Source organism: Mesorhizobium sp. 131-3-5, assembly GCF_016756575.1.
GTDB lineage: Bacteria > Pseudomonadota > Alphaproteobacteria > Rhizobiales > Rhizobiaceae > Mesorhizobium > Mesorhizobium jarvisii.
In genome coordinates, this window is record NZ_AP023254.1 from 3,911,390 (window position 1) to 4,142,075 (window position 230,686).

Below are 230,686 nucleotides of genomic sequence, written 5' to 3' on the forward strand. Positions count from 1 at the left end.
TGAGGCCGGCCTGCAAATGGCTGATACCTGCGCTCCGGTGCTCACGTACGAAAAGTACGTTCCGCTCCGGTTCTCGGTATCAACCATTTTCGACTCGGCCTGACCTGAATCTCAACGCGCCTCCACGCACCCGAAAATGTTTTAAGAAAATTTTCGTCGGATTCTAATGGGTTAACCGACCAGTAACATTAACGCGCTTTAATCCGATCCAGTTGGTGCAGAGTTTGTGCGGGTTAGTGCGATGCAACTCAGTGTTTTGAAGACAAACGGTCGCAATCTGGCGCGGGGCTGCGCTGTTCTCATGATTGCAGGCGCGGTGGCCGGGTGCAGTTCCCAGGCCTCGCGGTTCAACAGCGTCGACGACGTCTTCACTTCCTCGACGAACAATCAGCGCGCCATCATCAACAAGCAGGACGCCGTGCAGCCCTATCCGGGCGATGTCTCGGCCGCGCCGCTCGACGGCAGCCACACGCAGTCGGTCAGCCGCTCCAGCCTCGAACCGGTTTCGAGCCGGCCGTTGCCGCCGCCCGTTTCAGCTCAGGCGCAACCCGCGCCGGCGCTCGCGCCTGCCGCCAATCCGGTGCGTGTCGCATCGGCGCCGGCCATGGTTCGGCCCGCTCCCCACGTCGACAGGACGACAACCGGCACTGTCGAGCCGGCCGCCAAGCCGTTCAAGAATGCCCAGCCCGACGCGCCGAAGGTGGCCGAGGCGGGCAGGCCGCACGCGACCGAAATCGTCGTCAGGGACGGCGAGACCATTTCCGGCCTGGCCGCGCATTACAAAGTGCCGGCCGATGTCATCATGAAGGTGAACGGCCTGAGCCCGACCAAGGGGCTGAAGACCGGTCAGAAGATCGTCATCCCGGCCTATGCCTATTCGAGCAAGGCCGAGCCGAAGGTCGCCGATGCAAAGCAGTTGAAGGACGGGCCTGCAAAGGATGGCAAGCACGACCTGCCTGCGACCGCGCCGGACAAGGTCGCCGTCTTGCCGCAGCAGCCTAAGCTCAAGGAAGGCAAGTCCGCCGCGCAGGTCGATGCTTCGGCCGCCGCGAGCCAGCCCAAGGAACCCAAGCCCGCGCAGGTCGCCAAGGCAACAGGCGCCGCCGGTACCTATACGGTCCAGTCGGGTGACACGATGTCCTCGATCGCCAGGAAGACCGGCGTCGGCGTCGTTGCGCTGAAGCAGGCCAACGGCATGAAGGACGGTTTGCTCAAGATCGGCCAGACCCTGAAGGTACCAGCCGGCGGAACCGCGACGGTCGCCAGCGCCAAGCCGGCAAAAGTCGATCCGGTGACCACGGCAACCACGCAGCCCCCGGCAAAAACCACGCCGTCGGAAACGCTGGCATCCTATACGCCGCCGAAGAAGGACGCGAAGGTCATCCAGCAGGCCGAGGACGACGAAGCGGTAGCGCCGGACGCCACGGGTATCGGCAAGATGCGCTGGCCGGTGCGCGGCCGGGTGATCTCCGGTTTCGGATCCGGCAAGGACGGCGTCGACATCGCGGTGCCCTCGGGCACGCCGATCAAGGCGGCCGAGAACGGCGTCGTCATCTACGCCGGCGACGGGCTCAAGGAATTCGGCAACACGGTGCTGGTGCGCCACGAGAACGGCCTGGTCACCGTCTATGGCCATGCCAGCTCGATCGAGGTGCAGCGCGGCCAGAAGGTCAAGCGCGGCCAGGAGATCGCTTTGTCGGGCATGAGCGGCACGACGGACTCGCCGAAGCTGCACTTCGAAGTGCGCAAGAATTCCGCCCCGGTCGACCCCTCTGGTTATCTCGAATAGTCCGGCTGTCTCGAATAGAAGAAGAAAGCGATTTTTGCGGGCCGTCTGACCTCCAGTCCGGCCCGCCGGCTCAGCCCGTTCCGCAAGGAGCGGGCTTTTTCAGTTGCTGCAAAGCCCGCCCGCGCGGGTCACAGTTGATCACGGAGCGTGTCGGCGATCATCTCCTCGATGCTGCTGGCCTTTACGCCCAGAAGCGCCTCGGTCTCGGAGGCATCAACCAGCAGAGGTCTCTCGAAGAGGTAACTCATCTCGATGGCCTCATGCATGCCCAGGGATTCGATCTCAGGGACGGAATAGGAACGTGTCCCTGAAACCTCTCGTGCGAGCATCGCCGCGGTTTTCTGGATGAGCTCCCTGGGTGAGGCGTATTGCGAGGGAACGTGAAACGCGCGTCCCCATTCGCCCTTGTAGCGGGCCGCCGCGACCAGCGTCCTCGCGACGTCCCTGGTGAAGGTCCAGGCATGGGTTGCGTCGAGGTCTCCGATGAAGGCGACAGGCTTGCCCTCGATGATGGCGGGCAGCGCGATCAGTGAGAAGTAGCTGATCGCGCCATGTCCGAGATAGTCGCTGGAGCGTATTTCGATCGCCGGTACATCGGCACGGACCGCCCGCTGCCACATGATCGCCCTGGCGGTTCCCTTCCTCGACGTCGGATCCAGGGGCAGGTCGGAGCGAAGCGGGCTATCGGCATTTTCCCCATAGCCATAGAGGTTTCCGAGCACGATGAGCTTGGCGCCGACCGCTTCGGCCGCGCGCACGGTGCCGTCGATGATGGGGAAAAAGTCGGTCGGCCACCGATGATATGCGGCCATGGCACACATGAAGATGGCATCGGCGCCTCGGCAGATACGTGACAGTTCAGAGGCATCCGTGGCGTCGGCCTGTATGGTCCGCACGTTCGGCAACGCGTTCGAGCCGACGCTTCGGCTTGTGAGAACGACATCATGCCCTTCCTCACCAAGAAGGCGCGCGGTCTCGCGTCCAACCGGGCCTGCGCCGACAACAACATAGAAACTCATGGCAACCTCTCTTCCGAGTTTGATGGAGAGGCGTGCGTACAGGGTCGCGGCATTGAAAATCGCGCTGGAATTGCCAAATCTTGAACAGGTTTCGCCATGAATCGAGAGTGCATGCGTCCACAATTTGCTTCGGCCCGATCCCCATCCGACGTAGCAATGATCGCCCGGCACATCGAGGCAGGTGTCCATCGTCTGCCGCGGGCGCCGCACCATCGCGTCATGGTGCATGCAAGCGCGGCGACACGCTCCTACTGCAATCAAGTTGGGCGCTATTTCGTCAGGCGCGCCGGCGATATCGACCTGGTGCCGGCTGGCGAGGAGGGTGGTTTCGAGGCTGAAACCGCGTTCGACACGATCGAGATTGTCTTGCAGCCAGCCCTGATGGAAAGGGTGGCGGCGGAACTTGGCGGCAGGGCGCTGGTATCGCGGCTCGACACACGCCATCTGCTTCGCGACCAGCGCATCGAGCATCTCGCTCGCGCGCTCCGGAGCGATCTCGATGCGGGTGCACCAAGCGGCTCCCTGTTTGCCGACAGCATTGGCGCCGCGCTGGCGGTCAGGCTGCTTGGTGTCGACGATATTGACGTCGAACGGACGAACCGCTTGTCGGATACCCAGCTCAAGCGCGTCCTGGAGCACATTGAGGCGGCTCTCCACGAGCCGCTCTCGGTCCATCGACTCGCCCGGGTAGCCGGCGCGAGCAGCTCGCATCTGCGGACATGGTTCAAGGTGGCGACGGGCGTCACCCTGCATCGCTACGTGTTGCGACGTCGGGTCGAACGCGCTCGTGCCCTGCTGCAGCAGGGCGATCTTAGCACCAGCGAGGTGGCGGAATTGACCGGCTTTGCACACCAGTCACATCTGGCGCATTGGATGCGCCGCGAGATTGGCCAAACGCCGCGCGACGTACGACGGGCGCGGCCGCCCAAGTGATACGCCTTAATCTTTGAGCGGCTTGCCAAGCCGACCGGCCAGATCCTGCGTGAACTGCCAGGCGACGCGGCCCGAGCGGCTGCCGCGCGTCGTCGCCCATTCCAGCGCTTCCGCGCGCAGCTGCTCGGGATCGATGTCGAGGCCATGATGGCTGGCATAGGCGTTGATCATCTCGAGATACTCGTCCTGCGAGCATTTGTGGAAGCCGAGCCACAGGCCGAACCGGTCTGACAGCGAGACCTTTTCCTCGACCGCTTCGGACGGGTTGATGGCGGTCGAGCGCTCATTGTCGATCATGTCGCGCGGCAACAAATGGCGGCGGTTCGAGGTGGCGTAGAAGATGACATTGGCCGGACGGCCCTCGACGCCGCCTTCGAGTGCCGCCTTCAAAGACTTGTAGGACGTGTCGTCATGATCGAAGGACAGGTCGTCGCAAAACAGGATGACGCGGAAGGGCGCGGCCTTCAGCAGACCCATCAGCTTGGGCAGCGTATCGATGTCCTCGCGGTGGATCTCGATCAGCTTGAGCGGCAGGTCGGATTTGGCCTTGGCGTTGATCTCGGCATGCACGGCCTTGACCAGCGACGATTTGCCCATGCCGCGCGCGCCCCACAACAGGACGTTGTTGGCGGCAAAGCCGGCGGCGAAGCGCTCGGTGTTGTCGACAAGGATGTCGCGGACACGGTCGACGCCGCGGATCAGCCCAATGTCGACGCGGTTGACCTTGCGCACCGGCTCCAGATAGCCGGGGTCGGCCTGCCAGACGAAACAGTCGGCCTCGCCGAGGTCGGTTTCAGGCACCGGCGGCGGGGCGAGGCGGCCGACAGCCTCGATCAGGCGGTCAAGTTTCTTGTTGAGGGCGTCGATGGTGCTGTCGGTCATTTCAGGTCTTTTGGCTCGTTTCCTGGGGCGGACAGGTGGGACACGTTCGAATCCGTCGGGTTCGAAACCGGTCCCAACCTTTTGTTCGAGCGTGATCTTTTCGGTAAACCGGCTCTCGCATTTCGCGATCATGCTCTAACACGGGCGAACAGGCCGGAAAAGCAGCCGATTTGGTCGGTCGCGCAGTTGCATTGACAACTTTACCGACTATATTCCGGCCAAATTTCAAGGGGCCGCCAAACTCCGCAGGACGGTTGGCGGCTGTTTTCAAAATTCAGGAGTACCTCGATGTTCGTGACACCGGCATACGCCCAAGGCATTGGCGGCGCCTCTCCCGATATGTTCATCAGCATTTTGCCGTTTGTCCTGATTTTTGTGATCATGTATTTTCTGATCATCCGCCCGCAGCGCACGCAGCTGAAGAAGCGCGGCGAGATGCTGGCGGCGGTCCGCCGCGGCGACACGGTCGTCACCGGCGGTGGTTTTGTCGGCAAGGTGACGAAGGTGATCGACGACAACGAGCTCGAGATCGACCTTGGTGGTGGCACCAAGGTGACGGCGCTGCGCTCGACGATCGCCGATGTGCGCGTCAAGGGCGAACCGGTGGCCAACCAGAACGCCAAGAAATAACCCAATTCAAGGCGGAGCGATCCGCGGACACGCTCTGACGGACGACGCCATATGCTGTATTTTTCGCGCTTCAAGATGATCCTGATCTGGGTGGCCGTCGCCATCACAGTGATCCTCGCCGCGCCCAATCTGTTCCCCGCCAGCACGTTGGCCCAGCTGCCGAGCTGGGTGCCGAAGCGGCAGATGACGCTCGGCCTCGACCTGCAGGGCGGTTCGCACATCCTGCTGGAGATGAACCAGAACGATCTGATCAAGGATCGGCTGGAGACGACGCGCGACGAAATCCGCACGCTGCTGCGTGACGCCAAGATCGGCTATACCGGCCTTGCCGGCACCGGGCGGACCTTGCAGGTCCGCATCACGGACCCGGCCCAGCTCGACGCCGCAAAGAAGGCGTTGAAGACCTTGACCGATCCTGTCGCCGCCGGCCTGTTCAGTGGCGGCTCCATCCAGGAAATGTCGCTGGATGATTCCGAGCCAGGCCTGCTCAAATTCACCGTCACCGACGCCGGTATCAAATACCGCACATCGACCGCATTGGCGCAGTCGATCGAAGTGGTCGAGCGCCGCGTCAACGAACTCGGCACCACCGAGCCTATCGTGCAGCGGCAAGGCGACGACCGCATCCTTGTCCAGGTGCCAGGCCTGCAGGATCCGCAGCGGCTGAAGGAAATCCTCGGCCAGACCGCCAAGCTGACCTTCCAGATGGTCGACCAGTCGATGCCGGTGCAGGACGCGCTCAAGGGGCGCCCGCCCGCCGGTTCCTCGGTGCTCTATTCCCAGGACGACCCGCCGGTTCCGTATCTGATCGAAAACCGCGTCATCGTTTCGGGCGAAAACCTCGTCGACGCACAGGCGACCTACAATTCGCAGAACAACGAGCCGGTGGTCTCATTCCGCTTCGATTCGAAGGGCGCTGCCCGCTTCGGCCAGGCGACCTCGCAGAATGTCGGCAAGCTCTTCGCCATCATCCTCGACAACCAGGTGATCTCGGCGCCGCAGATTCGTGAACCGATCCTCGGCGGGACCGGCCAGATATCAGGCAATTTCACCGCCCAGAGCGCCAACGATCTCGCCGTGCTTTTGCGAGCCGGTGCGCTGCCGGCCACATTGACGGTCATCGAGGAACGCACTGTCGGCCCAGGCCTTGGCCAGGATTCGATCCATGCCGGCAAGGTCGCCGGTATCATCGGTTCGATCCTCGTCGTCGCCTTCATGTTCGTCGCCTATGGCTTCCTCGGTTTCCTCGCCAACATCGCGCTGGCGGTGCACGTGGCGATGATCGTTGGGCTGCTGTCGCTGCTTGGGGCGACGCTGACCTTGCCCGGTATTGCCGGTATCGTGCTGACCATCGGCATGGCGGTCGATTCCAACGTGCTGATCTACGAACGCATCCGTGAAGAACGACGGGCCGGCCGCTCGGTGATCCAGGCGATCGACACCGGCTTCTCGAAGGCGCTGGCGACCATCGTCGATTCCAACGTCACCTCGCTGATCGCCACCGTGGTGCTGTTCTATCTCGGCACCGGGCCGGTGAAGGGCTTTGCCATCACCTACGCCATCGGTATCCTGACCACGGTCTTCACCGCTTTCACCTTCACGCGCCTGCTGGTGTCGATCTGGCTGCGCCGCGCCCGTCCGAAGGAATTGCCGAAGGCCCCGGTGACCTTCATTCCGCCGGGTACCAAGATCCCCTTCATGGGCATCCGTCGCTGGACGTTCGCACTGTCGAGCTTCCTGTCGGTGCTGTCCGTGGTGCTGTTCATGACGGTCGATATCAATTACGGCATCGACTTCAAGGGCGGCTCGATGATCGAGGTGAAGTCCAAGAGCGGCGATGCCAATCTCGGCGATATCCGCGCCAGGCTGATGGAGCTCAATATCGGCGAAGTGCAGGTGCAGCAGTTCGGCGCGCCGAATGACGTGCTGATCCGTGTCGGCACGCAGGATGGCGGCGAGAATGCCGAGCAGACGGTCATCGACAAGGTGCGCGGCGAGCTGCAGGACCAGTATGATTTCCGCCGCGTCGAAGTGGTGGGACCGACTGTTTCCGGTGAACTGGCCAAGCAAGGCACTATCGCCATGCTGGTCGCGCTGGTCGGCATCCTGGTCTATGTCTGGTTCCGTTTCGAGTGGCAGTTCGCGGTCGGCGCCATCGTGGCGACGGTGCACGATGTGGTCATGACGCTCGGCTTCTTCGTCATCACCGGGCTCGAATTCAACCAGTCGTCGCTGGCGGCGATCCTGACCATCATCGGCTATTCGCTGAACGACACGATCGTGGTCTATGACCGCGTCCGAGAAGATCTGCGAAAATACAAGCGAATGCCACTGCCGCAGCTGTTGAACAACGCCATCAACGAGACGCTGTCGCGAACGACGCTGACCTCGGTGACGACGATCCTGGCCTTGCTGGCGCTGGTGTTGTTCGGCGGCGAAGTCATCCGCTCCTTCACCATGGCGATGCTGTTCGGCGTCGTGTTCGGCACCTATTCGTCGATCTTCATCGCCGCACCGCTGCTGATCCTGTTCAAGCTGCGCCCGCAGGCCTCGGCCGACGAGGAGAAGCCGGTCAACGGCGGCAAGGCGGTCGCGACCTGACGCGCGGCCCCGAAGGGGTGACAACAGTGGTGACCGGCAAAGGCATCGTCATCCGCGAGGCGCATTTCCCCGGCCGCGCGCCGATCGAGGCTTATGGCAATGGCGGGTTCCGCTTTGCCGACATGTCGCATCGCGGCTCGCTGCTGTGCCTGCCATCCGGCATCCATGGCTGGGAGCCGGCGGACGCTTCAGCGCTGACGGTGGCGGATTTCGAAAAACTGCTGGCCGAAGCCGATAAGGTCGAGATCCTGCTGGTCGGCATGGGCAAGGATTTGAGGCCGTTGCCGGCAGCGCTGCGAGCGGCGCTGAAAGAGGCGGGCATTGCCTCCGACCCGATGTCGACCGGGGCTGCGGTGCGGACCTACAATGTCCTTCTGGCGGAAGACCGCGCCGTGGCCGCAGCGCTCATCGCCGTCGATTGATATGTCGCAAAATGCCAAAATCGTCATGGACGCGGTGCGCGCCGCCGACCATGACCGCTATTTGACGGCACTCTACGCGCCGGCCGAAAAGCGCGACGCACTGTTTTCGCTTTACGCTTTCAATGCCGAAATCGCCGGCATCCGTGATCGCATCCATGAAGCGTTGCCGGGCGAGGTGCGGCTGCAATGGTGGCGTGACCTCATCGCCGTCGACAATGATGATGCAGCCATCGGCCATCCCGTCGCCGACGCGCTGAAGGCGACAATTTCCGCCCACCGCCTTCCCAAGCTGGCATTCGACAACATGCTCGAAGCGCGCATCTTCGATCTTTATGACGACCCGATGCCGTCGCGCACCGACCTGGAAGGCTATTGCGGCGAGACGGCGGCCGCGCTCATCCAGCTTGCGGCGATGGTGCTCGATCCCGTCGAGGCGCCCCGCTTCGCTGAATTGGCGGGCAGGGCGGGCTGCGCGCAGGCCATGACCGGCCTCTTGCTTCTGTTGCCGCTGCACCGCAAGCGCGGGCAGTGTTTTGTCCCGGCCGAAATTCTGGCGGCGGCGGGATCGACGCCGGAAGAGTTTGTTGCCAGCGATGGCGGGCCTGGAGCGCAGCGCGCCGTGGCAGCGTTGATCGCGTTGGCGCGCGAACACCTTTCCGCTTTCGAGCGGGGCGCCGCGGCCCTGCCGGTGGCCTTGCATCCGGCATTCCTGCCGCTGGCACTGTCGCGTGCCTATCTCGACAGGATGGAAGGCTCGCGCCAATCGCCGCTCGACGGCGTCGCGCGGCTGTCCGCCTTGCGCCGGCATTTGTTGCTGTTGCGGCGAGCGAGCAAGGGCTGGCCGGCACTTTGACGTAAACGTCAATCGTGCTAAGGATTCGGCTGTGCCGGGAACTGTCGCCGGAGATGACAGGCCGGCCCGGAGGAAATCCATGAGCTTGCCCGTTCTGGTCGCGATCGTCGTCCTTGGCATAGCGCTGTCGGTTGCCGCCGTGCATCTCACCGGCGGCAGCAAGACGGCCACGCTGGCCGATCCGGATCAGGCTTTGCGTCGTTTCGCCGAGGATTTTCCCGACGAGATGGTTGCAACAGTTCGCCTCACGGCGGACGCCAAAACGGCATTTCTGGACCTTGGACGAGGGCGCACCGGCATCGTCCACAGCATTGGCGACTGCTTTTTGACGCGTATCGTCATGGCTGCGGACGTCTCGGTGTCCAGGTCCGAGGAGACGAACACAATTCAATTGCGGTTGACGGACTTCACCTGGAAGGGCGGCCTTTTCCGCTTCGCCAATGCCGGCGATGCGCAGGCCTTGCTGAAGGCTCTTGAAGCACGCCATGCCGCCAGGGAGGCCGTGTGATGGACAGCTATGATTTTCCGCAGGTCACCCAGCTGGCCATTCCGTTCTTCGTCGCCGCCATCCTGATCGAGCTCTGGCTGGTGCGCACCGGCCGCGCGAAGGGCTCGTTCGAGACGCGCGACACGCTGACCAGCCTGATGATGGGCACCGGCAATGTCGTCGCCGGGCTGCTGCTTGGGGTCGTCTCCTACTGGGCCCTGCTATGGCTGTGGCAGTTCCGCATCTTCAATCTCGGCCTGTCGGTCTGGGTGTTCCTGGCCGCCTTCCTGCTCGATGATCTGCGCTACTATGTCTATCACCGCATCGCGCACCGGGTGCGCTGGGTGTGGGCCGAGCACGTCAACCATCACTCAAGCCAGCATTACAATCTGTCGACGGCGCTCAGGCAGAGCTGGACGGGTCTGTTCACCTTCATGTTCGTGCTGCAGGCGCCGCTGGTGCTGCTCGGCTTTCACCCAGCGGTGATTGCCTTCACCTTCGGCTTCAACCTCGTCTGGCAGTTCTGGATCCACACCGAGACCATCGGCAAGATGTGGGGCTGGTTCGAATTCATCTTCAACACGCCCTCGCACCACCGCGTCCACCACGCCACCAATCCGCGCTATCTCGACGCCAACTATGCCGGCACGCTGATCATTTGGGATCGCATGTTCGGCACCTTCGTCGAGGAGCTGGAAGAGGACCGGCCGCGTTACGGCATCGTCAGGAATCTCGGCACCTTCAACCCGCTGAAGGTGGCGTTCCACGAATGGATCGGCATGTTCAGAGATGCCTTCGCGCCGGGCCTGACGCTCAGCTATCGCATCAATTACCTGATCAAGCCGCCGGGCTGGAGCCATGACGGCTCGCGCGAAACCTCGGAGAGCCTGAAGGCCGCTTATGTCAGGCGAAATCCCAGCGAAGCGGGCAAGCCAGGGCTGCCTATGGCAGGTGCCGGGCCGGCGGAGTAGCTGTTTTGGCTGCTAAGAGGGGTCGCTCGAACCGCCATCACGCATCAGCGCTTCATAGTCGCGACCGCCGTAAAAGATGTTGACGATGCAAACGAGACCGTCGTCGACAATATAAGCGATGACGGCGGAATGCTCGAACGGAACCGTTCGCAGTCCGGGCATGATGTCGTCGCGGGAGCGGCCGCCGTGAGGCGCATTGCCGATGGCAACGATCTTCAATACGAAGCACGAATCTCATCGCTACTTCGGGACTTCCGCCAGACTCAACTATGTATCTGAAAATGCTGCCAAGATCGTTGCTGGCGCTTTCGCGGTACTCAACGTTAAGCCGCCGAATCATCAACGCGGCTCGAATATTGCTCGGCGAATTTCTTAAGCCGGTCGCGAACCTCTTCTCCAGAAAGGTTAGGTCTCGTGTCCTCGATCGAAGCCTTCACCCGCGCCCTGATCGAGGCGATACGCTCGGCGTGTTCATCTTCCTCACGTTGGAAGGCGCGGAGCGCCGCACGAATGACTTCGCTCGCCGAGCCGAAGGAGCCGTCCTCGACTTTCTCGCGGATCATGCGCGCCATGGCGGGGGTGACGGTGATGGACAGCTTTTCAGCGGATTCCATGGAGCGGCTCCGGTAGATAGGAAAGTAGGATAGTATCCTACTTTTCCTGCTTCGGGCCCAATCCGGAGGTTTGCTATTCCGCTGCTTGTGCCGTCGGCGCCGGCAGCCCCAGCCATTGCCGGCAATCGCCCAGCGCCCGCGAGGTGATGGCATGGCGCTTGGCGACCGTCTTGTCCTTGCCGCGCAGGCGCTTGCCTTCGATCTTTACCGCTTCCACCGGCGGGAACAGGCCGAAATTGACGTTCATCGGCTGGAAGGAGCGCTTGCCCGGCTCGTCGTCGGAAACGATGTGGCCGCCGGTGATGTGGTTGAGCAGCGCGCCGAAGGCCGTGGTGAGCGGCGGCAGCGACTGTGCGTGGCCGAGCCGCTCGGCGGCGGCGAAGCGGCCGGCGAGCAGGCCGATGGCGGCGCTTTCGACATAGCCTTCGCAGCCGGTGATCTGGCCGGCGAAGCGCAGGCCCGGGCGCGATTTCAGCTGCAGCGAGGCGTCGAGCAAGGTCGGCGAATTGATGTAGGTGTTGCGGTGCAGGCCCCCGAGGCGGGCGAAGTCGGCGTTCTCCAGGCCCGGAATGGTGCGGAAGACGCGGACCTGCTCGGCATGCTTCAGCTTGGTCTGGAAACCGACCATGTTGTAGAGTGTGCCCAGCGCATTGTCCTGCCGCAGCTGGACGACGGCATAGGCCTTGACTGTGGGGTTGTGCGCGTTGGTCAGGCCCATCGGCTTCATAGGCCCGTAGCGCAGCGTCTCGACGCCGCGTTCGGCCATGATCTCGATCGGCAGGCAGCCGTCGAAATAGGGCGTGCCTTCCCATTGCTTGAATTCGGTCTTCTGGCCGTCGACCAGCGCCTGCACGAAGGCAAGGTACTGCTCCTTGTCCATCGGACAGTTGATGTAGTCCTTGCCGGTTCCGCCGGGGCCGACCTTGTCGTAGCGCGACTGGAACCAGCAGGTGTCCATGTCGATCGTGTCGAAATGGATGATCGGCGCGATGGCGTCGAAGAAGGCCAGCGCATCGGCGCCGGTCGCTTCGGCGATCGACTGGGCAAGCGACGGGGCGGTCAGCGGCCCCGTGGCGATGATCGCCTGGTCCCAGTCCGCCGGCGGCAGGCCGGGCACTTCCTCGCGCTGAATGGTGATCAGCGGGTGCGCCTCGAGCTTTTTCGTCACGGCCTCGCAGAAGCCGTCGCGGTCGACAGCCAGAGCGCCGCCGGCCGGCACCTGGTTTGCGTCACCCGCGCTCATGATCAGCGAGCCTGCCAGCCGCATTTCGGCATGCAGCAGGCCGACCGCGTTGTTCTCGGCGTCATCGGAGCGGAAGGAATTGGAACAGACGAGTTCGGCCAGGCCATCGGTCTTGTGCGCGTCCGTGCCGCGAACCGGGCGCATTTCATGCAGCACGACGGAAACACCGGCCTGCGCGGCTTGCCATGCGGCTTCGGAACCGGCGAGACCGCCGCCGATGATGTGTATGGGATTTTTGCTCATGAGCGCCGGAATAATCGCTTGGGGCGGCGATTGCAATTGCCGTGCTTGGTGCGGGCAAACCGCAGATGGTGAACCAGACGCTGAAAACAACAACACCCGCCGGGGGAGGAGGTCCGGCGGGTGTCGTTTTGGGGGTCGATCCTCGGGAGGAGGTGAAGATCGACCATATTGGTCATCGCCGGGGAGGAGGTCGGCTTTGACGAAATCTCTTTCGCGTCTTGAAAAGGGGCGAAACCCTTTGGAGCAAAATTCATTTTGCCCCGGAGAAACAACGCCCGCCGCGGGAGGAGGTGCGGCGGGCGCCGTTTGGTTGGCCAACCCTCGGGAGGAGGTGAAGGTTGGACCTATTCGTCATTGCCGGGGAGGAGGTCGGCTTTGACGAAATCTCTTTCGCGTTTTGAAAAGGGGCGAAACCCTTTGGAGCAAAATTCATTTGCCCCGGGAACAGCGCCCGCCGCGGGAGGAGGTGCGGCGGGCGCCGTTTTGGTGGTCAACCCTCGGGAGGAGGATAAGGGCTGACCGTTCGCTGGAGGTCGGGGAGGAGGTCGACCCCAGCGAAATTCCGTTAGATCGCCCGACGGGCGATGATCTTGATTTCGTCGCGGACGATACCGAGATCATGCAGCTGGCGGTTCGAAAGGCGACCCAGCTCGGTAACCGTCTCGCGATATACGCGCCAGTTACGATAGTTGCGGATCAGGTTCATTGTCGTTCTCTTTTCGGAAACTTGTTCGGACCATTTGCGGTCCGAAGAATTAGACCGCCTTGCGAGCGACGTAGGGAATGTCGCTGCGGCTGATGCCGAGGTCGGTCAGTTCGCGGTTGCTCAGGCGGCTCAGCTCGGACACGGTGTCCCGGTAGCGGCGCCAGTTGCGATAGTTGCGGATCAGGTTCATGGTAGTTCTCGTTTCGTCTTTCTTGCGGATCATTCCGTTTGTGTACGAACTATAAGTAGGCGGGCTCATATCGATTTAAAAGCGCTATGGCTGCATGGCAGCAATGCAAATTGTGCAATGCAACATTAACGCGCCTTCACGGACCTGACACAAAGAAGCCAGAATCGGAAAGTGCCGTGACGTCAACGGTTTGGCTGGTTCGGCTAAAAAAACGACCTTGTGGGGGATGCAGGACATGGCGGGCTATTCGACACGGGTCAGATCCGACATTGCGCGGTGGCTCCAGGCAGGCCTGATCGACGCCGCGACGGCCGATGCCCTGACGCGTGACATCGAGGCGAATACGCGCAAATCACTGAGCTTCGGTTCGATCCTGGCCATGATGGCGGCCCTGCTGTTCGGCGCGGCCATCCTGATCTTCGTCGCTGCCAACTGGGATGCCATTCCGCGGCTAGCGCGGGTCGCGGCGCTGTTTGCCATCATCCTTGGCGGTTATGTCGGCGGCGCGGTGCTGAAGACGCGCGACCACGCGGCGATCGGCGAAGCGCTGTGGATCGTGGCTGCCGCTGCATTCGGCGGTTCGATCGCGCTGATCGGCCAGATGTACCATCTGTCTGGCGACGAGGCTTCCGCGCTCGTCACCTGGGGCGCCGGTACGGCGTTGGCGGCGGTCGCGCTCCGGTCGAACCCGCTGACCGTCGCTTCGGTCGGCATAGCCGACGCCTGGCTGTTCCTGAAGGGGTTCGACTATTACAGCCGCAGCGCGTTTCCGCATGCCTTCGTCGTCATGGCGATCGTGCTGTTCGCCGTCTCGCTCTGGACCCGCAGCCAGGCCGCACGGCATCTGATCATCCTGTCGCTGCTCTTCTATCTCGTGCTGCTGGCCGGGAATCACGCGACGCTGCCGGTGGCGATCCCCCTGGTCATTGCGTCCGCCGTGCTCTTTGCGGCTGCTGTCTTTGCACCGGAACCTGTCGACAGGATCGTTCAGCTCGGCGGCCGGTTGCCCCTGCACGCGCTGCTCGGCTTCCTTACCGGGCTGGCCATCATCCAGTTCGAACTCGCTGACGAAAGCACCTACAATAGCGGTTTCGGCATTGCCTCGGTCGTCGCGCTGGCCGGCATCGTCGCCGCCATCGTGCTGGCGGGACGGGAGAGCCGGGGCCTGCGCTGGCTTGCCTATCTCGGCTTCGCCTTCGAGCTAGCCATCATCTATGTCGTTACCTTGCAGTCGATGCTCGACACGGCCGGCTTCTTCCTTGCTGCCGCGGTGCTGCTCGGCATCCTGGCGATCATCATCATCCGCGTCGAAAAACGCATGAAGGGCCCGGCAACGGGGGGAGCCACGGCATGATGACCGGAAAGAGGCTTGTTATCTCGGCGCTGGTGCTGGCGCTCGTGCAGATCGGGTTCCTGAGCTGGATCATCGCCGGCCGGGCGGCGATCCTGCGCAACGGCAAGGAAGTGCTCTTGAAGATCGAACCTGTCGATCCGCGCGATCTGCTGCGCGGCGACTATATCATCCTCGGCTATGACATTTCGCGCATACCAGTGAAGATGATCGCCAACATTCCCGCCGGCAAGTTCTCCAGCGACGACACTTCGATCGTCGTGCGCCTGAAAAAGGGCGCCGACGGTTATTGGACACCGACCACCGCCTGGTTCGGCAAGGCGCCGACGCCGGCCGCGGCCGACGAGGCCGATATTGCAGGCCATGTCGCCGAAGGCTGGGATCTGCGCAGCGAGGGCATGACTATCGCGCCGGACTACGGCATCGAGCGGTTCTACCTGCCGGAAGGCGAGGGGATGGCGATCCAGGATGACATGCGGGTGCGCCCGTTCGGGATAAGGCTTGCCCTTGCCAGCGACGGCACCGCGCAGATCAAGGCGCTGGTGGACGGCGACAAGACGCTGTTCGAGGAGCCGCTATATTAATAACGATGGATTCCATTCATCGGTGCGAATCGAGAGACCAGAACCCCCTAAATCAAGTGTAAGGTCTTTGCCGTACAGGCGTTGCGGCAGCGCGGCAGTCTTACCCCACTGGGGAGCCCGTGTGTGCCATTATACGAAATAGCCAAACAGATTTTTCGCAAGAAAGTTCATTGACTCAGGGATGGAGAACTCCACTGATCAACTCCGGACCTTACTCGTCTCGGCGACGATTTTGGGATAGGGACCAGTCGATATTGTGTAGCTAAAGTCTGCTACGCCTTTTTCCTGCTTCTGTATCGAGGGGCTGCGCACAACCCAGTCATACGCGCCAGAAACCATGCAGCGATCGTTTGCACAGGTGACCGCAATGCTGTCATTGCGGACGTTATATATGCGTTCAGGCCATCGCCGGTAATAGTTCCTCTTGTCCTGAAGGATCGAACTCAGGTTCGTCAACTTGCCATAATAGTCGACTGTGCGAGCGTAGGACGCCTGAACTTGAGCAAGAGCGAAATCGTCGTTGTCGCCATGATGCTCGATCAGATCCTTGACGAAAGCGACCGCAGCGCTCTCCGCCTGTTGCCTTGCGTCGGGCGCAGGCAGCGGCACGGGCGCAGGATCTGGCCTCGTCGACACCTGCAATGTATCCGCGGGCGATTGGTTCGCTGCGACATTGGTCACACGCAACTCTGCCATTTCGCTGGCCGATAGGTATCTTATGTCATGCTTGTCAAAGCTCGAAGCCAATTCAATCAGTTCGGGGTCCACTCCCATCTCGACTACATAGGATGTGATTGCGGCCGTTCCGAGCTGGACACGGGCCTTGGCTTCTTCTCTGGACATCCCGTCAGTCCATTTCAACCAAGCCCGATGAATGCCGATAGAATCTGGTTCGGCAACACGGTGGACGCCACCCAAGAAGGCCAGTGAGCAGGCTGAGGCGCACTGCAGTTGGCGAAGCTGAAGCGTATCCAGCCCTGCCGCGCGGATCATACGCCCCAACCGAAGCGCGCTGCCGACGTTGCCGCCGGGGGAATTGAATACGATCCTCCGGGCGCCGCTGCTCACAACCGCGTTGCTAAAGGCGTTCAGGGGTTCATTGTCTTTGAACTCGCCGGACACAACAAGAAACGGCTGCTGCCCTGGAGACGAAACAGCCGTGTACTCTAGGGCCTCAACCTTACATGTTGCTGCCGCGACAATTGACCCTACCGCCAGAACTAGAGAAACTACGCGCACAGCTCGACAGAGCCCCAACCTGCCCGCTGCAAGTAAGAACCTGTCAACGAACTATTTCAAGGGTCTTCCTTGAAAGTTGGATTTCATTCGGAGCAGTCATTGGCCGAAAAAAATTGGTGCGGATGAAGGGACTCGAACCCCCACGCCTTTCGGCACTGGAACCTAAATCCAGGGCGTCTACCAGTTCCGCCACATCCGCATCGCCCGGCAATCCCATGTAGCCATCATTCTGTCAATGTCAGAGACGAGATGTCGGCCAGGGCCGAAACGTTGGTTATTCGCCTAAGCGCGAAGACTGTTGAAAATTAGGCTCGCCTGTGACAAAAGGCGTGTCAAATGTGACGGGACGCGACGATCCGCTTCTACAGAATGTGATAAGAAGTAGGAAAAACAAGAACTTATTCACATTTTGGAACGCAGTTTGGGAGAGTTTGAGCCGTAATTTCGGTCAAATCGCCAGGTTCCGTACCAAAAGCCATTCCCGGCAAGAATATACCGGCAGGCTGTAAACGGCAGAGGCCGTGGCAGTCTCATTGGTGAAAACAAAGGTTTTACGATGCAGGTCACCGAAACGCTTAATTCCGGTCTCAAGCGCGAGATCAAGATCACCGTGCCGGCCGGTGACATGGAAGCCAAGCTGATGGCGAGGCTCTCGGACGCGCGCAACAAGGTTCGCATCAACGGCTTCCGGCCGGGCAAGGTGCCGGTGCAGCACCTGCGCAAGGTCTATGGCAAGTCGTTCATGGCCGAAGTGGTCAACGAGATCCTCAACGACTCCACCCGTTCGATCATTACGGGCCGCGGCGAAAAGGCCGCCATGCAGCCCGAAGTCATCATGACCGAGGACGAGAAGGAAGCCGAGAAGATCCTGGCCGGCGGTACCGACTTCGAGTTCCGCCTCAATTATGAGGTCATCCCGGCGATCGAGATCAAGGATTTCTCCGACATCAAGGTGACGCGTCAGGTGTTCGACGTGCCTGAGGCCGAGATCGACGACCAGGTCAAGCGCGTTGCCGAATCGGCACGCAGCTATGAGCCGAAGACCGGCAAGGCCGCCGAAGGCGACCGCGTCAGCATCGATTATGTAGGCAAGATCGACGGCGAGGCCTTTGCCGGCGGCGCCGGCACCGACCAGCCGTTGGTACTGGGCTCCAAGGAATTCATTCCTGGCTTCGAGGATCAGCTTATCGGCACCAAGGCCGGTGACGAAAAACAGGTCACCGTGACCTTCCCGGAAAACTACCAGGCGGCACATCTGGCCGGCAAGGAAGCCACGTTCGACGTCACCGTCAAGGAAGTGTCGAAGCCGGGCGAGCTGGAAATCAACGACGAGACCGCCAAGAACCTTGGCCTGGAATCGCTGGAGCGCCTGCGTGAGATCGTGCGCGGCCAGATCGAGAACCAGTTCGGCTCGATGACGCGCCAGAAGGTCAAGCGCCAACTGCTCGACCAGCTCGATGCCGCCTATTCGTTCGAGGCGCCATCGAAGCTCATCGAGGCCGAGTTCAACAACATCTGGGCTCAGGTCACCCGCGACCTGGAAGCCGCCGGCCGCACCTTCGCCGACGAAGAGACGACCGAAGAAGAAGCCCGCGCCGAATATCTGCGTCTTGCCGAACGCCGTGTGCGTCTCGGCCTGGTGCTGGCGGAGATCGGCGAGAAGGCCGGTGTCACCGTATCGGACGAGGAATTGCAGCGTGGCCTGTTCGAGCAGGTTCGCCGCTTCCCGGCCAACCAGCAGCAGGAAGCTTTCGAGTTCTACCGCAGCAACCCCGAGGCGCTGAACGCGCTGCGCGCACCAATGTTCGAGGAGAAGGTGGTTGACCACCTGCTCGGCCAGATCTCGGTCACCGACGTCAAGGTCAGCAAGGAAGAGCTGATGGCCGACGACGAGGACGCGGAAACCACGACCAAGGCCAAGCCGGCGAAAAAGGCCGCGGCCAAGAAGGCTGAAGCCAAGGCGGGCGACGAGGCGGAAGAGCCGAAGAAGAAGGCCGCGCCGAAGAAAAAAGCCGCCAAGGACGCCGAATAAGTTCCCGCATTTGAGGGAATCGACGAAGGCCGCCCTTGAGGCGGCCTTTTTCGTTGCGAAACTGCAACAGCCGATTCGCTTTGCGGGAAATGGCACTTGGCGATACCTGGCGTTGATCATTATCTGCGCTGCTGTTGCAAACCGTGTGGTTCCTGGAGGGGGCGTTGAGCCTATTCTTCGAAAACGTGCGTCCCGTCGCCCTGGCGCTCGTTCTGGCCTTCGCCTGCGATGTTGCCCAGGCCGGCGCGCTTGCCGGCGAGTGGCGCTTCGGTACGGACGACGATGGCCTTGTCACCGCTTCGCTTCATGGCACCAACAAGCTGATCACGGGTGGCGGTGCCTTGAGTTACAGCCCGGTGTTGACCATTGCCTGCCGGGCAGACGGCGAACCGCGCTGGACCGAATGGCTGCAGTTGAATGACGGGGTTTCGGCCAGCCGCAAGATCACCATGTCGGTCGCCGTCGACGACGGCGGCAAGTTCGACGAGAGTTGGTCGGTCGGGTCGCGCGGCCGAATGCTGGTGCGCGACGGTGCCGACGGCATCAAGCGCCTTTTTCCCGCAAGCCGGCTGTCGCTTTCCTGGCGGTTCGGCTTGTTGTCAGGCCGCGGCCAGGCGGATTTCGACCTTGCTGGGCTCGAAGAGGCGGTCGAGCAGATCGCCGGAAGCTGCCGGACCAAGCCGCCTTGAGCGCGGCCGGGTTCTAAACCTTCGCAATGCTTGGCTTTTTCTACCCGCCGCCTGAATTCCATGGTATGTTGGTACCGCAATTCCACTGGGGAGAGATATTCTGCCCAGGCGCGATCGTCCGAGGCATAAATGGCGATCAGGGAGGAAATGCCATGCGTGCTATAGCGTTTTTCGCTGGGGTGTCCGTTACGATCTTCATCGCGCATCCGTCGCAGGCACAGGATGCCGCGGCTGGCGAGAAGGTCTTCACCAAATGCCAAGTCTGCCACATCGCAAACGAGGACAAGAACAAGATCGGTCCATCGCTGCACGGCGTCATCGGCCGCACGGCCGGTACGCATCCGGATTTTAAATACTCCGATGCCATGGTTGCTGCCGGCAAATCCGGCGTCAAATGGGACGAGCCAACGCTGACGACCTACCTTCATGATCCCAAGGCCATGGTCAAAGGCACCAAAATGACGTTTCCCGGCCTCAAGAACGATGCGGACGTGGCCAACGTCATTGCCTATCTGAAAACGTTCTCCAAGTGACCTGGCTCCCTCGCCATCCATCGGTGGTCGTCCGAGATGTCGACTAGGGAAAGCCGCCTCAAGGATACCTCCATCCGCCTCTCGGAAGCGACGGCGGCCGATTTCTTCGCGCTTTTGAAGCCGCGGGTCATGGCGCTTGCCGTATTCACCGCTTTCGTCGGCCTGATGGTGGCGCCCGGCGCGATGAATCCGGTCATCGCCTTGATCGCAATCGGTGCGATTGCGATCGGAGCAGGAGCGGCGGGGGCCCTGAACATGTGGTACGACGCGGACATCGACGCGCTGATGTCACGCACGTCAAAACGGCCGGTTCCGTCGGGCCGCGTCACGCCGGGCGAAGCTCTCGGCTTCGGCCTTGTGCTTTCCGCGCTTTCGGTCATGACACTCGGCGTACTGGTAGGCTGGCTTGCCGCATCGCTGCTGGCCTTCACCATCTTCTTCTACATCGTCATCTACACGATGTGGCTGAAGCGCTCGACGCCGCAGAACATCGTCATCGGCGGCGCGGCTGGTGCCCTTCCTCCTGTCATTGGCTGGGCGGCCGCAACTGGCGCCATCGGCATCGAAAGCCTCATCCTGTTTCTGATCATCTTTCTGTGGACGCCGCCGCATTTCTGGGCGCTGGCGCTGTTCAAGGTTGGCGACTACGCCGCTGCCGGCATTCCGATGATGCCGAATGTGGCCGGCCCTGCTTCGACGCGTAGGCAAATCCTCGCCTATGCCTTGCTTCTGGCGCCGGTTGGCGTGCTGCCTTGGTTCTTCGGATTCACCAGCGGCTACTACGGAATCGCTTCGGTCGCATTGGGCGCCGGTTTCATCTGGCATTCCTGGAAGGTTCTGGCGGCTTCTGAAACGGAGTTGAAACCCGCCAAGGCGCTGTTTGCCTATTCGATCCTCTATCTTTTCGCGATCTTCGCCGCGCTGCTTGCCGACACCATTTCCATGCGCGCGCTGATTTCAGCCGGGGCCTGAGCGCAGATCGCCATCCGCGAACCGCTCTGGCCGGTCGGCGAGTGCTTTGCCGAAGACCCAGCAGTGCTGTCACGATGGCAGCGCACAGAATCCCAGCAACAGCAGACTGATTATGCCAAGGCCGAGTATGAGAAGCGTCCTTGCGTCCATGACCTTCGCCTTCGACCCAGTGCATGGTCCTGAAGATCGGGATCGACTCTGCTGCGCCGATCTCCGGTTCGCAAAGGATCATGCGCCAATCCAAGTGCTCCAGCGTGTTTACGTGTCCAAAAAAGAGACACGCGGCGCAGCGTGCGCATATCGAAGAAGGGTTTCCAGAGCCAGCCGTGCAGCCCAACAACGGGCGACAAGTCCCTCACAAGAGAGTATATTGGTGGCGGTGCAGGTCGCGGTTTTGCGTGGCCAGTCACGCAGACGGCAGCACCGCTAAATCGCGACCTTTCCGGACCCAGTCTGGAGGAACGGTCATGGCAAGTTTTCATGTGATAGCAGGCGCCAGCGAGACGCTGGAACATACCAAAATTCGAAAAATCGCTGTTTCCGACCTTTTTGACGCGCTCAGGCGGGGCGTCGATGATTTCATGGTTAAACCGTCGCATATCGTCTTTCTCTGCCTGATCTATCCGCTCGTGGGCGTCGTGCTCGCCGCATGGACTTCGGGCGCCAATGCTTTGCCGTTGTTGTTTCCGCTGGTTTCTGGCTTTGCGCTGGTTGGCCCCTTCGCTGCGATAGGCCTCTATGAAATCAGCCGTAGACGGGAAGCCGGGCTCGACACCTCCTGGAGGCACGCTTTCGAGGTCAGGAATTCTCCGGCGCTGCCGGCCATTGCGGCGGTCGGGATCATGCTGTTTGCAATCTTCATCACGTGGCTTTTGACGGCGAAGATATTCTACGAATATCTTTTCGGCCCGGCTCCGCCGGAATCGATATCCAGCTTCATCAACGCGATATTTGCCACCGGACGTGGCTGGACGCTGATCATATTGGGGCACGCCATCGGCTTTGTCTTTGCCGTGGTGGTGTTGTGCACGACGGTCGTCGCCTTCCCATTGTTGCTCGACCGCGATGTCGGCGCCTATGAAGCGATCCACACCTCGGTTCGCGTGGTCCTGGCGAACCCGATCGTGATGGCTGTCTGGGGACTGATCGTCGCCGTCGGCCTGATCATCGGCTCGCTGCCGGTGTTCGTCGGGCTCGCCGTCGTGTTGCCGATCCTCGGCCACGCCACCTGGCATGTCTACCGCAAGGTTGTGGAATCGCCCGCCAGACCGACGAGTTGAGGACGTTTTGCTTCACCGCGCCGGCCAGAGCGTTTTACCGTTTCACGGAAACGGTAAAACGCTCTATCCGTTTGTTTTAACGCAATTCCCACGGGAAAGCGCTACGCGCTTTCCCGTGGAAAACCGATCACACTTTTCCTGGAATTGCTCGGCATGCCGGTGCGAGCTTGATCGAAGCCGTCAGTAGGCCCGGTGACTGAAGCGGGCGCGGTATGCGCCCATGGTCAAGTTGCGGAAATCCTCGCCGCTGACATGCACCAGCGTTCTGTGGTCGCCGCCTTCGAAGTAGATGTCGGCGGCATCGCCGAGGCTGTCATCGACAATCACTGGCACATCGTAAGGTGCGCCGATCGGCGGAACGGCGCCGGTGTCGCAATCAGCGAAGAGCGAAGTCACCTCGTCTTCGGAGGCTAGTCCGAGACGCTTGTCCATGACGTCCTGCAATGTGCCGAGCTCGATCCGGTGCGTGCTTGGAACCACGGCCAGCGCATAGCCGAGCTCGTGGTGAACAACGACCGATTTGGCCACTATGCTGCCGGGTATATGCGCCGCGATGGCGGACTGTCTGCTGGTGGACGTGCGATGGTGGGCGACTGTGTCGTATGAGATTCCCTTCCTGTCGATAAAGTCCTTCAGTCTGGTTGCGATCGTCATCTTGGCCTCCCTTTGCCGGAGTTCGCGACGCGTGCGGAAACGAGGGCAGTCATTCTCCTTATGTCGTTTCCGGTACTAAAATAGACCAGCGGCTGATGGTTTCGAGGCGCGGTGGCAAGATCGGAATGCGGTTCGTGCTTCAGGGTCCGGCTCCGAAAAATGCCAGCCGGGTGAAAAGCGTGTAGTCGGCTTCGAAGACCATCATTGTCACGAACACCAGCACCAGTATCGGCGGCAGGATGATCGCATAAGCCAGCGCCAGCCGTTCCCAGGCCATGTGCATGAAGACAGCGACGATCAGCCCTGCCTTGAGGATCATGAAGATCAGGATCAGCGACCATCTGAGATAGCCGTGAAGGCCGAAATAATCGACCAGGTAGGAGCAGGTGCTGAGGATGAACAGCCACGCCCAGACCACCAGATAGAGCTTGATCGGATGTTCCTGATGCACGTCGGCATGGGTGACGGCCGCCGGCGCTTCATGTGCATGACCCGCATGAAGTGCGTGTTGTCCGAGGCCGTTTGCGGTTGCTTCTGCCATGTCTGCCTCTCACCAAAGATAGAAGAATGCGAAGATGAACACCCAGACCAGATCGACGAAGTGCCAGTACAGTCCCATGATCTCGACGTTCTCGTAGCGACCCGTGCGGCTGGTGAAGAAGCCGCGCTGTCCGGTGTCGAAATCTCCGCGCCAGACCTTGCGCGCCACGATGATCAGGAAAATCACACCGATCGTCACATGGGTGCCGTGGAAACCGGTGATCATGAAGAAGCACGAACCGAATTGTGCGGCACCCCAGGGATTGCCCCAGGGCCGCACCCCTTCAGTGATCAGCTTGGTCCATTCGAAGGCTTGCATGCCGACAAAGGTCGCGCCGAGCGCCGCGGTCAGAAGCATGAGGATGGCCGTCTTGCGGCGTTCCCGGCGATAGCCGAAATTGACCGCCATGGCCATCGTTCCGCTGCTGGAGATCAGCACGAACGTCATGATGGCAATTAGGATCAGCGGGATATCCGACCCGCCGATGCGAAGCGCGAAGACCTCGCTGGGATTGGGCCACGGCACGCGTGTCGAAATGCGCGCGGTCATGTAGGAGAGCAGGAAGCAGCCGAAGATGAAGGTGTCGCTGAGCAGGAATATCCACATCATGGCCTTGCCCCAGGACACGTTCTTGAACGCGCGCTGATCCGAGGACCAATCGGCGGCAATGCCTCGCCAACCTGTGGGCCGTGGCTCCGTCTGGCCGATATGTGTCAGTGTTTCTGCCATCCGCTTGATCCCCTTAGGTCAGCATCTGCCGGCAAATGTCGATGAACGTCGCGGCCCAGCCGGCCAGCAGCGCGAAGATGGCAAGCCAGACGAAAAGCAGGAAATGCCAGTACATGGCGCATAGTTCCACGCCGAGGCGAAGTCGTTCCGGCCGCGTTCCAGCCCAGGCGCTCGTGGTGGTCCTGCCCAGTGCCACCAGCCCTCCCAACACGTGCAGGCCATGCATGCCGGTTATCAGGTAAAAGAAACTGTTGGCCGGATTGGAGGCTAGAAAATAGCCGTCGGCGGTCAACTGCCGCCATGCCATGAGCTGTCCGACCAGGAAGGCGAGCGTCGTGAGCCCGGCCGTGGCAAGGCCGAGCCGTACGGTGTCGATCTGCCCCCTGCGCGCCGCCACCGAAGTGCAGTGCAGGGCCACGCTGCTCAGGACCAGCACGCCGGTGTTGAGCCAGAGCAGGCGCGGCAGCGGCAGCGGCTGCCAGTCCGACACCGCCATCCGCATGAAATAGGCACTGGTGAAGAGCGCGAACAGGCAGCCGACGACAGCAAGGAAAACGCCGAGGCCGATCTTGGCTGTTGGCAGGGCCGACCGGTCGAGGCCGACAAAATCACTGGCCAGACCTTGCTCGAGCCATGGCTTGGCCATCAGCCTCTGGTGCGAAAGCCACCATCCGGCAAAACCGGCAATGACGAGCAGGAAGACCAGGATGACGCTCATGCCGGCTCCCTTGAGGGGCCGAAGGAGCCCGGCATGTTCTGCGGGATGAAGTCTTCCTTGGCACCCGGTACGCTGTAATCATAAGCCCAGCGATAGACGATCGGCAGGTCCTTGCCGAAATTGCCGTGGGCCGGCGGTGTTTGCGGCGTCTGCCATTCGAGGGTCGTGGCCCGCCACGGATTGCCGCCGGCCTCGCGGCCATGGCGGATGCTCCAGATCAGGTTGAACAGGAACACCATCTGGGCGAAGCCGACGATGAAGGCCATGATGCTGATGAACGAGTTCAGGTGATGAGCCGACTCCGTCATGATCGTCATGTCGGTCAGTTCGGCATAGCGCCGCGGCACGCCCATCAGGCCGAGGTAGTGCATGGGGAAGAAAATCAGGTAGGCGCCGAGGAAGGTGACCCAGAAATGGAACCGGCCCAGCGTTTCGTCGAGCATCCGGCCGGTGACCTTCGGATACCAATGGTAGATCGCGCCGAAAACCACGAGGATCGGGGCGACACCCATGACCATATGGAAATGGGCGACGACGAACATCGTGTCGGATAGCGGAACATCGACGACGACATTGCCAAGAAACAGGCCGGTCAGCCCGCCATTGACGAAGGTGACGATAAAGGCCAGGGCAAACAGCATTGGTATGGTGAGATGGATGTCGCCGCGCCATAGGGTCAGCACCCAATTGTAGACCTTGATGGCGGTCGGAATGGCGATGATCAGCGTCGTGGTGGCGAAGAAGAAGCCGAAATAGGGGTGCATGCCGCTGACATACATGTGGTGCGCCCAGACCACGAAGCTCAGCGCGCCAATGCCGACGATGGCCCAGACCATCATCCGGTAGCCGAAGATGTTCTTGCGCGCATGGGTGCTGATCAGGTCGGATACGATGCCGAAGGCCGGCAGCGCCACGATGTAGACCTCGGGATGGCCGAAGAACCAGAACAGGTGCTGGAACAGGATCGGGCTGCCGCCATTGTGCTGCAACTGCTCACCCATCTCGGAAATCGCCGGCATGAAGAAGCTGGTGCCCAGCACTCGGTCAAGCAGCATCATGACGCTGGCGACGAACAGCGCCGGAAAGGCGAGCAGCGCCATGACGGTCGCGGTGAAGATGCCCCAGACGGTCAACGGCAGGCGCATCATTGTCATGCCGCGCGTGCGGCCCTGCAGCACGGTCACCACATAGTTGAGGCCGCCCATCGTGAAGCCGATGATGAACAGGATCAGCGAGGAGAGCATCAGGATGATGCCCCAGTCCTGGCCGCCTGGCGTCCCGCTCATGATGGCCTGCGGCGGGTAGAGCGTCCAGCCGGCGCCCGTCGGTCCGCCGGGCGCGAAGAAGCTCGACACGAGAACCAGCACGGCGAGCAGGTAGATCCAGTAGCTCAGCATGTTGACATAGGGAAAGACCATGTCGCGCGCGCCGACCATCAGGGGGATCAGATAGTTGCCAAAGCCGCCGAGAAAGAGGGCGGTGAGCAGGTAGATCACCATGATCATGCCGTGCATGGTGATGAACTGGTAGTAGGCTTCCGGGGTGATGAAGTCGAACGTGCCGGGAAAGCCGAGTTGCAGCCGCATCAGCCAGGACAGCACCAGGGCGACCAGGCCGATTGCCGTTGCCGTCGCCGAATACTGGACGGCGATGACCTTGGCGTCCTGCGAGAAGACGTATTTGGTCCACCAACTGTGCGGATGGTAGAGTTCGACTTCCGCGACCTCGGCCGGCGGGATGCCATCTGCAGGCGTGATGTCGACCATAGGAACACCTCCGTGTCCTTTTCAGCGAGACCCGACCGTTTCGAGCCTTGCTGCAATTTCGGGACCCAGCGCCGCCGTCTGTCCCGTCGTCTCGTCCGCCGACCCCGTCTGCTTGGGCGCCGACAATTGTGCAAAAGTCTGCTGCTGGCCAAGCCAGGCCATGTAGTCTTGCTGTGTGTCGACCATGACCACGCCATGCATCATCGGATGTCCCTGGCCGCAAAGTTCGGCGCACAGGACCTGGAAGGTGCCGGTCCTGGTCGGGGTGAACCAGAAATAGGTCACCGAGCCCGGGATCATGTCCATCTTGGCGCGGAATTCCGGCACATAGAAATCATGCAGCACATCGATAGAGCGCAGCAGCATCTTGACCGGTTTGCCGACCGGCAGATGCAGATCGGCCGCTTCGACCACGACATCGTCCTGGCCATTAGGATCCTTGGGGATCACGCCCAGCGGATTGTCGGCGGTGACGTCGCGGGTGTCGGATGTTCCAAGCTTGCCGTCCCTGCCGGGCAGGCGGAAACTCCACTGCCATTGCTGGCCAACGACTTCAACCTCGGTCGCGTCGCTCGGGACGTTGACAAATCGGCTCCAGACGAACAGGCCGGGAACCAGCAACGCCGTGACCCCTACCGCGGTGACGATCGTCAGCCACGATTCGAGCCGCTTGTTCTCCGGTTCGTAGGCGGCGCGGTTTCCCTCCCGATGACGGAAGCGGAACACGCAATAGGCCATGAAAAGCACGACGGCGGCGAAGACGACGCCGGTGATCCAGAAGGTAATGATGATGGTGTTGTCGATATAGGCCCAGTTCGAGGCAATCGGCGTCCACCACCATGGGCTCAGGAGGTGAAACAACACTGAGCCCACGACGATCAAAACGAGTACAAGCGCTACGGCCATGTCCCGTTCCTCCGGCATTCGAGGGGGGAGCGAAGCCGCCGCCAAGAAATACCAAGCGCATCATAGCTTAATTTGGGGTCAATTCCAGAGGCGACTATCCTGACGGGAAAAATCCCGTCTTTTGCCGCCGCGACCTATTTGAGCAGGTCGACCAGAACGTCGAAAGCGGCGTCGATATCGGCGCGGATCGCCTGGCGGACGGCCTCGGCGTCGCGGTTGCACAGCGCCGCGTACATCGCCTGGTGGTGTTCGTTGGCGGTCGAATAGTTTCCGGAATCATGCAGCATGTTGAAATAGGGGCTGATCTGCAGCCACAGATTCTCGATGATGTTGAGGATATTTTCCGAGCCGGCCGCCCGGTAGATGGAGAAATGGAAGGCATAGTTTGCGCGCAGATAGGATTTGACGTCTCCCGCCGCATTGGCCTGTTCGAGGGCGGCCAAGTGCTGGCCGAGTTGCGCGATGCCCCGATCGTCGATGCGCTCGGCAGCCCAGGCGGCGGCAATCGCCTCGATCTCGAAGCGGACATTCCTGAGATCGACGAGGCGCGCGCGGCTGAGTGCGGGAATGCCGATCGAGCGGCCTGAAACGACCATCAAGGCATTGGCCGCGGTCAGCCGCCGCAACGCCTCCCTGACCGGCATCGGGCTGACTCCGAAAGCGTCGGCGAGGCTCTGCACCGTCACCATTTCGCCGGGCACGATGCTGCCGTCGAGGATCAACTCGGTGACATGGCGATAGACCCTGTCCTGCAGGGTCTCCCTGGACAGGGGCACGATCTCGACACCAGGCTTCCTGAACGCCGCTCCGGCCATTTCCCATCAACCTTTCGGCGCAAAGGCCGCGCCATAACCGTTCCCGGAATGCAGGGTTCCGGCTGCCGCGTCAAGCGTTGGCGACCGTAGCCTTGACGTAAGGATATTTCATCATTGATCTTTGATCAAATCATGATACGGTCTCCGACATCGAATGACGAGGGCTACGGTTCGTGCCCTCGGGAGGCATTCGGTCGTTCGTATCGGGAGGAATTCACATGGGTATCGGATTGAAAGTCCGGCGGCTCGCGCTGCTGGCCGGCATGGCCGTATGCGCCTCCGGGCTGTCGGCTGCTGAAGCCGCCGAAAAGCACAAGATCTTTCTCAGCATGAGCTATATCGGCAATGACTGGCAGGCCGAGGCGGCAAACATGGTCAAGGCCATGGCCGCTCACAAGAGCCTTGCCGACAAGGTCGACCTGCAGGTCCAGGTCGCCGGACCCAACGCACAACGCCAGATCCAGCAGATCAACGCCATGGTGCAGAGCGGTGCCGAGGCGATCGTCGTCTATCCGATCTCGCCGACCGCGCTCAACCAGGTCGTGAAGAATGCCTGCGACAAGGGGGTGAAGGTCTTCGCCTATGACGCCGAGATCACCGAGCCCTGTGCCTACAATGTTCATATCGACCAGTTGGAAGCGGGCAGGGTGACCGCCGAATGGCTGGTGAAGAAGCTCAATGGCAAGGGCAACATCATCGCCATTACGGGTGTTCCCGGAACATCCGTCGACGATCAGCGGACAAAGGCCGCCAAGGAGGTCTTTGCCAAGTACCCCGATATCAAGATTGTCGGCGAGGCTGTCGGCATGTGGAGCCAGGCGGTTGCCCGCACCGAGCTCTCCAAGATCCTCGCCACGCGCAGTTGGAACGACATCAACGGGCTGTGGATGCAGGTTGGCTGCTTCACCGCGAACTCCATGCAACTCGAGGCCGGCAAGAAGGCCAGCGAACTCCTGCCTTGCGCCGGTGAGGGCTCCAATGGCGGCCGCATCCAGATGCTGCCTGCGAGCACCGAAGTAGAAGGAGCAGCTCCGCCCTATGCACCGGCTGGTGCACAACGCATTTCCTATGCCTCACCGCCTTATTCCGGCGCGCTGGCGCTGAAACTCGCCGTCGAGGCGATCGAAGGCAAGGACGTGCCGAAGACCACGATCCTGCCGCTGCCGGTCGTCACCAACGAGACGATCAAGCTGTGCGACGAAGGCACCTGGGCGGAGATGAAGGCCGGCTGCAACGTCTTCAAGCCGTCGCTGGTCTCCAATCCCGGCTGGTTCGCTTCGATCTTTTCGGACCAGACGCCCGAGATCGGCCTCAACGCCGCGCTTGTCGGGCAGCCGGAGAACTGAGCCTCCCAAGGCAATCGCGACGATGCACGGAACCTTCTCCGCGCATCGTCGATCCGCGCCAATGCGCGACGTCCAAAAGTGCGCAGCCTGCGATCGAGGATATGACAGAACATTCCGCGCTCCCCGCCATCGAGATCGACGGCATCGGCAAGGCCTTCGGCCCGACCGTCGCGCTGGACGGCGTGTCGTTCCGCATCGCGCCCGGCAGCGTCCACGCGCTGCTGGGTGAGAATGGCGCCGGCAAGTCGACGCTGGTCAAACTGCTGTCGGGACTGGTGCGACCGAGTGCCGGTCATATCAGGGTCTTCGGCAAGGAGATCGGCTACGGTGCGCCGCGCGTGGCACATACGCTCGGCGTGCAGACGGCGTTCCAGGAGATGACCCTGGTGCGCGATCTGTCCGTCCTCGACAACATGCTTTTGCCCTACGCACCCGTTGGCATCTCCGGGCTGATCAGGCGCGGCGCCGCGCGCAAGGCCGTCCGCCGCCACATCGACGAACTCGGTTTTTCCGTCGATCTCGATGCCGAGGTCGGCGAGCTCGAGCTTTCGGTGCGCCAGAAGATCGAGATCGCGCGGGCCGTCTACCGCAAGCCGCGCATCCTTTTGCTCGACGAGCCGACCTCGACGCTCGCCGGCCGCGACGTCGACTGGCTGGGCGACATCGTCGCCAGGCTGAAGGCGACGGGCACCACCATCGTCTTCATCACCCATCGCATGCGCGAGGTGCGCGCCTTTTGCGACACGCTGACGATCCTGAGGAACGGCCGCCACATCGTCACCGCGCCGGTAGCCGATGTTTCCGACGCCGATGTCATCGAAAAGATCGTCGGTCGCTCCATTGAGCAGACCTTTCCGCCAAAGCCGGACGGCGCCCAGGCTTTTGGCCCGCCGGTGCTGGGCGTGCGCGACCTGAAGGTCGGGCGCAAGCTCGACGGCGCGAGCTTCGACCTGCGCAGGGGCGAGATCCTCGGCATTGCCGGACTGCAAGGCATGGGCCAGCAGGATTTGTTCCTGGCCTGCTTCGGCATGGCTGAAATCACCCGGGGCGACGTCCTTGTCGATGGCCGCAAGGTCTGGCTCGGCTCGCCGGCGGATGCCTTGCGGCCCAACATGGCCATTGGCCTGGTGCCGGAAGACCGCAAATCCGAAGGCCTGTTCCTGAAACTGTCGGGCAGCCAGAACGCCACGCTGCCCGTCGTCTCGCGCTTCACGCGCTTCGGCCTTGTCGATGCCGCGGCCGAGATCCGCTCCGTCGAGGCGGCATTTGCCACTGTCGAAGTCGACCGCCGCGCCCTGTGGACGCGGGCCGGGGCGTTTTCGGGCGGCAACCAGCAGAAGATCGCCATCGCCAAATGGCTGGTGGCGCAGAGCCGCATCCTGCTTCTGTTCGATCCCACGCGCGGCATCGATGTCGGCACCAAGCATGAGCTCTATGTGATGATGCGAAACTACGTCGCCGCCGGCGGCTCGATCCTGCTGCACTCGACGGAAATTCCCGAACTGGTCCACCAATGCGACCGGGTCCTGGTTCTCTATGACGGGCGCATCGCGGCCGAGCTCGAAGGTAACGCCATCACCGAGCCTGCCATCATGCGGCCTGCGCTCGGCCATGCCGGGGACGTCGCCGCATGAGCAGCGCAGCAGTCCCATCTCCTGTTTCGGCTGGTTTCGGCCTGCGCCGTGCGCTGATGCGCCATCGCGGCGCGCTGATCGCCGCGGCCGTGCTTGCGATCCTGCTTTTCATCGTCGACTGGATCAGTGCCGGGCCACTGACCTATTTCGACGTGTCGTTCCTGTCGAGCGGCGGCGCGACCTCGGCGCTGGCGGCGGTCGGCCAGACCATCGTCATCTTGTCGGGTGGGTTCGACCTGTCCGCCGGCGCGGTGATCTCGCTGGTCAATGTCGTGCTGGCATCGAGCATGGATCCGATGGCCCCAGGCGCCAGCATCCTGTTGTGGACGGCGGTCGGCATCGGCGTCGGCATGGCGGTGGGCGCCTTCAACGGCTTTTTCATCGCGGTGCTGCGCATGCAACCCATCGTGGTGACGCTGTCCACCATGTTCATCCTGCAAGGCGTGACGCTGCTGGTGATGGATAAGCCCGGCGGCTTCGTGTCGCCCGATCTCGGAACCTTCTATCTGGGCGACGCGATCACCGGCTGGCTGCCAATGCCGCTGGTGGTGATCGGCGTGGTCCTGCTCGCCTGGTTCTGGCTGAAGGGAACCCGTTTCGGCACGGCACTCTATGCCGTCGGCAGCGATCCGGATTCGGCCGCCGCCGTCGGCATCAATGTCGTGCTGGTGCGCTTTGCCGTCTACGTCATCGCCGGCGGCTGCTACGGTCTTGCCGGCGTGTTCATCAGCGCGCAGACCGGCAGCGCCGACCCGCTGGTCGGCAATCCGCTGCTTCTGTCGATGTTCGCGGCTGTCGTCGTCGGCGGCACGCGCCTTGGCGGCGGGCAGGGCGGTCCGGTGGGCACCGTCTTCGGCGCCTATATCCTGATGATGGTGGTGAACATCCTGCTGGTGCTCAACGTATCGGCTTACTATTCGACCATTGCGGAAGGCACCATTCTGGTGCTGGCGGCCCTTGCCGGATCCCTGTCCCACGCATCGGTGCTTGCCGTGCAACTGCGCGCGGCCCGCGCCCGGCTCGCCGCCTGGCGCGCCGGCATATTGCCCTCGCAACTCGAGCCGATCGACCGACGGCTCAAGCTCACTGGACCTTCGCAAGGCAAGCGCGGTCCAGCATCGCCGCGCCCGGCTTTCCGCCTGCGCAACGCCGAGACGCTGCGCTATGCGCTGCCCGCCTATGTCTGCCTGCTCATCATCGTCATCGTCACCCAGGTCTGGCTCGGCCACGCCATCCTCAACCCGGGGTATTGGAACTCGCTGCTGGTGCTGTCGTCCTTCCTTGCAGTTCTCGCGCTGGGGCAGGGGACGGTCATCCTGACTGGCGGCCTCGATCTTTCCGTGCCGTGGACGATCGGCATTTCCGGCATCATCCTGGCCGGCATGGTCAATGGCTCCGACGCCGCACTCCTCTACGCCCTCCCGGTCGTGCTGGTGATGGCCTGCGCCGTCGGATTCGCCAATGGCTTCGGCATCGCCTATCTCGGCATCTCGCCGATCGTCATGACGCTGGCCACCAACGGCATCCTCCAGGGCTTCGCGCTTGTCTATTCGCAGGGAACGCCGGCAGGGTTTTCCTCGCCGATGCTGCGCTGGTTCATGACGGCCAGGCTCGGTTTCGTGACGCCTGTCGTGCTGCTGATGGTAGTCTTTGTGGCCGGCGCGGTGCTGCTGCTTGGACGCACGCCGTTCGGGCGTCGGGTCTACGGCATCGGCAACGGGCTGCGCGCGGCGCGCCTGTCCGGCATCGGCGTCGAGCGCACGCTGATCCTGGTCTACATGCTATCGGCCGTTTGCGCCGCTGTTGTCGGCATCATGCTGACCGGCTTTTCCGGCCAGGCAAGCCTCGGCATGGGTGACGACTATCTCTTGCCGTCGATCGCAGTCGTGGTGGTCGGTGGCGCGCTGATCACCGGCGGGCGCGGCCACTATCTCGGCATGCTCGGCGGCGTGCTGCTTCTGACGGCGCTGCAGATGCTGCTGGCCGGCACCACGCTGCCCTACGCCACCAGGGCAATTCTCTACGGGCTGGTCGTTCTCAGCGCCGTCATGGCGCTGCGCGAACGGCGGCTGCAATGAAAAGGACAGGACGATGAGCGCAAAGGCACCCGCATCGGCGGACGAATTTCTGGCCGGGCTGAAAGGGCAGCGCGTGCTGGTGACGGCGGGCGCCGGTGGCATCGGCTTCGCCATCGCCGACACGCTGTCGCGGCTCGGCGCACGCATCGTCGTCTGCGATATCTCCGACGTGGCGCTGGCTGCGGCTCCGGCCAAGATCGACCTGGTCGCGGCGGTCAAGGCCGATGTCTCGCGCGACGAGGACGTCGACCGGCTGTTCGAGACGGTCAAGGAAAAGCTCGGCGGGCTAGACGCGCTGATCAACAATGCCGGCATTGCCGGGCCGACCGGCGGTGTGGACGAGATCGAACCGGATGACTGGCGGCGCTGCATCGACATCTGCCTGACCGGCCAGTTCCTCTGCGCCCGGCGCGCCGTGCCACTGATCAAGGCAGCCGGCGGCGGCTCTATCGTGTCGATGTCGTCGGCGGCCGGCCGCCATGGCTACGCGTTCCGCACGCCCTATTCGGCCGCCAAATTCGGCGTCATCGGTTTCACCCAGAGCCTCGCCAAGGAGCTTGGGCCACACGGCATCAGGGTCAATGCCATCCTGCCCGGCATCATCGAGGGGCCACGCATCGAAGGCGTCATCGCGGCACGCGCCAAACAGGTCGGCATCAGCCACGAGGAGATGACCGGGCGCTATCTGCAGAACATCTCGCTGCGCCGCATGACCAGCCCCTATGACGTCGCCTCGATGGTGGCGTTCCTGCTCTCCGACGCGGGCATCAATATTTCCGGCCAGTCGCTTGGCGTCGACGGCAACGTCGAAACACTTTGAGGATCGAACCATGGCCAATGTCGCGATTGTCGGAAGCGGGTTCATCGGGCGCGCGTGGGCGATCAGCTTCGCCCGCGCCGGCCATGATGTGCGCATGTGGGATCAGTCGCCTGCCGTGACGGGCGGCGCACGCGACTACATAGAGGGTGTGCTCGGCGATCTCGCCACGAATGACCTTTTGCGCGGGCAGGCGGTCGACACCGTGCTTGCCCGCATCGCCATCGTTGCCGAACTGGCGGAGGCGCTGGCCGGCGCAACCCATGTCCAGGAAAACACGCCTGAAAATCTCGATGTGAAGCGGGAGGTGTTCTCACTGATCGATCGGCTTGCCGGGCCGCAAACGATCGTCGCCAGTTCCACCTCGGCGCTGTTGCCGTCGAAATTCACCGACCATCTGCAAGGGCGGCACCGCTGCCTGGTCGTGCATCCGATCAACCCGCCCTATCTCATCCCGGCGGCAGAGGTGGTGCCGGCGCCGTGGACTTCCGCCGAGACGCTGGAGAAGACGCGCGCCTTCCTCATCGATGCCGGCCACGCGCCGCTGGTGATGAAGCGCGAGCTCGAGGGCTTCATCATGAACCGCCTGCAAGGCGCCTTGCTGGAGGAGGCTTTCCGGCTTGTCGCGGACGGCTACGCCAGTGTCGAGGATGTCGATATCGGTATCCGTGACGGCTTGGCGCTGCGCTGGTCCTTCATGGGGCCGTTCGAGACCATCGACCTCAACGCGCCCGGCGGCGTGCGTGACTATGTCGATCGGTACCAGGGCATTTATTCCAACATCTTCCCGCAGATGCTGCGCCGCGTCGACTGGGCGGGCGATGTCATGAAAACGGTCGAGGCCGAGCGCAGCAAGCGCCTGCCGAGGGAAAATCTGGGTGACCGGCAGGTCTGGCGGGATCGCCGGTTGATGGCACTGGCGGCACACAAGAAGAAATCGGATCAGGAGTTCGGACAATGAAAGAGACCAGCCGCAAATCAGGCGCATCGGCGGCCAAAGGCAAGGTCATCATCACCTGTGCGGTGACGGGCGCGATCCACACGCCGACCATGTCGCCCTATCTGCCGATCACGCCGGATCAGATCGCCTCCGAGGCGATCGCCGCGGCGGAAGCCGGTGCCGCGATCCTGCATCTGCATGCGCGAGACCCGGAAACCGGCAAGCCCGACCAGACGCCGGAGGCGTTCGCCCGCTTCCTGCCGCGCGTCAAGCAAGGGACCAATGCCGCCATCAACATCACCACAGGCGGTAGCCCCTACATGAAGGTCGAGGAGCGCGTACGCCCGGCCGCCCAGTTCAAGCCGGAAGTGGCCTCGCTCAATATGGGCTCGATCAATTTCGGGCTCTATCACCTCGCCGACAAATACGAGACCTTCAAGTTCGACTGGGAAAAGCCGCATCTGGAGGCGACGCGCGACCTCGTTTTCCGCAACTCGTTCAAGGACATCGAATACATTCTGGCGACTTGCTACGACAATGGCACGCGCTTCGAGTTCGAGTGCTACGACATCGCCCATCTCTACAACCTCGCCCACTTCGCCGACCGCGGGCTGGTGAAGCCGCCATTCTTCGTGCAGTCGGTTTTTGGCCTGCTCGGCGGGATCGGCACCCATCCGGAAGATGTCGCCCATATGAAGCGAACCGCCGACCGGCTGTTCGGCGACCAGTTCCGCTGGTCGGTGCTGGGCGCCGGCGCCAGCCAGCTGCGCATCGCCGCGCAGTCGGCAGCACTCGGCGGCAACATCCGCGTCGGGCTGGAGGACAGCCTGTGGGCCGGCAAGGGCAAGCTCGCCAAGTCGAACGCCGAACAGGTCTTGCTGGCGCGCAAGATCATCGAAGGGCTTGGCATGGAGGTGGCGACGCCTGACGAGGCACGCGAGATCCTGTCCCTGAAGGGCGGCGACAAGGTCGCCTTCTGACGCGGCCAAGCGCTGCACACCGATACACAGGAGGATGGCATGAAGATCGAAGTCGTGGTGGATGTGAAGACGACGTTGGGCGAGGGCCCGCTGTGGGACGTCGAACAGGAGCGCCTTTACTGGATCGACAGTTTCGACGGCCGCGTGTTCCGCGCTACCGCCGATGGGCGCGAGATCCGCTCCTGGGACGTGCCGATGAAGATAGGCTCCATGGCGCTGCGCAAGGACGGTGGCGGCGCGGTCGTCTCGCTGCAGCGCGGCTTCCACCTGCTCGATTTCGCCACCGGCGAGGTGACGCTGATCCATGATCCGGAGCCGGACAGGCCGATGAACCGCCTTAATGACGGCAAAGTCGACCGGCGCGGCCGCTTCTTCGCCGGCTCGATGGATACGATGGAGGAGGGGCCTTCAGGCGGGCTGTACCGGCTGGATCCGGATTTCTCCGTCACCAGGATCGATTCCGGCATCATCTGCTCCAACGGCCCATGCTGGAGCCCGGACGACCGCACCTTCTACTTCGCCGATACCTGGACAGGCGAAATCTGGGCCTACGACTACGACATTGCTACCGGCGCTGCCACCAACCGCCGTACCTTCGTGCGCGTCGACACAAGCAAGGGTGGCGCGGCCGACGGCTCGACCGTCGATGCGCAGGGGTATCTTTGGAATGCCCTGGTCTATGACGGCCGTCTGGTGCGCTACGCGCCGGACGGCACCGTCGATCGCATCATCGACATGCCGGTGAAGAAGATCACCAGCGTGATGTTCGGCGGGCCGAAGCTCGATACGCTCTATGTCACCTCGATGGCCAAGCCGCCGCTGCCGCGCTTTCCCGGCGACGGTGTCCTGCGCGGCAGCCTGTTCGCCATCACCGGCTTGGGCGTGACGGGCGTTCCAGAGCCGCGATTTGGCGGCTGACGGGCTGGGTCGTTCCCCAGGGCCGAAATTGACGGTCGGCATGTTGCCAAGGCCGGTCGGCAGGCCAATGTCGCTACGCGCGACAATCTGCATTTCGTGTCTGACAGGACCGAGCGTGCGAGTTTTTTCTCTATGCTCAAGAAATAGCAAGGCCGCCGGGCGGAGCTCCGCGGCCTTGCTATTGCCGTTCTGGTCGATGCCTAAGGCGTCGTCTGCGCTTCGATCTTGGTGGCCATCTGGTCGATCTTGTCAGCAAGGACGCCTTGGGCCCAGGCCGTGACCTCGTCATCGACGGGCTTGTTGGCCATGTCCGTCAGCGCTGCATCGAGCGATGCCTGGTCGGTGCCGACAGTCGCCGTAGCCGCCGCCGCCTCTGCATCGTCGGCCGCTGCGTTGTCGGCGTCGACAACGGCCTTCTGGGCGGTGATCTGATCTTTCACAGCCTGGATCTGCGCAGCCGTGGCGTTCGGATCAGTCTGCAGCGCGGTCAGCTGCGCATTCAGCTTATCCAGTTGGGCCTGCGCGGCGGCGGCCGTGGCGGCTGCCGCTTCAGCCGCGGCCTGGGCAACCTTGGCTTTCGCGGACTGTGTTACGAAGGCCTGGATGGCAGCGAACTTCTTGCTCTTGGAATTCATATAGGCGTTGATGTTGCGCTGCAGCGAATTCAGCCGGCCGAGTTTGGCATGGATGTTTTTCTCCTTCGGCACGGATGCGACCTGGGTGGTCGTGTCGACTGTGGTGTCGGTCGTTGCGTCAGCGTCTACCTTGCCAACACGTCCTGGGGCCGACGCAGACTTGCCACGCGAGGCACCGCTGTTGCCTTTGCCATTGCCATTGCCGCCAGCATTGCCGCCGCCATTGCCATGGCCGCCACCATTGCCGCCACCGTGCCCGTTGCCGCCGGCCCCGGCCAGCGCCGGCGACGCCAGAAGCGCCAATGCGGCAAGCGCCGCGAACAGAGTTTTTCGGTTTGTCATGGTGTCTCCTCGGGGAATCGCCACCTCCGCCCAACCGCGCTAGATCAGCGTAATATGAGAATCCACTAATCGTACGGAGTAAACTTTAGACAAATGCGGTCGCCCTGCTCGAGTCCGGCAATGGCCTGTGGATTAACTTGTTGATATTTCATGCAAATAGATGCCGCGAGGTCGCTGTGCTACTGAAGTCCCATACCAGCTAGGACCATGGTCCTGGCTGTTAGCCAATGTCGCCGAGCGGTCAGTCGGAAACGCGTTGGAATACAGGAAGTCGATGACGAAGGCCTGGCCGAATGCGTCACGCGGGGACGCCATGGCTTGCTCTCTGCGAAGGCGACGTGGTCGCCATATTGGTCGCCGCCCTAAATCAGCAGCAGGCCCTTCATGCTGGCGTATCCTTTACGCCCGATGATGATGTGGTCGTGCACGCCGATGCCCAGCCGTTTGCCCGCTTCGACGATCTCTTTCGTCATCTCGATATCGGCGCGCGATGGGGTCGGATCGCCCGACGGGTGGTTGTGCATCAAACCTGCTGAGACCATATTCGCAATATTTTTCAACTACTTGTGATTTTATTGAGGAAACGTGGTGCCGTCAATTGGGGCATGTGCAAGTGACCATTTGTGAGCTTTCACGCTTGGGCACGATCGCATTTGCTCAGCACCGTGACGTACCGATCGACCACAGATTCCGAACGCTTACCGATTCAAGCCAGCGATGTCGGAACGACTTATCTCGACGTAAGGCGAATGCCGCCCAGATCACCCTGGACTTCTCGTTCTAACCTGGCGCTGCATTGGAGGACTCAAGCGATGATGACAGCTTTGCGCCTGTTGTCAGCCGTAGGGCACCTTAGCCACCTCGTGAAAGCAGACATTGCCGCCGACGAGGCTTGACGGTCGCGGTCGCGACTGGCGCAAAGATCAGTCGAGGCTGATCCGCGTTCCCTTGGCGCCGTTGAGCAGCCGCTTGAGATGGAAGCTGGCGAGCTGGTCGTCCGGACATTTGCCGATATGCGCGGCGAAAGCCGTAAGCGCGTTTGCCTCGCCGACCTCCAATCTGCCAAAGGCTTCAAGATAGCTGGCCGTCGAAGGATCATCATACTGCTTTGACGACAAAGGCTCGAACGCGCGCAGCGCCTCGGCCCTGCCGCGCAGCATCAGATCGCCGACCGGCCGTCCGCGGAAGCCATCGACCCTTGCAGCGGCGCTCGCGCTGACGCAGATACGCGTGCCCAGCTGCTTGTTGGCGCTTTCCAGCCGCGCCGCTATATTGATGGTGTCGCCATAGGCCGTGTAGTCGAAGAAGCGGCCTCCGCCGAAATTTCCGACCAGCGCCGGACCTGCATGGACGCCGATGCGGGTGGTACCGACCGCGACGCCCTTGTCGCGCCAGCTATCGCGGAACGATTGCGACAGCGCGTCGAGTTCGAACGCGCAGGCAACCGCGCGGGCCGCATGGTCCTGCTGCTCGCCAGGAGCGCCGAACAGCACATGCAGCGCATCGCCGACGATCTTGGCGACGGTGCCTTCATGGGCGAACACGACGTCGGTCATGCCAGCCAAATAGTCGTTGAGGAGCGCGCCAAGCGTGGCAGGGTCGATCGTTTCCACCAGCGTGGTGAAGCTGGTAATGTCGGTGAACAGCGAGGCGACCTCGCGCCACTGCCCGGCCAGCGCCGACCCGTCCGCGTCGCCGGCCAGCCGCTCGGCTAGATTGGGCGAGAAGTAGCGCGACAGCGATGCATGCGCGCGCTCCGCGACCGCTTGCCGCCTATGCGCCTCGTGCAGCACCTCGCGATGCTTCAAGGTCTTGGCGATCGTGGTCTCCAGGTCGGCAAAGTCGATCGGCTTAGTGATGAAGTCGAAGGCGCCGCGGTTCATCGCAGTGCGGATGTTGGCCATGTCACCGTAAGCGGAGACGATGACCGTCGAAAGCTGCTGCCCCTCGGCCTGCTGCAGCTTCTCCAACAGCGACAGGCCGTCCATGCGGGGCATGTTGATGTCGCACAGCACCATGTCGATGTCGCTGTTGCCGTCGATGACGGACAGGGCGTCCACACCATCGCTGGCGAACAGGAAAATGACCGCGCCGTCGCGGATCTGACGCCGGAACTTCTGGACGATCAAGACCTCAAGGTCGGGCTCGTCGTCAACCACAAGAATGCGCGCCGTCACGCCACCATTCCCAGCCGTGTTTCGATCTGTTGCCTGAGCGCCGCAAAGTCGATCGGCTTGGTCAGCAGCGCTTCGGCGCCGTTCTCCAACACCTTGCGCTTGGTTTCGGCGTCGCCATAAGCGGTGATCATGATGACCGGGACGTCCGGCCGCTGCACCTTGATCTTCGGCAGGAGCTCGAGCCCGCTCATGCCGGGCATGTTGATGTCGGACAGCACCAGGATCAGTGTCACCCCTTCGGCGTGGTCTATCTGCTCCAACGCATCCACCGCCGATTGCGCAAACTCCATGGTGAAGCGGCTGGCTCGGATGTCGCGGCGGAACTGCTGGCGAAACAGCGGCTCGACGTCGGGCTCGTCGTCGACGACCAGAATGAGGAGGCTCATTCTTCACCTCCCGATTTTGCGAGCGAGGCCGCAGCGCGCGGCAGCACAATCCGGAACTCGGTGAACTCGCCTGGCTGGCTGATGACGTCGATCGTGCCAGCATGCTGTTTGACGACGATGTCGTGGCTGAGCGACAGGCCGAGCCCGGTACCCTCGCCGGCTGGCTTGGTCGTGAAGAATGGATTGAACATCTTCTCCTTCACCTCCGGCGGAATGCCGGTGCCGTTGTCGCGGATCCTGATTTCGACACGGTCGCCGAGACTCATGGTGGTGGCGGAGAGCGTCGGCTCATAGCCCGCGCCATTCGCCGCGGCGCTGCGCTTGGCTGTTGCATAAAAGCCGTTGGAGATGAGGTTGAGGAGCACCCGCGTGATCTCCTGCGGGTAGAGATCGACATCCCCCGCCTGCGGGTCGAAATTCCGCGTCAGCGTGACGTTGAAACCCGGCTTTTCGGCGCGCGCCCCGTGATAGGCAAGGTTCAGGCTCTCCTCCACGATGGCATTGATGTCAATCGGACGATGCTCTCCTGAACCCGCGCGCGAATGCAGCAGCATGTTCCTGACAATGGAATCGGCCCGCTTGCCGTGCTGGACCACCTTGTCGAGATTGCTCTTGAGAATGGCTATCAGCTCGCCGACCTCTTCGCGCACGGATGCCTCCAAAGGCGCTCCGGCCAGCACACTGTTCAAATCATCGATGAGTTCGCCGGAGAGCGCTGAGAAGTTGTTGACGAAGTTGAGCGGGTTCTTGATCTCGTGGGCGATACCGGCGGTCAACTGGCCGAGTGAGGCGAGCTTCTCCGTTTGCACGAGGCGGTCCTGCGCGGTCCTCAGATCTTCGAGCGAGCGTGACAATTCGCGGGTACGCTCCTGCACCTCGTCGAACAGCCGAACGTTTTCGATCGCTATGCCGGACTGGTCAGCAAACGTCTCGACGAGCTCGATCTGCCTCGGCGTGAAGTCCCGCACCTGTGACCGCGTCAGTGCGAACACGCCGACTGGCGCGCCTTCGCGCAAGATCGGAACGCATAAAATAGTCCGGTAACCGCCGAGCTTCTGAAGCTGCGTTGCCCCGTAGTCCGGGTCGGCGAGCACGTCCGAAACGTGGACGGCGCGGGCTTCGAGAGCCACCCTTCCGGTGACGCTGTCTCGACCGGCGGCGAAGGGATTGGCTTTGGCGAAAGCCGCGGCTTCAGGCAAATTGCCGTACTCGGCCGACCACCGGTAGAGATCGCCATCACGCTTGAAGATGACGCTCGTGTCCGCGTCGCACAGCTTGGCCGCTGATTCTGCCAGCGTGTCGAGAACCGGCTGCAGGTCGAATGTGGAACGGCTGATCGCCTTCAGAACATCCGCCGTTGCCGTCTGCAGCTGCAGCGATTCGCTCAATTCCGCCGTGCGGGCCTGCACCTCGTCGAACAGACGAACATTTTCGATGGCGATCACTGCCTGGTCGGCAAAGGTTTCGACGAGTTCGATCTGCCTCTCGGTGAAGGGCCGCACCGTCGAGCGGGTGAGTGAGAAAACGCCGATTGGAACCCCCTCGCGCAGCAGCGGCACGGCCAGCACCGTGCGGTATCCGCCGAGCCGCTGTCCTTCCCACAGCGTGTAGTCGGCGTCAGCCAGCACGTCTGGAATCTGGACGGCCTTGCCTTCGAGCAGGACTCGGCCGACCCCGGTGCCGCGCCCGGGGACGTGCACAAAGCCGCTGAAATATTCCTCGAGCTCGGCCGGATAGCCGTAACTCGCAGCCTCGACGAATTTGCCGTCCGTCTCACGCACGATCGAGGCGTTGTCCGCTTCGCACAGCCGGGTCACCGATGCGGCCAGAGCGTCGAGCACTGCCCGGAGGTCGAACGTCGAACGGCTGATCGCCTTCAGCACATCCGCAGTCGCCGTTTGCTGCTGCAGTGACTCGCTCAGTTCCGCCGTGCGTGCCTGTACCTCTTCAAACAGGCGCACATTCTCGATGGCGATCACCGCCTGATCGGCAAAGGTCTGGACAAGTTCGATCTGGCTATCGGTGAAGGGCCCGGGTTCGGGCCGCGTCATTGCGAAGACGCCAATTACCGATCCTTCGCGCATGAGCGGTACACAGAGCACAGCCGAATATCCTCCGAGTCGCGGAGCTTCGGGAAGGCCATGTTCGGTGTCCTTGGTAACATCTGGAATATGGACGACTGCCTTGTCGAGTGCTGTTCGGCCGACCCAGGATTGTCGGCTGATCGGGCTCGGATTCGCCTCTTCATACGCGCGATATTCCGGGGTTTGGTCGTAGCCTGCCGCAAGCCGGAAGACATCGCCGTCCCGCATAAAGATGCCAGACGTTTTCGCACCGCAGAGCCTCACAGCAGAATCGATAAGTGTCTGCAGGACGCTCTCCAGGTCGAATGCGGAGCGGCTTATGACCTTGAGCACATCCGCGGTCGCAATCTGCTGCTGTAATGCTTCGCCAAGCTCGGCGGTGCGAGCCTGCACCTCTTCGAAGAGCCGCACATTGCCGATTGCGATGACGGCCTGGTTGGCGAAAGTTTTGAGAAGGCCAATTTGGCTGTCGCTAAAGGCCCGCGCCTCGATGCGCCGGATCATAAGCGCTCCAATTGCTTTTCCTTCCTGCAACAGCGGCGTGGCGAGAATCGCGCGAAAACCAAGAAGTTGAGCCATCATTCGGGCGCTTGCAAACTCCTCTCCAGCGATGGTCAAGTCGGGAACGTGGACTGGCACCCGATCCAATACGGCGCGGCCGGTAACGATGTCGCGCGCGACCGGCAAGCCGGTGCCGTCAATGGGAATCGGTCCGTGATGCGCTCCCACAGCCAGCCTATCGGAGCGCAGCAGATAGATCGTTGCGTCATAGGCGTCGCAGAGCCGAGCGGCTCCTTCAGCGACGGCGTCCAGCACAGGTTGAATGTCCGTAGGAGAGCCGGCGATCACTTGCAAAATCGCGCCGGTGGCCATCTGCTGTTCCAGCGACTCGGCTAGTTCGCGGTTGCGGGACTCCACCTCTTCGAACAGCCGCACGTTCTCGATCGCGATGACCGCCTGATCCGAAAATGTCTGCACCAGTTCGATTTCGCGCGTACTGAACGGAGAGACCGACGAACGGGCGAGGACGAAGACGCCGGTCACGGCGCCGTCACGCATCAGCGGAACGCCCAGCAGGGTGCGGAAGCCGCCGAGCCGCTGGCCTTCAATGTTGGTATACTCCGGATCGTCGAGAACGTCGGCGATCTGCTCCACAGACCCGCTCTGGGCAACACGGGCGGCAATGCTGCCCCGGCCCGGCGTGACCGGGAGGTTATTCATGTGGTCCTGGAATTCTTGGCTCCATCCGATCTGTACCGTCGGCTGCAACACCTCGCCCTGGCGAAGATAGATGTAGCCCATCCCGGAATGACAGAGGTCGGACGCGGACTTCACCAGCGTATGCAGCACGGAATCGAGATCGAACACCGAACTGCTGATCGTCTTCAACACTTCGGCCGTCGCCGTCTGCTGATCCAGCGACTCGGCCAGTTCACGATTGTGCCCCTCGACTTCCTCGATCAGCCGGGCATTCTCGATTGCGATCACGGCCTGGTCGGCGAAGCTCTCGACCAGCTCGACTTGACGCGGTGAAAATAGCCCGATCGTCCGCCGCCCCAAGCCGAATACGCCTATGGTCTCCTGACCCCGCTTCAGCGGAACAGAAAGTACTCCGCGGAAACTGCCCATGACTGCCGCTTCCGGCCTTTCGTATTCCGGGTCTTCAAGCGCGTCCGCCACGTGAATCGTCAATCCCTCCAGTGCGGCGCGGCCCTGGAACGTCCCTCGTCCCACGACATGTGGGTTGGCTCGTTCGTATGCTTGCAGTTCGGCACCTTGCCCGCCGCCTGCCATGAAGCGCAACGTATCGCCAACGCGCAACGTGATTGCGCCCATGTCCGCCCCGGCCAGGCGTATTGCCGAGTCGACCAGCGTCTGCAGTACCGGTTGAAGATCGAAGGCCGACCTGCTAATTGCCTTGAGCACATCGGCGGTCGCGGTCTGCTGCTCCAGCGCCTCGGCGAGATCGCGCGTGCGCGCTTGCACCTCGTCGAACAGGCGGACATTTTCGATGGCGATTACGGCCTGGTCGGCGAAGGTCTTGAGTAACTCGACCTGTTTTTCGCTGAACGGTCTGAGCTCCGTTCGGCGAATGACTAGCGCTCCAATGGCCTCGTCCTCACGCAGCAAAGGGGTGGCGAGAATTGTCCGGTGACCAAGCCGCAGCGCCATCGATCGGCCTGCAGGGAACTCGCCCTCCAGGGCGAGTAGATCATGCACGTGGACCGGCCTGCGATCGATCACGGCGCGGCCGGTGACCCAGTCCCGCGTGATCGGGAAAGTGGCGAAGTCGATCGGGATCGGCCCGTGGTGTGCGCCAATGGCCAGCGATTCGCCATGCCGCAGAAAGATCGCCGCGTCATAGGCGTCGCAGAGTTGTGAGGCGTTTTCGGCGACCGCTTTCAGGACCGTCTGGATGTCGGTGGGCGATGCGGCGATCACCCTGAGGATCGCACTCGTCGCAGTCTGCTGTTCAAGGAGACTGGCGACCTCCGCGGTGCGTACCTGATTTTCTTCGCGCGCCGCTGTCAACTCGGTTCGGAGCGAGCTGATAGTCATCTCAGAGTCGGAGTCAGGCCCTCCCACTGAGGTGCTCCTGTCTTTCTCTGCTCAGTGTCGGCTTTGGCCAGCCTAGCGTCAAGTTTGGTGACCTGCAACGTCCGTTTGTGACGCAGCGCAGCCGCTTGGTGATGCACCTGAGCGTCGGATTTCGAAACTATTGCAGACAGGGAATATGTCGGAGATGGTATCGTAGGCCGAGTGCCCGCTTCTTCGCACCTTGACCTAAAACCAGTCGGTCAGCTTCCGGCCCAAAAATGTCCGTCTGGAAGCGCCGCATTCCGGCCGTAGAGCCCGGCCTCGCAGCTCCCTAAAGCGGCCTTCCGTCGATTAGAGCCGGAGGTCGTGGTTGCGCCAAAAACTGACGACGAGCCATTTTCCAGCCGAGCAGCTATCGCCTAGGCCTAGGGATCGCCAACTTTGATTTAGATCGAACAGGTGCCTTGCCACAGGCATCCCCACGGTGCGGTCTTTGATCTCGGTGCGTTGCAACTCGCGATCGCTGCGCCAGGCTGGCAGCGCTATTCCGGCAGTCCCGCCTTTCGCAAACCTTCTGCAAGCAGAGCCATATCGGCCGGACGGCTGGTTGGCATCACATCGGCGAGATTGGAAACTCGTTGGCCGGGGTCGAGTGCGAGCATTCGGCTCACCACCTTTTGCGCATCCTCCGTTCGCCCGGCGTGAGCATAGCTTGCAGCAGCATAGCGCAACGACCCTAAATAGTCCGGCTTTTCCCGCAACGACCTTTCAGCCCAAGTTGATGCCTCCTCAAATCGACCAGCGAAGAGATGAGACACTGCAACCGCATTCTGCATGTCGAACATGAGCGGATCGACTGGGCTCATGCGCATCGCCGTCGCCAGGTGGCGAAGTGAGGTTTCCGTATCGCCGAGGTCTGCTCTGACCCAGCCGCTGAACAGCCACGCGCTAGCCAGGTTCGGATTGAGCGCAAGCGCGCGATCAATGAAAGCTGCCCCGCTATTATTGTCGCCTACGACGAAGGCGAGCGCGTTCCCGGCGCGGGAAAGAGCGATCGCGTCGTCCCTGCCCAAATCCACGGCCTTCAGAGCCAGGCGTTTCGTCTCGGCGGTTTCTTGCTTGAGATCCGTCATCCAACCGTTCGCCTTGCGCATGACGGCACACCAGGCGGCCATGCCGTATGCGGAGGCAAATTCCGGGTCGAGTTCGATGGCCTTGTAAAACAACTGAAGGGCGTTTGCCGTGGATTCCCTTGTCAATTGGTGGAGGCTTGCTATCCCGCGCAGATAGTAATCGTAGGCATCAAGGTGCTCGGTCGGCTTGCGCTTGGCCCGCTCAATCTCTGCCTGTTCCAGCTTCGGAGCGATGGCTCCGACGACGCTCCGGGTTACTTCCTCCTGCAGGTCAAACACGTCCTCCAATCCGCCGTCGAAACGGTCGGCCCATAGATGTGCTCCCGTTGTCGCGTCGATAAGCTGCCCGGTGATGCGAACCCTTGTTGCCGCCTTGCGCACGCTCCCTTCAAGGACGTAGCGCACACCAAGCTCGCGTCCGACCTGCTTGATGTCCACTGCCCGGCCCTTGTAGGTAAAGCTGGAGTTGCGCGCGATGACGAACAGCCAGCGCGTCCGGGACAGCGCGGTGATGATCTCCTCGACTATGCCGTCAGCGAAGTAGCCCTGCTCGGGGTCGCCACTCATGTTGTCAAACGGCAAGACCGCGATGGACGGTTTTTCGGGAAGCGTCAGCGTATCCCTTGCGGAGAATACCGAATCGGTTTTCGCTCGACTGACCAGATAGGCGCACACCGGCTCCACGATGTTGTGGACCTGATGGCTACCGAGGTTGGCGTAAGCATAGTCTAGTTTGCCCTTGACCTGCTCGTAGACGTTGCTCGCCACGCACACACCGCCAGGTTCTGCAAGCTTCTCGAGCCGCGCGGCGATGTTCACGCCATCACCGTAAATCGTATCGTCCTGTGCAATCACGTCGCCCAAATTCACGCCCATGCGGAAAGTCATGCGCCTGTCTTCGGGCAAACTTGCATTGTGAGCGGCCAATCCCTCCTGGGCTTCGACCGCACACTGCACCGCGTAGACCGCGCTGGCGAATTCGACAAGAAGGCTGTCGCCAGCGGAACCGACTATGCGTCCGTGCAACTCTGTGACCTTGGGCTCGATCACTTCGGCGCGAAGCCTCTTCAGATGCGCAAGCGTGCCAACCTCGTCGGCTCCCATCAGGCGGCTGTAGCCGACGACGTCGGCAGCAAGGATTGCGGTGAGTCGTCGCTCCATAGCTGGTGTCCCGCCTGTTGCGTAGGTCGAAGCTGCGGGAGGTGAGCGTATTCCAGTCCTACCTCTAATGCGAGCGTCCAGTGCCGGCGTCCTCGTGGAGCGCAATGCGGCCGTTCCCGAGGGGTAGCGTCGATGTTCCCGGCCCGATTTTCGGCCTTTCTCCAAATGGTCACCAATGACCGTCTTAGCCCTAGTCGCCTCAACCCACTTTGGAGCTGCGCCCGCCGAGCCACAATGCCAGCACGAGCGGCCCACCGGCCAATTGCCGGCTTTGAAGGCACTTTTCTATGGCTAGCAGACCTCCTTATTGACGACAGGCCGATTTCGAGAGAACACTGGATTAATCGTTGCAAGTCGGAGGCTCAGTGTCCGAGGATCACTCCGCGCGGATCGGCGCGATACACCGCGAACTGCACAGCCATCTTCCGTCCGCGCCAGAACTGCGGGTGAAGGCGCTGGAAAGTCTTTTGGTCGAAAAAGGACTGCTCGACCCAAATACCGTTGATGCGTGGATCGCGGTCTACACCGAGCAGATCGGTCCGAAACGCGGTGCCGACGTGGTGGCTCGCGCCTGGACCGATCCGGCTTTCCGCAACAGGCTGCTCGCCGACGGCACCGCTGGGATCATCGAGCTCGGCTTCGAAGGTTGGGCCGGCGGTCACCTTCGGGTCGTTCCGAACACGCCAGCGGTGCACAACCTAGTCGTCTGCACGCTCTGCTCCTGCTACCCGCACGCCGTCCTCGGCATCCCTCCCAACTGGTACAAGACCGCTGCCTACCGTTCGCGCGCCGTTCGCGATCCGCGCGGTGTCATTGCCGAGTTCGGAGACGCCATTCCCGACAACGTGGAGGTTCGTGTCTGGGATTCGACCGCGGAGGTCCGATATCTCGTGCTACCCGAGCGGCCTTCCGGCACCGAAGACTGGGACGTGGCCCGCCTCGCAGGCCTCGTCACGCGCAACTCCTTGATCGGCACCGAGCGCGACCTCGGGCGACTCGTCGGGACAGGATGATGGACGGCATCCACGACCTCGGCGGGCGTCAGGGCTACGGCCCGATCGATGTCAACGAACCGCCTGAACCTTTTCACGCCCCCTGGGAAGCGCGGCTGTTCGGCATCACCCGTGCCTTCACGCGGCCTGCAATTTTCAGCATCGACCTATTCCGGTATGTTCGCGAATGTATCGATCCCGCCGAGTATCTGAGCCGCGACTACTACGACCAGTGGCTGCTGGCCTACGCGGTGTTGATGGTCGACGCCGAGGCAGTCACTGTCGAGGAACTCGCGACCGGCAAGGCGGCCAAGGCCATTCAGAACATCTCGCCACCCATGACGCCGGCGAACGTAGCGACGCTGACGAAGGCGATGAGCCGCTTTGATCGCGACTCGGACACAGACCCGGCGTTCGCCCCGGGCGACCAAGTTAAGACGATTTCATTCGGATCCTGCGGACATACGAGGCTACCCCAGTACGCGCGTGGCCGCGAGGGCCAGATCGAGTCCTTTCGCGGCGTCCACATCCTTCCTGACACCAACATGGCCGGCGATGGACCGGCCCAGCCACTTTACACGGTGTCGTTTCTTGCTGCCGACCTGTGGCCGGAGGCAGCGGGCCGCAAGGACCACGTCTATCTCGATCTTTGGGAGAGCTATCTTGAGCACGCCTGAAGCCGCATTGCTACCACGCGAACCCAAACCCGGTGCCACGGTGTTCGCCGTGCCGTGGCATGCCGAGGCGCTCGGCATTGCCAATGCGCTAATTCAGAGCGGCATGTATTCTCAAGTTGAATGGGCAAATGCGCTCGCCGCCGAAATTCGCCTCCTTGCCGTAGCGGGAGAACCGGATACCGAGGATACCTACTATCAGGCGGTGCTTGCAGCCTTGGAAGGCTTGGTGGGCGAGAAGTCGCCGGAGACTGGCGGATCGCTTGTCGCCCGCGTGGAAGCTTGGCGGCGGGCGTACCTCAACACGCCGCACGGCCAGCCTGTAACTCTCGCTGCGGCCGCTAGTCCGGCTGCCGATTACTGGCCCGACGACCATGAATACCACCACCACGCTCGCTAGTCCGGCGGTGTGAGCCGTCTCACGCGAGGTAGGCTTTGCCCACGGCGCCTGAAGCCCCGGCTGTCTGCTATTAGCGCGCTTAGCGGCCAAATTATCGCCGCGTGAAACAGTGGATTTCGGGCTTTTGCGTCGGGCGGCTAGGTCGGCAGATGTCTCAAACCTCGACGACCTTGACCGCGTCGTTGCGCAAATCAAGGCTGAGAAGGGTGCGCTCGACATCTTTGTCGCGAGCGCCGGGCTGGTGGACCATCAAACAATAACCGCCGCCGCGCCAGAGCATTCCGATGAGACGTTCAACCTTAACGCGCGGAGTGTATATTTCACCATCGCCAAGGCCATTTTCGCGATGGTGGCGCGATCGTCCTGGTGTCATCTGGTATGCACCTCAAGGGCTTCCCAATATACGGGGCCTATTCCGCCACAAAGGCATTCGCCCGGACCTGGGCAGCCGAGCTCAACGGTCGGCGCATCCGCGTCAACACGCGGAGCCCTGGGATGATCGACTACGCCGATCGTCGACGGCATGTTTCCCACGGGGAGGAAGCTGAAGCCGCCCGGCAAGTCTTTGCTGACATCACGCCGCTACTAATATGTGCAACCTGGAGAGCGCTTGTCGGACGTAAAGCAACCACAAGGAGAGACATGGCTACCTTCTTCAAGAGAAGTCTCGGGCCGAGGCCATCGTCGAGATGTGGCGCTCCCTGTAGCGCCAGGCCGCGCCGGCGAGCATGCCGCTGAACTTTGGTCCCGCTCTACAACGCAGCCCTCACCGGGGCGAAAACAAGGAAAGCCCGGCGGCGGGGTGAGCTCCGGGCTTTCCGTTGTAGGAGAGTGTCGCACTACTCAGAACAGGCCTTTGCGACGGCCGTCAACGTATATTAGAATTTATGAATAATTGGTGTCCGAGGGTTCCGCGGTGTGGCCTGTCGCCGGACTTGCGATCTGTGCTAGCTTCAAGGGGGTTGCACTGGACCTGCCGAAGAATGCAAAGGATCAGCCTAGAACATCGGTTGGCGACACGTGCCGATCTGCCGGCGCTGGCCGAACTGATGAATGCTGCCATCGGCGAGCTCCAGAAGCCGTTCCTCACAGAGGTGCAGATCGCTTCGAGCCGAGCAATCATGGGGCTCGATACGCAACTCGTTGATGACGGAACGTATTTCATTGTGGAGCAAGATTGCGTCTTGGCCGGTTGCGGTGGATGGAGTCGGCGCGCAACTCTCTACGGAGGAGACCGTTCACCCGGGCGCAATGCAGCGCTGCTTGACCCGGCGAAAGACGCTGCGCGCGTGCGTGCCATGTATACGGATCCCAGTTTCGTCCGCCGAGGCGTGGGTCGTCTAGTCCTAACGCTGTGCGAGGACGCCGCCCGCGGCGAGGGCTTCACAAGTGTCGAGCTTATGGCGACGCTGGCGGGCGAACCGCTCTACCGGGCTTGCGGTTTTGAGGCGGTTGAACAAGTCGTCGACAACAGAGGCGGAGCGAGCGTGCCACTGTTGCGAATGAGGAAGGCGTTATGAATGATCGGCAGGCTCGCACTCACAGCCAATAGCTGATGGTAGCTGCGAGGCAGACGGCGGCAAGAAAGTTCGTCGCGGATCGATCGTACCGAGTGGCCGAGAGGGCGGAAATCCTGGAGGCGTCCGAACATGCGCTCGTTGCACTCGCGGCAGAGGAACGGTGAGAAGCGGTTTTTCCAGCTATCATCGCCCTTGTCGCCACGCAGGATACGACACTTGGGCATCTGCTCCAGGAGCAAATCCGTAGCGTACCAATGCCATCCGCCATAAGGTCGAGGGCAGAGGGACGATGCCTGCAGCGTCTGCTTTGCGGGCGGTGCCAAATGGCACGGCCGCCAGGTCATGCGGGTGTCGGTCATTTCCTGGTCGACCGACGACAGGCAGGGCGAAATTGCGGCCGACGCCATGATCGCGGCTTACGGCGCCGCACTGGCCGGCAGTAAGGTCACCCACTACATCGGCGTCGACATATCCCAGCAGTCGCTTGAAGGAAGCGCTTGCTCCTCTCACCTGTGCGGTTGAACTGCGCTGCGAAGATTTTGTAGCGGTTGTCGATCGTTGGGATGGGCCGGTTGACGTTGTATGGATTGGTCAGTCCCTGCACCATCTAGTTTCGCAGGATAAGGGACCCTTTATGCGCAAAATCCGAAAACTGCTTCCACCAGGCGGTCTTTTCTTGATCTGGGAGCCGACGCTTCTTGAAGGCGAAGATCGTGAAGGATGGCTAGCGAGATTTCATCAGCTAAGGCCGGATTGGGAAGTGGTGTCCGACGAGGAGTTCGCCGCCTTTGAGAGTCACTGCCGCGCATCCGATTATGCTGAAACGGCCGCTACTTGGATTGGCATGGGACGCGATGCCGGCATCCGAACTGCGGACGAGTTGATGATCGTGCCTAACAGACTGGCACGCGTTTACGGTTCCGTCACTAGGCCGTGAACTCGCGCGAATGCGGAGTGAACCGAGAGGAGTGAGACAACAGCTGACGGTTTATTGCAGCGCAAAGAGGTCGCTATTCCTGCGCAAGAACGGGAAGTCCTCGCTCGGTTCAAAGGTGAAGGGAAAAAACTACTGTGTGAGCCATGAAGCAACGTTGCTTCGGCGCAGCGGGTATCGCCCAGCGGAATGACGGCTTCTGGCTAGCTTCGTCCCAGAACCGGACAGACCGCTTCCGGCCCATGTCGGCCGTAGCGATCAGCCCTGCTGCCGCCTGAAAGCAGACATTGCACGCGATCACGCTGAAGGTCGCGGTTGCGCCAGGACCTGCCGTGAGCCCAGGCAATCGGATTGAGAGCGTTTTGGTGCAGCGGGCGCGCATTCTTAGGCGGTCCGATTGACATTTTGAGTATGTGCGCTTGACTGCCTCGATGGATCATCAGCAGGGCGGCAAGGAGATCGCTTCATGGCTGCAAGGCTTGGGCCTTGAGCAGTATGCCGGCGCATTCATCGACAACGACATTGAACCGACAATTCTACCAAAGCTCTCCGACGATGATCTTCGGGAGCTTGGCGTAAAATCTGTTGGTCACCGGAGAAGAATCCTGACCGCCATCGCCGAGCTCTCGCGTCCACCGGCCCAACCGGCGAAAGCAGACGACGATGCCAAGCGGGATGCTCTGCAAAGTGCAGTATCTAAGCGAGAGGGGAGTGAGGCAGAGAGGCGCCACCTCACAGTCATGTTCGTCGACCTCGTGGGATCGACCGCGCTGGCGTCGACGCTCGATCCTGAGGACTTGGGCTCGGTCATAGCCGCATATCAATCGTTGGTCGCCGCAGAGGTCGCCCGTTATGATGGCTATGTCGCCAAATTCATGGGCGACGGCGTGCTGTGCTACTTCGGCTGGCCACACGCCCACGAGGAGGACGCCGAGCGGGCGGTCCGCTCTGGACGCTCCATAGTGAAAGCTGTCGCCAGTTTGCGCAGTCCCGGTCAAGTGCCACTCGCAGCTAGAGTGGGAATTGCCACGGGATTGTGCGTCGTCGGAGAAGTCATCGGGACTGGGTCCGCACAAGAAGAAGTCGTCGTTGGCGAAACACCCAATCTCGCCGCTCGGCTGCAAGCCCTGGCCCAACCGGGATATGTGGTGGTCGCCGAGAGCACGAGAAAGTTGCTCGGCGAAATATTCGCGGTTGAGAGCTTGGGGCCTATCGAGCTGAAGGGATTTTCGATACCCCTCTCGCCGTTTCTGGTTGTCGGGGAACATGCCGTCGAGACCCGCTATGACGCGCGCGTCACGAGCGCTCCTCAAATCATGTTCGGAAGGGACCTCGAACTCGGACTTGCTCTCGAACGTTGGGGGCAAGCGAAGAGGGGCGAAGGCCAGCTCGTGCTACTCAGCGGCGAGGCGGGTATCGGCAAATCTCGCATCACCCGCGCCTTGATAGACGCGGTCTCTCAAGAGAAACATGTGCGGGTGAGCTATCAATGCTCGCCGTATTACTCTGGCTCGCCGCTTTATCCAGCTGTTCAGCAACTCCGCCGCACTATCGGTATTGAAGAAGCCGACGGGGATGAAGAGAAGGTCAGAAAACTCGAAGGCACCAAAGGTCCAGCGAATCCGTTGTTGCCTATCTTCGGTTCCCTGCTCGATCTTCAAAACTACCAGAGCGATGCTTTGACGGGCCTGAACCCGCAGCAGCTGCGAGCGCGAACGCTTGACGGATTGTTGAACGACATCCTCGACGCTGCAGCAAGGCTGCCATTGTTGTTCGTGATCGAGGACATCCACTGGATTGACGCGACAACGCTCGAATTGTTGGATCAATGTGTAGAGCGGATTCAGCACGCTCGGGTCATGATGATGGTGACGACGAGACCGACCTTCGAACACGGCTTTGGCGGACATCCCATAGTGACGAAATTGGCGCTTAATCGCCTGGGCCGTGAACAGACCACCGCTTTCATCGAGAAACTCGCTGGCGATATTCGACTACCGGCCATCATTGTAGACAAGATCATCGCCGCGACGGATGGTGTGCCGCTGTTCATTGAAGAGCTGACAAAGAGTGTTCTCGAAGCCCGCCACTTCGATCGCACAGCCGTCTTCGACCAAGATCATGCCAGACTCGCAAATCTCGACATTCCGCTAACGTTGCACGATTCGCTGATGGCCCGCCTCGACCGATTGCAGCCGGTCAAGGAAGTTGCGCAAATGGCCGCATGCATCGGCCGCGAATTCCGCCACGACCTCCTCGGATCGGTCACGCGGCTCAGCGCTGCCCAGTTGGAAGAGGCGCTCGATAAGCTCGTGGATGCCGAGCTTGTCTTCCGCCGAGGAAGGGGCCCGGACGCACGATATACGTTCAAGCACGCGCTCGTTCGCGATGCTGCCTATCACAGTATGTTGAAATCGGTGCGCCAGGACATACACAGCCGGCTGGCCGACAAACTCGGCATGGAGTCGACGGCCGAACCGGAGCTGGTTGCACATCACCTCATAGCGGCAAAGCGGTATCGTGAGGCAGCTGAATGCTTCCTCCAAGCAGGGCGCGCTGCCGCGGCGCGATATGCCAATCCGGAGGCGGTCGCGCATTTCACGGGCGCGCTGGATGCCCTGGAAGCGGTCACTAGCTCGGGCGATACAAATGAGCTTGAACTCAGAATCCGGATTGAAATGGGCGTCCCGCTGAACGCGTCAGCTGGATATGCGTCGGAGAAGGTTGAAGCGAACTTTCTCCGTGCCGAAGAGCTTTGTATATCCACGGGCCTCACCTCCAACCTCTTTTTTGTCCGACGTTCGCTTTGGAACTTCTACCTTGACCGGCCTGACCTGCACCGGAGCCGAGACCTGGCCAAGCAACTGCTTGCCGAAACCTCGTGCGGAGAAAACGTTGAAGAAACGACTTTGGCGCATCGGGCGCTCGCCACTTCCTATTTCTATCTCGGTGCCATTGGGGATGCCGCACGGGAAGCCGAGGCCGGAATCAATGCTTGGGCGACCTCCAATGGGGATTTCGATGTCGCAAGATACGGAGAGGACGGCCCCGCGATCTGTCGGAGCTATCTGGGCGTGGTGCAGGTTCTCGCAGGGCGGGTCGACACCGGGCTCGCCAATTGTGCGTCAAGCGTTGAAACCGCGGAGCGGCTCGATCATCCGCTCAATCTGGCATTTATCCTCATGAATCTCGCCATTGCCCGACGGTTCCGCAATGAGCCGGCCGAGTGCCGTGAGATCGCTGAACGAATGCTCATATTAGCTGACAACCGCAGGCTGGCATCCTGGTCCGGAGGTGCTCGCACGGTGCTCGGCTGGGCTATCGGCAGCAACCTGCCCGACGAAGGGCTCAGAATGCTGCGAGACGGCATGAACCGATGGCGCTCGACTGGCTCTGAGCTGCACTTGCCACACTTCTATTCGTCGATTGCGGACGTTTGCCTCCGGCATGGACGGATCGATGAGGGTCTCGCGGCAATCGAGAATGCTGTCGAGGCGATGGACAAGACCGGCGAGAAATGGGCGCAGGCTGAAATAGAACGTATTGAGGGTTGCTTGGTCGCCAAGGCGGATGTGACCCGAGGGATGAAAGTCCTAACTAGAGCCTATGATACTGCGATAAGTCAGGGCGCGTGTTGGTTGGCGGTTCGTGCTGCAACCGAGTTGGCCAAGCTCTCAAGAAGGTCGGGCCATGAGCTCCGAGCTGACTATCGGAATCAGCTTCAGATTAGCGAGATCGCTGAAGGCCTAGAAACCTCGGTCATCCGCGAAGCTGCTGCCGTTCTCTAGATCACCGTATCGGTGCTGTAGGCTGACTAGCAGGCACTGGAGATGAGGGGCTGAACCTCAGCTGCCAAGCGCCAGGGTGATCCTGAGATCTGCTCGCAAGGGTCTGCTTGTGGGGCAGAGCGGGTGATGCTCGCCGACCCATTTGAGTGTCCGCTTCGGGTCAGTTCACGTCATGCACGCAGTGCATCTGAGGTCCGCTTCTGAAATTCCACGCCTCGAAGCGGCCAGTCGGCTCCCGGCCAATTTCAGTCGTCCCGATCACATGCAGGGGCGTAAAATCGGCGGTGCATTGTGGGGCAGGGAAGGGCGCATTTCTTCCCCCTAAAAACGACCTCACAGGTCATTGGCTAATTTTGCTTCTATCACCCCGTGGCGCGCCCAGTTTGGCCCGCGAACACGAATGCTTAAGTCACGCATATTCAAAGCGATTTTGATTTGAGCGTGACAGGGCGTGATCGAGCATGCCAGACGGGTATCGAGAGGGCTCGTTGTGCAACTTCCTCTCGACGTAAGCTATCTTGTTGAAATATATCGTAAAAATCCCTATACCAGAGAACGTGAGGGCCGGCTTCTGGGGGCGGTATTGGATGCTCCTCCGTCACTAACCACGCTCACTCACCGCCGTTCATGCTGAAGCGCTTTGACGCACGGCACGCCACTGTATTCTTTTGATCCCACGTCTCCAGTTCCTCAATTGGATACAACACGGCTTTGCCAAGCTTGACGTACGCCGGTCCAATTCTCTTGGCTCGCCAATTTCGCAGCGTTCCAAGAGAGATGGTGCCGCGATAGCGTTCCCAGACTTCCTCAGCTGTCAAAAACTTCCTGTTGTCCATCAAGCTTCCCAAATGTCCGACTTCGGAAACATGGGAGCAGGCTCAAGCACGCTCCCAAACCCTTGGTCATGCAGTTGCGTGGCCATGAGTAGGTATGCGCATCGGAGATAAAAGCCGCTGGGTGAGGGAATAGAAGCAGTGGATATGTCTGGATAGAAATCGGATCAACTGCCAACAGAGTGTGCAAGGCCGGTCGACCCGAGCCAACCGGAGAATGAGGAGTGCGATCTCCGGTCCCATCGCATCGACCCGTTAGTTTTTGGGTTGATGTCAGAGACGAATTGGATGAAGGCGACGCCTTTCAGCGAGTTTGAGCCAGGCAAGAAGGCTGAGCGGGGCGAGCGCAAAAAACACGAGGCGAACTACTCTCGAAATCTCATCCCCATGTCGCAATCTAGAAGTGACTGGATAGTCAGAGGATGACCGCTCGGTGACCACGAGTTGGGAGCCGAGGCCGTCGTCGATCATCGCCAAGCGGCCCGATGATTGTATAAGTTGCCGCCCCACTAGGAAAAAGGCCGGCGCCCTCGCTGGGAGGTTGCCCGAATGGCGCCGGCCAGACGGTCCTTTTCAGGTCCGCCGCTCTCCAAACATAGCTGAGTCTTTCCGTTGCGTCAGGTCGTGGCGGACTACGCTTTGGCTTTCCGCTTCCCAGGTGCCTTCTTGGCTGGTGCGACGGGTTTAGCCTTGCGGCCAAGTCCGATGGACTTCGCCAGTTGCGAGCGCTGAGCGGCGTAGTTCGGAGCCGTCATAGGATAGTCGTGCGGCAGGTTCCATTTGGCGCGGTAGGCGTCCGGTGTCAGGCCGAAGTCCGTGCTAAGGTGCCGCTTCAGGGATTTGAACTTCTTGCCGTCTTCGAGGCAGATAATGAATTCCGGCGTCACTGACCTCTTCGGGTTGACTGCGGGAGTTTGCGGTTCAACGACAGGCGAGATCGGCGTGCCAAGTCCGGACAGCGAAGCATGAACCGAAGCTATCACGTCCGGCAAGCCAGACACAGGCAATGGATTGTTGCTGACATATGCTGAGACAATGTCGGCGGTTAGCTCAGCTAGTTCGGTAGGGCGGCTGTCGGATTCGTTGGTCATTGGTGGTCCTTTTGCCTGATTTATCCCCTCTCTATTGGCTGATGATCAACGACGCAACCGTCGTCTTAAGCCCGATCTATCGAACTGCAGTGGAGCCAATGCAGAATTCGTAAGGTCTTCGGACAACCCTTTGATGTTATTTCCGAAGTAGTTGCTATCGTAGAGCGAATGAGGCTTGTGAAGCGAAGCTACCTGCCCAGCCTCTGGTTTGGCTGGGGTTCCCGGAAGCTTTCGAATTTTCTGGGTTGCGCCCCAGCCCGAGTTGCGCGTGCTTATAGACAAGGTGGGACACTAGATTCGGTGTTGGGCAGTTTGGAACGCATCGACTTCTGGCAATGGTGCATTCTTGATTCCGCTCGTCAGTTCGCTCCTCCAGTTCTCCACGTGCTGAGCTGCAGCTTTGCGCCCCATTCCGGCTTTTCACGTGGAAGCAGGGCACCCCGTTAGAGGGCCGACGGACTTCCCCTCGCTTAGTCAAACAAGGAGGACGAAGGCCTCGTCCTTCAAGATTGCCGATTCTTATGTTAATTTCCGAGCTGCCAATGCGCGCACAAGGCCCATTCCTCAGACTTGGAGCCCGCGATGCCCCCAGTGAATGAGACATCCTTCGAGACGGCTCTGGGCGAACGTGTCCAGGATATGGTTGAGGCTTGCACACGATGTGGCAAGTGCGCTGAGGTTTGTCCAAGCGTAGCGCCCGCCGGCATCTCGGATGAGACGTCCGAAGACCTCATTGGCGGTGTTCTCGATCTTGTGCGAGACGGTAGCGGTCCGGAAGCGTCCCGCAAATGGGCAGCCGCTTGCATGCTCAGCGGAGAATGTATCAAGGCGTGCGATTACGGCGTCAATCCTCGCTTTCTCCTTACCATGGCGCGCCTTAGCGCTGCGAAGTCCGACAAGGAGCTTGCTGAACGACGCAGGGCAGGCGTGGAGAGATACCGGGAGGTCAGCCGCGGTGTAACGATGCTGTCGCGCTTGCAACTCGATACGGAGGTCCTGGAAAGGCTGGGTCAAAAATCAGCGTCAGTATCCATGCCCACCGAGCCGGCGGACTTTGTGTTTTACACCGGCTGCAATGTGCTGAAGACGCCGCACATTGCCTTGCTTGCGCTCGATATCATGGATGTGCTCGGTGTCAGTTACCAGGTCATGGGCGGTCCGAGCCATTGTTGCGGTATCGTGCAACTCAAGTCCGGTGACGCCGAGATGAGCGGCCGCATGGGTTCGAGCTCGATGGAGAAGCTGTCGCACTCCAAGTCGGGACAGGTGATCACCTGGTGTCCGACCTGCTACGTCCAGTTCACGGAAAACATCCTGCCAACGGTGGAACGACAGCGCGGCTCCCGCCCGTTCGAGATGAACCCATTCCTAAGATTTATCGGCCAGCGGCTGGCGCAGTTAAAGCCGCATCTGCAGCACAGGGTCGAGATGCGCGTCGCGCTGCACAAGCATCCTGGCGTCGCAGGCATCGTGGAGGCCGCCACCGAAATCCTTAAGATGATCCCCGGCATCTCGCTTGTCGATCTGAACCAGCCCGCTGTAGGTCTGCAAAGCGTGCATGTCGGTGCGCTTCCAAAGTTCAAGCGTGAGTTGCAGTTGAGGGAACTTGAAGCGGCCAGTGCCGCGGGTGTGGACGCCTTGGTTGCGGTTTACCATTCCGATCATCGCGAACTGTGTGCACACGAGCGCGATTGGCCATTCCGCATCATCAATATCCTTGAGGTGGTTGGTGAAAGCATGGGGCTGTATCGGCACGATCGCTACAAGGAGCTCAAGGTCATGCAGGACGTCGACCAGATCGTCAGCGAGTGTAGGGACCTGATAGCAAAGCACTCGCTCGATCCCCAAGATGCTCGTGACGTCGTTGTCAGAGTGCTACTGGGCGAGCAGCCGCTTCCTCTAAAGGTTAGCAAGCAAGTCGAGAATGTCGTGGTACCAGGTTGAATGTTGGCGTCCTGGCCATCGTATCATTTCGGGGCGGCGTAGCAATTTGGTCGCTTCCGGAGCGAGGCGGTGTTGTCAACCCATGGGGTAGCTGACCATGCCACAGCGCGTGCTGGCCAGATAAGGTTTCCGTCCATCTCAAGCTTCGCGTCTAGCTTCGACCTTCCATGGACTGGAGTCCATCATGAGACCGTCGGGCGTCGAATAGGAATTGAGTTCAGCCTTAAGCGCTTCGGTTAGGGGTTAAGTCCTAGCCGTCCAAGGCGCGGGCGTGGAAAAAGCGACTGAAGCGCACACATCGGCCATTCGAGATTAGAGAGAGCGGCGATCCTTGCCTGGTGCTGCAAAGCGCCTGAAACCGGGCAAAGAAGATGAAGAGACCAAGGAACGTTTGTCAGTCGGATGAGAAGACCTTGTCTCCGCGCAATCGCGCCGTTGATTGTGCCTTCCTTGATAGAACAGCTCTGCTGTTCGAACAACGCAACGGCCGAAAGCTGACAGCGGAGGATGCTCGAAAGATCGTAGAAAAAACGTCACCGGGTTCTCTGTTCTTTCGTCTCCTGGCTGAGTGGGAAAACATGGATTGAGCGAGGCGCTTTCCCTCGCTCCGCCGTGACTGGTTAGGAGACGAGGCTGGGAAGATGGTCAAGAAGACTGCGCAGATCGCAAATCGCGGTGGCTTGGTGAAGGCGCTGCTCTATGCTCGCGTTTCCTAAAAAGAACAGGAGAAGGAAGGCTTCTCCATACCTGCCCAATGCAAGCTTCTGTGGGAGGACGCGGCTCAAAAGCAGTTTGGCATTGCCCATCCTCGACGTCGAGACGACGAATAGCAGCGGGCGGACCAACTTCAATGAGATGGTCAAATACCTTCGCAAGCATCCCGGTGTGCGGGTTGTTCTGGTTGAGAAGACCGACCGTCCCTATCGCAATCTCAAGGACTGGGTGACGCTCGACGAACTTCACGTCGAGATCCACCTCGCCAAGGAATGAGTGGTCCTCTCGCAGGACTCGCGCTCGTCGGAAAAGTTCATGCACGGCATCAAGGTGCTGATGGCGAAGACCTACATCGACAATCTCTCGGAGGAAGCCCGCAAGGGACAGATGGAGAAGGCGGAGCAGGGCATCTGGCCTACCAAGGCTCCGCTGGGTCATCTCAACGTCACGGGGAGCGACGGCAAGAAGATCATTGGACCGAACGCTGAGTTGGCGCCGAGGGGACGCTTGATTTAGACGTCCAGGTCGCGAAGTTTTTCTCGAAAATATGCCCTGCTGACCGACGTTCCATTGCCAATCTTCTGGCCAGCGCAAATGAAACGATCCGTACTATTCGCGGATGAGCTTGTGAATGATGCTTTTGAGCCAGCGCCCGGCAAGCCGCCTGGACGCAACAAATTTCGCGGATTGAAGTTAATGGCTGATAGTTCGGGGGATTTCGCGATGCTTCTTGCCTTGGACGGCTGTATTGGCCGGCAGAGGAACAGATGCGGAAATTTTCGGCGTGATCGATCTCACCAGTAAAACGGAAACACGGATCGGCGCCATCAGCTTGGGGCGCTATCCAGTTCGTCGCCAACGCGTCCATGCTTGGATACGATGTTCGCAGTGCAATGGTCCTGTACGGGGAACCTGGAACGCCTAGCTTGAGGGTACGGGACTGCGAACATCGATGGACGCAATATGGTGGCGCTCTGCTCCAGCCATCCGAGCCCAGGGAAGGGGCTTGGACAGGCCTAGGCGCGGTTGCGCAACAGCACGCACCGCCGGATTGGCGTTGTTTTTGATTGCATTGCTATTTTAGCAGCCCCTTAATATCGCGCGTTGATTTTCAGCGCTTTTTGGGGAGAAGTGTCATGCCTAAGGTTTCGAATCTCTTTTTTAGAACGGCTGTTGTGTGGCTTATCCTGGGGATCGGTGCCGGCTTGCAGATGGCAATCTCCGGCGATCACGGTTCCTTCCCGGCCCATGCTCACATCAATCTGCTCGGATGGGTCACCAGCGCTATATTCGGTGGGTACTACGCGCTCAACCCGGCTAAGGCGGAGCGGAAAATCGCAATGATCCACTACGGTCTCTATAACGTCGGACTGGTGATCATGCTGCCTGCGCTGTATCTGATGCTGCATGGAGGGTATTCAGCGCTTGAGCCGGTCGTCGCCGCCGGCTCGCTGATGGTGGCTACTGCTGTGCTGATATTTGCCTTTGTGGTTTTCTCCAGCGCGAGCGTGCGATCGGTGTCGGGGCTATCTCCAGCCACCCGCTGAGGTCGCCAGAAGCGGTTTGAGCGACGATGCTACCGTTCGGCAATCAACCCCTTCACTGCTCGTTGACATGTTGCAGGGTTGATCCCTAGCCACCTCTTGGCCCGCCCTCGGTTCCCATTCCGGGCGGGCGTTTTTTTGCCTGTGGTCGCCCGCAGCGGGACTGCTACTTCTTTCGAGAAAATTTGAGAATCGTCAATGGTTTCGGGCTCTAGTGGCTCGTGCCCGGGCTCTTCATGCCAGAAGACTTGTCGTAGGTCGCGCTGATCGACCTTCTGGCCGCAGTTCGGGCAGTTGTAGAAATGGCCCTCTTCGCGGATCAGGTCGCCGCCGTGCAGCTTACCCGGAATGAGTGGCCCCAGGTCTATAGCTTCGTCATGGCCGACCGAACCTCGCGGGTCGCAATAAAAGTTCCGGAACCATTTTAGCGCATGCTAATTGAATCGCGGCTTTTGCGAGTCAGTGCATGCGTCTGAAGTTCATAGCCCCGTTGATGCCGACCCTGGTCGAGACGCCGCCCACGGGTGACGACTGGATTCACGAGGTGAAATTTGACGGCTACCGATCGCAAATGATCATCGATGAAGACGGCGCGCGCATCTACACGCGGAACGGTCACGAATGGACGGCGAAATATCGCGACCTGGTGCAGGAGGCGAAGAGCCTCGGTGCGGAAAGCGCCATCGTCGACGGCGAGATCATTGTGCTTAACAAAGCAGGGCTTTCCGACTTCGGAGAGTTGCGGAAGGCGATCACTCGGCGGCAGCACGACCTTTATTTCGTCGCCTTCGACCTGCTGCATCTCAATGGCCATGATTTGCGCGACACGGCGCTCGAGGAGCGGCGCGAGATCCTGGCCAGCATGATAAAGCCTGGCGGCCGAATCCAGTTCAGCGAGCCGCTACCGGGTGAGGCTAAGGCGATCTTTCATCTGCTCGATATGGCTGGTCTTGAAGGAATGGTATCGAAGCGGCGCGACAGCAAATACCGCAGCGGCCCGTCCACATACTGGCTGAAGGCGAAATGCTACTCGGTCGACGAATACGAGTTGCTCGGCGTCGAGCGTGAGGCGGGCAAGCCAGCCTTTGCCCTGATGGCCGACCGCGCGACCGGCCGCTATGTCGGCTCGGCCTTCATCAATTCGCGCGGTGCAATCCGCGATCGACTGTGGAAGCGCGTCCAGGAGCACGCCGGGCCGGCGCCGAAGGGGAGGAAGCGGCCGGCGACGCAATGGGTCAAGCCCGGCATCATCGGCCGCGTAAAGCATTTACGCGGCGAGGAAGATTTGCGGCACGCTTCCTTGCAGGATTTTCGGGAGGAATGAGAGATATGGGCAACGATGGTCCACCCATTGAGCGACGAGCTCATCCTCGAACGGCTGTCCTGAAGGATGGGGTCATCATTGCCGAGGGTGTAAGCATCAATTGCTCCGTCAGGAACCAGCACACACATGGTGCGGAGTTACGAGTTGATCCCGGCGTGGATGTTCCTGACAGGTTCGTCCTGCATATCCATGCTGACGATGCTAGATATCGGGCCGTGGTGCGCTGGCGAAAGAACGAGCGCCTATCCGGCCTTGAGAGTTGCAACAGCTGCTTGTTTCTGGGCAACCCTGGCCGCTCCGATTTCACCACACGCTGGCGCAGCCGATGACTGAACTACAGCTGTGTTTTTCGATGTTTGGATGGTTTCGGCCGAAGCACACCCTGCTAGGCCAAGAGTGGCTAACGCGATAACTGAATTCATTTGCCCGCCCCTCCCAAAGGCATCGAGACGACAAAAGGCGACTAAGTGAAACCACCTTAAGACAGGAAAGAGATAGGGGCATCAATCCTGTGCCAACAGCGGTTATAGTGGGTGATTTGTCTGCGGGCTCTGGGTCTCGCAATTGTCAGCAAACTATGAGAGCCATTACAAGTGGCGATATAACCGGCTAAAGGTCTTTGCGCACGGATCCTAAAATCGAAGCTCATGATGCGCGGGCGATTTGTGATGATTTGTTGACGCTGCGCAACCATATCGCCCATCACGAGCCAATTTTCCATCTTCCTTTACCAGCGAGGCTGGCAAGTCGTCGAGAACAACCACGCGATCGATACATTCGCCAGCAAGGCCGAGGCCTTCACCTTCGTCGATGCCAGGGGCGCTCGTGTCCGGTTATCCTGGGGACGGACCGTCATCGCGGGAAAAACCGTGCATTTCGACTTTGAGGGAAAGCTTTCAGGAGCAGGGCATCGGCCGTATCATGAAGGAGCAGCACGGACCGTCAGCGGGCAGCTGGTCCTGGACGTGCTTCGACGGCGGTGCACAAGGCCGGGCCGACACCAAGGGCGAGGCGGTGGCTGCTGTCGAGATCGCCTATACCCGCCGCATCGTCGGGTCGGATTTGGCGCGATAAGCCGAGGCCAGCATATGGCGCGCACGGGCTGGTAGACGCCGGCTTTTTTAATGGCGCCCGCGACAAGGGATACAATCGACCAGAGGTCAAAAATGAAACGAATTTCTTAGCCGTTTATTGATATGTGCGTGTTTTCTAATTTTCGCTATGTCCCTCATTTGCTTCACCCGATTTCGCCTCATGGCGACCGGTATATGCCGGGCTACAAGTGCAAATGTTGCCATCATTTTCGCCCTCAGCTTGCCGATCGTCGTAGGCGCGGCCGGCTTCGGCGTGGAGACCTCCTACTGGTACTACAACAGCCTGAAGCTGCAGGCGACGGCCGATGCCGCTGCTTACGCTGGCGCGCTCGAACAGATATCAGGTTCCGACAAGCCTACGATCGTGGCGGCCGCGACACAGTCGGCCGCTACGAACGGGCTGGGCTCGGGCACAATCGTCGTCAACACGCCGCCGGTGTCTGGGCCGAACACGGCGAAGAAAGCAGTCGAGGTCATCGTCGCTCAGAACGTCGACCGGATTTTCACCTCGATCTTCACGCAAGGCCAGGTGCCCGAGCAGGCGAGGGCGGTGGCCCTCATCACCGACGCTTCGAAGGCTTGCGTGCTCGCGCTCGATCCATCCGCTTCGCAGGCGGCGCTGTTTTCCGGCAACACCAGCGTCAAGCTCATCGGTTGCTCGGTCATGGCCAATTCGATCGCATCGGACGCCATCAAGCTCCAGGGCTCGGCGGGCCTGCAGGCCGATTGCCTGATATCGGGGGGCGGTGTTGCTCTCAGCAATCCCGTTACGACCGTCTGCGCGGCCCCGATAACCCAGGCGCTGCCTGCCGCCGATCCATTTGCCGACCTGCCGGCCCCTGCCGCCTCGAACCCCTGCCAGAACGCCAACAAGTCGACGTTGAAGCCCGGCACCTACTGCAGTGGGCTCAGCCTCAGCGGCACCGTCACGTTGCAGCCTGGCGTCTATGTCATCCAGAGCGGCGATTTCAAAGTGAATGCGAATGCCAACGTCTCCGGTGACGGCGTCACCATCTACCTCGCCGGCGGCTCACGTGTCTCGATGAATGGCAACGCCACCGTGTCCCTGAGCGCGCCGACTTCGGGCACCTATTCCGGCGTGCTCATGTATGGCGACAGAACGAGCACCGGCGGACAGAGCACTTTCAACGGCACGGCGGATTCGCTGCTGACGGGCGCGCTCTATTTCCCCAAGCAGCAGGTCAATTATCTCGGCAATTTCTCCGGCAAGAGCGGGTGCACCCAGGTTGTTGCCGACCTGATCCAATGGTCGGGTAACTCAACCATCAGTCAGGATTGCACGAGCCTGGGAATGCGCGACATTCCGGCGACGCAGTCCGTCGCGCTGGTCGAGTAGCCTTCCGTGGAACGCCGATCAAAGCCGATCCTTGGCGACGATGCGGGCGTTGCGGCAGTCGAGTTCGCGATGGTCCTGCCGTTCCTGTGCGCGGCGCTGCTTGGTATCATCGACGGCTGGTCCTATGTGACGAGCTCGCTGTCGATGCGCGCCGGCGTGAAGACCGCCGCGAACCTGATCATGGAAGGATCGACCAATGATACGGCGACGCAGGCCGTTGCCATTTCGAGCTGGGAGAAACGGCCGGCGGACGGCCAGGTCACGCTAAGCCGGATCTATATGTGCGGGACGACCGTGGTCGACGCCTCCACTCTGTGCAGCGGGCCAAAGGTGCCGTCGGTCTATGTTCAGATCCAGGCATCGGCCACCTGGACGCCGCCTTTCACCTTCGGCGTCTTTTCCGCTTCCAGCGTCATCGGCCATCTGGAGGTGATCCGTGTTCGCTAGGAGGGCTCACCGTTTCGCGGAAACGGCGAAGTGCCCCGGCTCTTTGTTTTGCCGCGATTCCTTGGGGAAAGCGCCGCGCGCTTTTCCCGGGAAAACGGTTTCACATTTTTCCTGGAATTGCGCTGGGGCAAGCGCCTTTAGGCGGGATCGATCAGCCGGGGCCGGACTGGAGTTCGCGCTGATCGCGCCGTTCCTTATCATATTGCTGTTCGGGATCTTCGCGTTGGGCTGGTCGATGCATTCGGTGTCCAGCGTTCGCTATACGCTGGAGACATCGTCGCGCTCGCTGCAGCTTCAGAACACGCTGACCCAGGCCGACATCCAATCGATCGCCACGCAGAAATTGCAGGCCTTGGGTTTGAAGGATGTCAACGTGACGATCGCCATCGACCCGGTGAGCGGCGGTTTCCGCATGGCCCATCTGACCGCCACCTATGCCTTCGTCGTCGATTTTCCTTACCTCGACACCTTTCCGATCAACTACGCCACCACCGTTACCGTGCCGCTGTTGGTCGGCAGCTAAGACGAGTCGGGCCAGGCACCCGCGACTTCTGTCGTGAAAAAGGCCATCAATATTCGCTTGCGCTAATATAAAAAGTGACGTTACGTCACTTCCCGGCATCTTGGGGATGCGCAACCGTGGGGAAGGACGATGAGAGTGGTTATAGTTTGCGCGGCACTCGCGATCGCTGCGACTGGTGTCGCCTTTGCCAAGGAGAAGAAGGTGGCGGTCGGTGATGCTATGGCCCTATGCTCTACCAAACATTCGAGCAAGAAGCCGAGGCCAGCGCTTGACTGCAGCTTGACCGGAACAGCCAAATTTCCGGACGGAGCAAAGCCGGAAAAGCCACGGTTGGGATATGACACCAACCCTTGGATTATAACAACTGGCCTTTAGGGCCGGTTGACCTGGCCACCGGCTTACAGTGCGGCGGTTAGATGAAACCATCAGGTCCGCCGCACTCCATAGTTGGATGGAAATATGGCGCCGCTGCCCGGCCCGCCGGAGGCAGCTTGATCATGAACTACGACAAGCGCGCGGCCGGAAATTGGCTGGCGGGCCTTCACGATCCGCTGGCGGATGGCCGCATACGGTGCCCAGCAATCCTTACACGCGTTCCTGACTAACACGGCCAAGATGTGCGGCACATCGCAGGCGGCCCGGCACCCTCCGCGCAGAGGGGACACCGGGCCTCGCCGTCAGCTCGGAAAATATGCCGGCTGCCGGCTAAGAAGGCTATTAGCGATCCGCTAGTCTGAACGAACCCTGCGAATGAAGGACAGCTGGGAGAGAATCTCTCCAAACGGACACGCGAAAGCATTATCACCGGGGGACGAAGCGCCGTTCTTCGTTGGAATGGGGTGTGCACCTCCAGCGGCCGGCAGGGACTTCAGTCTCAGTTGAGCAATCACTAATATGCTTTATAATCTAGACATTGCGGGGCAGGAACCCTGATCCAAGCTCACCCGCAAATGGCCCGGCATGCCAATGTCCACCCGACTTTTGACGCGTGCCGGGCCATTTCTATTGGAGCGCCGATCTTCAAACTCCGGGTAACGATGTTGGCCGACAAAGTCGCCCACAACCTACGTTGTCAGCGTCTTCGAGAAGCCTCGATGACTGTGCTGACCACCAAGGACAAACAGAAGGCGCTCGATACGGCCAGAAGATCGGCGACAAAGTGCGGGTTGAGGAGATCACGCCAAAGCCGAAGATGCGCTAAAGCATCACATTGTAGACCGTTGGTTGGCCGACACCTACTCGGTTGGAGAGTCTAACCCCGATTTGGTGCCGGCCTGGCGGATCGACAAGTCCGCAACGCAGAACTAACAGGGTAGATTGGTGAGATAATGGCGTGATCGCGGAAGCCGATCTCGCTACTGTAGCTTCTGATTCCCGCAGTGGCCGTACCATGTCTCGATTGGCGATTCCGGATCGATGTGTCGGCCACGCGATTTCAGGTGGGCAACGATCTCGGGCAGCCAGAAATCGCGATCGCCAAACTCTTCGCCAATGCGTACGAGATCATCCGCTGCCGCTACCATCTTCTCGACGTCACCGAGCACGTAGCCCTTATCGCCGATGGCGCAGATATCGCAGCCAGCCCTAATTGCCCTGTCTACGAAAGCCGGCATCTCTCGCTTGCTTTCATGAGCCTTTGGTGCGGGCCATTGCAAATCATCTCCTCAGGCAAGTCTTCACCAAACGCAGAGCCGGCTTGCGTAGGGATAAGTCAATTAGGCGGGGGCGTCGAATCGTCAGAATTCTTTCATATCTGCAATCCGCCGCACGTAGCTGATTATTTCAAGAAAGAGGGTGTGGACGTTGTCATGATCGTTTGTGTCCTGAGGCGGCAGGACATCCTGGCAGCTAGCGGCTATGCTCAGGATGTCAAATCGCTCGGTCGCAGCGATATTGTAACCGGTGCCGCATATTTTTCCTATCTTGACTGGAATTGTCTCTACGAAAGCTGGGCCGGCGCATTCCCCGATGCAGACATGCGGATGATAAACTACAGCCCCGTTCGCTGCTGAGTGCGTTCAAGATGAGGTTGGGCATTAGCATCGACACGATCGATCAGGTGCAGGAAATTCATACCAACCGGAGCCTTAACGCCGAAATGACCGAGGTTGCGAGAATGCTCAACGAGCGAGGTCTGCCGCCGATGTCAGAAGCGCTTTTGGCTCTTCAACGACATCTGCCAGGGCCGCCGTTCGGGTTCCCGCCCTATGTCGTAAGACAGTTTGAAGACGCCTATCTCGGTTCCAATCGCAGGCTGGCCGAGCGGCTGCAGGACCTGAATTTGAGGAGATGTCGCGGCCTAGATGGCATACCGACGGAGTCTGCATGGCCGGATAGGTCGACGAGGGCAGATTCGCCGAAATCGTCAAACTGGCGGGGCGGGAAGGCAGCGGCGTTGAGCATCTCGCAACGTCATCTTGAAATTCGGTCGAGATTCGTGGTCTTCCATTTATCCGTATTTCTCGCAGACAATTGACGTCGACGCTCCATTCAGCGTTCCGCTAGGGCATTTCCGCATCGAACGCCTGCCTTCCCTCCGCAGTCCATAATCGTTGTGCTTGCTCGCCTTCATGGCTCTGCAGCTTAGCTGCGATCCAGAGCATCGCGCCGTAGATGGTAGCGCGATCGTCATTGGTGAGCTCAACAATGCCTGCCTTGACGACGAGCCCGCCGAGTTCGATCAGATGTCGGGTGCGCTTGCGGCGTTCGACCTGCCACGTGCGCATGTCATTGCGAGCCTGTGCCGCTTGCCGGCGATTGTGAGCTGCCTTGTTGCGCTGGAGAGCTGCGAGGGTTGCGCTGAGATGCCGGAGCAGTTCGCCGGGACCGGCTCTCGAAAAACATCGCCCCACGCTTGGCCCATGCTTCACGCTTTGAGGTGTCGTTCGTCTCCGTGATTGCGACCAGTGCACCGGCCAGTTCGTCGGTGCTGAGCTGATCGGCGCCAGTAGCGATCACCAGTTCGCCAAGCTGCTGCACCTTTCGCGTTTTGAGCTCTCGCGCTTTGTCTTCCAGCGCCTTCAGTTCGGCGTCGAAGTCCCGCGGTTTGCGCATGACTGTCTCCATTGATTGTCGATCTCTCGATGATAGTTGAGCGTCCGCCTGAAGGCTTCAGGGTTGCCGAGACAGCCCGGGACGGGCTGGTCCATCCCGAGAATTTTTCGAGGGAGGGCGCGCTTATACGTCGTGCCGACGTGCGCTTTGACGTGCAAATGATCCTGTCGCGATGGCGATCTATCATCTTCATGTCAAAGTGATTGGCCGCAAGGCTGGGAGCAGCGCTGTTGCGTCGGCGGCCTACCGTTCAGCGTCGCGGCTACGCGACGAGCGCATCGAGCGCAGCCATGACTTCTCCGCAAAGCGCGGTGTCGTTCATTCCGAGGTGATGCTGCCGGAGGATGCACCGGAGGCTTGGCGCGACCGCGAACGGCTGTGGAACGATGTCGAGGCCTTCGAGATACGCAAGGATGCCCAACTCGCCCGCGAGGTCGAGTTTGCGCTGCCGCGTGAGCTCAGCCAGGCGCAAGGCATCGAGTTGGCGCGCGACTTTGTACAAGTCGAGTTTGTCAGCAAGGGCATGGTCGCCGATCTCAATGTGCACTGGGACCGGGCAGAAGATGGCAGTCCCAAGCCGCATGCTCATGTCATGCTGACCATGCGATCCGTGGACGAGAATGGCTTTGGCCCGAAAGTGCGCGACTGGAACCAGACGGAGCTGGTCGAGCGCTGGCGCGAGCGGTGGGCGGAGCTGGCCAATGCGCGCCTTGCCGAACTCGACATCGACGCCCGCATAGACCATCGCAGTCTCGAAGCGCAGGGCATTGCCCTGGAGCCGCAGACCCAGATTGGTGCACCGGCTCAACGTATTGAGGGCAGCGGCCTTGCTGCTGGCGACATTGAAGCAGATCGCGCCGAACTGCATCGCGAGATCGCGCGCAACAATGGTGCGCGCATCATTGCCGATCCATCCGTGGCGCTCGATGCCATCACGCATCAGCAGTCGACCTTCACCCGAAAAGACATCGCGAAGTTCTCGCATCGACACAGCGAGGGAATGGAGCAGTTCAACGCGGTCGTGGCAGCCATCAGCAACGCACCCGATCTGGTCGAGCTCGGCAAGGACGGACGCGGCGAAGACCGTTTCACCACAAGGCAGATGATCGACACCGAACAGCGCCTTCACCGCGCTGCGGAGCGTATGGATTTGGACGAGCGACACGCGGTGAGTAATGCACATCGCGAGGCAGCGCTGGCGCGCGCAGCGCAACGTGGGCTTGTTCTGTCAGGCGAACAAAGCGATGCGCTTGCGCACATCACCGATGGTCGCGGTCTGGGTGTCGTTATCGGCTATGCTGGAACGGGCAAGAGCGCTCTGCTGGGCGTTGCGCGCCAGGCATGGGCAGCGGCGGGTTACGAGGTTCGAGGCGCGGCACTGTCCGGCATTGCCGCCGAGAATCTGGAAGGCGGTTCAGGCACCCCGTCACGCACCATCGCCAGTATGGAGCATGGCTGGGGACAGGGCAGGGATCTGCTCACTGCGCGCGATGTCCTGGTGATCGATGAGGCTGGCATGGTCGGCACGCGCCAGTTGGAGCGCGTGCTCTCCCATGCGGCGGACGCTGGCGCAAAAGTCGTCCTCGTCGGCGACCCGCAGCAGTTGCAGGCAATCGAGGCCGGCGCTGCATTCCGCTCGATTCACGAGCGTCATGGCGGCGTCGAGATCGGCCAGGTGCGCCGGCAGCGTGAGGACTGGCAGCGCGATGCCACGCGCGATCTGGCAACCGGCAGGATCGGCGCCGCGATCAGCACCTACGACGCACGAGGCATGGTGCATCAGGCTGCAACGCGCGACGAAGCACGAGGTGAACTCGTCGAGCACTGGGATCGCGACAGGCTGGCTCATCCAGAGGCGAGCCGGATCATCCTCACCCACACAAACGACGAGGTGCGCGCCCTAAACCAGGCAGCGCGCGAGCGCATGCGCGCTGCTGGAGATCTCGGCGACGAGGTTCACGTGAATGTCGAACGCGGTGCAAGGGCCTTCGCCAGCGGCGACCGGGTCATGTTCTTGCGCAACGAGCGGTCGCTCGGCGTCAAGAACGGCACGCTTGGCATGGTGGAGGAAGTCAGCAAACAAAGCATGACCGTGTGCACCGATGACGACAGGTCAGTTCGCTTCGACCTGAAAGACTACGCACACATCGACCACGGCTATGCGGCGACCATTCACAAGGCGCAGGGCATGACCGTCGACCGGACCCATGTGCTGGCGACGCCGGGCATGGATGCGCATGGCAGCTACGTCGCACTGTCGCGGCATCGAGACGGGATGGAGCTGCATTACGGCAGCGATGACTTCACGACGCGCGAGCGGCTCGTCCGCTCGCTGTCACGGGACCGCGCCAAGGACATGGCGTCGGATTATGAGCAGGTCGACCCGGCGCAACACTATGCCGAGCGGCGCGGCATCACGTTCCGCGAGCGCGTGGTCGAGATCGTGCGCCGGATCGTTCCGGAGAAGCTGCGCGACAGGATCGGCGGATTGCTGGACGGGTTGCGCTCTCCCGGAGACGACGAGCCCAGGCACGAACGTGGACCTGGGCCGGGAAGGGAGATTGTTGGGGTGCGGATCGGAGATGGCGCTGCCGCGCCGGAAAGGGAGAAGCCAGGGCCGGGTGTACAGCGCAACACGGAAGCACCGCTGGATCCGGAAGCTGCGTTGCGCGGCGCTCGTACGCAAGCGCTTGTGCGTCACGCGCGTGCGCTCGACGCGATCCTAAGTACCGGAAATGCGGACGGGCAGGGGACTCCCGAGCAGATGGGCGAATTGAGAGATGCGCGCAACGCTTTTGAGAAGGTTCGGCCTCATGGTTGGCGCGATGCCGAAGCGGCTTATGTGAAAAATCCCGAGCTGGTTCGTGAAGCGAGCTCCGGCCGCGTCAGCCGCGTCGTGCTTGCTCTCCAGCTTGAAACGGAAATCCGCACCGGGATGGACATCGATCCCGGCCGCCGTGCCGACCGTTTCGTCGAACGTTGGCAAAGGCTCGACCGTACGGGACAGGAGCAATATCAGGCCGGCGACATGTCCGGCTACAAGTCAACGCGCTTGGCCATGTCCGAAATGGCCAAGAGCCTTGAACGCGATCCGCAACTGGAATCCCTCCTGGCAAACCGCAAACGCGAGCTTGGCATCAACGTGGATTCGGGTCGTCGCCTGGGCGCTGAACTCGCCTTCAGCCATGGCATCGCTAAGGGGCGGGGTATTGGGCTCTGACACCCTCCGATTTGCCGCCGTTTCCACTCCGCAGCCGGCTGAGGCGACAAACCTGATTGCCTACCGCATGGGTTCGTCCTGTCTGTCCCAGCAGACATCAGCGAGAACCAGTGAGGTGCAGGTAGGCTATGTCCGAGCCGGATCGTATCGTGCGCCTCAAAACCGTCCTTGCCAGGACTGGCCTGTCCCGTTCAACCATCTATCGCAAGATCGCCGAAGGCACGTTCCCGGCCCAGATCAAGATCAGTGTCAACGGGGCCGGCTGGCGGGAATCCGATGTCAATCGATGGATTGACGATCCAGTCTCATGGCACACCAGCGCATCACGAAAAAACAGCGACTAGTGGCGATGGAGTGGCACGTTGCTCTATGTTGAACACTTTTCTCTGGGGCAGGTTCAATGACTGGGAAGGGCCGCAAGCGGACTGTCTGCTTTGCCACGGACGCAGCGCAACGCGGTCGCGCAACTCACACCGGACGGTCCGAAGGGTCATAGGCCTATTGCGCCGCGATGATTTTCCGTTTCAAGAAGCGGCCGACCCTCGATAGACGCAGGAGGACCAGGGTGCCCAGACGTGTCTGCGCATGTTGTCGAGATGCCATGATCGCTGCGCGATGGGCTTCTTGTTGTTCCAGGTAGCATGTCAGTGCAAGCTCATAACGGGATAGCCGAATGTCACCGGGGGGCTGTTCTACCGTTGACGATCTCCCGGATCGAATGGGCCAATCGGAAAGGCTGGGGCCAAGCATAGCGTTTCCCTTACAAAGAGTTGATTTGAGAGCCTCTCCTATGGCCGTGAGGGATGCGTACGAAGAACTGTGATTGGTTCGTGAAAAGCGCCTGTCCAGACAGATTGCAGTTGAAGTCGCAGCAGGTCCGGGGAACAATCGAGTGTCCAACATGGCTTGCGAACGGTGGCGCAAACACAACTTCTGTTATTCGGCGGCTTCACTCTTGCTGGAGGCGGGTTTGCCAATGCAGCGCTGAGCCGCAAAGCGCGTGGTCTGGTGACTTATCTAGCCCTCAATCCTGGACAGTCCCATTCGCGCGAGAAACTCGCCGCGCTTCTATGGGGCGATACTGGGGAGCCGCAGGCGCGGATGAGCCTTAGACAGGCCCTGTCGGCGATCAGGAAGGCGTTGCCATCGGTCGACGACCGACGCCTCTTGGCAGACGGCGACAATGTCACCCTCAAGCTCGACGATCTTGAGATCGATGTGGCACGGTTCGAGCGCCTAGCGTCAGGTGCAGACCACGAGCAGCTTGAACAAGCCGTTGTTGTCTATCGCGGTGACTTGCTCGATGGCTTCGCCCTGAAGGAAGAACCGTTCAACGACTGGCTGAGGGTGGAACGAGAGAGATTGAGGACGATTTGGATCGGCGTTCTGGAAAAGCTTCTGCATCACTACTCGGTTGAGAACAATCTGGCCGCTTATGTCGAGGCAGCGAGGCGCCTAATCGGGTCGGATCCACTCAGGGAAGACATTCACCGAGGCCTCATGCAAATCTATGCCCGCCAAGGCCGATTGAACATGGCACTGAAGCAGTATGCCCAATGCCGCGAGGTCCTTCGCAAGCACCTCCAGGTGGAACCGGAGAAGGAGACGCGTGAGCTGAACGACAGGCTCCGTGCTAGCCGCTCGGTAACGTCCAAAGCGAATTCAACAACGTTGTTGGAACCCGCGGCAGGCCTTGTCGATAGTCCGGTGCCAGCCTCCCTGCGCCCAGAAACGCACTATGTAAAGTCGGGCGGGGTCAGCGTTGCCTATCAGGTAACCGGTGGGGGGCCGTTCGACCTCGTCTACGTACAGGGCTGGGTTTCCAACCTCGACTATGCTTGGGAATCCCCGCGGCTGGCGCACGTGCTGCGCCGGCTGGGGTCATTTTGTCGGCTGGTCCGCATCGACAAGAGAGGCACTGGGCTTTCTGATCGCAACGTGGGCTTTCCAACGCTGCAAGAGCGGGCGGACGATGTACGGGCGGTACTCGATGCAATCGGATCGCGACGGGCGGTCTTGTTCGGCAGTTCCGAAGGCGGCGTCCTTTGCATGCTTTTTGCGGCGACCTATCCCGAGCGAACCCAGGCACTCATTCTTCACGGTGCTTATGCCCAGGGACTGTGGTCACCCGATTATCCTTGGGCAAAGACTAGGGAGGACATGGAAGAAGAACTGGCCGAGATCGAACGCAAGTGGGGAGAGCCTTGGGATTTGGGAAGAGGAGCGCCGAGCTTGGCGAACGATACGCGCGAGCAACAGTGGTTCGCAGCCTATCTGAGGAGTTCGGCGTCTCCTTCCGACGCGATCGCATTATGGCGTTGGGGCGCCGAAGTCGATGTCCGTAACATCCTCCACGCGATTCACGTGCCTACTCTGATACTCCACAGGAAAGGCGATCGATGGGTCAAGGTCGAAGAAGCGCTTTACCTGTCCGAGCGCATTGCTGGCGCCACGATCATTGAGCTTCCGGGAGATGACCACCTGATCTGGGGCGCCGATTCGGACCGTCTAGTCGACGCAATTCAACACTATCTCGCCGTGAAGTTTCCGACGAAGGCCAGCTAAGGCTGCAAGGCTGGCTTGTCTTTTTCCTGCTTGTAGAAATGGACGATCTAGGCATCTTTACCGTCGCAAGAAACCGACAGGCCATTGTCTCACTCGTCTCAGTTCATTCCGGACTTATGAGTTCACGGCCCTAGTGACGGAACCGGTAGACGCGTGCCAGTCTGTTCGGCACTATCATCAATTCGTCCGCAGTTCTGAAACCAGCCTCGCGGCCCATGCCGATCCAAGTCGCGGCCGTCTCGGCATAATCGGATGCGCGGCAGTGGGTCTCAAAGGCGGCGAACTCCTCGTCCGAGACCGTCGCCCACTCGGGCCTTATCTTATGAAATCGCTCCAGCCATCCCTCTCGATCCTCGCTCTCGAGGCGCGTGGGCTCCCATATCAGAAAAAGACCATCTCTGGGCAACAGGTCGCGGATTTTGCGCATGAAATTCCGCTTGTCCGGCGCAAGAAGATGGTGGAGGGACTGACCAATCCATACAACGTCGAGCGGCCCCTCCCAGGAATCGATTGCAGTAACGAAATCTCCGCAACGCAGTTCGACCGGGCAGGTGAGTGGGGCAAGCGCTTCCTTGGCTGCATTGAGCGACGGTTGGGATATGTCGATGCCGATATAGCGTGCGACGTTGCTGCCGGCCAGTGCGGCTGCTGAGCCGGGGGCTGTGCCGCAGGCCAGATCGGCAAAGACGAAGCCGTCGGAAGCCTCATCGAGAAGAACTTGGCGCAGCGCTTCATAGACCTCCCAATGGGCCATATAGTTCGCCGCGACAACTTTCTGGTATGTTGCAAGACCCTTCTCGAATAACTCTTGGTCGGACTTCATGGCTCCTCCTCGAGGCGAGCATTTCGCTTACTGAAAAAACTCGGTGCTTTCCGATTCGAACGTCACCCGTTTCGCGCCTGGGCTGGCTCGGAGCGAGCCATTATATTAGCCACAGCTTAAGTAATATCCGGCTTTTGCGAGGGGCCGTCAACCTGTGTCGTCCTGCTTTGACTCCAGAAGACACGACACGCGGCGTCAGGATCTCAAGGGGTCGATAACGACGAGGCGAAAAGATACCACCTAATGCTTGTGGGAAGATATTCGCTCCAATGGACGCGATTGATGGAGCGGCTCGATAGCCCTTCTCGCTGGGCGCAGCACTGCAGAGGTACCCCAGCCGGCGCCGTTAAAAAGCGCTCTTAGTAGCTGTATGAAATTAAGCAAATGTCTTCTCGCGAACCCGGAAACATCTGGGCCGGATTGAAGCCGGACTATTCTATGATACTCGACGTAGTCAGCCAGGTAGCGATCCAAAGCCAGACGAAAATCCTCTTGTCTTCCTCGCTTTGCGAACCCGCATGTTTCACGGAAATCTGGTGCTGCAATGACAGGTGCCCGTTCGTGTGTGATCGACGACATTCTCGGTTCCTCGCTATCAACGTGGAGGTACCTTGTGTCTGGGAGTTTCAAATGTCCCCAAGGCGTTCGGAAAAGTTCCGAAATGTCCCGAAAAGACTTAAGGTCCTCACATGTTTGGGCCGCGCGTTGCCTTTGGGTCGTTTGTTCTGAACTCGGAAAGCGGTACGCTTCTTCGAAGCGGAGTTCCCGTGCCGGTCGGTTACCGGGCGCTGCTCCTTCTCGCGAAGTTAACAGACAGGGCCGGGCAAGTTCTCACCAAGACCGAATTGATCGACGCTGCCTGGCCGGGTATCGCGGTCGAGGAGAGCAATCTGTCGGTTCAAATCGCTTCGCTGAGAAGATTGTTGGGTTCGATGTCCGACGGCACGGACTGGATCGCGACAGTCGCTCGCGTCGGCTATCGGTTCACCGGCACCGTCGAAAAACTCGATCAGCCTGCAGTGGCAGCCGCATCTTCGGAGCCGGGGCCATCGATCGCGGTGCTACCCTTCACAAATCTCAGCGAGGATGCAGAGCAACAGTACTTTGCCGACGGGCTGGCTGAGGACATTATAACGCGGCTTGGGCGGTTGCGCTGGCTGTTTGTACCCGCTCGCAACTCTTCTTTCAGCTATAGGGGCAAGGCTGTTGACGTCAAGCAGGTAGGACGAGAACTCGGCGTCCGCTACGTGCTCGATGGAAGCGTTCGCCGCTCCGGGCAACGTCTGAGAATTGGCGCCGAAGTGAGCGACACGTCGAGTGGGCATCAGGTGTGGGCCGAGCGCTACGATGTTGAGAGCTCCGATTTTCTCGCTCTCCAGGACCAAATCGCAGACAGTGTCATCGGGGCAATCGAGCCGAGATTGTATGCAGCGGAATATGACCGATTTCAGAGCCACTCGCCCGCTAATCTCGACGCCTGGGGCTTTGTCATGAGGGCCATGCCTCATGTTTGGACGTGGGGGCCGGCGGCCGACATCGATGCCGCAGAGGCGTTGCTTATGCACGCCACTGAGATCGAGCCTGATTACCCCCGTGCCAATAGCCTGCTCGCCTGCATGCGCACGGCTCGAGCGCTGCTTGGAATTGTGGATACGACGGCCAACCTTGCCGCTGCCCAAGAAATGGCCGAACGTGCAATCCAGCGTGATCCGATAGATCCCTGGACGCACTTTGCAGCCGGCTTTTCCTATATGGTGGCGCGCCGTTTTGATCAGGCAGTCGAAGCCTTAAGCGAGGCAATCAGCCTGAACCCCAGCCTTGCAATCGCTCACACCATCCTCGGATCGACCTACGGGTATGGGGGCCTTCCTAGAGACGGTCTGCACCATATAGCGATCGCGGAGAGGCTGAGTCCCCGCGACTTCACCCAAGCGGCGAACCTGTCCATAAAGGGCATGTGCCATTTCGTCATTGGAGATTTCGCCGAGGCCGTTCGGCTCGAGAGCCGGGCTGTGAGGCTCCGTCCCCATTTCGGAACCGCCTGGCGCACCCTCGCTGCGTCTGCCGGCGTGTTCGGCGATCAGGCCACGGCGGTTCGTGCTCTCAGCGAAGCGAAACGGCTTCAGCCATCTCTGTCTTTGGATTGGGTGGAGAAATACTACCCGATGGTGCGGCTAGAGCACCGGGCCCTCTACATCGAGGGATTGCACATTGCGGGGCTCAGCTGAATGGCCGACACCATCGGTTGCCCTCCCTCGATGTGGGAAGAGATCCGACCGATTTCCCTTGGCCACACATCGCTTCCGTATTGCGCGATCTGAAAGCTGTCGCGGGCGATTTGCAGCCGTGCGAGTTGGACCGCTTCACCACTCGCGCTGATATAACGAGGCATCTACAGCAAGCAGCCCAACTCGTAGACTCAGTCGAGGCGGAACAGGCTGCGGAACATATACGCCAAACTGCGAAATCGTTCGCGGAAACATCCGTTCTTCCAAAACCGGCTGAATTTTAGAAATCAAGTCGGCCCTGTCCCGTCTCAAACGCCAAAAAAGCAGTCGCTAGCTCATGCAGCTTCCTTAAGGGCGACTTTACGCTTCTTCTTCGTCACGAGTTCGCGGACAAACTTGTCCCACCGGGCCATGGCAGCACGCTTTTCCGGCATGTAATTCCAGCGATCGTAGCTCTTGGAACTGACGTCCTGCAGAGTGTGGTTCTGCAATCGGTCTCGGATCTCTTTCGAGAGACCTGCCTTGCCGGCAAGCGTCTTCCAGGTTCGCCGGAGATCGCGGTTTGTCACGACGGGAATGACCTTGCGATCGCGCTGTCGCCACATGAATGAATAGAGCGTTCCATGACTGACAGGCTTGGACGGGTCGGTTGCGGATGGGAAAAACCAACCAAATTCATTCGGCTTGATCGACCCGATAAGCTCGGCCGCAATCTTGGGCACGGGGATGGCGTGAGGCTTTCCATTCTTGGTCTTGGACCAGTCGATGATGCACTCAGCGGCATCCCATTGATCGACGTGTAGCCGAGCAATCTCCTCGACGCGTTGGCCGGTCAGCATAAGAATTCTTACTGCACGCGTGTAAGGGGGATGTACCGGCGCATCGGGATATTCGAGCCAGCGATAGAGACGGACAAATTCCTCTTCGTCCAACCAACGCGTTCCAACGTTTTTTGGTTCTGTCGGAATACCAGCAGCCGGATTGTAGATGAGACGAAAGCGACGGACAGAGGTCGAGCGATAGTCGTGCTCGGATTTCAGCCCCCAACTGTAGGCCGATCGAATATAGCTGCGAACATGATCGGCCATGGACCGTTTGCCTCGCTGATAGATCGGTCGAATGATGTCCCTGATCTCATCGGGCTCGATGTCACGGGCAGGGCGGTTGCGACCGAGCGAATCGGCGATCTTGTTCAACCCCTTTTCGGCCTCCTTCCAGGACGGTTTTCCATCTGCCTTGAGCGACGCAACGTAAGCCTCAAACAGATCGGCGACCGTGCCGGGTCGCGTGTCGCCTGCAATCTTGATGCTGCGTCCCTTCTGGATCATGTCGGCGAAATCGCGTCTGAAAATCCCGCGAGCCTGGCTGAGGCCCATTGACGGATACGAGCCGAACTTTTTTTTGAGGCGCTTTTGGTCTCGCCATTGCTGGGCCATCCAGTCCGCCGTTACGCGGGTCGGCATTGGCTTTATCACGAGAACGAGGCGGCCTGTTCCGTGACCCTCGCCATCGACAAGGTTCTGCTGCTTTCCGGTCTCCTCGACCTGCTTCAAAGCGCGGCGAATCTCTCCATCGGTAAGGCTTGGCACTGGGGTCTCCCGTAGGCTTTCGAGTGGGATCGGCTGACGGGTAGTAGGGGTCTGTGGTTGGGTCCAAACGGGCCTTCGATCCCCCTAAAACCGACCCCAATATGCCACGATATCCGACTCTGCGACAAGTCGAAAAAGCGATATGTATCAATGTGCTAAAGCGTGATTGTGCGTGATCAAAATGAGGCGAGTGGGATGGTTGTGCACTAGGATGATCGCGGTGGCCGACAGTTCGAGCGCGCGCTTGACCACTTCCCTGGGATAGACGGGCGTGTGGTCGACTGTGCCGGTCTGCTGCACCTCGTCGGCGATCAATGCGTTCTTCTTGTCGAGGAATAGGATACGGAACTGCTCGCGCGCCTCGAAGGCCATGGCCGAGCGGCAATAGGCGAGAAGCTGCGTCCAGGACGAAAGGACTTCGCGGCCATGCACTTCGCCATGCGCCATGCGTTGCGCCGTCGCAGCGACAACCTTCAGGTCGAACGCCACCGCCGGGCCGATGCCCTTGACCTCCTGAAGCAGGTTGACGGGCGCGCCAAGCACTTCGGCCAGCGTGCCGAAGCGCGCCAGCAATGCCTTGGCGGCCGGTTTGGTGTCGGCGCGCGGGATCAGCCGGAAGAGCAAGAGCTCCAGAAGTTCATAATCGGGCAAGGCGTCTGGACCCGCCGAGGCAAAGCGCTCGCGCAAACGGTCGCGGTGGCCAAGATATCCAGGCTTTTCAGCTGGAGCGGGCTTCGCCGTCGCGGCGGGCCGAACCGGCACTTCGGAGAAGAAACTCCGCTCGTCGTCGTCGCTGGCCTTCCCCATCAGCCCCGCATCCAGCCAATCAGTCGGGCAAGGCGGCCGCCCGACGTATTAAATATCAGGCCGGCAGGCCGGGCCGGTCGAGGTTGTTGGGCGAGATCGTGAAAATCTCGCAGCCCGTGTCGGTCACACCGATCGTGTGCTCATACTGTGCCGACAGCGAACGGTCCCGCGTCACCGCCGTCCAGCCATCCGACAGCACCTTCACATGCGGCCGGCCGAGATTGATCATTGGCTCGATGGTGAAGATCATGCCGGGCCGCATCTCGACGCCTTCATTGGCGCTGCCATAGTGCAGGATGTTGGGGGCGTCGTGGAAGAGCTGGCCGACGCCATGGCCGCAGAAGTCTCGCACCACCGAGCAGCGCTCCGCCTCGGCAAAAGTCTGGATGGCGGCGCCGATGGCGCCGGTGCGGGCACCCGGCCTGACGGCGGCGATCCCGCGCATCAGGCATTCATGGGTGACCTCGAGCAGGCGTTCGGCCGCGCGCTTGATGGTGCCGACCGGATACATGCGCGAGGAATCACCATGCCAGCCATCGAGAATGTAGGTGACGTCGATGTTGACGATGTCGCCATCCTTCAGCGGCTTGTTGTCGGGAATGCCGTGACAGACGACGTGGTTGATCGAGGTGCAGGACGATTTCGTGTAGCCGCGATAGTTGAGCGTCGCCGGCAGCGCGCCGTGATCCATGCCGAACTCGAAGACGAAACGGTCGATGGCGTCCGTGGTGACGCCGGGCGCGACCATCGGCACCAGCGCGTCCAGGCAACGGGCGGTGAGGTCACATGCCTTGCGCATGCCGGCAAAACCCTCCTCGCCATAGAGGCGGATCTGGCCGGTGTTTCTGAGAGGGGCCGTGGCGGCGTCGAGATAGGTGACCATTTTGTCCGTATAGAAAGGTGGGCGCTGCAGGAGTGCTGGCGTGAATATCCCGCCAGATTTGGCACTTGAGGGCAAAAGGTTCAAGGAAGAACTGGCTGATGCGGCCTTGGCCGGCGGGATATTCGTCTCGTTGGTGCAATTTCTATCGGTTTTGCACGGTTGCTTTCCTTTCCGGCCATCCTGCGCTAGGGCGGATATATGTTTTGGAGATCGCGACCATTACCCAAGCGTGCCAGATCGCTTGAAGCCTCGCTGACGGCAGCCTGGTCATGTCTGATGGGCTTGGTGCTGCTGACGATGCTGTGCCTCGGCAGGCCCGATGTTCCCACTTTCGCGGACCCGGCCCAGACCGGCGCCAGCGTTGGCCTGGAACGGTCGGGCGAGGTCGCGGCGCTGCTGCGTGTCACCAACAAGGCGCAGGCGCTGGAGGTTCGCACAGCCCGGCCGGTGCTGGCCAAGTTCGCCGGCTTCCATCCGACCTTGCCGGCTCCGCAAGCTGTTTTCCTTTATTTGGACCGGATTTCCCCGGCCGCACCCGTTGCCGGATCCGGCATGGTGTCCGCGCTCTGCGCGAGCACCAATCAGCCGCGTGCGCCGCCCTCCACGCAGGCTTGAGCGGTCCAGGACCGCACGTTCATTCCATTCCAAGCCATTCGCGTCGCGACCCGTGCGGCGGCCTTCAGCCGCGCATGGGTGGCGTGGCGCGCCATTTCCGGATCATTGCAATGCAACAACGTATCAAGACATTCAAAAGCCTGACACGTGCGGCCTCGGCTGCTTCCTTTCTGTCCGTTCAGGCCTTCATTTGTATCGGAACCGTCTATTGGGCGGTCGCCGAGACGCTCTATCTGTCAGGAACCGGGGCGCTCATCCTTGGTGCCCTGTTCGCCTTGCCGTCGGCCTATGCTCTCTTGACGGTGGTGCGCATGGCTTTCGATGCAGAGACCGACCCGGCCAATCAATAGCGGCGCCGTCGAGTGGAAAGTTCTGCCGGACCGGCTGGTGCCCGGCAGGACTTTCCTCGGCCTGTCTGCAAGCAAAAAACGGCCGTTTCCGCAGTCACGACACATTTGCGTGGCACTGAGCGGGCAAAGCAACTTTTGACGACGAACGGCGTTGCCTGGGCGACGCCAGTTCGGGAGATTGCGGATGGATAGATTGCAATTCGAGGTGCCGGTGCGCATTGCGCAAGGCCCCGGCTTGCCCGTCGAGGAGATTTACAGCGTCGAGCAGGCGCTGGATTTCCTCCAGGACTGGCCGGCGCGCCGGCAGGGACCGGTGTATCAGAAAGCCTTCAATGCCTGCTTCGGCGCCACGGTGGACGTGGTCAAGACAGAGGATGCCTGCCGGGCGTTCATGGCGTTCTGCCGTGTCACCGGACTGATGGCCAGCGACATGATGGCGCCGCGCAAGCGTGGCGGCGAGGCAAGTCTGCTGCGGGCCTGAGGGGTGCTTCGCCTGTTCCGATCGACCAACTCCGTTTTCTCGACCAAGTTGGCTTGAGTGTGCGTGGTGATCTCGTGCCTGGATCATCATCTGCATTTCCTCGCACGGTGATGCATCGACAGCGGCGTTAAGCTTCCGTTTCCACCTTGGCGGCTACGCCATTGCTTGTTCAGCAATGGTTGATTCGTTGCGTCAGTTCAGGTTTGGAAGATGTCCCCAGAAAAAGTCCGTGCATTCCCGATCGACCGTCAGCTGTTCTTGATCAGGGAAGTTGCAGCCAAGCTAGACAATCTGCATGGCGAGCCTGCAGCCTCGTTCTGGAGGGCTAAAGCAGCCGAGTTGCTCGACCTGGTTGTCGGGTCGGGCAGGGACAGAGCAACCGCCAGTGATGAAGTGCGGAGGTTTTTCCTGGCCGTACAGAGAGAGCTTTCGGCTGGACTAGCGACTGAGTCGGCTCCAGTTCTTTCCGCCTAAAAGAAGATATTTCCTTCCAGGCAGCACCTGCCTACGCCTTCGTTGTCCAGGGGGCAGGGGTGGCTGAGGGCGCGGTCACCGTCAACGGGCGGAGATGGTGTTCGATGAGGCTGACATCGAAGCGACATTTGCGTGACCTCGATACATCAAAGTTAAATGCGGAGGATTCGCTTCGTTGCTAATAATAAGGTGGCGGGGGCTGCTCGGGAGGAGCGCCCATGGAAATACGAGACCTCGTTGCCAAGATTTCAGCCGGGCTGCTGAAGCGCCGTGGCAATGCACTATCGCTATCCATCAAGCCGATTCGCGCATCCTTGGCGGATATTCCCCTTAAATCGCGGCAAAAGCCCGCGCATCGCCCACCGCCTCCGATTCGTCCTGCCAGCAACATGTAGTTCGAAGGCTTTTGCCCAGGCGGAAGGTGCCGCACGGTGCTGACGTTCCAGCGCCGCGTGAGTTTCTTGCGTATCGCGACCTCTGCGTGCACCGATCAGCCGACGGCCCACTGTCTGTCAATCGAAGCCCTCATCAAAAATGAACCGAACTTTTTAGCCGTTCCTTCATATATGCATGTTTTCTAATTTAAGTTATGACTTTCAATTGCTTCGCCCGAATTCGGATCATGGCGACCGGTATAGGCCGGAGCACACGGGCGAATGTTGCCACCATCTTCGCCCTCACCCTGCCGATCGTCGTCGGCGCGGCCGGCTTTGGCGTGGAGACCTCCTACTGGTACTACAACAGCCTGAGACTACAGGCGACGGCCGATGCCGCGGCCTATGCCGGCGCGCTTGAACAGATCTCGGGTTCCGACAAGCCGACGATCATCGCGGCCGCGACGCAATCGGCAGCGACAAACGGGCTGGGCTCGGGCACGGTCGTGGTCAATACGCCGCCGGCGTCCGGGCCGAATACGGCGAAGAAGGCGGTCGAGGTCATCGTCGCTCAGAACCTCAACCGGATGTTCACCTCGATCTTCACACAAGGTCAGGTGCCCGAGCAGGCGAGGGCGGTGGCCCTCATCACCGACGCCTCGAAGTCCTGCATGACCGCGCTCGATGCGACCGCCTCGCAGGCTGTGCTGTTTTCCGGCAATACCAGCGTGAAGGTCACCGGCTGCGTAGTGATGTCCAACTCGAACGCTTCGGACGCCATCAAGCTCCAGGGCTCGGCAGCACTGCAGGTCGATTGCCTGATATCGGCGGGCGGCGTTTCTCTCAGCAATCCGGTTACGACCGTCTGCCCGGCCCCGATCACCCAGGCGCTGCCTGTCGCCGATCCATTCGCCGACCTGCCGACCCCGGCCGCCTCAAACCCTTGCCAGAATGCCAACAAGTCGACATTGAAGCCCGGCACCTACTGCAGCGGACTCAGCCTTAGCGGTAGCGTTACCCTCCAGCCGGGCGTCTATGTCGTTCAGGGCAATCTCAAGATAAACGCCAACGCTTCCGTCACCGGCAGCGGGGTGACTATCTTCATGTCAGGCAGCTCGACGGTCAGCATGAATGGCAACGCCTCCGTGCAGCTCAGTGCGCCGACTTCCGGCGCCTATTCAGGCGTTCTGTTTTATGGCGACAGGGCCGGCAGCAGTGCATCCAGCACGTTCAACGGTACAGCCGACTCGCTGCTGACTGGGGCCATCTACTTCCCAAGACAGCAGATCAGCTATCTCGGCAATTTCTCGGGCAACGGCGGCTGCACCCAAGTCGTTGCCGATACGATACAATGGTCAGGCAGTTCAACCATCAATCAGGATTGCACCAGCCTCGGAATGCGCGACATTCCGGCCGCGCAGTCCGTGGCACTGGTCGAGTAGCCTCCCGTGGAACGCCGATCAAAGCCGATCCTTGGCGACCGTTCTGGCGTTGCCGCGGTCGAGTTCGCCATGGTCCTGCCCTTCCTGTGCGCGGCGCTGCTCGGTATCATCGACGGCTGGTCCTATGTGACGAGCTCGCTGTCGATGCGTGCCGGCGTCAAGACCGCCGCGAACCTGATCATGGAAGGGTCGACGAATGATACGGCGACGCAAGCCGTTGCCATTTCGAGCTGGGAGAAACGGCCGGCGGACGGCCAGGTCACGCTAAGCCGGATCTATATGTGCGGGACGACCGTGGTCGACGCCTCCACGCTGTGCAGCGGACCAAAGGTGCCGTCGGTCTATGTTCAGATCCAGGCATCGGCCACCTGGACGCCGCCCTTCACCTTCGGCGTCTTTTCCGCTTCCAGCGTCATCGGCCATCTGGAGGTGATCCGTGTTCGCTAGGGCGTCTCACCGCTTCGCGGAAATGGCGAAACGCCCTAGCTCTTTGTTTTGTCGCGATTCCTTGGGGACAGCGCTGCGCGCTTTTCCCGGGACAACCGGCTCACACTTTTCCTGGAATTGCGCCAGGCAAAGCGCCTTCCGGCGAGATCGATCAGGCGGATCCGGGTTGGAGTTCGCGCTGATCGCACCGTTCCTCATCATATTGCTGTTCGGGATCTTCGCCCTGGGCTGGTCGATGCATTCGGTGTCCAGCGTTCGCTATACGCTGGAGACATCATCGCGCTCGCTGCAGCTTCAGAACACGCTGACCCAGGCCGACATCCAATCGATCGCCACGCAGAAATTGCAGGCCTTGGGTTTGAAGGATGTGAACGTGACGATCGCCATCGACCCGGCAAGCGGCGGTTTCCGCATGGCGCATCTGACCGCCACCTATGCCTTCGTCGTCGATTTTCCTTACCTCGACACCTTTCCGATCAACTACGCCACCACTGTTACCGTGCCGCTGGTCGGCGGTTAGTCAATACGGCGCTGACGCGAGCTTCCGCGTTTCAGCCGGCATGGTCCAGCAGTCTTATGGTGGTGTCACGGCGATGTTCGGAATTGGCGCGATCGATGCCTTCCACGGTGATCGCGAAGGTTCCGTTCTCGATCCTTCCAATCCAGCCCTTGGCTTTCAGGTACCAGAGATGAAACTCAAGATGTTCTCGTGGACAGCCTGACAAACGTTCGATTTCTGTATCGCCAATGCCGGGATTGTTTACGTCTTGTCGGCGTTTGACGTAGAGCAGGGAGAGCAATTTTGCCTGAATGGCCACATCACGTTCGATGGTTGTGTTGTTGCTGGCTTCCCCAATCAACTCCGTTCGCAGATTCAAATGGTCCTTGTGCTGAATGTCATACCGCGCGCGCTTGACAGGGTCTTTGAGAACATTGTGGGCTTCCAGGATTTCGCTGAACCGTGATTCATCGCCGGTGTCCTGATTGTCAGGATGGTAGCGCATGGCAAAATAGCGGAATACCCGTTCTATCGTTTCCGAGTTGGCGTTCGGGCTGATTTCCAGGAGTTCGTAGTAGTCAACGAACAAGATGGCGCCCCCACAACATCGCTATTGCGCACACCGTCGAGAGCATGACCGCTGAAGCCAAGAAACAACGGTCCTCAACTTGCGGCTTCGATTGGCGCGAACTGAAGCCGATCGAGAGAATCCGCGCGTGACATTGCAATCAGCCGCGCAACGTCGAAGGCGGCCAGAATGATGAAAACAGCCGTGAGGTTAAGGAAGGCGGGTGATGCAAAAATGCTCCCGCTCGGATCATAGCTGCTCAGTTCCATGGCGCTCTACCCCTTCAGCGACCCGATGGTTTGAATAATGATCCGGCTTTATGAGGAACACAAGCGCATGCTAATAAGATGGTTGATGCGGTTACTCTGGGACTCAGCAAGGGCGCCTCGAGCGTGAGCGGGAGCAGGAGGCGGCAGTGCTGCGCTACCGCCTCGCCGCGGAGGAGCGCGCATTGACCACTCTGGCGCGCAGCGGGAGGCGTCCGAGCGGGCCGGACGATGCGGCCGCGTAACTTGCGGCGACCGGTCCTTCTTCTGTCCCGTAATGGATCAATTTGTCGCTGGCACAACAATTGCATTGTCAGCATAGCCGGCTGTTGGGACCGGCAATTGGGGCGAGGTTGGGGCAGGCCTCGCCGCTTCGCAAATGGAGCGGCGAGGTTTCTGCGTTCAAGCAGATTGCAGGTGCAACCGGAGACACAGCGACTGGCCATAGGCGGGCGCCAGGACGCGCGGGAAGCCTCTGCCGCGTAGGACAGCGCCAGCGGGAAACGCGCGCTCGTGACGCCAACTAGGCGGCTTAACGCCTCACCTAAGGATAAAGTACAGCGGAACGAGTATCGAGAATGCCGCGACAGCGGTCAGAAAAATGTCTGTAGTCATGAGCCCCCGCTCGGAATTTCATGACCATCTCACATTCAATTAGCTAAAATGCAAATGAACTCGCGGCCGGCCATTCGAATCTTGCGCGCTCGATCCTGTCGAGGAACATAATCTATCGTTGCGGCGACCCCTCAAAACGGAGATCGCCAATGGCCAGAACCATCCCCTCCAAGCAGCTATCGCAGGCTGAAGTCGAGCGCTTTCTGATGGCAGCGGAAGGCACTCCGCAAGAGCATCATGAAGCCGCTGATATCGCCCAAGCAGCGAGCACTTCCGAGCGCTCCAAAGGACACACGATGCGCCTTCGGCTGTGTAGGCCAACAGGCGCCCAGGGTTCCACGGCAGTGCGGCCCGGCACCCTATAGATTGGGATGTGAATAGGACGCCGGGCCTGACCGACGGGCTGTTTTGTGAGCAACAGCGACGCCGGCTGGTCAATATATGTGCTAATGCTAATATAATTGCAGCGTACGAATGAAGGAACAGCCGGGAGGAGATGATGTCGATCCGCGACGAACTGCAGGAGCTTTGGGATATCTACGTTGCGGCCTATCGAGATCGGGATGCTGCCGGTTGCGCAGCGGTATTCACACCTGATGCGGAATTGCATTCTCCCTATGCGCCGCCGGCTCGCGGCCGCGCGGCGATAGAGGCGCTGCATGGCGTCTGGACTCAACACGCCACCCCCGACAAAACACTAGCCATAATGGAGGCGGGGACTTCCGGGCACCTGGCATGGTCTCTGGCGGCCTATTCGGAGGGTGAGGCCACCGGAAATGGAACTTCACTCAGCGTCTTTGAGCGACACGCTGATGGCGGAGGCTGGTTGATCCGCATGTGCAGTCTCAACAGCACCGATCCCGGCCAATGACCGACAAGCCGGCCTAGATCGCCAGCGTCTTCGACAGGGCGCACTGGTGCACTATCCTGACCACATAGGATGAAGATGAAGCCCAGGCGCTGGAGCAGGCGATGCTTCAGGATGGCGCGGGGCGCGGGTCGAGGAGTTCACCCCGAAGGCGAAGAAGCGCTAAAGGGCTCGGCGCAGACGGCGATAAATGGCGAGTCTCTGAAAGTCCGCCGCATTCACGCATGCCGGATTCGGCGTGGGTGGCGTCCACCCTGCATGCGAAATTGTTTGCTTTGCCATTTTGACCGATTCCTTGGAATCGGCCGGCTCCGGGCGATATTGGCCAAAAATTGGACAGTAAGGACGGGGAGGTCGCCAAGTGTTTGAAAAGTCTGGTACGCCCAAGGGGAATCGAACCCCTGTTACCGCCGTGAAAGGGCGGTGTCCTAACCGCTAGACGATGGGCGCGCTCAGACGAAGCGGCTTATACTGACGTTGTGCGCAACCGGCAACCCGTCAGGTGCCGGCTTGGACAACTTTTTTCCAGTCCTTGGAAACGATGGGGTTTCGCCATGGCTGCACGGCTTGCCGGCCAGGGGAAACGCCCATCGTTTCGTCATTCTGGGCCGAGCAAGGAGCGCAGCGACGCGGCACAGACCCCAGAACCCATGCCCCGACTCAGGGGCGCTGCAGCGGTGCAGTGGCGCTTTGGCCAATCTCGAAAGTTTTGAGAATTGTCCAATGGACCGATGTTGTCTGCCCGCAGGCTCCGGCCCGTCAAATCGCGCCGTTCAGCCGTCGTCACCGCCGCTGCGCCGGCGGCAGCGCCAGTTCCAGTCGCGCTCGGGCCCGACATCGACGTGTACCGATTCGGTGTGGCAATAGGTGCCGACGCCACCGCGGCCGGGCATGGTCCTGATGTAGTTCGCCAGTTCCCATTTGGAGACGCCGGGAACCTGGATGTCGGCGGCGGCGCAGTACATGTGCAGCGAGTTCTTGGCACCGTTGGCGCGGCGGTTGCGGGCGGGGTCGCGGTAGCCAGACGTGACCACCATCTTGCGGCCGTAATGGCCTTCGATCGTCTTCAGCACGCGCACCAGCGAGGGCTTCAGGCAGGCGACATCGACGCTTTCGTTCTGCTTCAGCAGGCCGTTGGGCGCGAGCCGGGCCATGCCGGCGGCGGACGCAACCTGATAGCTGCCGCCGATTGGACCCTCGTCCTCATTGAGGTCGACGTCGCTTTCGTCGTCGAGGCCGGATTTGCGCTTGATCTCGAACAGGGCGGTCTGGCGCACGCCAGGCAAGGCATCGCTGCCAGTGATATGACCGGCGTCGTCACCGGTCGAGGCCAACTGTATCGGCTTTGCCGTGGAGTCGGCCGAGGCCAAAGTGATGATCGGCTTTGCCGCCGCGGCGGGCGCGGGCTTGGCCTGTGCGGTCGGCTGTTCGCCCGATCGCGTGTTGATGAGCGGAGCCGGTGTGGCCGAAGCGGGCGTGGCGCCGAACATCGAGGCCAGGAAGCCCCGTTTCTTCGGCGCCTCGGCTTGTGGCGCCTCACCCGCGGTCACATAGACCGGATTGTTCATCACCGGCGCCGCGGCTGGCTTCGGCGTTGTCACCGCGGCATCGGCGGCAGCGATCTTCTGGGCGACCGCGTCGGTCTGCTGCGCCGTCTGGGCCGGCTGCTGCAAGGCCTGCGGCGTTTGTCCCGCGATCGTTTCAGCGCCGGCCGGCGTTATCAGCGGAAAGGCTGCTTGGGGCTTGGCCATCGGTACGTAAGCGACTTTTTCGGGGAGTGCGGTGTCGCCTTCGCTCATCACGGTCGTTTGCATGGCCGTTGTCTGCGATGTCGAATCGGCGGTGGCGACGGACTTGCCGGTGGCGGCCGCATTGATGTCAGAGGCTGAGGCATTGTAGCCGGGCATTCCGACCGACATTGTCGGGTCGCCGGCCGATGTGCAGGAGGCCAGGAGCACAGAGCAGAGCGCTGCCAAGATGGCGCTGCGTTCTCCCTTTGCGAGGCTCCATCCTGCTGATTTCAAAGTCAAATTCCCCCTCGATGTCCGGTCGGTACGTCCTTGGCTCAGCACTGGAAGTCGCTGTCCAAGGTGACCTTTGTCTCCGATCCGGAAACGAGACCTGTGTCAAATCCGCAAGCCTGGAAGTATTTTTGCAGTGATTGCCGAATTATGGCTGCTTGACGGTTGACGACACCATTTCGCCCGCTTTTGCCGGGCCGTCAACTCACCACACATTACAGTCCGTTACACACGCACCTTCACATAACTGCCGGGAGCATCGCCCAAGGTTTTCATATGCTTGCCGGGTTTGCGGGCAGGCACGCGGGTGTTGTCCTTGGCCTCGATCCAGCCTTGCCAGTGCGGCCACCACGACCCGGGATGCTCTACGGCCTTGGCAATCCATTGGCCGAAATCGCCTTCCGGTTTGCCGCCGGTCCAATACTGGTACTTGCCGGAGGCGGGCGGATTGACGACACCGGCTATGTGGCCCGATCCCGCCATCACGTAGTCGACCTTGCCGCCGAAATATTTCGAGCCGAGGAAGACGGACAGCGCCGGCGCGATGTGATCTTCCCGCGAGGCGAGGTTGTAGATCGGAATGGTGATATCGCCGAGCGAGACCGTATGCCCGGCCAGCTCCATCGTGCCGCGCGAGAGGTTGTTCTCGAGATAGCAATTGCGCAGGTAGAAGGAATGGTTGGCTGCCGCCATGCGGGTCGAATCGGCATTCCAGTAGAGCAGGTCGAAGGGCAGGGGGTCCTTGCCGCGCATGTAGTTGTTGACGACATAGGGCCAGATCAGGTCGCCGGAGCGCAGCATGTTGAAGGCGGTCGCCATCTTGGTGCCGTCGAGATAGCCCTTCTCGTTCATCGATTTCTCCACCGCCGCGACCTGTTCCTCGTCGACGAAGACCTTGAGGTCACCGGCATAGGTGAAGTCGACCTGCGTGGTGAAGAAAGTGGCTGACTTGATGCGGTCGTCGCCTTCCCTGGCCATCAGAGCCAGCGCGGCCGCCAGCAGCGTGCCGCCGACGCAGTAGCCGATCGCGTTGACATCCCGCTCGCCGGTCGCCTCCGCGATCGTGTCGAGGGCGTATTGCAGGCCTTCCCTGATATAGGCTTCCCACCCCTTCGCGCCGTGGCGCTCGTCCGGATTGATCCAGGAGATCACGAAGACGGTGTGGCCCTGCTCGATGGCCCAGCGGATGAAGGATTTCTGCGGGTTGAGGTCAAGTATGTAGAACTTGTTGATCCAGGGCGGGCAGATCAGCAGCGGGCGCTTCAGCACCGTCTCGGTCGCCGGATCATACTGGATGATCTCGGCGACATCGCTGCGGCCGACCACCTTGCCGGGTGTGGTGGCGATGTTCCTGCCGATCTCGAAAGGCGAATAGTCGGCCTGGCGCAGTTTCAGGTCGCCCTTGCCGGCGGCGATGTCCTCGGCCAGCATCTTCATGCCGCGCACCAGGTTCTCGCCGTTGGAAGCGACGGTCTCGCGGAAAAGTTCGGGGTTGGTCAGGATGAAATTCGACGGCGAGATGGCATTGGACACCTGCTTGACGTAGAAGCTCGCCTTGTGGCGGGTGTGCTCGTCGAGACCTTCGGCGTGCTCGACCAGTTCGGACGCCCAGCGCGAGGTGACGAGATAGGCCTGCTTGAGGAAATCGAAGAAGGCGTTGCGGCCCCATTCCGGATCCTGGAAACGCTTGTCGCCGCGCTCCGGCTTGATGGCGTCGTCTTGGCCTTCGGCGTTGGGGCTGACGCGCTGGATGGCGTTCGCCCACACGGTCATGTAGCCGGCGAACAGCCGCGTCTGCGCTTCGAGCGCGCGCTGCGGGTCGGCGAGCCAGTATTCGCTCAGCTTGGAAAACGTCTTGACCATGTCGACGACTGGTTCGGCGACGTGGTCGCGCACTTCGCCGCGCTCGCGCGGTTCGGCCCAGGCGGACGCCGCCTTGCCGGCCTGCTCGATCATGCGCGCCATGTTCAACGCGAAGCGCTCCGGATCCTTCACCAGATATTGCTCGACGGTCGAAGGCTCGTCATCTTCCGTTTTGCCCGAATCGGGTGTTTTGGACATGGTTCGCGGGGTTCCTCCCGAAGCGTTTTCTTGACATATTAACATGGGACATCCGACAGGGTCCAATCTCGCTCTACCTCGGCTGCCAAGGAAACAATATGACGATTAATATTGGCGAGACTGTTTTTTTTGATGCCGCACGCTTTTGCCGCATCGGCGCGGCGATCGTCCTTTTGGGGATCGCCGGGTGTTCGAGCACGAATACCGGCGCTCCGGTGCCGATGGCCGAGAATGCAGGTCCAAAGGATACCGGCACCTTTCCGAACCTCAACATCCCGCCCAAAGTGGCGAACAAGCAGCTCACGCCAGCCGAGACGAACGCCAAGCTCGCCGAACTCAAGGCTGACGGCGCCGCGCAGGGCGCCAAAAGCAGCGGCGGCGCTGCGGTCGCCAATCAGGCGGCACTGGCGGACCTGGCCGCGAAACATGGTCCCCAGGCGCTGAAGCAGATCGAAGGCAAATGCGATCCCGCCCTCGACCCTACCTGCAAATGAGTATATAGCGCGCGCCCAATAGCCCCTTTTGCTGTCTGGAACTGCCATGGAAGAGTTTCACAAGGTCCGCCGGCTTCCGCCTTACGTGTTCGAGCAGGTCAACCGGCTCAAGGCCAGCGCCCGTTCGCGCGGCGCCGACATCATCGACCTCGGCATGGGCAATCCGGACCTGCCGACGCCCAAGGCCATCGTCGACAAATTGTGCGAAGTGGTGCGCGATCCGCGCACGCATCGCTATTCCTCCTCGCGCGGCATTCCCGGCCTGCGCCGCGCCCAGGCCGCCTACTATCAGCGCCGCTTCGGCGTGAAGCTCAACCCCGACACGCAGGTGGTGGCCACGCTCGGCTCGAAGGAAGGCTTCGCCAACATGGCGCAGGCGATCACCGCGCCTGGCGACGTCATTCTGTGCCCGAACCCGACCTATCCGATCCATGCCTTCGGCTTCATCATGTCGGGCGGCGTCATCCGTTCGCTGCAGGTCGAGCCGGACGATGGTTTCATTCCAGCGCTGGAGCGCGGCGTTCGCCACTCGATCCCGAAGCCGCTGGCGCTGATCCTGAACTATCCGTCGAACCCTACGGCGCTGGTCGCTTCGCTCGACTTCTACAAGGACGTGGTGGCGTTCGCGAAGAAGAACGACATCATCATCCTGTCCGACCTTGCCTATTCGGAGATCTATTTCGACGGCAACCCGCCGCCTTCGGTGCTGCAGGTGCCGGGCGCCATCGATGTCTGCGTCGAATTCACCTCGATGTCTAAGACGTTCTCCATGCCCGGCTGGCGCATGGGTTTTGCCGTCGGCAATGAGCGGCTGATCTCCGCGTTGACCAGGGTGAAGTCCTATCTCGACTACGGCGCCTTCACGCCGATCCAGGTGGCGGCGGCCCATGCGCTCAACGGCGACGGCGCCGATATCGCCGAGGTGCGCGAGGTCTACCACAAGCGCCGCGACGTGATGGTCGATTCCTTCGGGCGCGCCGGCTGGAACATTCCAGCTCCCGCCGCCTCGATGTTCGCCTGGGCGCCGATCCCCGAACCGTTCAAGCATCTGGGCTCGCTCGAATTCTCCAAGCTGCTCATCGAGCACGCCGATGTGGCGGTGGCGCCCGGTGTCGGCTTCGGCGAACATGGCGACGATTTCGTGCGCCTGGCGCTGGTCGAGAACGAGCACCGGATCCGCCAGGCGGCGCGCAACATCAAACGCTTCCTGTCGACCAGCGCCAAGCAGCCCAACAATGTGGTGCCGCTGTCCGCCCACCGGTAAGCAAAAATTCGATCTGGTTTTGAGGGACGTCGCCTTCCATGGCTGAAGCTCTGCGTGTTGGAATTGCCGGACTTGGCACGGTCGGTGCATCGGTGGCGCGGGTGCTGCGCGACAAGGCGGCCGAGCTGACCCGGCAATGCGGGCGCGACATCGTCGTGTCGGCGGTTTCGGCGCGCGACCCGAAACGCGACCGTGGCGTCGATGTCAGCGCCGCAAAATGGTTCGACGATCCGGTCAAGATGGCGCAGACGGCCGAGATCGACGTGTTCATCGAACTGATCGGCGGCGACGAGGGGCCGGCGCGCCTGTCGGTGAAGGCCGCGCTCGAAGCCGGCCGCCACGTCGTCACCGCCAACAAGGCGCTGCTCGCCAAGCATGGCGTGGCGCTGGCCGAGATCGCCGAGAAGAAGGGCGTGCTGCTCAACTACGAGGCGGCGGTGGCGGGCGGCATTCCCGTCATCAAAACGATGCGCGAGGCGATGGCCGGCAATTCGGTCAATCGCGTGTTCGGCATTCTCAACGGCACCTGCAACTACATCCTGACCCGCATGGAGGCCGAAGGCATCTCGTTCGATGCCTGCCTGAAGGACGCGCAGCGACTGGGTTACGCCGAGGCCGATCCGACCTTCGACATCGAGGGTCACGACACCGCGCACAAGCTGTCGATCCTGACCAGCCTTGCCTTCGGCACCAAGATCGCCGCCAACGACATCTATATGGAAGGCATTTCCAACATCACCCAGGCCGACATCCGCGCGGCCGGCGATCTCGGCTACCGGATCAAGCTGCTCGGCGTTGCTCAGCGCACCGAAAGCGGCATCGAGCAGCGCGTGCATCCGACCATGGTGCCGACCGCTTCCGTCATCGCGCAGGTGCATGGCGTCACCAATGCGGTGGCGATCGAGACCGACATTCTCGGCGAATTGTTGCTTTCAGGCCCCGGCGCCGGCGGCAACGCCACTGCCTCGGCCGTCATCGGCGACATCGCCGACATTGCCAAGAGCCGGCCCGGCTTCCAGCATGGTCCGGTCTTCGGCCTGCCGGCGAAGGAGCTCAGGCCCTACAAGAAGGCTCAGATGCGCAGCCATGCCGGCGGCTACTTCATCCGGCTGACGGTGCATGACCGCATCGGCGTCTTCGCCGCGATCGCCAAGCGCATGGCCGACAACGATATTTCGCTGGAATCGATCGTCCAGCATGCTGTCAGCGGCGAGGCGGCGGCGCAGAAGACGGTGATCCTCGTCACCCACGAGACCACCGAGGCCGCCGTGCGCAAGGCCGTCGACGGCATCACCAAGGACGGTCACCTGACCGACAAGCCGCAGGTCATCCGCATCGAGCGGGCAGGGTAGCTTCGTCCCGGGGTAACAATCCCCGCCGGCGTTTCGGTCGACCCGATGGCGATCAGCCCCAACTGGGCGGAACGAATTCGTTGCGGCGCCGTTCTCTTGGTCAGCAACCAAGGGAGCCGCTTCATGGCCGATACCAACAAGTCCGACACCCCAGCCATCGACGATATCCAGAAAACGCTGGAAAAGCAGATTGCTGAACTGCGCAAGGAGATCACCAAGATCAACAAGAGCATTTCGGCAAGGGGCGCGGAAATGCTCGATGATGCCAGCGAACAGGCTTCGGATTTTTATGAGACGGCTTCGGCACGCGCGTCGCGCACAGCGCAGCAGCTGCGCAGTCAGGCCCAGGCGGTTTCGGAAGTTGCGCGAGAAAACCCAGGCACGACGACCGCCGTGATCGGCGTGATCGGCCTGCTCGGCTTTCTGGCCGGGATTGCCGTCGGCCAGTCGATGAGCAACGACACGTCGCGCCGCTGGTATTGAGTGCGCCGGCCTTGAGCCGGCTTTGCCGGCTCGTCTTCCCGTTTCAGGAAATCATTTGAAGGAGGGCGTCGTGGCTTCATCCGTGTTGATCGGCATCTTGATCACATTCCTTGTCATTATTCTCGTTCTCTATCTCGTGCAGCGCCTGCCGCTCGACGCCAGGATGCGGCAGATCGTGCAGGTCATCGTCATCATCATCGGCATCATTTCGCTGCTCAGATATCTCGCGGTTTTCTAGATCGCGAGAGCCACCTTTTTTGCTTCTTCAAGGCGGCCCGGTCGTTTCCGACCGGGTCGCGATCGTGTCGGAAATGCGGTTCAATCGATTGATATTGCTGGCCTTTCGATAAAACGTTCGGCAGGTCTTGCCGTTGTCATGCTCGTTTGACAAAACAGGCCCGCCTCCGGCGGGAGGCGTATGCCAACGAGGATTTGCCGAACATGAATGTGGCCCAGAACATCGTCGCCGGCCTTGACCGGATACTCACCATGGAACTGGTGCGCGTCACCGAAAGGGCCGCCGTGGCCGCCGCCAGGCTGCGCGGCCGTGGCGATGAAAAGGCTGCCGACCAGGTCGCTGTCGACGCCATGCGCCAGGAACTCAACCGCCTTGCCATCAAGGGCACGGTGGTGATCGGCGAGGGCGAACGCGACGAGGCACCCATGCTTTATATCGGCGAGGAGGTCGGCACCGGCAAAGGACCGGCAGTCGACATAGCGCTCGATCCGCTCGAAGGCACGACGATCTGCGCCAAGAACCTGCCCAACGCGCTTGCCGTCATCGCCATCGCCGAGAAGGGCAGTCTGCTGTTCGCGCCAGACGTCTATATGGACAAGATCGCCATCGGTCCGGGCTATGCCGAAGGCGTCATCGACATCGACGCGTCGCCGGCCGAGAACATCGCGAGTCTGGCGCGAGCCAAGGGCGTTGCGGTTTCCGACATCACCACCTGCATCCTCGACCGGCCGCGCCATGCCAAGCTGATCGATGCCGTGCGCGCCACGGGAGCGGCGATCCGGCTGATCGGCGACGGCGATGTCGCCGGCGTCATCCACACCACCGACCCGGAGGAAACCGGCATCGACCTATATCTCGGCACCGGCGGTGCGCCGGAAGGCGTGCTGGCCGCGGCCGCATTGCGCTGCACCGGCGGCCAGATGCAGGGCCGGCTGATCCTCGATACGCCGGAGAAGGTCGCGCGCGCCGCCAAGATGGGCATTTCCGATCCGAAGCGGGTCTACCATGCGGAAGACATGGCGCGCGGCGACGTGCTTTTCGCGGCCACCGGCGTCACCGACGGCAATATGCTGGCCGGCGTCAAGTTCGGCCGCACCTATATCACCACCCACACCATCGTGCTGCGCTCGTCGTCACGGACCGTCCGCGAGATCAAGGCGCGGCACCAGGATCTGGATAAGTTCTAGGCCTGCTTGCGAAGCCGCACCGCAGTTGCTAGCCCTTGGCTGCATCTGAACCCTGGCGGCGCAAGGATTGACGATGAATGCGTTCGACTGGCACGCGGATCCGATTTCGCGTGCCACGCCCATCACGAAATCCTATCGCAACACCCAGAATGTGCGCCGCTTTTTCACGCGCGAATGCGGCGATACGTTCAGGTTCGATCGGACTTTCATGGCCTGGCTCAAGGACGGCCGGGAAAAGACGATGGGGGACGCGGCCGACGAATGGATCCGGCGCCAGGCTGAAAAGCGGAAAGCGTAGTTTTTCTTGAACTCTCCTGCGACGCCACCCGCCGCGAACCGCCTGGTTCTGCCTGTCTTTGGCCCTAAAGCGCGTCGCGTTCAAGCGCAGCACTTTAGGCTGTTGTTCGCGCATGTCGTTAAGCCCAAAACCGCTGCCCATTTTTGGGCGACATGCTCTATCCTGCGGCCAACCATGAATTGGCAAAGCGCATAATGGGCGAAAGGCGCCTATTCCTCGATGTCAGGCAGTCGGCGACCGGTCTCTCCTGGGAGCACCGGCTGACCGAACGGCAGGACATGGTCGCGCTTGCCATCGCGCAAGGTCATGGTGTGCCCGACATCGTCGCGCGCGTTCTGGCCGGACGCGGCGTTACCGCCGACGAGACCGAGCGGTTCCTCGATCCGACGATCCGCGACCTGTTGCCCAATCCGGCGTCGCTGACCGACATGGACAAGGCCGCCACCCGCATCGCGGCGGCGGTGATGGCGAGGGAAAAGGTAGCGATCTTCGGCGACTACGATGTCGACGGCGCCGCCTCGTCGGCCTTGCTGAAGCGGTTTCTGGCGCATTTCTCCATACCGTCGGAAATCTATATTCCGGACCGTATCTTCGAGGGCTACGGCCCCAATCCCGATGCCATGCGCGAACTCGTCTCGCGCGGCGCCACGCTAATTGTCACCGTCGATTGCGGCACCAACAGCGCCGTGTCCGTCGATGCCGCCAACGAAACTGGCGCCGATGTCGTGGTGCTCGACCACCATCAGGTCGGCGGCGCGTTGCCGGCGGCGATTGCGGTGGTCAATCCAAACCGTGACGACGATCTTTCCGGGCAGGGGCATCTGTGCGCTGCCGGTGTCGTCTTCCTCGCCCTAGTGCAGACCGCGAAAATCCTGCGTGGCCTGAGCGATGTCGCGCCGCCCGATCTGCTGTCGCTGCTCGATCTCGTTGCGTTGGCGACCGTTTGCGACGTGGTGCCACTCACCGGCGTCAACCGTGCCTTCGTCGTCAAAGGGCTGCAAATGGCGCGCCAGCAGAAGAATGAAGGCTTGGCCGCATTGGCCCGGGTATCGCGCATTGGCGAGCCGATCAGCACCTTCCATCTCGCCTATCTGATCGGGCCGCGCATCAATGCCGGCGGGCGCATCGGCGATGCAGCACTTGGCAGCCGGCTGCTCGCGACGGACGATCCGGTCGAGGCGCGGACCATCGCCGAGACGCTCGACCGGCTGAACCAGGAGCGGCAGTTGATGGAACAGGAGATGCTGGCCGCAGCGCGTGCCGAAGCCGATGCCGAGCTTGCCGGCGGCAGCGGCCCGGCGATCGTCGTCACCGCCAGCAACAACTGGCATCCCGGCATTGTCGGCCTGCTCGCCTCGAGGCTGAAGGATCATGCGCGCCGGCCGGCTTTCGCCATTGCCTTCAACGCTGTGGGCATCGGTACCGGTTCGGGCCGATCTGTGTCTGGCTTCGACCTCGGCCGGCTGGTGCGCGAAGCCGCCGATGTCGGGCTGATCGTCAAGGGCGGCGGTCATGGCATGGCGGCCGGCATCACGGTGGAGCGCGCCAGGCTGGGCGAACTCAGGGCGTTCTTCGAGGAACGGGCGGCTGCCGACGTGTTTCGGCTGCAGAACGAGGAGAGCCTGGCGATCGACGGCGCGCTGGCAGCCGAAGGCGCGACGCTCAGCCTGCTCGACGCGCTGGAAAAGGCCGGCCCTTTCGGCGCCGGCCACGTCGCGCCGGTTTTCGTGCTGCCGCGCCATAAGCTCGCCGACGCCCGGCCGGTCGGCACCAACCATATACGCTGCGAATTGCAGTCGGACAGCGGCGGCCGCATCCAGGCGATCGCCTTTCGAGCCGTTGATACGGTGCTTGGTGAATTCCTGTTCAAGAACCGGGGCAAGAGCGTGCATGTCGCCGGCTCGCTGTCGGGCAATTACTGGAACGGCAACCGCACGGTGCAATTCCGGATTGTCGATGCGGCGCGGGCGTAGCTGCGCCCCCGGGGCCACAGCATTCAGCTGGCCGGAGCGTAACGCATTAGCGTCACGTCCTGGGGCAGGCTTTCCGTGCCAAGCGGTTTCAGCGTCAGCGACAGGCCGGACTGGAAGTACGGCTTGCCGCCCCCCAGCACGACCGGGTGCATGTACAGCCGGTATTCATCGATAAGCCCTGCTCGTGCCAGACCAGCGGCAAGGTCTGCGCCGCCGAGGATGACGAGGCCATCCGTCTCTGACTTGAGCGATCTCACCGCGGTCTCGGCATCGCCATTCACCAGCCGGGCATTGGGCCCGACCTGCCGAAGCGTGGTCGAGAAGACGATCTTCGGTGTCTCTCGCCAGGCGCGGGCAAAGTCCCGCTCGACCTCGGTCGCACCGGTCTCGCGGTCTGGGCTGTCCCAGAAGCGCATCGTCTCGTACATCCGCCGCCCAGCAAGTACGACTGAGGCCCGCCGCATCATGTCATTGAAATGCTGATGCAATTCTGTCTCAGGTACCGGCAGTGCGATGTCCTCGTCCGATCGGGCGATATAGCCGTCCAAAGAGGTGAGCATGGAATAGACGATTTTGGCCATCGGTGTGCCTCCGTATAGTAGGCACAGACCAGCATAACCAATTGCGTTTTGCAATCGGTTATGCTGGTCATGGCGGATCGCCGCCGCGCTTCAAAGAGCGGCATCGCTCCGTCGATGGGACGCAATGCACGGTGCTTTTCAGAGGGTAGCTGGCCTCAGGCGAGAACGGTCTGCAGCCGGGTCAGTTCGCCGATCTGGGCCATCGTCGCCTGATAGCCGAGTTGGATTGCCTCGTCGGCGCGATGGAATTCGGTGAGGCCGATATGGCTGAGCTTGGGCTGCAGCGACATGTCGGGCGGATCGCCGGCCAGCCTGGCGCGCGAAATGCGGTCCTGGATGATGTTGAAAGCCTCGACCATGACACCGGTGATGCCGAGGCGGGTCTGATGCGACTGGTGCTCGGCGTCGACACGGCCGGCGCGCGGCGCGTCCTTTTCGACAACCAGTTCGCCGGCGCTGTGTTTGATCACGGCGGCGCGGCCGAACAGGTCGTAGTGAAGGTTGACCGCCACGACGAGCGGCTGCTCGTAGGCGCGGCAGACCGATACCGGCACCGGATTGACCAGCGCGCCGTCGACCAGCATGCGGCCGTTGCAATTCACCGGCTCGAACACGCCAGGCAATGCGTAGGACGCGCGCATTGCCGTGATCAGCGAGCCGTGCGACAGCCAGATCTCATGACCGGTGCGGATTTCTGATGCGACGCTGACGAAGGGTTTTGGCAGGTCCTCGAACCGGACGCCCGCCACATGCTCGCGCAGACGGGCATCGAGCTTCATGCCGCCGAACAGGCCGCTGCCGCGCAGATTGAGATCGAGCAGGCCGAAAATGCGCCGCTTGGTCAGGCTGCGGGCGAACTCTTCCAGCTCATCCAGTTTGCCGGCGAGATAACAGCCGCCGACCAGCGCGCCGATAGAGGTGCCAGCGATCATCGAGACTTCGATGCCGGCTTCATCGAGCGCGCGCAGCACGCCGATATGAGCCCAGCCTCTGGCGCAACCGCCGCCCAAAGCGAGCGAAATGCCTGTTTTCTTGGGAGATTTCGTTTCGGACGCGCCGCCGGAAGAGGTCAGGCCGTTGGCCTCCCTGACATCTGGTCTGCTACGCAATGACGCCCACTCGAGCATCATGATCTCCCTTGTCCCAACATCATTCATATCAGAAGGATGTTTGAGAATAGTGAACATGAGTGGTTTGTGAATATGGAATGGTTCACAGAGGCTTCCGATACGTGACTTCCGCATCGAACAGCGGCTTGCTGCCGTCGTCAACAAGCGTTCCCTTGCCTTCGACAAGCCCCACCGTCCGATAGAAGCATGAACGCCGGCCGGTGTGACAGGTTGCGTCGTGGCCCAACACTTTGACGCGCAGCCACAATGCATCCTGATCGCAGTCGGTGCGCATCTCGACGACATGTTGGAAATTGCCGGAGGTTTCGCCCTTCTTCCAAAGCGTGTTGCGCGAGCGCGACCAGTAGTGGGCGATCCCGGTTTCCAGTGTCAGCGCCAAGGCCTGCGCATTCATATGCGCGACCATCAGCAGCATGCCGTCTTCGGCATCGGTGACGACGACGGTGACAAGGCCGGCGGCGTCGAAGCGCGGCGAGAACACCGCGCCTTCCTCCAAGGCCCTCTTGTCTGATGGGGTTTTGGGAAATTCCAGTGCCGACATCGCCGGTGTATCTTCCTGTTTGACCATAATCTCTGGACAAACGTTTTCGTTTGTCCGCGAAAACCGATCCGCGTTTGTCGGGATCATGGCCTAGCGATATCGGCCTAGACGTTATGCCCCGCCGCCGCGAACCATGGTGACGAAACGAACCTGCTCCTCGGGCGTGTCCTTGAAAACGCCGGTGAAGGTGGAGGTGAGGGTGGTGGAGCCCTGCTTGCGGATGCCGCGCATGGCCATGCACATGTGCTCGGCCTCGATCATGACGGCGACGCCGCGAGGGTTGAGCACATCCTGGATGACGCCGGCGATCTGCGCGGTCAGTGCTTCCTGCGTCTGCAGGCGATGGGCGAAGATATCGACGACGCGCGCGATCTTGGACAGGCCGACGACCTTGCCATCCGGCAGGTAGCCGACATGTGCCTTACCGATGATCGGCACCATGTGGTGCTCGCAATGCGAATGGAACTGGATGTCCTTGACGATGACGAGATCGTCATAGCCGGCGACCTCCTCGAAGGTGCGGCCGAGTTCCTCTGCCGGGCACATGTCGTAGCCGCCGAACATCTCGCGGTAGGCCTTGGCCACGCGCTTGGGTGTGTCGATCAGCCCCTCGCGGTCCGGATTGTCGCCGGTCCAGCGCAGCAATGTGCGCACGGCGGCCTCGACCTCGGCTTCGCTCGGCCGGTCGGTGACCGGCTTTTCCATGTAGGCGGCCTGGGGCATGAGTTTCTTGATGACGGCATCCATAAAAGGCGTCTCCCGTAGTTCCTCTACAAGGAGGAACGAGTTGAACGGACCACGACCTTTCGGTGTCGGAAACTCGCCCCGTTTCCAGCCCCGTAAGCGGCGTGAACTTCCCGGCCAGGACACTGGCGCTCATCGCCTTGTCGTTACCGGACTGCCAGCATTATATAAGGTCGTAGCGAGCGAAAGGAAGACGCAGCAGCGGCAATCGCTGTTCGCTTGGCGGCGACGGATTGGAAAATAATGATCAACGATGTCTACAACGCGAAAATTCTCGGTTTTGCCGGAAACATCGCCCGCATCGGCCGGCTCGATCATCCGGACGCGACCGCCAAGGCGCATTCCAAGCTGTGCGGTTCGACCGTTACCGTCGATCTCAAGATGGCGGACGGGGTGGTCACCGACTTTGCCCATGACGTGAAGGCCTGCGCGCTCGGCCAGGCGTCATCCTCGATCATGGCGCAGCATGTCGTTGGCGCGAGCGCCGAGGAATTGCGCACGGTGCGCGACACCATGCTGAAGATGCTGAAAGAGAATGGCGCGCCGCCGGAAGGGCGCTTCGCCGACCTCAGATATTTGGAGCCGGTGCGCGACTACAAGGCACGGCATGCCTCGACCATGCTGACCTTTGACGCCGTGGTAGACGCCATCAGCCAGATCGAGAAGAAGCGCGCCGAACAAGCGGCCTGATCTTGCCATTTTCCGTTCTCGCGATGCGCGGACTTCGCGGCAGCCCGCGACACCGACCCTTCCGTGGCGTGGTGTTCGTCTGGTGCCTTGCCGGTGCACTCATGTCGGGCTGCGGCTCGAGCCGGGCCGACGTGGCAGTCGCGCGGGATATCAACGACTATCTCATGAAGGCCATCCAGGCCTGTTGGGCCACCCGGCACAGGACACAACGGGCGGGCCTCCGGCAGTCGGGATAAAACGACATCGACAAGTTTCTCGAAAAAAACAAGCAGGCAAAGTAGCGGGGGCCTCGGCCCGGGACCGGCCTAGACCTTTGCTTCCAATGTCTGTCTGCTTTCAGCAAATTCACTTCGGACCCAGTCGGCGAACGCGGCGGCCGGCTCGGAAAGCTCCTCCAAGCTCCTGGCAACAAGCCAGTAGCCGCCGGATGCAACGTCGATGTCGAACGGCTTGATCAGTGCGCCGGTTTCGAGCTCGTTGCCGATCTGCAAGAGATCGCCCAGCGCGACGCCATGTCCGAGCAGGGCGGCCTGCTTTGAGAGCGATATATCCGCCAGCAGCGGCCCCCGCGCGGGCACGGCATCGGCCGGCACGCCGGCGGCTTCGAACCAGCGCGTCCAGCCCTGGCGATTTTCCTCATGCAAAAGTGTGTAGCGGGCAAGGTCGATTGGCTTCTCGAGGGGAGGGCCCGAGGCGAGCAGCGCCGGCGACAAAACCGGTGAATCGACTGTGGAGGCAAGCCGCTCTGCCTGGCTGCGGGGCCAGGAAGTTGCGTTGGCGCTGAAGCGCAAGGCAAGCTCAGGTTGATCGCTGCGGAATTCGATCAGCCTGGCATCGACTTCGAGGGACACGTCGATATCGGGCCGCAGCTGGCGAAACCGGTTGAGCCGAGGCACCAGCCAGACGGAGGCAAGCGACGGCTCGACGCTGACACGAACCACGGACTGCGCCGGCGCTGCCACCAATTCGCCGAGCAGCCGATCGATGGCGTCGAAACTTGTGACAAGCTGATCAAGCAGCCGGCGGCCGGTGTCGGTCAGTTCGACGCGGCGATGGTGACGTTCGAACAAGGGCTGGCGCAGGAAGGTTTCAAGTTCGCGGATCTGGCGGCTGATCGCCGCCTGGGAAACGAAAAGCTCCTCGGCGGCCTTGCTGAAGCTAAGGTGCCGGCCCGCCGCCTCGAAACTCCTCAATGCCGTCAAAGGCAGCCGCCCGCGCTTCATTCGCATAACCCAGGATTATCCGAAGTGGAAATTATACTCGTTTGAAGGGCAAGGCCAGCGGCGGTCTAATCGCGTCAAAGGAGACCGACCATGATCCAGTTCCTGAGCATCTTTGGCGATGTGATGCGGGTCGCAACGTTCCAATGGCGTGACGAAAGACACCACGCAAAGTGTGGCGAAGAGCCTGTCCGCCACGGCCGCTGGGCGCCTCCGGTTGACAGGCTGCCGTCTCGTCGCTGCCGCCCATGACGGCGCAGGGGACACGGGGCGGGGATTGCGTTCTCCCCACGAAGCTCACATCTATCGCGGAGAAGCACGCGATACGGAGACTGCGGTGCACGACCCGCATGGGCAGGCCCATACTGTCAGACCGCCAGGGCGCGGGCGCAATTGGCCCGGCCCGTGGCGCAAGACGCCCGGCCGTGTCCTCGGCACGTCTTTCGTGCGGCTTTACCAGCTGACGCTTTCCGGTTTTGTCGGCAATTCCTGCCGGCATGTGCCGACCTGTTCGGAATACGCGCATGAGGCGATCGCCCGCCATGGCCTGTGGGCCGGCGGCTGGATGGGGTTTTTCCGCGTGCTGCGCTGCGGACCGTTCGGCACGCACGGCATCGATTTGGTTCCGGAAGTGCTGGCGGACCGTTATGTCTGGTTCATGCCCTGGCGGTACTGGCGGATCGGCCGGAAACGCGGCAAAGCCCAGGCCTGACGGTGGCCTAACTTCAAAGTCGGACTATTTCGTACCATTCAGCATCATGCTGGGTCGCCGTTTTGATACATGGAATCCTCCAACCACGACGCGACTTCTGTCCAAAACCAGTTGCCGATAAAGCGATCGTCACAGGCGAGGCCCAGTCATTTTTTTATATTCTCTCCAGATTCTGATTGCCATATACTATGTAGCGCTCATGATGGTATATCAGATACATAATAATAAACAAAACAACAGTGAAGGCGACTGTTCCAACTAAAGATAGTATGAATTCTATCGGGTGTTTTTCGAATTTAATCCAGCTGAATTTATCTCTTATTTCTCCAGATGCCAGCGCTGATGCTGATATGCCGATCGTGTACCCGATCAGGCTCGTTAACGCGATATAGGCTATAACTTTTTTCCAAACACTCATGGAGAGCAAGGCCATAATTTCATTTCTGATCGGCATTCGAGCAGTCGACGCAGACATTGTCCAGACGGGTTAACCGGCGACGATATGAGCTCCTCAGATTTGAAGTGCAACACGCGTTGAATTAACGCGTGTTTGATGGGCCAGCATTATACGGATATCGATTTGAGGGCAGATTTTTAGAATTCGGTAGGGTTAACGCAAGCCTGCACAAAGACTGCGCATTTGAGACAAAATCGAGACAAGAGACCTCGCTAAGTCCGCTGGCGAACACCCTACTGGAGCGAGCATCAATGCGTAACATCGACCGTCTTCCCTTTATCCTGGCTGGAGTCCTCTTCCTGCTCGCCTGGCTGCTGGGGTTCCCGATGCGCGCGCAATCTGCGCCGCTTGGGGATGTGCAGTGCACACTGATCGCCGAAGCGGCGAGCGGCAAGGTTCTTTATCAGGACGGCACCTGCGACCAGCGGTTCAGCCCGGCCTCGACGTTCAAGGTGCCGCTTTCGCTGATCGGCTATGACGCCGGTATCCTGAGCGACGAGCACACGCCGAGCTGGGACTACAAACCCGAGTTCGCGGCGGTGAAGCGGGACCAGAAGACAGTCGACCCGACGATCTGGGAAAAGGATTCGATCCTCTGGTATTCGCGTGAACTCACCCGCAAGCTTGGACCGCAGAGCTTTGCCGGCTATGTCTCGAAACTCGACTACGGCAACAAAGACGTTTCCGGTAATCCCGGCAAGAATGACGGGCTTACCCATTCCTGGGTCAACTCCTCGCTCAAGATCACGCCGGTCGAGCAGGTCGATTTCCTGCGCAAGCTTCTGGCGCACAAATTGCCGGTCTCGGCCAAGGCCTACGACATGACGTCAGCCATCATCCCGACATTCCAGGCCGGAGGCTGGACGGTGCAAGGCAAGACCGGCAGCACGAGGCTGGCCAATGATGCCGACGAGATCAGGGATAAGCGTTCGCTCGGCTGGTTCGTCGGCTGGGCGAAAAAGGACGGACAGCAGATTGTCTTTGCCCGCCTGGTCGTCGATGCCACCCGCATTGATATGCCAAAAGGTCTCAAGACGCGCGCGACGTTCCTGAAAGACCTGCCGCTGCTGGTGAAGTAACCCGTCAGGCGGTTCGGCGCGCGCGGATGATGTGGCCGCCGGAAGTGTTTGTCATTCCCTTCGGGGCTTTGGAAAAGCGAGCGGCGATATCGCCGCTCTCGATATCCTCGATCTCGTCGAAGCCGAGCTCGCCCAGGGATTTCGCCAGCTCGGCCGGAACGAAGAAGCTGATCCATGGCTCCCCGACAGATGCGACGCGGGCTGCGTGGAAGGCCAGCGCAGCCTGTCCCGCCGTATCGCGGTTCTCAGCCGGCTCGCTGTAGTCGAACACGACCTCCGAGCCGGGAAAGCCTGCGATCCAGGACAATGTGTTGAAGATCGCTTCCTTCTTCAGGTAGGGCACGACCCCCAGCCAGATGAAGAAACTCGGCTCGCTCGACCGCAAACCGGCGGCAGCCAGTTCGGTGGAGAGACGCTGCCGCTCGAAATCGACCGGCACGAATCTGGTGGCGGTTGGCTCGGCAAGTCCGCTATCGGCAATGCATTTGCGTTTCCAGGCTTGCGTGGCCGGGTGATCGACTTCGAACACGCTGAGGTCGGGATACGGATTGCGCAGCGAAAACGTATCGAGGCCGGCGCCAAGCGCGACGAGTTGGCGGACACCGCGACGCACCGCCGCCGCCAGCCAGTCCTCGGCGAAGCGGGCGCGTGCTGCCACGAACAGGCGCATGCGCCGGCGGCGCTCGTCTTCCTGCTCAAGCTCGCGCGCCGCGGGAGCGGCTTCACCCAGAATCGCGATCGCGTAGGGATCGCGAAACAGCCCCGCCTGCGGTGAAAATTGATGCAGGGCCCTCATGCGGGCGACGCCAAGGGCGGTTCGGCTGGGTGTTGCGTTTTCCATATCGACAATTCCAGACGATTGCGGGGATGTTCGCAAGCCTGAGCGGTGGGCTGCGACATCTCTGCCGACATTTCCTGACGGCCGGCCAGCCAGCACTCTTTACCTGGCCCGGCACTGCCTCTAAAACCCGCGCGCTGCCGTTTGTCCATGTGATTGGCGCATCCGGCTTTATCTTGTGCATGTCGCAACCCCAGGACTGTCATACACTTTTGGGCGACATGCATTTCAACCACCCGCGCTCGTTTGCGGGACTGGATAGGAGAACCATATGCTGAATTCCGTTTCCCTGACATTTCCCGACGGCTCCGTCCGCGACTACGACGCGGCGATGACCGGCGCCGGCCTTGCCGAATCGATCTCGAAGTCGCTGGCCAAGAAGGCCGTCGCCTACGCCATTGACGGCACCGTGCGCGACCTCTCCGACCCGCTCGGCAAGTCCGGCAAGGTCGAGATCATCACCCGCGACGATGCGCGCGCGCTTGAGCTTATCCGTCACGACACCGCGCACGTGCTGGCGGAGGCCGTGCAGGAATTGTGGCCGGGGACGCAGGTGACCATCGGGCCAGTGATCGAGAACGGATTCTACTACGACTTCGCCCGCAACGAGCCGTTTACGCCGGACGATTTTCCGGTGATCGAGAAGAAGATGCGCGAGATCATCGCGCGCAACAAGCCGTTCACCAAGGAAGTCTGGTCGCGCGACAAGGCGAAAAAGGTCTTCGCCGACAAGGGCGAGCGCTACAAGCTTGAACTGATCGACGCCATTCCCGAGGATCAGGACCTCAAGATCTACGCGCAAGGCGACTGGTTCGACCTCTGCCGTGGCCCGCACATGGCCTCGACCGGCCAGATCGGCAACGCCTTCAAGCTGATGAAGGTGGCCGGTGCCTATTGGCGCGGCGATTCGAACAACCCGATGCTGACACGCATCTACGGCACGGCCTGGGCCGACCAGGCACAGCTCGAAGCCTACCAGACGATGCTGGAGGAGGCCGAGAAGCGCGACCACCGCAAGCTCGGGCGGGAGATGGACCTCTTCCATTTCCAGGAAGAGGGGCCGGGCGTCGTCTTCTGGCACGCCAAGGGCTGGAAGATGTTCCAGAACCTGGTCAACTACATGCGCCGCCGCCTCGACGAGCAGGGCTACCAGGAGGTCAACGCGCCGCAGGTGCTCGACAAGAGCCTGTGGGAAACGTCAGGCCATTGGGGCTGGTATCGCGACGCCATGTTCAAGGTGACGGTCGCCGGCGACGATACCGACGACGACCGCGTCTTCGCGCTGAAGCCGATGAACTGCCCGGGCCACGTACAGATTTTCAAGCATGGGTTGAAGTCTTATCGCGATCTGCCCGTAAAACTTGCGGAATTCGGCAATGTGCATCGCTACGAACCGTCGGGCGCGCTGCACGGTCTCATGCGCGTGCGCGGCTTCACGCAGGATGATGCGCATATCTTCTGCACCGAGGAGCAGCTGGCGTCGGAATGCTTGCGCATCAACGATCTGATCCTGTCGACCTATGCCGATTTCGGCTTCGACGAAATCAGCGTCAAGCTGTCGACGCGGCCCGACAAGCGTGTCGGCACCGACGAGGCCTGGGATCATGCCGAGGCGATCATGGGCAGCGTGCTGGAGACGATCAGGACGCGGTCCGGCAACCGGATCAAGACCTCGATCAATCCGGGCGAGGGCGCTTTCTACGGGCCGAAGTTCGAATATGTGTTGAAGGATGCCATCGGCCGCGAATGGCAATGCGGTACCACGCAGGTCGATTTCAACCTGCCGGAACGCTTTGGCGCCTTCTATATCGGCTCGGATTCGGAGAAGAAGCAGCCCGTCATGGTACACCGCGCCATCTGCGGTTCGATGGAGCGTTTCCTCGGCATCCTGATCGAGAATTATTCCGGCCATTTCCCGCTGTGGTTCGCGCCGCTGCAGGTGGTGGTGGCAACGATCACCTCGGAGGCGGACAGCTACGCGACCGAGGTGGTGGCAAAGCTGAAGGCAGCCGGGCTGCTGGCGGAAGCCGATCTGCGCAACGAGAAGATCAACTACAAGGTTCGCGAACACTCGCTAGCCAAGGTGCCCGTCATCCTCGTCTGCGGCAAGCGCGAGGCGGAGGAACAGACGGTCAACATACGCCGGCTCGGCTCGCGCGACCAGGAATCGCTTGGCCTTGCCGAGGCGATCACGCGACTGACCGAAGAGGCCGTTACACCGGACCGCAGGCGCAAACGCGCGGCCTGATCCGATAGTTCCCAGGAATGGCGGTGGAGCGATCCACCGCCATTTTCATATCCCTGTCACGCCAACCTTGTAACGAGCACTCATGCTCAAGCTGAAGACGCGCGAAAAACCGTTTCCCGAGCTTTCCTATGCCAATCCGCGACAGCCGGCGCTGACGCGCTGGGTCATTCATTCCATTGAAGGCCTGTCGGGGCGCGACCGCTATGCCGCGCTCTATGATTTCTGGCGCCGCCAGGTGGTGCCATCAGGCGAGCGCGTGTTCAGCCGCATGCTCGACTTGATCGATGTGCGGATACGCACCGCCGACCAATGGCCGCCCGCGCCATTGCCGGACACACCGCTGGTGATCGTGGCCAACCATCCGTTCGGCATTGGCGACGGCATTGCCGTGCTGTCGCTGGCGGAGCAGTTGGGGCGGCCGTTCCGGGTGATGATCCACAAGGATCTGCTCAAGATCCGCGAGATGGAGCCCTATTCGCTGCCGATCGACTTTTCCGAGACCAAGGAAGCGCTGAAGAACAACATGGCCGTGCGTCACGAGGCGGTGCGGCTGCTGAAGGAGGGTGTCACCATCGTGGTATTCCCCGCCGGTGGCGTCGCCACCGCGCCGAAAGGCTTTGGCCGGGCGCGCGACCTGCCATGGAAGATGTTCCCGGCGCGTCTGGTGCAGGAGGCCAAGGCATCCGTCATTCCGATGCATTTTTCCGGACAGAATGGCAGGCTGTTCCATTTGGTCAGCGGGCCGATGAACATGGCCGAGCGCGATGGCCGCGTGGCCAAATTCGTCGGCAAGGCTTCGCTGACGCTGCGGCTTTCGATGCTCATCCACGAATTCGCGCGGCTTTCCGGCAAGGCGATCGACGTGCGCGTCGGCGATGTGCTGAGCTGGAGCGAGTTGGAGCCGCTGCGCGATCGCAAGGCATTGCTCGAGCGTCTTTACCGCGGTGTGTTCGACCTGGCGCCGCAAGTGCCGCGCCGCCGGATTCCGTTCCTGCCGGCGCGGACGAAACTGGCCGCCTGAGGCTAGTCCGCGCCTTCTTCGGGGTCCATGGCCGCGGCTTCGGATGCCAGAACCTCGATTTCCTGGTTCTGCCCGGCCACGACCGTGAAATCCTTCTGGTAGATACGGTCGCGGTTCTTGGCGATGATGGTGTAGTCGCCCTCGGCAAGCACCATCGAGGCGAAGGCGCCGACGGTCTCCTTGATCGGATCGCCGGATTCGTTGAGCAGCGACCATGACGTGTCGGCGATGGCTTCGCCACCGGCTTCGCGCACCAGCTTCATGGTGATCTCGGCGGCGTGATGCTCGACGGTGGCTTCGGTCAGCTTGCCGGCCTCGACGCGGATGTCGGAGCGGATCACCGCGTTGACCGCACCATAGGTCGAGACGACATGGTAGATGCCGGCATTGAGCCGCACGACGCTGTTGGGCTCGACATCGGGAATGATCAGCGCGCGGTCGCCATTGGCCTCGGCGGTGCCCTCATAGATCGAGAAGCGCAGTTTTTTCGGCGGAATGCGCACGCCGCCGGACAGGACCGCGTCGAGCTTCAGGCCGCCGGCATCGAGTACCAGGCTTTCCCGCTTGGCTTCCTTGCCGACAGTGATGCGCTTGGTGGCGCCGGCGCGGCCATAGGAGGCATGGACCAGATAGCTGCCGGGCTCGAGTTGGAAGACGGCGCTGCCGCCATGCGCGGAGGCGACCATCGGCAATTTGCCGTTGACGGGCTCAGGCTTGAAGACACGCCATACGAGGCCGCGGGTGATGTCGGTGCCCTTGTCGGTCAGCTGCGCCGACAAAGTGATGGCGCCACCGCCGCCAAGCGCCAGCGGGGCTTCGCTCTTGGGCGTCGCATAGCTCGATATTCCGGGGAGTTTCAGGTCGCCCACGCCATCCTTTTGCTGCGCAGCAGCCAGGGAGACCGGCAGCAGGAACAGCGCGGCGCAGAGCCAAACCAGGAAAAGACGCAGTCGCCCCTCAAACATGCCTTGCGTTGAAGCCCATGGCGGTGGCAATTTCAAGGCTTAAGAGTCCGATCCATGGACTCTTCAGCCCGGCGCTCGCGCGCCTTTGCCCGAGCCGCCCGAATTCCCGATGGTGCGCTTCAGCTCAAAACAGAGTGTTCAGGAGACTTGCGCCCATGGCGTCGCCGATCATCGACTTCCTGCTGACCCGAAATTCCGCGCCGATTCCGGACCTCAAGGAGCCGGCGCCCAGCGACGCCGATATCGCGACGATGATCGCCGCCGCCACGCGCGTGCCTGACCATGGCCGGCTCGAACCCTGGCGCTTCATCCTTTATCGCGGCGATACTCGCATCGAGATCGGCAAAAAGCTGGCGGCGCTTGCCGAACAGCGGGAAGGGCCGCTGCCCGAGGGCCGCCGCAACCAGGAACTGGCGCGCTTTTCCCGTGCACCGCTGGTGATCGGCGTGGTGTCGGTGCCGAAAGAGAACCCCAAGATCCCGCAATGGGAGATGTTCCTGTCCGGCGGCATGGCGGCGATGAACCTGATGATATCAGCCAATGCGCTGGGCTATGGCACAAACATGATCAGCAACTGGTATTCCGACGTTCCGGAGGGCAGGGCGATCCTTGGACTGGCGCCGCAGGAGCGCGTCGTCGGTTTCATCCATATCGGCTCCTATGCCGGCCCGGCGCCGGAGCGGCCACGGCCCGATCCGGCAAAGCTCTATGCCGACTACTCGGGACCCTGGGCAGGCTGAATGTTCTACGAACCGTCCAAGGGGCACGGGCTGCCGCATGATCCGTCGAAGGCGATCGTGGCGCCGCGGCCGATCGGCTGGATATCGACGCTGAATGGGGCAGGCGAGATCAACTTGGCGCCATACTCCTTCTTCAATGCCGTTTCGACGCGGCCCTTCATCGTCTGGTTCTCCTCGGAGGGCGAGAAGGACAGTGCTTCCTTTGCCCAAGAGACCGGCGAGTTCGTTGCCAATCTGGTCAGCCGCGATCTCGCGGAGAAGATGAATTATACGTCCGTCAACGCGCCGCGCGGCGTCAACGAGTTCGTCTATGCCGATCTCGCCATGGCGCCTTCGCGTCTCGTGAAGCCGCCGCGCGTCGCGGCCGCGCCTGCCGCGCTGGAATGCCGGGTGACGGAGGTGTTTCGCCCGAAGGCGCTGGACGGAACGCCGACGAGCGCCGTCGTTGTCGCCGGCGAAGTGGTCTGCGTGCACATTGACGACGCCTTCCTGAAAGACGGCCTGTTCGACACCACCAAGGCTGGCAATGTGGCTCGGCTTGGCTACATGGACTATGCCAGCGTCGACGAAGTCTTTTCGATGCGCCGGCCACGCTGGGGCAAGGATTAGGTTTCAGACCTGGCAGATCACCGCGCCTTGTCGGCTTTCCGTCGGGCCGTCATGACGGCTCTGATATAGCCGGGCTCCCCGATCCGGATGCTGCCGTCGGGAAGGCCGAGAATGCGGTCGAGAGCGATTTCGTAGAGCCTGACGCGTTTTTCCAGCACCTCGATCGCGACCTCCATATCGGCGTCGCTGCCGCCGGCGATCGCCTTGGCGACGACATCATGCGCGGCCAAGCCGAACTGCATGACGATGTCGGCGACACCTTCCGGGTCGAAAGTCCTGAAGGTGCCGTCTTCGACACCTTGCCGGATGACCTTGACCAGCAGGGGCGAAAAAGACGCGTGAGCCGCCAGGTTGATGCGGTGGAAAAGAACCAGATTCTCCGGCCGAAACATCGTTTCGAAAAGAGCCCAGGCCTCCGCTGCGGTCTCGATCTTGGCCTGTCGCGACTGGCTGAGCAAGCTGTTCAGCCGTCCAAGCGGGTCGAGGTCGGGATCGTCGAGTACACTCTGAACCGCAGCCAGCGCCTGCCGCGCGAAACGGTCGGCCAAGGCTTCCAGAAGAGCCTCCTTGGAGGGGAAGTAGTGATAGAAGGCGCCCTTCGAGATGCCGGCTGAGGCAATCACGTCGTTGAGGCTCGCTCTGTCGTAACCCTGCGTCAGGAACAGGGCCTGGGCATGGTCCAGAATGTCTTCTCGCCTGATCTCTGGATGCTTGATGACACGGGGCATGACGAAACCTTCTGCACGCGCCGGCCGCTCCCGTCCAGCACGGATATCAGACAGTCCGCTTGAAACACAGACCACTGGTCGGTATGATAGACCATTGGTCTGTTTCAGCCAATGCAGGCGAGGGGCATAATGTGGAAGGTCGGTCATGATCGCGAAATTGCTTCTTCAGACATTCATCTGGTTCGGCGTCATGGGCGGCGCCTTGCTCTTCCTGTCGGCGGGCACCTTTGCTTGGCCAGCAGCCTGGGTCTATCTGGTGGTGATGGTGGGGCTGAGCCTCACCATGGGCGTGGCGCTGGCGCGGCGCGATCCGGGCCTGATGAATGAGCGGCTGAGCCCTCCGATCCAGAAAAGTCAGACACCGGCCGACAAGGTCCTGCTCTCCATACTTCTCATCGGCATCTTCGGCTGGCTGAGCTTCATGGGGTTCGACTTCCGTTTCGGCTGGTCGGCGGTCCCCTTCTGGGCGCAGGCGGTCGGCGCGCTGGTCCTGCTGGTCGGAATCTGGATCTGCTACCTAACCATGCTGGAGAACAGTTTCGCCGCACCCGTGGTAAAAATCCAAGATGAGCGCGGACAGCGCGTGATCACCACGGGCCCCTACAGCTACGTTCGCCACCCGATGTATGCCGGCGCCATCCTCTTTTTCGCCGGCACCGCACTCCTGCTTGGCTCTTGGTGGGGGCTGGTATCGGTGCTCGTGTTCATCGTTCTCCTGGCCATCCGCACCTTCATCGAGGAGAAAACCCTGCGCACCGGCCTGCGCGGCTATAACGACTACGCAACCCGGGTCCGCTATCGCCTGATCCCGATGGTCTGGTAGCCGCCGCACCAGACGCGCGCGGCAGCTTCGCCATCACGGAAGGAATCCTTCACCGTGACCACGCGAAAAGCGATTCCCCTTCCTCTGAACACACGCTAAGAGAGCGGCTTCGGCGATGCGTTGGGGTTAGCGTATCGACCTTGGGGATAGTGCGGGGGCACCACTGGCATGAAAAAACGCGACTCGCTGGGAGCCCGGCTGCGCTACGGCTTCGACAAGAGCATGGCCGCCGGCCCGATCGCCCTGATCGGCTGGCTTGCCGTCGTTTCCCTGCTGATCATCATCGCCGCCGCCGCTTTCCTTGCCGTGACCCGCATCGCGCCGGAAGGCGGCGAGCCGCTGAACTTTTTCGAAGCGTTCTGGGAATCGCTGATGCGCACGCTCGATTCCGGGACGATGGGCGGCGACACCGGCTGGGCCTTCCGCATCGTCATGCTGGTCGTCACGCTTGCCGGCATCTTCGTCGTGTCGGCCCTCATCGGCGTGCTCAGCGCCGGCGTGGACGGCAAGCTCGATGAATTGCGCAAGGGCCGTTCTCGGGTGCTGGAGAGCGACCACACCATCATCCTCAACTGGTCGCCGTCGATCTTCGACGTGATTTCCGAACTCGTCATCGCCAATGCCAGCCGTCGCCGTCCGCGCATCGTCGTCATGGCCAATATGGATAAGGTCGCGATGGAGGACGAGATCGCGGCCAAGGTCGGCAAACTGGGCAACACGCGCATCATCTGCCGCAGCGGCGATCCGACCGATCTCTATGATCTCGCCATCGTCAATCCGCAGACCTCGCGGTCGGTGATCGTGCTTTCGCCGGACGGCGACGATCCGGATTCGCAGGTCATCAAGACGGTGCTGGCGCTGGTCAACGACCCGAGCCGGCGCACCGACCCCTATAACATCGCCGCCGAGATCCGCGACGGCAAGAATGCCGAGGTCGCCCGCGTCGTCGGCGGGGCCGAGGTGCAGCTCGTGCTGGCCGACCAGCTGATCTCGCGCATCGTCGTGCATTCGAGCCGGCAGTCGGGTCTCAGCGGCGTCTATTCGGAACTGCTCGATTTCGACGGCTGCGAAATCTACACGACAGCGCAGCCAGGGCTCGCCGGCAAGACCTTCGGCGAGGCGGTGATGGCCTATGAGCACTGCGCGCTGATCGGGCTTTGTGACCAGGAGGGGCGCGTCAATCTCAACCCGCAGTCGGAACTGGTGATCGGCAAGGACATGCGCGCCATCATCATCGCCGAGGACGATGCCGCGATCAGGCTCGGAAGCACCGCGATCAAGATCGATACGGCAGCGATCCGCGGCCCGCGGTCCGTCGAGGCGAAGCCGGAGCGAACACTGATTCTCGGCTGGAACCGGCGCGGTCCGATCATCACCTATGAACTGTCGCGCTACGTCGCGCCTGGTTCGATCCTGACCGTCGCCGCTGATACGCCTGGCCTCGAGCAGGAAGTTGCCGGACTGCCGGTTGCCGGCGACAATCTGTCGGTTTCCTGCCGCATCACCGACACCTCGAGCAGCACGGCGCTGGCGAGCCTGGACGTGCCTTCCTACGACCACGTGCTCGTCCTCGGCTACAGCGAAGCCATGGCTGCGCAGCCGGCCGACACGCGCACACTGGTGACGCTGCTGCATCTGCGCAAGATCGCCGATGATGCCGGCCTGCACATCTCCATCGTCAGCGAGATGATCGACGTGCGCAACCGCGAGCTTGCGGCGGTGACCAAGGCCGATGATTTCGTCGTCAGCAACCGGCTGGTCAGCCTGATGCTGGCGCAGGCCTCCGAGAACCAATATCTCGCCGCGATCTTCGATGATTTGCTCGACGAGCAAGGCTCCGAAATCTACATGCGCCCGGTCGCCGACTATGTCGCCATCGACCAGCCATTGACCTTCTGGACGATCGCGCAATCGGCGCGGCTGCGCGGCGAGATCGCCATAGGCTACCGGCGAATCCGCGCCGGAGATGCCGACCAGCGGGCGCTGGGCGGCGTTACCGTCAATCCTCCGAAGTCGGAAGCGCTGACCTATCTGCCGGAGGACCGGATCATCGTGCTGGCGCGGGACTGACGAGCAAAGGCTCGCCAGACTAAACGGAGATCCCGGCTGCCTTGGCGCGGGCCAGCAGCCGTTCGGCCAGCCGCAGATGCGGGCGGTCGAACATCTTGCCGTCAATGCCGACGACGCCGGGATTCCCCGCCGCCTCGAACGCCGCGACGATCGCCGCCGACTGTTTCACCGCCTCGGCCGAGGGCGTGAAGGCGGCGTTGATGACGGACACCTGGTCGGGGTGGATCGCCATCTTGCCGGTGAAGCCGTCGCGCTCGGCCTCCGCGCATTCCGCGGTGAAGGCCGCCATGTCGCGAAAGTTCGGGAACACGGTGTCGATCGCCGCGACCTCCGCGGCTGTGGCCGCAAGGATGGTCGTCAGGCGAGCGTGGCGGAACAGGTCGGTGTAGCGGCCGTGCTCGTCGCGTGCCGCGCGTGCGCCGATCGCCGCAGACAAATCCTCTGCGCCCCAGGTCAGGCCGGCGAGCCGCGCGCTTGCGCCGGCATAGGTCGCGGCGGCGAGCACACCCGCCGGGGTTTCGGTGATGATCGGCAGGATTTTGATCGAGCCGTCGGGCAGGTCGTTCTCGGCCTCCCAGACCCTGAGCTTTGCCGAGAGCTGCTGTACATCCTGGCCGCTGTTGGACTTAGGCAGCATGATGCCGACCGGCTTTGCCGAAACGAGCGCGGCAAGATCGTCATCCGTCAACCCGGTCGAGAGGTCGTTGACCCTGATGTAGATGGCCGAGCTGGTTAGCCCCCTGCGTTCGGCAATAAAGCGTGCCGCAATGTCTCGCGCGGCTGCCTTGTTCTGCGGCGCCACGGAATCCTCGAGATCGACGATCACCACGTCGGCGCCCGCGCCAAAACCTTTTTCAAGCTTGCGCTCGGAATCGCCGGGGACGAACAGCAGCGAGCGCATCAGGCGGCCTTCTTCAGCATCATCGCTTGCCTGACGCATTTGGCGACGAGGTCGCCATGCTGGTTGTAGGCGCGGTGTTCGAATTCGACGATGCCGCGATCGGGCTTCGATTTCGATTCCCGCACCGAGATGACAGTGGTCTCGACGCGGATGGTGTCGCCATGGAAGACCGGGTGTGGAAAGGTGGTTTCCTTCATGCCGAGATTGGCGACCGTCGTGCCGACCGTGATGTCGTTGACCGAAATGCCGATCATCAGGCCGAGCGTGAACAGCGAGTTGACCAGCGGTTTGCCCCATTCGCTCCTGGCGGCGAAATCGAAGTCGATATGAAGCGGCTGCGGGTTCAGCGTCATCACCGAAAACAGCATGTTGTCGCTCTCGGTCACGGTCTTGCGAAGCGTGTGCTGGAAGACATGACCGACGACAAACTCCTCGAGATATAGGCCGGCCATTTTCAGTCTCCTGCACTGATTGACGGTTGATAGGCGCTGCATTCAGCGGTCGCAAGCCAGTTAATGAACATGGTGAACCGTTCGTAAACCATTTATGCCTACCGTCTCCAGCGGGGTCGGAAACCTTCCGGCATGGGGCGTAAGCAGACGGGCATGGTTGTTGTTTCGCATTTCCTGAAATGGATCTACACGGCAAGAGTGTCCGAGCGCGCCGCCGCGGCCAATGCGCTGGCCCGCGCCTATGTCAATTCCGAATTGCCGTTCGAGGACCGATGCGCCGCCGAGGCAGCGCTGACGCTGCTGCTCGACGATGCATCGTCGAAAGTGCGGCTGGCGATGGCCGAAGCGCTCTCGATGAGCCACCACGCGCCGCTGCAGATCATCAGTGCGCTGGCGTCTGACCAGCCGGAAGTCGCCGGTGTGGTGCTGGCGCGTTCGCCGCTGCTCACCGATGCCGATCTGATCAACCGCGTGGCTGCGAGCCAGAAGGCAACGCAGAAGCTGATCGCCGACCGTCCTGTCGTCTCGATGGCGCTGTCGGCGGCCATCGCCGAGATCGGTGAGGCGGAAGCCTGCGCCGTCCTGCTCGCCAATAGCGGCGCCAGCATTGCTTCGCTGAGCTTCCGCCGCATGGCCGAACGCCATGGGCACCTGCCGCAGGTGCGCGAGGCGCTGATATCGGACATCAGGCTGCCGGCCGACTGCCGGCACATGCTTCTGATCAAGCTCGGCGAGACATTGAAGACATCGCCGCTGGTCATGGCACTGATGGGCGCCGCGCGGGCCGATCGTGTCCTGCGAGACGCCTGCGTCAAGGCCTCTGTGACGCTGATTGAGGGCACGCGCCAGGAAGAACACGCCGCGCTGATCGAACATCTCAGGCTGCGCGGCGATCTCACCGCGAGCTTCCTCATCCGCACCATCGCGCATGGCAAGGTCGATTTCTTCGGCTCCACGCTGGTGGCACTCGGCCAGCAATCCGAGCCACGGGTGAGGGCGCTGCTGGCAGGCGGCCACGACGTGGCCTTGCAGGCATTGTTCCGCAGCGCCGGCCTGGCTGCCGCCACGCATGCCATCATCTTGCGTGCGCTGAAGATCTGGCGCGAGGTTGCCAATGGCAAGCGTGTTGCCGGCGTGCAGGAAGTCAGCTGGCTGATGCTCAAGGAGTTGGGCGGGCAATCCGCGGAAGGCGATCTCGCGGCCTTGGTCAAGTCGATCCATCTCGACGCGCTGCGCGAGAACGCGCGGGGTCACGCGCTGGCGATTGCAGCGGCCTAGCCTCGGTCTTTCGCGAAAAAGTCCGGAAAGTCCTCCATCGCGGCGGCAATGATGCGCAGGGATGCCGCGATCTGCAGCATGTCGCCGGTGGCGTTTCGCTGGGCGATACCAGCCGCATACTGCCGGGCGACAGCGACGGTCGCTGTCTGCGGATCGCCGGGGGAGCGGAACAGCAGTTCGCGCGCCAGCCCTCTCAGGAAATTGGCGATCGAAACCGTGGTTTCCGATGGGATGGCATGGTTTTGGCTCGCGCCGCGCAGCCTGAGGATCTCCAGGCCGACCGTCGCGGCGGCGACGCTCCCGCCCAGCACCGCCTCGCCCTTCCTGCCGGAGTTCTGCACCAACGGCATCAGCTGGTTGATGCGGTCATAGGCGAGGCTTTCGAAGGCCGAACGCCTCGGCACGCGCTCGTGCAGGCAAAGCCGTGCCAAATCCTCGCGCATGGCCCGCACGATCCGGTTTGCCGCGAGCCACGGATCGGCGGGCAGCACGGCAATGAAGACGCCGATCGCCAGCAGAATGCCGACCAGCACCGATGCCGAGCCAGCAAAGAACGGGCCAGGATCGTAGGTCATCGCTTGATGCGGGCTGAGGAAAGCGAGGAAGTTGATGGCGAAGGCCGTGGCGACGCCGACATAGCGCGGATTGGCCATGCCCAGCGCGGTCGGCACCAGGATCGGCACGACAAACAGGACGAACCAGCCGAAGCCGGGCAAAGCAGGCAATGCGATCTGGCCGACGAGGAAGGCAAAGGGCAAAGCTAGCAGCGTGCCCTTGAAGAAGCCCCAGGACACCTGCACCGGATCGGGGCGAGCGGCGAAAAGGCTGGATACGACGGCGACGAGAATGACCGTGCCCGCCGCCTCGGACCATTTCGTCGTCAGCCAGAAGGCCGCGACCAGCAAGGTGGCAAGGGCCGCACGCACGGCATTGCGCGATGCGCCAGGGTAGTCGCGGTGCACCACCAGGGCAGGCTGCCTGCTGGCGCGGCCCGTGCGGGTGACCGGTGAACGCAAGGCATCGAGCCCGCGCAGCACCTGCTTGAGCGCCTCGGCGAAATCGGCGGCGATGGTGAGGCGGGTGATGGTGCCGACCCTGTCGTCACCCTGGTCGACCGAGGCATCGGGCAGTTGCCGGGCCTTGGCCGAGATCGCGTCGAGCTGTTTAACCCAGGGTGCGGTATCGTCCAGTGCGCCGGGCTTTGCCGCCAAATCGCCGACAAGGGCCTGCAATTGCGAACGCACCGGGATGAGGGCGGCGTTTTTCGGGGCGGCGTGCGAATGCAGCGCGCGTGCCGCCGACAGGGCCGAGAGCAATTGTCCGATGGTGCGCCGCACCGGGTGGGCACGCGGCGCGAAGCTCGGCGCTTCCAGCCTGGCATAGGCGCGCATTTCGCCGAGTGTCTGGGTGTCCGCGACGAGTTTGCGATGCAGTGCGGAAAGTGTCGCTGTGTCACCGCCCGAGAAGGCGCCCGCGGCATAGGTGGCAAGGTCGAGAATGCAGCGCTTCAGCCGCGAGATGATGGCATCGCTGGCCAGTTTCGGCAGGATCAGCCGGCTGGTCACGCCGGCGCAGACGATGCCAAGCACGATTTCCGCGCAACGCGCGACAGCAAGATCGACGATCAGATGCGGCTGTCCGAAGGCAGGCAGGCCGATGATCATCGCCGTGTAACCGGCAAGTGCCGCACCATAGGCTTCGGGATTGCGCAGCAATGATGAAACGAAGGTGCAGATGCCGATCCAGACGGCGAGCACGGTCACCAGAACCCATGGGTTGGTGCCGAAGACAGTGGTGATGCCGATCGCCGCCAGCCCGCCGGCCAGCGTGCCGAGCAACCGGTAGAAGCCCTTGGCCAGCACCATGCCCGCGACCGGCTGGGCAACGATAAACACCGTCATCATCGCCCATTGCGGGTGGTCGAGCTTGAGGGCATAGGCGGCGAGCAGCGCGATCAGGCCGGCCGAAACGGTGCGCAGGGCGAAAATCCAGTCCGAGCGCGTCGGCTGCGTCAAACCGGCCAGGCTCGTCTCGAAATACGCTTTCAGCCGCGCCCAGGTCACATGCCGGTCTCCATATCGGAAGCGCAAGCTAAACTGGCCAGCGGCTAGATATCCAGCACTTCCGTCTCGGCGAATTCGGCACGTTCCTGGATGAAGCGGAAGCGGGCTTCCGGCTTGGTGCCCATCAGCGCGTCGACCGCGTCCTTGGTCGCTGCCTCGGCGTCGATCACATCGACCCGCAGAAGCGTGCGCTTCCTCGGATCCATTGTGGTCTCCTTGAGCTGAGAGGCCATCATCTCGCCCAGGCCCTTGAAGCGGCCAAGCTCGACCTTGCCGCGCCCGGTGAATTCGGTGCGCAGGAGCTCGTCCTTGTGCGCGTCGTCGCGGGCATACGCAACCTTGCCGCCTTGCCGGATCGAATAAAGCGGCGGCACCGCCAGGTAGAGATGGCCGCCACGCACTAGCGCCGGCATTTCCTGGTAGAAGAAGGTGATCAGCAGCGAGGCGATATGGGCGCCGTCGACGTCGGCGTCGGTCATGATGATCACGCGGTCGTAGCGCAAATCCTCATCGCGGTATTTTGAGCGCGTGCCGCAACCGAGCGCCTGGATCAGGTCCGATATCTGCTGGTTGGCGGCCAGCTTGTCATTGCCGGCACTGGCGACGTTGAGGATTTTTCCGCGCAATGGCAGTACGGCCTGACTGGCGCGGTCGCGCGCCTGCTTGGCCGAGCCGCCGGCGGAGTCACCTTCGACGATGAACAGTTCGGCACCGGCCGCCGCATTCTGCGTGCAGTCGGCGAGCTTGCCCGGCAGGCGCAATTTGCGCACCGCGCTCTTGCGCGACACTTCCTTTTCCTGACGCCGGCGCACCCGCTCGTCGGCGCGCGCGATCACCCATTCCAGCAGCTTCGAGGCTTCCTGCGGATTGTCGGCCAGCCAATGGTCGAACGGATCGCGGATCGCGGTCTCGACAATTCGAATTGCCTCGATCGTCGCCAGCCTGTCCTTGGTCTGGCCAACGAATTCAGGCTCGCGGATGAACACGGACAGCATGCCGGCCGCCGAGATCATGACGTCTTCGGAGGTGACGATCGAGGCGCGCTTGTTGCCGACCAGATCGGCATAGGCGCGCAAGCCGCGCGTCAGCACGTTGCGGAAGCCGGCCTCATGCGTGCCGCCTTCGCCGGTCGGAATGGTGTTGCAGTAGGAATTGATGAAGCCGTCGCCGCCAAACCAGGTCACCGCCCATTCGAGCGAGCCATGGCCGCCTTGCTTTTCGCTTTTTCCCGCGAAGATTTCCCGCGTCACCTGAAAGTCGTCGCCGAGCGATGCCTTGAGATAGTCCTTCAGGCCGCCGGGAAAATGGAACTCCGCCTTGGCCGGGGTCTGGTCCTTTTCCTTGATCAGCGAGGGATCACAGGTCCAGCGGATTTCGACGCCGCCGAACAGATAGGCCTTCGAGCGCGTCATGCGGTAGAGCCGCGCCGGTTCGAAGGCCGCGCCCTTGCCGAAGATCTGCTCGTCGGGATGGAAGCGGATTTTCGTTCCGCGCCGGTTGTGGACCTCGCCAAGCTGCTCCAGGCCGCTTACCGGAATGCCGCGCGAAAAGCGCTGGCGATAAAGCTGGCGGCCACGCGCGACCTCGACCTCGAGATGGTCCGACAGTGCGTTGACCACGGAAACGCCGACGCCGTGCAGGCCGCCGGAGGTTTCATAGACCTTGGAGTCGAATTTGCCGCCCGAATGCAGCGTCGTCATGATGACTTCGAGCGCCGGCTTCTTGAATTTCGGATGCGGATCGACCGGGATGCCGCGGCCATTGTCGGTAACGGTCAGAAACCCGTCGGCCGAAAGCTCGACATCGATGAAGGTGGCATGGCCGGCAACCGCCTCGTCCATCGAATTGTCGATGACCTCGGCGAACAGATGGTGCATCGCCTTGTCGTCGGTGCCGCCAATATACATGCCTGGCCGGCGGCGCACCGGCTCCAAGCCTTCGAGCACCTCAATGTCGGCGGCGCTATAGCCCTCGCTGCCATCCTTGGTCGCGGCTGGGCGCTTGGCTGCTGCCTGCACAAGCGGGTCGGCCGGGCGCGCCGGTGAGCGAACCGGCTGCGGCTGCTTGTCCATATTGCCGAAGAGATCGTTGTTGTCGTCCATGCCTGCCATAGGGTCCGGTGCTGCGAATCACTCGCCGATACTGCCACGCTTTTCAGCGCCAAGCGACGGAGGTTCCTGTTACGTTCGGGGATTTGACCCGTCTTATCCTAAAACCATTCGATAACCAAGCGGGCGGAAATAGGTCCAATACCACCGTTCTACATTCCTGATTCTTTAACAAAGCGGCCTAGCGTGAGCCCAACATAACAAGAAACGACGGCATCAGGGGTTTTCGGCGTGAGGGGCAAGGCCATAACGATGATCGGTATCGCCGCCGTTTTCGGCGCGATCTCGATCTTTGCCGCGGATTTCTGGGTCAAGAGCCAGGCCAAAGCCGATGCCGAGGAGAAGACGGCGTCGATCGCCGCTCCCGCCCCGCCCAGGATCGAGTTCAAGACCATCGTGGTGGCGAACGCGCCGCTGCGCTACGGCCAGGAACTTGACCGCGCCAAGCTGATCGAAATCCCCTGGCCACAAGATTCCCTGCCGCAAGGTGCCTTTGCCACCATCGACGGATTGCTCGGCGAGGGCAATCGCATCGTGTTGTCGCCGATCGAGGTCAACGAACCGGTGCTGCTGACCAAGCTGTCGGGGCCGAACGGCCGCGCTACGCTCTCCAACATGCTTACGCCCGGAATGCGAGCGGTGACCATCCGCACTGACGAGATCGCCGGCGTCGGCGGCTTCGTCACGCCGGGCGACCGCGTTGATGTCGTGCTGACGCGCGATGCCGGCGAAATCCAGGAGGTCGCCAAGAACGCGCAAGGTGCTGCCGGTTCAACCGTCACCTCCGAGATCGTCGTTGCCGACGCCAAGGTGCTGAGTGTCGGCCAGGGTGCCGACGAGCGCCAGACGACGCCGCAGATCACGAATTCCGTGACCATTGAAGTGACGACCGAAGGCGCGCAGAAAGTGGCGCTTGCCCGCACCGTCGGCACGCTGTCGCTGTCGCTGCGCTCAGCCTCCGAAGGCGGCGACGGCAAGAACGGCGTCACCACCATCTCGTCTTTTGGCGGATCGGTGGCGGCCAAGGCTCAGGCCACGGCCGGCTCGCTGTTCGATGCGATAACCAAGGAGCCGGAGAAGCCGAAATTCAAGACGGTCATCGTGACGCGCGGCACGAAGGCCGAGGAATATCAGGTTCCTGCGCCGGACCAGAAGTAAAGGCCGGTGGGGACCGGACGGGACAGGGCAATTGTGATGCGTACCCTATATCGAATGATGGATCGATCGCGCTTTGCGCGCGCTCTGGCGATGGCTGCTGCGCTGGTTGCGGGCGGAATGCTCGCCTTGCCCGGCGTGTCCAAGGCGGACAATGACATCGTCTATGTCTCGGCGGCCAAGAATGCGTCGATCAAGGTCGCCAAGGGCAAGCCCAAGACGATCGTGACGAGTGCCGCCTTCTACCAGATCGTCATCGGCGATCCTGAGATCGCCAACGTCAATCCATTGACCGACAAATCCTTCTATGTGCTCGGCAACAATCTCGGCACCACCGGCGTTGCGCTGTTCGACGAGAAAAAGCAGCTCGTCGGCACCGTCGACATCGAGGTGACGCTCGACACGGATCAACTGGCCAGCACCATCCGCGCCAGCGTGCCGGACGCCAAGATCAAGGTCGGGTCGGCCAATGGCCGTGTCGTGCTGTCGGGCGAGGCCGACGACGCGGTCGCCGCCGACAAGGCAAGCAAGATCGCCAGCCGCTTTTCCGGCAATGAGGAGGTGATCAATTCGGTCAACATCTCGTCGTCGCAGCAGGTTCAGCTCAATGTCCGCTTCGTCGAGATCAATCGCCAGGCGGGGCAGGATCTGGGCGCCAAATACAGTGCCAATTTTGCCTACGGTTTCGGCGGGCGCGATGTTTCGCTCGACCCCGGCACGGTGCCGGCAGCGGGAACCGGTGAAATCATCGGCCGGCTGCTGTCGAACGGCGTGTCGATCGACATCGCTATCAAGGCGCTGGAAGAGCGCGGCCTCGCCCGCCGTCTGGCGGAACCGAACCTTATCGCCCGCTCGGGCGAGACGGCGAGCTTCCTGGCCGGCGGCGAATTCCCGATCCCGGTCTCGGAGGACAACGGCAAGATCTCCGTCAGCTACAAGAAATACGGCGTCAGCCTGGACTTCACGCCGACCGTGCTCAAGGACGGGCTGGTGAGCCTCGACATCGCGCCGGAAGTCTCTTCGATCGATGCGTCGTCCTCCTACAACATCGGCACTATCTCCGTGCCGGGATTCATCGTGCGCCGCGCCAAGACCTCGGTCGATCTCAAGAACGGCCAGAGCTTCATGATCGCGGGACTGCTGCAGTCGCAAAACGACATCACCACGTCGCGCATTCCCGGCCTCGGCAAGATGCCGGTGCTCGGGGCGCTGTTCTCGTCGAAATCCTATCAGCGGCGCGAGACCGATCTGGTCATCATCGTCACGCCCTACCTGGTCAAGCCGGTCGATCCGTCGAAGAAAATGCTCGAGCCGACCGATGGCACGCGGCCGGCCAGCAATGTCGACTATTTCCTCAACAACACCGAGGAAGTGAAGGCATCGGACACCGGCCGGGCGCTGGCGCTGGCCGATGGCAGCGCCGCACGGACCGCTCCCGCCACCACGGTCGGGCACTTCCTCGACCTGCCGAAGGACTGAAACCATGCGTCTGGTCCTGACATCAAGTGTCGCCTTGCTTCTTGCCGGTTTGGCCGGCGGCTGCACCAGCGACGATTACATACGCACAGAAGGGGTGACGCCGGGCTCCGGAGACGCCCAGGCCGCCAACACCGTCATGCAGATGGTCGATCCCTGGAAATACGGCGTCCAGAACACAAGGCTTCTCGTGCCTGCCAAGCGTGGCGATGCCGGGCCGGTCACGCCGGATCAGGCCGCCGCTTCGAAGGCATCGCAGACGACCACCGGCAACTGACCCCAAAGGGCGATCGCGCTCACAGGCTGACAAAAATGGCAAACGGCATCAAGACCAAGAAGATCCTGCTCGTATCGACGGACAGGACCTTCGTGCAGGACACGCGGACCGCATTCGCCGCCTCCGAGATCATCCAGCTCTCGACGGTGGAAAAGAATGTCACCGAACTGCGCGGCGAGATCCAGGAGGCGGACTTCGGCGCCATCATCGTCGACATGGATGCGGCGAGACTGGAGGAGGTCGAGTCGCTGCAGCGCGTCATGCGCCGGCTGGAGGGCAAGGCGCCGGTGGTCGTGGTCACCCAGGAATTCAACGCCGCCGCGGTGCGCATCCTGGTGCAGCTCAAGGTCGCAGACTTCCTGGTCAAGCCGATCACCACGGCCGATCTGGTGCGCTCGGTGGTGCGGGCCCTGCAAGGGCCGGGGCGCGAGGAAAACACCGAATCGCAGATCTACACCTTCATGCCGGCCGCCGGCGGCGTCGGCACCACGACGCTGGCGCTGCAGACCGCATTCCAACTGCATCACTCGGTGACGCGCGGCGCCTCGACCTGTGTGGTCGACCTCAATTTCCAGCAGGGCGCCTGTGCCGAATATCTCGACCTCGAGCCGCGTTTCGACATCACCGAGATCGAAAACCAGCCCGAACGCCTCGACCGGCAATTGCTCGACGTGATGCTGTCCAAGCATGCCAGCGGGCTTTGCGTGCTGGCGGCACCGACGCATCCGTCGGAGATGCGCTCGTTCAAGACCGATGTCGTGGTTCGCATGCTGGACCTCGTCTCGGCCTATTTCGACAATGTCGTCATCGACATGCCGCGCACCTGGTTTCCCTGGACGGAGACCGTGCTGCTGGGCTCCAACAAGCTCTATATCGTCGCCGAAATGACGGTGCCGTGCCTGCGCCACACGCAAAGGCTGATCCAGGCGGTCTACGAGACCGCCGGCAAGGAAGTGAAGCCGAACGTCATCGTCAACCGTTTCGAGCAGAAGATGTTCGACAACGGCATCAAGCAGGCGGATGTCCAGGAGATCCTTGGCGAGCATTTCGTCGGCGGTATCGCCAACAATTACCGGCTGGTGCGCGAGGCGGTCGACCGCGGCGTGCCGCTGCACGAGATCGATCCCAACGCCAATGTCGTCAACGATCTGAAGAAGATCATCCTGCCGGAGGAGGCCGTCGCGACCGGAGCCAAATCGAAATCGCTGTTCGGTCTCGGCAAGGGCTTCTTGAAGAGGAAGGCCGGATGACCAGCCGTTTTTCCACCCTGCAGAACCGCGATACGCGTCCGCAGCGCCCGGCTGATACAACGCCGGTCGCGCATCATGCGGTCGTCATCCCGACCAGCCGGAAGGCTTTGCCGGCAAAGCCGGATGTCGCGCCGGCAAAGAACGCCAACAAGGTGCTCGATGCGCGCGTGCGCATTCACCGCATGCTGCTCGAGGAAATCAACCTGGTGGCGCTGGAGCGTTTGCCCAAGGAGGAGATGCGCCGGCAGGTGCATGATTTCGTCTCGGAAAAAACCCGCCAGGAGCGGATGGCGATCAACACCGCCGAACTTGAAGCGCTGGTCGACGATATCGTCGACGAGATGGTCGGCCTTGGTCCGCTCGAGCCCTTGCTCAAGGATCCCGACATCAACGACATCCTGATCAACGGCCACCAGAACTGCTTCATCGAAAAGAAGGGCAAGCTGCAGCAGGTTCATATCCCGTTCAAGGACGAGGCGCATCTGCTTAGAATCATTAACAAAATCGTCGCCGCGGTTGGCCGCAGGGTCGACGAATCGCAGCCGATGGTCGATGCCCGCATGCTGGACGGCTCGCGCTTCAACGCGGCCATCCGCCCGGTCGGCGTCGACGGGCCGCTGGTGTCGATCCGCAAATTCTCCAAGAACAAGCTCGGCCTGCACAAGCTGGTCGAATTCGGCGCCATCACGCAGAACATGGCCGAAGTGCTGGCGGCGGCCGTGCACGCCCGCAAGACGACGATCATTTCGGGCGGCACCGGCACCGGCAAGACGACTATGCTCAACGCACTGTCGGCCTTCATTCCCGAAGACGAGCGGCTGATCACCATCGAGGACGCGGCCGAACTTCAGCTGCAGCAGCCGCATGTCGCGCGCATGGAGACGCGTCCCGCCAACATCGAGGGCCATGGCGAACTCAAACAGCGCGATCTCGTCAAGAACGCGCTGCGCATGCGCCCCGACCGCGTCATCCTCGGCGAGTGCCGCGGCGAGGAGGCCTTCGACATGCTGCAGGCGATGAACACCGGCCATGAAGGGTCGATGGCGACCATCCACGCCAACACGCCGCGCGATGCCATTTCGCGCCTCGAACAGATGTTGGGCATGACCGGCATGCCGATGACGGTGCAGTCGATCCGCAGCCAGATCGCCAGCGCCATCGACATCATCGTGCAACTGACCCGGCTTTCCGATGGCAAGCGCAAGGTGACAAGCGTTGCCGAGGTGACCGGCATGGAAGGCGACGTCATCCAGATGCAGGAGATCTTCCGCTTCGTGCGCACCGGCATGGATGCCGATGGCGGCATCCTCGGCTATTTCGAGGCAACCGGCATTAGGCCGCGCTTCCTGGAGGATCTGCGTGCCATGGGCATCGAGTTTCCCGGACGGTACTTCGAACCCGGCCGGCCGCAGGAGTAGCCGGGTGTTCGACGGGCTGAGCGCAATCTATGTCGTCTATGCCGGGGCAGCACTGACCGGCATCATGATCGCCGAGGCCTGCTATCTCCTCTATGCCGGCCGCAGCGACAAGCGCACCGCCATCAACCGGCGCATGAAGCTGCAGGAAAGCAAGATCAGCCAGGAGCAGGTGCTGATCCAGCTGCGCAAGGAGCGCGGCCTCGACGCGGGCACCTCGCTGTTCTCGCCAGACCGGTTCCGCGCGCTGCGTACGCAGTCGGGCATGATCATGCCGCTGTCGAAATTTCTGATGATCACCTCGGGTGTGGCGATGGCCATGACCCTGGTCGCCATCTGGTACGGCTTGCCACTGCTGATGGGGCTTCTCCTGTTCGTCGTGCTGTTGCCGCTGGTGCCGGTGATGGTGATGCGCTCCATGCGCAAGCGTCGGCTTAAGCGCTTTGGCATGCAGCTGCCCGAGGCACTGGAACTGATCACGCGCGGCCTCAAGGCCGGTCACCCCGTGCCGGTGGCCATCGCCATGGTGTCGCGCGAAATGCCCGATCCGATCGGCACCGAGTTCGGCGTCATCGCCGATGAGGTGACCTATGGTTCCGACCTGGTCTCGGCTTTGAATTCGCTGTTCGACAGGGTCGGCCATGAGGATCTGCCGCTGTTCATCACCGCCGTCTCCATCCAGTCCAGTTCGGGGGGCAATCTGCGCGAAATCCTCGACGGCCTGGCGCTGACGATCCGCGAGCGCGGCAAGCTGCGTCGCAAGGTGCGCGCCATCTCGACCGAAGGCCGCATGTCGGCCTACATCCTGACGGCGATACCGGCGCTGCTGTTTGCCGCCATCATGGCGCTGATGCCGGGCTTCTACCGTGATGTCTGGGACGAGCCAAAGACCTGGTACCTGATCGGCGGGTCCGTGACCTGGCTGATGCTGGGCAATCTGATGATGTTCAAAATGTCGAATTTCAGGTTCTGACATGCAGGGCTTCATCGAATTCCTCGCCTCGCTCGCACCGACCTCCCTGATGCCGGTGGCGATCCTGCTTCTGGCCCTGGGCAGCGTCGCCGTCGCCTGGCCGATGGTGGCGGCGAAGGGCGACCGCAACGACGTGAAGCGCCGGCTCAAGGTCGACCATGGCGCGGTGGCCGCGAAGCCCGAGCCGCTGCAGAAGAAGAACGCCAATGTCGTGCGCGAAAAGGCGGTGAAGCGGGCGCAGGAATTCTACGCCAAGAGCGATCCGGAAAATGTCGCCCGGTTGCGCATGAAGCTGATCCAGGCCGGCTATATGGAGCCGCGCGCCGCCGGCACGTTCTTCATCATACGCTTTTCCGCGCTGGTCGGCGGCGCGATCGGCGCCTTTGTCCTCAACCAGTGGCTGGCCAGCGCCGAAGCGACGATGACCAGCCGCTGGGCGTTCGTCATCCTGTCGGGCGTGGCCGGTTATTTCCTGCCCGGCCTGGTGCTGACCCAGCAGGTGCGGGAGAAGATGCGCGAGTACCGCAACGGCTTTCCCGACTTCATGGATCTGATGATCGTCTGTTCGGATGCCGGCATGAGCATGGAAGCCGGTATCGAGCGCGTCTCGAAGGAGCTCGCCAAGACCTATCCGGCGCTCAGCCAGAATTTGCAGCTGGTGTCGCTGGAACTGAGGGCAGGGCGCAGCCTCGACGATGCGCTGAAGGCACTCGCCGACCGCCTCAGCCTGGACGAGGTTCGCTCCTTCGCCACGCTCTTACAGCAGTCGAAGGAACTCGGCACCAGCCTGTCAGGCGCGCTGCGCGTCTTCTCCGACGAAATGCGCCACAAGCGCATGTCGCTGGCCGAGGAAAAGGCACATGCCTTGCCGGCCAAGATGTCGATACCGGTGACGGTGTGCATCCTGCCGGTGGTGCTGATGATCGCGATCATCCCGATCATCGTCAAAATGACGGGTAACCACTAGGCGACATCGATGTTCAGTGGCAAGCCTGCGCATCGCGGCTTGCCGAGCTTGATACGGAGCTTGGCCAACAAGTTGCTGCCCGAACTCGGCCCTGCGACATGAGGATCCCCATGCGAATGTTGTTGTGTGCCGCCGCTCTTGCCGCGGCCAGTCTGTGGCCCGCCCTGGCCGCGGCCGATGATTGCGGCGATGCCGCCGCGCTGTTGCGGCAGGCTTATCCCAAGATTCAAAAGAGCGCCGACGGCCGCTCGTTCACGCTCGAACCGCATACCAGCATCCCGCTTGCGGTCCCGCAGGACGGTATGCCTGGCCTGCTCTGCAAGGTCTGGCCTGCCCATGACGATCTGTTGCTGGTCGCGGTGCCGCTGATCGACAGCGTCCAATCCGCCGACGGCCAGCATGTTGGCGACATCGAGCTTCTGGTCGTCGACAGGAAGACCCTGCAGGTACGCCAGCGCCTGCTCCAGCCCAGGCTGATGAACGACGATGCCGTCGCCATCCGGGGAATCGAATTCGATACCGCCCGTTATGGGCTGGCGCCGGGTGTCACCGCCTTCGGCCTGCGCATCGACATGGCCAATCATTCACAGCCCAATCCCTTCAACGAAACCGACCTGCGGCTCTACGCCATATCAGGCAATGCGCTGCAGGCGGTGCTCGACGGGCTTGCCGTAGCCGGCCATGGCGGCGAAGGCGACACCAGTTGCGCGGGATCCTTTCATTCCAGCCAGGTCAGCCTGGCGATGAGCCCGAGGATCCATCGCGGCTACCATGACATCATCGCGGTAGAGCGGAAGGATACCGACGAGCCGCTCCCCGACAAGGATGGCGAGTGCCAGTCCCACCCCGGCAAGTCGGTGAGCTGGACCTACCGACTGCGCTATGACGGCCACCGCTATCCGGTTCCGGCCGAGCTCAAGGCAATGGATCCGCCGTGAGACCGTCCCCCCGCGTCCGCTTGAGGCGTTGGGGTCCGGTGGTTAATGGCTGGTAATTGCGGAAACCAAATCTTAGCTGCATTTCGGTACCGAAGCTTAATCGCTTTGCTCTAATGTCTTTACCTGAAGAACGACCCGGCAAATCGGGCGACGGGGCAGGGCATGCGTCAGACACAATTTGCGGCGATGGCCACGATGGCGGCCGTCCTGATGATCACCGGGTGCACGACGAACAACAACGTCGACACGACCAAGACGACCGCGATCCAGCCGGCGGCCAAGGATGTCGACACATCCGACCTGGCACAAGGCAAGGCGCAGTTTCGCGACGCCAATTATGGTCTCGCCGAACAGCATTTCCGCAAGGCCGTCGAGCTGAAGGCTGACAATGCGGAGGCCTGGATGGGGCTGGCCGCCTCCTATGACGAGCTCGGCCGCTTCGACTTCGCCGACCGCGCCTATGGCCAGCTGTTGAAGGTCGCCGGCCGCAAACCGCAGATCGTCAACAATATGGGCTATTCGCAACTGCTGCGCGGCAACAAGAAAAAGGCCAGGGCGCTGCTGCTCGAGGCGAAGGCCGGCATGGCCGACCCGACGGTCGTCAACGCCAATCTCGCCTTGCTGAACAAGGGCTGATGCGCGTTTGATCCTCGCGCTGCCCAAGGGCCGATTTCCGCACGGGCACTGTCGACGCTTTGTAAACCCTAAACGCAGCCTGGGTCGAAAGATCGGCTGAAAACCATGTTCGAGGGCTGCCGCTGACCTAGAATGCGGCGTAACCGCCGACGCTCGAGAGGCCCCCGCCAGATATGCTGGATTTCAGTTCGCTCCTGCTCGCGGCCGCGCTGTCGGGCACATGCCTTGCCGTCACCATGTTTGCCATCTGGCTCACCGCGCCGCGGGCGCGTTTCGTGCTGACGGTGGCGTGCGGCATTATCGTGCTTGTCGCGCATGTGATCCTGTTCTGGCGCTACACCAAGGAGCCTGATCCGCTGCTTTGCCAGATTGCGCTGGCGCTGCTCAGCCTGGGCTTCCTGATCATCTGCCTTTCGGCCATGCAGTATCTCGGCGTGCCGGACCACAGGCGTGCGATCATGCCGACACTTGCCGCCATGGCTGTCTGCGCGGCCTTCACCTTCCTCGGCCTTGACGGTGTCGGCTTCATCGTCACCTACGCGACGGTGACCGTGCTGCTGTCGACGATCGGAGCCATGTTCTGGGTCAATGGCAGCCACGATCGCCGGATCCTGCTGGTGGTTTCGTTCCTGAGTGGCACCTGCGCGGTGTCGTTTGCCCTTTGCGGCGTGGTTCTGATGGCCAAGGGGCAATGGACGCTCGGGGCGGCGCCCGACAATTGGGCCGAACGTCTGAATTCCGTCGTGGCGGTGGCCTGCATGACCGGTCTGGGCGCCTTGACGCTCTCGCTTCATCATCTGCAGGCGCAGATCGAGCTGAAGGCCGAGACCATGACCGATCCATTGACCGGGCTGATGAACCGTCGCGGGTTGATGTCCCTCCACGGCGAGCGGCCCTTCGGTCCCTTCATGGCGGTCGTCATGTTCGACCTCGATCACTTCAAGAGGACGAACGACATCTACGGTCACCCGGTCGGAGACCAGGTCCTGTGCCGCTTCGCCGCCGTAATCCGGAAATATGCCAGGACCGGCGTCGACGCCTTTCGCCTGGGTGGCGAGGAGTTCGCCATCGTCATGTCGCGGATGACGGAAGAGCGAGCCCATGATCTCGCCAGCAAGATCGGCGTCGCCTTCGGCACCGAAATCGTTCCTACCCCGCTCGGTCCGTTGCGCAGCACGGTCAGCGGCGGCATCGGCTTCGGCGGCGCCGACGGCAGCAGCCTCGACGAGGTGCTGGCCGAGGCGGATGCCGCGCTCTACGCGGCCAAGCGCGCCGGCCGAAACTGCGTCATCAGCGGCAAAAGAATGGGCCAGGCCGAACCGGTCAAGCCGGCCTTGCGCTCAGCCTAGTTATTCAGCCGCGCCCAGGTAATCCGACAGCGGCGGGCAGGAGCAGACCAGATTGCGGTCGCCGGCGACATTGTCGATGCGCGACACCGGCGGCCAGTACTTGGCCGCCGTATCGGCGTCGCCCGCGGGATAGGCCGCTTCCAGGCGCGAGTAGGGGTGGGTCCACTGGCCTGCCAGCGTCTCGGCGGCGGTGTGCGGCGCGTTGACCAGCGGGTTGTCGGCCAAGGGCCAGTCGCCCCTGGCGACTTTCGCCGCTTCGCCGGCAATGGCGATCATCGCCTCGCAGAAGCGGTCGAGTTCGCGCTTCGGCTCGGATTCCGTCGGCTCGACCATCAGCGTGCCGGCGACCGGAAACGACATGGTCGGCGCGTGGAAGCCATAGTCGATCAGGCGCTTGGCGATGTCATCGACACTGATGCCGGCGCTGTCCTTGAGCACGCGGGTATCGAGGATGCACTCATGCGCGATGCGATCGTGCCGGCCCTTGTAGAGCAGCGGGAAGTGCGGCGCGAGCCGTGTCGCCACATAGTTGGCCGAGATGATGGCGGTCTCCGTGGCCTGCTTCAGTCCGGCGGCGCCCATCATGCGGATATACATCCAGGTGATCGGCAGGATGGAAGCGCTGCCGAAGGGTGCCGCCGACACGGCATGCGCCGAGCCTTCGGTGACATGGCCCGGCAGATAGGGCTTCAGATGCGCCTTGACGCCGATCGGGCCGATGCCGGGGCCGCCGCCGCCATGCGGGATGCAGAAGGTCTTGTGCAGGTTCATATGGCAGACATCGGCGCCGATATCGGCGGGCCGGGCGAGCGCGACCAGCGCGTTGAGGTTGGCGCCGTCGAAATAGACCTGGCCGCCATGCTCGTGGATGAGGGCGCAGAGGTGGCGCGCGCCTTCTTCATAGACGCCATGCGTCGAGGGATAGGTGAACATCAGCGCCGCGAGATTCTTGGAATGCTCGTTGGCCTTGGCCCGCATATCGTCCATGTCGATATTGCCGTCTTCCAGGCAGCGCACGACGACGACGCTCATGCCGGCCATCGCCGCACTCGCCGGATTGGTGCCATGCGCGGAAGAGGGGATCAGGCAGACCGTGCGACGGCCTTCGCCGCGCGAGCGGTGATAGGCGCGGATGGCGAGCAGGCCGGCATATTCGCCCTGGCTGCCGGCATTGGGCTGCAGGCTGACCGCGTCGAAGCCGGTGATTTCGGACAGCCAGCCTTCCAGCTCGCCGATCATGGCGCGATAGCCGGCCGAATGGCTGGCCGGTGCGAAGGGATGCAGATTGGCGATGCTTGGCCAACTCACCGGCATCATTTCGGCCGCCGCGTTGAGCTTCATGGTGCAGGATCCGAGCGGGATCATGGAGCGGTCGAGCGCCAGATCCTTGTCGGCCAACCGGCGCAGCAGGCGCATCATGTCGGTCTCCGACTTGTTCTCGTTGAAGACCTGCTGGGTCAGAAACTCCTTTCCACGCGGCTTGCTGGGAACGGTGCTGTCGGCCGAGGAGGCAGCCTTGGCGCCGAACAGGGAAGCGATCGCGTCGAGATCGGCGTCTGTCGAGGTCTCGTCGAAGGCGATACCGACATGGTCGGTGTCGAGGACGCGCAGCAGCCGGCCGGTCTTTTCGGCAGCCTCGGCGATTTGCGCGGCCTTGCCTTTCGCCTCCACCGTCACCGTGTCGAAGCGGCTGGCGCCGAGCACCGAAACGCCCGCCGCCTTGAGGCCGCTCGCCAGACGGTTTGCCAGAGCGTGGATGCGTCCGGCGATCGCCTGCAGCCCGGCGGGGCCGTGCCAGATGGCATAGGCCGTCGCCATGTTGGCGAGCAGCGCCTGCGCGGTGCAGATGTTGGAGGTCGCCTTGTCGCGGCGGATATGCTGTTCGCGCGTTTGCAAGGCAAGGCGGTATCCGGGCCGGCCCTTGCTGTCGGTCGATTGGCCGACGAGGCGGCCGGGCATCAGACGCGTCAGCTTATCGGAGACGGCGCAGTAAGCGGCATGTGGGCCGCCAAAGCCCATCGGCACGCCAAACCGCTGCATCGGGCCGACGGCGATGTCGGCGCCGAGTTTCGCCGGCGCATCGGTCAGCGTCAGGCCCAGCGGATCGGCGATGAAGACGACGATGGTACCGGTGGCGCGGGCCTTGTCGATCGCGGCCTTGTGGTCGCCATAGACGCCAAAGGTGTCGGGCCAGGAGACGAGCAGGGCAGCGGTGTTGTCGTCGATGGTCTCGCCGTCGATCTCGATGCCGAGCGGTTCGGCGCGGGTGCGCACCACATCCAGCGTCTGCGGATGCGGCGTGCCGGCGAGCGCCACCTTGCTGCGCTTGTCACGGTGGTGGCGCAGCGCGATGCCGACCGCTTCGGCGACAGCGGTTGCTTCATCGAGCAGCGAGGCGGATGCCACCGGCAGTCCGGTCAATTCGGTGACCAAGGTCTGGAAATTGAACAGCATTTCCAGACGACCCTGGCTGATCTCGGCCTGATAGGGCGTGTAGGCCGTGTACCAGGCCGGATTCTCGAACAGATTGCGCTGGATGACCGGCGGCACGTGAACGCCGTGATAGCCGGCGCCGATGAAGCTTTTCAGCACCGTGTTCTTCTCCATGATGGCCGACAATTCGGCCAGCGCTTCGGCCTCGCTGGCCGGCGCGGGCAAGGTCAGCGGCAGGTCGAGGCGAATCGACTGCGGCACGGCCTGGCTGATCAGCGTCTCGACGGAAGGGACGCCGATCACCGCAAGCATGGCTCTGACATCGTTCACGCCAGGACCGATATGACGGGCCGAGAAGGGGGTAAGTGCTGTGGTCATCATCTCTAAGTCCTGATTTCAGGCGATATGGGCTTTGTAGGCGGCCTCGTCCATGAGGCCGGCGAGCTGGCTTTCGTCGGCAAGCTTCATCTTCCACAGCCAGCCGGCGCCGGTTGCCGCGGAGTTGACCAGCGACGGGTCGGAAGACAGCGTGCCGTTGGCCTCGGTGATCTCGCCGTCAACCGGCGCGTAAACGTCGGAGGCCGCCTTGACGGATTCGACCACGACGGCGGTGTCGCCTTTGGTCAGCTTCTTTCCGATCTCCGGCAGTTCGACGAAAACGAGGTCGCCGAGTTGCTCCTGCGCGTAGTCGGTGATGCCGACCGTGGCGACACCGCCTTCGACGCGGAGCCATTCGTGATCTGATGTGAAAAAGGTCGTTGCCATGGAGTTCATCCTTTGCGGTAGCGATGAGGGGTGAAGGGCAGGGAGCTGATATCGACGGGGATCTTCGTGCCGCGTACGTCGGCGAACAACCGTGTGCCGGGCTTTGCCAGCGCTGCGGCGACATAGCCCATGGCGACCGGATGGCCGGCCGAGGGGCCAAAGCCGCCTGACGTGACATGGCCGGCGTGATTGCCGTCGGCATCGAACAGGGCGGCACCGGCGCGCACCGGCTGGCGGCCTTCCGGCTTCAGGCCGACGCGCTTTTGCGCCGGGCCGCGTTCGACGGCGGCGCGCAAGGCGTCGGCGCCGATAAAGGCGCCGGAAGCTCTGATGTCCTTGGGAATTGCCCACATCAGCGCGGCGGCGGCCGGGTCGGTCTCCGGCGTGATGTCCTGGCCATGCAGGCAGAGGCCGGCCTCAAGCCGCAGGCTGTCGCGCGCGGCAAGGCCGATCCACAGAACGCGTTCATCCTCGAGCAGCTTCGTGACCAAATCACGCGCGTCCGCCTCCGGCAGGCCGATCTCGAAACCGTCCTCGCCGGTGTAACCCGACCGGCTCATGAACCAGTCTTTCCGCGGCTCGACCCCGTGCATGAACAGCAGCGAGCCGGTCTCGATGCCGGCACGGGACAGGACTGCCCAGGCCTCGGGTCCCTGGATGGCCAGGAAGACGCGGTCGAGCGGCTCGACCTTCACATCGAAATTCGCGGCCAGTTCACGCAGATGCTTCTCGTCGGCGGCGGCGTTGCCGGCATTGGCGACCACCATGAACCTTGTATCGCCGAGCCGGGTGACGATCAGGTCGTCGAGGATGCCGCCGGCCTCATTGAGGATGAAGGACAGTTTCGACTGCGAGATTTCGAGCGCGCCGGCATCCAAGGGGCAAGCGCGGTCGAGCAGCGCAACCGCTTGCGGCCCGCTGACCTCGAACAGTTTCATATGCGAGATATCGAAGAGACCGGCATGCTCGCGGGTGTGCAGGTGCTCCTTCATGACGCCGGCCGGATAGGTCAGCGGCATCGACCAGCCGGCGAAGGCGCCGAAGCGCGCACCGGCGGCCGTGTGGAGATCTTCGAGGGGAAGGTGTTTGCTATGGTCGCCCGTCATGTCGTCTCCAGAGTCGCACGCAATCGGCCGCGAATGGCGACCAGTCCGTGCCCCTCTGTCTGAAGCCTGAGAGACTCGCGCAGCCGGAACTCTGTCAGCGGCGCTTACACCTTCGGCGCGGGGGCAAGCCCCGACTTTCCAGAGTGTCTTTCCCGTCTACGGTTCTTTTGCCTGAGAGATTTCGGGCGATTTCCCCTTCGGCGGCAGCTCTCGCTGCTCTCTCCCGCAAACAGGTAGGACTCAGAATCCCGAGCCCTCGACGCGCCATCCATAGCCCGTCGGCGACACCTTGTCACCTCCCAGCGACATCAAAGGTGCGTCGCGTTGAAACGGATTCAGGTGATGCGCTTTAGCTCTTTGTTTGATGCATGTCGTTTTCCCAAAACCGCTGCGCACTTTTGGGCGACATGCACTGGCCGGCAAGTCTTCGCTAACCACGCCGTTTGCCGGTTTTTCAAGACACTCCTGATATAGCAGGCCGATGTAACGCTTTGGGGCGGACGGGGACGACAATGGGCGAATTGATCATGAGCGCGCCGGTGGCGGGGCTGACCTCGAAGAATCGCATTGCCTCGGAGGACGTGGTGATGCTGCGCCGCGACGTGTTCGCCGATGGCGTGGTGATGCGAGGCGAGGCCGAGGCGCTGTTCGCGCTCGACCAGACGGCCCAGGACAAATGCGCGGAGTGGGCCCCGTTCTTCGTCGAGGCGGTGACCGACTACATCGTCCATCAAGAAAAGCCCTCGGGCTACATCTCGCAGGATAATGCCGACTGGCTGGTCCGCACTATTTCGCGCGACGGCATGGTCGACAGCCGCACCGAACTCGAATTGCTGGTCCATGTGCTGGAAAAGGCGAGATCCTCGCCGAGCAAGCTTTGTGTCTATGCGCTGGAGCAGGTCGCGCATGCCGTCATCGACGGCAAGGGGCCGCTGATGCTGGGCGGCGTGCTGGTGCCCGGACTGATCGCCAAGGCGGAAGTCGAGCTGCTGCGCCGCATCCTCTACGCCCATGGCGGCGACGGCAACATCGCCATCACCCGCGGCGAGGCCGAGGTGCTGTTCAGGATCAACGAGCACACCGCCCAGGCCAAGAACGATCCGTCCTGGAACGACCTTTTCGTCAAGGCGATCGCCAATTTCGTCATGTGTTCGGCCGGCTATGAGGCGCCGACCCGCGACGTGGCGCTGCGCCAGGAGAGCTTCCTCGAACATGCCGAGCCGGCAATCGGCGGGTTCTTCAGCCGCATGGTCTCCGGCAGCCTTGCTGGCATCATCGAGGCCTATCGGTCCCCCGATGACATCGAGGCCGAATGGGAGGCCAAGAACAGGGCGGCCGAGGCCCTGGCCCGCCGTGCCGAGACGATCGATGCCGGCGAAGCCAAATGGCTGGTCGAGCATATCGGCGGGGATAGGCCTCTGTACGAGAACGAGCGCGCGCTGCTGACCCTGATCAAGCACGCCTCGCCGGAGATACATCCGGCATTGAGGCCGCTGCTTGAGAAGGTTGCCTAAAGTGCACCGTCCGCTGCTGTCGTTTTACAAAGGATGATGTTGGAGTGGCCTTCGGGCCATTCCGCGAGTTCGGCGATGCGCCGGAAGCCAGCCTTCTCGTAGAGGCCCGGTGCCTGGAAGTCGTGGCTGGAGACCCAAATTCTCCTGACTCCTCGAGCCGTTGCCTCAGCGACAAAAGCGCTGAGCAACTGCCTTGCATAGCCGCGACCGCGATAGGCCGCGTCAATCCACATCAATGTCAGCTCGGACGTGCTCGCCCAAGAGTAGCCGGCGGCAACGCCGATCGCATGTCCTGCACCGTCACGAATAACGAAAGCCAGTCCCCGGTCATCGGCGCAGCCCGTCGCGCGCCGGTTGTCGTTGTGGAGGCGTTCCTCGAGCGAACTCAACTCGATCGGCGAAAGATCGTGCTCGGCCTGTATGCGGGTGGTCATCAAATCCCGCCATACCAGTCATAGCCATTGTCTTCCCAATAGCCGCCGCGGCCGCCGCCGACATTGGCGAAGCCGTCGACCAACTCGATCTTGTAGAGATATTTCGGCATCTTATAGCCGAGTTGGCGTTCGACGCGGACGCGCAACGGGGCGCCGTTTTCGACCGGGAGCGGTTTGCCGTTCAGGCCGTAGGCGAGGATCGTCTGCGGATGGCGGGCGTCGATCAGGTCGATCGTGCCGTAATATTTGATGTCGCCGGATAGGCTGCGGTCGATCGTGTCGAGGCAGTGGAACATGACGTAACGCGCCTGCGGCTTGACCACCGCCTGGTCGAGCACCTGCGACAACGGCGTGCCGGTCCATTTGGCGATGCAGCTCCAGCCCTCGACGCAGTCGTGGCGGGTGATCTGCGTGCGGCTCGGCATGTTCTGAAGCTGCTCGCGGCTGAGCGACAGCGGCTTTTCGACGAGGCCCGAGACTTCCAGCCGCCAGTCGGCGAAATTGTTGGCGAGCAGGCCCTTGTAGGTGTCGTCGTCAGGGGCGGTAACGCCGTTCGGCCGCTGCGGCTGGCGGATATCGGCCTCGGTGAATTCCGGTGCCAGCGCGTCACGGCCGGCAAGCAGGCGTTGCGCGCGATATGTCAGCCCATTGGCGTTTTCGAGGAAACTGCGCAGGCCGCTGCCGATGCTCAACTGGCTGTCGAAAGCGTCGCAGCCCGACAGCATGATACCCGAGGCGCCAAGGCTGGCGGCAGTCAGGAATTTCCTTCGACTGATCTGAAAATTGGGGCTGATCTCAAACTTCGCCATGTCAGGCACTCCTCTCGGTCGTCTTGTCGTCATGCGCGGGAGGGTCGGTGCGGTACCAGCCGGTGATGATCGAGCGCAATTCGTTGATCGGGCCGGCGGCCAGGATCATCAGAATGTGGATGATGAAGAAGCCGACCAGCAGCAGCATGACGGTGAAATGAATGGTGCGCGCCGTCTGCCGGCCGCCGAGCACTTCGTTGAGGAAAGGCAGCACCGAATTCATGCTGGGCGACATGGCAAGGCCGGTGATGATCATCAGCGGCAACAGCACGAACAGCACACCGCCATAGGCCATCTTCTGCAGTGTGTTGTATTCACGTGTGTGATGGAATTTCAGCTTCGCGTGGTCGACTATGTCCCGCGGCAGCCGCTTGAGGTCGTCGAGGCGCGGGGCGAGATCGCGCCTGATATGGCCGTTGACCAGGCTGGCGACCAGCCAGACGATCAAGGTCGTCGTCAGGATCCAGGCGAAGAAGAAATGCACGACGCGGGCGGTGCCGAGGTCATAATAGGACGGGATGGTCGCCCAGGACGGGAAGCCACGCGCCGTCTCGTTGCCTGGCGGACCCGACCAGCCGAGCACGCCCGTCGTGTCGAAGCGGTGCCCGAAGATCTCGGTGAAGCCGCGCGGCCCGGCGCTCGTGTTTTCGGCGCCGATTTGGAAAATGGTGTTGTTGTAGCCGAAGCCGGATTGCTTGCCGATATAGAGCTGCGGCCGGGCGTTGAAGATCTGCAGGCCGGAAAGCAGCATGAAGAACAGCGAAATGGCCCAGATCCAGTGTGTCAGCCGCGTCCACCGCGACTGCCGGTAGATCAGCGTGCTGTCGCTCGACACGGGAGCGTCCGGTCCGGTGGCGGATTGGCTTCTGGCAACGGATTCCATTTTGTCTCGTCTCCCGGCCTCGCGGCGTGGCCTGCGCGTTCATTGTCCTCCTGATACGTCGCGATCCAAACCGATGTTTCACCCGATCACGGATTTATTACGGGCTACCCAGGCTGACGGCGAGATTGACGGCTGCGGCGACGATGACCGTGTTGAAGAAAAACGACAGGATCGAGTGGACGAGGACGACACAGCGCATATGCGTGGTCGAGATGTTGGTGTCGGCGGTTTGCGCCGTCATGCCGATGACTGCCGAGAAATAGAGGAAATCCCAACCTTCCGGGCGCTTGTCGCCTGGGAACAGCAATCCGCCGACCGGGATTTTCTTCTTGGTTTCAGCGTCCACCGCATCGCCGTCCATCCAGTAGACATGCGCATAGTGAAGTGCGGCCATGGCATGGATGGTGAACCAACCAAGCGGGATCGACAGCAGCGCGAAACCGAGTTCGACGGAATTGCCTCTGTTCTTCTGGTTGATAAGCAGGAACAACGAGACAACGGCGACGACAACGACGACGAGCGTCACGGCGAAGATGACCAGCACCGGCTGGTCGGTGGCGCGCGCATTCTTGCTCAGATACTTGCCGGTGAATTTGGGCATCTGGCTGACGACGAGAATGACGTAGGCGGCGAAAAAGGCATTGGCGCCGATCGAATAGGCGAGCGGGGCGTGCAGCAGCAACGCCACGAGCAGCGCAAACGCGCCGAAACACGCCGACATTGCGAACAGCATATGGCGCTGCATAGGTTTCTGGATCGGGGCTTCGATGGCCATGACGTCTCCACCCTGGATCGCGCTCGGTTTCTAGCCGGGTGTGGCGGATTTCAGCGCGCGCCGCAAGATGCGGTCGAGTTCACCAAGAAACCGCGAACGGTCCTGCGGCGCGAAGGAGGCATTGTAGCCCTTGCTCTCACCGGTTTCGCGCAAATGCTGCTTGAGGTCGCGCATGGCCACCGCCATGCCGATGGTTTCGGGCGTGAACGGCCGCCCGGTTGGCCCAAGCACATGCGCCCCGAGCGCCACCGCGCGGGCGGCAAGCGGAATGTCCGCCGTGATCACGATGTCGTTGGATTTGGCATTCTCGACGATCCAGTCGTCGGCGGCGTCGGCGCCCTTGGAGACCACGACATTGCGGATCATTGGATCGCGCGATGGCCGCAAGCCGCCATTGGAGACGTAGGTGACGACGACGCCGAGGCGCTCGGCGACCTTTTCCACCTCGGCCTTGACCGGGCAGGCGTCGGCATCGACGTAGATGGCGGGTGCGGGCATAATCCCTCCGAAACGGACAGGGGCCGGAAACGTGTCCGGCCCCTGCCTGAAATCTTACAGTGTTCAGGCCGGCAAGGCGCCGGACTTCTTCGCGGTCCAGGTGGCCATATAGTCCATCAGGCCAGGGTTGAGACAGTCATAGGGTTCGAGCCCGATTGTCCTTAGCTGCGCGCGAATACCGTCCATCCGTTTTGGATCGACGCCGGATTCGATGATCGACGAGACGAAGGCTGCAAACCCCGGCGGCGACCAGCCATCCTCGACGAAGCGCTCGGGATGGATGAAGGTCAGGCCCTTGAAGGGATGGTCGCGCTCGACCGGGCCGTGCATATGGACACCGCAGCCGGTGCAGGCATGGCGCTGGATCAGCGCCGCGGAATCGACCACTTTCAGCTTGTCGCCGTTCTCGCTGACGGTGACGTCGCCCGTGCCGGCCACGGCAACCACCGAGAATACCGCGCCTTCCGGCTTCCAGCATTTGGTGCAGCCGCAGGCATGGTTGTGGGCGATCTGCCCCTTGACCTTCACCTTGACCGGCTTGCTGGTGCAGGCGCAGACCAGCGTGCCGCCGGCAAAGCTCGCGCTCTCCTTTGGCAGGCCATTGTCGATTTTCGGATGCAGTTTCTCCGCCATTCTTTTCTCCTCCCAGTTGTGAACCACAGAGGTCGCTGGCCGGTCGGTCGGCGGCGTGTGGCTTGCTTCAGTAAACGACGACGCTTCGGATCGACTTGCCCTCGTGCATGAGGTCGAACCCCTTGTTGATCTCGTCCAGTTTCAGCAAATGGGTGATCATCGGATCGATCTGGATCTTGCCGTCCATGTACCAGTCGACGATGCGCGGCACGTCGGTGCGGCCGCGCGCGCCGCCGAAGGCGGTGCCCATCCAGGTGCGGCCGGTGACCAGCTGGAACGGCCGCGTCGAGATTTCCTGGCCGGCGCCGGCGACGCCGATGATGACCGACTTGCCCCAGCCGCGGTGCGAGGCTTCCAGCGCCTGGCGCATCACCTTGGTGTTGCCGGTGCAGTCGAACGTGTAGTCGGCGCCGCCGATCTGGTCGGCGCCGCGCTTAGTCATGTTGACGAGGTAAGGCACGATGTCGCCGTCGATCTCCTTCGGATTGACGAAATGCGTCATGCCGAACCGCTCGCCCCATTCCTTCTTGTCGTTGTTCAAATCGACGCCGATGATCATGTCGGCGCCGGCAAGCTTCAGGCCCTGAATGACGTTCAGGCCGATACCGCCGAGGCCGAAGACCACGGCGGTCGCGCCTTGCTCGACCTTGGCGGTGTTGATGACGGCGCCGATGCCGGTGGTGACACCGCAGCCGATGTAGCAGATCTTGTCGAAGGGAGCGTCCGGATTGACCTTGGCCACCGCGATCTCGGGCAGCACGGTGAAGTTGGAGAAGGTCGAGCAGCCCATATAGTGGAAGATCTTGTCCTTGCCGATCGAGAAGCGCGACGAGCCGTCGGGCATCAAGCCCTGGCCCTGCGTGGCGCGGATCGCCGTGCACAGATTGGTCTTTCTCGACAGGCAGGACGGGCACTGCCGGCATTCCGGCGTGTAGAGCGGGATGACGTGGTCGCCCTTCTTGACCGAGGTGACGCCCTTGCCGACATCGACCACCACGCCAGCGCCCTCATGGCCGAGAATGGCTGGGAACAGGCCTTCGGGATCGGCGCCCGACAGCGTGAACTCGTCGGTGTGGCAAATGCCGGTCGCCTTGATCTCGACCAGAACCTCGCCTTCGCGCGGACCGTCGAGGTCGACCTCCATGATCTCCAGCGGCTTTCCGGCGGCGACAGCGACAGCGGCGCGGGTTTTCATAGGGCGTCCTCCAAATGCGAATTTTTTTCCAAGGTTTCAGTTTTTTTCGACACGATCAACTAGAAGCTGGTGCCGAGACTGGGCCACAGCGATGAATTGGAATCGCAAATCGATTGAAAGGCAGTGATTTGCATGGTCGGCTTGACCCCGCAAGCACAGGTCATAAAAGGAACGACCGACCGGAGGGGAATGACCTCAGCATGTTCACAAAAATCCTGATCGCCAACCGTGGCGAGATCGCCTGTCGCGTCATCAAGACGGCGCGCAAGATGGGGATTGCCACGGTCGCCGTCTATTCCGATGCCGATCGCGATGCCGTGCATGTCGAGATGGCCGACGAGGCGGTGCATATCGGGCCTTCGCCCGCCGCGCAAAGTTATCTTGTCCCTGAAAAGATCATCGCCGCCTGCAAGGAAACCGGGGCTCAGGCCGTGCATCCCGGCTATGGCTTCCTGTCCGAGCGCGCCGCCTTCTGCGAAACGCTGGAGAAGGAAGGCATCGTCTTCATCGGCCCGAAGCCCAAGGCGATCAAGGCCATGGGCGACAAGATCGAATCGAAGAAATTCGCCAACGCCGCCAAGGTTTCGACCGTGCCCGGCTGGCTTGGCGTCATCGAGAATGCCGACCACGCCGAACAGATCGCCGGCGAGATCGGCTATCCCGTGATGATCAAGGCCTCCGCCGGCGGCGGCGGCAAGGGCATGCGCATTGCCTGGAACCAGTCGGAAGTGCGCGACGGTTTCGACCGGGCGCGCTCGGAAGCCAAGAGCTCGTTCGGCGACGACCGCGTGTTCATTGAGAAATTCGTCGTCGATCCGCGCCATATCGAGATCCAGGTGCTGGCCGATGCGCATGGCAATGCGCTCTATCTCGGCGAGCGTGAATGCTCGATCCAGCGCCGCAACCAGAAGGTGGCGGAAGAGGCGCCGTCGCCCTTCCTCGATGCCAAGACGCGCAAGGCCATGGGCGAGCAGTCGGTGGCGCTGGCCAGGGCGGTCGACTATCAGAGCGCCGGCACGGTCGAGTTCATCGTCGACAAGGACAAGAACTTCTATTTCCTTGAAATGAATACACGATTGCAGGTCGAGCATCCGGTGACCGAACTCGTCACCGGCATAGATCTGGTCGAGCAGATGATCCGCGTCGCCGCCGGCGAGAAGCTCGCCTTGAAGCAAAGCGACATCAAGCTGAATGGCTGGGCGGTGGAAAGCCGGCTCTATGCCGAGGACCCGCATCGCAATTTCCTGCCGTCGATCGGCCGGCTGACGCGCTACCGGCCGCCGGAGGAAGGGCAATTCGGCGATGTGATCATCCGCAACGACACCGGCGTCACCGAAGGCTCCGAGATTTCGATGTTCTATGACCCGATGCTCGCCAAATTGTGCACCTGGGCGCCGACGCGCATCGAAGCGATCGATGCCATGTCGGAAGCGCTCGACAGTTTTGTGGTCGACGGCATCGAGCACAACATTCCGTTCCTGGCGGCGCTGATGCAGCATCCGCGCTGGCGGGAAGGGGCGATATCGACGGGGTTCATAGCAGAGGAATACCCCGACGGTTTTGCGCCCGTCGTGCCGAACAGCGGAGAAAAAGCAGTTCTCACCTCGATCGTGACCGCGGTGGAATTGCTGCGCCGCGACCGGCTCGACCGGCTGGGCGGGCGGTTGGCGCCGCATTCGGGTGCGCTCAAGCGCGATTGGGTGGTGAAGCTCGGCGACGACTACCTCCAGGCGTCCATCCTCGAAGGCATGATATCCATTCCGATGGAGATCGACCTGTCGATCGACGGCGGCAAGGCGCTGACCGTTTCATCCGACTGGCGGCCGGGCGACCTGATCTGGCGCGGCACGGTCGGCAAGCGCTCCGTTGTCGCCCAGATCCGGCCTGTCGCCAACGGTCTTCGCATCGCCTGGAAAGGCATGTCGGTGACCGCGCGCGCCATGCTGCCGCGCATCGCCGAGCTGGAACGGCTGATGCCGGAGAAGGTGGCGCCGGACACGTCGAAACTGCTGCTTTGCCCGATGCCCGGCCTCGTCGTGTCGATCGCTGTCGCCGAGGGCCAGGAGGTCAAGGCCGGCGAGACCTTGGCCGTGGTCGAGGCGATGAAGATGGAAAACGTGCTGCGCGCCGAACGCGACCTCGTCGTATCGAAACTCAACGCCAAGCCCGGCGACAGCCTGGCTGTGGACGCGGTGATCATGGAATTTGCCTAGAGATTGTTTGGAAATTCTACTTCGGCCGCCATCTGAAGGCGTTTTCTGCGCTTCCCGTTCTACTTGCGCTCCGGTTCTCGAAACCACCATCATATGACTCGCCGGAGCGAACGTCGAAACAATCTCTGAGGTGAGGCGCCGTGCATTCGGCAAGCCTGTGATTGGCGGTCGTTTGTGCTGGACTGGTATCGCCCTGTCCCGGACAATACATCTCCATCGACTCAAGGCCTTCGACAGCGCGAGAAATCATGGCGGATGACAAACTCCCACGCGACCCCCTGAAGCGCGAAGCCGCGATAGCAGCGGCGCGGCCGGAGGTGCCGGCGCGGCCGTTCGTGCATCTGCGCGTCCATTCGGCCTATTCGCTGCTCGAGGGCGCGCTCCAACTCGGCAAGATCGTCGGCCATGCCGTGAAGGACGAGGCGCCGGCGATCGCCGTCACCGACACCAACAATCTGTTCGGCGCGCTCGAATTCGCGCAGAAGGCGGTGAAGGAGGGCATCCAACCGATCATCGGCTGCCAGATCGCGCTCGCCTTTTCCGGCGAAAACAGCGACGGCCAGCGGGATCGCCGGCGGCAAGGCCCGGAAATGCGGCCGGTCGTTCTGCTCGCCGCGACCGAAGCCGGTTATTCCAACCTGGTCAGGCTGGTCAGCCGCGTCTATCTGGAAACACCGCCCGGCGAGGCAGTGCATCTGACGACCGAGATGCTGGAGGGAAAGGCCGATGGGCTGATCTGCCTCAGCGGCGGGCCACGCGGCCCGATCGGCAACGCCTTGAAGGAGGATCGCCGCGATCTGGCCGAGGTTCGGCTTTTGACGCTCAAGGCGATGTTCGGCGACCGGCTCTATGTCGAATTGGACCGGGTCGCGGGCTATGACCGGGTCATCGAACATCAGACGATCGATCTCGCCTATGCGCACGAACTTCCGCTTGTCGCCACCAACGAGGCGTTTTTCTCTTCACGCGACGATTATGAGGCGCATGACGCGCTGATCGCCATCGCCGAGGGCTCCGTCGTCGCTGTCGATACCCGCCGCCGGTTGTCGCCGGACAATTTCCTGCGCAGCCAGGCCGACATGGCAAAGCTGTTCGCCGACCTGCCGGAAGCGATCGACAATACGGTCGAGATCGCCCAGCGCTGTTCCTATTATCCGAAAACCCGCAGCCCGATCCTGCCACGCTTCACTGGCGGCGATGCCTCCGACAAGGATGCGGCCGAAAAGGCCGAGGCCGCGGAGCTCGCCCGCCAGGCGCGTGAGGGGCTCGACGCACGGCTCGCCCTGCACGGACCGACTCCGGGCTACACGGTCGAGCAGTATCGCGAACGGCTGGAATTCGAGCTCGGCATCATCGAGAAGATGAAATTCCCCGGCTACTTCCTGATCGTTGCCGACTTCATCAAATGGGCCAAGGCGCAAGGCATTCCGGTTGGGCCGGGCCGTGGTTCGGGGGCCGGGTCGCTGGTCGCCTATTCGACGACCATCACCGACATCGATCCGCTGCGCTTCTCGCTGCTGTTCGAGCGCTTCCTCAATCCCGACCGCGTGTCGATGCCCGACTTCGACATCGACTTCTGCCAGGATCGCCGCGAAGAGGTGATCCGCTACGTCCAGCAGAAATACGGCCGCGACCAGGTCGGCCAGATCATCACCTTCGGTACACTGCAGGCCCGCGCCGTGCTGCGCGATGTCGGCCGCGTGCTGCAGATGCCCTATGGCCAGGTCGACAAGCTGTCCAAAATGGTGCCGCAGAACCCGGCCAATCCGGTCAAGCTGGCGGACGCCATTGCCAATGAGCCGCGCTTTGCCGAAGAGGCTGAGAAGGAGCCAATCGTCCAGACGCTGCTCGACATGGCTCAGAAGCTGGAAGGTCTTTACCGCCACGCTTCCACGCACGCCGCCGGCATCGTGATCGGCGACCGGCCTTTGTCGGAACTGGTGCCGATGTACCGCGATCCGCGCTCGGACATGCCGGTCACCCAGTTCAACATGAAATATGTCGAGCAGGCCGGGCTGGTGAAGTTCGACTTCCTCGGCCTGAAGACGCTGACCGTGCTGGAGACGGCGGTCAAGCTGATCCGCCGGCGCGGTATCGACATCGACTTGGCGACGATCCCGCTCGACGACCCCGAGACCTACGCCATGCTGTCGCGCGGCGAGGTGGTCGGCGTGTTCCAGGTGGAAAGTGCCGGCATGCGCAAGGCGCTGATAGGCATGCGGCCCGACTGCATCGAGGACATCATCGCGCTCGTCGCCCTCTACCGGCCAGGCCCGATGGAGAACATCCCGACCTACAATGCCAGAAAGCATGGCGAGGAGGAGATGGCCTCGATCCATCCCAAGATCGACCATCTGGTGAAGGAGACGCAAGGCGTCATCGTCTACCAGGAACAGGTGATGCAGATTGCGCAGGAGCTGTCCGGCTATTCGCTCGGCGAGGCCGACCTTCTGCGCCGCGCCATGGGCAAGAAGATCCGCGCCGAGATGGACAAGCAGCGCGAGCGCTTTGTCTCGGGTGCGGTCGAGCGCGGTGTCAGCAAGCCGCAAGCCGACTTTATTTTCGACCTGCTGGCCAAGTTCGCCGACTACGGTTTCAACAAGTCGCACGCAGCCGCCTACGCCGTGGTCTCGTACCAGACCGCCTATCTCAAGGCGCATTATCCGGTCGAGTTCCTGGCCGCATCGATGACGCTCGATATGGGCAATACCGACAAGCTCGCCGACTTCCGCCAGGACGCGCTGCGCCTCGGCATCGAGGTTCTGGCGCCGTCGGTGATGACGAGTTTTCGGCCTTTCGAGGTCGGCGAGAACCGCATCTATTATTCGATGGCCGCACTCAAGGGCGTCGGCGACGCGGCGGTCGAGCACATCGTTGCCGTGCGGGGCGAAAAGCCGTTCAAGAATCTCGCGGATTTCTGCGAGCGGGTCGATCCCAAGATCGTCGGCAAGCGCGTCTTCGAAAGCCTGATCATGGCCGGCGCGCTCGACTGCTTCGGCCATGACCGCGCCCAGATGATGGCTGGCGTCGAACGGATGATGGGATTGGCGTCACTTGCCCAGCAGAACGCCGTTTCCGGCCAGGCCGATATTTTCGGCGCCTCACTCGGCGCTCAGTCGCAGGCGTTGAACCTGCCGGCGACGGACCCATGGCTCGCCGCCGACCGGCTGCACCGCGAATTCCAGGTCGTCGGTTTCTATCTCTCGGCCCATCCGCTCGACGAATACAAGGCGGCCTTGCAGAAGATGCGGGTGCAGAACTGGGGGGAGTTCTCGGCCGCCGTCAAGCGCGGCGCTTCTGCCGGCCGCCTGGCAGGCACGGTGACCAGCAAACAGGAGCGCAAGACGCGCACCGGCAACAAGATGGGCGTTGTGGCCTTTTCCGATACTTCCGGCCAGTACGAGGCCGTGCTGTTTTCCGAAGCGTTGGCGCAGTACCGTGACTTGCTGGAAGCCGGCCGCTCCGTCGTGATCACCGTCGCGGCCGAGGACCGGCCCGAGGGCGTCAATTTGCGCATCAACTCCGTGCAATCGCTGGAGGAGGAGGCAAGCCGTATCCAGAAGGCGCTGCGCATATTCGTCAGGAACGATGGACCCGCCTCGATAATCCAGTCCCAGCTCACCCAGCGCGGTGAAAGCCAGGTGAGCATCATCGTAATCAAGGAAGAGGCCCAGGGCGAGGTCGAGATCGCTTTGCAGGGCGGCTACCGCGTCTCGCCGCAGATCGCCTCGGCGATGCGCGCCGTGCCCGGCGTGGTCGAAGTGGAACTGGTGTGATCGCCGCGCTTGGCAGGCATCGGCGCATGCCGCCCATGTCATCGCGATCGGCATGAAGGCCGCTGACAGGCGAGCATCACAGGATCGTTCCGCGATGGCGCGGCTGCGCGACATGCTGCGCAGGCTCTATCATGGGCGCACGCCGGCTGCCTTCCGCTTTCAGGTTGCGGCAATCGTCATCGATCTCGCCATCATCGCCTTCTTCATCGCGACACCCGTCATCCAGCATTCGGCCTCGTTCCTGTGGCTGGATTATGCGGTGGCGGCGCTGGTCGGCGCCGATCTGATTGCCAGGCTGCTGGCTTCCAACGACATGCTGCGCCTGATGAAGCAGCCGACCTCCTGGGTGGATGTCTTCATCCTGTTGACGCTGCTGATGCCGACGGCGCTCGCCAATCTCGGTTTCCTGCGCATCCTGCGGCTGTGGTCGCTGTCGCGCAGCGGTTCGATCTGGCGGCATTTCGAGATGCGTGGGCTGAGGCCCTGGCGCGAGGCAAGCAATGCGGTCATCAACCTCTTGACGTTTCTGTTCGTCATCACCGGCTTCGTCTACACCTTCTTCTTCCGAAACGGCGCCGGGCTGGAAAACTACATCGATGCGCTTTATTTTACCGTCGCCACCGTGACGACGACCGGCTTCGGCGACATCGTGCTGCCGGGAATGGCCGGCAAGCTGACGGCGATCGTCACCATGATCATCGGCATATCGCTGTTTGTCAGGCTGGCGCAGGCGATCTTCCGGCCGGCCAAGGTGTTCTTTCCCTGTCCGCAATGCGGGCTGCAGCGGCATGAGCCGGATGCCGTGCACTGCAAGGCCTGCGGGCACGTCCTCAACATACCGAACGAAGGCGACTGACTGGCTGACTGCTACGATGCCGCCACTTCAGCCGGCTGCACCGGTTTGCGCTGCAGGTTGAGCAGATTGCCCATCAGGATCAGGAGAGCGCCACCGGCGGTGAAGGCGTCGATCTGCTCCTTGTAAAGCAGCCAGCCGACCAGCGCCGACAAGGGCACCCGCAGAAAATCCATTGGCGAAATGACGGTGGCGTCGGCATAGGTGAGCGCGCGGGCCATGCAGAAATGTGACGACATGCCGGTGAAGGCGATCAGCAGGATCCAGGGCCACAGTTCAAGCGATGGCGTGCGCCACACGTAGACGGCGGGGATGAGGCCGAGCGCCGACTGGATGATCAGCATCCAGAAGATGATGCGCACGACGCTGTCGGTGCGCGTCAGCGATTTGACCAGGACCAGCGATATGCCGAAACAGACCGCGGCGCCCAGCACGACCAGATGTCCGGGATCAACCGCGTTGACGCCTGGACGGACGATGACCACCACGCCGATCAGGCCGAGCACGACCGCCGCCAGTTTCGGCCGGCTTAGCCTTTCGCCGAGAAACGTCACCGCCAGGATCGCCGTCCAGATCGGCGTGGTGAATTCGATCGAGATCAGCACCGCCAGCGGGATCAGGGTCAAGGCGTAGAGCCATGCCGCCTGGCCGGTATAGTGGACGACGTTGCGCGCGATATGGGCGAGGGGACGCTGCGTGCGCATTGCCGCGAAGCCGCCGCTCGCCAGCACCAGCGGCAAGAGGATGAAGAAGCCGATCACCGAGCGCAGTTCCAGCACCTGGAAGACGTTGAGTTCGGCCGTGGTGGCGCGGCCGGCGACCGACATAGCCAGGAAAGAGCTGATCGACAGCGCCATCCAGAACGCGGCCTTGGGGATCGAGGGGGTGGGTGCCATGGCAGCTATCTCGCAGGCCGGGGCTTTTGCCGCAACCGCTAGCCGCTCCATTCGCCTGGGCCAGTTGCAGCGGCGTGATGTTGCAAAACGGGCATGTTGCGAGCGGAACCCGATAGGCCAGTGGGCGTTGAGTCCCGATATTCAGCCGAGCTTCGCAGGGCATCTTGCCTTTCAGCATCGACAGGAGAGTTTCGATGAGACCATTCGCGCAATTTGCGCTTGCTGGCTGTCTTTTGGTCGCGGCAGGCACGGCACACGCCGATGAGACCAAGTTTCTCCAGTCGTTCAAGGGTAATTTTGCCGGCAAGGGCACTGTACAGGTCACCACGGATGTGCCGAACGTCAGTGTTTCCTGCAGCTTCAAGTCGAACGCGACCTCAACCTCGCTCTCGCTGGATGGCAGTTGCCGCGGTCTCGTCTTGGTGACACGTGCCATCAGCGCCAAGTTGAACGTCACCGGCGCGAAATACAGCGGCGTCTATGTTGGGTCGCGCACCGGGCCGGCACAGCTGAACGGCAGCCGTTCGGGCAACGCGATCAATCTTGGCATCCGCTGGGCCCAGGAGGTCAATGGTGATCGCAAGGCGCGGATGACGGTCGAGAAGCGAGGCGAGAATGGCATCCGGCTGACGGTCACCGACACCGATCCGACAACCGGCAAGAACGTGGTGACGAGCAGGATCGATCTGACGCGCACCTGACGGTCTGACCTGAATCGCAACACATCCGGTATCCAGGCTCAGTCTTCAAGCGGCTCCGGCGGATGGGCATCGCGTCCTTTGCCGAACGTATAGCCGGTTTCCACCGCCTTGCGGCCGAACTTGTCGCGCAGCGCATCGATGGCGCCCTCCGCCATGGCGCGCTTGCGCGACTGGACGTCGACCAGATCCGGTGGGTCGGCCTTGTCGTCGTCGGAGAGGTCGCTGACGCCGATGCCGAGCAATCGAAATTTCGTTCCGTCCGTTTCCTTGCGAAGAAGCTCCACCCCGGTCTGAAAGATACGGTCGGCGAGCCGGGTCGGGTCGCCGAGCTGGCGGTTGCGCGTGCGCAGCTTGAAATCCTGCGTCTTCAGCTTCAGCACCACGGTGCGTCCGGCAATGCCTGACTTTTTCAACCGCGCCGAGACCTTTTCCGAAAGCCCTCTCAGCACCGAGACCAGTTCGTCCAGCGACGCGATGTCGGTGTCGAAGGTGGTTTCGGCCGATACGCTCTTGGCGTCCTGGTCGGGGTCGACGCGGCGAACGTCCTCGCCACGCGAAAGCCGGTAAAGCCGGTCGCCCATCACGCCGTAGCGGCGCATCAGGTCGCCACGCTCCATCGTCTGAAGCTGGCCGATGGTGCGGATGCCGTCGCGTTCCAGCGTGGCGTTGAACGCCTTGCCGACGCCCCAGATCATGGTCACCGGCTGCGTCGCCAGGAAGCCGACTGCCTCGGCCTCGCCGATGACCGAAAAGCCGCGCGGCTTGCGGAAGTCCGACGCCATCTTGGCGAGGAACTTGCAATAGGATAGGCCCGCGGAAACGGTGATGCCGATCTCCTTCTCGACGGCCAGTGCGAAGCGCGCCAGCACCACGGCCGGCGGCAGGCCGTGCAGCCGTTCGGTGCCGGCGAGGTCGAGAAACGCCTCGTCGATCGAAAGCGGCTCGACCAGAGGCGTCAGCGCCTGCATCATGGCGCGCACCTCGCGGCCGACACGTACATATTTTTCCATGTTGGGCGGGATCACGACCGCCTCGGGGCAGGCCTCGAGCGCCTTGAACATCGGCATGGCGGAGCGCACGCCCCGGATGCGGGCGATGTAGCAAGCGGTGGAGACGACCCCGCGCTTGCCGCCGCCAATGATCAGCGGCTTGTCCTTGAGCGGCGGGTTGTCGCGCTTTTCGATCGCCGCATAGAAGGCGTCGCAATCGATATGTGCGAGATGCAGCCGGTAAAGCTCGGGATGACGGGCAAGGCGAGGGCTGCCGCAGCGCTCGCAGCGGCGCGTTTCACCGCGCTGAAACGTCAGGCAGTCACGGCAAAAACCGTAATCGGGATTGTTGACAGGGGCCGCCATCACTGCGAACATAAAGAGAACAGAGGCAATGGTACGACAGTGCAGGGTCAGCGACAAGCTTGGCCTGGGGAGAACCGTATGAGCACGACCATAGTACCGCTGGCGCCTGAGCTCTGGCCTGATTTCGAGGACCTTTTCGGCAAACAGGGCGCCTGTTACGGCTGCTGGTGCACGCATTTCCGGCTGGCGCCGGCGGCGCGGCGCGAGAGCAGCCGCGAACGCAACAAGGACCACATCAAGGCGCGCATCGAAGCCGGCCCGCCGCCCGGCCTGCTGGCCTTCGAGGATGGGAAGGCGGTTGGCTGGATGCAGATCGGACCGCGCGCCGACGTGCCCGAATGGAACAACAAGGGCAGGGGCTCGGCGCCGATTGATCCCGCCGACGCTTCCGATCCGGCCGTGTGGGCGATCTCCTGCTTTTTCATCCGCGCCAAGGCGCGGGGCCGGGGCATCACGCATCGCCTCGTCGAAGGCGGCATCGATTTCGCCCGCAGCAACGGCGCACGGCTTGTCGAGGCCTGCCCGATCGACCTGTCACGCGATTCGCGCTCGATCGGCCTGTTCGTCGGCTCGTCGGGGGTGTTCGAGAAAGCAGGGTTCGAGAGGCTGGTGGAACGCAAGGCGGGCCGCCCGCTGATGCGGCTGGTGCTGAAGCCGATTGCCTGACCGTCATCATCTTGCAGTTGTGATGGTATTTCCCTACCAGAAGCACGAAACGATTTTTGTCTTTCGATCGAACGGAGACTTCCCGTGAACCGTATGTTGCCAATTGCCTTTACCGCGCTTCTGCTCAGCGCGCCCGCCTTCGGCCAGACCGTCGACAGCAAGGGCGCGAAGCAATTGTCCGATGACCTGTCCCGCTATGTCGGCAAACAGGCGCTCGACAAGGGCATCCTGAAGGTTTCGGTCGAAGGCGACGCCTACAAGGTCACGTTGGACATCAAGGCGCTTGCCGCGACGTTTCCCGAGCAGGGAAAGGTGAAATTGGACTTCGCGCCCTACGCCGTGCTGGTGAAGCCGCGCAGCGACGGGACCTGGGATGTCTCGATGGATTTTTCGCAAAGCGGATCTTTCGAGTTCAACGGGCCCGAGGGGCTGCAAAGCACGCAGTTTTCGATCAAGGACGGCAAGGGTTCCGGCGTCTATGATCCCAATCTGGCGGCCTTCATCAGCGGCGCCAGTTCGTTGGCCGGCATGACGATGGCCTCGAAGGATGCCAAGCAGCAGATGGAGGCCAGCACGGGTGCCGGCACCGCGACGATCGCCGCCACCAAGGCTGCCAATGGCGGCGTCGATTTCACGATGTCGCAAAAAATTTCGAATTTCGCCGAGGCGATCAAACTGGAGGATCCCGAGAACGGGCTGAATTTCCCGGTCACCATCAAGTCGCCGGAATTGTCGGTAGAAGCCAGCGGCAAGGGCGTGCAGACGAGGCCGCTGCTCGACCTCCTGGCATTTGCCGTGGCCAATGAGGACGAGAAGACGCTGAAGGCAAACCAGGCGGAGCTCAAGTCGCTTCTGCGCGCAGCGCTTCCGGTGTGGGAGCGCATCGACGGCACCTATGGCTTCAAGGATTTCGCAGTCGACAGCCCGATTGGTACTTTCGGCGCAACCCAGCTCAGCACCGCGTTCGGCAGTGACGGCGTTTCTCAGAGCGGCAAGGTCACCTACGGCATCAAGGCATCGGGGCTGACCGTGCCGCAGCAGCTTTTGCCTAGCTGGAGCGTTGCGTTGCTGCCCACCGATATCGACCTGAACTTCGGCGGTGCCAATATCGATCTCGACAGCATGGCGAAGAAGGCGATCGAAGCCTTTGATCTCAATCAGGATCCGCCGCTGTCGGCCGAGTTTGGCGACCAGCTCAAGGCCGACTTCCTGGCCAAGGCGCCGAAGGTCGTCATCGGCCACAGCGTTGTGAAGAACAAGGACATGGAGATCGCGCTGGAAGGCGAGATGACGAGCTTCGGGCAGAAACCCGACGCAAATCTCACTGTCGATGTCGCCGGCTTCGACAAGATCATGGCGCATCTGCAGGAAGCGGCAAAGGCGGAGCCGGAGGTCGGGCAGTATGTGCCTGTCGCTCTCATGGTCAAGGGTTTTGCCAAGACGCTGCCGGACGGCCGGCTGGAATGGGCCGTCAGCACCAAGGCCGACGGCTCGGTCACCGTCAACGGCGTCATGCTGAAGCCCGCCGATCCGGCGGTGGACGACAGCGTCGGCGACGGTGACGGCGCGGACGACAGCAGCGGCGGCGACAATGGCGATGGCGCCAATGGTGGCGGCAGCGACAATGGCGGAGCCGGTGCGAAGCTGAATCCTTGAGGGTTCGGCTTTTCTGCAATTCCGGGAAAAGCGCATGGCGCTTTTCCTGAGATTGCGTCTGACGTTTAGAGCCCCAGCGCGCCGGCGATCCTCGGCCCGGCTTCGTGCCAGTCCTGGACGACGATGACATCGTCCGGGACCGGCGGCAGGAAGGCGCGCAGCGAATTGTCGGCCATCAGGTGGAAGAGACTGGCGTCGGCGACGGATTCGCGCACAGACGCCAGATTGTGCGGCTGGTCGTCGACGAAGACCACAGGCCGGCCACTCTTGCCGCGCAGCCTGGCCACTGCCGGTCCCTTGGCCATCTCGGTGGTCAGCAGCGGATAGCTCAGCCCGAGCGCGTCGAGATGCGCGCGGCGCACGGCACGATGCCGGTGCGGCATGGCCGTCAGCATTATGATTTCCGCGCGGTTGCCAAGCCTTGCCAAGGTTTCCGCGGCGCCGTCGGTTATGCTTTGCCAATCGGCCTGGGTGTCGAAGAAATCGCCCAGAAGTGCCGTCACTTCTGGCTGTTCGATCAGACGGCCGCTGGCCGTTTCGGCAATGTTGCCGGTCAGCCGGAAGGACGCCAGCGTCAGGCCATAGCCGCGCGACTTCAAGAAATGCGGGAAGGGGCGAATGAATTCGAGCACGACGTCGTCGACGTCGAGCACCAGCAGCGGCCGGTCGTCCGCTGACAGTTCCTCGATCTGGCGCGCGGTCTCGGGATCATCGCTCATATGGAAAGCTCGTGGTTGTCGTCGCCGAGCGGCAGTGCGCGCAACGCCTTGCCGACGGCGGCCGGCGGCGTACCGGTTTCCTCGGCAAAGCGCATCAGGGTCGGCTCATGGGCAAGGATAAACTGCAGCACGCCAGCCAAAAAGCCCGGCTCGCCGGCGGCCTTGCGGATCGAATGCGCCTCTATGCCGGTGATCGCCAGAAAGCGCGGCAACAGCTCCGGATCAGAGGCGACGAAGCCCAGCGCCTTCACGGCAATGGTTTCAGCCTCTTCGCGCATTGACGCCGCGTTTGCCATCACTACCTTCGGTACGTGGAATGAGTCTCTTCCGCAGTAATGGCAAGATTTGCTTGCGGCAAGCCTTTACAGCGCCGCGCGCCGTTTGGACGCGCAGCGAGGCGAGGTGGAATTCGCGCTGCTTTGCAGCCCGGAGGTTTCCGTTTCGTCAATCATATTGCCGTATAGTGAAGCAGGGTTTGGTGCGTTCAACCGGGAGCGCATGACGGCCACCTTCGAGCGGAAGGACGGCCGGGACGGGATGTCGATGCCTAAGAAGGTTATGATCGTCGAGGACAATGAGCTCAACATGAAGCTCTTTCGGGACCTCATCGAAGCGAGCGGTTACGAGACGGTGCGCACCCGCAATGGTCTGGAGGCGCTCGACCTGGCACGTCAGCACCGGCCGGATCTCATCCTTATGGACATCCAGCTGCCCGAGGTGTCGGGGCTGGAAGTGACCAAATGGCTGAAGGAAGATGACGATCTGCACGTCATTCCGGTCATCGCCGTGACCGCCTTCGCCATGAAAGGCGATGAGGAACGCATCCGCCAGGGCGGCTGCGAGGCCTATATTTCGAAGCCGATCTCGGTGCCTCGTTTCATCGAAACCATCAAATCTTACCTGGGCGATGCCTGATGTCCCTTTCCAGCCGAGCCGGAGCCTTGTGAAATGACCGCGCGGATCCTCGTCGTCGACGACATCCCTGCCAATGTGAGGCTGCTGGAGGTCCGGCTGCTGGCCGAATATTTCGAGGTGCTGACGGCCACCAACGGGCCTGACGCCATCGAGACCTGTGAAAACGGCAAGGTCGATGTCGTGCTGCTCGACGTGATGATGCCCGACATGGACGGGTTCGAGGTCTGCCGTAGGCTGAAGAGCGATCCCGCGACGTCGCACATCCCGGTGGTGATGATCACCGCGCTCGACCAGGTTTCCGACCGCGTGCGCGGGCTCGAGGCCGGCGCCGACGATTTCCTGACCAAGCCGGTTAACGACCTGCAGCTGATGACGCGGGTCAAGAGCCTGGTCCGGTTGAAGTCTCTCACAGACGAACTCAGGCTACGGGCCTCGACGACGCGCAATATCGGCATCGAAGAGCTGCTCAGCCGCAATTTCGCGTCCGAGGACACGGCGCCGAAAGTGCTGTTGATCGACGAGCGCAAATCGTCTGTCGAGCGCATCCAGAAAATGCTGCTCGACCGTGCCGACCTCGATGTTATCGGCGACCCGCATGCCGGGTTCTTTCAAGCCGCCGAGACGTCCTATGAATGCGTGATGATCGCGACGGCCTTCGCCGATTTCGATCCGCTGCGGCTCTGCTCACAATTGCGCTCGCTCGACCGCACCCGTTTCGTGCCGATCATCCTTTTGGCGGAAGAGGGCGAGGAGGAGCGTATCATCCGCGGTCTCGAACTCGGCATCAACGATTATCTGATGCGGCCGATCGACCAGCAGGAGCTGACGGCGCGGCTGCGCACCCAGGTGCGCCGCAAGCGCTACAACGACCAATTGCGCGCCAGTGTCACCCAGACCATCGAGATGGCGGTGACCGACGGCCTGACCGGGCTGCACAACCGCCGCTACCTCGACAGCCATCTGCAGACGCTGTTCGACCGCGCCGTGGCGCGGCGCCGGCCGCTGTCGGTGATGATCACCGATCTCGACCGTTTCAAGTCGATCAATGATGCGTATGGCCATGATGGCGGCGACGAGGTGCTGCGGGAATTCGCGCGGCGGCTGCGCAAGAATGTCAGGGGTATCGACCTTGCGTGCCGGTTCGGTGGCGAGGAGTTCGTCGTGGTGATGCCCGACACCGATGGCGCCGTTGCCGAGAAAGTGGCCGAACGCATCCGCGCCGAAATCGCCCAGAAGCCTTTCGCCATCGGCGCCGACGGCAAGACGATCGAGGTTACCGTCAGCGTCGGCGTGTCGTCGGTGCTGAAGGGCGTGGATACGGTGGCGGCGCTGATGAAGCGCGCCGATCTCGCGCTCTACGAAGCCAAGAGCGGTGGCCGCAACCGCGTTGTAGCCAAGGCGGCGTGAGCATCCGCGACCGATTCCACGGTCAATCCAACAAGGTTAGCTATTTACCTTAATCCAAGCGATTCGCGAGCCTTGGTTAAGAAACTGTTGATTTTCATAAGCTCTTGCGTAAATGTGAAGGCCAAGACGAAGCCGGCACGAGAGTAGACAACCGGCTCGATCCCTAGAAATACCCCATGATGCTCAGGTCCGCCGCATCTCCTGGGTCCGTGGGGTCGGCCGGCCGGCGCTGGCACATAGTGGCCTCCTCGTACCGCTGCCAAACGCCGACCGGCCCCCTTTCTCCAAACAGAACATCAGAACTTCGTGCCAAGGCACGAAGGACTCTGATTTTTTTGCCTGTGAGCAATCCGGGCTCCGTCTTCGATCCGCGGCTGTCGGCCAGCCAAAGCGACCCGCGCGGGAGAGCGCCCCTTCCATTCATACATATGGCGCACAAGGGGCTTGCGGCAAGACCCGGCTCCTCCCGTAAAAACCCCCGCAGATCAGGCGCGAAAACGGGAGTGGCGATCAATGATTTCAGAGCATGCGGTGGTGATCGCCGGGGGCGGCCCGTCAGGATTGATGCTGGCGGGGGAACTCGCGCTGGCAGGGATCGATGTGGCCATTGTCGAGCGGCGGCTGGACCAGCAGCTGATCGGGTTGCGCGCGGGCGGCCTGCACGCGCGTACCATCGAAATTCTCGATCAGCGCGGAATCGCCGACCGGTTTGTCTCGCAGGGGCAGAGCTTCCCGACCGTCGGCTTCCACATGATCCGTTTGGATATCAGCGACTTTCCCAGCCGGCACAACTACCTGCTGGCGCTGCGTCAAAACAACATAGAGCGGATATTGGCCGACTGGATCAACGAGTTGGGGGTGCCGATCCATCGCGGACAGGACGTCACTGGTTTCGCGCAGGAGGATGGCGGCGTCGACGTGGAGCTGTCCGGTGGCCAACGGTTGCGGGCGAAATACCTCGTCGGCTGCGACGGAGGGCGCAGCACGATCCGCAAGGCGGCGGGCATTGAGTTCCCCGGATGGGATCCGACGATGAGTTGGATGATCGCCGAGGTCGAAATGTCTGGGGAGCCGGCATTGGGCTTTCGCAGCGACGCCTACGGAATTCATGCGATAGGCAAGATCGAGGAAAGCGGCCGGGTGGGTGTCGTGTTGACCGAGAGGCAGTTGACCATCGGCGGCGAACCGACGCTGGCCGATCTCAGCGAGGCGCTTGTCGCAGTCTATGGCACGGATTACGGGGTCCACAATCCGACCTGGATCTCCCGCTTTACCGACGTGACACGGCAGGCCGCCGCCTACCGCGACAGACGTGTCCTGCTGGCCGGCGACGCCGCGCACATCCATCCTCCGATGGGCGGGCAGGGGCTCAACATCGGCGTGCAGGACGCGGTCAATCTGGGGTGGAAGCTGGCCCAGGTGGTCAAGCTGATATCACCGGAGAGCCTTCTCGACAGCTATCACACCGAGCGTCATCCGATCGCCGCTCGCGTCCTGCGCAACGCGAAGGCACAGGTTGCGCTTCGTCGTATTGATGCCAGCACCAAGGCATTGAACGACACTTTTGTCGAGCTGCTTGGCATGGATGAGCCGCGCAAACGGATCGCCGCGGAGATGTCCGGTCTGGGCATCCACTACGATCTCGGTGTGGGACATCCACTGCTTGGGCGGCGAATGCCCGACCTCGACCTGGCCACGGCCAGCGGTCCAGTGCGGGTCTTCCGCTTGCTTCATGACGCCCGGCCGGTGCTTCTCAACCTGGGCGAACCAGGCAGGCTGGACATTGCGCCCTGGGCGGATCGGGTCCGGCAGATCGAGGCTGGATATGACGGCCCCTGGGAGCTGCCGGTTCTCGGGACGGTCGCCGCGCCCGCCGCCGTTTTGATCCGGCCCGATGGCTATGTGGCCTGGGTTGGGGTCGGAACCCAACAGGGGTTGGCCGAGGCGCTGACCACCTGGTTCGGGCCGCCCGCCAGTTAGCGGATAAGATGGAGGCGGGTCCACGCAATGTCCTGAAGCGCATCGCGTGGCAGCTTGCGACAAGGCAAAAGCCGACAGTTCTCCTGACAATCGATTGACAGGAGGTTTTATCTGTGCAGAAATTGGTTGGACCATTGGACCACTTGAATTCAGGAGGATTTGTGGACCAGAACAGCCTGCCACCCATTCAGACGACGGCGCGCGATGACGCCGTGCTGAAGGCGTTGGTGGGTTTTGTTCGCGCCGAGGCCTTGCAACCCGGCGACCGGCTTCCGACCGAACGCATCCTGGCCGAGCGGCTGAAGGTCAGCCGCAACACGGTGCGCGAGGCGCTGACGCGGTGGGAGGGGCTTGGCCTGGTTGAGCGCCGGCAAGGCAGCGGCACCTACCTCAAGGCGGCTGTTTCGCCCGACATGCTGCACATGCCGCTGACGCTGGCAGGCGGCAACGACTTCACCAGCCTGATGCATACGCTTGAAATTCGCCGCGCGCTGGAAGCGGAGGCCGCGGCCCTTTGTGCCGAACGCGCGAGCCCCGCGGACATTGCCGAAATCAAGCGCAAGCTCGACATCATGGAGCAGGCCTTCCGCACCCGTGACGGCATGTCGTCGGAAGAGGACTGGGAGTTCCATCAGGCGATCTACCGGGTATCCGGCAATCCGCTGTTCGAGCAGATCATCGCCGCGATGCACGAACTGTTCCATCGCTTCTGGGAGCATCCGCTCGGCGTGCGCGATTTCGGCCACGCCAGCTTTCCCTATCACCGCACCATCTACGAATGCATTGCCGCGCGCGACCCGCAAGGCGCCCGTGCCGAGGCGCTCAAGCTGATCGCCACCGTCGAGGACGATCTCAAACGCGGTGCGGCCAAACTCAAACTTTCGAGCCAGACATGAACGAGCATCCGACCGGTTTCGATCACGACTATCTCGCCGAGGCGGCGACGCTTTTGGCGCATGACGAGCCGTTCCCGGGTGGCGCGGTGGTGCCGCCGATCTACCAGACCTCGCTGTTCACCTTCGCCAGCTATGCCGAAATGGCCGATACCTTTGCCGGCAAACGAAAGCAGCCGATCTATTCGCGCGGTGACAATCCGACGGTGATGGAGTTCGAGGCGCGCGTGGCCGCACTCGAGGGCGCCGAGGCCGCGCGCGGCTTTTCCAGCGGCATGGCGGCCATCAGCGCCACCGTGCTTGCCTTTGTCGGAGCGGGCGAGCGAATCGTGGCGGTGCGCAATTGCTACGGCGATGCCTACCGGCTGTTCGAGCGGCTTTTGCCGCGGCTCAACATCAAGGTCGACTATGTCGACGGCTCCGACCCGGATGCGGTGGCGGCGGCACTTCCGGGCGCCAAGCTGCTCTACCTGGAGAGCCCGACCTCGATGATCTTCGAACTCCAGGACATCGCGCATTTGACCCGGCTGGCGAAAGAGCAGGGCATCGTCACCACGATCGACAATTCCTGGGCAACGCCGGTGTTCCAGAAGCCGATCTCGCACGGCGTCGACCTGGTGCTGCATTCGGCCTCGAAATATCTCGGCGGCCACAGCGACACGGTCGCCGGCGTGGTGGCGGGCTCGGCCGCTCATATCAAGCATATCAACGAGCAGACCTATTCCTATCTCGGCGGCAAGCTGTCGCCATTCGAGGCCTGGTTGCTGCTGCGCGGCCTGCGCACGCTGCCGCTGCGCCTGCCGCACCACATGAAGAGCGGCCTCACCATCGCCGAACGGCTGAAGGCGCATGCCCATGTCGAGCGCGTCAACCATCCCGCCTATTCGAACCATCCCGGCAAGGCGACGTTGGCCGGCTATGCCGGACTGTTCTCCTTCGAGGTGACGGACGATATCGACATCCCGGTCTTTGTCGACGCGCTGAAATATTTCCGCATCGGCGTCAGCTGGGGCGGGCACGAAAGCCTGGTCGTGCCGGCCAAGGCGTCGCTGGAGCAGACGCCGGGACTGAATTCGATGGCGCGCTTCGGCGTCAGCCCCCGAACCATCCGCTTCAATGTCGGATTGGAAAGTGTCGAAGACCTCTGGGCCGACGTCGCTCAGGCCTTCGAAAAAGCCAGAAAATAACAAACGGGTTCAAAATGGGAGTCTTGAACATGAAAAAACTGACCGTCATGCTTGCCACCGTTGCGGGGCTGGCGATTTCCGCCGGGAGCGCGCTGGCCGATTCGACCCTGAAGATGGTCGAAGTCATCACCAGCCCGCCGCGCACCGAATTCCTGAAAAAGCAGATCGCCGAGTTCGAGGCCGCAAATCCCGGCGTCAAGGTCGAGCTGATCTCGCTGCCCTGGGGCCAGGCCTTCGAAAAGTTCCTGACCATGGTGCAGGCCGGCGACACGCCCGATGTGGTCGAGATGCCGGAACGCTGGATGGGCCTCTATGCCAACAATGCCCAGCTCGAGGATCTCGGTCCCTACATGGCCAAATGGGACGACGCCAAGACGCTGGGCGAGCGCGCCAAGCAGTTCGGCTCGACCGTCAACAACACCCAGTTCATGATCCCCTACGGCTACTATGTGAATGCGCTGTTCTGGAACAAGAAGCTGTTCAAGCAAGCCGGCCTCGACGGCCCGCCGGCGACGCTCGACGAGTTCGTCGCCGACTCCAAGAAGATCTCCGCCATTCCGGGCAAATACGGCTACTGCCTGCGCGGCGGACCCGGCGCCTTCAACGGCATGCACATGTTCATGAATATCGCCCAGGGCAAGGGCGGATACTTCAACGAGGACGGCACTTCGACCATCAATGAGGAGGGCTCGGTCAAGGGCCTACAGATGCTTGCCGACATGTACAAGGAAGGCCTGGCGCCGAAGGATGCGGTGAGCTGGGGCTTCAACGAAACCGTCACCGGTTTCTATTCCGGCACGTGCGCCATGCTCAACCAGGATCCGGACGCGCTGCTCGGCATCGCCGACAAGATGAGCGCCGACGACTTCGCCGTGGCACCACTGCCGGTCGGTCCGAGCGGCAAGTCCTATCCGACGCTCGGCTATGCCGGCTGGGCGATGTTCGCCAATTCGCAGCACAAGGACGATGCCTGGAAGCTGATGTCGACGCTTCTGTCGCCCAAGGACAATCTCGAATGGGCCAAGGAAGTCGGCGTGGTGCCGATCCACAACGGCGCCGACCAGGATCCGCATTTCAAGACCGAACAGTTCAAGGGCTGGTTCACCGAGCTCAGCGACACCTCCAAATATGAAATGGTGACGCCGCCGACGCATCTGGAAAACCTCGGCAATTTCGTCGACCAGGTGGCGATCAAGAATTTCCAGGAAGTGCTGCTTGGCCAAAAGACCGCGAAGGACGTCGCCGACCAGTGGGCCGCCTTCCTGACCAAGGAACAGCAGGACTGGCTGGCAAAGAACAAGAAATGATGCCTCCTCCTTCTCCCCGTTTTACGGGGAGAAGGTGTCACGAAGTAACGGATGAGGGGCGGCGCCATACGTCGACAGGTTCGCGCCGCCCTCATCTGCCTGCCTGCATCTTCTCCCCGCCGAACGGGAAGAAGGACGCTGTTTTGCCTCCTGGCACCCATCCTCCACCGTAGAGCCAAATCGATGAGCTACGCCGTGTCCGAAATCCGATCCGCCGGCAAGCCGCGACGAAAGCGGCTGTCGCACGCCGCCATCGAGCCCTGGCTCTATCTCAGTCCGGCGATCATCCTGCTGGTCGTGGTGCTTTTGGTGCCGCTGGTCATCGGCATCAGCTATTCCTTCCGCAAATTCTCGGCCTTCAAGTCGGAATATGTCGGGCTTGGCCAGTATCAGGCGATGCTGTCGGACCAGGTGCTGGGCCAGGCGCTGGTCAACACACTGTGGTGGACGGCTGCCAGCCTGTTCTTCCAGTTCTTCCTCGGCCTTGGCCTGGCGCTGCTGCTCGACAAGCCGTTCCGCGGCCGCAAGGCGGTGCAGGCGCTGGTGTTCCTGCCCTGGGCGGTGCCATCCTTCCTATCGGGCCTGACCTGGGCCTGGCTGTTCAATCCGATCATCGGGCCACTGCCGCACTGGTTGTTCGCGCTGGGGCTGAAGGCGGAACCGACCAATGTGCTCTCCGATCCTGCCACGGCGATGTGGGGGCCGATCGTCGCCAATGTCTGGTTCGGCATTCCGTTCTTCGCCATCACGCTGCTGGCGGCGCTGAAGTCCATCCCGTCGGAACTGCACGAGGCGGCGGCGATCGACGGCGCTTCGCCCTGGCAGCGCTTCACCAAGGTGACGCTGCCGTTCCTGGCGCCGACGATTGCCATCACTGTGATGCTGCGCACCATCTGGATCGCCACCTTCGCCGACCTCATCTTCGTCATGACCGAAGGCGGACCGGCCGGCTCGACCAACACGGTACCGGTCTACATCTATGTCAGCGCCTTCAAATCGCTGGACAAGGGCTATGCCTCGGCGGTGGCCGTGCTGCTGCTCGTCCTGCTGATTGCCTATGCGATCGCGCTGATCGGCATCCGCCGCTCCCTGGTGAGGCACGTCTGATGATCGCGGGACGCTCAACCTCACAACGGTTCTTCGGCGGCGTCGGTCTTTACGCGGCAATCGCAGCCTATGTGGTCTTCGCCCTGTTCCCGATCTACTGGACGCTGAAGATATCAGTCACGCCGGAACGGCTGCTCTATTCCGAAGGCATCACCTTCTGGCCGTCGCACATGACGCTGCAGAACTTCGTCACCGTGCTCGAGGCCACCGATTTCCCGCGCTATTTCCTCAATAGCGTCATCGTCTCGGTGTCGACGGCGGCCTTGGTGACAATCATCGCCACGCTTGCCGGCTACGCCATGTCGCGCTTCACCTTTCGCGGCAAGGCGGCGCTGGCCTTGATGCTGCTTTTGACCCAGACCTTCCCGCTGGTGATGGTCATTCCGCCGATCTACCGCGTGATGGGGCAGATCGGCCTGATCAACAGCCTGACGGGGCTGATCATCATCTACACCGCCTTCAACACCGCCTTCGCCACCTTCCTTATGCAGTCCTTCTTCGACGGCATCCCGAAGGATCTGGAAGAGGCCGCCATGATCGACGGCTGCACGCGTGCGCAGGCGATGCGCAAGGTGATCGTGCCGCTGACGCTGCCCGGCATGGGCGCGACGCTCGGCTTCGTCTTCACCGCCGCCTGGAGCGAGCTTTTGTTCGCACTGATGCTGATCTCCAGCGACGACCAGAAGACCTTCGCCGTCGGCCTGCTCACCTTCATCGGCAAGTTCGCCGTCGACTGGGGGCAGATGATGGCGGCGTCCATCCTGGCGCTGATCCCGGTCTGTATCTTCTTCGCCTTCCTGCAACGCTATCTCGTCACCGGCCTGACCGCCGGCGCCGTCAAAGGATAGATCGATGGCCTCTGTTACGCTCGAAAAAGTCCGCAAGGATTATGGCGCCGTCCGCGTCCTGCACGCGGTCGATCTTGAAATCGCCGACGGCGAGTTCGTCGTCCTGGTCGGGCCGTCCGGCTGCGGCAAGTCCACGCTTTTGCGCATGATCGCCGGGCTGGAGGAGGCTTCAGGCGGCGAGATCCGTATCGGCGAGCGGCTGGTCAATGATGTGGCACCCAAGGACCGCGATATCGCCATGGTGTTCCAGTCCTACGCGCTCTACCCGCACATGGATGTGTCGAAGAACATGGGCTTCAGCCTGCTCCTGAAGAAGGCGCAGAAGTCCACGATCGATGCAAGGGTGGATGGCGCAGCCAAGCGGCTCGGGCTCGACACGTTCCTGCAACGCTTGCCGCGGCAATTGTCGGGCGGCCAGCGCCAGCGCGTTGCCATGGGCCGCGCCATCGTGCGTGACCCCAAGGTGTTCCTGTTCGACGAGCCGCTGTCCAACCTCGACGCCAAGCTGCGCGTGCATATGCGTGCCGAAATCAAGGCGCTGCACCAGCAGTTGAAGACCACCTCGGTCTACGTCACCCACGACCAGATCGAAGCGATGACCATGGCCGACCGGATCGTCGTCATGCATGATGGGCTGATCCAGCAGGTCGGCGCGCCGCTCGATCTCTATGATCGGCCGGCCAACATGTTCGTTGCCGGTTTCATCGGTTCCCCGGGCATGAATTTCCTGCCGGCAACCGTGGAGAAGGCCGGAAAGGTGGACGCGGTGCTTTCCGATGGCCAGAAGCTGCGGCTGCCGGATGGCCTGCCGCTCAAGGATGGCGACGCGATCACCATCGGCCTGCGGCCCGAACATATAAGGCTGGCCGATGACGGCGCGCTGCGGGGCGAGGTGGTGGTGGTGGAGCCGCTCGGGCTTTCGACGCAGTTCTACGTCAAACTGGCTAACCAGCAGCTCTGCGTCTTTGCCATGGGGCGGGCCGGCGTGAAGCCCGGCGACACCGTGCGGCTGGCGGCCGATCCGGCGGCGCTGCATCTCTTCGATCCGAAAAGCGGCGATCGCATCGGCTGAAGGAGCTTTCGGGTGGGGTTGAGGGAACCCAGCCCGCAGCTTCGGCAGTCGGTGCGCTGCAATTGCCGGGGGCAGGTACGCTGCTTCACCAGATTTACGAGGCTCCGTCGCTTCGAAAGGAGAAGCGGGGTTTTTCGTGCCGCCAAACCCGCGTATCGTGCGGGCTATTTGTTGCGCTACTTCGGCGGCCGACTTCTCGGGAAAGGCACGATCGTCAGAGGCGACTTCTGAAATTCCGCAGCCGCTATTTCTTCGATCATCACATCTAGCCTGGCGCGGATCCTCTGACTTGTTTCGTCCTCGCCGCACAGGCGGTTTTGTGCGCATTCCAACAGCTCGCGCGCCGCTGCAAAATCGCTTTGCATCGCAACACCCACTAGCCAACCCAACGCCGCATCGTCCTCCCACTTAGTTTAGGGATTACTAATAGATGAATCGGCAATTTAAGGAATAGCGTCTCGTGGTTTAGCCATATTGGCTACCCGACGCGTTATGCTGGCCGTCACTTATCTTAACAAAAACAGTGACTTAGATACGAAAACGCCGCCCGATGGGCGGCGTTTTTGTTCGCAAAGGGAAAACCCAGATTACTTGATCTTGGTTTCCTTGAATTCGACGTGCTTCTTGGCGACCGGGTCGTACTTGCGGAACGACAGCTTGTCGGTCTTGGTACGGCTGTTCTTGCTGGTCACGTAGAAGAAACCGGTGTCGGCGGTCGACAGAAGCTTGATCTTGATGTTTGCGGCTTTGGCCATGGTATCAGTCCGTTTGTTCGTGGGGTTTTGGCCGCTGGAGCACGGGAAAACACCCGGACGCGGGAAACTTGGCGCGACACATAAAGAACGTGCCTGGAAAGTCAAGCCCGGCCGAGCTTTTCCGCCCTACTGGAACTGCCCCATGACCTCAAATCACGCGGTTTCTTTCTCCGGCGCCGCAATCTTTTTCCAGTCTCCAGTGGTGTTCCACCAGCGATTCGGATTGGCACGGTCGTCCAGCCCCTTGGAGCGGCTGGCGAGGATCGGCTGGATGCGGATCACCGGCTCCTGATAGGAATGGGCCTGGAAAATCGCCTCGACGACACGGCTGGCCAATGCCTGGTCATCAGGCAATTCGAATGACACCTCGACCGTGCCCGGGCGGCGGCGCAATTCGGTCTCGGCGCCGGCCGCGGCCCCTTCAAGCGGCCTGTAACGCTCGATGCCGTGCGCCGACTGATAGGCGTTGCGGTCATATTTGCCCATCGCCAGCGGGGCGATCGCAACCACCGCGTCCATGATCCGGTCGATATCCGCCGCCGGTGCCTGGAAGGTCACAAGCAGCAGAAGCGTCATTCGCAGGGATGTGGTTTCAAAGCCGCTGTCGATCATGGGAGTGTCCTCAACTACCGATGTTTTAGGGACACTCTTTTACCGCGCGGCTGCTGACATGGTTCTGTCAGCAGCCTGCCGCGTGCGGGAACAGAATCGCTATCCCCGACGCTACAAAAGGATCTTGCGTACCAGCCTGAAGCAGACCAGGGCGATGTAGGCGCCGAAGAAGAGGCCAAGCGACCAGCCGAAGCCGGAAGGCCCGAAACTGTCCATGCCGATGCCGATCGCCTGTGGGCCAAGCACCATGCCGACACCGTAGCACAGCACGAAGGCCGCGTTGGCCGACGCCAGTTCGTGGCCGGAGAGCTGCGAACCGAGATGGGCGAGGCCGATCGTATACATGGCCGCGACGACACCGCCCCAGACGAACAAAAGCGCTGCCATCAAGTGCCAGTTCGCCGCAAAGAAGGGCATGAACAGCGTGCCGGCAAGGCCAACCGTGGCGCAGGCGAGCAGCAGATAGCGCCGGTCCGAAACGCGGTCGCTGATCATGCCGATCGGGATCTGCAGGAGCACATTGCCCAACCCGATCATGGTCAGCAGCAATGCGGCGTCGGCTTCGGAATAGCCGATGCGGTTGCCATAGACCGGGAACAGCGCGAAGCCGCCGGTCTCGACCGCGCCGAACACCAGCACGGCAAACGTCGCGGTCGGCACCAGCCAGATGTAGCGCAGGAAATTGCTGGTTTCGCCATCGGCGACGATGGAGGGGCTTTCGTTGCGCGCGGCCAGCACCGGTATCGCGGCCAGTGTCACCAGAGCGATGATGACGCCGAACGGCCTGAAGCCGGAGCTGCCGAGATGCGCGAACAGCCATGGTCCGGCGGCAAAACCGAGCGACAGGACGGTGGCGTAGATGCCAAGAACAAGGCCGCGCCGGTGCGGCGGTGCCGATGTGCTGATCCAGAATTCCGACAGGATGAACAGCACCGTCAACGCGATATGCAGCACGATGCGCAGCGGGAACCACATCCAGAAATTGGGCGCGAAATGGAAGCCGACGAAGGCCAGCGCGCCGGTGGCGATCATGGCGATCATCGTCCAGGCGACGCCAAAGCGCATGGCGAGCGGCGTCGCCAGCGGCGCGCCGGCGATCGAGGCCAGGCCGGCGACGGCGGTGTTGAGGCCGATCATCGAAGCCGAGTGGCCGCGCGTTTCCAGGATGACGCTGAGCAGTGGCATGCCGAGGCCAATGGCGATGCCGACGACGCTGATCGACGAGATCGCCGCCACCATTGGCAGCCAGTGTACGCGTTCGTCGCCCTGTGGTTGGGTATCGACCGTCATGGGATGCTGAATACTCTGTCTCGTTGATCTTACGCAATTCCGGACGGAAAACCGCGTCACACTCTTCCTGGAATTGCCCTACAGAAGTTCGCGGGTGAAGCGGTTGCGGACAAGCCGGTAGAACGGCACGGGGCCGCCCGGACGCAGCAGCGGATCATGGGCGAGGCGCTTTTCCAGCTCGTCCAGGATCATTCGGGTGATGTCGGGTATGTCGGCTTCCCTAGCCTTGGCAAGCGGCAGCCAGACCAGTTCCTCGAGTTCATTGGTCGGGCCGCCCCCTGGCAGTTCAACGGCGACGTCGCTGCGCCAGGCGCTGAAAAAACGCGTATCGAAGCGACGCACCCGGTTGGGCGGAGTGATAGCGCGCGCGATGAAGCGCAGCGTTTCGAGCGAAGGCCTTACGCCGTGTTCGACAAAACCTTGCCAGTCGCGCTTGTCGGTGGCAAAGGCGGCCCTCTCGCCGATGAGCAAACCGGCTTCCTCATAGGTCTCGCGGATTGCCGACAAGGCGACAGCGCGGGCTCGGGCGGCACTGGTGCGGCCGGGGCCTGCGAGCAGCTTCGCTTCCTCGTCGCGATGCAATGCGGTGGCCGTCGCGATGCGGCTGTCGGCCGGATCGGTGCGGCCGCCGGGAAACACGAATTTTCCGGGCATGAAGGCGTGGCCGGCGTGACGGCGCCCCATCAGCACCAGCACCTCATCGCCCTTGCGGTCGAGAAGAATCAGGGTCGCGGCATCGCGCGGACGCAGGGGCCGGCCGCCATGTGCGGCAAGACCCTTGTCGAGCTTGTCGACATCCGCCTTGGTCATTGCTTCCATGCGCAGGGACCTAGCGGAAACTTCTTGCATGCGAAAGTGGCCTTAGCGATTGGCGTGTTGCGCCAGCGGCGCATCAGGCGCCGTGGTGGGAGCTCGCCCCATCCTTTTCGCCACCGAATCCGTGCATATAGAACGCCCATTGCAGTCCGATGACGGCGCCTTTGACAGGCTGCAGCAGGGCAACCGACAAGATGATGGTCAAGGGCACCCAGATGAGGATGTGCTGCCAGGTGGACAGCGTCGATGTCGCTTCGACGCCCATGAAGGCACCGAGAACGATGTGGCCGACGATGACGATGACCAGGTAGGCCGGTAGGTCGTCGGCGCGATGGTGGTGGATTTCCTCGCCACAGACACTGCAGGTCTCGACAGTCTTGGTGAAACCGCGAAACAGCTTGCCTTCGCCGCAGTTCGGGCAGCGGCCCAAAAGGCCGCGCTTCATCGCCGTCCACAAGGGGCGGGCAACCCGGCCCGTGTGATGTTCACCGCCGAAAACCTGTTCTTGTATCCCTAATTCCTTTGGCATTATCGTCTCCTGCCGCGCGAACCTGGTCGCGATTGCGACGCACGGGCGCGGCCCTTGGCCTTGTGGAACGACCTGGTGGAGCCTGGCAGGGGCTTCGGGTCGGTCAGCATCTCGAAGCGCATGGCGCCGGCCATCGGTGCCACCTCGACGAGCCGGACCTCGACATGGTCCGCGAGCTGGTAGCCTTTGCCCGTGCGTTCTCCGAAGAGCGAGCGAGCGGTTTCGTCGTATATATAGTAATCGCCGCCCAGAGTTGACACGGGGATGAAGCCATCGGCGCCATATTGCGGCAATTGGACAAATAGTCCTGATTTGGTGACGCCGGAGATGCGGGCGTCGAACCGGTCGTCGATGCGTTCGGCGAGATAGGCTGCAATCAGCCGGTCGACCGTGTCGCGCTCGGCCGCCATGGCACGCCGTTCCGTGCCGGAGATCAGGATCGCAACGTCTTCGAGACGAACTGCTTCGTCCTGTGTCAGTCCTCCCGGACCGAGGCCGAGTGCGGCAATAAGCCCGCGATGCACGATCAGATCGGCATAGCGGCGGATCGGCGAGGTAAAATGGGCGTAGCGCCTCAGGTTGAGGCCGAAATGGCCGATATTCCCGGGCGAATATTCGGCCTGGCTCTGCGAGCGCAGCACCACTTCGTTGACCAGTGCCTCATTGTCGGCGCCGCGCACGCGCTCGAGAATGCCGTTGAACTGGCTGGGCCGCATCTGCGCGCCGCGCGCCAGCGACAGGCCGAGCGTCTGCAGGAATTCGCGCAGCGATTCCTGCTTGGCGAGCGACGGCGCGTCGTGCACGCGGTAGACCAGCGCCTGCTTCTTCGCCTCCAGCGTCTCTGCGGCGGCGACATTGGCCTGGATCATGAATTCTTCGATGAGCTTATGGGCATCGAGGCGTTCCGGCACGATGACACGGTCGACCGTGCCATCCGGCTTGAGCATGATCTTACGCTCCGGCAGGTCGAGTTCGAGCGGCTGGCGGCCGGCGCGACCGCGCTTGAGGATCGCATAGGCATCCCAGAGCGGCTTCAGCACCGTGTCGAGGATCGGGCCGGTCTTGTCGTCGGGCACGCCGTCGATAGCCGTCTGCGCCTGCGGATAGGCGAGCTTCGCCGCCGACTTCATCATGATGCGGTGGAACGAGTGCCGGATCTTGTGGCCATCGGCGGAGAAGGTCATGCGCACGGCCAGCGCCGGGCGATCCTGGCCCTCGCGCAGCGAACAGAGGTCGTTCGAGATGCGCTCGGGCAGCATCGGCACGACGCGATCCGGGAAATAGACCGAATTGCCGCGCTTCAAGGCCTCGCGGTCCAGCGCCGTGCCATAGCGGACATAGGCTGCGACGTCGGCGATCGCCACGGTGGCGATCACGCCGCCCGGGTTTTTTTCGTCGGGATCGGGCGTCGCGAAGACCGCGTCGTCATGGTCCTTCGCGTCGGCCGGATCGATGGTGATCAGTGGCAGGTCGCGCCAGTCCTCACGGTGATCCAGCGTCGCCGGCTTGACGGCTTCGGATTCGGCGATGACATCGGCCGGGAAGATGTGCGGGATGTCGTGGGCGTGGATGGCGATCATCGAGACCGCTTTTTCGCTGGTCAGCGAGCCCAGCACATTGAGCACCTTGGCTCTCGGCAGCCCGTAGCGGGAAGCCCGCGCCGGCTCGACCTCGACCAGATCGCCATTCTCAGCGCCGTTCTGGAATTCCTTGTCGACGATCAGTTCGGGCTGGCGCCGTTCCACCGGTTCGATGCGGAAGGTGCCGTCCTTAAGCACGCGGAAGACGCCGAGGACGGCATCGGTGCGCTTCTCGAAGATCTTCATCACCCGGCCGGTGTAAGCGGGGCCGGACGGATCATCGGTCGGGAAGGTCTTGGCCAGGACGCGGTCGCCGATGCCTGGCGCCGGACCGTTGCCACTGCGCGAAACGCGGATCGAGACGACAGGTGGCTCGCCGGTGCTTACGGACTCCGCCGGGTGGGCCAGCAAAATGCCGTCGCCGTCACGGCCAAAGATGTCGAGCACGGCGACATGGGGCAGGGCGCCGACGCGGGCCAGCCGCTTGCGCTCCTTGGTGAGCACGCCTTCATCCTGCAAGTCGCGCAAAATATCTTTCAGCCAGATGCGGTCGTCGCCACGCAGCGCGAAAGCCTTGGCGATGTCGCGTTTTCCGGCACGATCGGGATTTTCGGCGATATAGCGCAGGATTTCGTCGCGCGAAGGCCGGTAGTCGTCCTTGACCTTGGCCCTCGTGTCGGCGGTGCGCGGATCGCCGTGGCTCCGTCCGGTGATCCTGCGCGCCACGCCGTCCTACCCTTTTTTCTTCGCCGCCGGCTTCTTGGCGGCTGTTTTCTTGGCTGCGGGCGCCTTGGCGGCTGCCGCCTTGCGGAACGGCTTCTTGCCGCCGCCGCCCTTGGCTTCCTTCTCGGCAATCAGCGCCAACGCATCCTCGATGGTCACCGATTGCGGATCCTTGCCCTTGGGCAGCGTGGCGTTGACCTTGCCGAAATTGACGTAAGGCCCGTATTTGCCGTCGCGCACGACGATCTTGCCGCCACCGTCCGGATGGTCGCCAAGCTCCTTCAGGGCCGCCGGCGTGCCGCCATTACGGCCGCCCTTGCCCTTCGACTGCTTCTCGGCAATCACCGTGACGGCGCGGTTGAGGCCGATCGAGAACACATCCTCGATGCTGTCGAGATTGGCATAGGTGCCATCATGCAGCACGAACGGGCCGTAGCGGCCGAGCCCGGCCGAGATCATCTTGGACGTTTCAGGATGCTTGCCGATATCGCGCGGCAGCGCCAGCAACGCCAATGCTTTCTCATGGTCGATGGTCTCGGGCGTCCAACCCTTGGGCAGGCTCGAGCGCTTGGCGTCCTTACCGTCGCCGCGCTGGAGGTAGGGGCCGAAGCGACCCGAGCGCAGGGTGATTTCCTCGGCCGTGTAGGGATCCTTGCCGAGCACCTTGGTGCCGTCATCCCCGCCGCCATTCTCGCCATTCGGATTGGCGGCGTCGCCGAGCTGGCGGGTGAAGGAGCATTCGGGATAGTTCGAGCAGCCGACGAAGGCGCCGAACTTGCCGAGCTTCAGCGAGAGGTTGCCGGTGCCGCATTTCGGGCAGATGCGCGGGTTCGAGCCGTCTTCGCGCGCGGGGAACACCAGCGGCGCCAGTTCCTCGTTCAGTGCATCGAGCACGTCGGTGACGCGCAGTTCCTTGATGTCGGCGACGGCGCCGGAAAAATCCTTCCAGAAATCGCGCAGCACGTCCTTCCAGGCGAGCTTGCCGTCGGAAATCTCGTCGAGCTTTTCCTCCAGCGATGCCGTGAAGTCATATTCAACGTAGCGCTCGAAGAAGCTTTCGAGGAAAGCGGACAACAGGCGGCCCTTGGCCTGCGGCACCAGCCGGCGCTTGTCGATCGTGACATAGTCGCGGTCCTCGAGCGTCTTCAGGATTGCCGTATAGGTCGAAGGCCGGCCGATGCCGAGTTCTTCCAGCTTCTTGATCAGCGTGGCCTCGGAATAGCGCGGCGGCGGCTCGGTCGTGTGCTGGGTGGCGTTGATCGCCTGGCGGGCAAGCTGCTCGCCGGCGCGGATTTCCGGCAGACGGCGGTTTTCCTCGTCCTCCGCGTCGTCGTCCTTCTGATCGGTGTAGGCGGCGATGAAGCCGTCGAAGCGAACGACCGAACCGACAGCGCGAAGCTCGGCGGTGCGTGCACCGTTGACAGCCTCGATCTCGACTGTCGTGCGCTCGATCTCGGCCGGCTGCATCTGGCTGGCGATGGCGCGCTTCCAGATCAGCTCATAGAGCCGCATCTGGTCGAAATCGAGATATTGCCGAACCGATGCCGGGGTGCGCATGAAATCCGTCGGACGGATTGCCTCGTGCGCTTCCTGGGCATTCTTGGCCTTGGTCGTGTAGAAACGCGGCTTTTCCGGCAGATATTTCGGGCCGAATTCCTTGGCAATGGCGTCGCGGGCAGCGTCGATCGCCTCGGGCGCCATCTGGACGCCGTCGGTTCGCATATAGGTGATCAGGCCGGTCGTTTCGCCGCCGATCTCCATGCCTTCATAGAGCCGTTGCGCCACCTGCATGGTGCGGGTGGCGGAGAAACCGAGGCCCGATGAAGCGGCCTGCTGCAGCGTCGATGTGGTGAAGGGCGGGCCAGGGTTGCGCTTGGTCGGCTTGGCTTCCACCGACAACGCCTTGAAGGTCGCGCCCTCGAGCATCGCCTTGATGTCGTCGGCCTGCGCTTTGTTGGCAATGTCGAGCTTTTGCAGCTTCTTGCGCTCGAAGGCGGTCAGCCGCGCTTCGAAAGTCTCGTTTCGCGGCGTGCCGAGGATGGCGGCGATCTGCCAATATTCCTCGCGGATGAAGCGTTCGATCTCGGATTCACGGTCGCAGACTAGGCGCAAGGCCACGGACTGGACGCGGCCGGCCGAGCGGGCGCCGGGCAGTTTGCGCCACAGCACCGGCGACAGCGTGAAGCCGACGAGATAGTCCAGCGCCCGGCGGGCAAGATAGGCATCGACCAGCGGCGCGTCGATCTGGCGCGGATTGGCCATGGCCTCCAGCACCGACGATTTGGTGATGGCGTTGAAGACGACGCGGCTGACCGGCTTGTCCTTCAGCGCACGCTTCTGCTTCAACACTTCCAGCACATGCCAGGAAATGGCCTCGCCTTCGCGATCCGGGTCGGTGGCGAGGATCAGGCCGTCGGCATCCTTGACCGCCTTGGCGATGTCGGCGAGCCGCTTGCCCGAGGCGGTGTCGACCGCCCAGGACATGGCGAAGTCTTCATCCGGGCGCACCGAGCCGTCCTTGGCCGGCAAATCGCGGACATGGCCGAACGAGGCCAGAACCTTATAGTTCTTGCCGAGGTATTTGTTGATAGTCTTCGCCTTGGCCGGCGATTCGACGACGACGACGTCCATGAGGTCTCATATCAGCTGTGATGCGGCAGAAGAATTCCGCTGCGCGCGACGAAATCTCGTTCTATTTGCCGCTCACATGGCCGCGCTTTTGCATCCGGTCAAGGGGAAGCGCCCAAATTGCGGAGCTGTCCGCAGCAATACACTCTTAGAGTGTATGGAGAAAATCACAGATTTTGGCTTGGAGGGATGACGTCCCCCGCTCGGTGCAAACGGCCCGATTCATTTTTCGCCGAGTCGCGGAGAAGGTGGCTTGCGTACGATGCCGGGACGACGAGGGGAAGGCCGCCTGACGCTGGCCGCCGGCTGCATGGAGGAATGCCCGGCGACCAGCCTTGTCCCGCCGGCAGGCGGGCAATGGTATCGAGGATCAATCGGCTTTGGCGGTATGCCAGACGCCAGCGACGCCATCGCCGCTCACATCTCCGGCTTTCTTGTCCTTGATGAATGTGTAAAGCGGCTTCCCGTCATAGGCCCACATCTTGGTGCCGTCGGTACGGTCGACGATTGTCCATCCTTCCGAAGTCTTCGCGCCGGCCTCCGCCTTCAGCGGTGGCCAGTTGGCGGCACATTTGTCGTAGCAGTTCGACTTGCCTTTCTCATCCTTGTCATAGGTATAGAGCGTCATACCCTTGGCATCGGTGAAGATCTTGGTGCCGCCTACATCGGCCTCCTTCCAGGCGTCGGCGGCAAAGGATGCGGCGGTGCTGAGAAGCAGCGCGGCCAGCCCTATGGTTATGGTTTTCATGGAAATCTCCCTGGCTGATATTGGAGACGCGCGGGAAATCGCGGCCTCTTTGATATCAACGTCGCATGCCGGCGCTTTCGTCCCCATGTCCGTATGCCGCTGAATTCCACACAATGGTGATTGGCAGACATGCCCGGCCGTCGCTATATCCGCCGGGGAGCGTTTGGAGTTTTGGAATGGCATTGGACATCGGCTATGTCAGCGCCGTCGGGGCGGGAGCCATCTCGTTCCTGTCGCCTTGCGTGCTGCCGCTGGTGCCGCCCTATCTCTGCTACATGGCAGGCGTGTCGGTCGACGATTTTCGCGGCAATGCCGGTGTCACGGCCCGCGAAGGCACACGCGGCGCGCTGCTCTATTCCTCGATCGCCTTCGTGCTCGGCTTCTCGACGGTGTTCGTGGCACTCGGCGCCGGCGCCTCGACCATCGGCCGGCTGTTGCGCGTCTGGCAGGAGCCGCTGGCGATGGGCGCTGGCGTGCTGATCATCCTTATGGGCCTGAATTTCCTCGGCATATTGCGCATTCCGCTGCTGTCGCGCGAGGCGCGCTTCCAGTCGCAAGGCAAGCCGGCCAGTGCCGTCGCCGCCTATGTCATGGGGCTGGCCTTCGCCTTCGGCTGGACGCCCTGTATCGGTCCGGTGCTGGGGCCGATCCTGACGCTGGCCGGCGGGCGCGAAACGGTGGGAGAGGGCGCGCTGCTGCTCGCCGCATATTCGCTCGGGCTGGGCATCCCCTTCCTGATCGCGGCGCTATTTTCCGGCGCCTTCATGCGCTTCCTCGGCAAATTCCGCGTCCATCTCGGCCGCGTCGAAAAGGCGATCGGCGCGCTGCTGGTGGTCGCCGGCGTGTTTTTCCTCACCGGCGGCGTGCAGACCGTGTCCTACTGGCTGCTGGAGAATTTCCCGGTGCTGGGCCGGCTGGGGTAGATCGCCAATGCCGCTATTGCTGTTAGGATCGAGCTGTGGACTAGCTGATTAAGAGTCGGCGGCTCCGTCATCTCACCGGAATTTAACCGCATTGGTGCAGCATGGCGCCACTGCTATCCTGTGTTGATTCCCAACCCTTTTCCTATGGTTGTTCGCCTATGAGCCAGAGATCCTGCCTGTCCGTCATTCTCGCCGCCGGCGAAGGCACGCGCATGAAGAGCGCGCTGCCGAAGGTGCTGCACCAGATCGCAGGCCTGCCGATGGTTGCCCATGTGGTCAAGGCGGCCGACGCCGCAGGTGCCAGTAGCGATGCGATCGTCATCGGCCATGGTGCGGAAGAGATGCGCAAGGCGGTGGCGAAGTTCTCGCCCAAGGCCGAAACCTTCGTGCAGGAAGAGCGCTTGGGTACGGCGCATGCTGTTCTTGCCGCACGTGAAGCGATATCAAGGGGTTATGACGACATCCTGGTGATGTTCGGCGACACGCCGCTGATCGATGCGGAAGCGCTGAACTTGGCGCGGCTGAAACTCGCCGAAGGCGCGGCCGTCGCGGTGATCGGCTTCCGTCCGCCTCTTCCAAACGGCTACGGCCGGCTGGTCGAAAAAGGTGGCAAACTGATTGCCATCCGCGAGGAAAAGGACTGTTCCGAGGCGGAAAAGAAGATCGGTTTTTGCAATGCCGGCATGATGGCGGTGGCCGGCGCCCATGCGCTGAAACTGCTCGACGCGGTAGGCAACAAGAACGCCAAGGGCGAATATTATCTCACCGACATCGTCGAGATCGCCGGTGCGCAGGGCCTTGATGTCGTCGCCACCGAGGCCAGTTTCGAGAATGCGCTCGGCATCAACAACCGCGCCGAACTGGCCCAGGCCGAAGGCATCTGGCAGGCGCGCCGCCGTCAGGAGGCGATGCTGTCGGGCGTGACGCTGATCGCGCCGGAGACCGTGTATTTCTCGCACGACACCGAGATCGGCGCCGACACCATCGTCGAGCCGAATGTCTGGTTCGGCCCGGGCGTGAAGATCGCCGGCGGCGCCAAGATCCATGCCTTCAGCCATATCGAAGGCGCAACCATTGCCGCGAACTGCGATGTCGGTCCGTTCGCGCGGTTGCGGCCGGGAGCCGATCTTCGGAACAAAGCCAAGGTCGGCAATTTCTGCGAGGTCAAGCAGGCTGTCATCGAGGAGGGCGCCAAGGTCAACCATCTGACCTATATCGGCGATGCCCGCGTCGGCGCGGGCGCCAATATCGGCGCCGGCACCATTACCTGCAATTATGACGGCTATTCGAAATTCTTCACCGATATCGGCGAGGGCGCCTTCGTCGGCTCGAACTCCTCGCTGGTGGCGCCTGTTTCGATCGGCAAGGGCGGCTACATTGCCTCGGGCAGCGTCATCACCGAAAGCGTGCCCGACGACGCGCTGGCCTTCGGCCGCGCCCGCCAGAAGACGATCCCCGGAAAGGGCAAGGAATTGCGCGAGCGCTTTGCCTCGGCCGCGGCGGCGAAGAAGAAGGCGGCTGGCGCCGATCACTAGTCTAGCGGTCAGCCGGCGGCTTTACTTCCGCCGAAGCAATCGAAAAACCGACCAATTGCAGTAACCGGATTGCAAGAGCGGTCTGGCATGGTGCATGCGTGGAGAAACGTCCGTTACACCGGACGAAATGCAATGTGACTTTCGCGGTAGGCCGGCCATCCCTAAATAGCGCTGGTTTTCCACGGGGAATCGGGGGCTGTCTGCATGTGCGGTATCGTTGGAATCGTCGGCCATTCGCAGGTTGCGCCGCTCATCGTCGATGCGCTGAAGCGGCTGGAATATCGCGGCTATGACTCGGCCGGTGTGGCCACTATCGAACATGGCAAGCTCGCCCGCCGCCGCGCCGAAGGCAAGCTGATCAACCTCGAACGCCGGCTCAAGGAGGAGCCGCTCGACGGCACGATCGGCATCGGTCACACACGCTGGGCCACCCATGGCGTGCCCAACGAGACCAATGCGCATCCGCATTTTTCCGACGGCGTCGCCATCGTCCACAACGGCATCATCGAGAACTTTGCCGAGCTGCGCGACGAACTGGTCCGCGATGGCTATTCCTTCTCCTCGCAGACCGACACCGAGGTCGTGGCGCATCTGGTGGCGCGCGAGCTGGCCAAGGGGCTGAAGCCGGTCGAGGCGGCGCACCAGGCGCTGAAGCGGCTGGAAGGCGCCTTTGCGCTGGCCATCATGTTCAAGGGCGATGAGGACCTGATCGTCGGCGCCCGCAACGGCCCGCCGCTGGCCGTCGGCCATGGCGACGGCGAGATGTTCCTGGGCTCCGATGCCATTGCGCTGGCGCCATTCACCAATTCGATCACCTATCTCGAGGACGGCGACTGGGCGGTGGTGCGCCGCGACAGCGTCGCCATCTTCGACATCGACGGCAGACAAGTCGAGCGCAAGCGCCAGCAGTCGCTGTCGACCTCCTTCATGGTCGACAAGGGCAACCGCCGGCATTTCATGGAGAAGGAAATCCATGAACAGCCCGAGGTGATCTCGCACACGCTGGCGCATTATGTCGACTTCGTCTCCGGCGTCTCCAAGCCGCTCGACCTGCCGTTCGACTTCGCCAAGATCGGCCGGCTGGCGATTTCGGCCTGCGGCACCGCCTATCTCGCCGGCCTTATCGGCAAATACTGGTTCGAGCGCTATGCGCGGCTGCCGGTCGACATCGATGTCGCCTCGGAGTTCCGCTACCGCGAGATGCCGCTGTCGGCCAATGACGCCGCCTTCTTCATCTCGCAATCGGGCGAGACCGCCGACACGCTGGCCTCGCTGCGTTATTGCCGCAAGGCCGGCATGAAGATCGGCGCCGTCGTCAATGTGCGCGAATCGACCATGGCGCGCGAATCCGACGTCGTGCTGCCGACACTGGCCGGCCCCGAGATCGGCGTCGCCTCGACCAAGGCTTTCACCTGCCAGCTGTCGGTGCTGGCCTCGCTTGCGGTGCGCGCCGGCGTGGCGCGCGGGGTGATTTCGAAGGAGCAGGAAAAGACCCTGGTGCGCGCGCTTTCGGAAGCGCCGCGCTATGCCAACCAGGTGCTCAAGCTCGAAGAGCAGATCGAGCGGATCGCGCGCGAACTGTCACGCTACAAGGACGTGCTCTATCTCGGCCGCGACACCAATTTCCCGCTGGCCATGGAAGGCGCGCTGAAACTCAAGGAAATCTCCTACATCCATGCCGAAGGCTATGCGGCGGGCGAATTGAAGCATGGGCCGATCGCGCTGATCGACGAGAACATGCCGGTCATCGTCATTGCGCCGCATGACCGCATTTTCGAAAAGACCGTGTCGAACATGCAGGAAGTGGCGGCGCGCGGCGGCAAGATCATCCTGATCACCGACAGCAAAGGGGCGGCGCAGGTGAGCGTCAAGACGATGGAAACCATCATCCTGCCCGACGTACCCGAAATCATCTCGCCGATCATCTATGCGCTGCCGATCCAGATGCTGGCCTATTTCGCCGCCGTGTTCATGGGCACCGACGTCGACCAGCCCCGAAATCTGGCGAAATCCGTGACGGTGGAGTAGGGGCCTTAACAGGCGCTCTTTAAAAACTTCGCAGTTCCAAACGGCGTCCCGGTTCACTAATGTTGCGCTGCAACCCGCGCCCGGTGAACCATGTCCGATGCTCCCAAGACCTCCGGCATGACCCGGCTGAGGAACTATTTCCTCACGGGCTTCGTCGTCTGCGCGCCGCTGGCCATCACCGCCTATATCGCCTGGTCGTTCATCGGCTGGGTCGATTCCTGGGTGAAGCCCTATATTCCGGCGCGTTACAGTCCCGACACCTATCTGCCGTTCCCTGTTCCGGGGTTCGGGCTGATCGTCGCGCTGATCCTGATCACGCTGATCGGTTTCCTCACCGCCAACATCGTCGGCCGCGCCATTGTCGGTTTCGGCGAGCGCCTGCTTGGCCGCATGCCGCTGGTGCGCGGCATCTATGGCTCGCTGAAGCAGATCTTCGAGACCGTGCTGTCGAACAAGGGCGACATGTTCCGCCAGGTCGGGCTGGTCGAATATCCGCGCAAGGGCGTGTGGTCGCTGGTCTTCGTCGCCAGCGAGAAGGAAACCGAGATCAACGAGAAACTTGACCAGGAAGGCGACCCGCTGATCGCCGTGTTCATGCCCTGCACGCCGAACCCGACGACCGGGTTCCTGATGTATGTGCTGAAGTCGGACATCGTGCTGCTCGACATGACGATCGAGGACGGCGCCAAGCTGATTGTCTCGGCCGGGCTGGTGGCGCCGGAGGTGAAAAGCAAGATGGTGACGCTGAATGGCGAGCCGATCAACGGAACGGTCGCCAATCCGCCGCTGGGGCCTCATCCGGCGCGCAAGAGCCGCACGGCCTCGTCGCGGCCGAACAAATAGAGCAGCAGGCGCAGCGCCTCGCCGCGGTCGGATTGCAATTCCGGGTCGCGTGACAGGATAAGCCTTGCATCGTCGCGGGCTGCCTCCAGGAGATCGGCATGCGCCTCGATGCGCGCCACCTGGAACCCCGGTGTGCCGGACTGGCGGGTGCCCAACAGCTCGCCTTCGCCGCGCAATTTCAGGTCTTCCTCGGCGATCAAGAAGCCGTCCTCGGTCTCGCGCATCACCGACAGCCGGCGTTTTGCGGTCTCGCCGAGCGGATCCTTGTAGAGCAGCACGCAAGAGGAGGGCTTGTCGCCGCGCCCGACCCGTCCGCGTAGCTGGTGCAGCTGTGCAAGGCCGAAACGCTCGGCATGTTCGATGACCATGACGGTAGCGTCGGGCACGTCGACGCCGACCTCGATGACCGTGGTGGCGATCAGGATGCGGGTTTCGCCCTCCTTGAAGGCGCGCATCGCCTCGTCTTTCTCGGCGCCCTTCATGCGGCCGTGGACAAGGCCGATGCGGTCGCCGAACAGCGGTTTCAGCGAGGCAAAGCGATCCTCGGCCGACATCAGCTTGATCTCTTCGGACTCCTCGACCAGCGGGCAGATCCAGTAGATTTTCTGGCCGCCGGCGACGGCATCCTGCATGCGGGTGACCAGTTCGTCGAGCCGTTCCAGCGGCAGCGTGACGGTGCGGATCGGCTGGCGACCGGCCGGCTTTTCCGTCAGCTTGGAGACATCCATGTCGCCGAAGGCGGTCAGCACCAGCGTGCGCGGGATCGGGGTGGCCGTCATCACCAGCATGTCGGGCGCATCGCCCTTGGCGGTGATGGCAAGCCGCTGATGGACGCCGAAACGATGCTGCTCGTCGATGACGGCCAGCACCAGATCGTGGAAGGTAACCGTCTCCTGGAACAGCGCGTGGGTGCCGACGACGATGTCGATCTCGCCGCTTGCCAGGCCGGCCAGTGTTTCGGTGCGTTCGCGGCCCTTTTCGCGGCCGGTGAGTATGGCGATGCGCAGCCCGACTCGGGCGGCGAGCGGCGCGATCGTCGCCAGATGTTGGCGCGCCAGGATTTCGGTCGGTGCCATCAGTGCCGCTTGGCCGCCGGCCTCGACGGCGCGCGCCATGGCAAGCAGCGCGACCACCGTCTTGCCTGAGCCGACATCGCCCTGCAGCAGCCGCAGCATGCGCTCGGGGTCGGCAAGGTCGGCATTGATTTCGGCCAGCGCGAATTCCTGGCTTGCGGTCAGCGAATAGGGAAGGGCTGCGCGCAGTTTCTCGACGATGCGGCCGTCGCCGACCAGGGGGCGGCCGGACAGGCGGCGGATCTTTGCCCGCACCAGCGCCAGCGAGACCTGGCCCGCCAGCAACTCGTCATAGGCAAGACGCCGCCAGGCCGCGCCGTCGATGGAAACGTCGATGGGATCGGCCGGATTGTGGATGCGGGTAAGCGCGTCGGCAAAGGTGGGAAAGGTGTGCCGGCGCATGAAGGCGCCGTCCTGCCACTCCGGAAATTCGGGCAGGCGCGCCAGCGCCTGGCCGATCGCGCGGCGCAGCACCTTGCCCGAGAGCCCTGCGGTGAGCGGGTAGACCGGTTCGACCAGCGGCAGGTTCTCTGCTTCGCTGGCCAGCGCGATATGGTCGGGGTGGACCATGGTCGGACGGCCGTTGAACCATTCCATGCGGCCCGAGACCACGACATGCTCGCCCACGGGCATTGCCTTTTCGAGATAGGCGGCGTGCGCATGAAAGAAGGTCAGGCCGATCTCGCCGGTATCGTCATGGGCAAAGACCCTGTAAGGCACCGACCGGTTGCCGCGCTGCGGCGGCTGGTGACGGTCGATGCGCACGTCGAGGGTCACGATCTGGCCTTCCGCGGAACCGGCGATGCCCGGCCGGCTGCGGCGGTCGATGACGGTGTGCGGCAGCACAAACAGAAGGTCGCCCGCGCGGGCCGCTCGATCACCAAGATCCGCCGTGACGACCTTCTCGATCAGCGCGCCGACCTTGGGTCCGACGCCGGCAAGCGAAGTGATCGGAACAAACAGCGGATCGAGGATGGAAGGACGCATGATGTCAGCTTATGTCGCGACGGCCACAGCGCAAGGCTGACAGCCCCTTCTATCCACGCTATATGCGCCGCAGCAAGTGAGGATGCGCCACAATGACCGGAACGAAACGATCAAGCGAGGGGCTGGACGCCCACCGCCGCAAGCTGTTGTTCCGCTCGTGGCACCGCGGCATGCGCGAGATGGATCTCATTCTCGGCACCTTCGCCGACGCCGAGATCGGCGCCTTGACGGCTGAGGAAATCGAACAATATGAGAGGCTCCTCGACATTTCCGACACCGAATTCCTGCCGCTGATCACCGGTGAACGCCCGATCCCGGCGGATATCGATTGTCCTGTCCTGCAAAAGATCCTGGCGTCCCGCCGGACCATGACTTTCTGAACAAAAGCAATTCCAGGAAAAGTGCGAAGCGGTTTTCCCCACAGGAATTGCGACAAACAAAGACCGTGATTTGATGAGCCTCATTCCCACCATTGGTCTGCCGAAAGGCCGTGCCGGCCAGTTCATCGTCGATGGTGTCGCCGATGGATACGAGGCGTTTGCACTGGTGCAGGCCGCATTCGAGATCGCGCCCCACAAGCCGGTGCTGTTCGTGGCGCGCGACGGCCAGCGCCTGCCTGTTATCATCGAGGCACTGGCCTTTGCCGCGCCCGGACTGCCGGTGCTGGAACTGCCGGCCTGGGACTGTCTGCCCTACGATCGCGTCTCGCCCGGCTCGGATGCCGCCGCCAAGCGCCTCGACGCGCTGACGGCCATGATCGCGCTGGCGAAGAAGCCGCATCGCGCCGTCATCCTCACCACCGCCAATGCGCTGCTGCAGCGCATTCCGCCGGCTGATCTGGTCGAGGCACAGACCTTTCATGCCAGGCCCGGCAACCAGATCGACATGAACGCGCTGATTGCGCGGCTGGAAACGTCCGGCTTCGAGCGGGTGCCGACAGTTCGCGGCATCGGCGAGTTCGCGGTGCGCGGCGGCATTCTCGACCTTTTCGCGCCCGGCTGGACCGAGGCGCTCAGGCTCGATTTCTTCGGCGACACGCTGGAATCGATCCGCGTCTTCGATGCCGCCACCCAGCGCACCACCGGCCAGCGCAAGTCGATGGCGCTGCAGGCGATGAGCGAAGTGGCGCTGACGCCTGAAACCATCAGCCGCTTCCGCCGCTCCTATATCGAAGCGTTCGGCGCGCCGCAGCGCGACGACGCGCTCTACACGGCAGTCAGTGAGGGCAGGCGGTTCGCCGGCATGGAGCATTGGCTGCCGTTCTTCTATGAGCGGCTGGAGACGGTGTTCGACTATCTGCCGGATACGCCTGTGGTTTTCGACCATCTGGCGCATGAGGCGCTGGCCGAGCGCCACACACTGATCCTCGATCACTATGAAGCGCGCAAAAAGCAGGCCGATGCTGCGCTGAAGGATGCCGTGCCCTACAAGCCGGTGGCGCCGGATCTGCTCTACCTCTCGCCGGAGAACCTGATCGCCTCGCTCGGTCCACGCGAAGCGATCGACTTCACGCCCTTCGACGCGCCCGATGCCGGCGCGAAAAAGGTCTATCACGCCGGCTCGCGCCATGGCCGCAGCTTCGTCGAGGAGCGCGCCGATCCAAATATCAACGTCTTCGATGTCGTCGTCAGGCATATCGCCGACGAGCGCGCGGCACGTCGGCGTATTGTCATCGCCGGCTGGACAGAGGGTTCGCTCGACCGGCTTGGCCAGATCCTCACCGAGCATCATCTGGGCAATCTCAAGCAGGTCGAGACGCTGGCGCAAGCCGAACAGCTCGAGCCGGGGCAGGCGGCATTGGCCGTGCTGCCGCTTGAATCCGGCTTCGAGACCGAAAAACTGGTCGTCGTCGCCGAACAGGATATTTTGGGCGACCGGCTGATCCGGCGTTCTAAGCGCAAGAAGCGCGCCTCCGACTTCATCGCGGAGGCCTCTGCGCTGTCGGCCGGCGATATCGTCGTCCACACTGACCATGGCATTGGCCGCTTCATCGGCCTGCGCACCATCGAGGCGGTCGGCGCGCCGCATGACTGCCTGGAAATCCACTATGCCGGCGATGACCGGCTGTTCCTGCCGGTCGAAAACATCGAGCTTCTGTCGCGTTATGGCTCCGACTCCGCCGAGGCGACGCTGGACAAGCTGGGTGGCGGCGCTTGGCAGTCGCGCAAGGCCAAGCTGAAGCGGCGCCTGCTCGACATGGCCGGGCAGCTGATCCGTATCGCCGCCGAGCGGCAGATGCGCGCCGCGCCGGCGCTGGTGCCGGCCGAAGGTCTCTATGACGAATTCGCCGCGCGTTTCCCCTATGAGGAAACCGACGACCAGCAGACGGCCATCGACTCGGTCAGGGATGACCTCGGCGCCGGCAAGCCGATGGACCGGCTGATCTGCGGCGATGTCGGCTTCGGCAAGACCGAAGTGGCACTGCGCGCCGCCTTCATCGCGGCGATGGAAGGGTTCCAGGTCGCGGTCGTGGTGCCGACGACGCTGTTGTCACGCCAGCATTTCAAGACCTTTTCCCAGCGCTTCTCGGGCCTTCCCGTCCGCGTCGCGCAGGCCTCGCGGCTGGTCGGTGCCAAGGAACTGGCGGAGACGAAGAAGGCTCTGGCCGAGGGCCAGGTCGACATCGTTGTCGGCACCCATGCGCTGCTCGGCTCCTCGATCTCGTTCAAGAATCTCGGCCTGCTGATCATCGACGAGGAGCAGCACTTTGGCGTCAAGCACAAGGAACGGCTGAAGGATCTGAAGACCGATGTCCATGTGCTGACGCTGTCGGCGACGCCGATCCCGCGTACGCTGCAACTGGCGCTGACGGGCGTGCGCGAACTGTCGCTGATCGCCACGCCGCCGGTCGACCGCATGGCGGTGCGCACCTTCATCTCGCCCTTCGATCCGTTGGTCATTCGCGAGACGCTGCTTCGCGAGCGTTATCGTGGCGGACACTCCTTCTATGTCGTCCCGCGCATCAGCGATCTCTCGGAAATCCATGATTTCCTGAAAGAATCGGTGCCCGAACTGAAAGTGGCTGTGGCCCACGGCCAGATGCCGCCAGGCGAACTCGACGACATCATGAATGCCTTCTACGACGGGCAATACGATGTGCTTCTGTCGACCACCATCGTCGAATCCGGCCTCGACATCCCGACCGCCAACACGCTGATCATCCATCGCGCCGACATGTTCGGCCTCTCGCAGCTCTATCAGTTGCGCGGCCGCGTCGGCCGCTCCAAGGTGCGCGCCTACGCGCTGTTCACGCTGCCGGCCAACCGCAAACTGACTGACACGGCCGAGCGCCGGCTGAAAGTGCTGCAGTCGCTCGACACGCTGGGCGCCGGCTTCCAGCTCGCCAGCCACGATCTCGATATAAGGGGCGCCGGTAATCTCTTGGGCGAAGAGCAGTCCGGCCATATCAAGGAGGTCGGCTTCGAGCTCTACCAGCAGATGCTGGAAGAGGCCGTAGCCGAGGTGAAGGATTCCGGCGAGGTCCAGGATGGCGGCTGGTCGCCGCAGATCGCCGTCGGCACGGCGGTGATGATCCCGGAAAGCTATGTGCCGGACCTGCAGCTCAGGCTGGCGCTTTACCGCCGCCTCGGCGACCTCGAAAACACCGAGGAGATCGACGCTTTCGGCGCCGAACTGATCGACCGTTTCGGCCCGCTGCCGGACGAGGTGAAGCATCTCTTGAAGATCGTCTTCATCAAGGCGCTCTGCCGCAAAGCCAATGTCGAGAAGCTCGATGCGGGCCCGAAGGGCGTCGTCATTCATTTCCGCAAGCGCGAGTTCTCCAACCCGGTCGGCCTGGTCAAGTTCATCGGCGAGCAGGGTTCGCTGGCCAAGATCCGCCCCGACCACAGCGTCGTCTTCACCCGCGATTGGCCGACCGCCGAGAAGCGGCTGGCGGGCTCGGCGGTGGTCATGACGCAACTGGCGCGCCTTGTTGAGAAGGCTGTGTAGCCCACCCGACCCATTCGCCAGTGCTGAAATTCCGGTCTAGAATAGGAAATCGGCTTCGTGTATGGAGCCGCCAACCCATATAGGGGCGGAAAAGGCGGGCGAGGGTGCTCGCCGGAAAGAGTGTTGGGTGCAGCGATGACGAAATGGTCGCCGAATTCGTGGAGAGCAAAGCCGATCAAGCAGGTTCCTGCCTATCCGGACCTTGCCGCGCTGAAGAACACCGAAGCTCAGCTCGCCACCTTTCCGCCGCTGGTCTTTGCCGGTGAGGCGCGCAAGCTGACGAAGCAACTCGCGGCGGTCGCTGCCGGTGAGGCGTTCCTGCTCCAGGGCGGCGATTGCGCCGAAAGCTTTGCCGAACACGGCGCCGACAACATCCGCGACTTCTTCCGGGTCTTCCTGCAGATGTCGGTCGTCTTGACCTTCGCCGGCGCACAGCCCGTGGTGAAGGTCGGTCGCGTTGCCGGCCAGTTCGCCAAGCCGCGTTCGTCCGACAATGAGACCAAGGGCGAGGTGACGCTGCCGAGCTATCGCGGCGACATCATCAACGGCATCGAATTCGACGCCAAGTCCCGTATTCCCGATCCTGCCCGCCAGGAAATGGCGTACCGCCAGTCGGCGGCGACGCTCAACCTTCTGCGCGCCTTCGCCCAGGGCGGTTATGCCAGCCTGGAGAACGTGCATCGCTGGATGCTCGGCTTCGTCGCCGACAGCCCGCAGGGCGAAAAGTACGAGTCGCTCGCCAACCGCATCACCGAGACGATGGACTTCATGAAGGCCGTCGGCATCACCTCGGAGACCAATTACGCGCTGCGCGAGACCGATTTCTACACCAGCCATGAAGCGCTGCTGCTTGGCTATGAGGAAGCTCTGACCCGCGTCGATTCGACCTCCGGCGACTGGTATGCCACGTCAGGCCACATGATCTGGATCGGCGACCGCACACGTCAGCCCGATCATGCCCATGTCGAGTATTGCCGCGGCATCAAGAACCCGCTCGGCCTGAAATGCGGCCCGTCGCTGACCGCTGACGGCTTGCTGGAGCTGATCGACCTGCTCAACCCCGAGAACGAGCCCGGCCGGCTGACGCTGATCGCCCGCTTCGGCTCCGACAAGGTCGCCGACCATCTGCCGAAGCTGGTGCGGGCGGTGCAGAAGGAAGGCCGCAGCGTGGTCTGGTCGTCGGACCCGATGCATGGCAACACGATCGAAGCCGCCGGTTACAAGACGCGGCCGTTCGACCGCATCCTGAAGGAGGTGCAGACCTTCTTCGAGGTGCACCGCGCCGAAGGCACGCATCCGGGCGGCATCCATGTCGAGATGACCGGCAAGAACGTCACCGAATGCACGGGTGGTGCGCGCGCCATCACGGCCGAGGAATTGCAGGACCGCTACCACACGCATTGCGACCCGCGCCTCAATGCCGATCAGGCGATCGAGCTGGCCTTCCTGGTGTCGGATCTCCTGAAGAAAAGCCATCCGGTGCAGCACAAGCAGGCCGTCAACGGCTGATCCTGCCGATCCCAAACGACCAACATGCGAAGGCGCCTGAGAAATCCGGCGCCTTTTCTTGTTCCGGGACGATGTTGTCCAGGCGGTCGTCGCGTCAAACCTTACGAAAATTTATGCTGACGCGACCTGTGCAAAACAAGATTGAGGTGAAGGTTCGCCGTCGACCCAATCATCGCTGGCCAGGATTCGACGAATGGCAATGGAAGACGCTACCCAGGAGCACCTCGAGAACGCCGAACATGCCGCGCATGAGGGCAATCCCTTTCTGACCACGGTCTCCGTCACAATAGCGGTGTTGGCGGTTCTCGCCGCGACGGTCGGCAGCTTCGAGTCGCTCGAAACCGCGGAGGCGATAAACGACAAGAGCGAGGCGGCCTATCTCCAGAACAAGGCCAGCGATCAGTGGAGTTTCTTCCAGGCAAAGAGCATCAAGAAGAACAGCTATGAGATCGCGGCGGCGACGGGTGGCCCAGGAACCGACCAATTTCAGGCCGCCGCGAAGCGCAATGAAGCCGATGGTGCAGAGATCCAGGCCAAGGCGACCGAATTTGAAAAGCAGGTCGACGAAAAGCTGCGCGATAGCGACGTGCGCGAACGCCGTCATCATGTCCTGACGCTGGCGGTGACGCTGCTGCACATCTCGATCGCCGTCGCGACGCTCTCCATCATCACCCGTGGCAAGCGCTGGCCGTGGATCGGCTCGCTGGCGCTGGGCGCCCTGGGTGTGATCGCGGCCGGCTTCGCCTATCTCTGAATTCGTCTATGTCTGATTGAGCCGGCCGGGCATCGCCATCCAATTGGAAAGAGGCCCGCATTGCCTGTCGACGGCGACTGGCGTCAGTCCTTCTTGTAGAGCAGCCAGCTCTTGCCGGCGCGGCCGGCCATCGTCGAATGTTTGGTGACGCGGTTGCGGCCGCTCACTTTCGAACGGTAGAGCGCCCGGTCGGCCTTGGTGTAGAGGTCCTCCGGGCCTTCGGCCTCGGATGCCATGCAGATGCCCATCGAGACGGTCACCGTGCCGTAATTCATGCCGGTCTGGCTGCTGGTGAACGGCGTCTGCTCGATCAGGGCGCGAATGCGCTCGGCGATCTCGTAGGTGGCGTCTTCGCTGGCACCCTCGACGATCAGCGCAAACTCCTCGCCGCCGGTGCGGGCGACGAACATGTCGCCGCGAATGCTGGTCTGGAAAATCTCGGCGATGATCTGGATGATCTTGTCGCCGACAGGATGGCCGTAGCGGTCATTGATGTCCTTGAACCGATCGATGTCGGCAAGGATCAAGGCGTTGAACAGGATGCCCTTGTTGCTGGTGTAGATCCGGGTGATTTCCTTGTCGAAGGCGCGGCGGTTCCAGATTTGGGTCAACGGATCCGTATCGGCCAGCCGCTTGTATTCCTCGAGCTTCGACTTGACGCTTTCGAGTTCGGCCGTCTTGTCGCTAAGCGTCGAAGCGATCTGCTTGCCGTGATCGATCGTCGAATTGGTGGCAACGGCCATGGCGTTGGCGATTTTTTGCAGAAGATCCTGCGAGAGCAGGCTGCGGCCACTCAGGCCATTCGATGTCTCGTCGAGGATCCTGCCGTATTTTTCGATGTGGCTGCGTTCGCTCCGCAAAAGCGCCGCGACCTCCTCGAGTTCCCGGGCGATGACGTCCCGCGCATGCTCGACGATGCCGGGGCCGTGGTTCTGGGCAAAGAAGGCGCGTCCGATCTGATCCAGTTCGTCCTGCGTCGGCCGGCTGCTCAGCGACACGACGGCGAGACTGAGTTCGCGGTTGGTGCCGCTCAATGCCTCGTAGAAGATTTCGTAGTTGCGCGGCAGGCCGAGGACGCCAAGCTGGCGCATGGTGGCAACAACCGTGGCTGCGATGTCGGTGCTTCGTTCGGTTGTGGCGGCTGCCGGCTGCATGTCTGATCCACTCTTCCCCTCGGATCCCGGCGCGGAATTTGCGGGTTCCATTGATCGCCGACCTGGGGAGCGCGACCTGATCGTCCAGAACATCTTGCGAAGAGACGCGTCCCCACCCGCCATCTTCGCTTGGCGTGACCATAGATGCGGTGGCGCTAAAGTTTCCTTAATCCGCACGACTTCCACAGGTTTTTCGCTACCTGTGGCTGTAGAAGCATAAATTTTGTACCACCATCGCGGGACAGAGCCCAGTTTTGAAGGCTTTGACTTCGAAATCCGGGCGTTGTGCTGATGGAAATGAAACTGAATTTCGAATCCGTCATGCCAATCGATGTCGCATTTGCTTGCGCGCAACCACCGCAAAGCTGGAATCCTGGCAACGATGTTGGGCGAGGTTTCTCCAGGGAGTGCCGAAATGAGTGACAGTCACCAGGGATCATGCCTGTGCGGCGCGGTCCGCTTCCGGACAAGGGGAGCATTGCGCGGCGTCGTCTACTGTCATTGCTCGCAATGCAGGAAGCAAAGCGGGCATTTCTATGCCGCGACCAACGTCGCCGACGCCGACATCGTTATCGAAGGCACGGAAAGCATCACATGGTATGAAGCGTCCGCTTTCGCCGGGCGCGGCTTCTGCAGGACATGCGGGTCCGTGCTTTTCTGGAAGCCAAGGGCTCAAGACTATATTTCGGTCATGGCGGGAGCGTTCGACAAGCCGACAGGTCTCAAGGGCGACTGTCATATCTTTGTTGGTGACAAGGGCGACTATTATTCGATCGACGACGGGCTGCCGCAGTTTGAAAAGTCGACGCCTTCGATAGCGGTCGCTGGATGAATTTTGGACGAGACGCCTTATTCCCTTGATCGGGCCGTTGCTTTATCTCGTGCCGATAACTCGGAATGAGGTTTGGGCATGCAGCGGCTGATCGACGCTTTTTTCAATTCGGTGCGGGCGTTTCGCAAGCTGGCCGCCAGCGAGAAGGCTTTCCAGCAGGAACTGATGCTGCTGGTGCTCGCCCTGCCGGCGGCGTGGTTCGTTTCGGTCTCCTGGCGCGGTTATGCCCTGCTGATCGGGGCGGTGCTGTTGCTGATCATGGTCGAGGTGCTGAACACCGGCATCGAGGCGGCCTGCGATGCCTTCAGCCGGGAGTTCAATGTCGACATCCAACTGGCCAAGGATTGCGGCTCGCTGGCGGTGCTGATCTCGGTGGTCATCGTCGCCGGCGTCTGGGGCATTGCGCTCATCGAGCGGCTCACCGGCTTTCCGATCTGACCTTCCGAGTGAGGCCGGCGGCATCACTGCTCCCGGCGACGTTCCCGCTTGGCGATGTGGCGGGCGACAAGCCAGGCCAGCACGGCCACGGTGAGGCCAATGCCGAGCCCGATGAACAGCCGCTCGTGGCGCATCAGCGCCTGGCCAACGAAATGCTCGGCGCCGAGCCCGAAGACATAGCCGATCGTACTGAACAGCACCGCCCAGATCGTCGATGAGATGGCGTTGAGAATGACGAAGCGGGGTGCTGCTATGGTCGACAGGCCGGCCGCGATGCCACCGACCAGGCGCATGCCGTAGACATAGCGATTCGACAGCACGAAGATGTTGGGATGGGTGTTGAGCAGACGGTAGGCGCGGCGGAAGCCCGGCCGCCTGCGCAACCTGACGACATGGCGGTTGTCGGCGAAACTTCTGCCCAGGATGAAGAAGCAGGTGTCGCCGGCGAAGGCGCCGAGCGCTGCCGCGACAATGGCATGCCACAGCACGAAAACATTCTGGTGGGCGAAGAAACCGCCGAGGATGGCAGCACTTTCCCCTTCGGCGACGCAGCCGAGAAAGACGGCAAGCAGTCCATATTGTTCGATGAAATGATGGATCGCTTCGGTCATGGGGCCGACTGCTGCCGCGCCAGACTCTCGTCGATGCGCTTGACCGCTTCCGCCAGCCGCACGATCTCGTCGCGCATGCCGATGATCTGGCTGTGGCGCAGTTCATCGAGTTTCTCGTGCAGCGCCATGATCTCGATCTCGGCCTTCAGATTGACCTCGTAATCGTGGGCGGCGTCGATGCGGTCGCGTTCGGTCTGGCGGTTCTGCGCCATCATGATCACCGGCGCCTGCAAGGCGGCGACCATCGACAGCACCAGATTGAGGAAGATGAACGGGTAGGGGTCGAAGGCATCGCGCGTCAGAAGCCAGACATTGCCAACTGTCCAGACAATCAGGAAAGCGATGAAGCCCATGATGAAGGACCAGGAGCCGCCGATGCGGGCGATCGTATCGGCAAGGCGGTCGCCAAAGGTCTGGTGAAAAGCGACCGCCTTGTTGGTGTCCCTGGAGATCGTGGTGCGCTCGAGCGTCGATAGCAGCACCCGGCTCTCCAACTTGCTGAGGCCGTCCGGCCGTCGCTTGAGCCAGCGGTTCGCCAGGTCGTCGATTGTCTTGTACATGGCCGTCTCCGTCGTCGGTGGAGATAGAGGTAGAGGCTGCCGCCTCTCGCGGGAAGTGTTACATTCAAGCCAACAGCGAGGGACCCATGGCCGATTTCCAGAAAATTCGCCTGCGCGCGGCAAAACGCAAGGGCGGCGAAGCGGAGCTTGCAACGCTGCTCGGGCCAGTGCCCGACAATGCCGCGGTCGCCGATATCCCGGACGATCGCATTCTCTCGACCATGGCCGAGCGGATCTTTGCCGCCGGTTTCGTCTGGCGCGTCATCGAGCAGAAATGGCCCGGTTTCGAAGAGTCGTTTCTGCGCTTCGAGCCGAAGCGGCTGTTGTTCCAGCCTGACGATTTCTGGCACGATCTGGCTTCCGATCAGCGCATCGTGCGCAACCCGCAGAAAATCAAATCCGTCCGCGACAACGCTGCCTTCGTCGAGCGCGTGTCGAAGGAGCATGGCGGCTTCGGCGAGTTCCTCGCCAATTGGCCTGCCGACGACCAGATCGGACTGATGGCCTATCTCGGCAAGCATGGCAGCCGACTGGGCGGCAATACAGGCCAGTATTTCCTTCGCTGGCTGGGCTGGGACGCCTTCGTCATCTCGGCCGATATGGCGGCAGCGCTTCGTGACGCCGGCCTCGACATCGCCGAAAGCCCGACCTCGAAGAAGGATCTCGACAAGATCCAGGCCCAGATCAATCAATGGGTGGCGGACACAGGCCTGCCGCGCCGGCACATTTCGCGCATCCTGGCGATGTCGATCGGCGAGAACCATTCTCCGCAGTCGTTGCGCGAATATATGGGCGACGACTGATCGACGGTCTCGACACGATTGACCACGTCAATCGGTCCGACACGATTGACCATGTCAATCGGCCCGGGGTTGGTCCAAGCGAACGCCATTGCGAGGCGAATTTTGCCGCGCTAAGTCAGCAGGCATGACCAAGAAGCCCGACATACTGCGCATCGCGATCGCCCAGCTCAACCCGACCGTCGGCGATGTCGCCGGCAATCTCGCCAAGGCCCGCGAGGCGAGGGCGGATGCCGCGCGCCAGGGCGCCGATCTCGTGCTCTACACAGAGCTTTTCCTTGCCGGTTATCCCCCGGAGGATCTGGTGCTGAAGCCGGCCTTCCTGAAGGCCTGCGAAAAGGCGGCGCAGGAGTTTGCCGCCGATACGTCGGATGGCGGCCCCGGCGTCATCATCGGCACGCCGCTGAAGCGTAAGAGCGGCACGCACAATTCGATCATCGTCGCCGACGCCGGCAAGATCATCGCCGAACGCTACAAGCTCGACCTGCCGAATTATGGCGAGTTCGACGAGAAGCGCGTGTTCCAGGTTGGACCCGAGATCCAGGGACCGGTCAATTTCCGTGGCGTGCGCATCGGTATTCCGATTTGCGAGGACATCTGGGGCGATGTCGGCATCTGCGAATCGCTGGCGGAAAGCGGGGCGGAAATCCTGCTGGTGCCGAACGGCTCGCCTTACTATCGCGCCAAGATCGATGTCCGCCACCAGGTGGTCATCCGTCAGGTCATCGAATGCGGGCTGCCGATCACCTATGCCAATCAGCTTGGCGGCCAGGATGAGCTGATCTTCGACGGCGCGTCGTTTGCCATCGGCGCCGACAAGACATTGGCTTTCCAGATGAGCCAGTTCGAGGAAGCGGTCGACGTCATCACGTGGAAGCGCGGGGAGGACGGCTGGGTCTGCTCGGAAGGGCCGATGTCGAAGATCCCCGAGCGGGAGGAGGCCGACTATCGCGCCTGCATGCTGGGCCTGCGCGACTACGTCAACAAGAACGGCTTCAAGAATGTGGTGCTCGGCCTGTCCGGCGGCATCGATTCGGCGATCTGCGCGGCCCTTGCCGTCGACGCGCTCGGGGAAGAGCGGCTGCGCGCGGTGATGATGCCCTACCGCTACACCTCGAAGGATTCGCTCAAGGACGCCGAGGATTGCGCCCGCGCGCTCGGCTGCCGCTATGACATCGTGCCGATCTTCGAGCCGGTCGAAGGTTTCCTGCATGCGCTGACGCAGCTCTTCGAGGGCACCAAGGAAGGCATCACCGAGGAAAACCTGCAGAGCCGCGCGCGCGGCACCATCCTGATGGCGATTTCCAACAAGTTCGGCTCGATGGTGGTCACGACAGGCAACAAGAGCGAGATGTCGGTCGGCTATGCCACGCTCTATGGCGACATGAACGGCGGCTTCAATCCAATCAAGGACCTCTACAAGATGCAGGTCTACGCGCTGTCGCGCTGGCGCAACAGCCATGTGCCGCCGGGCGCGCTCGGGCCATCGGGCGAGGTCATCCCGAAGAATATCATCGACAAGGCGCCGTCGGCGGAGTTGCGCGAGAACCAGACCGACCAGGATTCACTGCCGCCCTATCCGGTGCTGGACGACATTCTCGAATGCCTGGTCGAGAATGAGATGGGCGTCGACGATATCGTCGCGCGCGGCCATGACCGGGCGACGGTGACGCGCATCGAACACCTGCTCTACATCGCCGAATACAAGCGCCGGCAGGCGGCACCGGGTGTGAAGATCACCCGGAAGAATTTCGGCCGCGACCGCCGCTATCCCATCACCAACCGTTTCAGGGATCGTGGGTAAGCGTTCGTCCGTTGGGCGAAATAGACGGTACCGCGAGGATGCAACATGCCGGACTGTGAGATCAGCTTTGACCTCGCGCGGATCGATTTCCGTGCGACCTCCGACCTGTTGATGGCGAGCTATTGGGGGGCTGGACGCAGCGATGAGTTTCATCGCCGGGCCTTCGCCAATTCGTTCTGCGCGGCCGCCTACATCGATGGCAAGCAGGTCGGTTTCGGCAGGGCAATCACCGACCGCACGGTGTTCGCCTATCTCGCCGACATCATCGTCTGGCCGCAGAATCGCGGGCAGGGCATCGGCCAGCGGCTGGTGCAGGCACTCATCGATCATCCCGAGCTCGGTAACGTCTCGCACTGGAGCCTGTCGACCGGTGATGCGCATGGGGTCTACGAAAAGCTGGGCTTCAAGGCATCGACCGACGGTCGATACATGCGCTTGGACCGCATGCCCCAGTGATCGGCGCGCGGCGAACGGCTTCTGCCACCGTTGTTGCAAAATAATCGCAGTGGTTGGACCAGATATGCTTTTGGGCAGAGCCCGTCTTGGCGATGCATCAGAGCGTCTCTATAAGGACCACTCCGCGATTCACTTGCGGGAGGTCCGAATGGCAGTATTTAAGATGGTAATGCGAGGCCGCGAAGCCTAGGTCTCATCCGGCGCCCCGCGAAGGTCCGTCCTTCGCATTGGAGCCGGTTTGAGCACAGGCTTTTGCCGATGCCGGTCGCCGCCCGACTACGGGCGTGACGCCAAAATATGCCACTCCGCTTTTGGGCAATCATTGGCCCCTTGCGCGGCTTCTTCAATTTTCGACCTTCTTGGGATCGGGCGCATTTGTGCCCGAATGACATCATGGCTCGTTTCAAGATCGATTTGCGCGCGAGCGCCTTTCGCAGCGTTCTTGGTTTCACGCTCACCCATTGGCGGCGCCAGCCCTGGCGGCTTTCGCTGATCATGGGTGGTTTCCTGCTGTCGACGCTGGCCGACGTCCTGACGCCGCTCTATTCCGGCCGGCTGGTCGACGCCGTCGCCAGCAGCGCCGGCGCGGACGCCATTGCCTGGAATGCCGCAATGACGGCGTTTTCGATGTTGATGGCGCTTGCCTTGACGGGCGTCGTGCTGCGCAACCTGGCGTTCATGGGCATCGTCGAACTGACGCTGAAGATGATGGCCGACATCGCCGCCGATGCCTTCCATCGCGTCCAGCGCTTTTCCACCGACTGGCACGCCAACTCGTTTGCCGGCTCGACCGTGCGCAAGGTGACGCGCGGCATCTGGGCGCTCGACCTGCTCAACGACACCATCCTGATCGCGCTGCTGCCGTCGGTGGTCATGCTCGTCGGCTCGACGCTGCTGCTTGGCTGGTTCTGGCCGCTGATGGGTGTGGTCGTCGCCGCCGGCTCGGTGCTGTTCATCATGGTGACGGCGATGCTGTCGCTTGGCTATGTCGCGCCGGCGGCCAGGCTCGCCAATACCTGGGACACGCGTCTTGGCGGTTCGCTTGCCGACGCTGTCAGCTGCAACGCCGTGGTCAAGGGCTTTGGCGCCGAGGAGCGCGAAGAGCGCCGCCTCGCCAGGGTTGTCGCCAAATGGCGGGCGCGCACGCGGCGCACCTGGGTGCGCGGCACCGTCAACGGCACCACGCAAGGGGCGCTGCTGCTGGTCATTCGCGCCGCTGTGATCGGCCTGTCGCTGCTCTTGTGGTCGTGGGGGCAGGCGAGCGCCGGCGACGTCGCCTTCGTGCTGACCTCGTTCTTCGTGCTGCAGGGCTATCTCAGGGATATCGGCACGCATATCCGCAATTTGCAGCGTTCGATCAACGACATGGAGGAACTGGTCGATTTCCAGTCCGAACCGCTCAGCATCGAGGACCGGCCCGGCGCCAGGCCGATCCGGATCACGCAAGGGTCGATCAGCTTCGACAAGGTCACTTTTCACTACGGCAATCACCGGTCGCCGCTCTATCGCGACTTTTCGGTTGATATCGCGCCGGGTGAACGCGTCGGGCTCGTCGGTCACTCCGGTTCGGGCAAGACGACCTTCGTCAAGCTGATCCAGCGGCTCTATGACGTCAATGCGGGCAAGATCCTGATCGACGGCCAGGACATCTCGCAGGTGGCGCAGGCGTCGCTGCGCGGGCAGATCGCGATCGTCCAGCAGGAGCCGATCCTGTTCCATCGCTCGCTGGCCGAAAACATCGCCTATGCCAGGCCGAACGCGACCCAGGAGGAGATCGAGCATGCCGCGAAGCTGGCGAGCGCGCATGACTTCATCACCAGCCTGCCGAAGGGATATGGCACGCTGGTCGGCGAGCGCGGCGTGAAATTGTCGGGCGGCGAGCGGCAGCGCGTGGCGATCGCGCGCGCCTTCCTGGCCGATGCGCGCATCCTGATCCTGGACGAGGCGACGTCGAGCCTCGATTCGGAATCGGAGGTGCTGATCCAGCAGGCGATGGAGCGGCTGATGGTCGGGCGCACCACGCTGGTCATCGCCCACCGGCTGTCGACGGTGCGGGCGCTCGACAGGCTGCTGGTCTTCGATCGCGGCAACATTGTCGAAGAAGGCTCGCATGACGAGTTGATCCGGCTGAAAGGCGGCATCTACCGCCGCCTGTTCGAGCGTCAGGCGCTCGAACTGACCAAGGGACTGGTCGTTTGACCCGAGATGGCCTCCGGCATCGGCCGGAGGCCATCTCCATCAGGCGCTGTCAGCCGGAGTGACCTGCGCAGCATGCTCTTGCGGCATTCCCGCGGTTTAGACGTTTTTTACGATGCCGGGGCACGACACGCCATTTCTACCACTGGTTGTCATATATTTACGCAAAAGCAATCCAGGTAGCGTAAGTCCGTATCCTGGGATCAGATTGGTCAGCGCGGGATTTCGGCTTCACTTATGCATCTTGCTTCCGAAGATACTGGTGCGGAAAAAGCAGCTGCGCCGCCGGTGCTGGCAATTCACCATGGCTCGGTTCGGCCACTCGCCGCCGAAGATCTCGAGCGGGTCGCCGCACTCTTCCTGACGAAGTTTCGCCGTCGGCGACGTCACCTCCTCGATCGTGCGATCGCTGAGGTGGCCGAGTATATGAGCAAGATCTATCTCGACCCTGCCGGGCAGCCAGGCGCGAGCAACGCTCTTGTCCAGATCAACCCGCAGGGAGATCTGGGTGGCTTCCTCGGTGTCCTGAAGGCCCGCTACGAGCTCAACGGCGCGACATTGAATGCCGCAATCATTGGTCCGCTCATGGCTGACACCGGCACCGATCACGGTTCGGCCGGGCCGCAATTGCTGCGTGCCGTGCATCAAGGCGAATTCGATCTGCACCTCACCGATTCGGCCAACCGGGTATCCCTGGCCTTCGCGCGCCCGATGAAATATCAGTTGCTGCCGGCGCATTGCCTGGGATGGACCCGCATTTTTCGCCCGGCCGCGGTGGCCTCCGCCGTGGCGCGCGGTAAATGGCCGGGTCTGCCGCGCTTCGTGCTCGATCCCTGCGCCCGAGCATTCGACGCTTTTACGAGAAGAAGGTTCGAGCCGCCTGTCCAGCATTCCTCGTCACACCGGGTCCATCGCGAGCCGATGGATGCCGCGCAGTTTGCGGAGCGGCTGCCGGCCATTATCTCAGATTACGCGCTTCGGCCGCGCTGGCAGGATGGCGAACTGCCACGGCTGCTCGCGCTGGCGGCCGAGAAACGGGCCGACGGCCCCCTTCATTTTGGTGGGACCTACGACGAGACTGGTAAAATACTCGGTTGCTACGCTTTCTACGGGCAGGCCGGCGGCATCGCGAACCTGTTGCAACTCCAGTCCTCTGGACCTCACTGGGGTGCGACGCTGGATGGCGTGATGAAGGACGCGTGGAATATGGGCTGCGCAGGCATCATCGGGCAGACGCAGAGCAGGTTCATGCCGCAACTCTTCAGCTACAAGAATGTCTTCTTCCGCTATGCCGGGGGGACGATGGTGCGCTCGCGCATCCCCGAGGTCGCGCAAGCGGTCCGCTCCGGCGACATCTTTATCGGTGGGTTGATGGGCGACCGCTGGACCCGCCTCAGTTCCGACGACTTCGGCCGCTGATCGCTTTCAACCAGCTGTTCTGATCGGATAAGGCCATGCGCTTCGCATGGCCTAGTCTTTTCATCGCGCGCATCATGTTCTATGTGTGCCGACCAGCGCGGGGGCGCATCTTGTCAATCACAAAGGCATCCGGTACGCCCCGCTCATGACAGTTACCGTTCGTTTCGCCCCGTCACCGACCGGCCGCATCCATATCGGCAATGCGCGCACCGCTCTGTTCAATTGGCTGTTTGCGCTGAACAACAAGGGCCGCTTCATCCAGCGCTTCGACGACACCGACATTGGCCGTTCGAAGCAGGAATTCGCCGACGCCATCCTCTACGACCTGCATTGGCTGGGCGTTTTTCCCGATGCTACCGAATATCAGTCGCGGCGCTTCGAGGTCTATGACGCGGCGGTCGAGCGGCTGAAGGCAGCGGGCGTTCTCTATGCCTGCTACGAAACACCGGAAGAACTCGATCTTCGGCGCAAGGTGCGCCGCACGCGCGGCCTGCCGCCGGTCTATGGCCGCGAGGCCCTGGCGCTGACGCAGGAGCAGGTGGCCGAATACCAGGCCGACGGGCGCCGGCCGCACTGGCGCTTCCTGCTGCCCAATTTTACCAGCGACCCGCTGCAGCCCGAACGCACCGAGGTTCATTGGAACGATCTGGTGCGTGGCCAGGAAACGGTCGATCTGGCTTCGCTCTCGGATCCAGTGCTGGTGCGCGAGGACGGCACCTATCTCTACACGTTGCCGTCCGTCGTCGACGACATCGAGATGGGTGTCAGCCACGTCATCCGCGGCGACGACCATGTCACCAACACCGGCGTGCAGATTGCCCTGTTCAAGGCGCTGGACGCCGAGCCGCCTGTCTTCGGCCACCACAATCTCTTGACCACCGTCTCGGGCGAGGGGCTGTCTAAGCGCACCGGGGCACTCTCCATCGAAAGCCTGCGCGAGGATGGCATCGAGCCTATGGCCGTCGCGTCGCTCGCCGTTCTGGTCGGCACCTCGGAGAATGTCGCGGCCGCGCATGACCTCGCCGAACTCGCCGGCCGTTTCGATCCGGCCGCGACCTCGAAATCATCGGCCAAGTTCGATCCGGACGAACTGTTCGTGCTCAACCGCGCGCTGATGCACCATATGCCGTTCGACGAGGCGCGCGACAGGCTGATGGTGCTTGGCATCTCCGGCGAACAGGCCGAGCCGTTCTGGCTGGCGGTGCGCGGCAATCTCGACCGGCTGGCCGATGCGGTGGGCTGGTGGCGAATCCTGCGCGAGGGGCCGCAGGACAGACCGGAATTCTCGGACGACGATCGTGACTTCCTCGGACAGGCCTTCGAAGTCCTGCCCGAAGAGCCCTGGAACGGAGCGGTCTGGAAGGACTGGACCGGCAAGATCAGGGAAGCGACAGGGCGCAAGGGCAAGGGGCTGTTCATGCCGCTGAGGCTTGCCCTTACTGGACTGCCTTCGGGGCCGGAGCTTGCAGATTTATTGCCGCTGATGGGTCGGGAAGGAACGTTGGCCCGACGACCCTGACCTTGCGCTGCTCCGGCGGCAAGGCGGATACCGGCGACGTCACCGGCTTGGCGGAAAGCCGCTTGATGGCGCCGCGGTCGAGCCCGCCGTCCCTGTTGGCCAGGGTTTCCGGGTCGGTGCCCGGATCGGGCTTGGAGGCCGGCATGGGAACCAACGGTGCCGCTTCCGTTTCCGGCAGCGACTGATGCGGGGCCGGCGGGTTGCCGCCAATGATCTGGAAATTCTGCGCGGCATTGCAGCCGCAGGCCGGCGGCCGCGATATGTTGGACTGCTTGTAGAGATAGGCGGTCGGAAGCTCGCTGTAGGGCCTGCCGGTGACCGATGACGTCATCGAGGCTGAATCGTCGTCCATGCCGCGCGAATAGAAGACCTGCATCTCGGTGCCGGGGCAGCTCGATTGGCAATTCTTCTGGTCGCGCTCGAAATCGCCGACCGAGGCGGCATTCGACATCGGGAAGAAATAGCCGTCGCAGGTGCGCACGCAGGTGGTGTGGAACTCGCCGCCGGTGCCCGGAGCGTCTGGAACGCCGGGCAGGTTCAGGACGCGGTGGACATTGCGTTCCTCGCCGGGATCGTCCGGCTGGTCAGGCGTGTCGCTCGGCTGGTTGTCGCCGCCGAAAAGCTGGTCGAACAGGTTGGCGTTGCCGTCTTCGCGGTCGGCTTCCTGCAGCGGCGGGCGGCGCGGAGCAACCGTGTCGTCGCGGCAGCCATTGGCGTCGAGCGCAGCCAGGATGCGGCCACGGTCGTGACGCGAGCCGCCGCCACCGGCGAGTTGCGCACGCTTGGCCTGGAGACTGTCGAGATTGGCGTTCATGCGGTCGATGGTGGCGTTGAGCCCGGCGCATCGATTGATGTTGCGGGAAAACAGCGAAAACCCGCAACCTGCATTGTCCGCCTGGTCGCGTGCCTTGGAGATCTGTTCACGCTGCCGGTCGATCGCGGCATCGTATTTGCGGATCATGGCCGGACCACCGCCGCCGCCACGCGAAGCCGCGGCAAGATCGGCCTCCAATTGACGGCAGACCCGCGAGGCGGAGTGTGACTCGGTGATGGTGGCGCCGGACAGCAGGAGGCCAAGCAGCATGGCAGCATGCGCCCGCTTCGACCCTCCGCTTGTCATCCGTCTCAATCCCGCTAGCCCGTGCCCGCCAAGCTACCCCGTTCGCGGTTAATCGTCTATTTCGGCTGCTTGTCAGAACTTGTAGTTCATGCCGATCTTGACCGTGCTGAACTTGTTATCGAACTCGGTGTTGCTGCCGCCGTAGTCGATGGTCTGGTCGCGCAGATCGACATAAAGATACTCGACATTCGCCGACCAATGATCGGTAAATGCCTGTTCCAACCCTGCGCCAAGAGTCCATCCAGTTTTGGTGCCCTTTTCCGAAAAGCTATTGAAAGGCCCGTCAAGGTATCGGTTTTCAACGCTTCCGTAAGCAAGGCCGCCGGTTCCATAGATCAAGCTGTTGTCGAACGCATATCCGGCGCTGGCGCGCAGCGTTCCAAACCAGTCCACCTTGGTATCGTATGTATCGCCGCGGACGCCGACATTGATTTCGCCCGAGTGTCCCTTGATGTCCGCGCCGGCAATGTCGGCTTCGACGCCGAGAACCATGGAATTGATCTGGTAGTTATAGCCGACTTGAACACCACCCAGGAATCCGTCGATGTCGTAGTCCTGGCTTGCCTGAAACGTTGGCGTGTTGGGCGAACTGAAAACCGCGTCGGTCCTGCCGAACCCGTAGCCGATCTGCCCGCCGACATAGACGCCGGACCAGTCATGGACGGTCGCGGGCTCGGAACCGATGGCGTCCGCGGCCAGAGCTTGTCCGCCGATCAACGACAGCAATGCGGATGCGAGCAAGAAGCCTTTCATGACGTCCTCGCCGTCAGATCAGATGCGCAACCATATCAGGTCGGCCTTTCCTGCGAAATCTGCTTCCAGCCAAGGCCGAATTTCCACAATCGCAAGTTGCCTATCGGCAACACCACCATTTGCAACAACTTGTCGCCGGCATGTGAGGATGCTGCCCGGAAGACCAGGCCGAGCCAGCTGAAGCCGGCTTCGGCCTAGTCCAGATTGGCGACGGCCTGTGCCTTGTGCGCGGCCTCGACCACCGCCAGCGCAGTCATGTTGACCACACCGCGCGACGTGACCGAGGGCGTCAGTATGTGGGCCGGCATGTCGGTGCCGAGCAGGATCGGGCCGACATGCAACGCATCCATCATGGCGCGCAGCGCCGTCAGCGTGATGTTGGCCGAATCGAGGTTGGGGAACACCAGCAGATTGGCCTCGCCCTTCAGCCGCGAATGCGGATAGACGCGCTGGCGTAGATGCTCGGACAGCGCGGAATCGGCATGCATTTCGCCGTCGCACTGCAACTCCGGCGCGATGCGCGCCAGGATCGCCGCCGCCTGACGCATCTTGAGCGCGCTTGGTGAATCGCGCGAACCGAAATCCGAATGCGACAGAAGGGCCGCCTTCGGCTCGATGCCGAAGCGCTGGATTTCCTCGGCCGCCAGCACGGTCATCTCGGCGATCTCCTCGGCCGTCGGGTCGACGGAGACGTGGGTGTCGGTGAGGAAGATGATGCCGCGCTGCGAGATCAGCATCGAAAGCGTCGACAGGTCATAGTCCTTGATGCCCGCGCGCGGTCCGATGATCAGCGTCACGTTGCGCAGATGCCGCTCGAAGCGCCCTTCAAGGCCGCAGACCATGGCGTCGGCGTCGCCGCGCTTCAGCGCGAGTGCCGCGATCACCGTGTTGTCGGTGCGCACCATGGTGCGCGCGGCCTCCGTCGTGACGCCGCGCCGGCCGGCGAGTTCGATCAGCAGGTCGACATAGTGGCGGTAGCGCGGATCGTCCTCGGGGTTGATCAGGCCGAAATCGACGCCCGGCTTGATGCGCAGCCCGTAGCGCTTCAGCCTGACCTCGATGACATGCGGACGGCCGATCAGAATCGGCTCGGCGATGCCTTCCTCGAGCACCACCTGGGCGGCGCGCAGCACGCGCTCGTCCTCGCCATCGGCATAGATGACGCGCTTGGCGCTCGATGCCTTGGCGGACGAGAACACCGGCTTCATCACCAGGCCGGAGCGGAAGACGAAGCGATTGAGCTTGTCGATATAGGCGGCGAAGTCGGTGATCGGCCGCGTTGCCACACCGGTGTCGCAGGCCGCCTTGGCGACGGCCGGCGCGATGCGCAGGATCAGCCTGGGATCGAAGGGCGAGGGGATCAGGAAATCGGGCCCGAAGATCGGCGTCTCGCCCGAATAGGCGCGTGCGGCGACGTCCGAAGGCTCTTCGCGGGCAAGAGCGGCGATGGCCCGCACGGCAGCCATCTTCATCTCCTCGTTGATGGCGCTGGCGCCGCAGTCGAGCGCGCCCCGGAAGATGTAGGGGAAGCATAGGACATTGTTGACCTGATTGGGAAAATCGGAGCGGCCGGTGCAGATCATGGCATCGGGACGCGCCGCGCGCGCCACTTCCGGCATGATCTCGGGATTGGGATTGGCCAGCGCCAGGATCAAAGGCTTTGGCGCCATGTGCTGCAGCAGTTCCGGCTTCAGCACGCCGGCGGCCGAAAGGCCGAGGAAGACATCGGCGCCCGGGATGACGTCGGCCAGCGTGCGCGCCTCGGTGTCCTTCACATAGGGGTCTTTCCAGCGGTCCATCTCTTCGGTGCGGCCCTTGTAGGCGACGCCGAAACGATCGGTGACCCAGATGTTTTCGATGCGCACGCCGAGCGAGACCAGAAGGTTCAGGCAGGCAAGGGCGGCCGCACCCGCACCGGAGGTGACGACCTTGATGTCCGAGATGGTCTTGCCGGCGAATTCCAGTCCGTTGAGCACGGCGGCAGCGACGATGATGGCGGTGCCATGCTGGTCGTCGTGGAACACCGGTATGCTCATGCGAGCTTTCAGCCGTTCCTCGACTTCGAAACACTCCGGCGCCTTGATGTCCTCGAGATTGATGCCGCCGAAAGTGGGTTCGAGAGCGGCGACGGTCTCCACCATGCGCTCGATCTCGGGGGCGTCGATCTCGATGTCGAAGACGTCGATGCCGGCGAACTTCTTGAACAGAACCGCCTTGCCTTCCATGACCGGCTTGGAGGCCAGCGGGCCGATATTGCCGAGGCCGAGCACGGCCGAGCCGTTGGAGACGACGCCGACGAGGTTCGCGCGCGCCGTGTAATCGGCAGCGGTTGCCGGATTGTCGCGGATCTCAAGACAAGGCGCAGCCACGCCGGGCGAATAGGCAAGCGCCAGATCGCGCTGGTTGCCGAGCGGCTTGGTTGCCTGGATCTCGAGCTTTCCCGGCGTCGGATGCTTGTGGAAGTAGAGGGCGGCTTCGTCGAGGTCCGAACGTGCCGTTTTCTTGTTCTCGCCTTCCATGCGGCCGCTCCCTCGAAACCTGTGTCGGGAGTCCTTTTAGCATGCGGCCTAGATTTTTCGCGACGCTAATTGACGCGCCGGCAGCATTAAGTGGCGACGCGTCGAAAATCAATATATATCAGATGCTTGCGGCCATTTCATGCCAGATGAGTCGCGCCGCTTCGCTGACCTCTAGATCAGAAGGCGCTGACGTAGAGGCCGCCATCGACCGGTATGTTCTGGCCCGTGAGATAGCCGGCATGGACCGAGCAGAGAAAGGCGCAGATCTGGCCGAATTCCTCCGGCGTTCCGAGCCGCTTGGCCGGGACATCGGCGCTGATGCGGGTCTTGCGCGCGGCGGCAGCCGCCGGATCCTCTGGTGTGCCGGCCTCATGCGGGCCGCGCAGCCGGTCGGTGTCGAGCTTGCCGGGCAAGAGGCTGTTGATGGTGACGTTGCGGTCGATCACCGTTCGCGCCACGCCGGCAAGGAAGGAGGTCAGGCCGGCGCGCGCGCCCGACGACAGGTCGAGACCGGGAATTGGGACATAGACCGACAGCGAGGTGATGTTGACGATGCGGCCGAAGCCGCGCTTCGCCATGCCGTCGAGGACGGCCTGCACCAGTTCGATCGGCGTCACCATGTTCTGTGTCACGCCTTCGAGGATTTTGGCGCGATCGAGTTCGCGGAAATCGCGCAGCGGCGGCCCGCCATTGTTGTTGACGAGGATGTCGGGCTCCGGACAGGCGGCGAGCAGCGCCTTCTGCACTTCCGGCTTCGAGACGTCGCCGACGACTTCCGTCACGGTCACGCTGTAACGCGCGCGCAGCTCCGCGGCGGTCTTGGCCACCAGTTCGGCGTTGCGCCCATTGACGACGATATCGCAACCGGCCTCGGCCAGCGCCATGGCGCAGCCTTTTCCAAGACCCTTGCTCGAAGCGCAGACGATAGCCTTCTTTCCGCGGATACCAAGATCCATGACGATTTCTCCTGTGATTTGGCCGGCAAGCTAGTCCTTAGGCTGGACCAATCGCAACCGTCATACGGTTGTTGCATGAATCGGGGCATAGGCTGCGCGAAAGCAAGGGTGAAATCGCGATGTCAGGCCCAGAGCCCCGCACTTTCCGCAGCATGTTCATTTCCGACGTCCATCTCGGCTCAAAGGCGGCGAAGGCCGAGTTCCTGATCGATTTCCTGCGCTACCATGACGCCGACATCATCTATCTGGTCGGCGATATCGTCGATGGCTGGCGGCTGCGGCGCAGCTGGCACTGGCCGCAAAGCCACAATGACGTCGTGCAGAAATTGCTGCGCAAGGCGCGCAAGGGCGCCAACATCACCTATATCGCCGGCAATCACGACGAGTTCGCCCGCCAGTTCCAGGGCGTACATTTCGGCGGCATCGTCGTCGCCGACCGCGCCATCCATGAAACGGCCGACGGCAAGCGCCTGCTCGTCATCCATGGCGACCAGTTCGACACAGTCGTCCACAACCAGCGCTGGCTCGCCTATCTCGGCGACCACGCCTATGACGCGGCGATGATCGTCAACCGCGTGGTGACGCGGCTGCGCCAATTGCTCGGCCTGCCTTACTGGTCGTTTTCGTCCTGGGCCAAGGTCAAGGTCAAGAAGGCGGTCAACTTCATCGGCTCGTTCCAGACCGTGCTGACCGAGGAAGCCCGCCGCTCGCATGTCGACGGGGTTATTTGCGGCCATATCCACCATGCCGCGATCGAGAATTTCGATGACGTGCGCTACATCAACACCGGCGACTGGGTGGAAAGCTGCACGGCCGTGGTCGAGCACTTCGATGGCCGGATGGAAATCCTGACCTGGGCGCAGGTGCTGCCGGAGTCGTTTGACGAACCTTTCATCCCGATGCTCATCGAGGATCGGGTCGGGCAGGCGGCCTGACACGAAGGCCGCGACAACTTTAAGCGTCAATCGATTGGTCCAGCCGGTTTCGCCTGGTTTTCCGCCATGTTAAGGGATCGATCCACGTCGTCAGCCGGTAGAGCGCGGCGTTATTGGATCGATTCATGTCCCTGCCACCGCTTTCGCCAGAACAGCTCGTCAAACCGCGCCATTTCGAACTGCGCATGAGCCTGATCTTCGGCACATTGTTCATATCGCTCGGCACGCATTTGCCCTATTTCCCGCTGTGGCTGCAGGCCAAGGGATTTCACGCCGAACAGATCGCCGTCATCCTGGCCGCGCCAATGTTCCTGCGCGTGGTGACCACTCCACTGCTGACGACGCTCGCCGATCGGGCGAGGGACCGTGCCAATGTCTATGTCGCGCTGGTGGCAGCCTCCCTGCTGCTGTCGGCGGGTTATTTCCTCACGCCAACCTACGCGATGGTGCTGGCGGTGTCGCTGGCGCTGACCATTGTCTGGACGCCGCATTCGCCGATCGCCGATTCGCTGGCGCTTTCGGGCGTGCGCCGCTTCGGCTCGAACTATGCAAGCATGCGCAAATGGGGATCGATCTGTTATCTCTGCGCCAATGTCGCGGGCGGCTTCATCCTGGCGGCCACCGGACCCCAAGCCGTTCCGGTGATCATATTCCTTGCCCTTGGCGCGGCGCTCGTCGCCGGGCTGCTGGCGCCGCGCATGGGGCGCCCGCGCAAGGCCTCGCCGTTGTCGGCCGCGGAAATCCAGCACGCGGCGCCGAGCCTGTTCAATGCCTATTTCCTCTACTTCACCTTTGGCGTCGGCATCATCACCGCCAGCCACGCCTTCCTCTACGGTTTCGTTTCCATCTACTGGAAATCGATCGCCATCAGCGATTCCGTGGTCGGCCTGCTGTGGGCCTGGGGCGTGGTGTCCGAAGTCTGCATGTTCTTGTTTTTCAACCGTATTTTCGCTTCCGTGTCGGTCGTCAGGGTGATGGTGATCGCCGGCATCGGCTCCATCGTGCGCTGGATCATCTTTCCACTGGTCTGGCCGCTCGGGCTCGGCATCGCCGGCTTCTTCGCCGTGCAGTCACTGCACTCGGTGTCTGTCGCAATGGTGCTCATCGGTCTGCAGAGAATGATCGCCGAGACTGTCTCCGAAGAGCGCACGGGTGCGGCGCAAGGCATCGCCTATTTCTTCAACGGCTTCTTCATGGCAGCCGTTACGCTGGCTTCCGGCCCGCTCTATGACCGTCTCGGCGTCGATGGTTTCCTGGTGATGATCCCGATCGCGATCGTCGGCCTGGTGCTGATCGGGTTCGCCGCGCGCTCAGCCCCAAAGCGCCCGGTCCGGAGGGGAGACGAGCGATCCCTGGTAGACGAGACCCGGAACACGGTCGCGGGCAAGTAGCAGCGGACCGTCGAGGTCGACGAAATCGGCGTCCTGGGCGAGCAGCACCGCCGGCGCCATGGCAAGCGACGTGCCGACCATGCAGCCAACCATGATGCCAAAACTGAGCTCGCGGGCGCGGTCGCGCAGCATGAGCGCCGCCGTCAGTCCGCCCGACTTGTCGAGCTTGATGTTGACGGCATCGTAGAGACCGACCAGCGTTTCCAGGTTCTTCGCCTCATGCACGCTTTCGTCGGCGCAGATCGGCAGCGGATGGGCGATGTGGCGCAGGATCTGGTCCTGGCCAGCGGGCAGGGGCTGTTCGACCAGCGCAATGCCTCGCTCCGCCGCGAAAGCGAGGTTTGCGACGATGTTGTCGTCGGTCCAACCCTCATTGGCATCGAGGATGATTCGGCTCTGAGGCGCTGCTTCCGTCACAGCACGAATCCTGGCCATGTCGTTGTCGCCGCCGATCTTGACCTTCAGCAAAGGCCGGCCGGCATTGGCGCGGGCCTGTGCCGCCATCGCTTCGGGTTCGCCTAGCGACAGTGTGTAGGCGGTTTCCAGTGGACGCAGCGGTGCGGGCCAGATTGCGTTTGCCACCGGCTTGCCGCTGATCTTGGCTTCAAGGTCCCAGAGCGCGCAGTCGACGGCGTTGCGGGCGGCTCCCGCCGGCATTGCGTCGAGCAAAGCGGTCCGGTCGATGCCGCCGGCGATCCGCTCGCGCATGGCCTCAATCGCGGCGTGTACGCCGTCCATGGTTTCCCCATAGCGCTTGTAGGGAACGCACTCGCCGCGCCCGCTATGACCATCCTGGCTGATCTTGCATGTGATGACCTCGGCCTCGGTCTTGGAGCCGCGCGAAATGGTGAAGGTGCCGGCGATTGGAAAACTCTCGGCCTCAACCGAAATGACACGCGCCATATTTTTCTGCTCCGGCTGTGCCAGAAGGGTTGTCGGCAAATCGACAAGGTCGGACCCATCAGGCTAAACAGGACGCCATGTTGACCATCGGCAAGCGCGACGCAAGCGGCACCACCGCCTCGGAGGCTGACCACCAACCGCGCGTCGCGGTCGGCGAGGAGGGTGGCGTGCTCGGCTGCGCGTTCTCCGGAATCTGGACGACACGGACGGTGGCGCTGATCGACGCCGACATGCGCAAGATCGAGAAACGAAACGGTTTCAAGACCTTGGCGCTCGATCTTTCGAAAATCGAGAAGATCGATACCGCCGGCGCCTGGCTGATCGACCGGCTGGTCAGCGCCTTCGAGAAGAAGAACGTCGAGGTCCGGATGCAAGGCCAAAGCGAGATCGCCGCCATCCTGCTCGACGCGGTCGGCGAGGCTGTGCGGCGCGAACCCGAATCCGGCCCGGCGCGGCCGCCCAACATCGTCATTCGGGCGCTGGAGGCGGTTGGCCGGCGCGTCTACGAGATGCGCGACGATTTCTTCGCCTCGATGAATATTCTGGGCGCCACCATCCGCGGTGCGCAGATGAAGCTCGGCCGTGGCCATGCCGTCAACCCGGCGGCGATCTTCAACCAGATCGACCGCATGGGCGTCGGCGCCATTCCTGTGGTGGTGCTGATGTCGGCGATCGTCGGCGCCATCGTTGCCCAGCAAGGCGCCTACCAGCTCAGCTATTTCGGCGCCGATATCTTCGTCGTCGACCTCGTCGGCGTGCTGATCCTGCGCGAACTCGGCGTGCTGATGACGGCAATCATGATCGCCGGCCGCTCCGGCAGCGCGATCACCGCCGAGATCGGCTCGATGAAGATGCGCGAGGAGGTCGACGCGCTGAAGGTCATCGGTCTCAATCCGATAGGGGTCCTGGTCTTTCCGCGGCTGGTTGCGCTGGTGATCGCCTTGCCGTGCCTGACGATCATCGCCAATTTTGCCGCACTCGGAGGCGGCATCGTCGCGGCGTGGCTCTACTCCGATATCCCACCCGCCGCATTCATCGACCGCTTGCGTGTCGCTATCGATCTCAGCACGATTTTCGCCGGGCTGATCAAGGCGCCGTTCATGGCCATGATCATCGGCACGATCGCCTCGGTCGAAGGCATGAAGGTCGGCGGTAGCGCCGAATCGCTCGGCCAGCACGTGACCGCCTCCGTGGTGAAGTCGATCTTCGTCGTCATCATCCTCGACGGGCTTTTCGCCATGTTCTACGCAGCCATCGAGTTCTGACACCATGGCGAAGGGCAATGGCATCAAGGTGGAGGAAAAGGACGAGAACGAGATCGTCCTTTCGGTGCGCGACGTCACCGTTGCCATCGACGACAAGCTGATCCTCGACAAGCTTTCGCTCGACATCAAGCGCGGCGAGATCCTGGGGTTCGTCGGCGCTTCGGGCGCCGGCAAGTCCGTCCTTTTGCGGACCATTCTCGGGCTGATGCGCAAGCAGTCGGGAACGATCAAGCTGTTTGGTGTCGACGTCGACAAGGCAAGCGATATTGAGCGCCTGCGCATCGACATGCGCCTTGGCGTGCTGTTCCAGCATGGCGCGCTGTTTTCGGCACTGACCGTGCAGGAGAACGTGCAGGTGCCGATGCGCGAATATCTAGACCTGCCAAGGAAGCTGATGGACGAGCTGGCGCTGCTCAAGATCGAGCTGGTCGGTCTGCCGCCGGACGCGGCGCAGAAATTCCCGTCAGAACTTTCCGGCGGCATGATCAAGCGCGCAGCACTTGCGCGCGCCCTGGCGCTCGACCCGGATATCGTCTTTCTCGACGAGCCGACGTCCGGCCTCGACCCCATCAGTGCTGCCGAGTTCGACGAACTTGTCGTCAAGCTGCGCGACACCATGGATCTGACCGTCTATATGGTCACGCACGACCTCGATACGCTGTTTACCGCTTGTGACCACGTGGCGGTGCTCGGCAAGAAGAAAGTATTGGTCGAGGGCACCATCGACGACATGCTGAAGAGCGAGGAACCGTGGGTAAAATCCTATTTCCGCGGAAAACGCGCCCGCCAACTTGATCTTGCCGCACGTGCATAGCCATAAGTGAAATAATGGAAACCAGAGCCAACTACGTCATTGTCGGCATTTTTACGCTGGTTGCGATCCTGGCGGCGTTCGGCTTCGTCTACTGGACGGCGGCGATCGGCGACAGAGGCGAGACGACGCTGCTGCGCGTGCGCATCCCTGGTTCGGCTTCCGGTCTTGGCCGCGGCAGCTTCGTGCTGTTCAACGGCGTCAAGGTCGGTGACGTCAAGCGCGTCTATATCGACGTCGACAATCCGACTGTCGCCATCGCCGACACCGAGATCGACCGGCTGACGCCGATCACCAAGTCGACGCAGGCCGATATCGGGCTTGCCGGCCTCACCGGGCAGGCCAATATCGAGCTCAAGGGCGCCGACCCCAAGGAAGTGAAACTCCTCGACCAGGCCGAGAAGGAAGGCAAGGTCGCCGAGATCGTCGCCAACCCTTCCGCCGTGACCAATCTGCTGCAGACGGCGCAGAACATCTTCACCCGCGCCGACAAGGTGCTGAGCGAACTCGAGGGCTTCACCAGGGATGTTCGGGGGCCGCTGACGCAGACCGTGCAGAATGCGCAGACATTCTCCGATGCGCTGGCCAGGAATTCCGACGGCATCGACAAGTTCCTGTCCAGCGTCAGCGCGCTGTCCGACGAACTGAAGGGCGTGTCCGGCAAGCTCGACGGCACGCTGAAGGCGGCGGAAGGCCTGCTCAATGCCGTCGATAGGGACAAGATCAAGAGCATCGTCGCCAATGTCGATACGGTGACCGCGAACCTCAAGCAGACATCGCAACAGCTCGACGGCGTGATCAAGAATGTCGACACGGCGGTCGGGTCCGTCAATGATTTCGCCAAGCAGACGCAAGGCACGCTGGCCAAGGTCGACGGCGTGCTCGAGGGTGTCGACCCGGCGCAGGTGCGTGAGGCTTTGGCCAACATCCAGAAGGCCAGCGAAAACGCCAACAAGGCCGCTGCCGACATTGCCGTGGTGACCGACAAGTTCGCCAACCGCGCCGATGACATCGACCAGACGATCAAGGATGCCAAGCAATTGGCGCAGCGGCTCAACGACGCCTCGGTACGCGTCGACGGCATCCTCGCCAGGGTCGATACCTTGCTCGGCTCGGGGCAGGCCGACGGCGTGATGGCCGACGCCAGGGATACGCTGAAGTCGTTCAAGCAGGTTGCCGATACGCTGAATGCGCGACTTGGCGTCATCACCGACAATCTGGCGCGCTTCTCGGGCCAAGGCCTGTCGAATGTCGAGGCGCTGGTGCAGGACAGCCGCCGCTCGATCACGCGCATCGAGGAAGCAGTCACGGATCTCAGCCGCAATCCGCAGCGCATTCTTTCGGGTGGCGACGGCGAGGTTCGGCAATTCGACGGCAGGGCGCGGCGTTGACTTCGGCGCCTCCTCGCCCCAAGAACATGAGTTGCGGATGCGGGTTGATCTTACGATCCGGGGACAACGGGGATCGCGCGTGAAGTCGGTGTGGGTGAGAACAGGTGGATTGACACCGGCTGCGGCGCTGCTTGCGCTATCGCTTGCCGGCTGTGCGGTACTGGGCGGCAAGCCTGCGCCGCTCGACACATTCGAGCTTTCGGCGCCGTCGGTTGACGCCCATGGCCATAGCCGCAAGCAAATCCTGATCGCCCAGCCCTCGGCGCTCAAGGCGCTGGACAGCCAGAACATCGTCATCAAGCCCTCCGACCACTCGATCCAGTATCTGAAGGGCGCGCAATGGGCCGACCGGCTGCCGCTAATCGTGCAGGCGCGGCTAGCGGAGACCTTCCAGCGTTCCGGCAGCTTTGCCGGCGTCGGCAAGCCGGGCGAGGGCCTGGCGATCGATTACCAGGTGATCGTCGAGATCCGTTCCTTCGAAGTGAGTGTGGACGGTGGCGAACATGCCGAGGTCGACCTGTTCGTGCGCCTGCTCAACGATCGCAACGGCGAGGTGCGCGCTTCCAAGAGCTTCACCGCGTCCGCGCCCGTTTCGGGCAGCGGCAATCCCGCCTATATCAGTGCGCTCGACAGTGCCTTCGGCGATGCCGCCAAGCAGATCGTTCGCTGGACGGATTCGGTGATCTGAGCGCAATCCCGCCAGACGCTTCAAGCTACAAGCGGTCGAAGGCTTCCGGCCGCAGCTTCCCGGTCTTCATCAGATGCTGCAGCGTGTAGGTTACGGACAGCGCGTCGTCGAGCGCGTCATGTCCCTGCAATGGCGGGTGTTCGACGCCGTAATAGTCCGCGAGCTTGTTGCTCGGCGTGTGCGCCAGATCCTCGATCGGCATCCCGGCCGCGATCAGCAGCTTGACGGCGTTGTCGAACCGGGTGGCGGGGATGGACGGCCGAATGCCCGCGACGTAGCAGCTGATGGCCATCATGTTCAGTTCGTCCTTGCCCCAGGACCAGAACCGCGCGCCATCGGAAAAGCGATCGACCCCGGCAAGTGCTTCTCCAAGCGCAACCCCTTCGGTCTCGATGTTTTTCTTGGTGATGCCGGTCAGTCTGGTGAAGAACGGATCGAGTTCGTATCTCCGGCCAAACCGGTCGATCGGTCTGATATAGGCCTTGTGCGTGCCGAGCAGCGGGAAAGTCATCTTCGAGACCGAGCCTGACCGGGCCAATCTGCGCGATGACCGGGTCGGGATCGTGGGCTGCGCACCAAAACCGACGTTGCGACCCCTCAAGGCAGAGAAACTCGCAGTCGAATATGATGGCCGTCTTCACGGTTGGTACCCTTTTGGCGAGGGTCAGACAGGTGTGAATGGTTCAGCGCGCGACGGAGCCAGGGCCAGGCGGGACCATGGCCCCGCCTGTTCAATTCGTGGTTAGTGCAGGCGCCCGCTGGCGTGGGCCAGCATGGTGTAGACCTTGCCGGTGTCCGAGGTCAGGTAGGTCTGCGCCATGATGTTGTCGCGGTCGTTGCGCGAGACATCCTTGAGCAGTTTTTCGAAGTCGTCGCAGTAACGATCGACGGCGGCGCGGAATTCAGCCTCGCCCTGATACTTGCGGCGGATTTCGTCGAACGTCTGCTGGCCCTTCAGCGTGTAGAGCCGGCGCGTGAACACGTCCCGTTCGCCGCGCCGATAGCGGTTCCACAACTCGATCGAAGCATCGTGGTCGATGGCCCGTGCGATGTCGACGGACAGCGAGTTCAGCGATTCCACGACATGCAGCGGCGAGCGCTGGGCAGGGGCCGCGCGCGGTGCTTCGGCAGGCGCCGAAGGCGGTGCTGCCGGCCTGAGATCCGCCTCGTTCGATGCCGCGGTCAGCAGGTCGCGCACCCAGCCGCCCTGCGGCGTGCGGGCGCCGGCGTCAGGACGCTGGCGCGGCTCTGCCGGACGCTCTAGATCGAGCGTGCCGCGCAGTGCTGCACCGCCCAACGGCGCCTGGGGCGTGCGAAGCTCCGGCTGCGGTGCCGGCGCGCGACGCGGCGGTTCGGCAGGGCGTGCCGCCGGCGCTTGCGGCGCTGGACGCAGATTGCGTGGCTCCGGGCTGTCGCCGCCGCCGCGACCGGACTTCGCAACGATGTCCGAAAGCTCCTTCAGGGCGTTGATCTGCTCGGAAACGGCGCGGCGGATGGCAGAGGTCGATTCCTTTGCCTCTTCCGGCATCTCGATAACGCCTTTCTTGAGCTCGGCGCGGGTGAGGTCGAGTTCGCTCTTGATCGAGCTCGCGGTGCGCCGCATCTCATCGGTAGCATCTGCGAAGCGCTTGGTTGCCGAATCGACCACGTCGGTGATGGCGTTGCGGATCTTGTCGGCCGACTCCATCGTCTTGCCTTCGGCGTTCTGCAGCGTCTGGCCGACGAGGTTTTCGAAGGAGCGCATGACCCTTTCGAGGTCTTCCGACTTCTTGACCAGGCCGACGGCGAGGTCTTCGAGCGACGACTGCCTTTCCAGCGTGTGCTCGAGGTTGCTCTGGGCCGAACTCAACAGGTCCGAGGCGCTGGCCAGCAGGCGGCTGTGCTCATCGAACTTGGTGGCGATCGAGGCCACCTCGCGCAAGGTCGACGACGACAGTTCCGTCAGCCTTGTGGTGTTCGAATCGACCAGGCGCGCCGAGCTGGCAAAGGTCTGCGCCGCTTTTTCGGTTGTCGCCGCGAAGCTCTGCGTGCTGCCGGTCAGGCGTTCGTCGACCTGGCCGAGATTGACCGCGGCCTGCTCGATCAGCTGGCCGAGCTGCGAACTGGAATTAGTCATGCGGCCGATGAGATCGGCAACGCTGTCCGACAGCGACGAGCGGGCGCCTTCAACCGCCGACAAGGTCTCGGCGGTGCGGTTGGCGAGCGCGTTGACCAGGGCAGCATTTTCGCTGCGCAGCTTCTCGGTCGCGCGTTCGGTGACCTCTTCCATGCTTTTTTGCAGTTCCGAGCCGCCCTGGGCGAAGCGCTCGACTAAAGGCCGCGCGGTTTCGTCGAGGATCTTCGACATTTCGGCCGACCGCGCCGCGAGCATGGTGTTGAGTTCGCGGGTGTTGGCGCCGATCGTCTTGGCGGCGTCGTTGGTGCTCTGGCCGATATGCTGGCCAACAGCAGTGAAGGTCTCGGCGATCACATTGGCGCGCGAAACGAGCTGTGCCTCGGCGCTCGACACCTGCTCGTTGAGCCTCTGGCCTATCGTTTCGGTGGTGTGGGCGAGGCGGTTCTCGACGCTGGCGATCTGCTCCTCGACACGGGCGGCCGCGGCCGCCGCGGTCGACGCAAGACGCTCGTCGGCGCCGGCAAGTGCCTGCTCGATTTCGCGGGCGTGCACGGCCAGTTCCTGGCCGGTCTGGCGCGCACGATCGGCGACCTTCTGCTCGGTGCTGGCGAAAGCCCCGACGATGGTCTGCGCATGCTCGCCGATCGTCGAAGAGCTGTCGGCGATGCGCGAGACCAGGCGCTGGTCGGCCTCGTCGAAGATGCGGCCGATCTCGGACGCACGGCTGGACAGAGCATCCGAGCCCTCGGCGATGCGCGAGACCAGTTGCTGATCGGCGGCATCGAAAATGCGGCCAAGGTCGGTTGCACGGGCGGCGAGAGCCTCGGCGGATTCGCCGATGCGCATGCCGAGCCGCTGGTCGGCGCTTTCGAAGTTGCGCAGGATGTCACCGGCGCGGGCGGCCAGCGATTGTGCCGTCTCGACGGCGCGGGCGACCAGTTTCTGGTCGGCTGCGTCGAAGGTGCCGGCAATCTCGCTTGCGCGGGCCGCCAGATGATCCGCGGTATCCTGGGCCCGGGCAGCCAGCTGGTCGGCCGTTTCCTGGGCGCGGGCGGCGAGCTTCTGGTCCGCCAGCTCGAAGGTGCCGGCGATCTCGCCGGCGCGGGCGGCCAACTGATCGGCGGTTTCGTGGGCACGGGCCAGCAGCGAGCTGGAGGTGTCGTCGGCGCGAGCGAGCAAGGCGTTGGACGTATCTTCCGCACGGGCGTGGAGGCGACGGTCGGCTTCCTCGAAGGTACGGGCGATGTCTTCGGCCCGCGCCAAAAGGGCGGCGGACGTCTGTTCGGCGCGCTCGGCGATCTTGCGGTCGGCGTCGCTGAAGGCTGCACCGGCCTGCTCATGCAGCGCGCTGGTGACTTCCAGGACCTTTTCGCGCAGGGCGCCGGCGACGAAGACCGCGCTCTTTTCGAGCACGCTGCGGACATTGTCGACGCCGGTCGAGAGCGCGCGCTCCATGGTTCCGGCGCGTTCCTCGATGATGCCGGTCTGACGGCTGAACGCCTGCTCGATCTTCTCCACATCGGCGGCGATCGCGGCCGAAATGTCGGTGCTTCTGGCGGCGATCTGGTCGATATGACCGGACAGCGAGCGGTCGACGTCCTTGCGGGTCTCGGCGAGCTTGCCGAGATCGTCTTCCAGCGCGCGGCTCAGCATGTCGCGGCCTTCGGCCAGCCTGCCGACATGGCCGGCGATGACGCCGTCGATATCGCCGCGGCTTTCGCTCAGCCTCTGCAGGTCGGCCTCGAGGGCGCGCTTGAGAATGTCGCGGCCTTCGGCGAGCTTCTCAACCTGGCCGGCCACCAGCCCGTCGATGCTGGAGCGGCTTTCGGCGAGCTTGGCGAGATCGGCTTCGAGGGCGCGCCTGAGAACGTCGCGGCCTTCGGCCAGTTTCTCGACCTGGCCGGCGACCAGGCCGTCGATGCTCGAACGGCTCTCGGCCAGCTTGGCAAGATCGTCCTCGAGCGCCCTGGACAGGGTCGAGCGTTCCTGGACAAGCCTGTCGGCATGGCTGCTGACCAGGCCGCTGACGCTCTCGAGGTCGGCTTCCAGCGCCTTCGACAGCGTCGACCGGTCCTGGACGAGCCGCTCGGCATGGCTGTTGACGAGGGTGTTGACGCTATCAAGGTCGACTTCCAGCGCCTTCGACAGGGTCGAACGATCCTGGACGAGCCGCTCGGAATGGCTGTTGACGAGGCTGTTGACACTTTCGAGATCGGCTTCGAGCGCCCTGGCGAACTGGGCGCGGTCGTCGACCAGCTTCTGCGACTGGTCGGCAACGGTGTTCTTGATGGTGTTGAGGTCGGCTTCGAGGGCGCGCTTGAGAATGTCGCGGCCTTCGGCAAGCTTCTCGACCTGACCTGCGACCAGCCCGTCGATGCTGGAGCGGCTGTCGGCCAGCTTCGCGAGGTCGTCCTCGAGAGCCTTCGACAAGGTCGAACGATCCTGAACGAGCCTGTTCATGTGGTCGGCGATGACGCTGTTCACATTCTGCAAGTCGGCTTCGAGGACCCGCGAAAGCTGTCCGCGATCCTCCGCCAGCCTTTCCGACTGGCTCGATATGACACCCTTGATGGTGCTGAGGTCCGATTCCAGCGCGCGCTTGAGAATGTCGCGGCCCTCGGCCAGCTTCTCGACCTGACCGGCGACGAGGCCGTCAATGCTCGAGCGGCTTTCGGCCAGCTTGGCAAGGTCGGCTTCCAGCGTCTGCGACAGCAGGCTGCGGTCGTTGGCGAGCTTGACCGAGTGATCGTCAAGCAAGCTCCTGATGCCAGATAGATCGTCCTCGAGCGAACGGCCGAGTTGGCTACGGTCTTCCACGAGCTTTGCCGAATGCACCTCGATCAGGCTCTTAATGCCGGCAATATCGTTTTCCAAGGCCTTGGCGAGCACCGCACGGCCTTCGGCGATCTTCTCGACCTGACCGGCAACCAGCCCGTCAATGCTGGCGCGGCTGTCGGACAGTTTGCCGAGGTCGGCTTCCAGGGCGCGCGACAGAATGTTGCGGCCCTCGGCGAGTTTTCCAACATGACCGGCGACCATTTCATCAATGATCGTGCGCGCTTGCACGAGTTTTCCGGAGTCTTCGTTGAGAGCCAGCGAAAGCCGGTTGCGGCCTTCTTCCAGCCTTTCGAGGTGGCTGCCGAGCGACGCGTCGATGGCGGCGCGCGATTCGTTGACCTTGCGCAGATCCTCTTCGAGGGCGCGCGCGATCAGGCTGCGGCCTTCGGCCAGCTTCTGCACCTGGTTGGTCACCGCGGCATCGATGCCGTCGCGGCTTTCGGCGAATTTCTCCAGGTCCGCCTGCATGGCGGCCGCCATGCGGTCGCGGCTTTCGGACAGCTTGCGGCTGTGGTTTTCGACGGCTTCCTCAATGCCGACACGGGCGTCGGCGAGCCGCTGGATGTCGCTATCGAAGGAACGCGAGACGACATGACGCGCCGCTTCCATGCGACCGGCAAAATCGCTGGCGCGAGCCTCCAGCATGCTCGACGTCGAGGTGACGATGTCAGCCATGTCGGCGCCGATCTGGGTCTTGCCCTGATCGATCATCGCGGCCAGCGTATCCTTGCTCTCGGCGAAGGTGTGGGCGATTTCGCGGGCGCGCTCGACCAGCGTCTCGTTGATCTGCCGGGCGCGGGCCTCGAGCGCGGCGTTGAGCTTCTGCGTGCCGGTGTCGAGCGCTTCGGCGCGGGTCTGGAATTCGCTGATCAGGGCCTGGCCGCGTTCGGCCAGCGTACGTTCGATGCCGTTGAGACTGGCTTCGAATTCCGAATTAAGGGTGCGCGCGGCGCCGCCGAGCAGCGAAACCATGCCGGTGGTGCGATCGTCGAGCAGATCGGTCAGCGACCGGGTCAGGCCGTCCGTCGTATCCGTCAGCTTGGCGATGCGCGTGTCGAGCAGGCTGGCGAAGGCCTCGCCGGAGGTCGAAAGCTTGTCGGTGATGGTGTCGAGCCGGCCTTCCACCGAATCGAAGATCGACATCGAACTTTCATTGATGCGGTCGATGAGCGTGTCGCCGGAATTGGTGATCGTCATCGACAGCTTGGTCGACGCATTGAGGATCGAGTCGCGTATGATGTCGCTGGCGGAGCCGATTTCATCCCTGAGCGTTTCATGCGCACCGGCGATCGAGGCACGGACGCGCTCGGCATGGGTGACGACTGCCTCGCGCTCGCTGCCAAGCCCGTCGACGAGCGAACGGATGCGGGTTTCGTTTTCCGAATAGGAGCGCTCGATCTGGTTGACTTCGCTGTGGACCAGCGTTTCCAGCTCCACGGCGCGGGCAAGCGTGCGTTCGATGCCTTCGCCCATTGCCGCCACCTCGCGGCGAACGGCCTGGCCGATCATCATGACGCGATCCTGTGCCATGTTTTCCGGCTCGGTCAGGCGGAAGGCCACTTCTGTCATCGACTGGGCGGCAATGCGCATGTCCTGGGCGCGGCGAATCATGGCTGCGAAAGCCCAGAACAGGATGATCGGCACGATCGCCGCGACGGCGAGGCCAATCAGCTCGGGACGGGCAAGGAACTGGTCGAGTGTGCGGATCCTCCAGATGCTCGGTCCGAACAGCAGGTTGGCGAGCCCGCCGGCGCCGGCGATCCAGGCGAGCGAGACAAAGGCAACAATCCAGTAGACGGTGTTGGAGGCGCGCCTGTTGAGGCCGTGCAGGAGGGTCTTGTAATCCTTCTGACGATCATCATTGGCCGGCGCGAAGCCCGTCGTGGACTGGGTGCCATTGCCATTGCCATTGCGTGTCTCAACGGGGCGCAGTTCGGCCGGCTTGGCCTTCGGCGCGGGATTCGCGGGCTGATTGGCAATGGGAGCCTGATTGGCGGCGGCTGCCGGCTTCTGGTTGCGTCCCTCGCGTGCCAGCTCGTCGGCGGCCTGGGATATCTGCGCTTCCAGATCTTCCATCGAAGCCGCGATATCGAGATCGCCGCTGCCGATATCGCCGCTGAGGTCGAGATCGAGCGCTTTTTCCAGTTCCCTGGCCACGTCGCTGTCGAGATTTCTCGTCGTCGTCGTTGGTTTCTTTGCCATGCCTTCGCTACCCTGTACTAGCTGCCGCGGGGCTTATAATTGTCTTTTGTCGTACCCCGCGCAGGAGGCTGAAAATGGACCTTCGTATCGTAATGACACAGGGGGGTAAAGAAAACATGCATTCCGCGGGATACGTAAAACTTTAAATATAAGGTTAACGCAACCGTGATCCGGGCGCCGTTTTCGCAACATTTTTCCGGGCCATCCATTAACCCGTTGTCCATTGGATTCGCCTAGTTTTTCAGGCGGCCGAAGAAAACGGAGTTCGAGTTCATGCGTGGCGAAAGCGGCATTGCCTTTTCAATGCCCGGAGGCGACGTCTCGGGAACCAGACAGTCCCGACCGGTCGATTTGGCACACCTTGCCCGGCAAACGATGGGCGACCGCGCCCTCGAGCAAGAGGTGCTGGCGCTGTTTGTACAGCACGCGCTGTCGGTACGCGACAAAATAGTCGATGCCGATCTCAAGGACCGGCTTCTGCTGGCGCATGGGTTGAAAGGGTCTGCTCGCGGCGTCGGCGCCTTTGCGATCGCCGATTGTGCCACTGAGATCGAGCGGCAGCCGGAAGACGGCCAGGCCCTCAAGCGGCTCGGCAAACTGATCGACGAAGTGCGTGATTTCATCGCCGCCATCAATCGCTGACCCGGTTTGTGGAAAAACGTCACCGAGAGGCGCTTTCGCACGGCAGTTGACTTGTCTGCGGGAGTGATTATCTCGGCGGAAACTCCCTTCAGGTGACAAATGACCAAGCTGACCTTCATCGCCCATGACGGCACACAATTCGACGTGGACGCCGAAAACGGCTCGACGGTCATGGAAAACGCCATCCGCAACGCCGTGCCGGGGATCGAGGCGGAGTGCGGCGGCGCCTGCGCCTGCGCCACCTGCCATGTCTATGTCGACGAGGCCTGGACGGCGGAAGTGGGCGAGCCGGAAGCGATGGAAGAGGACATGCTGGACTTCGCCTACGACGTCCAGCCGAACTCGCGGCTGTCCTGCCAGATCAAGGTGCGCGACGCGCTCGACGGCCTGGTGGTGCGGGTACCCGAGCGCCAGGGCTGAAAAGCGGATTTTTCCCACTGCCGCTTGGCAGCGGGCCGGTGGTCATGCAGTCTCACGCCATCCAGCAACGAGGCAGGGCGCATGACCGGGATCATCAGCACAGACGTTCTCATTGTCGGGGCAGGGCCTGTTGGCCTGTTCGCCGTGTTCGAGCTCGGCCTGTTCGACATGAAATGCCACCTGATCGATATCCTCGACAAACCCGGCGGCCAATGCGCGGAACTCTATCCGGAAAAGCCGATCTACGACATTCCCGGCTGGCCTTCGATTTCGGCGCAAGGGCTGGTCGACAAGCTGCTCGAGCAGATCCATCCGTTCAAGCCTGACTTCACCTACAACCGCATGGTCTCCAGCCTCGAGAAACTGGAGGACGGCGGCTTTCGCGTCATCACGGACGAGAACGAGGTGTTCGAGGCAAAGGTGGTGGTGATCGCCGCCGGCGGCGGCTCGTTCCAGCCGAAACGCCCGCCGATCCCGGGCATCGAGCCCTATGAGGGCAAGAGCGTCTTCTATTCGGTGCGCCGGATCGAGGATTTTCGCGGCCACGACCTTGTCATCGTCGGTGGCGGCGATTCGGCGCTCGACTGGACGCTCAACCTGCAGCCGGTGGCCAAGAGCGTGACGCTCGTTCATCGGCGCCCTGAATTCCGCGCGGCGCCCGACAGCGTCAACAAAATGTATGCCATGCAGGAGATGAAGCAGCTGGCATTCAGGGTCGGGCAGGTGACCGGCCTGACCGGCGCCGACGGCCAGCTGTCATCGGCCACCATCAAGGGTGGTCCGGAAGGTGATATCGAAGTGCCATGCACCCGCATGCTGCCCTTCTTCGGCCTGACCATGAAGCTCGGGCCGATCGCGGAATGGGGGCTCAATCTCCACGAGAACCTGATCCCGGTCGACACCGAGAAGTTCCAGACCTCGGTGCCCGGCATTTTTGCCGTCGGCGACATCAACTGGTATCCGGGCAAGCTGAAGCTGATCCTGTCAGGTTTTCATGAGGTGGCGCTTATGGCGCAGGCCGCCAAGCGCATCGTCAGCCCCGGTGAGCGGATCGTGTTCCAGTACACAACCTCGTCGACCAGCCTGCAGAAGAAGCTCGGCGTGGTGGAGTAAAGAGCGCTTCTATTCCGCGATGACGGGCGCGACAGCCTCGTCGCGTCCGCGCAGCGCCTTTTCCGGCATCAGCATCATAGCGACAAGCGCCAGCCCCAGGGTGATGCCGGCGGTGATGAAGATCATCACGAACGGCAAGGCTGACGTCAGCTGGATATGTGTCTGCGAGCCCTCGGCGGAGAGCGGCAGGCCATAGCCCAGCGCCACCGCACCGAGCAGGGCGACGCCCAGCGCGCCACCCAGTGTGCGCAAGAAGGTCAGCACGCCGGTCGCGACCCCGAGATGGGTTCGATCGACGGCGTTCTGGACAGAGACGGTCGCGACGGGGAATGTCGTTCCGCTGCCCAGGCCGATCAGGGTGGTCAGGATCTCGACCTCGAGCAGCGAGGCGTGTCCGGCAATGGCACTAAGCACGCCGATGCTGACAATGGCCAAAGCGATGCCGATCATGGCGATACGCTTGTAGTGCACGAAGCGGGGGATCAGACGGCCGCTGGAGGCGGCACCGGCGACCGTGCCGAGCAAAAGGCCGAGCATGGCCAGTCCCGATTCACTGACGGAGAGCCCGATCACGGTTTGTAGATAGACCGGCAGGTAGACCGAAGCGCCGATATTGGCGGCCTGCAGCAGGAACATCGACAGCGCACCGGCGAGCACGATCGGGTTGCCCAACACTTCAAGCGAGATCAACGGTTCGGCGGCCCTCAGCAGCCTCAGTGCGAACAGGGCCCAGAACACGGCCGACCCGGTCACCAGGCCGAGAATTTCGCCCGAAAACCAGGGATAGGTGCTGCCGCCCCAGTTGAGCGCCAGAAGCAGAAGTGCCGTGGCGATAACCAGAAGCACGGCGCCCAACCCGTCGATACGGTGATGTTTGGCCGCGATCGGCAGCTTCTTCAGTGGCTTGTTGATGATGGCCATGGCCACCAGCCCAAGCGGAATGTTGATCCAGAAGATCAGCGACCAGTGCAGATGCTCGGCAAAGGTGCCGCCCAGCAGTGGCCCTGCAATGCTGGCGACGGCCCAGGTGCCAGAGACCCAGGCCGCGTAGCGTGCGCGTTCGCGCGGCGGCACGAGGTCGCCGATCACGGTTTGCGCCAGCGCAAACAGGCCGCCGCCGCCCGCACCCTGGATCGCGCGCCCTATCACCAGCACGAACATGTTGGGGGCCATGGCGCTGACCAGCGATCCGGCGAGGAAGATGAGGATCGCTGCGTAAACGGTAGGGCGGCGGCCATAGACGTCGGAAATCTTGCCGTAGAGCGGTGCCACGGCGGTGGCGGTCAGGAGATAGCCAGTGACCATCCAGGGGAGATACTCGGCGTGGCCGAGTGCTCGCGCGATGGTCGGCATGGCGGGTGCGATAATGGTCTGGTCGAGCGCCGCTAACAGCATGGACAGAAGAACGCCGCCGATGATGGCGTTCTTCTCGCTTTCGGTCAGCGGCGTGGCGTCGGCCGCCATGGTCTGCTTGTCGACAGCCTGGTCCATAGTATTATCCATATGCTTTGCGCGCGATCCGGGTCGACGATTGGGCTTGCTTGATGCGTTCGCCGCGCGATCGGTCGTGGTGCTCGTGCCTTGAGGGTTGCGCCTTGCCAACCCGTGATATGTCGTTCCGTTTAGGCCGATTTCGACTGCCGTTCGAAAATTTTTCGACGCTGGCACTACGCTTCGGCCCGGTTGGCTTGCGTCGGCGCCATCGCGCGCGCCGATGAAATTCAGGCCGGCGGCGGCAGCCGACCGTTCTCGATGCGCTGGATGCGATAGCGCATGAGCCGCAGGATACGGCTTTCGAAATTGACGCTCTCGACGCGATCGAACTGCACCTGGGCGCGGTCGTGCCTGGCGAGAATGGCGGCGGTGATCTCGGCCGCCTTGGCCTTGGCCGTAGCGCAATCCGTCCGCGGGTAGGTCGCTTTCAGCGCGTTTTCCAGCTCGCGGCCATAGTTCTTGGCGATCTCGACATGGCGTTCTTCATGGCGCTTGATGTCGGCCGACAGCGTGTCCCAGAACAGCTTCACGTCGGGATCCGCCTTGCGCGGGCGGCGCCATTCCGGAAGGATCACCTTGACCTTGACCGTCACGGCGGCGTCGGCGATCCGGCAGGAGCCAGCCTGCGTGGCGTAGCTGATACGGGTGGTGAAGGCCATCTGGGTGGCGCCGGGGTGGCGCGAGCCCGTGCTTTTGACCTGCGGCCCGTGTTTGGAGAGCTGCTTCTCGATGTCTTCGAGCGTGCTGCCGCCAATGGAAAAGTAGCTGTATGTCTTGACGAGATTGGCCGCGCCCGCCGGAACAGCGGTCATGGCAAGCAGCAGCGCGCAAAGCAGGGATCGTTTCATCATATTGCCTCTTTACCCACCTTGCTTTACGGCCGTTGCCGGCGCAACGGAATTGCTCCTTTGCGGATCACACATCGTTGATGAGCCCATGGTTGATGAGCAATGACGGCGAGGCGATGGCAGCTGGCGCATGGACGTCATCTCGACCTTGGCGGCAAGGCCGTGGTCGTCGGCGTCCTCAACGTCACCCCCGACAGCTTTTCCGACGGCGGACTGTTCGATGCGCCCGAAGCGGCGCTGGCCCAGGCGCGCCGCATGATCGGGGAAGGGGCACGGATCATCGATGTCGGTGGAGAATCGACCCGGCCGGGCGCCGCCGCGATCTCGGCCAGCGAGGAACAGGCACGTATCCTGCCGGTGATCGAGGCGTTGGCGCGCTCCGGTGATGTGCTGATTTCGGTCGACACCTATCGCGCCGAAACCGCGCGGCTGGCCGTGGCTGCCGGCGCGCATATCGTCAACGATGTCTGGGGCCTGCAGCGCGAGCCCGACATCGCGCGGGTCGCCGCCGAAACCGGAGCCGGGCTCATCATCATGCATACCGGGCGGGATCGCGAGAAGCTGCCCGACGTGATCGCAGACCAGTTTGCGTTCCTGGAGAGATCGCTGGAGGTCGCCCGCCGCAACGGCATTGCCGATGATCGCATCGTGCTCGATCCCGGTTTCGGCTTCGCCAAGGAGACGGCGCAGGAAAATCTCGAGCTGATGGCGCGGTTTTCCGAGCTCCATGCGCTAGGCTTTCCGCTGATGGCAGGCACCTCGCGAAAACGCTTCATCGGCACCGTTACCGGCCGCGATGCGGCAGACCGGGCTGCCGGAACGGCGGCGACCAGCGTCATTCTCAGGCTCAAGGGCGCGCATCTGTTTCGCGTCCATGATGTCGCAATCAACGTGGACGTGCTTGCCGTGGCGGATGCTATGCTGGCGCTTGAAACCGCCGTATCGGAACGCTGAGCCATGTATGTCATCCGCCTGAAGAACTGCGCCTTCTTTGCCCGGCATGGCGTGCTCGACGAGGAGGAGGCGCTCGGCCAGCGTTTCTATGTCGACGCGGTGCTGTCGGTCGAACCCGGGCGCGCGCTTGTCGACGACGCCATCGAGGAAACCGTCAACTACGGCATTGCCTTCACGGTGATCGAGAAGATCATCACCGGCGAACGGCGTTTCCTGATCGAGGCCCTGGCCATGGAAGTGGCAAAGGCGCTGACGGAGCGGTTTCCGCAGATCAAAAGGGCCGAAATCACCGTGCGCAAGCCGAACGCGCCGGTGCCTGGCGTGCTCGATTATGTCGAGGTGACCGTTGTCTGGCCCGAGTAACACCGTCTACCTCAGCCTCGGCGGCAATCTGGGCGATCCGGCGGCCTCGATGGCGGCGGCGCTGCGCATTCTCGACGCCGATGCGGAAACGCGCGTCACCGCCGTTTCGTCGCTCTACCGCACGCCGCCCTGGGGCAAGCTCGATCAGCCGGATTTCCTCAACGCCGCTGCCGAACTGTCGACCCGGCTCTCGCCGCGGGCGCTGCTTGACCTCTGCCTCGACGCCGAGCGGAAACTGAAGCGGGTGCGCGAGGAGCGCTGGGGGCCGCGCCTGATCGATATCGACATTCTGGTGTTCGGTGACCGCGTCATCCATGAGACCGGTCTGGAAGTGCCGCACCCACGCATGCTGGAGCGCGCCTTCGTGCTGGCGCCGCTGGCCGAAATCGCGCCGGATCTTGCCGTCGGCGGGCGAAGCGTATCGGAACGGCTCGGCGCCGTCGACGCCGCCGGAATCGAGCGATTGCCGTCCGGCCGGGATTGGTGGCTGACGTAACGATCAGCCGGAAAATCCGCCTTCGTCGAGAAACGCCTGCTCCTGTGGTGTCGTCTCGCGGCCAAGCATCCTGTTGCGATGCGGAA

The 230,686-nt window shown here is 62.2% G+C and carries 204 protein-coding genes, 2 tRNA genes, 6 pseudogenes and 1 riboswitch (1 of these 213 only partly in view); of the genes and pseudogenes, 127 read left to right on the plus strand and 85 right to left on the minus strand.

Annotation, left to right across the window (positions count from 1 at the left end; genetic code table 11):
- Positions 1-241 precede the first annotated feature (241 nt).
- Positions 242-1,789 (plus strand): peptidoglycan DD-metalloendopeptidase family protein, encoded by a 1,548-nt coding sequence (locus JG747_RS19080; protein ID WP_202359813.1) that lies wholly within the window; start codon positions 242-244, stop codon positions 1,787-1,789.
- Positions 1,790-1,917: 128 nt separating this feature from the next.
- Here the strand turns inward: JG747_RS19080 and JG747_RS19085 are convergent, their stop codons facing one another.
- Positions 1,918-2,808: an NAD-dependent epimerase/dehydratase family protein gene (locus JG747_RS19085; RefSeq protein ID WP_064984146.1), complete on the minus strand. Its 891-nt coding sequence runs from the start codon at positions 2,806-2,808 to the stop codon at positions 1,918-1,920.
- Between the two features lie 96 nt (positions 2,809-2,904).
- Here JG747_RS19085 and JG747_RS19090 point away from each other — a divergent pair, with 96 nt between their 5' ends.
- Positions 2,905-3,741, plus strand: a complete 837-nt coding sequence (locus JG747_RS19090; RefSeq protein ID WP_202359814.1) for an AraC family transcriptional regulator — start codon at positions 2,905-2,907, stop codon at positions 3,739-3,741.
- Positions 3,742-3,747: 6 nt separating this feature from the next.
- Here JG747_RS19090 and JG747_RS19095 read toward each other — a convergent pair whose 3' ends face one another.
- A complete protein-coding gene (locus JG747_RS19095) occupies positions 3,748-4,623 on the minus strand; it encodes an ATP-binding protein (protein WP_202359815.1) in 876 nt (291 codons plus the stop codon).
- Between the two features lie 288 nt (positions 4,624-4,911).
- Between JG747_RS19095 and yajC the strand changes: the two genes are divergently transcribed.
- The 6 genes from yajC (at position 4,912) to JG747_RS19125 (ending at position 10,587) form a co-directional block, all read left to right on the plus strand.
- Entirely contained in the window at positions 4,912-5,253 is a 342-nt protein-coding gene (yajC, locus tag JG747_RS19100) for a preprotein translocase subunit YajC (RefSeq protein ID WP_010909882.1), read from the plus strand.
- A gap of 51 nt (positions 5,254-5,304) precedes the next feature.
- Positions 5,305-7,854 carry a protein translocase subunit SecDF gene (gene secDF / locus JG747_RS19105; protein WP_010909881.1) on the plus strand — a complete coding sequence of 850 codons (2,550 nt, stop codon included), beginning with the start codon at positions 5,305-5,307 and terminating at the stop codon, positions 7,852-7,854.
- Positions 7,855-7,880: 26 nt separating this feature from the next.
- Entirely contained in the window at positions 7,881-8,276 is a 396-nt protein-coding gene (locus tag JG747_RS19110; protein ID WP_032930531.1) for an Mth938-like domain-containing protein, read from the plus strand.
- Position 8,277: 1 nt separating this feature from the next.
- Positions 8,278-9,129: a phytoene/squalene synthase family protein gene (locus JG747_RS19115; protein WP_202362313.1), complete on the plus strand. Its 852-nt coding sequence runs from the start codon at positions 8,278-8,280 to the stop codon at positions 9,127-9,129.
- A 79-nt stretch (positions 9,130-9,208) separates the two neighbouring features.
- Complete coding sequence (locus JG747_RS19120; protein ID WP_202359816.1) at positions 9,209-9,637, plus strand: hypothetical protein; 429 nt, start codon at positions 9,209-9,211, stop codon at positions 9,635-9,637.
- Entirely contained in the window at positions 9,637-10,587 is a 951-nt protein-coding gene (locus JG747_RS19125) for a sterol desaturase family protein (RefSeq protein WP_027046911.1), read from the plus strand. Before JG747_RS19120 ends, JG747_RS19125 begins: the two co-directional genes overlap by 1 nt.
- Before the next feature lie 12 nt (positions 10,588-10,599).
- Here JG747_RS19125 and JG747_RS37830 read toward each other — a convergent pair whose 3' ends face one another.
- From JG747_RS37830 to JG747_RS19150, 6 genes and pseudogenes are all read right to left on the minus strand, one after another.
- Entirely contained in the window at positions 10,600-10,806 is a 207-nt protein-coding gene (locus tag JG747_RS37830; RefSeq protein ID WP_019858546.1) for a type II toxin-antitoxin system RelE/ParE family toxin, read from the minus strand.
- Positions 10,748-10,927, minus strand: a pseudogene (locus tag JG747_RS37835) (hypothetical protein); the annotation flags it as partial. The pseudogene JG747_RS37835 and the gene JG747_RS37830, both read right to left, overlap by 59 nt.
- Entirely contained in the window at positions 10,911-11,201 is a 291-nt protein-coding gene (locus JG747_RS19135) for a type II toxin-antitoxin system ParD family antitoxin (RefSeq protein WP_202359817.1), read from the minus strand. The pseudogene JG747_RS37835 and the gene JG747_RS19135, both read right to left, overlap by 17 nt.
- A gap of 73 nt (positions 11,202-11,274) precedes the next feature.
- Entirely contained in the window at positions 11,275-12,687 is a 1,413-nt protein-coding gene (gene trmFO, locus JG747_RS19140) for a methylenetetrahydrofolate--tRNA-(uracil(54)-C(5))-methyltransferase (FADH(2)-oxidizing) TrmFO (RefSeq protein WP_202359818.1), read from the minus strand.
- Positions 12,688-13,252: 565 nt separating this feature from the next.
- Positions 13,253-13,393, minus strand: a complete 141-nt coding sequence (locus JG747_RS19145; protein ID WP_019858543.1) for a DUF1127 domain-containing protein — start codon at positions 13,391-13,393, stop codon at positions 13,253-13,255.
- 49 nt (positions 13,394-13,442) lie between these two features.
- Positions 13,443-13,583 (minus strand): DUF1127 domain-containing protein, encoded by a 141-nt coding sequence (locus JG747_RS19150; protein ID WP_013531315.1) that lies wholly within the window; start codon positions 13,581-13,583, stop codon positions 13,443-13,445.
- Positions 13,584-13,818: 235 nt separating this feature from the next.
- On the opposite strand from JG747_RS19150, the gene JG747_RS19155 reads away from it, so the two are divergent.
- Both JG747_RS19155 and JG747_RS19160 read left to right on the plus strand, forming a co-directional pair.
- Positions 13,819-14,937 (plus strand): DUF2157 domain-containing protein, encoded by a 1,119-nt coding sequence (locus JG747_RS19155; RefSeq protein WP_202359819.1) that lies wholly within the window; start codon positions 13,819-13,821, stop codon positions 14,935-14,937.
- Positions 14,934-15,518, plus strand: coding sequence for a GDYXXLXY domain-containing protein (locus tag JG747_RS19160; RefSeq protein ID WP_020628892.1), 585 nt, complete (start codon positions 14,934-14,936; stop codon positions 15,516-15,518). Before JG747_RS19155 ends, JG747_RS19160 begins: the two co-directional genes overlap by 4 nt.
- A gap of 198 nt (positions 15,519-15,716) precedes the next feature.
- Here the strand turns inward: JG747_RS19160 and JG747_RS19165 are convergent, their stop codons facing one another.
- Positions 15,717-16,640 carry a COG3904 family protein gene (locus JG747_RS19165; protein WP_202359820.1) on the minus strand — a complete coding sequence of 308 codons (924 nt, stop codon included), beginning with the start codon at positions 16,638-16,640 and terminating at the stop codon, positions 15,717-15,719.
- Between the two features lie 231 nt (positions 16,641-16,871).
- Positions 16,872-16,956 (minus strand) — tRNA-Leu (locus JG747_RS19170).
- 357 nt (positions 16,957-17,313) lie between these two features.
- On the opposite strand from JG747_RS19170, the gene tig reads away from it, so the two are divergent.
- The 5 genes from tig to JG747_RS19195 all read left to right on the plus strand — a co-directional run bounded on the left by tig (position 17,314) and on the right by JG747_RS19195 (position 22,263).
- Positions 17,314-18,789, plus strand: a complete 1,476-nt coding sequence (gene tig, locus JG747_RS19175; RefSeq protein ID WP_019858538.1) for a trigger factor — start codon at positions 17,314-17,316, stop codon at positions 18,787-18,789.
- A gap of 164 nt (positions 18,790-18,953) precedes the next feature.
- Positions 18,954-19,478, plus strand: coding sequence for a hypothetical protein (locus JG747_RS19180; protein WP_202359821.1), 525 nt, complete (start codon positions 18,954-18,956; stop codon positions 19,476-19,478).
- Positions 19,479-19,630: 152 nt separating this feature from the next.
- Complete coding sequence (locus JG747_RS19185; RefSeq protein WP_038647221.1) at positions 19,631-20,011, plus strand: c-type cytochrome; 381 nt, start codon at positions 19,631-19,633, stop codon at positions 20,009-20,011.
- 36 nt (positions 20,012-20,047) lie between these two features.
- Positions 20,048-20,983 carry a heme o synthase gene (locus JG747_RS19190; RefSeq protein ID WP_202359822.1) on the plus strand — a complete coding sequence of 312 codons (936 nt, stop codon included), beginning with the start codon at positions 20,048-20,050 and terminating at the stop codon, positions 20,981-20,983.
- 467 nt (positions 20,984-21,450) lie between these two features.
- Positions 21,451-22,263, plus strand: a complete 813-nt coding sequence (locus JG747_RS19195; protein ID WP_038647217.1) for a DUF2189 domain-containing protein — start codon at positions 21,451-21,453, stop codon at positions 22,261-22,263.
- Positions 22,264-22,443: 180 nt separating this feature from the next.
- On the opposite strand, the gene JG747_RS19200 is transcribed toward JG747_RS19195, so the two are convergent.
- From JG747_RS19200 to JG747_RS19230, 7 genes are all read right to left on the minus strand, one after another.
- Entirely contained in the window at positions 22,444-22,917 is a 474-nt protein-coding gene (locus JG747_RS19200; protein ID WP_038647215.1) for an aminoacyl-tRNA deacylase, read from the minus strand.
- A 139-nt stretch (positions 22,918-23,056) separates the two neighbouring features.
- A complete protein-coding gene (locus tag JG747_RS19205) occupies positions 23,057-23,458 on the minus strand; it encodes a cytochrome C oxidase subunit IV family protein (RefSeq protein WP_019858531.1) in 402 nt (133 codons plus the stop codon).
- Between the two features lie 9 nt (positions 23,459-23,467).
- Complete coding sequence (locus JG747_RS19210; RefSeq protein ID WP_019858530.1) at positions 23,468-24,187, minus strand: heme-copper oxidase subunit III family protein; 720 nt, start codon at positions 24,185-24,187, stop codon at positions 23,468-23,470.
- Between the two features lie 13 nt (positions 24,188-24,200).
- Positions 24,201-24,905 carry a cytochrome c oxidase subunit 3 gene (locus tag JG747_RS19215; RefSeq protein ID WP_064984166.1) on the minus strand — a complete coding sequence of 235 codons (705 nt, stop codon included), beginning with the start codon at positions 24,903-24,905 and terminating at the stop codon, positions 24,201-24,203.
- Complete coding sequence (gene ctaD / locus JG747_RS19220) at positions 24,902-26,671, minus strand: cytochrome c oxidase subunit I (RefSeq protein ID WP_019858528.1); 1,770 nt, start codon at positions 26,669-26,671, stop codon at positions 24,902-24,904. The genes JG747_RS19215 and ctaD overlap by 4 nt, the downstream gene beginning before the upstream one ends.
- A gap of 21 nt (positions 26,672-26,692) precedes the next feature.
- A complete protein-coding gene (locus JG747_RS19225; RefSeq protein WP_032921106.1) occupies positions 26,693-27,577 on the minus strand; it encodes a cytochrome c oxidase subunit II in 885 nt (294 codons plus the stop codon).
- 134 nt (positions 27,578-27,711) lie between these two features.
- Positions 27,712-28,392 carry a GntR family transcriptional regulator gene (locus tag JG747_RS19230; RefSeq protein WP_019858525.1) on the minus strand — a complete coding sequence of 227 codons (681 nt, stop codon included), beginning with the start codon at positions 28,390-28,392 and terminating at the stop codon, positions 27,712-27,714.
- Between the two features lie 218 nt (positions 28,393-28,610).
- Between JG747_RS19230 and JG747_RS19235 the strand changes: the two genes are divergently transcribed.
- From JG747_RS19235 to JG747_RS19265, 7 genes are all read left to right on the plus strand, one after another.
- Positions 28,611-29,738 carry a sugar ABC transporter substrate-binding protein gene (locus JG747_RS19235; protein ID WP_038647209.1) on the plus strand — a complete coding sequence of 376 codons (1,128 nt, stop codon included), beginning with the start codon at positions 28,611-28,613 and terminating at the stop codon, positions 29,736-29,738.
- 101 nt (positions 29,739-29,839) lie between these two features.
- On the plus strand, positions 29,840-31,372 hold the full coding sequence (locus JG747_RS19240; protein ID WP_038647208.1) for a sugar ABC transporter ATP-binding protein: 1,533 nt from the start codon (positions 29,840-29,842) through the stop codon (positions 31,370-31,372).
- Positions 31,369-33,450, plus strand: coding sequence for an ABC transporter permease subunit (locus JG747_RS19245; RefSeq protein WP_202359823.1), 2,082 nt, complete (start codon positions 31,369-31,371; stop codon positions 33,448-33,450). Before JG747_RS19240 ends, JG747_RS19245 begins: the two co-directional genes overlap by 4 nt.
- Before the next feature lie 13 nt (positions 33,451-33,463).
- Positions 33,464-34,270 (plus strand): SDR family oxidoreductase, encoded by an 807-nt coding sequence (locus tag JG747_RS19250; RefSeq protein WP_019858521.1) that lies wholly within the window; start codon positions 33,464-33,466, stop codon positions 34,268-34,270.
- A 10-nt stretch (positions 34,271-34,280) separates the two neighbouring features.
- Complete coding sequence (locus JG747_RS19255) at positions 34,281-35,228, plus strand: 3-hydroxyacyl-CoA dehydrogenase (RefSeq protein ID WP_019858520.1); 948 nt, start codon at positions 34,281-34,283, stop codon at positions 35,226-35,228.
- Positions 35,225-36,187: a 3-keto-5-aminohexanoate cleavage protein gene (locus JG747_RS19260; protein WP_019858519.1), complete on the plus strand. Its 963-nt coding sequence runs from the start codon at positions 35,225-35,227 to the stop codon at positions 36,185-36,187. The genes JG747_RS19255 and JG747_RS19260 overlap by 4 nt, the downstream gene beginning before the upstream one ends.
- A 39-nt stretch (positions 36,188-36,226) precedes the next feature.
- On the plus strand, positions 36,227-37,105 hold the full coding sequence (locus JG747_RS19265; RefSeq protein ID WP_019858518.1) for an SMP-30/gluconolactonase/LRE family protein: 879 nt from the start codon (positions 36,227-36,229) through the stop codon (positions 37,103-37,105).
- A gap of 200 nt (positions 37,106-37,305) precedes the next feature.
- On the opposite strand, the gene JG747_RS19270 is transcribed toward JG747_RS19265, so the two are convergent.
- The 6 genes and pseudogenes from JG747_RS19270 to JG747_RS19305 all read right to left on the minus strand — a co-directional run bounded on the left by JG747_RS19270 (position 37,306) and on the right by JG747_RS19305 (position 47,561).
- Entirely contained in the window at positions 37,306-38,082 is a 777-nt protein-coding gene (locus JG747_RS19270) for a hypothetical protein (RefSeq protein ID WP_019858517.1), read from the minus strand.
- A gap of 362 nt (positions 38,083-38,444) precedes the next feature.
- A pseudogene (locus JG747_RS19275) lies at positions 38,445-38,609 on the minus strand (JAB domain-containing protein); the annotation flags it as partial.
- Between the two features lie 396 nt (positions 38,610-39,005).
- On the minus strand, positions 39,006-40,259 hold the full coding sequence (locus tag JG747_RS19280) for an adenylate/guanylate cyclase domain-containing protein (protein ID WP_096454703.1): 1,254 nt from the start codon (positions 40,257-40,259) through the stop codon (positions 39,006-39,008).
- Positions 40,256-40,645, minus strand: a complete 390-nt coding sequence (locus tag JG747_RS19285) for a response regulator (RefSeq protein ID WP_096454701.1) — start codon at positions 40,643-40,645, stop codon at positions 40,256-40,258. The genes JG747_RS19280 and JG747_RS19285 overlap by 4 nt, the downstream gene beginning before the upstream one ends.
- The gene (locus JG747_RS37020) at positions 40,642-45,288 is read right to left on the minus strand and encodes a GAF domain-containing protein (RefSeq protein WP_244748137.1); all 4,647 of its coding nucleotides are present in this window, start codon (positions 45,286-45,288) and stop codon (positions 40,642-40,644) included. Before JG747_RS37020 ends, JG747_RS19285 begins: the two co-directional genes overlap by 4 nt.
- A gap of 521 nt (positions 45,289-45,809) precedes the next feature.
- Positions 45,810-47,561: an adenylate/guanylate cyclase domain-containing protein gene (locus tag JG747_RS19305; protein WP_202359824.1), complete on the minus strand. Its 1,752-nt coding sequence runs from the start codon at positions 47,559-47,561 to the stop codon at positions 45,810-45,812.
- Positions 47,562-47,926: 365 nt separating this feature from the next.
- On the opposite strand from JG747_RS19305, the gene nthA reads away from it, so the two are divergent.
- From nthA to JG747_RS19330, 5 genes and pseudogenes are all read left to right on the plus strand, one after another.
- Positions 47,927-48,574 (plus strand): nitrile hydratase subunit alpha, encoded by a 648-nt coding sequence (gene nthA / locus JG747_RS19310; RefSeq protein WP_244748139.1) that lies wholly within the window; start codon positions 47,927-47,929, stop codon positions 48,572-48,574.
- A complete protein-coding gene (gene nthB / locus JG747_RS19315; protein ID WP_202359825.1) occupies positions 48,574-49,230 on the plus strand; it encodes a nitrile hydratase subunit beta in 657 nt (218 codons plus the stop codon). The genes nthA and nthB overlap by 1 nt, the downstream gene beginning before the upstream one ends.
- Complete coding sequence (locus JG747_RS19320; protein ID WP_202359826.1) at positions 49,217-49,627, plus strand: nitrile hydratase accessory protein; 411 nt, start codon at positions 49,217-49,219, stop codon at positions 49,625-49,627. The genes nthB and JG747_RS19320 overlap by 14 nt, the downstream gene beginning before the upstream one ends.
- Before the next feature lie 109 nt (positions 49,628-49,736).
- Positions 49,737-50,365 (plus strand): annotated as a pseudogene (locus JG747_RS37840) (SDR family NAD(P)-dependent oxidoreductase).
- Positions 50,366-50,610: 245 nt separating this feature from the next.
- Positions 50,611-51,147, plus strand: coding sequence for a GNAT family N-acetyltransferase (locus JG747_RS19330; protein WP_202359828.1), 537 nt, complete (start codon positions 50,611-50,613; stop codon positions 51,145-51,147).
- 19 nt (positions 51,148-51,166) lie between these two features.
- Here JG747_RS19330 and JG747_RS19335 read toward each other — a convergent pair.
- A pseudogene (locus tag JG747_RS19335) lies at positions 51,167-51,386 on the minus strand (IS5/IS1182 family transposase); the annotation flags it as partial.
- 109 nt (positions 51,387-51,495) lie between these two features.
- On the opposite strand from JG747_RS19335, the gene JG747_RS19340 reads away from it, so the two are divergent.
- From JG747_RS19340 to JG747_RS19350, 3 genes are all read left to right on the plus strand, one after another.
- Complete coding sequence (locus JG747_RS19340) at positions 51,496-51,669, plus strand: hypothetical protein (RefSeq protein ID WP_202362393.1); 174 nt, start codon at positions 51,496-51,498, stop codon at positions 51,667-51,669.
- The gene (locus JG747_RS19345; protein WP_202359829.1) at positions 51,632-52,084 is read left to right on the plus strand and encodes an SAM-dependent methyltransferase; all 453 of its coding nucleotides are present in this window, start codon (positions 51,632-51,634) and stop codon (positions 52,082-52,084) included. The genes JG747_RS19340 and JG747_RS19345 overlap by 38 nt, the downstream gene beginning before the upstream one ends.
- Positions 52,085-52,512: 428 nt before the next feature.
- Positions 52,513-55,869: an adenylate/guanylate cyclase domain-containing protein gene (locus JG747_RS19350; protein WP_202359830.1), complete on the plus strand. Its 3,357-nt coding sequence runs from the start codon at positions 52,513-52,515 to the stop codon at positions 55,867-55,869.
- Between the two features lie 611 nt (positions 55,870-56,480).
- Here JG747_RS19350 and JG747_RS19355 read toward each other — a convergent pair.
- Entirely contained in the window at positions 56,481-56,705 is a 225-nt protein-coding gene (locus JG747_RS19355) for a helix-turn-helix domain-containing protein (protein ID WP_019858515.1), read from the minus strand.
- Between the two features lie 629 nt (positions 56,706-57,334).
- Positions 57,335-57,793: a MucR family transcriptional regulator gene (locus JG747_RS19360; RefSeq protein ID WP_202359831.1), complete on the minus strand. Its 459-nt coding sequence runs from the start codon at positions 57,791-57,793 to the stop codon at positions 57,335-57,337.
- Positions 57,794-58,597: 804 nt separating this feature from the next.
- On the opposite strand from JG747_RS19360, the gene JG747_RS19365 reads away from it, so the two are divergent.
- From JG747_RS19365 to JG747_RS19410, 12 genes and pseudogenes are all read left to right on the plus strand, one after another.
- Entirely contained in the window at positions 58,598-59,737 is a 1,140-nt protein-coding gene (locus tag JG747_RS19365) for a (Fe-S)-binding protein (RefSeq protein ID WP_244748143.1), read from the plus strand.
- Between the two features lie 798 nt (positions 59,738-60,535).
- Positions 60,536-60,727: a recombinase family protein gene (locus JG747_RS37030; RefSeq protein WP_244748145.1), complete on the plus strand. Its 192-nt coding sequence runs from the start codon at positions 60,536-60,538 to the stop codon at positions 60,725-60,727.
- A 39-nt stretch (positions 60,728-60,766) separates the two neighbouring features.
- Positions 60,767-60,967, plus strand: a complete 201-nt coding sequence (locus JG747_RS37035; protein WP_244748147.1) for a hypothetical protein — start codon at positions 60,767-60,769, stop codon at positions 60,965-60,967.
- A gap of 620 nt (positions 60,968-61,587) precedes the next feature.
- The gene (locus JG747_RS19375) at positions 61,588-61,998 is read left to right on the plus strand and encodes a hypothetical protein (RefSeq protein ID WP_202359833.1); all 411 of its coding nucleotides are present in this window, start codon (positions 61,588-61,590) and stop codon (positions 61,996-61,998) included.
- Positions 61,999-62,461: 463 nt separating this feature from the next.
- Entirely contained in the window at positions 62,462-63,319 is an 858-nt protein-coding gene (locus tag JG747_RS19380; protein ID WP_202359834.1) for an ATP-dependent DNA ligase, read from the plus strand.
- 882 nt (positions 63,320-64,201) lie between these two features.
- Entirely contained in the window at positions 64,202-64,393 is a 192-nt protein-coding gene (locus JG747_RS37045; RefSeq protein ID WP_244748151.1) for a hypothetical protein, read from the plus strand.
- Positions 64,394-64,540: 147 nt separating this feature from the next.
- Positions 64,541-65,770, plus strand: a complete 1,230-nt coding sequence (locus JG747_RS19390; protein WP_202359835.1) for a pilus assembly protein TadG-related protein — start codon at positions 64,541-64,543, stop codon at positions 65,768-65,770.
- A 6-nt stretch (positions 65,771-65,776) separates the two neighbouring features.
- Positions 65,777-66,217, plus strand: a complete 441-nt coding sequence (locus tag JG747_RS19395) for a TadE/TadG family type IV pilus assembly protein (protein WP_199643412.1) — start codon at positions 65,777-65,779, stop codon at positions 66,215-66,217.
- A pseudogene (locus JG747_RS37845) lies at positions 66,207-66,437 on the plus strand (TadE/TadG family type IV pilus assembly protein); the annotation flags it as partial. The gene JG747_RS19395 and the pseudogene JG747_RS37845, both read left to right, overlap by 11 nt.
- 24 nt (positions 66,438-66,461) lie before the next feature.
- Complete coding sequence (locus JG747_RS37850) at positions 66,462-66,740, plus strand: hypothetical protein (protein WP_244748451.1); 279 nt, start codon at positions 66,462-66,464, stop codon at positions 66,738-66,740.
- Positions 66,741-68,179: 1,439 nt separating this feature from the next.
- Positions 68,180-68,752, plus strand: coding sequence for a hypothetical protein (locus JG747_RS19405; protein ID WP_202359837.1), 573 nt, complete (start codon positions 68,180-68,182; stop codon positions 68,750-68,752).
- A gap of 17 nt (positions 68,753-68,769) precedes the next feature.
- Positions 68,770-69,216, plus strand: a complete 447-nt coding sequence (locus JG747_RS19410; protein WP_202359838.1) for a hypothetical protein — start codon at positions 68,770-68,772, stop codon at positions 69,214-69,216.
- Positions 69,217-69,241: 25 nt separating this feature from the next.
- Here the strand turns inward: JG747_RS19410 and JG747_RS19415 are convergent, their stop codons facing one another.
- A complete protein-coding gene (locus JG747_RS19415) occupies positions 69,242-69,466 on the minus strand; it encodes a conjugal transfer protein TraD (RefSeq protein ID WP_019858500.1) in 225 nt (74 codons plus the stop codon).
- 1 nt (position 69,467) lies between these two features.
- A complete protein-coding gene (locus tag JG747_RS19420; RefSeq protein ID WP_202359839.1) occupies positions 69,468-69,794 on the minus strand; it encodes a conjugal transfer protein TraD in 327 nt (108 codons plus the stop codon).
- A gap of 172 nt (positions 69,795-69,966) precedes the next feature.
- Here JG747_RS19420 and traA point away from each other — a divergent pair, with 172 nt between their 5' ends.
- The 3 genes from traA (at position 69,967) to JG747_RS19435 (ending at position 75,579) form a co-directional block, all read left to right on the plus strand.
- Positions 69,967-73,014, plus strand: coding sequence for a Ti-type conjugative transfer relaxase TraA (gene traA / locus JG747_RS19425; RefSeq protein WP_202359840.1), 3,048 nt, complete (start codon positions 69,967-69,969; stop codon positions 73,012-73,014).
- Between the two features lie 128 nt (positions 73,015-73,142).
- Positions 73,143-73,358, plus strand: coding sequence for a helix-turn-helix transcriptional regulator (locus JG747_RS19430; protein WP_202359841.1), 216 nt, complete (start codon positions 73,143-73,145; stop codon positions 73,356-73,358).
- A gap of 571 nt (positions 73,359-73,929) precedes the next feature.
- Positions 73,930-75,579, plus strand: coding sequence for an alpha/beta hydrolase (locus tag JG747_RS19435; protein WP_202359842.1), 1,650 nt, complete (start codon positions 73,930-73,932; stop codon positions 75,577-75,579).
- Positions 75,580-75,709: 130 nt separating this feature from the next.
- Here JG747_RS19435 and JG747_RS19440 read toward each other — a convergent pair whose 3' ends face one another.
- The gene (locus JG747_RS19440; protein WP_202359843.1) at positions 75,710-76,402 is read right to left on the minus strand and encodes a class I SAM-dependent methyltransferase; all 693 of its coding nucleotides are present in this window, start codon (positions 76,400-76,402) and stop codon (positions 75,710-75,712) included.
- Between the two features lie 767 nt (positions 76,403-77,169).
- Between JG747_RS19440 and JG747_RS19445 the strand changes: the two genes are divergently transcribed.
- The gene (locus tag JG747_RS19445) at positions 77,170-78,630 is read left to right on the plus strand and encodes a winged helix-turn-helix domain-containing tetratricopeptide repeat protein (RefSeq protein WP_202359844.1); all 1,461 of its coding nucleotides are present in this window, start codon (positions 77,170-77,172) and stop codon (positions 78,628-78,630) included.
- A gap of 335 nt (positions 78,631-78,965) precedes the next feature.
- Here the strand turns inward: JG747_RS19445 and JG747_RS19450 are convergent, their stop codons facing one another.
- From JG747_RS19450 to map, 3 genes are all read right to left on the minus strand, one after another.
- Complete coding sequence (locus tag JG747_RS19450) at positions 78,966-80,219, minus strand: tyrosine-type recombinase/integrase (RefSeq protein WP_202359845.1); 1,254 nt, start codon at positions 80,217-80,219, stop codon at positions 78,966-78,968.
- A gap of 147 nt (positions 80,220-80,366) precedes the next feature.
- On the minus strand, positions 80,367-81,026 hold the full coding sequence (locus JG747_RS19455; RefSeq protein WP_019858487.1) for a JAB domain-containing protein: 660 nt from the start codon (positions 81,024-81,026) through the stop codon (positions 80,367-80,369).
- A 55-nt stretch (positions 81,027-81,081) separates the two neighbouring features.
- Positions 81,082-81,909 carry a type I methionyl aminopeptidase gene (map, locus tag JG747_RS19460; RefSeq protein ID WP_202359846.1) on the minus strand — a complete coding sequence of 276 codons (828 nt, stop codon included), beginning with the start codon at positions 81,907-81,909 and terminating at the stop codon, positions 81,082-81,084.
- A gap of 276 nt (positions 81,910-82,185) precedes the next feature.
- On the opposite strand from map, the gene JG747_RS19465 reads away from it, so the two are divergent.
- From JG747_RS19465 to JG747_RS19495, 8 genes are all read left to right on the plus strand, one after another.
- Positions 82,186-82,524 (plus strand): hypothetical protein, encoded by a 339-nt coding sequence (locus JG747_RS19465; RefSeq protein WP_038647197.1) that lies wholly within the window; start codon positions 82,186-82,188, stop codon positions 82,522-82,524.
- 74 nt (positions 82,525-82,598) lie between these two features.
- On the plus strand, positions 82,599-82,874 hold the full coding sequence (locus tag JG747_RS19470) for a hypothetical protein (RefSeq protein WP_051726818.1): 276 nt from the start codon (positions 82,599-82,601) through the stop codon (positions 82,872-82,874).
- 184 nt (positions 82,875-83,058) lie between these two features.
- The gene (locus tag JG747_RS19475) at positions 83,059-83,355 is read left to right on the plus strand and encodes a DUF982 domain-containing protein (RefSeq protein ID WP_038647195.1); all 297 of its coding nucleotides are present in this window, start codon (positions 83,059-83,061) and stop codon (positions 83,353-83,355) included.
- A 210-nt stretch (positions 83,356-83,565) separates the two neighbouring features.
- Complete coding sequence (locus tag JG747_RS37060; protein ID WP_038647194.1) at positions 83,566-83,829, plus strand: DUF6074 family protein; 264 nt, start codon at positions 83,566-83,568, stop codon at positions 83,827-83,829.
- A gap of 218 nt (positions 83,830-84,047) precedes the next feature.
- Positions 84,048-84,224 carry a hypothetical protein gene (locus tag JG747_RS19480; protein ID WP_155249097.1) on the plus strand — a complete coding sequence of 59 codons (177 nt, stop codon included), beginning with the start codon at positions 84,048-84,050 and terminating at the stop codon, positions 84,222-84,224.
- A gap of 194 nt (positions 84,225-84,418) precedes the next feature.
- A complete protein-coding gene (locus JG747_RS19485; RefSeq protein WP_202359847.1) occupies positions 84,419-85,645 on the plus strand; it encodes a pilus assembly protein TadG-related protein in 1,227 nt (408 codons plus the stop codon).
- Positions 85,646-85,651: 6 nt separating this feature from the next.
- Positions 85,652-86,092, plus strand: coding sequence for a TadE/TadG family type IV pilus assembly protein (locus JG747_RS19490; RefSeq protein ID WP_038647190.1), 441 nt, complete (start codon positions 85,652-85,654; stop codon positions 86,090-86,092).
- Positions 86,093-86,258: 166 nt separating this feature from the next.
- Positions 86,259-86,612, plus strand: a complete 354-nt coding sequence (locus tag JG747_RS19495) for a TadE family protein (RefSeq protein WP_223217723.1) — start codon at positions 86,259-86,261, stop codon at positions 86,610-86,612.
- 31 nt (positions 86,613-86,643) lie between these two features.
- Here JG747_RS19495 and JG747_RS19500 read toward each other — a convergent pair whose 3' ends face one another.
- Together JG747_RS19500 and JG747_RS19505 are read right to left on the minus strand one after the other, a co-directional pair.
- Positions 86,644-87,180 carry a DnaJ domain-containing protein gene (locus tag JG747_RS19500; protein WP_019858477.1) on the minus strand — a complete coding sequence of 179 codons (537 nt, stop codon included), beginning with the start codon at positions 87,178-87,180 and terminating at the stop codon, positions 86,644-86,646.
- 74 nt (positions 87,181-87,254) lie between these two features.
- Positions 87,255-87,428: a hypothetical protein gene (locus JG747_RS19505; protein ID WP_019858475.1), complete on the minus strand. Its 174-nt coding sequence runs from the start codon at positions 87,426-87,428 to the stop codon at positions 87,255-87,257.
- Between the two features lie 1,111 nt (positions 87,429-88,539).
- On the opposite strand from JG747_RS19505, the gene JG747_RS19510 reads away from it, so the two are divergent.
- Positions 88,540-88,911 (plus strand): YybH family protein, encoded by a 372-nt coding sequence (locus JG747_RS19510; protein WP_244748153.1) that lies wholly within the window; start codon positions 88,540-88,542, stop codon positions 88,909-88,911.
- A 372-nt stretch (positions 88,912-89,283) separates the two neighbouring features.
- Here JG747_RS19510 and JG747_RS19515 read toward each other — a convergent pair.
- The 3 genes from JG747_RS19515 to JG747_RS19525 form a co-directional block, all read right to left on the minus strand.
- Positions 89,284-89,358 (minus strand) — tRNA-Glu (locus JG747_RS19515).
- 323 nt (positions 89,359-89,681) lie between these two features.
- Entirely contained in the window at positions 89,682-90,938 is a 1,257-nt protein-coding gene (locus JG747_RS19520) for a YcbK family protein (RefSeq protein ID WP_064984204.1), read from the minus strand.
- 216 nt (positions 90,939-91,154) lie between these two features.
- A complete protein-coding gene (locus tag JG747_RS19525; protein WP_064984205.1) occupies positions 91,155-92,990 on the minus strand; it encodes a PHA/PHB synthase family protein in 1,836 nt (611 codons plus the stop codon).
- Between JG747_RS19525 and JG747_RS19530 the strand changes: the two genes are divergently transcribed.
- The 8 genes from JG747_RS19530 to recJ all read left to right on the plus strand — a co-directional run bounded on the left by JG747_RS19530 (position 92,978) and on the right by recJ (position 100,279).
- On the plus strand, positions 92,978-93,484 hold the full coding sequence (locus JG747_RS19530) for a hypothetical protein (RefSeq protein WP_038652827.1): 507 nt from the start codon (positions 92,978-92,980) through the stop codon (positions 93,482-93,484). The genes JG747_RS19525 and JG747_RS19530 overlap by 13 nt on opposite strands.
- A 46-nt stretch (positions 93,485-93,530) precedes the next feature.
- On the plus strand, positions 93,531-94,748 hold the full coding sequence (locus JG747_RS19535) for an LL-diaminopimelate aminotransferase (RefSeq protein WP_019858471.1): 1,218 nt from the start codon (positions 93,531-93,533) through the stop codon (positions 94,746-94,748).
- 38 nt (positions 94,749-94,786) lie between these two features.
- A complete protein-coding gene (locus JG747_RS19540) occupies positions 94,787-96,100 on the plus strand; it encodes a homoserine dehydrogenase (RefSeq protein ID WP_019858470.1) in 1,314 nt (437 codons plus the stop codon).
- A gap of 123 nt (positions 96,101-96,223) precedes the next feature.
- Positions 96,224-96,583, plus strand: a complete 360-nt coding sequence (locus JG747_RS19545) for a hypothetical protein (RefSeq protein ID WP_038652824.1) — start codon at positions 96,224-96,226, stop codon at positions 96,581-96,583.
- 70 nt (positions 96,584-96,653) lie between these two features.
- Positions 96,654-96,821 carry a Thivi_2564 family membrane protein gene (locus tag JG747_RS19550; protein WP_080643948.1) on the plus strand — a complete coding sequence of 56 codons (168 nt, stop codon included), beginning with the start codon at positions 96,654-96,656 and terminating at the stop codon, positions 96,819-96,821.
- Positions 96,822-97,024: 203 nt separating this feature from the next.
- Positions 97,025-98,008 carry a class II fructose-bisphosphatase gene (gene glpX / locus JG747_RS19555; protein ID WP_019858467.1) on the plus strand — a complete coding sequence of 328 codons (984 nt, stop codon included), beginning with the start codon at positions 97,025-97,027 and terminating at the stop codon, positions 98,006-98,008.
- Positions 98,009-98,081: 73 nt separating this feature from the next.
- Complete coding sequence (locus JG747_RS19560; RefSeq protein WP_019858465.1) at positions 98,082-98,306, plus strand: DUF6434 domain-containing protein; 225 nt, start codon at positions 98,082-98,084, stop codon at positions 98,304-98,306.
- A gap of 194 nt (positions 98,307-98,500) precedes the next feature.
- On the plus strand, positions 98,501-100,279 hold the full coding sequence (recJ, locus tag JG747_RS19565) for a single-stranded-DNA-specific exonuclease RecJ (RefSeq protein WP_446720595.1): 1,779 nt from the start codon (positions 98,501-98,503) through the stop codon (positions 100,277-100,279).
- Positions 100,280-100,302: 23 nt separating this feature from the next.
- Here recJ and JG747_RS19570 read toward each other — a convergent pair whose 3' ends face one another.
- The 4 genes from JG747_RS19570 to folE all read right to left on the minus strand — a co-directional run bounded on the left by JG747_RS19570 (position 100,303) and on the right by folE (position 103,278).
- Positions 100,303-100,860 carry a dihydrofolate reductase family protein gene (locus JG747_RS19570; protein ID WP_038647180.1) on the minus strand — a complete coding sequence of 186 codons (558 nt, stop codon included), beginning with the start codon at positions 100,858-100,860 and terminating at the stop codon, positions 100,303-100,305.
- A 155-nt stretch (positions 100,861-101,015) separates the two neighbouring features.
- Entirely contained in the window at positions 101,016-101,987 is a 972-nt protein-coding gene (locus JG747_RS19575; RefSeq protein WP_027046896.1) for a patatin family protein, read from the minus strand.
- A gap of 85 nt (positions 101,988-102,072) precedes the next feature.
- Entirely contained in the window at positions 102,073-102,531 is a 459-nt protein-coding gene (hisI, locus tag JG747_RS19580) for a phosphoribosyl-AMP cyclohydrolase (protein ID WP_202362316.1), read from the minus strand.
- Positions 102,532-102,642: 111 nt separating this feature from the next.
- Positions 102,643-103,278 (minus strand): GTP cyclohydrolase I FolE, encoded by a 636-nt coding sequence (gene folE, locus JG747_RS19585; RefSeq protein WP_019858459.1) that lies wholly within the window; start codon positions 103,276-103,278, stop codon positions 102,643-102,645.
- 240 nt (positions 103,279-103,518) lie between these two features.
- Here folE and JG747_RS19590 point away from each other — a divergent pair, with 240 nt between their 5' ends.
- Positions 103,519-103,965, plus strand: coding sequence for an iron-sulfur cluster assembly scaffold protein (locus JG747_RS19590; protein ID WP_202359849.1), 447 nt, complete (start codon positions 103,519-103,521; stop codon positions 103,963-103,965).
- Between the two features lie 305 nt (positions 103,966-104,270).
- Here JG747_RS19590 and JG747_RS19595 read toward each other — a convergent pair whose 3' ends face one another.
- Entirely contained in the window at positions 104,271-105,188 is a 918-nt protein-coding gene (locus JG747_RS19595) for a LysR substrate-binding domain-containing protein (protein ID WP_019858456.1), read from the minus strand.
- 334 nt (positions 105,189-105,522) lie between these two features.
- Between JG747_RS19595 and yidD the strand changes: the two genes are divergently transcribed.
- Both yidD and blaOXA read left to right on the plus strand, forming a co-directional pair.
- Positions 105,523-105,897 carry a membrane protein insertion efficiency factor YidD gene (gene yidD, locus JG747_RS19600; RefSeq protein WP_027046894.1) on the plus strand — a complete coding sequence of 125 codons (375 nt, stop codon included), beginning with the start codon at positions 105,523-105,525 and terminating at the stop codon, positions 105,895-105,897.
- Between the two features lie 708 nt (positions 105,898-106,605).
- A complete protein-coding gene (gene blaOXA, locus JG747_RS19605; RefSeq protein WP_202359850.1) occupies positions 106,606-107,433 on the plus strand; it encodes a class D beta-lactamase in 828 nt (275 codons plus the stop codon).
- Positions 107,434-107,437: 4 nt separating this feature from the next.
- Here the strand turns inward: blaOXA and JG747_RS19610 are convergent, their stop codons facing one another.
- Positions 107,438-108,274 carry an SAM-dependent methyltransferase gene (locus JG747_RS19610; RefSeq protein WP_202359851.1) on the minus strand — a complete coding sequence of 279 codons (837 nt, stop codon included), beginning with the start codon at positions 108,272-108,274 and terminating at the stop codon, positions 107,438-107,440.
- A gap of 268 nt (positions 108,275-108,542) precedes the next feature.
- On the opposite strand from JG747_RS19610, the gene thrS reads away from it, so the two are divergent.
- Positions 108,543-110,519, plus strand: a complete 1,977-nt coding sequence (thrS, locus tag JG747_RS19615; protein ID WP_202359852.1) for a threonine--tRNA ligase — start codon at positions 108,543-108,545, stop codon at positions 110,517-110,519.
- Between the two features lie 82 nt (positions 110,520-110,601).
- Positions 110,602-111,540, plus strand: a complete 939-nt coding sequence (locus JG747_RS19620; protein WP_202359853.1) for a lysophospholipid acyltransferase family protein — start codon at positions 110,602-110,604, stop codon at positions 111,538-111,540.
- Positions 111,541-111,542: 2 nt separating this feature from the next.
- On the opposite strand, the gene JG747_RS19625 is transcribed toward JG747_RS19620, so the two are convergent.
- Positions 111,543-112,505 (minus strand): hypothetical protein, encoded by a 963-nt coding sequence (locus tag JG747_RS19625; protein ID WP_019858448.1) that lies wholly within the window; start codon positions 112,503-112,505, stop codon positions 111,543-111,545.
- A 155-nt stretch (positions 112,506-112,660) separates the two neighbouring features.
- Between JG747_RS19625 and JG747_RS19630 the strand changes: the two genes are divergently transcribed.
- Positions 112,661-113,245 carry a nitroreductase family protein gene (locus JG747_RS19630; protein ID WP_064984219.1) on the plus strand — a complete coding sequence of 195 codons (585 nt, stop codon included), beginning with the start codon at positions 112,661-112,663 and terminating at the stop codon, positions 113,243-113,245.
- Positions 113,246-113,854 carry a flavin reductase family protein gene (locus JG747_RS19635; protein WP_064984220.1) on the plus strand — a complete coding sequence of 203 codons (609 nt, stop codon included), beginning with the start codon at positions 113,246-113,248 and terminating at the stop codon, positions 113,852-113,854. It begins immediately after the preceding gene.
- 17 nt (positions 113,855-113,871) lie between these two features.
- Here JG747_RS19635 and JG747_RS19640 read toward each other — a convergent pair whose 3' ends face one another.
- Positions 113,872-114,582 carry a TetR/AcrR family transcriptional regulator gene (locus JG747_RS19640; protein ID WP_202359854.1) on the minus strand — a complete coding sequence of 237 codons (711 nt, stop codon included), beginning with the start codon at positions 114,580-114,582 and terminating at the stop codon, positions 113,872-113,874.
- 145 nt (positions 114,583-114,727) lie between these two features.
- Here JG747_RS19640 and JG747_RS19645 point away from each other — a divergent pair, with 145 nt between their 5' ends.
- Entirely contained in the window at positions 114,728-115,405 is a 678-nt protein-coding gene (locus tag JG747_RS19645) for a methyltransferase family protein (protein WP_202359855.1), read from the plus strand.
- 168 nt (positions 115,406-115,573) lie between these two features.
- Entirely contained in the window at positions 115,574-117,475 is a 1,902-nt protein-coding gene (locus tag JG747_RS19650) for a CASTOR/POLLUX-related putative ion channel (RefSeq protein WP_064984225.1), read from the plus strand.
- 19 nt (positions 117,476-117,494) lie between these two features.
- Here JG747_RS19650 and JG747_RS19655 read toward each other — a convergent pair whose 3' ends face one another.
- Together JG747_RS19655 and JG747_RS19660 are read right to left on the minus strand one after the other, a co-directional pair.
- Complete coding sequence (locus JG747_RS19655; protein WP_064984226.1) at positions 117,495-118,376, minus strand: HpcH/HpaI aldolase/citrate lyase family protein; 882 nt, start codon at positions 118,374-118,376, stop codon at positions 117,495-117,497.
- On the minus strand, positions 118,376-118,828 hold the full coding sequence (locus tag JG747_RS19660; RefSeq protein WP_019858440.1) for a MaoC family dehydratase: 453 nt from the start codon (positions 118,826-118,828) through the stop codon (positions 118,376-118,378). Before JG747_RS19660 ends, JG747_RS19655 begins: the two co-directional genes overlap by 1 nt.
- Positions 118,829-118,981: 153 nt before the next feature.
- Between JG747_RS19660 and JG747_RS19665 the strand changes: the two genes are divergently transcribed.
- Complete coding sequence (locus tag JG747_RS19665; protein WP_069092269.1) at positions 118,982-120,106, plus strand: DUF2336 domain-containing protein; 1,125 nt, start codon at positions 118,982-118,984, stop codon at positions 120,104-120,106.
- Here the strand turns inward: JG747_RS19665 and JG747_RS19670 are convergent.
- Both JG747_RS19670 and parE read right to left on the minus strand, forming a co-directional pair.
- On the minus strand, positions 120,103-122,169 hold the full coding sequence (locus JG747_RS19670) for an FUSC family protein (RefSeq protein WP_069092268.1): 2,067 nt from the start codon (positions 122,167-122,169) through the stop codon (positions 120,103-120,105). The genes JG747_RS19665 and JG747_RS19670 overlap by 4 nt on opposite strands.
- Before the next feature lie 44 nt (positions 122,170-122,213).
- A complete protein-coding gene (gene parE / locus JG747_RS19675) occupies positions 122,214-124,271 on the minus strand; it encodes a DNA topoisomerase IV subunit B (protein WP_064984353.1) in 2,058 nt (685 codons plus the stop codon).
- 237 nt (positions 124,272-124,508) lie between these two features.
- Between parE and cpaB the strand changes: the two genes are divergently transcribed.
- The 10 genes from cpaB (at position 124,509) to JG747_RS19725 (ending at position 134,713) form a co-directional block, all read left to right on the plus strand.
- Positions 124,509-125,435: a Flp pilus assembly protein CpaB gene (gene cpaB / locus JG747_RS19680; protein WP_244748155.1), complete on the plus strand. Its 927-nt coding sequence runs from the start codon at positions 124,509-124,511 to the stop codon at positions 125,433-125,435.
- 57 nt (positions 125,436-125,492) lie between these two features.
- Positions 125,493-126,911 (plus strand): type II and III secretion system protein family protein, encoded by a 1,419-nt coding sequence (locus tag JG747_RS19685; protein ID WP_446720617.1) that lies wholly within the window; start codon positions 125,493-125,495, stop codon positions 126,909-126,911.
- Positions 126,912-126,915: 4 nt separating this feature from the next.
- Positions 126,916-127,185: a hypothetical protein gene (locus JG747_RS19690; RefSeq protein ID WP_019858432.1), complete on the plus strand. Its 270-nt coding sequence runs from the start codon at positions 126,916-126,918 to the stop codon at positions 127,183-127,185.
- A 35-nt stretch (positions 127,186-127,220) separates the two neighbouring features.
- Positions 127,221-128,435, plus strand: coding sequence for an AAA family ATPase (locus JG747_RS19695; protein ID WP_019858430.1), 1,215 nt, complete (start codon positions 127,221-127,223; stop codon positions 128,433-128,435).
- A complete protein-coding gene (locus JG747_RS19700; RefSeq protein ID WP_019858429.1) occupies positions 128,432-129,853 on the plus strand; it encodes a CpaF family protein in 1,422 nt (473 codons plus the stop codon). Before JG747_RS19695 ends, JG747_RS19700 begins: the two co-directional genes overlap by 4 nt.
- Positions 129,854-129,857: 4 nt before the next feature.
- Entirely contained in the window at positions 129,858-130,823 is a 966-nt protein-coding gene (locus JG747_RS19705) for a type II secretion system F family protein (RefSeq protein WP_032930462.1), read from the plus strand.
- A gap of 1 nt (position 130,824) precedes the next feature.
- The gene (locus JG747_RS19710) at positions 130,825-131,790 is read left to right on the plus strand and encodes a type II secretion system F family protein (protein WP_202359856.1); all 966 of its coding nucleotides are present in this window, start codon (positions 130,825-130,827) and stop codon (positions 131,788-131,790) included.
- Between the two features lie 110 nt (positions 131,791-131,900).
- Complete coding sequence (locus tag JG747_RS19715; protein WP_202359857.1) at positions 131,901-132,728, plus strand: hypothetical protein; 828 nt, start codon at positions 131,901-131,903, stop codon at positions 132,726-132,728.
- Between the two features lie 162 nt (positions 132,729-132,890).
- Positions 132,891-133,364 carry a tetratricopeptide repeat protein gene (locus tag JG747_RS19720; protein ID WP_019858425.1) on the plus strand — a complete coding sequence of 158 codons (474 nt, stop codon included), beginning with the start codon at positions 132,891-132,893 and terminating at the stop codon, positions 133,362-133,364.
- 173 nt (positions 133,365-133,537) lie between these two features.
- Positions 133,538-134,713, plus strand: a complete 1,176-nt coding sequence (locus JG747_RS19725) for a GGDEF domain-containing protein (protein WP_202359858.1) — start codon at positions 133,538-133,540, stop codon at positions 134,711-134,713.
- On the opposite strand, the gene gcvP is transcribed toward JG747_RS19725, so the two are convergent.
- Genes gcvP through gcvT form a run of 3 tightly spaced genes read right to left on the minus strand, consistent with a single transcriptional unit; the run spans position 134,714 to position 139,017 of the window.
- Complete coding sequence (gcvP, locus tag JG747_RS19730; protein ID WP_202359859.1) at positions 134,714-137,527, minus strand: aminomethyl-transferring glycine dehydrogenase; 2,814 nt, start codon at positions 137,525-137,527, stop codon at positions 134,714-134,716.
- A gap of 15 nt (positions 137,528-137,542) precedes the next feature.
- Complete coding sequence (gcvH, locus tag JG747_RS19735) at positions 137,543-137,911, minus strand: glycine cleavage system protein GcvH (RefSeq protein WP_202359860.1); 369 nt, start codon at positions 137,909-137,911, stop codon at positions 137,543-137,545.
- A 5-nt stretch (positions 137,912-137,916) separates the two neighbouring features.
- On the minus strand, positions 137,917-139,017 hold the full coding sequence (gene gcvT, locus JG747_RS19740) for a glycine cleavage system aminomethyltransferase GcvT (RefSeq protein WP_202359861.1): 1,101 nt from the start codon (positions 139,015-139,017) through the stop codon (positions 137,917-137,919).
- 149 nt (positions 139,018-139,166) lie between these two features.
- Positions 139,167-139,253, minus strand: a riboswitch (glycine riboswitch).
- A 276-nt stretch (positions 139,254-139,529) separates the two neighbouring features.
- On the opposite strand from gcvT, the gene JG747_RS19745 reads away from it, so the two are divergent.
- Positions 139,530-140,531: a hypothetical protein gene (locus JG747_RS19745; protein WP_202359862.1), complete on the plus strand. Its 1,002-nt coding sequence runs from the start codon at positions 139,530-139,532 to the stop codon at positions 140,529-140,531.
- Here JG747_RS19745 and JG747_RS19750 read toward each other — a convergent pair.
- The 7 genes from JG747_RS19750 to JG747_RS19780 all read right to left on the minus strand — a co-directional run bounded on the left by JG747_RS19750 (position 140,528) and on the right by JG747_RS19780 (position 145,758).
- The gene (locus tag JG747_RS19750; protein WP_064984241.1) at positions 140,528-140,965 is read right to left on the minus strand and encodes a GNAT family N-acetyltransferase; all 438 of its coding nucleotides are present in this window, start codon (positions 140,963-140,965) and stop codon (positions 140,528-140,530) included. The two genes, JG747_RS19745 and JG747_RS19750, sit on opposite strands and share 4 nt — an antisense overlap.
- The gene (locus tag JG747_RS19755; RefSeq protein ID WP_064984242.1) at positions 140,965-141,774 is read right to left on the minus strand and encodes a molybdopterin-binding protein; all 810 of its coding nucleotides are present in this window, start codon (positions 141,772-141,774) and stop codon (positions 140,965-140,967) included. The genes JG747_RS19750 and JG747_RS19755 overlap by 1 nt, the downstream gene beginning before the upstream one ends.
- Before the next feature lies 1 nt (position 141,775).
- Complete coding sequence (locus tag JG747_RS19760) at positions 141,776-142,657, minus strand: cytochrome b/b6 domain-containing protein (protein ID WP_202359863.1); 882 nt, start codon at positions 142,655-142,657, stop codon at positions 141,776-141,778.
- A 97-nt stretch (positions 142,658-142,754) separates the two neighbouring features.
- Positions 142,755-143,432 carry a DUF1345 domain-containing protein gene (locus JG747_RS19765; RefSeq protein WP_202359864.1) on the minus strand — a complete coding sequence of 226 codons (678 nt, stop codon included), beginning with the start codon at positions 143,430-143,432 and terminating at the stop codon, positions 142,755-142,757.
- 30 nt (positions 143,433-143,462) lie between these two features.
- Complete coding sequence (locus tag JG747_RS19770) at positions 143,463-143,930, minus strand: YaiI/YqxD family protein (protein WP_019858415.1); 468 nt, start codon at positions 143,928-143,930, stop codon at positions 143,463-143,465.
- 63 nt (positions 143,931-143,993) lie between these two features.
- Positions 143,994-144,563 carry an S-(hydroxymethyl)glutathione synthase gene (gfa, locus tag JG747_RS19775; protein ID WP_027046885.1) on the minus strand — a complete coding sequence of 190 codons (570 nt, stop codon included), beginning with the start codon at positions 144,561-144,563 and terminating at the stop codon, positions 143,994-143,996.
- Positions 144,564-144,630: 67 nt separating this feature from the next.
- Positions 144,631-145,758 (minus strand): S-(hydroxymethyl)glutathione dehydrogenase/class III alcohol dehydrogenase, encoded by a 1,128-nt coding sequence (locus tag JG747_RS19780; RefSeq protein ID WP_202359865.1) that lies wholly within the window; start codon positions 145,756-145,758, stop codon positions 144,631-144,633.
- 200 nt (positions 145,759-145,958) lie between these two features.
- Between JG747_RS19780 and JG747_RS19785 the strand changes: the two genes are divergently transcribed.
- The 3 genes from JG747_RS19785 (at position 145,959) to JG747_RS19795 (ending at position 152,603) form a co-directional block, all read left to right on the plus strand.
- Positions 145,959-147,971, plus strand: coding sequence for an acetyl-CoA carboxylase biotin carboxylase subunit (locus tag JG747_RS19785; RefSeq protein ID WP_202359866.1), 2,013 nt, complete (start codon positions 145,959-145,961; stop codon positions 147,969-147,971).
- A gap of 248 nt (positions 147,972-148,219) precedes the next feature.
- The gene (gene dnaE / locus JG747_RS19790; protein ID WP_202359867.1) at positions 148,220-151,747 is read left to right on the plus strand and encodes a DNA polymerase III subunit alpha; all 3,528 of its coding nucleotides are present in this window, start codon (positions 148,220-148,222) and stop codon (positions 151,745-151,747) included.
- A gap of 52 nt (positions 151,748-151,799) precedes the next feature.
- A complete protein-coding gene (locus tag JG747_RS19795) occupies positions 151,800-152,603 on the plus strand; it encodes an ion channel (RefSeq protein ID WP_019858410.1) in 804 nt (267 codons plus the stop codon).
- Between the two features lie 11 nt (positions 152,604-152,614).
- Here JG747_RS19795 and JG747_RS19800 read toward each other — a convergent pair whose 3' ends face one another.
- Positions 152,615-153,496, minus strand: coding sequence for a DMT family transporter (locus JG747_RS19800; protein ID WP_064984357.1), 882 nt, complete (start codon positions 153,494-153,496; stop codon positions 152,615-152,617).
- Between the two features lie 194 nt (positions 153,497-153,690).
- On the opposite strand from JG747_RS19800, the gene JG747_RS19805 reads away from it, so the two are divergent.
- On the plus strand, positions 153,691-154,197 hold the full coding sequence (locus JG747_RS19805; protein ID WP_019858407.1) for a hypothetical protein: 507 nt from the start codon (positions 153,691-153,693) through the stop codon (positions 154,195-154,197).
- Between the two features lie 38 nt (positions 154,198-154,235).
- On the opposite strand, the gene JG747_RS19810 is transcribed toward JG747_RS19805, so the two are convergent.
- Complete coding sequence (locus JG747_RS19810; RefSeq protein ID WP_202359868.1) at positions 154,236-155,564, minus strand: DNA polymerase IV; 1,329 nt, start codon at positions 155,562-155,564, stop codon at positions 154,236-154,238.
- A 66-nt stretch (positions 155,565-155,630) separates the two neighbouring features.
- Between JG747_RS19810 and JG747_RS19815 the strand changes: the two genes are divergently transcribed.
- Both JG747_RS19815 and JG747_RS19820 read left to right on the plus strand, forming a co-directional pair.
- Positions 155,631-156,218, plus strand: coding sequence for a GNAT family N-acetyltransferase (locus tag JG747_RS19815; protein WP_019858404.1), 588 nt, complete (start codon positions 155,631-155,633; stop codon positions 156,216-156,218).
- 93 nt (positions 156,219-156,311) lie between these two features.
- The gene (locus JG747_RS19820; RefSeq protein ID WP_244748440.1) at positions 156,312-157,874 is read left to right on the plus strand and encodes a hypothetical protein; all 1,563 of its coding nucleotides are present in this window, start codon (positions 156,312-156,314) and stop codon (positions 157,872-157,874) included.
- A gap of 65 nt (positions 157,875-157,939) precedes the next feature.
- Here the strand turns inward: JG747_RS19820 and JG747_RS19825 are convergent, their stop codons facing one another.
- Positions 157,940-158,593, minus strand: a complete 654-nt coding sequence (locus JG747_RS19825) for a hypothetical protein (RefSeq protein WP_019858401.1) — start codon at positions 158,591-158,593, stop codon at positions 157,940-157,942.
- Positions 158,590-158,889, minus strand: coding sequence for a DUF3572 domain-containing protein (locus JG747_RS19830; RefSeq protein WP_027046883.1), 300 nt, complete (start codon positions 158,887-158,889; stop codon positions 158,590-158,592). The genes JG747_RS19825 and JG747_RS19830 overlap by 4 nt, the downstream gene beginning before the upstream one ends.
- Positions 158,890-159,136: 247 nt before the next feature.
- Between JG747_RS19830 and JG747_RS19835 the strand changes: the two genes are divergently transcribed.
- The 9 genes from JG747_RS19835 to JG747_RS19875 all read left to right on the plus strand — a co-directional run bounded on the left by JG747_RS19835 (position 159,137) and on the right by JG747_RS19875 (position 169,309).
- Positions 159,137-159,508, plus strand: coding sequence for a response regulator (locus tag JG747_RS19835; protein WP_006334976.1), 372 nt, complete (start codon positions 159,137-159,139; stop codon positions 159,506-159,508).
- A gap of 33 nt (positions 159,509-159,541) precedes the next feature.
- Positions 159,542-160,915 carry a PleD family two-component system response regulator gene (locus JG747_RS19840; protein ID WP_064984260.1) on the plus strand — a complete coding sequence of 458 codons (1,374 nt, stop codon included), beginning with the start codon at positions 159,542-159,544 and terminating at the stop codon, positions 160,913-160,915.
- A gap of 513 nt (positions 160,916-161,428) precedes the next feature.
- Positions 161,429-162,895 carry an FAD-dependent monooxygenase gene (locus JG747_RS19845; RefSeq protein ID WP_202359870.1) on the plus strand — a complete coding sequence of 489 codons (1,467 nt, stop codon included), beginning with the start codon at positions 161,429-161,431 and terminating at the stop codon, positions 162,893-162,895.
- A gap of 161 nt (positions 162,896-163,056) precedes the next feature.
- Positions 163,057-163,791, plus strand: coding sequence for a FadR/GntR family transcriptional regulator (locus tag JG747_RS19850; protein WP_027046881.1), 735 nt, complete (start codon positions 163,057-163,059; stop codon positions 163,789-163,791).
- The gene (locus JG747_RS19855) at positions 163,788-164,975 is read left to right on the plus strand and encodes a PLP-dependent transferase (protein WP_069092257.1); all 1,188 of its coding nucleotides are present in this window, start codon (positions 163,788-163,790) and stop codon (positions 164,973-164,975) included. The genes JG747_RS19850 and JG747_RS19855 overlap by 4 nt, the downstream gene beginning before the upstream one ends.
- Before the next feature lie 29 nt (positions 164,976-165,004).
- Complete coding sequence (locus JG747_RS19860; protein WP_038647038.1) at positions 165,005-166,282, plus strand: ABC transporter substrate-binding protein; 1,278 nt, start codon at positions 165,005-165,007, stop codon at positions 166,280-166,282.
- Between the two features lie 183 nt (positions 166,283-166,465).
- Positions 166,466-167,389: a carbohydrate ABC transporter permease gene (locus JG747_RS19865; RefSeq protein WP_202359871.1), complete on the plus strand. Its 924-nt coding sequence runs from the start codon at positions 166,466-166,468 to the stop codon at positions 167,387-167,389.
- Complete coding sequence (locus tag JG747_RS19870) at positions 167,389-168,237, plus strand: carbohydrate ABC transporter permease (RefSeq protein WP_038647036.1); 849 nt, start codon at positions 167,389-167,391, stop codon at positions 168,235-168,237. Before JG747_RS19865 ends, JG747_RS19870 begins: the two co-directional genes overlap by 1 nt.
- A 4-nt stretch (positions 168,238-168,241) precedes the next feature.
- Entirely contained in the window at positions 168,242-169,309 is a 1,068-nt protein-coding gene (locus tag JG747_RS19875; protein WP_019858390.1) for an ABC transporter ATP-binding protein, read from the plus strand.
- Between the two features lie 587 nt (positions 169,310-169,896).
- On the opposite strand, the gene rpmG is transcribed toward JG747_RS19875, so the two are convergent.
- The 8 genes from rpmG to JG747_RS19915 all read right to left on the minus strand — a co-directional run bounded on the left by rpmG (position 169,897) and on the right by JG747_RS19915 (position 178,990).
- Positions 169,897-170,064, minus strand: coding sequence for a 50S ribosomal protein L33 (gene rpmG, locus JG747_RS19880; RefSeq protein WP_006201775.1), 168 nt, complete (start codon positions 170,062-170,064; stop codon positions 169,897-169,899).
- A 153-nt stretch (positions 170,065-170,217) separates the two neighbouring features.
- On the minus strand, positions 170,218-170,676 hold the full coding sequence (locus tag JG747_RS19885) for a hypothetical protein (protein ID WP_038647032.1): 459 nt from the start codon (positions 170,674-170,676) through the stop codon (positions 170,218-170,220).
- 111 nt (positions 170,677-170,787) lie between these two features.
- Positions 170,788-171,966, minus strand: a complete 1,179-nt coding sequence (locus JG747_RS19890) for an MFS transporter (protein ID WP_010909702.1) — start codon at positions 171,964-171,966, stop codon at positions 170,788-170,790.
- A gap of 78 nt (positions 171,967-172,044) precedes the next feature.
- Positions 172,045-172,785 (minus strand): NUDIX hydrolase, encoded by a 741-nt coding sequence (locus JG747_RS19895; protein ID WP_038647029.1) that lies wholly within the window; start codon positions 172,783-172,785, stop codon positions 172,045-172,047.
- A gap of 73 nt (positions 172,786-172,858) precedes the next feature.
- Positions 172,859-173,311, minus strand: a complete 453-nt coding sequence (locus tag JG747_RS19900) for a DUF983 domain-containing protein (protein ID WP_019858386.1) — start codon at positions 173,309-173,311, stop codon at positions 172,859-172,861.
- Complete coding sequence (rnr, locus tag JG747_RS19905) at positions 173,311-175,617, minus strand: ribonuclease R (RefSeq protein ID WP_202359872.1); 2,307 nt, start codon at positions 175,615-175,617, stop codon at positions 173,311-173,313. Before rnr ends, JG747_RS19900 begins: the two co-directional genes overlap by 1 nt.
- Before the next feature lie 6 nt (positions 175,618-175,623).
- Positions 175,624-178,245 carry a type I DNA topoisomerase gene (gene topA / locus JG747_RS19910; protein ID WP_202359873.1) on the minus strand — a complete coding sequence of 874 codons (2,622 nt, stop codon included), beginning with the start codon at positions 178,243-178,245 and terminating at the stop codon, positions 175,624-175,626.
- 367 nt (positions 178,246-178,612) lie between these two features.
- Positions 178,613-178,990: a COG4315 family predicted lipoprotein gene (locus JG747_RS19915; protein ID WP_019858382.1), complete on the minus strand. Its 378-nt coding sequence runs from the start codon at positions 178,988-178,990 to the stop codon at positions 178,613-178,615.
- Positions 178,991-179,166: 176 nt separating this feature from the next.
- Here JG747_RS19915 and JG747_RS19920 point away from each other — a divergent pair, with 176 nt between their 5' ends.
- The 4 genes from JG747_RS19920 (at position 179,167) to JG747_RS19935 (ending at position 184,319) form a co-directional block, all read left to right on the plus strand.
- Positions 179,167-179,913, plus strand: coding sequence for a cytochrome c biogenesis CcdA family protein (locus JG747_RS19920; protein ID WP_019858381.1), 747 nt, complete (start codon positions 179,167-179,169; stop codon positions 179,911-179,913).
- Between the two features lie 158 nt (positions 179,914-180,071).
- Positions 180,072-181,448 (plus strand): bifunctional UDP-N-acetylglucosamine diphosphorylase/glucosamine-1-phosphate N-acetyltransferase GlmU, encoded by a 1,377-nt coding sequence (glmU, locus tag JG747_RS19925; protein WP_069092252.1) that lies wholly within the window; start codon positions 180,072-180,074, stop codon positions 181,446-181,448.
- Positions 181,449-181,652: 204 nt separating this feature from the next.
- Entirely contained in the window at positions 181,653-183,476 is a 1,824-nt protein-coding gene (glmS, locus tag JG747_RS19930; RefSeq protein ID WP_202359874.1) for a glutamine--fructose-6-phosphate transaminase (isomerizing), read from the plus strand.
- Positions 183,477-183,566: 90 nt separating this feature from the next.
- Positions 183,567-184,319: a DUF502 domain-containing protein gene (locus tag JG747_RS19935; protein WP_038647021.1), complete on the plus strand. Its 753-nt coding sequence runs from the start codon at positions 183,567-183,569 to the stop codon at positions 184,317-184,319.
- Here JG747_RS19935 and recG read toward each other — a convergent pair.
- Positions 184,271-186,379, minus strand: a complete 2,109-nt coding sequence (gene recG, locus JG747_RS19940) for an ATP-dependent DNA helicase RecG (RefSeq protein WP_202359875.1) — start codon at positions 186,377-186,379, stop codon at positions 184,271-184,273. The two genes, JG747_RS19935 and recG, sit on opposite strands and share 49 nt — an antisense overlap.
- 92 nt (positions 186,380-186,471) lie before the next feature.
- Here recG and JG747_RS19945 point away from each other — a divergent pair, with 92 nt between their 5' ends.
- From JG747_RS19945 to JG747_RS19960, 4 genes are all read left to right on the plus strand, one after another.
- Positions 186,472-186,759, plus strand: a complete 288-nt coding sequence (locus tag JG747_RS19945) for a succinate dehydrogenase assembly factor 2 (protein ID WP_019858376.1) — start codon at positions 186,472-186,474, stop codon at positions 186,757-186,759.
- A 73-nt stretch (positions 186,760-186,832) separates the two neighbouring features.
- Positions 186,833-190,330 carry a transcription-repair coupling factor gene (mfd, locus tag JG747_RS19950; RefSeq protein ID WP_202359876.1) on the plus strand — a complete coding sequence of 1,166 codons (3,498 nt, stop codon included), beginning with the start codon at positions 186,833-186,835 and terminating at the stop codon, positions 190,328-190,330.
- A gap of 135 nt (positions 190,331-190,465) precedes the next feature.
- Positions 190,466-191,839 carry a class II 3-deoxy-7-phosphoheptulonate synthase gene (locus JG747_RS19955; RefSeq protein WP_019858372.1) on the plus strand — a complete coding sequence of 458 codons (1,374 nt, stop codon included), beginning with the start codon at positions 190,466-190,468 and terminating at the stop codon, positions 191,837-191,839.
- 193 nt (positions 191,840-192,032) lie between these two features.
- A complete protein-coding gene (locus JG747_RS19960; RefSeq protein WP_244748158.1) occupies positions 192,033-192,593 on the plus strand; it encodes a DUF4337 domain-containing protein in 561 nt (186 codons plus the stop codon).
- Between the two features lie 83 nt (positions 192,594-192,676).
- On the opposite strand, the gene JG747_RS19965 is transcribed toward JG747_RS19960, so the two are convergent.
- Positions 192,677-193,747: a diguanylate cyclase gene (locus JG747_RS19965; protein ID WP_038647013.1), complete on the minus strand. Its 1,071-nt coding sequence runs from the start codon at positions 193,745-193,747 to the stop codon at positions 192,677-192,679.
- Between the two features lie 415 nt (positions 193,748-194,162).
- On the opposite strand from JG747_RS19965, the gene JG747_RS19970 reads away from it, so the two are divergent.
- Both JG747_RS19970 and JG747_RS19975 read left to right on the plus strand, forming a co-directional pair.
- Positions 194,163-194,579: a GFA family protein gene (locus JG747_RS19970; protein WP_027046878.1), complete on the plus strand. Its 417-nt coding sequence runs from the start codon at positions 194,163-194,165 to the stop codon at positions 194,577-194,579.
- A 78-nt stretch (positions 194,580-194,657) separates the two neighbouring features.
- Positions 194,658-195,017, plus strand: coding sequence for a diacylglycerol kinase (locus JG747_RS19975; RefSeq protein ID WP_019858368.1), 360 nt, complete (start codon positions 194,658-194,660; stop codon positions 195,015-195,017).
- Between the two features lie 23 nt (positions 195,018-195,040).
- On the opposite strand, the gene JG747_RS19980 is transcribed toward JG747_RS19975, so the two are convergent.
- Together JG747_RS19980 and JG747_RS19985 are read right to left on the minus strand one after the other, a co-directional pair.
- Complete coding sequence (locus JG747_RS19980; RefSeq protein ID WP_038647009.1) at positions 195,041-195,628, minus strand: DedA family protein; 588 nt, start codon at positions 195,626-195,628, stop codon at positions 195,041-195,043.
- Entirely contained in the window at positions 195,625-196,188 is a 564-nt protein-coding gene (locus JG747_RS19985; RefSeq protein ID WP_019858366.1) for a DUF1003 domain-containing protein, read from the minus strand. Before JG747_RS19985 ends, JG747_RS19980 begins: the two co-directional genes overlap by 4 nt.
- Positions 196,189-196,274: 86 nt before the next feature.
- On the opposite strand from JG747_RS19985, the gene JG747_RS19990 reads away from it, so the two are divergent.
- The 6 genes from JG747_RS19990 (at position 196,275) to JG747_RS20015 (ending at position 204,382) form a co-directional block, all read left to right on the plus strand.
- Positions 196,275-196,991 carry a DNA-3-methyladenine glycosylase I gene (locus JG747_RS19990; RefSeq protein ID WP_202359877.1) on the plus strand — a complete coding sequence of 239 codons (717 nt, stop codon included), beginning with the start codon at positions 196,275-196,277 and terminating at the stop codon, positions 196,989-196,991.
- Between the two features lie 124 nt (positions 196,992-197,115).
- Complete coding sequence (locus tag JG747_RS19995; protein ID WP_019858362.1) at positions 197,116-198,792, plus strand: NAD+ synthase; 1,677 nt, start codon at positions 197,116-197,118, stop codon at positions 198,790-198,792.
- Between the two features lie 45 nt (positions 198,793-198,837).
- The gene (locus tag JG747_RS20000) at positions 198,838-199,248 is read left to right on the plus strand and encodes a GNAT family N-acetyltransferase (RefSeq protein WP_019858360.1); all 411 of its coding nucleotides are present in this window, start codon (positions 198,838-198,840) and stop codon (positions 199,246-199,248) included.
- 393 nt (positions 199,249-199,641) lie between these two features.
- The gene (locus tag JG747_RS20005) at positions 199,642-201,447 is read left to right on the plus strand and encodes an ABC transporter ATP-binding protein (protein ID WP_202359878.1); all 1,806 of its coding nucleotides are present in this window, start codon (positions 199,642-199,644) and stop codon (positions 201,445-201,447) included.
- Between the two features lie 234 nt (positions 201,448-201,681).
- A complete protein-coding gene (locus JG747_RS20010; RefSeq protein WP_202359879.1) occupies positions 201,682-202,863 on the plus strand; it encodes a hypothetical protein in 1,182 nt (393 codons plus the stop codon).
- Between the two features lie 145 nt (positions 202,864-203,008).
- Positions 203,009-204,382, plus strand: a complete 1,374-nt coding sequence (locus tag JG747_RS20015) for a glutamate--tRNA ligase (RefSeq protein ID WP_019858355.1) — start codon at positions 203,009-203,011, stop codon at positions 204,380-204,382.
- Here the strand turns inward: JG747_RS20015 and JG747_RS20020 are convergent.
- The 4 genes from JG747_RS20020 to JG747_RS20035 form a co-directional block, all read right to left on the minus strand.
- Positions 204,300-205,502, minus strand: coding sequence for a DUF2865 domain-containing protein (locus JG747_RS20020; protein ID WP_202359880.1), 1,203 nt, complete (start codon positions 205,500-205,502; stop codon positions 204,300-204,302). The two genes, JG747_RS20015 and JG747_RS20020, sit on opposite strands and share 83 nt — an antisense overlap.
- Before the next feature lie 72 nt (positions 205,503-205,574).
- Complete coding sequence (locus JG747_RS20025; RefSeq protein ID WP_019858353.1) at positions 205,575-206,255, minus strand: outer membrane protein; 681 nt, start codon at positions 206,253-206,255, stop codon at positions 205,575-205,577.
- A 194-nt stretch (positions 206,256-206,449) separates the two neighbouring features.
- Positions 206,450-208,774 carry an NADP-dependent malic enzyme gene (locus tag JG747_RS20030; protein WP_038646993.1) on the minus strand — a complete coding sequence of 775 codons (2,325 nt, stop codon included), beginning with the start codon at positions 208,772-208,774 and terminating at the stop codon, positions 206,450-206,452.
- 176 nt (positions 208,775-208,950) lie between these two features.
- Entirely contained in the window at positions 208,951-209,730 is a 780-nt protein-coding gene (locus JG747_RS20035) for an SDR family oxidoreductase (RefSeq protein ID WP_019858351.1), read from the minus strand.
- 119 nt (positions 209,731-209,849) lie between these two features.
- On the opposite strand from JG747_RS20035, the gene JG747_RS20040 reads away from it, so the two are divergent.
- Positions 209,850-210,665 carry a UDP-2,3-diacylglucosamine diphosphatase gene (locus JG747_RS20040; protein ID WP_027046875.1) on the plus strand — a complete coding sequence of 272 codons (816 nt, stop codon included), beginning with the start codon at positions 209,850-209,852 and terminating at the stop codon, positions 210,663-210,665.
- 125 nt (positions 210,666-210,790) lie between these two features.
- The gene (locus JG747_RS20045) at positions 210,791-212,056 is read left to right on the plus strand and encodes an MFS transporter (RefSeq protein ID WP_202359881.1); all 1,266 of its coding nucleotides are present in this window, start codon (positions 210,791-210,793) and stop codon (positions 212,054-212,056) included.
- Here JG747_RS20045 and dgcA read toward each other — a convergent pair.
- The gene (gene dgcA / locus JG747_RS20050) at positions 211,976-212,959 is read right to left on the minus strand and encodes an N-acetyl-D-Glu racemase DgcA (RefSeq protein ID WP_202359882.1); all 984 of its coding nucleotides are present in this window, start codon (positions 212,957-212,959) and stop codon (positions 211,976-211,978) included. The two genes, JG747_RS20045 and dgcA, sit on opposite strands and share 81 nt — an antisense overlap.
- Before the next feature lie 77 nt (positions 212,960-213,036).
- On the opposite strand from dgcA, the gene JG747_RS20055 reads away from it, so the two are divergent.
- Genes JG747_RS20055 through JG747_RS20070 form a run of 4 tightly spaced genes read left to right on the plus strand, consistent with a single transcriptional unit; the run spans position 213,037 to position 217,114 of the window.
- A complete protein-coding gene (locus tag JG747_RS20055; protein ID WP_064985684.1) occupies positions 213,037-214,224 on the plus strand; it encodes an ABC transporter permease in 1,188 nt (395 codons plus the stop codon).
- Positions 214,225-214,228: 4 nt separating this feature from the next.
- Positions 214,229-215,038 (plus strand): ABC transporter ATP-binding protein, encoded by an 810-nt coding sequence (locus JG747_RS20060; protein ID WP_019858346.1) that lies wholly within the window; start codon positions 214,229-214,231, stop codon positions 215,036-215,038.
- Between the two features lie 14 nt (positions 215,039-215,052).
- Positions 215,053-216,426 carry an MlaD family protein gene (locus JG747_RS20065; RefSeq protein ID WP_019858345.1) on the plus strand — a complete coding sequence of 458 codons (1,374 nt, stop codon included), beginning with the start codon at positions 215,053-215,055 and terminating at the stop codon, positions 216,424-216,426.
- A 37-nt stretch (positions 216,427-216,463) separates the two neighbouring features.
- Entirely contained in the window at positions 216,464-217,114 is a 651-nt protein-coding gene (locus tag JG747_RS20070; RefSeq protein ID WP_051112898.1) for an ABC-type transport auxiliary lipoprotein family protein, read from the plus strand.
- Between the two features lie 25 nt (positions 217,115-217,139).
- On the opposite strand, the pseudogene JG747_RS20075 reads toward JG747_RS20070, so the two are convergent.
- Both JG747_RS20075 and JG747_RS20080 read right to left on the minus strand, forming a co-directional pair.
- Positions 217,140-217,755 (minus strand): annotated as a pseudogene (locus JG747_RS20075) (exonuclease).
- A gap of 101 nt (positions 217,756-217,856) precedes the next feature.
- A complete protein-coding gene (locus JG747_RS20080; RefSeq protein WP_202359883.1) occupies positions 217,857-224,270 on the minus strand; it encodes a kinesin in 6,414 nt (2,137 codons plus the stop codon).
- A 273-nt stretch (positions 224,271-224,543) separates the two neighbouring features.
- On the opposite strand from JG747_RS20080, the gene JG747_RS20085 reads away from it, so the two are divergent.
- From JG747_RS20085 to JG747_RS20095, 3 genes are all read left to right on the plus strand, one after another.
- Positions 224,544-224,912: an Hpt domain-containing protein gene (locus tag JG747_RS20085; protein ID WP_202359884.1), complete on the plus strand. Its 369-nt coding sequence runs from the start codon at positions 224,544-224,546 to the stop codon at positions 224,910-224,912.
- Positions 224,913-225,011: 99 nt separating this feature from the next.
- The gene (locus JG747_RS20090; protein WP_010909663.1) at positions 225,012-225,332 is read left to right on the plus strand and encodes a 2Fe-2S iron-sulfur cluster-binding protein; all 321 of its coding nucleotides are present in this window, start codon (positions 225,012-225,014) and stop codon (positions 225,330-225,332) included.
- 81 nt (positions 225,333-225,413) lie between these two features.
- The gene (locus JG747_RS20095) at positions 225,414-226,445 is read left to right on the plus strand and encodes an NAD(P)/FAD-dependent oxidoreductase (protein WP_019858339.1); all 1,032 of its coding nucleotides are present in this window, start codon (positions 225,414-225,416) and stop codon (positions 226,443-226,445) included.
- A 9-nt stretch (positions 226,446-226,454) separates the two neighbouring features.
- Here the strand turns inward: JG747_RS20095 and JG747_RS20100 are convergent, their stop codons facing one another.
- Entirely contained in the window at positions 226,455-227,936 is a 1,482-nt protein-coding gene (locus JG747_RS20100; protein ID WP_027046872.1) for an MDR family MFS transporter, read from the minus strand.
- A gap of 230 nt (positions 227,937-228,166) precedes the next feature.
- A complete protein-coding gene (locus tag JG747_RS20105; RefSeq protein WP_019858337.1) occupies positions 228,167-228,790 on the minus strand; it encodes a DUF922 domain-containing Zn-dependent protease in 624 nt (207 codons plus the stop codon).
- 99 nt (positions 228,791-228,889) lie between these two features.
- Between JG747_RS20105 and folP the strand changes: the two genes are divergently transcribed.
- The 3 genes from folP to folK are packed head-to-tail and all read left to right on the plus strand — an operon-like array spanning position 228,890 to position 230,600.
- Complete coding sequence (gene folP / locus JG747_RS20110; protein WP_202359885.1) at positions 228,890-229,741, plus strand: dihydropteroate synthase; 852 nt, start codon at positions 228,890-228,892, stop codon at positions 229,739-229,741.
- A gap of 3 nt (positions 229,742-229,744) precedes the next feature.
- Positions 229,745-230,104 carry a dihydroneopterin aldolase gene (gene folB, locus JG747_RS20115; RefSeq protein ID WP_027044656.1) on the plus strand — a complete coding sequence of 120 codons (360 nt, stop codon included), beginning with the start codon at positions 229,745-229,747 and terminating at the stop codon, positions 230,102-230,104.
- Positions 230,088-230,600, plus strand: a complete 513-nt coding sequence (folK, locus tag JG747_RS20120) for a 2-amino-4-hydroxy-6-hydroxymethyldihydropteridine diphosphokinase (RefSeq protein WP_064985675.1) — start codon at positions 230,088-230,090, stop codon at positions 230,598-230,600. The genes folB and folK overlap by 17 nt, the downstream gene beginning before the upstream one ends.
- Before the next feature lie 3 nt (positions 230,601-230,603).
- Here folK and JG747_RS20125 read toward each other — a convergent pair whose 3' ends face one another.
- Positions 230,604-230,686: the end of a DUF924 family protein gene (locus tag JG747_RS20125; protein ID WP_064985674.1), read on the minus strand. 463 nt of this gene lie beyond the right edge of the window; only the last 83 of its 546 coding nucleotides appear in the window; its start codon lies beyond the right edge, outside the window; its stop codon occupies positions 230,604-230,606.

Excerpts from the sequence above, each read along its gene's own strand:
- JG747_RS19760 (WP_202359863.1), bottom strand. The coding sequence starts at position 142,657 with ATGGAATCCGTTGCCAGAAGCCAATCCGCCACCGGACCGGACGCTCCC.
- JG747_RS19350 (WP_202359830.1), top strand. The coding sequence starts at position 52,513 with ATGGATCATCAGCAGGGCGGCAAGGAGATCGCTTCATGGCTGCAAGGC.
- JG747_RS19800 (WP_064984357.1), bottom strand. The coding sequence starts at position 153,496 with ATGGCACCCACCCCCTCGATCCCCAAGGCCGCGTTCTGGATGGCGCTG.
- rpmG (WP_006201775.1), bottom strand. The coding sequence starts at position 170,064 with ATGGCCAAAGCCGCAAACATCAAGATCAAGCTTCTGTCGACCGCCGAC.
- JG747_RS20000 (WP_019858360.1), top strand. The coding sequence starts at position 198,838 with ATGCCGGACTGTGAGATCAGCTTTGACCTCGCGCGGATCGATTTCCGT.
- glmS (WP_202359874.1), top strand. The coding sequence starts at position 181,653 with ATGTGCGGTATCGTTGGAATCGTCGGCCATTCGCAGGTTGCGCCGCTC.
- JG747_RS19855 (WP_069092257.1), top strand. The coding sequence starts at position 163,788 with ATGAACGAGCATCCGACCGGTTTCGATCACGACTATCTCGCCGAGGCG.
- JG747_RS19285 (WP_096454701.1), bottom strand. The coding sequence starts at position 40,645 with ATGAGCCTCCTCATTCTGGTCGTCGACGACGAGCCCGACGTCGAGCCG.
- JG747_RS19575 (WP_027046896.1), bottom strand. The coding sequence starts at position 101,987 with ATGCTCGAGTGGGCGTCATTGCGTAGCAGACCAGATGTCAGGGAGGCC.
- JG747_RS19635 (WP_064984220.1), top strand. The coding sequence starts at position 113,246 with ATGTTCTACGAACCGTCCAAGGGGCACGGGCTGCCGCATGATCCGTCG.
- JG747_RS19475 (WP_038647195.1), top strand. The coding sequence starts at position 83,059 with ATGGATAGATTGCAATTCGAGGTGCCGGTGCGCATTGCGCAAGGCCCC.
- JG747_RS19455 (WP_019858487.1), bottom strand. The coding sequence starts at position 81,026 with ATGGGGAAGGCCAGCGACGACGACGAGCGGAGTTTCTTCTCCGAAGTG.
- JG747_RS19935 (WP_038647021.1), top strand. The coding sequence starts at position 183,567 with ATGTCCGATGCTCCCAAGACCTCCGGCATGACCCGGCTGAGGAACTAT.
- JG747_RS20025 (WP_019858353.1), bottom strand. The coding sequence starts at position 206,255 with ATGAAAGGCTTCTTGCTCGCATCCGCATTGCTGTCGTTGATCGGCGGA.
- JG747_RS19815 (WP_019858404.1), top strand. The coding sequence starts at position 155,631 with ATGAGCACGACCATAGTACCGCTGGCGCCTGAGCTCTGGCCTGATTTC.
- JG747_RS19900 (WP_019858386.1), bottom strand. The coding sequence starts at position 173,311 with ATGCCAAAGGAATTAGGGATACAAGAACAGGTTTTCGGCGGTGAACAT.
- JG747_RS19620 (WP_202359853.1), top strand. The coding sequence starts at position 110,602 with ATGCTCAAGCTGAAGACGCGCGAAAAACCGTTTCCCGAGCTTTCCTAT.
- JG747_RS19540 (WP_019858470.1), top strand. The coding sequence starts at position 94,787 with ATGGCTGAAGCTCTGCGTGTTGGAATTGCCGGACTTGGCACGGTCGGT.
- JG747_RS19665 (WP_069092269.1), top strand. The coding sequence starts at position 118,982 with ATGGTTGTTGTTTCGCATTTCCTGAAATGGATCTACACGGCAAGAGTG.
- JG747_RS19305 (WP_202359824.1), bottom strand. The coding sequence starts at position 47,561 with ATGGAGCGACGACTCACCGCAATCCTTGCTGCCGACGTCGTCGGCTAC.
- JG747_RS19745 (WP_202359862.1), top strand. The coding sequence starts at position 139,530 with ATGGGCGAATTGATCATGAGCGCGCCGGTGGCGGGGCTGACCTCGAAG.
- tig (WP_019858538.1), top strand. The coding sequence starts at position 17,314 with ATGCAGGTCACCGAAACGCTTAATTCCGGTCTCAAGCGCGAGATCAAG.
- JG747_RS20100 (WP_027046872.1), bottom strand. The coding sequence starts at position 227,936 with ATGGACCAGGCTGTCGACAAGCAGACCATGGCGGCCGACGCCACGCCG.
- dgcA (WP_202359882.1), bottom strand. The coding sequence starts at position 212,959 with ATGGCGCGTGTCATTTCGGTTGAGGCCGAGAGTTTTCCAATCGCCGGC.
- glmU (WP_069092252.1), top strand. The coding sequence starts at position 180,072 with ATGAGCCAGAGATCCTGCCTGTCCGTCATTCTCGCCGCCGGCGAAGGC.
- JG747_RS19895 (WP_038647029.1), bottom strand. The coding sequence starts at position 172,785 with ATGGAAGCAATGACCAAGGCGGATGTCGACAAGCTCGACAAGGGTCTT.
- JG747_RS19505 (WP_019858475.1), bottom strand. The coding sequence starts at position 87,428 with ATGGAACTGAGCAGCTATGATCCGAGCGGGAGCATTTTTGCATCACCC.
- JG747_RS20065 (WP_019858345.1), top strand. The coding sequence starts at position 215,053 with ATGGAAACCAGAGCCAACTACGTCATTGTCGGCATTTTTACGCTGGTT.
- JG747_RS19785 (WP_202359866.1), top strand. The coding sequence starts at position 145,959 with ATGTTCACAAAAATCCTGATCGCCAACCGTGGCGAGATCGCCTGTCGC.
- JG747_RS20035 (WP_019858351.1), bottom strand. The coding sequence starts at position 209,730 with ATGGATCTTGGTATCCGCGGAAAGAAGGCTATCGTCTGCGCTTCGAGC.
- JG747_RS19645 (WP_202359855.1), top strand. The coding sequence starts at position 114,728 with ATGATCGCGAAATTGCTTCTTCAGACATTCATCTGGTTCGGCGTCATG.
- JG747_RS19835 (WP_006334976.1), top strand. The coding sequence starts at position 159,137 with ATGCCTAAGAAGGTTATGATCGTCGAGGACAATGAGCTCAACATGAAG.
- JG747_RS19230 (WP_019858525.1), bottom strand. The coding sequence starts at position 28,392 with ATGGCCGGAGCGGCGTTCAGGAAGCCTGGTGTCGAGATCGTGCCCCTG.
- JG747_RS19205 (WP_019858531.1), bottom strand. The coding sequence starts at position 23,458 with ATGGCAGAAGCAACCGCAAACGGCCTCGGACAACACGCACTTCATGCG.
- JG747_RS19725 (WP_202359858.1), top strand. The coding sequence starts at position 133,538 with ATGCTGGATTTCAGTTCGCTCCTGCTCGCGGCCGCGCTGTCGGGCACA.
- JG747_RS19465 (WP_038647197.1), top strand. The coding sequence starts at position 82,186 with ATGGGCTTGGTGCTGCTGACGATGCTGTGCCTCGGCAGGCCCGATGTT.
- JG747_RS19380 (WP_202359834.1), top strand. The coding sequence starts at position 62,462 with ATGCGTCTGAAGTTCATAGCCCCGTTGATGCCGACCCTGGTCGAGACG.
- JG747_RS19560 (WP_019858465.1), top strand. The coding sequence starts at position 98,082 with ATGAATGCGTTCGACTGGCACGCGGATCCGATTTCGCGTGCCACGCCC.
- JG747_RS19185 (WP_038647221.1), top strand. The coding sequence starts at position 19,631 with ATGCGTGCTATAGCGTTTTTCGCTGGGGTGTCCGTTACGATCTTCATC.
- JG747_RS19860 (WP_038647038.1), top strand. The coding sequence starts at position 165,005 with ATGAAAAAACTGACCGTCATGCTTGCCACCGTTGCGGGGCTGGCGATT.
- JG747_RS19780 (WP_202359865.1), bottom strand. The coding sequence starts at position 145,758 with ATGAAAACCCGCGCCGCTGTCGCTGTCGCCGCCGGAAAGCCGCTGGAG.
- JG747_RS37060 (WP_038647194.1), top strand. The coding sequence starts at position 83,566 with ATGTCCCCAGAAAAAGTCCGTGCATTCCCGATCGACCGTCAGCTGTTC.
- JG747_RS19270 (WP_019858517.1), bottom strand. The coding sequence starts at position 38,082 with ATGACAAACCGAAAAACTCTGTTCGCGGCGCTTGCCGCATTGGCGCTT.
- JG747_RS19975 (WP_019858368.1), top strand. The coding sequence starts at position 194,658 with ATGCAGCGGCTGATCGACGCTTTTTTCAATTCGGTGCGGGCGTTTCGC.
- JG747_RS19690 (WP_019858432.1), top strand. The coding sequence starts at position 126,916 with ATGCGTCTGGTCCTGACATCAAGTGTCGCCTTGCTTCTTGCCGGTTTG.
- JG747_RS20030 (WP_038646993.1), bottom strand. The coding sequence starts at position 208,774 with ATGGAAGGCGAGAACAAGAAAACGGCACGTTCGGACCTCGACGAAGCC.
- JG747_RS20010 (WP_202359879.1), top strand. The coding sequence starts at position 201,682 with ATGCATCTTGCTTCCGAAGATACTGGTGCGGAAAAAGCAGCTGCGCCG.
- JG747_RS20045 (WP_202359881.1), top strand. The coding sequence starts at position 210,791 with ATGTCCCTGCCACCGCTTTCGCCAGAACAGCTCGTCAAACCGCGCCAT.
- gcvH (WP_202359860.1), bottom strand. The coding sequence starts at position 137,911 with ATGGCAACGACCTTTTTCACATCAGATCACGAATGGCTCCGCGTCGAA.
- JG747_RS20070 (WP_051112898.1), top strand. The coding sequence starts at position 216,464 with ATGCGGGTTGATCTTACGATCCGGGGACAACGGGGATCGCGCGTGAAG.
- JG747_RS19920 (WP_019858381.1), top strand. The coding sequence starts at position 179,167 with ATGGCATTGGACATCGGCTATGTCAGCGCCGTCGGGGCGGGAGCCATC.
- JG747_RS19770 (WP_019858415.1), bottom strand. The coding sequence starts at position 143,930 with ATGCCCGCACCCGCCATCTACGTCGATGCCGACGCCTGCCCGGTCAAG.
- JG747_RS19095 (WP_202359815.1), bottom strand. The coding sequence starts at position 4,623 with ATGACCGACAGCACCATCGACGCCCTCAACAAGAAACTTGACCGCCTG.
- JG747_RS19390 (WP_202359835.1), top strand. The coding sequence starts at position 64,541 with ATGTCCCTCATTTGCTTCACCCGATTTCGCCTCATGGCGACCGGTATA.
- JG747_RS19155 (WP_202359819.1), top strand. The coding sequence starts at position 13,819 with ATGGCGGGCTATTCGACACGGGTCAGATCCGACATTGCGCGGTGGCTC.
- JG747_RS37035 (WP_244748147.1), top strand. The coding sequence starts at position 60,767 with ATGCACGGCATCAAGGTGCTGATGGCGAAGACCTACATCGACAATCTC.
- JG747_RS19685 (WP_446720617.1), top strand. The coding sequence starts at position 125,493 with ATGGATCGATCGCGCTTTGCGCGCGCTCTGGCGATGGCTGCTGCGCTG.
- JG747_RS19415 (WP_019858500.1), bottom strand. The coding sequence starts at position 69,466 with ATGCGCACGTGGCAGGTCGAACGCCGCAAGCGCACCCGACATCTGATC.
- JG747_RS19595 (WP_019858456.1), bottom strand. The coding sequence starts at position 105,188 with ATGAAGCGCGGGCGGCTGCCTTTGACGGCATTGAGGAGTTTCGAGGCG.
- JG747_RS19080 (WP_202359813.1), top strand. The coding sequence starts at position 242 with ATGCAACTCAGTGTTTTGAAGACAAACGGTCGCAATCTGGCGCGGGGC.
- ctaD (WP_019858528.1), bottom strand. The coding sequence starts at position 26,671 with ATGGTCGACATCACGCCTGCAGATGGCATCCCGCCGGCCGAGGTCGCG.
- folB (WP_027044656.1), top strand. The coding sequence starts at position 229,745 with ATGTATGTCATCCGCCTGAAGAACTGCGCCTTCTTTGCCCGGCATGGC.
- JG747_RS37020 (WP_244748137.1), bottom strand. The coding sequence starts at position 45,288 with ATGACTATCAGCTCGCTCCGAACCGAGTTGACAGCGGCGCGCGAAGAA.
- JG747_RS19525 (WP_064984205.1), bottom strand. The coding sequence starts at position 92,990 with ATGTCCAAAACACCCGATTCGGGCAAAACGGAAGATGACGAGCCTTCG.
- JG747_RS19695 (WP_019858430.1), top strand. The coding sequence starts at position 127,221 with ATGGCAAACGGCATCAAGACCAAGAAGATCCTGCTCGTATCGACGGAC.
- nthB (WP_202359825.1), top strand. The coding sequence starts at position 48,574 with ATGGACGGCATCCACGACCTCGGCGGGCGTCAGGGCTACGGCCCGATC.
- topA (WP_202359873.1), bottom strand. The coding sequence starts at position 178,245 with ATGGACGTCGTCGTCGTCGAATCGCCGGCCAAGGCGAAGACTATCAAC.
- parE (WP_064984353.1), bottom strand. The coding sequence starts at position 124,271 with ATGGACGACAACAACGATCTCTTCGGCAATATGGACAAGCAGCCGCAG.
- JG747_RS19085 (WP_064984146.1), bottom strand. The coding sequence starts at position 2,808 with ATGAGTTTCTATGTTGTTGTCGGCGCAGGCCCGGTTGGACGCGAGACC.
- JG747_RS19125 (WP_027046911.1), top strand. The coding sequence starts at position 9,637 with ATGGACAGCTATGATTTTCCGCAGGTCACCCAGCTGGCCATTCCGTTC.
- JG747_RS20060 (WP_019858346.1), top strand. The coding sequence starts at position 214,229 with ATGGCGAAGGGCAATGGCATCAAGGTGGAGGAAAAGGACGAGAACGAG.
- JG747_RS19980 (WP_038647009.1), bottom strand. The coding sequence starts at position 195,628 with ATGACCGAAGCGATCCATCATTTCATCGAACAATATGGACTGCTTGCC.
- JG747_RS19795 (WP_019858410.1), top strand. The coding sequence starts at position 151,800 with ATGAAGGCCGCTGACAGGCGAGCATCACAGGATCGTTCCGCGATGGCG.
- JG747_RS19260 (WP_019858519.1), top strand. The coding sequence starts at position 35,225 with ATGAAAGAGACCAGCCGCAAATCAGGCGCATCGGCGGCCAAAGGCAAG.
- JG747_RS19375 (WP_202359833.1), top strand. The coding sequence starts at position 61,588 with ATGCCTAAGGTTTCGAATCTCTTTTTTAGAACGGCTGTTGTGTGGCTT.
- JG747_RS20095 (WP_019858339.1), top strand. The coding sequence starts at position 225,414 with ATGACCGGGATCATCAGCACAGACGTTCTCATTGTCGGGGCAGGGCCT.
- JG747_RS19255 (WP_019858520.1), top strand. The coding sequence starts at position 34,281 with ATGGCCAATGTCGCGATTGTCGGAAGCGGGTTCATCGGGCGCGCGTGG.
- JG747_RS19200 (WP_038647215.1), bottom strand. The coding sequence starts at position 22,917 with ATGACGATCGCAACCAGACTGAAGGACTTTATCGACAGGAAGGGAATC.
- JG747_RS19545 (WP_038652824.1), top strand. The coding sequence starts at position 96,224 with ATGGCCGATACCAACAAGTCCGACACCCCAGCCATCGACGATATCCAG.
- glpX (WP_019858467.1), top strand. The coding sequence starts at position 97,025 with ATGAATGTGGCCCAGAACATCGTCGCCGGCCTTGACCGGATACTCACC.
- traA (WP_202359840.1), top strand. The coding sequence starts at position 69,967 with ATGGCGATCTATCATCTTCATGTCAAAGTGATTGGCCGCAAGGCTGGG.
- JG747_RS20040 (WP_027046875.1), top strand. The coding sequence starts at position 209,850 with ATGTCAGGCCCAGAGCCCCGCACTTTCCGCAGCATGTTCATTTCCGAC.
- JG747_RS19720 (WP_019858425.1), top strand. The coding sequence starts at position 132,891 with ATGCGTCAGACACAATTTGCGGCGATGGCCACGATGGCGGCCGTCCTG.
- JG747_RS19190 (WP_202359822.1), top strand. The coding sequence starts at position 20,048 with ATGTCGACTAGGGAAAGCCGCCTCAAGGATACCTCCATCCGCCTCTCG.
- JG747_RS19470 (WP_051726818.1), top strand. The coding sequence starts at position 82,599 with ATGGGTGGCGTGGCGCGCCATTTCCGGATCATTGCAATGCAACAACGT.
- JG747_RS20090 (WP_010909663.1), top strand. The coding sequence starts at position 225,012 with ATGACCAAGCTGACCTTCATCGCCCATGACGGCACACAATTCGACGTG.
- JG747_RS19145 (WP_019858543.1), bottom strand. The coding sequence starts at position 13,393 with ATGAACCTGATCCGCAACTATCGTAACTGGCGCGTATATCGCGAGACG.
- JG747_RS19700 (WP_019858429.1), top strand. The coding sequence starts at position 128,432 with ATGACCAGCCGTTTTTCCACCCTGCAGAACCGCGATACGCGTCCGCAG.
- JG747_RS19265 (WP_019858518.1), top strand. The coding sequence starts at position 36,227 with ATGAAGATCGAAGTCGTGGTGGATGTGAAGACGACGTTGGGCGAGGGC.
- JG747_RS20020 (WP_202359880.1), bottom strand. The coding sequence starts at position 205,502 with ATGACAAGCGGAGGGTCGAAGCGGGCGCATGCTGCCATGCTGCTTGGC.
- JG747_RS19820 (WP_244748440.1), top strand. The coding sequence starts at position 156,312 with ATGTTGCCAATTGCCTTTACCGCGCTTCTGCTCAGCGCGCCCGCCTTC.
- JG747_RS19840 (WP_064984260.1), top strand. The coding sequence starts at position 159,542 with ATGACCGCGCGGATCCTCGTCGTCGACGACATCCCTGCCAATGTGAGG.
- thrS (WP_202359852.1), top strand. The coding sequence starts at position 108,543 with ATGCTGAATTCCGTTTCCCTGACATTTCCCGACGGCTCCGTCCGCGAC.
- JG747_RS20080 (WP_202359883.1), bottom strand. The coding sequence starts at position 224,270 with ATGGCAAAGAAACCAACGACGACGACGAGAAATCTCGACAGCGACGTG.
- JG747_RS19765 (WP_202359864.1), bottom strand. The coding sequence starts at position 143,432 with ATGGCCATCGAAGCCCCGATCCAGAAACCTATGCAGCGCCATATGCTG.
- JG747_RS19535 (WP_019858471.1), top strand. The coding sequence starts at position 93,531 with ATGGAAGAGTTTCACAAGGTCCGCCGGCTTCCGCCTTACGTGTTCGAG.
- JG747_RS19510 (WP_244748153.1), top strand. The coding sequence starts at position 88,540 with ATGTCGATCCGCGACGAACTGCAGGAGCTTTGGGATATCTACGTTGCG.
- JG747_RS19365 (WP_244748143.1), top strand. The coding sequence starts at position 58,598 with ATGCTCAGCGGAGAATGTATCAAGGCGTGCGATTACGGCGTCAATCCT.
- JG747_RS19755 (WP_064984242.1), bottom strand. The coding sequence starts at position 141,774 with ATGGCGAAGTTTGAGATCAGCCCCAATTTTCAGATCAGTCGAAGGAAA.
- JG747_RS19970 (WP_027046878.1), top strand. The coding sequence starts at position 194,163 with ATGAGTGACAGTCACCAGGGATCATGCCTGTGCGGCGCGGTCCGCTTC.
- JG747_RS19845 (WP_202359870.1), top strand. The coding sequence starts at position 161,429 with ATGATTTCAGAGCATGCGGTGGTGATCGCCGGGGGCGGCCCGTCAGGA.
- JG747_RS19640 (WP_202359854.1), bottom strand. The coding sequence starts at position 114,582 with ATGCCCCGTGTCATCAAGCATCCAGAGATCAGGCGAGAAGACATTCTG.
- JG747_RS19955 (WP_019858372.1), top strand. The coding sequence starts at position 190,466 with ATGACGAAATGGTCGCCGAATTCGTGGAGAGCAAAGCCGATCAAGCAG.
- JG747_RS19660 (WP_019858440.1), bottom strand. The coding sequence starts at position 118,828 with ATGGCCGGCCTATATCTCGAGGAGTTTGTCGTCGGTCATGTCTTCCAG.
- JG747_RS19480 (WP_155249097.1), top strand. The coding sequence starts at position 84,048 with ATGGAAATACGAGACCTCGTTGCCAAGATTTCAGCCGGGCTGCTGAAG.
- JG747_RS19420 (WP_202359839.1), bottom strand. The coding sequence starts at position 69,794 with ATGCGCAAACCGCGGGACTTCGACGCCGAACTGAAGGCGCTGGAAGAC.
- yajC (WP_010909882.1), top strand. The coding sequence starts at position 4,912 with ATGTTCGTGACACCGGCATACGCCCAAGGCATTGGCGGCGCCTCTCCC.
- JG747_RS19650 (WP_064984225.1), top strand. The coding sequence starts at position 115,574 with ATGAAAAAACGCGACTCGCTGGGAGCCCGGCTGCGCTACGGCTTCGAC.
- JG747_RS19995 (WP_019858362.1), top strand. The coding sequence starts at position 197,116 with ATGACCAAGAAGCCCGACATACTGCGCATCGCGATCGCCCAGCTCAAC.
- JG747_RS20015 (WP_019858355.1), top strand. The coding sequence starts at position 203,009 with ATGACAGTTACCGTTCGTTTCGCCCCGTCACCGACCGGCCGCATCCAT.
- JG747_RS19630 (WP_064984219.1), top strand. The coding sequence starts at position 112,661 with ATGGCGTCGCCGATCATCGACTTCCTGCTGACCCGAAATTCCGCGCCG.
- JG747_RS19115 (WP_202362313.1), top strand. The coding sequence starts at position 8,278 with ATGTCGCAAAATGCCAAAATCGTCATGGACGCGGTGCGCGCCGCCGAC.
- hisI (WP_202362316.1), bottom strand. The coding sequence starts at position 102,531 with ATGTCGGCACTGGAATTTCCCAAAACCCCATCAGACAAGAGGGCCTTG.
- JG747_RS19915 (WP_019858382.1), bottom strand. The coding sequence starts at position 178,990 with ATGAAAACCATAACCATAGGGCTGGCCGCGCTGCTTCTCAGCACCGCC.
- JG747_RS19440 (WP_202359843.1), bottom strand. The coding sequence starts at position 76,402 with ATGAAGTCCGACCAAGAGTTATTCGAGAAGGGTCTTGCAACATACCAG.
- folP (WP_202359885.1), top strand. The coding sequence starts at position 228,890 with ATGACGGCGAGGCGATGGCAGCTGGCGCATGGACGTCATCTCGACCTT.
- gfa (WP_027046885.1), bottom strand. The coding sequence starts at position 144,563 with ATGGCGGAGAAACTGCATCCGAAAATCGACAATGGCCTGCCAAAGGAG.
- JG747_RS19710 (WP_202359856.1), top strand. The coding sequence starts at position 130,825 with ATGCAGGGCTTCATCGAATTCCTCGCCTCGCTCGCACCGACCTCCCTG.
- JG747_RS19570 (WP_038647180.1), bottom strand. The coding sequence starts at position 100,860 with ATGGCCAAAATCGTCTATTCCATGCTCACCTCTTTGGACGGCTATATC.
- JG747_RS19215 (WP_064984166.1), bottom strand. The coding sequence starts at position 24,905 with ATGAGCGTCATCCTGGTCTTCCTGCTCGTCATTGCCGGTTTTGCCGGA.
- recG (WP_202359875.1), bottom strand. The coding sequence starts at position 186,379 with ATGCGTCCTTCCATCCTCGATCCGCTGTTTGTTCCGATCACTTCGCTT.
- JG747_RS19355 (WP_019858515.1), bottom strand. The coding sequence starts at position 56,705 with ATGGACAACAGGAAGTTTTTGACAGCTGAGGAAGTCTGGGAACGCTAT.
- JG747_RS19990 (WP_202359877.1), top strand. The coding sequence starts at position 196,275 with ATGGCCGATTTCCAGAAAATTCGCCTGCGCGCGGCAAAACGCAAGGGC.
- JG747_RS19610 (WP_202359851.1), bottom strand. The coding sequence starts at position 108,274 with ATGGAAAACGCAACACCCAGCCGAACCGCCCTTGGCGTCGCCCGCATG.
- JG747_RS20085 (WP_202359884.1), top strand. The coding sequence starts at position 224,544 with ATGCGTGGCGAAAGCGGCATTGCCTTTTCAATGCCCGGAGGCGACGTC.
- JG747_RS19120 (WP_202359816.1), top strand. The coding sequence starts at position 9,209 with ATGAGCTTGCCCGTTCTGGTCGCGATCGTCGTCCTTGGCATAGCGCTG.
- JG747_RS19250 (WP_019858521.1), top strand. The coding sequence starts at position 33,464 with ATGAGCGCAAAGGCACCCGCATCGGCGGACGAATTTCTGGCCGGGCTG.
- JG747_RS19810 (WP_202359868.1), bottom strand. The coding sequence starts at position 155,564 with ATGTTCGCAGTGATGGCGGCCCCTGTCAACAATCCCGATTACGGTTTT.
- JG747_RS19945 (WP_019858376.1), top strand. The coding sequence starts at position 186,472 with ATGACCGGAACGAAACGATCAAGCGAGGGGCTGGACGCCCACCGCCGC.
- JG747_RS19235 (WP_038647209.1), top strand. The coding sequence starts at position 28,611 with ATGGGTATCGGATTGAAAGTCCGGCGGCTCGCGCTGCTGGCCGGCATG.
- JG747_RS19865 (WP_202359871.1), top strand. The coding sequence starts at position 166,466 with ATGAGCTACGCCGTGTCCGAAATCCGATCCGCCGGCAAGCCGCGACGA.
- JG747_RS19160 (WP_020628892.1), top strand. The coding sequence starts at position 14,934 with ATGATGACCGGAAAGAGGCTTGTTATCTCGGCGCTGGTGCTGGCGCTC.
- JG747_RS19590 (WP_202359849.1), top strand. The coding sequence starts at position 103,519 with ATGATCAACGATGTCTACAACGCGAAAATTCTCGGTTTTGCCGGAAAC.
- folE (WP_019858459.1), bottom strand. The coding sequence starts at position 103,278 with ATGGATGCCGTCATCAAGAAACTCATGCCCCAGGCCGCCTACATGGAA.
- dnaE (WP_202359867.1), top strand. The coding sequence starts at position 148,220 with ATGGCGGATGACAAACTCCCACGCGACCCCCTGAAGCGCGAAGCCGCG.
- JG747_RS19330 (WP_202359828.1), top strand. The coding sequence starts at position 50,611 with ATGCAAAGGATCAGCCTAGAACATCGGTTGGCGACACGTGCCGATCTG.
- JG747_RS20055 (WP_064985684.1), top strand. The coding sequence starts at position 213,037 with ATGTTGACCATCGGCAAGCGCGACGCAAGCGGCACCACCGCCTCGGAG.
- JG747_RS19965 (WP_038647013.1), bottom strand. The coding sequence starts at position 193,747 with ATGCAGCCGGCAGCCGCCACAACCGAACGAAGCACCGACATCGCAGCC.
- JG747_RS19225 (WP_032921106.1), bottom strand. The coding sequence starts at position 27,577 with ATGGCCGTAGCGCTTGTACTCGTTTTGATCGTCGTGGGCTCAGTGTTG.
- JG747_RS19150 (WP_013531315.1), bottom strand. The coding sequence starts at position 13,583 with ATGAACCTGATCCGCAACTATCGCAACTGGCGCCGCTACCGGGACACC.
- JG747_RS19625 (WP_019858448.1), bottom strand. The coding sequence starts at position 112,505 with ATGTTTGAGGGGCGACTGCGTCTTTTCCTGGTTTGGCTCTGCGCCGCG.
- JG747_RS19430 (WP_202359841.1), top strand. The coding sequence starts at position 73,143 with ATGTCCGAGCCGGATCGTATCGTGCGCCTCAAAACCGTCCTTGCCAGG.
- recJ (WP_446720595.1), top strand. The coding sequence starts at position 98,501 with ATGGGCGAAAGGCGCCTATTCCTCGATGTCAGGCAGTCGGCGACCGGT.
- JG747_RS19750 (WP_064984241.1), bottom strand. The coding sequence starts at position 140,965 with ATGACCACCCGCATACAGGCCGAGCACGATCTTTCGCCGATCGAGTTG.
- trmFO (WP_202359818.1), bottom strand. The coding sequence starts at position 12,687 with ATGAGCAAAAATCCCATACACATCATCGGCGGCGGTCTCGCCGGTTCC.
- JG747_RS19890 (WP_010909702.1), bottom strand. The coding sequence starts at position 171,966 with ATGACGGTCGATACCCAACCACAGGGCGACGAACGCGTACACTGGCTG.
- gcvP (WP_202359859.1), bottom strand. The coding sequence starts at position 137,527 with ATGATGACCACAGCACTTACCCCCTTCTCGGCCCGTCATATCGGTCCT.
- secDF (WP_010909881.1), top strand. The coding sequence starts at position 5,305 with ATGCTGTATTTTTCGCGCTTCAAGATGATCCTGATCTGGGTGGCCGTC.
- JG747_RS19195 (WP_038647217.1), top strand. The coding sequence starts at position 21,451 with ATGGCAAGTTTTCATGTGATAGCAGGCGCCAGCGAGACGCTGGAACAT.
- JG747_RS19240 (WP_038647208.1), top strand. The coding sequence starts at position 29,840 with ATGACAGAACATTCCGCGCTCCCCGCCATCGAGATCGACGGCATCGGC.
- JG747_RS19825 (WP_019858401.1), bottom strand. The coding sequence starts at position 158,593 with ATGAGCGATGATCCCGAGACCGCGCGCCAGATCGAGGAACTGTCAGCG.
- JG747_RS19870 (WP_038647036.1), top strand. The coding sequence starts at position 167,389 with ATGATCGCGGGACGCTCAACCTCACAACGGTTCTTCGGCGGCGTCGGT.
- JG747_RS19360 (WP_202359831.1), bottom strand. The coding sequence starts at position 57,793 with ATGACCAACGAATCCGACAGCCGCCCTACCGAACTAGCTGAGCTAACC.
- JG747_RS19830 (WP_027046883.1), bottom strand. The coding sequence starts at position 158,889 with ATGGCAAACGCGGCGTCAATGCGCGAAGAGGCTGAAACCATTGCCGTG.
- JG747_RS19655 (WP_064984226.1), bottom strand. The coding sequence starts at position 118,376 with ATGCGCTCGCTGCTGTTCGTCCCCGGCGATTCCGAGCGCAAGCTTGAA.
- JG747_RS19885 (WP_038647032.1), bottom strand. The coding sequence starts at position 170,676 with ATGATCGACAGCGGCTTTGAAACCACATCCCTGCGAATGACGCTTCTG.
- JG747_RS19135 (WP_202359817.1), bottom strand. The coding sequence starts at position 11,201 with ATGGAATCCGCTGAAAAGCTGTCCATCACCGTCACCCCCGCCATGGCG.
- JG747_RS19090 (WP_202359814.1), top strand. The coding sequence starts at position 2,905 with ATGAATCGAGAGTGCATGCGTCCACAATTTGCTTCGGCCCGATCCCCA.
- JG747_RS19245 (WP_202359823.1), top strand. The coding sequence starts at position 31,369 with ATGAGCAGCGCAGCAGTCCCATCTCCTGTTTCGGCTGGTTTCGGCCTG.
- map (WP_202359846.1), bottom strand. The coding sequence starts at position 81,909 with ATGGTCACCTATCTCGACGCCGCCACGGCCCCTCTCAGAAACACCGGC.
- gcvT (WP_202359861.1), bottom strand. The coding sequence starts at position 139,017 with ATGACGGGCGACCATAGCAAACACCTTCCCCTCGAAGATCTCCACACG.
- JG747_RS19960 (WP_244748158.1), top strand. The coding sequence starts at position 192,033 with ATGGCAATGGAAGACGCTACCCAGGAGCACCTCGAGAACGCCGAACAT.
- JG747_RS19985 (WP_019858366.1), bottom strand. The coding sequence starts at position 196,188 with ATGTACAAGACAATCGACGACCTGGCGAACCGCTGGCTCAAGCGACGG.
- JG747_RS20105 (WP_019858337.1), bottom strand. The coding sequence starts at position 228,790 with ATGATGAAACGATCCCTGCTTTGCGCGCTGCTGCTTGCCATGACCGCT.
- JG747_RS20005 (WP_202359878.1), top strand. The coding sequence starts at position 199,642 with ATGGCTCGTTTCAAGATCGATTTGCGCGCGAGCGCCTTTCGCAGCGTT.
- JG747_RS19715 (WP_202359857.1), top strand. The coding sequence starts at position 131,901 with ATGCGAATGTTGTTGTGTGCCGCCGCTCTTGCCGCGGCCAGTCTGTGG.
- JG747_RS19485 (WP_202359847.1), top strand. The coding sequence starts at position 84,419 with ATGACTTTCAATTGCTTCGCCCGAATTCGGATCATGGCGACCGGTATA.
- JG747_RS19875 (WP_019858390.1), top strand. The coding sequence starts at position 168,242 with ATGGCCTCTGTTACGCTCGAAAAAGTCCGCAAGGATTATGGCGCCGTC.
- JG747_RS19805 (WP_019858407.1), top strand. The coding sequence starts at position 153,691 with ATGAGACCATTCGCGCAATTTGCGCTTGCTGGCTGTCTTTTGGTCGCG.
- blaOXA (WP_202359850.1), top strand. The coding sequence starts at position 106,606 with ATGCGTAACATCGACCGTCTTCCCTTTATCCTGGCTGGAGTCCTCTTC.
- JG747_RS19210 (WP_019858530.1), bottom strand. The coding sequence starts at position 24,187 with ATGGCAGAAACACTGACACATATCGGCCAGACGGAGCCACGGCCCACA.
- mfd (WP_202359876.1), top strand. The coding sequence starts at position 186,833 with ATGAGCCTCATTCCCACCATTGGTCTGCCGAAAGGCCGTGCCGGCCAG.